Raw genomic sequence first — 224929 nt, 5'->3', positions numbered from 1 at the left:
CCGCAGAGCGCGAGCGTGTGATCTCCGCGCTGCGGAAGTGGGCGCCGACGTACGCCGAACCGTTCCAGAGTGCCTGGGAAGGGGGCCTGCCGAGCACCGTGGGCGGCCTTGAGACGCCGCGCCTGATTGACGCGATCCGCCGCGACGCGTGGCAGCCCAAGGAACAGGCGCTGACTGCGGCCGTTGCCCAAATCGAGGCAGCCGTCCAAGCTGCCGCGGCCGAATACGTGGCCCTGGCCCAGCAGATCGAGCACCTGACCGGCAGGCCCGCAGTGGAACCGAAACCCCCGGCGCTATGGCGTCGACGCGACCGTGTCGGGGCCGCCGGTGCGCCCTTCTGGGCCATGGTCAACCCCGCCGACCATGTGTCGGCCGCACAGGTGGCCCAGTTGGAGGCCGCCTTGGCTGCCAGCGGGCTGTTGGACGCATGGGTGGGCGCCGACGAGCAGTCTGGGTTGGACACCTTCGTCCGTGCCGGTGAGGAGCGCCCCACCCGTTCACTCGCGGAGGTCCTGGTCGTGGACGAGGGCGCGCGGGAACACACCTCACTGGTGGCGGATGTGCTCGCGTCGGTGCGGCTGTGCGCCGTCGAGGAGCGACTCCCCGAGGGTGGCGTCGCCGTCGCATTGGACGGCCGCTGGCGGGCCCAACATGTGACCGGTCGGGCGGCGCCGCTGCACGACCAGGCCGAGTGGTTAGGGGAGGCCGCCCGCGAGGCACAACGGCAGCGTCGCTTGGCGGAGTTGCGGGCGCGGTTGGCTGAGGTTGAGCAACGGCAGGCTGAACTCCAGGACGTGCGCTCAGAGAAGGAGAGGGCGCTGCGGGAACTCGAGGAGCTCTTCGCACAGGCGCCAACCGACGATGCTCTGCGCAATGCCTTGTCCCAGTGTCAGGCAAACGACAGTCACGCCGAGGCCGCTGCTGCAGCCGCGGGCCGTGCCGCTGAGCTGGCCCGACAGAACCACGCCCTGGCCGATAGCCGCCGGGCCGAGCTGCGTCGGACGGCCGCCGAACACCGCCTGCCCACTGATGATGAGTCCTTGGATGAAGTACGTCGAGCGCTCGTCGACACCCGCTCGGCGTTGGCTCTCTGGCGGAACCGCCGGTCCGACGCAGAACGATCCTCTCTTCGGTTGCAACGCGCCGCCGAGGAGGCGGACCAGCGTGGTCGTGACGCCGAAGAACAACGCGTCGCGCGCGACAAGGACGACCGTGACCTTCAGACCGCCCGTGCCCGCCTGGCGGCGCTGCGCGCGTCGATCAACGCCGATGACCAGCAGACCATTGACAAGTTGTCGGAACTGCAGGGTCTGGTGCGTACCACCGAAAGCGAGCTGGAGACACTGGTCAAGCAAGTTACTGCGGTCGTGGCCCGCCGTGGCAGCGCCGAGAGTAAGCTGGCCGAGGTCGAGCGCCGCCGCGAGGAAGCAACCGAAGAACGTGGCTTTGCCCACCAAGGGCTACGCGAACTCTTGGATCTCGGCGTGGCCGAGAGCCTCGAGCTCGAACTCCCGGACGCTGGGTCAGCGGCCGTCGACCATGTCCGGGCCCAGGCAGCCGAGTTGCGGCGCCGGCTTCATCCCAAAGGGTGGGTCGACAGCACTCAGCGTGACCAGGCTCGTGCGGGAGTTCAGCAGAACGCCCGCACGGTGAACCGCCTTCGCAGTGGGATCGACACGTCGGCGCGCGACGTCCGCGGCGTACTCGAACAAGGGGGCCGGAGCATCCAAGTGACGCCCACCGAGCCCGTTCCGACCGTCGAAGTGATGGTGAACTCCAACGGGTTGACCCTCCCGCTGCTGCAGGCAGGCGACCATCTGCTTGAGGTGTGCCGCGAGCTGGAAGGGCAGTACGGGGAGTCCGTCCGGGAGACGCTCGACCGGCTGTTGGGTTCGACGTTCCTGGAGCACCTGCGCGAGCAGATCGGGCAGGCGCAGAAGCTCGTCGACGACATCAACACTGTGCTCCAGGACCACCCCACAGGCACTGATGGCACGACCTTGCGTATCCGCCTGGAACCAGGTGTTCATGCGCCCATCCTGGAAGCGGTTTCCGGGCCGAGCCTGGTGGATCCCGAGGTGGCTGCGTCCGTGCGTACCTTCCTCAAGGAGAAGGTGGACGAGGCCAAGCGAGCAGCCGACGACGAAGGCCGCTCCGACTGGCGGGACTCGCTTGCCGCCCACCTCGATTACCGGACGTGGTATGAGGTGAACCTCGAGAGCCGTGTCGCGAAGGGGCGCTGGGGGCCGCTGACCACCCGCCGATACGCCGAACTCTCGGGTGGGGCACGCGCGGTGATGCTGATGCTGCCTCTGGTGGCGGCGCTTGCCGCCCAGTACCGACGCCTGCCCCATGCCCCGCGGCCTTTGTGGCTCGACGAGGCGTTCGACGGGCTTGACGCGGCCAACCGGTCAATGGTGATTAGCCTGTTGCAGCGGTTCGACCTCGATGTCCTCCTCGCCGGGCCTGGACGCCTGGTGAACGTCGAGGCGGTGCCGGCCGCCGCGATCTATCAGGTGGTGCGGGCCACGGCTCCGGAACCTGGAGCCGATTTGGTGGCCGAGCTGTGGGCGGGATCGACTTTGCAGACCATCGACCTTCCGCTGTCCTGGCTCGACGATGCGGCAACCGCACCACTCGGGCAGGACAGTCTGCTGTGATTCCCCCATTCCTGGAGCAGTGGGCACGGAAGCCAGGACCGACCCAGGTGCTCGCCGAGATCCGGCGCAGGATCGAACAGCGCCGATGCGGGTCGCGGACGCGCATCGACATACCTCTGACCCGGACTGAACGTCGTCAAGTCGGGGCGATGTTGGACGCGGCCTGGGCCGAAGGTGACGGCCCGGTGGTGGTGTCTCGGCTACGTGCGGGGTTAGCCCACCACGGGGCAGAGCTCGAAGAACTGCTCGAGACGCTCGACGGGCCGCTGCGCGATCTACCTTCGGAGCGGTCGGGGCAGCGAGCAGAGAAGGAGGCCGAGCTTGCAGAGGCACGAGGCATCCTCCGCCAGCTCGACCCCAACGTTCCTGACGTGGTGGCGGCGCGGTGCCTGACCGGCTCAGACGTGCTCGGCCGGGCGTACGCTGTGCGTGAAGTCGTGACAGCGATGACAGCGGAGAACGAACGCCTCCCGGTGCTGGCCGCTCGACTGTTTCGCGATGCTCATGCGCTTGACCGGTCACGCCCACTGGGGCGTGCGGTAGCTCGGTTCCTGTCGGGGACCGCCTGTGAGGTAGGCGATGACGGAGTGGCGGTATGGCAGGACCCGGTCGAGGATGCCGAGGCGTGGCGGGCTGCGTGGGCGACACGAGGTGTCGTGTGTGATGAGGTGTCGACCCAGGTGCTCGTGCTGAACCTCCCGCTGGTCGGAGCCGCCCCCGCCGCGACCCTTGTGGGTCTGCGGGGCGAACCGGTGTGGCTAACCTTGCGCTCATTGAGGGGCGGACTGCGGCTCGGGCCGGGGGTGGAGGACGTCTTCGTCTGTGAGAATCCTTCGATCGTCGAAGCGGCTGCCGATCGCCATGGGGATGGTTCGCGGCCACTGGTGTGCACGTTCGGTGTCCCCAGCCATGCAGCAATCGAGCTGCTGCGCGTGATCTGCGCGCAGGCCACACTTCACGTCCACGCGGACGAGGACACCGTGGGGCGACGTATCGTCGAGAGTCTGCTCCGTCTGCGGGGGGCGCGGCGGTGGCGGATGGACAGCACCACCCTCCGCTACGAAGAGGAGGTGTTGGCCGAGCTGTTGTCCGACCTGGGATGAGATCGACGCCGCCGCTGACGCCCTGACGACAGGCGGAAGACTCCTCAACAGGCGATCCAACACCTGTTGAGGCGTTTTCGGCCCGTGATCCGCGACCGGCGCGAAACCGTCGTGATCGGCCCGAGATAGGCCGATAAACGTCCCACATCGCGGCGTGTCGCACCCCAAACCCAAAGCGGGGCGCGGGTCTGTGGCTACTGTGGAGAGCACCAAACGCCTAGTGCAAAGGATCAACAATGACCAAGAAGGAACTGCTGGAGGCCATGGCCGCCGAGGCCGACATCTCTCAGGCCGACGCCGACAAGGCCCTCGGCGCTCTCATCGAGGCCATCACGAAGTCTGTCGCCAAGGGCGACTCCGTCCGCATCCCCGACCTGGGCACCTTCGAGAAGCGCGAGCGTTCGGCCCGCACCGGCCGCAACCCGCAGACCGGCGAGGAGATCAAGATCGCCGCGACCTCCGTCCCGGGCTTCAAGCCGGCGACCCAGTTCAAGAACGCCGTCGCCGGCGCCAAGAAGAAGTGACCTGCTGACCCAGCACACCTCCGACTCCACCGGACCCGCGTGACAGGCTGGTCCGGTGGATTCGTCTCATGCTAGTGACCCGGCCCCGGACCTCCCCGAGGTGAACCGGGTCGTGTCCCTGGTCCCCTCGCTGACCGAGGCCGTCGCCGCGACCGCACCCGGCGTGCTCGTCGGCGCCACCGACTGGTGCACCCACCCGGCCGACCTCGACGTCACCCGCGTACGCGGCACGAAGAACCCCGACCTCGACGCCATCATCGCCCTCGAACCCGATCTCGTCGTCGCCAATCGCGAGGAGAACCGCCGCCTCGACGTGGAGCGCCTGCGGGAGCGCGGCGTACGCGTCCACGTCACCGTCATCGACACCCTCGACGAGGCGTTCGACGAGCTGGCGGGCCTGAGCGCGCTGCTGCGTGCGCCGGAGCCGGGCTGGCTCGCCGAGGCCCGCGCTGTGTGGGCTCGCGCCCCGGAGCTCGACCTGACCGCGGTCGTCCCGATCTGGCGCGACCCGTGGATGGTGGTGGGGGAGCGCACCTTCACCGCCGACCTGCTCGCCCGCCTCGGCGTACGCGTCCTCGCGCCCGGCGAGCGCTACCCGCACACCACCCCCGAGGAGATCGCCGCGCTAGACCCGGACGTGGTCGTGCTGCCCGACGAGCCCTACCGTTTCACGCCCGAGGACGGCCCGGAGGCCTTTCCCACGAGGCGCGTACGCCACGTCGACGGGCGCCTGCTCACCTGGTACGGGCCGTCGCTGGTGGAGGCTCGGTCACGCCTCGGCCACGCTCTGGTCACGACTTGATCGCGAACCTGCCGAGGACCCCCTCTCCGGGCGACGGGAAGGTGATCAGAAGGTTACGCTTCAGTTCGGTTCACACACCGGTTCGAAAGAGTGCCCAGGAGGCAGCAGTGAGCGTTCGCAAGTCCCTTCTCATCGCCCCGGCGCTGCTCAGCGCCGCAGCCCTGACCATCTCCGGCTGTGCCAAGCCGCCCAGCGAGACGTCGTCTCCGCAGGCGAGCTCGTCGGGCGGCTCCTCGTCCAGCGGCGGCTTCAAGGCCTGCATGGTCTCCGACGCCGGCGGTTTCGACGACAAGTCGTTCAACCAGACCTCTTACAAGGGCCTCACGGACGCGAAGTCCCAGTTCGGCATCGAGACCGGCCAGGTCGAGTCGTCCTCGACCGCCGACTTCGCCAAGAACATCCAGTCGATGGTCGACGCCAAGTGCAACGTGATCGTCACCGTCGGCTTCCTGCTCTCGGACGCCACCATGGCCGCCGCCAAGGCCAACCCGAACATCCAGTTCGCCATCGTCGACGACAACCCCAAGGGCGCCGACGAGATCAAGAACCTCAAGCCGCTGACGTTCAACACGGCGGAGTCGTCGTTCCAGGCCGGTTATCTCGCCGCCTCGCAGTCGAAGACCGGCAAGGTCGGCACCTTCGGCGGCATGAAGATCCCTTCGGTGACGATCTTCATGGACGGCTTCGCGCAGGGCGTGAAGTACTACAACGAGAAGAAGGGCAAGCAGGTCCAGGTGCTCGGCTGGGATGCCGAGAAGCAGGACGGCCAGTTCGTCCCGGGCGACAAGCCCTTCGACAACGTCCAGGGCGGCAAGCAGACCGCGACGAACCTGATGTCCCAGGGCGCCGACGTGATCTTCCCGGTCGCCGGCCCGTCGGGTGAGGGTGGCCTCCAGGCCGCCCAGGCCTCCGGCGGCAAGGCAACGGCCATCTGGGTCGACACCGACGGCTGCGTCTCGGCGCAGAACTACTGCTCGTCGATCATGACCTCGGTCGAGAAGGCCATGGACATCGCCGTGCTGGAGGCCATCAAGGCCGCCAAGGACAAGACGTTCTCCAACGAGCCGTACGTCGGCACGCTCGCCAACAAGGGCACCTTCTTGGCGCCGTTCCACAACTTCGACGGCAAGATCGACGCCGCGACGAAGTCGGAGCTCGAGCAGGTCGGCAAGGACATCCAGTCCGGCACCATCAAGATCGAATCGGCCTCCGCGCCCAAGTGATCATCTGCCCGGGGAGGCCACCTGCATCTGCGGTGGCCTCCTCGGCGCGTTTCACCGTGGTCCGACCACGGCTCCTGAACCCCCACGACGATGTGCAAGGATCCCTGTCGTGTCACTGAACCTTGTGGGCATCACGAAGCGCTTCGGCGACTTCGTGGCCAACGACTCCATCGACCTGACGATCAGCCCGGGCGAGATCCACTGCCTGCTCGGTGAGAACGGCGCCGGCAAGTCGACGCTGATGAACGTGCTTTACGGGCTGCTGCAGCCCGAGGAGGGCGTCATCGAGGTCGACGGCGAGCCGCACACCTTCACCAACCCCAAGCAGGCCATGGCCGCCGGCATCGGGATGGTTCACCAGCACTTCATGCTGGTCGAGCCCTTCACCGTCGCCGAGAACATCGCCCTGGGCCGAGAGCAGGGCCCGATGGGCACGCTCGACATGGGTGCCGCCCGGCGCTTGGTCCGTGAGCTCGCCGAGTCCTATCGATTCGACATCGACCCCGACGCGGTCGTCGAGGACCTTCCCGTCGGCGTCCAGCAGCGCGTCGAGATCATCAAGGCGCTCGCCAACGACGCGAAATACCTCATCTTCGATGAGCCGACGGCCGTGCTCACCCCGCAGGAGATCGACGAGCTGATGGCCGTCATGCGCTCCCTGCGCGACGAGGGCCGCGCCATCGTGTTCATCACCCACAAGCTCCGCGAGGTGCGCGAGGTCGCCGACCGCATCACCGTGATCCGCCGCGGGAAGATCGTCGGCACCGCCGAGCCCACCGACCCCGAGCCGAAGCTCGCCGAGCTGATGGTCGGCCGCGCCGTGTCGCTGAAGGTCGACAAGCCCGAGCCGAAGACGGGCGACGTGCGCCTGGCCGTCGAGGAGCTCACCGTCCTCAACCCGGCCGGCTCCGTCGTCGTCGACGACGTGTCGTTCGAGGTCCGCGGGGGAGAGATCCTCGGCGTCGCGGGCGTGCAGGGCAACGGCCAGACCGAGCTCGCCGAGGCGCTGCTCGGCACCACCCCCGTCGCCTCCGGCTCGATCCGCCTCGACGGCGCCGACGTCGCCCGTCTCGGCCCGAAGGCCACCCTCGACGCCGGCATCGGCTTCGTCCCCGAGGACCGCAAGCGCGACGGCTTCGTCAGCACCTTCAGCGTCGCCGAGAACCTCGTCCTGAACACCTTCGACAAGGCCCCGTACGCCCGCGGCCTCGCGCTCGACCTGGACAAGATGCAGTCCAACGCCGAGCACCGCATCGAGGAGTTCGACATCCGTACGCAGTCCCCGAACACCCCGGTGGGCTCGCTGTCGGGCGGCAACCAGCAGAAGGTCGTCCTCGCCCGCGAGCTGTCGCGCCCCCTGGCGCTGCTCGTGGCGAGCCAGCCCACCCGCGGTGTCGACGTCGGCGCCATCGAGTTCCTCCACAAGCGCATCGTGCAGGAGCGCGACCGCGGCACCGCCGTCGTCATCGTGTCGACCGAGCTCGACGAGGTCGACGCCCTGGCCGACCGCATCGCCGTCATGTATCGCGGCAAGGTCGTCGGCATCGTCCCGCCCGGCACGTCCCGCGAGGCGCTCGGTCTCATGATGGCCGGCGTACCCGTCGACGAGGCCCTCGCCCAGACCGGGCAGGACTCCACGAACCCGGCCAACGGGGAGGATCTCCGATGAAGAAGTCGTTGCCCTGGGGCGAGATCGTGACCACCGCCGTCGCGTTCGTCCTCGCCTTCTTGGTGGGAGCGGTCCTGATGATCGTCTCGGACGCCGAGGTGATCTCGAAGTGGGCCTATCTGATGTACGCCCCCGGTGACGCGCTCGGCGCGTCGTGGGACAAGGTCTCGAAGGCCTACTCGGCGCTGTTCATGGGCGCGCTCGGCGGCGTCGGCCCGCTGACCGAGACCACCGCCCAGGCCGCGCCGCTGATCTGCGCCGGACTCGGCGTCGGGCTCGCGTTCCGTGCCGGCCTGTTCAACATCGGCGGCCAGGGTCAGGCCATCTGGGGTGCGGTGCTCGCCGCGTACGCCGGCTTCGCTTGGCACCTTCCGCCCGGCCTCCACCTGCTCGCCGCGGTCGCCTTCGGCATCTTCGGTGGTGCCGTGTGGGGCGGCGTCGTCGGCTGGCTCAAGGCCAAGGCTGGCGCCCACGAGGTCATCGTGACCATCATGCTGAACTACATCGCCTCGGGCATGCTCGCCTGGCTGCTCACCACCAAGGCGTTCCAGCGCCCCGGCCGCGCCGACCCGATCTCGCCCGTTGTCGACTGGAACGCGACCATGCCGCGCCTGGAGGGCACGCGCCTCCACCTCGGCTTCGTGCTCGCGCTGCTCGCCGCCGCGTTCGTGTGGTGGCTGCTCGACCGCTCGACCACCGGCTTCGCGATCAAGGCCGTCGGCGCCAACCCGCACGCCGCCGGCACCGCTGGCATGTCGGTCGCCCGCACCACGATCATCACCATGACCATCGCGGGCGCGCTCGCCGGCTTGGCCGGTGTCCAGTACGCGCTGGGCCCGTCGATCCTCGGCACGCCCGTCCCGCTGTCGGCGGGCCTCGTCGGCTCGGTGGGCTTCGACGCCATCACCGTCGCCCTGCTCGGCCGATCGCGCCCGTTCGGCACGGTGCTCGCCGGGCTGTTGTTCGGTGCCCTCCACGCCGGCGGTCTGGCGATGCAGTCCATCGCCGACACCCCGCTGACCCTCACCACCGTCCTCCAGGCCCTCATCGTGCTCTTCGTGGCGGCCCCCGGTCTGGTGCGTACCCTCGTCCCGTGGCTCAAGGGCCGCAAGCAGCGTCCGGTCGCCGGTGCGGCCAAGGCAGGAGCCCTGTCGTGAGCACGAACGTCGAGACCACCGAGACCGCGCCGACCACGGTGCCCACCCACATCGAGTCGCGTGAGGCGCGCCAGCAGCGCATCTCCACCTCCGTGCTGATCCTCGTCGTCGGGGCGCTGCTGGCGCTCCTGACGCTGTCGACCCGCGGCGACGCCCGCTTCGCGTTGTCCGACGCGTTCGACGAGGTCCAGTTGCCGACGCTGGCGCTGCCGGGCCTGCCGACGGTCCTGGTCTGCGCGCTGTTGTGCCTGGCCGCCGGGGCGGCGCTCCTGTCGGGGCGCCTGCGCGGGCGTACGCCGGCCCTCGCGGGCACTGTCGCCGGGGTGGCCGTCGTCCTGGGCTTCCTGGCCTGGGCCGCCGCCGGCCGCGACCTGCCGTTCCCCGTGTCGAACCAGTTCGCCGGCACGCTCTCGGTCGCCACCCCGCTGATCCTCGGCGCCCTGTGCGGCGTGCTGTGCGAGCGGTCCGGCGTCGTCAACGTCGCCATCGAGGGCCAGCTGCTGACCGCGGCGTTCGCCGCCGCCATCGTCGGCTCTGTCACCAAGTCGATCCCGATCGCGCTCGTCGCCGCCGTCCTCGCCGGCGTGCTGATGGCCGCCATGCTCGCGCTGTTCGCGATCAAGTACCTGGTCGACCAGGTCGTCCTCGGCGTCGTCATCAACCTGTTCGCCGCGGGCCTCACGGGCTTCCTGTTCGACCAGCTCGTGCAGCCGAACTCGACGCAGTTCAACTCCTCGCCGATCATGCAGGCCCTCGAGATCCCGGTGCTGGGCAAGATCCCGTTCTTCGGCGCCATCCTGTTTCGGCAAACGATCCTCGCGTACCTCGCCGTCGTGTCGGTCTTCGTCGTCTGGTTCCTGCTCTACCGCACCAAGTGGGGACTGCGCGTACGCGCCGTCGGCGAGCACCCCGAGGCCGCCGACACCGTCGGCATCTCCGTGCGCCGGGTCCGGTGGGGCGCCGTGCTGGCCGGTGGCGTCTTCGCCGGTCTCGGCGGCGCGTTCTTCACGATCGGCTCGACAGGCTCGTTCTCGAAGGAGCTCACCGTCGGCAACGGCTTCATCGCACTCGCCGCGCTCATCATGGGCCGCTGGCACCCGGTGTGGGCGACGGTCATGGCGCTGTTCTTCGGCTTCGTGACCCAGATGGCCTCCCAGCTCCAGACGCTGTCGACGCCCGTGCCGTCGCAGTTCCTGCTGCTCCTGCCCTACGTGGCGACGATCATCGCCGTCGCCGGTCTCGTCGGACGCGTACGCGCGCCCGCGGCAGACGGCGTGCCCTACTCCAAGCCCTGATCGGAGGACCCGTGGACGCATCCGAGGTCGACTGGGAGGCGCTGCGTCACGCCGCCCGCGACGTGTCGCAGCACGCGTACGTCCCGCAGTCGAGGTTCCCCGTGGGGGCCGCCGCGCTCGTCGACGACGGCCGCGTGGTCGTTGGCTGCAACGTCGAGAACGCCGCGTACGGGGCGACGCTGTGCGCCGAATGCGGTGTGGTGTCGGCGCTCCACTCCGGCGGCGGGGGACGCTTGGTCGCGTTCGCGTGCGTGGACGCCACCGGTGGCCCGCTGATGCCGTGCGGCCGTTGTCGCCAGCTGCTGTGGGAGAACGGTGGCCCGGAGCTGCTCGTCGACACCCCTCAGGGCGTTTGGACGATGGAGGAGGTGCTGCCGCAGGCGTTCGGCAGCCACGACCTCGAGCGCGTCCTCGGCTCGCCGACGGCCTGAGCCGCCTGCTCCGCCCCAGGCATCGACCGCAGCGTCGACTTCGACACCGCCGACCCGCCGTTCGGCGGCTACCGGCGTGGCCGGCCTTTCCCGGCAGTCGAGTCACCGGTCTCAGAGTGCATCTGGGACGTCCATCTCGTGGTCGGCGACGTCCACGCGTATGGCGACCGGGTGCGTGAGCTGGGCTGCTCGACCCACGACGTGGTCGAGATGTCGCTGGTGGGGGACTTCGTCACGGCCACGACGCCCACCGGAGCGAGGCTGCAGCTGTTCTGGCCGACTCCGCTGCCCGGCACGACCGGCGCAGACAGCGTGCTCGATCGTCCCTTCCTGGCGCCTCGTGCCCTCCGCAGCGGCATGACGCGATCAGGAAGGGACAATCGGGCACGGGCGCGCCACGAGGGGACGATCGCGCACGGGCGCGCCACGAGGGGACGATCGCGCACGGGTGTGCGAGGAGGGGATGATCGGGAATGACCCCACGAGGGGATCGGGCACGGTGGGACGATCGGGCACGGTGGGACGACCGGGCACGGTGGGGACGACCGGGCACGGTGGGGACGACCGGGCACGGTGCGTGAGAATGGGCGGATGACCACGCTCGACCACGCAACGATCCGCCTCCTGCCCAAGGTGGCCCTTCACGACCACCTCGACGGGGGCGTACGCGCCGCCACGGTCCTCGACATCGCCCACCGCATCGGTCACGAGGTCCCGGCTGACACCCCCGAGGCCCTGGCTGACTGGTTCTTCGACGCCGCCGACTCGGGCTCGCTGGAGCGCTACCTGTCGACGTTCAGTCACACCATCGCCGTGATGCAGACCGCCGACGACCTGCGCCGCATCGCCCGCGAGTTCGTGGAGGACATGGCCGCCGATGGTGTCGTGTACGCCGAGTCGCGATGGGCGCCCGAGCAGCACCTCCAGCAGGGACTCACCCTCGACCAGGCGGTCGAGGCGGTCCAGGCCGGCCTCGACGAGGGCATGGGGCTGTCGCGTGAGCAGGGCACGCCCGTCGTGGCCCGTCAGATTCTGTCGGGCATGCGTCAGGCCGGGCGTACGCGGGAGATCGCCGAGCTCGCCGTCGCCCACCGGGACCGCGGCGTTGCGGGTTTCGACATCGCGGGGCCCGAGGCAGGCTTTCCCGCCGACGACCACCGCGAGGCTTTCGCCCTGGTGCGCGGCGCGAACGGCTCCGTCACGATCCACGCCGGCGAGGCCGACGGGCCGGCCTCGATCCATGCCGCGCTCCAGACCTGTGGGGCCCACCGGCTGGGCCACGGCGTACGCATCGCCGAGGACATCACCCGTGACGGTGACGGCTGGAGGCTCGGCCGCATCGCCGCGTACATCCGCGACCACCGCGTCCCGCTCGAGGTGTGCCCGACGTCGAACCTTCAGACGGGCATCGCCGCGTCGTACGCCGAGCACCCCGTCGGCCTGCTTGAGGAGCTCGGCTTCACGATCACGCTGTCGTGCGACAACCGGCTGATGTCGCGGACCACGCTCAGCGAGGAGTTTCTCCACCTGCACGAGGCGTTCGGCTTCGACACGGACGTGCTCGGGGCCTGGACCATGAACGCGCTGGACGCCGCCTTCTGGGATCTCGACGGACGCCAGACGCTCATGGACGAGGTCATGGACGCGTACGCCTGATCGCTCCTGGAAATCCTCGCCGTCGCCGAGCCCGTGGGAGTCGGCCACACCTCGAACCTCGGTGGTGATCCATTCGACAACCTTCCGACCGTCAGCCACACGGCGGTGACCTCGCTTACATGCTATGGCAAGGTAGTATGTAAAACATACAACCCGGGATGCCTATCGAAGACGCGAGGATGACCATGGCCGACGAGTCCACCCAGCTCCGCAAAGGGGCGCTGGAGATCGCCGTGCTCGCCATCCTCCGGGGCGGCCCCCGCTACGGCGGCGAGCTCGTCGCCCGACTGTCCGGGCTGCCCGGCCTCGACGCGGGCACCGGCACGGTCTACCCGTTGCTGACCCGCCTCAGGACGGCGGGCTCGGTCGACACCCACTGGGAGGAGTCCCCGTCCGGGCCGCCGCGCAAGTACTACTCGCTGACCCCGGCCGGCCACGCCCGCCTTGATGCGCTCGGCGCGGCCTGGCGCGAGCTGTCGGCGTCCCTGACCTCACTCCTGGGGGAATGATGCACGACTACACCCGCCTCGTGGCCGCCCACCTCCGCGGCCTCACGCCGGCCCAGCGCCGCGCCGCGCTCGACGACCTCGACCAGCTGATGGCCGATGGCGTCGACCCGTCTGAGCTGGGTGATCCCGCCGCGTATGCCGCCGCGCTGCGCCCCGAGGGTCCCGAGCCCGATCCCGGGGTGTGGGCGCCGCAGAGCCCGATGTTCCTCGTCCGCCGCGCGTTCGGCTGGGGCTGGCGGGTCAACGCGGGTGCGGTGGCCGTGCGCCTCGGCTGGCTGCGTCCCGACGACCTCGACGACGACGTCGCCGCGGCGGTGCCCGGGCGCGTACGCCGGCTCACGCGAGTCGTACCGGCCGCCTGTGCCGTGGTGACGGCCACAGCTGCCGCGAACGCGATCCGGCGTGGTCGACCCGTGGCGATGAACGTCGACCTCGCCGGCCGGGTCACTCGCACCATGGACCCCCGCTGGTTGATGGTCCCGACCGCGGTGGCGGCCGGGGCGGCGGCCTGGGGTGCCCGGGGGGAGGGCACGCAGGCCGTCACGCGCCCGGCACTGGCGGCGTCCGCGGCCGGCACCTCCGCACTGCTGGCCGGCCTCGCTGCGAGGGCTCGCGCCGACCGCGCCCTCCCATGGGCGGGCCCGCTGGTCGTCGTCGCACCGGTCGCCATCGAGCTCGCCATGACGGTCCTGCCGATCCGCGCGGGCGTACGCCACGTCGCCGAGGCGCGGCGATGAGCGGCTGGCGCTCGATCGCCGCGTACGTCGTCGGTGCGTACGCCCTGGCCTGGCTCGTCGCGCTGCCGCTGTGGCTCGACCCGCGCCACCTCGCCTCGCCGTGGGTGATGCCGGCGCTCGTGCTGATGATGTTCACGCCGCTGCTCGCCACGCTGGGCGTGCGCCGGCTCGAAGGGACGCCGCTGAGGCAGGTCGCCGCCGAGGTGTTCGCGATCCGCGGCGACCGTGGCCTGACGGTGGGGTTGGCGTACGCCGTCGGCCTGATCCTGCTGGTCGTGCTCGGCGGGCTGGCGACGTCGGTCGCGTTCGGGACCTACACCGCGGACCTCCGTGACTTCTCCGGACTGCGGGCGATCCTCGAGGCGCAGGCCCACGGCCAGCCGATGCCGCCGATGCCGCTGGGGCTGCTCGCGGTCGTCTCGATCGTGCAGACCATCCCGCTGGGCCTGGTCAACACCATCCCCGCGATGGGGGAGGAGGTCGGCTGGCGCGGCTTCCTGTTCCCGAGGCTCGCCGACCGCCTGGGCGTGTGGATGGCGGCGGTGGTCTCGGGCGTCGTCTGGGGCTGCTGGCACGCGCCGGTGATCCTGCTGGGCTACAACTACCCCCAGGGGCCGCGCTGGCTGGCCCTGCTGGCCATGTCGGCGACGTGCACATTCATCGGGGTGGTCTTCACCTGGGTGCGCCACGTGTCGCGCAGCACGTGGGCCGCCGCCTACGGCCACGGGTTGTTCAACGCCCTCGTCGGCAGCAGCGCGATGGCGTTGTCGAGCGCGTCGGCGCCCACCGACATGCGCCAGGGGACCGTCATGGGCTGGGGTGGCTGGCCGGTCGCGGCCGTCGTGGCCGTGGTCGTCCTGCTGGTGCTCCAGCGCCGGGCCCGCGTGTCCGGGGGCGCGCTCGAGATGGAGGCCGTCGGGCCCCGGCGATAGGGTGAGCACCATGTGCTCAAACGTTCTGACCGCCGTCGCCTGGCCGTACGCCAACGGCCCGCGACACATCGGTCACGTCTCCGGTTTCGGTGTCCCCTCCGACGTGTTCTCCCGCTTCATGCGGATGTCGGGCCACGACGTGCTCATGGTCTCGGGAACCGACGAGCACGGCACACCGATCTCCGTCCAGGCCGAGAACGAGGGCATCACCCCGCGCCAGCTCGCGGACAAATACAACCGCGTCATCGTCGAGGACCTCCACGGGCTCGGCCTGAGCTACGACCTGTTCACGCGTACGACGACGCAGAACCACTACAAGGTCGTTCAGGACCTCTTCCTTGCGCTCTACAAGAACGGCTACGTCGTCGCCAAGCCCGCCAAGGGCGCGATCTCGCCGTCGACGGGGCGTACGCTTCCCGACCGCTACATCGAGGGCACCTGCCCGATCTGCGGCTACGACGGCGCGCGCGGCGACCAGTGCGACAACTGCGGCAACCAGCTCGACCCGATCGACCTCAAGAACCCGCGCTCGCGCATCAACGGCGAGGCCCCGAAGTTCGTCGAGACCGAACACTTCTTCCTCGACCTGCCGGCACTGGCCGAGGAGCTCGGACGCTGGGTCTCGGCGCGCACCGACTGGCGCCCCAACGTGCTGAAATATTCCACCAACCTGATCGACGACCTGCGCCCGCGCGCCATCACGCGCGACCTCGACTGGGGCGTCCCGATCCCGCTCGACGAGTGGCGCGACCAGCCGATGAAGCGCCTGTACGTGTGGTTCGACGCGGTCATCGGCTACCTGTCCGCGTCGATCGAGTGGTCGCGGCGAACCGGCGAGCCCGACGCCTGGAAGAAGTGGTGGCTCGACCCCGAGTCGAAGTCCTACTACTTCCTCGGCAAGGACAACATCGTCTTTCACTCCGTCATCTGGCCGGGCCTGCTCCTGGGCCAGAACGGCAGGGGCTCGCGTGGCGGCTCGAACGAGATGTTCGGCGAGCTCAACCTGCCCACCGAGGTCGTCAGCTCCGAATACCTGACGATGTCGGGCTCGAAGTTCTCCACCTCGCGCGGCAAGGTCATCTACGTCGGCGACTTCCTCAAGGAGTTCGGCCCCGACGCGCTGCGCTACTTCATCGCGATCGCCGGCCCCGAGAACAACGACACCGACTTCACGTGGGACGAGTTCGTGCGCCGCACCAACTCCGAGCTCGCCAACGAGTGGGGCAACCTCGTCAACCGCTCGATCTCGATGGCACACAAGAACAACGGCGAGATTCCCGCCCTCGGCGAGGTCCACGACATCGACGCCCGCCTGCTCGAGGCGTCGAAGAAGGGCTTCGACACCGTCGGCGAGCTGCTGGCCCACAACAAGTTCAAGAACGCCATCACCGAGGCGATGCGCGTCGCCTCGCTGGCCAACCGCTACCTGTCTGAGGTCGAACCCTGGAAGCTCAAGGACGACCCGGCCCGCCGTGACACCGTGCTCCACACCGCGCTCCAGGTGGTCTCCGACGTCAACACGATGATGACGCCGTTCCTGCCACACTCGGCCCAGAAGGTGTTCGAGGCGCTCGGCGGCGAGGGTGTCTGGGCCGCCCAGCCCGAGATCCACGAGGTCTCCGAGGAGGGCAACACCGACTACCCCGTCCTCATGGGCGAGTACGCCTCGGAGCAGGCCCGCTGGGAGCACCGCCCGATCAAGGTCGGCCAGCCGCTGGTCAAGCCGACCCCGCTGTTCGCCAAGCTCGACGACAAGCTGGGTCAGACCGGCCCCGAGTGGGCCCCGATCGAAGGAGCCTGACATGGGCATCTGGTTCGGCGACCCAACCCCGGAGAAGATCAACCACGCCAGCGCCGACTCGCTCGTCGGTCACCTCGGCATCGAGCTCGTCGAGTTCCGCGAGAGCTCCTTGGTCGGTCGCATGCCGGTCGACCCGCGCACCCACCAGCCGTTCGGCGTGCTCCACGGCGGCGCCTCGGTGGCGTTCGCCGAGACGCTCGCGTCGTGGGCCGCCGTCTGCACCCTCGACCCCGAGAAGACCCACGCCGTCGGCATGGAAATCAACGCCAACCACATCCGCCCCGTCAGTGACGGCTGGGTGACCGGCGAGGCCACCGCGGTGAACCTGGGGCGGCGTACGCAGGTCTGGGACATCCGCATCACCAATCCCGACGGCAAACTGGTCTGCATCTCCCGCTGCACGATGGCCGTGGTCGAGGCCGCCGCACCGCGTCAGGGCTGAGCGGTCAGCCCCAGGCGATCAGAGCCCCAGCGCAGCGGCGATCCCGGCCTGCAGTTGCGTGATCCTGGCGTCGGCCCGGTCTCGGGCCGCAGCGAGGTCGGCGCGGGTCTCCTCGACGCCCTCGCGGGCTTCGAGGTAGCACTTCAGCTTCGGCTCGGTGCCCGACGGACGGACGGTCACCGTCACCGAGTCGCCGCGCAGCTGGACGCCGTCGGTGGCCGGCAGCATGTCCGAGCCCTCGGCCAGGTCGGCGTACGCGACGGACTCGCCCGCGAGCTCGGCCGGCGGGTTCGCGCGCAGGCGGTCCATCGCCTGCGTGATGAGGGACAGGTCGTCGACGCGTACGGCCCACTGGGCGTTCTTGTGGACACCGGTGGCCAGCGCGATGTCGTCGAGCCGGTCGGCGATGGTGCGGCCCTCGGCCTTGAGCCGGGCGGTCAGCGCCAGCACGGTGACCAGCGCGGAGACGCCGTCCTTGTCGGCCACGGTCTCGGGGTCGCAGCAGTAGCCGATGGCTTCCTCGTAGCCGAACGCCAGGCCGGGGACGCGGCCGATCCACTTGAACCCGGTCAGCGTCGTCACGTGCTGTTGTCCCGCGGCCTCGGCGATGCGGGCGAGCTGGGAGCCGGAGACGACCGAGCTGGCGTACACGCCTTGGACGCCGCGACGGCAGAAGTCGTCGGCGAGCAGGGCGCCGAGCTCGTCGCCGTGGAGGATGCGCCAGCCGTCGAGACCGTTGTCGGCCACGCGCGGGTCCCGGATCGCCACGGCGCAACGGTCGGCGTCGGGGTCGTTGGCGAGGACGACGTCGACGTCCTCGCGGCGGGCCAGCTCGAGCGCGAGGTCGATCGCGCCGGGCTCCTCGGGGTTGGGGAATGAGACGGTCGGGAAGTCGGGGTCGGGCTCGGCCTGCTCGGCGACCTCGCACGCCGCGGGGAAGCCCGCCGCCTCGACGACCCGGCGGACCGTCGCGGAGCCGACGCCGTGCATGGCGGTGTGGACCCAGCGCACGTCCTTCGGGCCGTCGCCGGCCAGGCCCGAGACCCGGCGCACGTAGGAATCGACGAGGTCGTCGCCCATCGTGAGGTAATCGTCGGAGCGCGGCAGGTCGGCCACGTCGACGGAGTCGAACTCCGCGATCGCGGCGGCGATCAGCACGTCGTTCGGCGGGATGATCTGGGAGCCGTCGCCCAGGTAGACCTTGTAGCCGTTGTCCTCAGGCGGGTTGTGGGAGGCCGTGACGACGATTCCGGCGACGCAGTGGGCCTTGCGGATGCCGTACGCCACTAGGGGCGTCGGCACGGGGTGGGGCGCCAGGATCGGGCGGAAGCCGAGAGCGACGAAGATCTCGGCCGTGTCGCGGGCGAAGATCTCGGAGTTGTGGCGGGCGTCGTAACCGATGAGCACGCTGCCGGTCATGCCGTGGCGGTAGAGGTGGGTGGCGAACCCGGCGGCGGTGCGGCACACCACGACGCGGTTCATGCGGGCGGGGCCGGGGCCGAGCGGGCCGCGCAGGCCCGCGGTGCCGAACTCGAGCGGGCCGGCGAACGCCGACTCGATCTCGGCGGTCGCACCGGCGTCGCCGCCCTCGGCACGGGCCAGCAGGCCGGTGAGCTGCTCCTTGGTCTGCGGGTCGATGTCGGTGGCCGCCCAGGCGCGGGCGGCGTCGGCGGTGGCGGACGACAGCATCACAGCACCTCCGCCAGGCCGCGGAGCAGCGCACGCAGCTTCGGTGCCGCGTCCTTGCCCGCCTGAATGACCTCGGCGTGGTCGAGCGGGGTGGGGGAGATGCCGGCGGCCAGGTTGGTGGCCAGCGAGATGCCGAGCACCTCGAGGCCCGCCTCTCGCGCGGCGATGGTCTCCAGGGTCGTGGACATGCCGACGAGGTCGCCGCCCAGCACCTTGGCCATGCGGACCTCGGCCGGGGTCTCGTACTGGGGCCCGCGGAACTGGACGTAGACGCCCTCGGGCAGGTCGGGCGTGACCTGGCGGGCGAGATCGCGCAGCCGCGAGGAGTAGGCCTCCGACATGTCGATGAACGCCGCGCCGCGCAGGGGGGTGTCGGCGGTCAGGTTGATGTGGTCGCTGATCAAGACCGGCGTACCCGGCCCCCACTCGGTGCGCAGCGAACCGCAGCCGTTGGTCAGCACGAGCGTACGTGCGCCGGCCGCCGCGACCGTGCGTACGCCGTGGACGACCGCGTCGACGCCGCGCCCCTCGTAGAAGTGCGTACGCCCGGTCAGGACGAGGGCGACCTTGCCGGCGGGGGTGCGCACGGCGCGTACCTGACCGCCGTGGCCGGCGACGACAGGCTGGTGGAACCCCGGCAGATCGGCCAGGTTGACGGCGGCCATTGGCTCGCCGAGGTCGTCGGCGGCGGCCGACCAGCCGGAACCCAGGACGAGGGCGAGGTCGGCGTGGTCGATGCCCAGACGCGCACGCAGCGCGTCCGCCGCGTCGGCGGCGAGGGTACGGGGGTCGGGGGACGGGGTCTGGTTGCTCACCCGGCCAGCGTAATGGGACCGGACGTGCCAGAATGGCCCCGTGACTCGAGTCGTGATCATTGGTGGAGGACCCGGCGGATATGAGGCGGCCCTGGTGGCCAACCAGCTGGGCGGTGACGTGACCCTCATCGAGAGCGACGGCATGGGCGGTTCCGCGGTCCTCACCGACTGCGTCCCCTCGAAGACGCTCATCGCGACCGCCGAGGTCATGACGACGATCCAGAACGCCGAGAAGCTCGGCATCAACATCGACGACGACGACGCCACCGACAACGCCGAGGGCGTACGCGTCGACCTCGGCAAGGTCAACCGCCGCGTGCTCGAGCTGGCCCGCGCCCAGTCGCGGGACATCCGCGACAACCTGCGTGCCCAAGGCATCAACGTCGTCGTGGGCCGCGGTCGCATGATCGGCCCCCACACCGTCGTCGCCCGCACCGAGGACGACGAGCAGACGTTCGAGGCCGAGGCCGTCTTGATCGCGACCGGCACGACGCCGCGCGAGCTGACCGACGCCCGCCCCGACGGCGAGCGCATCCTCACCTGGACCCAGGTCTACAACCTCACCGAGCTGCCCGAGAAGCTCATCGTCGTCGGCTCCGGTGTCACGGGTGCCGAGTTCGCCAACGCGTACGACGCCCTCGGCGTCGACGTCGTGCTGGTCTCCTCGCGCGACACCGTGCTGCCGGGCGAGGACGCCGACGCCGCGAAGGTCCTTCAGGACGTCTTCGAGCGCCGCGGCATGGACATCCGCTCGCGGTCGCGCGCCGTCAAGGTCGAGCGCCGGGGCGACAAGGTCGTCTGCCACCTCGAGGGCGGTGAGACGGTCGAGGGCTCCCACTGCCTGATGGCGGTCGGCTCAATCCCCAACACGCGCGGCATCGGCCTCGAGGACGCGGGCGTGGAGGTCGACGAGCGCGGCTATATCAAGGTCGACAAGGTCTCGCGCACCTCCCAGTGGGGCGTTTACGCCGCCGGCGACTGCACGGGCGTGTTCGCTCTGGCCTCGGTCGCGGCCATGCAGGGCCGCATCGCCATGTGGCACGCGCTCGGTGACGCCGTCGCGCCGCTCGACACCTCCAGCGTGTCGTCCAACGTCTTCACGGCCCCCGAGATCGCCACCGTCGGCGTGACCCAGAAGCAGGTCGACTCCGGCGACGTGCAGGCGCTCTGCGTGAACCTCCCGCTCGCGACCAACGCGCGCGCCAAGATGATGGGCCTGTCCGACGGCTTCGTGAAGCTGTTCTGCCTGCCCACGACGGGCATCATCGTGGGCGGCGTGGTCGTCGCCCCGAAGGCGTCGGAGCTGATCCACCCGATCGCGCTGGCGGTGTCGGAGAAGATCACGGTCGACAACTTCGCCCAGGACTTCACGGTCTACCCGTCGCTGTCGGGGTCCATCGCCGAGGCGGCCCGCCGCCTCCACGGCCACTCGACCCAGAAGCTCGACCACCGCGCCCAGCCGACCCAGGCCCAGAAGCAGGGCTGATCCCCACGTGAGTGCGCGCCTGACCGGGCTGATCGGCGGGGTCTGCGTATTGTCCGGGGCCGGGATGTCCACCGACTCGGGCATCCCCGACTACCGCGGGCCGAACGCACCCCGCGCGAACCCGATGCTGTACGCCGAGTTCGTGCGCTCCGCCGAGAACCGGCGGCGCTACTGGGCGCGGTCGTACCACGGCTGGGCACGCATGGGCGAGGCCGAGCCGAACGAGGGACACCGGGCGCTGGCGCGTCTCGGCGCGACGGCCGGGGGTCCGGTGACGGGTGTCATCACCCAGAACGTCGACGGGCTCCACGAGGCGGCGGGGTCGTCACCCGTCGTCGCGCTCCACGGCCGGCTGTCCGACGTCATCTGTCTCGACTGCGGGGCCACGTCGTCGCGTGCGGCGCTGCAGGCCCGCCTGGCCGCCATGAACCCCGGCCGCGCGCCGGGTGCGGAGGACATTGCCGCGGGTCAGGCCGAGCTGCGGCCCGACGGCGATGCCGTGGTGGACGCGTGGGAGGACTTCGTCGTCCCCGAGTGCGTGCGCTGCGGGGGAGTGCTCAAGCCCGACGTCGTCTTCTTCGGCGAGTCGGTGCCGAAGCCGCGCGTGGAGCGCTGCTTCGCCATGGTCGAGGCCGCCGACTCGCTGCTGGTCCTCGGCTCGTCGCTCACGGTGATGTCGGGCCTGCGGTTCGTACGCGCCGCCGCGAAGCGTGGCACCCCGGTCACGATCGTGAACCGGGGTGCCACGCGCGGCGACGAGCTGGCCGCGCTCAGGCTCGAGGAGGGCTGCAGCGAGTTCCTGCTCGAATGGGAGCTGTCGCTCAGCCGTTGAGCTTCGCCCAGGTCTTCGGGCCGACGATGCCGTCAGCGGCCAGGCCGTGGGAGCGCTGGAAGGAACGGACCGCGGCGTCGGTCTTCGGGCCGAACTTGCCGTCGACCACGAGCTTGTGACCGCGCGCGTTCAGCCGGCACTGGACCTCCTTGACCGAGGCGGCGTCGTTGCGCGAGTTCTTCTGCCAGACCTTCTGGTCGGTCTTGGCGAAGTCACAGCTGGCCGGGGTGGTCGGCTTGGAGGTCGGCTTCGTCGTGGGCTTCGGGCCGTTCTTGCCGCGCAGCGCGTTGAGCTTGCCCTGGACGGCCGAGGGCGGGAGGACGTACTCGAAGTGCATGGCGTCGGGACGACCCGAGTAGCGGCCGCCCCAGTAGAAGCCTGCCTCCTCCCACATCTTCACGACCGCCGGCGGGATGTCGGACACGAACTTGCTGCCCATCGGGTTCTTGTCCCAGTTGATGTCGACGGCCTTGCCCTTCGAGTGGTTCGAGGGGATCGTCTTCGAGCCGCGGATCGGTCGGCAGTTGAAGCCGCCGGACATCCGGATGTTGTAGCCCATGGCCTCGGTGCGGGTCATCAGCTCGGACACCAGCGGGGCGAGCTCCCTGCGCACGACGGCCTTGTCGCCGGACTTCGACTGGGCGGTCGCCATCTGGGAGGCGGAGGGGCAATTGGGCCACGCGGCAGGGCCCCAGCCGTTCTGGGCGTTCGGGTTCTTGCCCGCGTGCGGGTTCGAGCCGTAGGCGGAACGTGAGTAGTTCTTGGCCGCGGCCGAGTCGATCAGGCCGGGCACGGTCGCGGTGGCGACTCCGCCACCGACGGCGAGGGCGAGGGCGGCGGCGCCGGCGACGAGCTGCTTCTTCATGTCTACTCCTGGGAGGTCTCTGCGCGGGGGGAGCGGGAACACCTCAGAAGTTAGGGGTCGGCGACGCCACGGGAAACGGCCGGAAGGGTGGAAGGTTCCTCGGAGAATTCCGTCCGGGGAACATCCTTGGGGAGGGCGCTCTCAGGCGCTCTGGTAACCCTCGGCGTACGCCTCGAACGCGGGGCCGGCGGCCCAGTAGGGGAGTCTCTCGACGCCCACGGGGACGGTGCGGATGTTCGGCAGCGCGCCCTCGCTGACCCGCGCGGCGTCGGCCGCGCAAGCGGGCACCATGCGGGGCGCGTCCTCGCCGGCGGGGGCCCAGAGGACCTCGGCGGTCGACGGGCCGTGGGCCGGGTTGAAGAAGCAGGGGGTGCAGCGCTCGGGTCGCGGGCCGCCGCGCAGTCGCGACCTCGCGTACGCCAAGGCGAAACGGCCCTCGGCGAGCGTGCGGGTGACGAGCGCGAGGTCTTCGGGCCGGGCGACCCGGTCGAGGGCGCTGCGTGCCTCGCCGCAGGCGCGTCGGGCGCGCCACAGCGCGCGGGCCGCGGACTCGTCGAGGCGCCGCTGCTCGACCTCGACCTGGGCGGTGTCGAGCTCCTCGGTGAACAGGGTGACGTCCTCGGACGCGGCGCGGGAGGCGGCGGCGAGCTGGTCGGCAAGCTCGGCCTCGGTGACGCGAACGCGCCGCGTCGCCAGGTGCCACCGCACCACGAGGACGCAGGCTGCGATCGCCACGAGGGCAGCAAGCATCACGAATCCCGTCACGCCCGCCATCTTCCTGCGCCCGACCGCAGAAAGACAGCGATGGGCCGCTTTCACAGGAGATTCTTGAATCTGGGAAAGCGGCCCGGGGTCAGATTCGCCGAGGGGTCAGCCCTCCGCGTCCACGATCTCGCAGATGACCGCGCCGCTGGAGACCGTCACACCGACCTCGGCGGCCAGCTTGGTGACCTTGCCGGAGCGGTGGGCGTTCAGCGGTTGCTCCATCTTCATGGCCTCGAGGACGACGATCTGGTCGCCCTCGTTGACCATGTCGCCGTCGCTGACGGCGACCTTGACGATGGTGCCCTGCATCGGGGACGTGAGCGACTCCGAGGAGGCGGCCGAGGCGGCCGAGCCGGAGCGTCGGCGCTTCGGCGGCTTCTTGCCGCTCGCCTTGCCGGCGGTCATCGAGCCGAGGCTCGCGGGGAGCTTGACCTCGACACGCTTGCCGTTGACCTCGACGACGACGGACGTCTTCTCCTCGGCCTCGGGAGCCCCGGTGCCGCCGCCGGCGTACGGCTCGATCTGGTTGTCGAACTCGGTCTCGATCCAGCGGGTGTGGACCTTGAAGTCGCCGTCGGCCGCGACGTAGGCCGGGTCCTCGAGCACCGCCTTGTGGAACGGGACGACCGTGGGCATGCCATCGATGATCGTCTCGGCCAGAGCGCGGCGGGAGCGCTGGATGGCCTGCTCGCGGGTCGCGCCGCTGACGATGACCTTCGCCACGAGCGAGTCGAACGAGCCGGGGACGGTCATGCCGGTGAGGTAGCCCTCGTCGACGCGGACGCCCGGTCCGGCCGGCGCGTGCCAATCGGTCAGGGTGCCCGGGGCGGGCATGAAGTTGCGGCCGGCGTCCTCGGCGTTGATGCGGAACTCGATCGAGTGGCCGCGGACCTCCGGGTCGTCGTAGCCGAGCTCCTCGCCGTCGGCGATGCGGAACATCTCGCGGACGAGGTCGAGCCCGGTCACCTCCTCGGAGACGGGGTGCTCGACCTGGAGGCGCGTGTTGACCTCGAGGAACGAGATCGTGCCATCCTGGCCGACGAGGAACTCGCACGTGCCGGCGCCGACGTAGCCAGCCTCCTTCAGGATGGCCTTCGACGACTCGTAGAGGGTCTTCATCTGGTCGTCGGACAGGAATGGCGCGGGGGCCTCCTCGACGAGCTTCTGGTGGCGGCGCTGCAGCGAGCAGTCACGGGTCGAGACGACCACGACGTTGCCGTGCTGGTCGGCGAGGCACTGGGTCTCGACGTGGCGGGGCTTGTCGAGGTAGCGCTCGACGAAGCACTCGCCGCGGCCGAACGCGGTGACGGCCTCGCGCGTGGCCGACTCGAAGAGCTCGGCGACCTCGTTCAACTCGCGGGCGACCTTCAGACCGCGGCCGCCGCCGCCGAAGGCGGCCTTGATGGCGATCGGCAGGCCGTGCTCCTCGGCGAACTTCACGACCTCGTCGGCGTCCTTGACCGGGTCGGGCGTGCCGGGGACCAGCGGGGCACCGGCCTTCTGGGCGATGTGGCGGGCCTTGACCTTGTCGCCGAGGCCGTCGATGGCCGACGGGGGCGGGCCGATCCAGACGAGGTCGGCGTCGAGGACGGCCTGGGCGAAGTCGGCGTTCTCGGCGAGGAAGCCGTAGCCGGGGTGGACCGCGTCGGCGCCGGACTGCTTGGCGACGTCGAGGATCTTCTGCACGTCGAGGTAGGTCTCGGCGGGCGTGGCGCCGTTCAGCGCGTACGCCTCGTCGGCGAGCTTCACGAACAGCGAGTCGGCGTCGGGGTCGGCGTAGACGGCCACGGAGCCGATACCGGCGTCGCGCGCCGCGCGGATGACGCGGACGGCGATCTCGCCGCGGTTGGCGATGAGCACCTTGGACAGGGCCATGGATCCTCCTTGATCGGGGTTGCTCTCGTCACTCTAGGGCGCGTACGCGGCGACACGCAGGAGAACGGGTTGACTTTTAGTGACCGAAGGAGTCAATTGGTCACAACGAAGGTGCTCAGGAGGTGTCCGATGGAACGACGGGTGGTCCCGCTCGACCGGGCGGCGGTCTCGTACCTCGTCGCCGAACCCGCCGGCACCCCGCGCGGGCGGCTGGTGCTCCTGCACGGCGGCGGCGCCGACTCCGCCGAGCTCTCCTGGGGCGGCCTGCTCGACCCGCTCGCCGAGCGGGGCTATGCCGCGTACGCACCCGACGCCCCCGGGTACGGCCACAGCGGGCCGCCGAAGGGCCGCCAGGGCCAGGCGGAGCTGGAGGCCCGCGCGGCCGAGTTCGTCGACGCCCTCGGGCTTGAGGACGCCGTCGTCGGCGGGCTGTCGATGGGCGGCGGGGTGTCCCTGGGACTTGCGCTGCGGCGCGCCGCGGCCGGGCGGCCGGTGCCCGGGCTGGTCCTGCTGGGCAGCTATGGCCTCATGCCCGGGATGGGGCGGTGGGCGCAGGGCGCGGCCGCGCTGTGGGTGTGGTCGCGGCTCGGGCCCTGGGCCACCCGGACGATCGCGCGCAGCCCCCGGCTGGTGCGGGCGTCCATGTCGTCGCTGGTGCGTGACCCGGCTGCCTTCCCCGCCGGTTTCGACGAGCTGCTGGTCGGGGCCCTGCGCGGCGACTCGGCGAAGTACTTCCAGCAGTGGCAGCTGGGCGAGGTGACCTTCCGCGGGCTGCGTACCGACTATCGGGACCGCCTGGGCGAGCTGGGCTGCCCCGTGCTGCTCGTGCACGGGGAGAAGGATCCCGGCGTCCCGCTGCGCTGGGCGCGCCAGGCGGCCGACCGGCTCGCCGATGCCGAGCTGGTGGTCGTCCCGGGCGGACGGCACTGGGTGCAGCGTGACGCCCCCCGCGAGACGCTCGAGGCTGTCTCGACCTTCCTGGGGCGCGTGTGCCGCGTCCGCTGATTCCCGAACGGCGCCGCCGCATCCTCGACGTGGCCGAGGCGATGGTGCTCGACGTCGGCTTCGACGCGATGACCGTCGCCGAGGTCGCGGCCCGGGTGGGCATCGGCAAGGGCGCGGTCTACCTGGAGTTCGAGTCGAAGGACGCCATCGTCGACGAGCTGCTGCGGCGCTCGATGCGGCGGCTGGCGGGCCGCGTACGCCGGGCCGGGCCTCCGCCCGGATTGGGGGAGGCCTACCGGCGGATGGTCGTCGCCATGGTCACCGACCGGCTGATGTCGGCGGCGCTGCTCGACGACCGCGCGGTCCTGGGCTCCTACGTGGCGCAGGTCGAGGACAACCGCTACCGGGCGCGGCACGTGGCGCTGGTGGCCTACGTGGTGGCGCTGCAGGAGGGCGGCGCACTGCGGCCCGACGTCGACCCGGGGGCGGTCGCGCTCGCGCTGTCGGCGGCCATGACGGGATTCCTCACGATCGGCCGCATCGTCGGCGTCGACGACCCCGAGCACCTCGAGGGCGCCGCCGACGCCCTTGCGCTCATGGTCTCCTCCCTCGAGACCGGCCAGGGCGAGGTCGACCCGGGCGCCTGGATGGAGCTGGTGGCCCTGCTGGGCCGGTGAGTGCCGTGCCCGATTGTCCGCTCGTGGCCGCGGCACGCCCCAAGACCCGGGATGGGTCTGTATCGGGGGCGATTGGACACGTCCGGGAGTGACTGTGCGCCGCGGGGTTGGGCGGCTGGTGGCAGCGCTCGAGGCCCGGGGCGTGCTCGATCGTCCCCGATCCGGAGATCCCAGCAGGTCTGCGGGCTCGTCGCGGCCGAGAACGGACGATCGAGCACGGCGCGCCGGGCAACGGCGGGCGAAGCGTGGGGGGCGGAGGCGGGAGGCGCGGAAGCGGCGTGAAGACGGCGCGAACCCACGGGACCAGCGGGCCGCCGGTGCGCCGTCCCAGCCGCGGAGCGTCACCCGCGCAGCCCCCGCGCGCCGGTTTGGCCCCGCGTGCCGGTTTGGCCCCGCTCGCCGGTTTGGCCAGCGCCGGCGGCGCGGCGGGTCAGGCCTTCAGCAGGCCGGCGACGCGGGCAGCGTTGGCCGCCGTCACGTGGACGGTCTGGACGCGCCCACGCTTCGCGGCGGCGACGGCGGCCGCGGGGTCGGGCGTCGCCTCCACCTCGCGCTGGACGGGCAGGTCGCGCGCGGTGGCGGCGCGGGTGTACGCGTCCGAGGCGGTGAGCAGCACCAGCTTCGGGTCGTAGCCGGCTACCGCGGCGACGACCGCCTCGACCTGGGCCTTGTCGGTGGTGGTGCCCAGCGCCCCGGCCAGCCGCACGGCGCTGAGGTTGCCGCCGGCGACGAGCGCGAGCCCGTCGAGGGCGCCCAGCTGGTAGACGACCTCGGCGGCGAGCTCGTCGGGGGCCACGTCGAGGAACCGGTTGCCGAAGCCGGCCAGATCGCGGTAGCCGACCAGGCCGCACAGCCGCAGGTCGTGCTCCACGATCCGGTCGACGCACCGCCGCATGGTCGGTGCGTCGCCGGCGTGGAAGCCGCACGCGACGGCGGCGGTCGTCACGTGCTTCCACAGCGCGTCGTCGTCACCCCGGGACCAGATGCCGAACGACTCGCCGACGTTCGCGTTCACGTCGATGCCCATCCCGTCACTGTAGGCGCTGGTCGGCCCACCGTCACCGGTCGGGATCGATCAGACCCTCCTGGTAGGCGCGCACCAGCCGCCGGGGCACGCGGATCTCCTTGCCCTGCACGCGGATCGGGACCAGGTCGGGGGCCTTGGCCTTCCACTGGGCCCGGCGGTGGCGGGTGTTGGAGCGGGACATCTTGCGCTTGGGGACGGCCATGGGATCACCAGCTCGACTTCGTGATGCCCGGCAGCTCGCCCCGGTGGGCCATCTCGCGGAACCGCACGCGGGAGATGCCCGCCTTGCGGATGTACGCGCGGGGGCGCCCGTCGACGGAGTCGCGGTTGCGCAGGCGCGTGGGGGAGGAGTTGCGCGGCAGTTTCGACAGCTTGTGTACCGCCTCCATGCGCTCGTCCCACGGGGTGTCGGGCGCGTCGATGACGGCCTTGAGCCGGGCGCGGCGGGCGGCGTACCGCTCCACGAGCGCGGCTCGTTGCTGGTTGCGCGCGATCTTGGACTTCTTGGCCATCAGCGCTGCTCCTTGAACTCGACGTGCCGTCGGACGATCGGGCCGTACTTCATGAGCACGAGGCGGTCGGGGTCGTTGCGGCGGTTCTTCTTGGTGACGTAGGTGTAACCGGTCCCGGCGGTGGACCGGAGCTTGATGATGGGGCGGACGTCGGAGCGCTTGGCCATCAGATTTTCTCCCCTCGGGCGATGAGCTCACGGGCGACGGCGTCGATGCCGCGCTGGTCGATGGTCTTGATGCCGCGGGCCGACACGGTGAGCGTGACGTTGCGGCCCAGGCTGGGTACGAAGTAGCGCTTGCGCTGGATGTTCGGGTCGAAGCGACGCTTGGTCCTCTTCTTCGACCACGGCACGTTGTGGCCGAACCCCGGCACGGCGCCGGTGACCTGGCAACGGGCGGACATGGTCCTCCTCGGTGGTTCGTAGGGATACAGGTTGCACGGACAGAAAGGCTAATGATAATCAGATTCACAAAGATTCCCAAACCCCAGAGGCGTCGTCGACCCGTTCACCGTCTTCGACGACGTCTTCGGCGACGACCTGCCGACGCGTCCCCAGCAGGTCTGTGTGTGGGGCGGCTCGGGCGGCCAGCTGTCGCTCGGCTCGGCGGGCATGTGGGGGAGCGGCACGCCGCACACGCGGCTGGTCATCACCGGCATCGACCCCGATGAGCGCGGCCGCATCGAGCGGGCCCTCGCCGATGTCGTGATGACCGACTTCGAGGCCACGCGCGTGGCCGAGTGGATCGGCCGCGAGGACGGCTTCGCGCCGTGGCTGGGTGACGGGTCGGAGCGGGACGCGGGCTGAGCCGGTGCTTGTCGTGACGCGCACGACCGAGCCGTACGACGCCGCCCAGTCGGCGCTCGGGCGTGAGGTCGGCCCGCGGATGTGCACCGCGAGCGATGAGTGAACGGGTGCAGACTGGTCGGGTGAGTGCACGCGTACGCATCGTCGCATGGCGCGACGGCCACCAGGTCGACTGCCCCCAGGAGATCGAGGCCGTCCATGGCCTGGTGACCGATCCCGAGACCCTTGTCTGGGTCGACCTGGACGACTCCGACCCGGCACAGCTGGCGGTGCTGGCCGACCAGCTGGGGCTCGACCGCCATGCGCTGGAGGACGCGGTGGCCCCGGGGGAGCGGCCCAAGGCCACTCGCCACCGCTCCCACACGTTCTTCACTGCGTACGGGACGCGGCTGGGTGATCCCGGCGGCGGGGGCGAGGCGCACGACTCGCGCCTCCACGTCGCGCGTGTCTCGGGGTTCGTCCTGCCGACCGCCCTGCTGACGATCCGTCCCGAGACCGACGGGGCCCACTTCGACACGGCGCCGGTGGAGGCCCGCTGGGCCGAGGACCCGGCCCTGCTGGGGCTCGGCCCGGGAGCGCTGGTCCACGGATTGCTCGACGTCGTCGTCGACGGACACTTCGACACCATCCAACAGATGGACGACGCCGCGGAGGACCTCGAGGACGAGCTCTTCGCGCCCGGGGCGCGCTCGCGCAGGCAGATCCAGCAGCGCGTCTACCGGCTGCGCAAGGAGCTCGTCGAGCTCCGGCGGGTCGTCCTGCCGATGCGTGAGGTCGTCAACGCCGTGATGCGGTTCGGCGGCGAGCACGCCCACGGGCACGAGCTCGACGGCTACTACCAGGACCTCTACGACCACGTGATGCGCGCCTCGGAGTGGACCGAGTCGCTGCGCGACGTGGTCGGGTCGATCTTCGAGACCAACCTGTCGCTCCAGGACGCCCAGCTCAACCTGGTCATGAAGAAGCTCGCCGGATGGGCCGCCGTCATCGCCGTGCCCACCGCCATCACCGGGTGGTTCGGCCAGAACGTGCCGTTCCCGGGCGACGGCCAGCCGATCGGCGTCTACTTCTCGCTCGGCGCGATCCTGGTGTCCACCGTCCTCATGTATGCGGCGCTGAAGAAGGCCGACTGGATCTGACCGGCTCAGACCCGGACTTGCGAACCCATCACGATCGTGCGGTCCGGAGGCAGGCTGAACACCTGCGTGCGCCGGGCCGAGTTCGCCGAGAGCGTCAGGAAGATGCGCTCCTGCCACAGCGGCATCGGGCTGTCGGGGTCGGGCCGCAGGTCGGCGACCGACAGGAGGAAGTGCACCTGCAACGGGTCGAAGTCGAGCTCGGGGAACTGCCGCGTGGCCCACTCGACCGCCGCGGGGATGTGGGGGCTGTCGTTGAACCCCACGTGGTAGGAAACCTGCCACACACCGTCGCGCGGGTCGCCCAGGTCGCTGACCTCGACGCGGTCGACGTGGCGGATGTGGGGGACTGGCTCCTGGACGATCGAGACGAGCACGACGGTCTCCGGCAGGGTGCCGAAGACCTCGACCGAGGTCTTGAGCGCCAGCGGAGTGGTCGTGCTGTTCGGGTGGGGCACGACCGCCACGCCCGGGATGCGGTCGACGCCACCGCGACGGACCTTCTCGAGGAAGCCCGGCAGCGGTCCCTCGACGGCCTCGCGGCGCTGGGTGGCGATGGCGGCTCCTCGGCGCCACGTGAGCATGATGGTGATCGCGACGCCGGCGATGACCAGCGGGACCCAGCCGCCGGAGAACAGCTTCATGAGGTTGGCGGCGAAGAACACGGCCTCCATGCCGCCGATGAACACGCCGACCAGGGCGATCTTCCACCAGGCCCACTCCCACACGTGGTGGGCGAGGAAAAGGAACAGCAGCATCTCGAGGATGAGCGTGCCGGTCACCGACAGGCCATACGCCGACGCGAGGTGGGCCGAGGTGCCGAAGACGAGGATGAGCGTGAGGACGCCGGCGAACAGGATCCAGTTCACCGCCGGCACGTAGATCTGGCCGCCCTCCTCCCTCGACGTGTGCTTGATGGTCAGGCGCGGCAGCAGCGACAGGCGCTGGGCCTGCTGGGCGACCGAGAAGGCGCCTGAGATGACCGCCTGAGACGCGATGACCGTGGCGACGGTCGCCAGCACGACGATCGGCACCTGCGCCCAGGCGGGGGCGAGATGGAAGAACGGGCTGTCGATCTTGCGGGGATCATCCAGCAGCATGGCGCCCTGGCCCAGGTAGTTCACCAGCAGTGCCGGGAGTACCATCGCGAACCACGCGCGGCGGATGGGCGTACGCCCGAAGTGGCCCATGTCGGCGTACAGGGCCTCGGCGCCGGTGATCGTGAGGACGACCGCGCCCATGGCGATGAAGGCCACCCACGGGCGGGAGATCATGAAGACCCACGCGTGGTGGGGCGACAGTGCGCCGAGGATCTGCGGGTGGGCGATCACCTGCGGCAGGCCGAGGGCGAACAGGGTGAGGAACCACAGAGCCATGACGGGGCCGAAGGCTCGACCGACCCGACCCGTGCCCCAGCGCTGGGCGACGAAGAGGACGACCAGGATCGCGATCGAGACGGGCATGACGATGCCCTCGAGGCCCGGGTGGCCGACCGTGATGCCCTCCACGGCCGACATGACCGAGATGGCGGGGGTGATCATGCTGTCGCCCAGGAACAGCGAGGCGCCGACGATGCCCATCATCAGGGCGATGCCCGCGAGCTTCTTGGTGTCGCCCAGCTTGTCGCGAAGCAGCCACACGAGGGCGAGAATGCCGCCCTCGCCCTCGTTGTCGGCGCGCATGACCAGCGCGAGGTATTTCACGGTGACGATGAGCACGATCGCCCACACCGCCATCGAGATGACGCCGTACACGTCACCGGGGGAGGGGTCGACGGTGTTGTGCTCGATGCTGAACACCGTCTGCAGCGAATAGAGGGGGCTGGTGCCGATGTCGCCGAAGACGACGCCGAGCGCGGCGAGCGCGAGACCGAAGCCCTTACCCTGCGGATTGTGGCGGGAGGACGCCGCGGGGGTGTTGGAGGGCGACGGCGCGGGTGCCTCGGTCTGCGTACTCACCTGCTCAGTATGCGCCCGCCGCTGACCATCTGGAAGAAAGGTCGGCCTTTTCCTGCACCCGATTTCGGGGGTTGTCAGAAATACTAGGACACCCTACGTTTTCTCCGAGGTGAGCCACATCACGCGCTGAACCGGCGTCACCTGTCGACCCAAGGAGCACCAGCATGTCCGAGCCCTCGTTCCAGCTCTCGCAGGAGCACAACGACTTCCGCGAGTCCGTCGCCGACTTCGCGCGTACGCAGGTCGCCCCCCACTGCGCCAAGTGGGACGCCGAGGGCCGTTTCCCCCTCGAGGTCGTCAAGCAGATGGGCGAGATGGGCCTGTTCGGCCTCCACGCCCCCGAGGAGTTCGGCGGCGGCGGCGACTTCACGTCGCTCTGCGTCGCGATCGAGGAGCTCGGCAAGGTCGACCAAGCGCTCGGCATCACGCTCGAGGCCGCCGTCGGCCTCGGCATCAACCCGATCGCGACCTTCGGCTCGCAGGAGCAGAAGGAGCGCTGGCTGCCCGATCTGATCGCCGGCAAGACGCTCGCAGGCTTCGGCCTCACCGAGCCCGAGGCGGGCTCCGACGCCGGCGCGACGAAGACGCGCGCCGACGTCGTCGACGGCCAGTGGGTCATCAACGGCTCGAAGCAGTTCATCACCAACTCCGGCACCGACATCACCTCGGTCGTCACCGTCACCGCTCGCACCGGCACGCGCGAGGACGGCAAGCCCGAGATCTCGGCCATCACGGTCCCCAACGGCACCGAGGGCTTCACGGTGGAGCCGGCGTACCACAAGCTCGGCTGGCACAGCTCCGACACCCACCCGCTCACGTTCGAGAACTGCCGCGTCCCCGAGGAGAACCTGCTCGGCGCCCGCGGCAAGGGCTACGGACAGTTCCTGTCGACGCTCGACGACGGCCGCGTCGCCATCTCGGCGCTCGCCCTGGGCTGCATCCGCGCCTGCCGCGACATGGCGCTGGAATACGCGCTGGACCGCAAGAGCTTCGGCGCGCCCATCGGCCGCAAGCAGGGCGTGGCCTTCCAGCTGGCCGACCTCGACGTCATGGTCCACACGGCCCACCTGCTGACCTACTCTGCCGCCGCCCAGAAGGATGCCATCGATCACGGCTCCAAGACCCAGGCCCAGATCGCCTCCTTCAAGCGTGCCGCCGCCATCGCAAAGCTCTACACGTCCGAGGCGGCCGTCTCCGCGACGCGCATCGCGACGCAGATCTTCGGCGGCTACGGCTTCATGGAGGAATACCCGGTCGCGCGCTTCTACCGCGACGCCAAGATCCTCGAGATCGGCGAGGGCACCTCCGAGGTCCAGCGCATGCTCATCGCCCGCGGCATGGGCCTGCCGGTCGAATGATTGGATCAGTCCTGTGATCGAGACCCGGCCCGCCGGCATCAGTGATGCCGCCTCCATCCGCGCTGCCCGAGAGCTGACACTCGCCCCGCCGGCGAAGGCCGCCGAGAAGCTGGCGTCGCAGAACAAGCTGTTCGTCCGCGACCGCATCAACATCCTGTTCGACGAGGGCACCTTCGTCGAGGACGGCCAGCTCGCCAACGCCCAGGCCAAGGGACTGCCCGCGGACGGCGTGCTGACCGGTCGCGGCCTCGTCGACGGCCGCCCGGCCCTCGTGGTGGCCAACGACCCGTCGGTCAAGGCCGGCTCGTGGGGTGCGCGCACGGTCGAGAAGATCATCCGCATCACCGAGGTCGCGCTGCGCGACGAGCTGCCGATCTTCTGGTTCATCGACTCCGCCGGCGCCCGCATCACCGATCAGGTCGAGCTGTTCCCGGGCCGCCGTGGTGCCGGCAAGATCTTCAAGAACCAGGTCCGCCTGTCGGGCAAGGTGCCGCAGATCTGCTGCCTGTTCGGCCCGTCGGCCGCGGGCGGCGCGTACATCCCGGCCTTCACCGATGTCGTGATCATGGTCGAGGCGAACGCGTCGATGTACCTGGGCTCGCCCCGCATGGCCGAGATGGTCGTCGGCGAGAAGGTGACGCTCGAGGAGATGGGCGGCGCGCGCATGCACGCGTCGGTGTCGGGTTGTGGCGACCTGCTCGCCTCCGACGACGAGGACGCCATCGAGCAGGCCAAGCACTACTTCACCTACATGCCCCAGAACTGGCGCGAACGCCCGCCGTCCTACGACGCGGGGCAGGCCGCCCGCCCGTTCGCCGACGACCTGGTGCCGATGTCGGAGTCGGTGGGCTACGACATCAACACGGTCATCGAGGCGATCATCGACGAGGACTCGTTCTTCGAGATGAAGCCGTTGTTCGCGCCCGAGCTCGTCACCGGCTTCGGCCTCCTGGAGGGCCAGCCCGTCGGCATCGTCGCCAACCAGCCGGCGGTCAAAGGTGGCGTCCTGTTCGTCGACTCCGCCGACAAGGCCGCGCGCTTCATCTGGCTGTGCGACGCGTTCAACATTCCGCTGCTCTACCTGGCCGACGTGCCGGGCTTCATGATCGGCTCCGAGGTCGAGAAGCAGGGCATCATCCGCCACGGCGCGAAGATGATCACCGCGATGGCCCAGGCCACCGTGCCCAGCATCTCGCTGGTGGTGCGCAAGGCCTACGGCGCCGGCCTGTACGCCATGTGCGGTCCGGGGTTCGAGCCCGACGCCTGCCTCGCGCTGCCGACGGCCAAGATCGCCGTCATGGGCCCCGAGGCCGCCGTCAACGCCGTCTACGCCAACAAGATCCAGGCGATCGACGACCCGGCCGAGCGGGACGCGTACGTCGAGCAGCTGCGCCGCGATTATGAGGTCGACATCGACGTGCTGCGTCTGGCCGCCGACCTCGTCATCGACGGGATCATCGAGCCGGGTGAGGTGCGCGGCGAGCTCGTCGCCCGCTTCGCGGCCGCCGCGACCAAGGACCGTCACTTCTCGACCCGTCACCACGGGGTGCCCCCGGTGTGATGTGCCAGACTTGATCAGGTGCTGAACCGAACCAGACCGCGCGCCCTTGCCTGGGGTTGCGCGGTCTTGTTCGTCGTGGCCGGGTGCTCGGTGACCAGCACCGGCACGGTCACCGTCGACGGCTCCAGTCGGCGCGCCACGTCGGTGCGCTGCACCGTGGTCGGCTACGACAACACCATCGACCTGCGCACCCCCGGGGGCACCGCCCGAGTCGTCGTCCGGGACCAGATGCTCGCGGAGGCGGTCGAGGTACGCGTCGCCGAGGACGGCCGGGCCGCCTGGGTGGCGAGCACCGAGCGCGGTCTCGGGACGACCGCCACGACCCGCGAGGGCCTGCGGTTCATGGTCAACGCAGAGGTCGTCGAGGTCGACGGGCGGGGTGCGCCCACAGGGCAGGGCGGCGTCAGGCCGGTGTCGATCGACGTCACCTGCGCCCAGCTGCACTGAGCATCGTCGTTGATGATCGCCAGGTGTCCTGATCGGATGGCTGGCCGAGGCCCCGGGAACTCAGGCGAACAGCCGGTGACCCACATACTCGCCCTCGCGTACGCCCGGCGGGATCGCCCACAGGCTCGAGCCGGTGTGCTGGAGGTATTCCTGCAGCAGGTCCGACTTCGCCATGCGGTTCTGCATGGGCACGTAGTGGGTCTGTGGATCGGTGACGTAGGCGATGAAGAACAGGCCGGCGTTCATGCGGCCCAGCTCGTTGGAGCCGTCGACGAAGTTGTAGCCGCGGCGCAGCATGCGTACGCCGTCGTTGTTTGCCGGATGGGCCAGTGCGACGTGAGACGCCGGGTCGATGAGGGGCTTGTTGCCGCGCCCGGCGCGCTGGAAGTCGGGCATGTCGAACTCCGTGCCCCCCGACATGGGGGCGCCCTCGAGCTTGGTGCGGCCGATGATCCGTTCCTGGCCGCGCAGCGACTCGCGGTCCCACGTCTCCATGTGCATGTTGATGCGGCGGGCGACCATGTAGGTGCCGCCGGCGAGCCAGTCCTCGCGCGGGTCGCGCCCGGCCGGCACCCACAGGTGCTTCGCCAGCCCGTCGGTCTCCTCGGCCTTGAGGTTGGCCGTGCCGTCCTTGAAGCCGAACAGATTGCGTGGGGTCTGCTGGGTCTGGGACGTCGACGAGGTGCGCCCGAAGCCGAGCTGCGACCACCGAAGGCCGGCGGTGCCCATCGCGATTCGGGCGAGGTTGTGGATGGCGTGGACGGCGACCTGCGGGTCGTGGGCGCACGCCTGGACGCACAGGTCTCCGTCGCTCTGGCGCGGGTCGAGGTTGTCCCCGGGGAACTTCGGCAACCGCTGGAGCCGTTCGGGCTGCCTCGCCGCCAGCCCGAAGCGGTCGCGGCCGTCGGCGGTGGTGAACAGGCTCGGGCCGAACCCGAATGTCAGCGTCAGGCCGGAGGCGGGCAGGCCGATCGTCTCGCCGGTGTCGTCCGGCGGCAGGTCGTACCCGCCGGACGTGGGGCCCTTGGGGCCGGCGTACCCGCCCTGGGTGAGGCGGGCGGCGGCCTCGGTCCAGCGCTGCAGCAGGCGGACGACGCGGTCACGGGAGTCGGTCGTCAGGTCGAAAGACGCGAAGTGGAGGCGGTCCTGGGCCTCGGTGACGATGCCGGCCTGATGCTCGCCGTGGAAGGGGTACGCCGGAGCGGGGCCGGGAGGGGTGGCCGGTGCGGCGTCCGTGGCGCGCGAGGTGGCGAACCCGCCGCCGAACGCTGCACCGGCCACGGCGAGCCCACCGGCCGCCGCACCGATCACCCCGCGTCGCGAGACGCGGGACGGGTTGGTGGGGGACCCGGTGGGCTCGTCGCTCATGGTCAGATCACCGCCGCGGTGAGCTTCGACAGCGGCTCGGACAGGGCGTTGACGGCGTCGGAGAGCTCCTTGACCTCGTCCTCGCTCAGCTTGTCGTAGGTCTTGAAGCCGGTTCCCTGCTTGTGCTTGTCGAGCAGCTTCTGAAGGTTGTCGAAGTCGGAGGCGATCTGTCCGTCGAGCTCGGCGTCCTTCTTCTTCAGCAGCGGCTGCAGCCCCTGCCAGGCGACGCGGGCGCCGTCGACGTTGGCCTGGAAGTCCCACAGGTCGGTACGCGACCAGTACTCCTCCTCGCCGGTGACCTTGCCGGTGGCGACCTCGTCCAGGAGGCCCTTCGCGCCGTTGGCGATCGAGTCGGCGGTGAACGTCAGCGTCCGCGTGCGCTCGTAGAGGTCCCTGGTGTTCTTGACCAGATCATCGGCGAACTTCGCGCGCTCCTCGGGCGTGAGAGCCTTGTAGCCCTCGGCGCGCTGGGGCCACAGGTCCTTCTCCATGCGGTGCCAGCCGGTCCACTCCTGGCCCTCCTCGAGATCGGCCTCGCGGGCGTCCACCATCGGGTCGAGGTCGCCGAAGCTCTCGGCGACGGTCTCGATGCGCTCCCAGTGGGTGCGGGCGTCGGGGTACATCGTGCGTGCCTCGTCGTCCTTGCCCGACTTGTACGCCGCCGCGAACGCCTCGGTCTTGCCCAGCAGCTGCTCGGTCTGGTCCTTGACGTAGAGCTGGTACTGCTGGTTGGCCTGGTCGACCAGCCCCTGGTCGTCGGAGCTGGTGACCTGCTCGCCCGACTCGGTGACCTCGAAGGGGGCACGGATCCCGTCGCCGACCATGCCGGGCTTGCAGGCGGTGAAGTACTTCCCGGCCGGGGCGGCCAGCACGAGCTCACGGGTCAGCCCGGGGCCGATGTTCTCGACCTCGCCGATGATGCGCAGCCCGTCGGCGCCGAGCAGATAGAACTCGTTGACCTTCGTGCCGCTGTTCTTGACAGTGAACGTCAGCTTGCCCGACGGGGCGGTGGCTGCGCTCACCGTGCACTCGGTGTCGGAGGCGGCGACGGTGAATGCGCGCGGGTCGCCCGCCGCGGGCTTCGAGGCGGCCGTGTTGTCGGTGCAGCCGGTGAGGATCAGGCCGGCGCAGGCCATGGCCGCGACGGTCGTGGTGGTGCGGATCATGCGTGGTCTCCAGCGGGGACGGGCGCCGGCTTGGGCGCGGGACGGGACCTGAGCCAGAACGCGATCGTGCAGGGGACGGCGTACGCCACCCATGCGATCGCCTCGAGCCAGGTGGTGGCGGGCGAGAAGTTGAACACGCCCTTGAGGAGGGTGCCCAGCACGGAGCCGGGCTGGATGATGTGCGAGACGTCGAAGGCCAGGTGGTTGAGGCCGGGCAGGAAGCGGGCCTCCTGCAGGTCGTGGACGCCGTACGCGAGCACGCCGGCGGCGACGAGGATCAGGAACGCGCCGGTCCAGGTGAAGAACTTCGACAGGTTGATGCGGATGGCGCCGCGGTAGATGAGCCAGCCCAGCAGGACGGCCACCGCCAGCCCGAGGGCCGCGCCGACGAGGGGTTCGACGGTCGACTCGCTGTCGGCGGCGGCGGCCTTGGTCGCCGCCCACAGGAACAGGGCCGTCTCGAGGCCCTCGCGTCCCACGGCGAGGACGGCGACGAGCACCAGAGCCATGCGGCCGCCCTCGGCCGCGGCGTCGATCCTGCCGCGCAGCTCCGACGTCAGGGCCTTGGCGGCGGTGGCCATCCAGAAGATCATCCACGTCACGAAGCCGACGGCAATGATCGACAGCCCACCGCCGATCAACTCCTGGGCCTCGAACGTGAGGCCCTTCGGGCCGAAGGTGAGGGCGGCGCCGAACGCCAGGGAGATGGCGACGGCGAGGCTGACTCCGGCCCAGATGCGGGGGAGGAGCTGGCGGCGATCGGACTTCACCAGGTAGGCCACGAGGATGCTGACGACCAAGGACGCCTCCAGCCCCTCGCGCAGTCCGATGAGGAAGTTCCCGAGCACCATTGCCTCCTAAGGTCAGGCTCGCCTAAATAAGGCTTGCCTAAGGTAGAGCGCGGGAGGCTGCTGTGCAAGCGCGGTTCCCGTCTCGCGTACGACATCTCGGCCGATCCCCACCTTCTGGGGGCCCGCGTGGTCGATCAGCGCGCCAAGGGCCGGATCGACAGCTCCTCGACCGCGCCGTTGTCGGGGGTGTCCACGGCGAGGCGGACGGCCGCGGCCACGGCAGCGGGCGAGAGGTAGCGCGCCCCGTCGTAGGCGGCGTTGCCGAGTTCGGCCTGGATCTCGCGCTGCATGTCGGTGTCGACGCGGCCGGGGTGGATGGAGGTGACGCGTACGCCGTGGGGGCGCTCCTCCTCGCGCAACGCGGCGGTCAGGGCGCGCAGGGCGAACTTGGACGCGGCGTACGCGCCCCCGCCCGGCCCCGCGGTGAACCCGGCTCCGGAGTTCAGCGCGACGACGAGCCCGGAGGCGGTGCGCAGCGCCGGCAGCAGCGCGCGGGTGAGGTCGGCGACGGCCACGACGTTGACGGCGAGCGTGCGGACCCACTGGTCGTGGGTCAGGTCGGCCACGGTGCCGAGCTGGGAGATCCCGGCGCTGTGGACGAGGACGTCGAGGCGTGCGACGGTGGCCGCGGCACCGGCGACGGCCAGAGGATCGGTCAGGTCGCAGGCCCACGGCTCCGCATCGGGCAGCCCGGCGGCGACCCGCGCGCAGTCCCGGGGCGAGCGGCCGCCGACCAGCACGTGGTGATCGCGGCCGAGGTCGTCGGCGACGGCGCGGCCGATGCCGCGGGTGGCTCCGGTGATGAGGGCGACAGGTCGGTCCATGGGGGAACCCTACGCGGCCCTTCTTCACCGAGGACGACGGCGCGCGCGTACTTCCTCCTCACCCCGACGCCATCGCTGCGGGGCGCTTCGACGAGGTGGTCGCCGGCTACGACTCCCCGTGAGACGCAGCGATCCCGCCCGGAGGGCCGGGCGGGATCGTGGTGGTGGTGCTGGGTTCGACGGTCAGCGAGCGAAGACGGCGACGGCCACGATGGCCAGCCAGATGACGCCGATGATCTGCAGCGCGCGGTGGTTGAGCACCACGTCCTCGGGCTCGCCGGCGTCGCCCTTGTCGACCTCCATCGCGTACTGGAGCAGGCCGATCGTCAGCGGGGCGATCGAGAGGACCGTCCACGGCACACCCCACAGGCCGGGGTGGAGTCGCGACTGCTCGAAGGCCCACAGACAGTAAGACACGAGCGTGACCGCCGCCGACAGGTGCCAGGCGAAGCGCAGGTAGGACACCGTGTAGGCCTGCAGCGAGCGGCGCGTGCCGGCGTCGGCACCCAGCGCGACCATCTCGGAGTAGCGCTTGCCGGCCACCATGAACAGCGAGCCGAACGAGGCGACCAGGAGGAACCACGACGACAGCTCGATGCCGGCGGCGACGCCGCCCGCGATGGCGCGCAGGAGGAAGCCGGACGCGACCATGGCGAGGTCGATGATCGGCTGGTGCTTGAGGAACTGCGTGTACATGATCTGTAGCACCAGATAGACGATGATCGTCACGCCGAGCATCTTCGCGGTCCAGAAGCCGAGACCCAGCGAGATCGCCGCGGTCACGACCGACAGCGCCCACGCCGTGGGGACCTTGAGCTCGCCGGCCGCGATGGGACGGAACCGTTTGCGCGGGTGCAGGCGGTCCTCGGCGACGTCCATGATGTCGTTGATCAAATAGATCGTCGCGCTCGCCATCGAGAACGCGAAGAAGGCCAGAATGCACTTGAGCACAACGTTGACGTCGAGCAGTGCGCCGGCGGACAGGGGAGCGGCGAAGACGAGGACGTTCTTGATCCACTGCCGCGGACGCATGGCGCGGATCGCGGCGGGGAGATACGTCTTGGGGCGCTCGGCTTCACCTGGGGGCGCGGGAACGCTGGGCTGAGTAGTCATGACGATCCGAGGCTACCGCCACTACGGTGGGATCCGTGCATTTGCAGCGAACGCCGGGTCATCGTGTCAAGGGTCTCACCGCCGTCGCCGTCGCCGGGGCTGTCTCGCTCGCCCTGGCTGGCTGTGGGCGGGCCGCCGGGCCGGTGCTGCCGACGACGCGTCAGTCGCCCGTCGCGGTCCCCCGGGTGGAGGGTTCCCACACCCTCGCCGAGCTGGGTTTCGTGAACGGCCCGTCGGAGTTCGCGCTGCCGGCGTCGACCCGCCTCGTGCAGCGCGTCGACCAGCCGAACGTGGTCACGCTCGTCTTCGCCGCACCTGCGGCCGACGTCTTGGGGCCCTGGGTCGCGGAGCGGGCCCTGGAGGGCCGGTGGCAGGTCGTCGTCGAGGGCGACGGTTCGCTCGTGGTGCGACGCGCGGCCGGGGGAGCGACCTGGGAGGGGGCGTACGCGTCGGGTCCGACCCCTGCTCTGACGTTCCGACGGGTCGGCTAGCGCCACAGGGTGTGCCAGGCGACGCCGAGGTCGGCGGCCATGGTGCGCACGAGCGGCAGGCTCAGCCCGATCACGTTGTGGTGGTCGCCCTCGATGTGGGTGACGTACGCGCCGCCCAGCCCGTCGATCGTGAACGCGCCAGCGACCTGGAGGGGTTCGCCGGTGGCGACGTACGCCTCGATCTCCGCGTCGTCGACGTCCGCGAAGTGGATGTTCGTGGAGGCGGTTCGGGTGACCGCGTCGCGGCAGCCCTGGTGGAGGCGTACGAGGTGGTGGCCGGTGTGGAGGACACCGGAGCGTCCGCGCATGGCCCGCCACCGTTCCACGGCCACCGCGGGCTCGTAGGGCTTGCCGTGGGCCTGGCCGTCGAGCTCGAGCACCGAGTCGCACCCGATGACGAGCACGTCGTCGGTGGTTGCGAGCCGATCGGCGACCGCGGACCCCTTGCGCTCGGCCAGGATCCCGGCCAGCTCGACGGGGGAGTGGTGGCCCACCCCGTCCTCGTCGACGCCGGAGACGACGACGTCTGGCTCCACGCCCGCGCGCTGCAGGATGGACAGGCGCGCGGGCGAGGCCGAGGCGAGGACGAGGCGGGTCATCGTGGGGTCAGCGTCGGCCGCCGCCGAGCATGCCCTTGAGGATCTCGGCGAGGATGTCGCCGCCGAGGGACCCGGCCTGCGACTGCTGGGCCTGCGGCTGCTCGACGTCAATCGTCTGCGGCGCGTCGCCGGTCGGCTGGGCCGGGGCCTGCTGGAGGCCGCCGCCCTGCGGCTGCGGGGCCTGCTGGGTCTGCGGGGCCTGATGGGTCTGGGGGGCCCGCCGGCCGCCCAGAACCTGTCCGAGGATGTCGGGGAGGGAAAAGCCGCCGGACTGCGGGGCCTGATGCTGGGTCTGGGCCTGCCCGCCCAGGGCACCGCCGAGGATCTGGCCGAGGACGTCGCCGTAGGGGCTGTTGCTCTGCGACAGGCGCTTGCCGAGGTAGGCGAGCACGATAGGGGCGAGGATCGGCAGGAGCTTGCCGATGAGGTCGGAGCTGCCCTTGGGGGACGCCTGGCCGAGCGTCTGCACGACGTTGCCGGTCTGGGCACCGAAGATGTGGCGCACGATCGCCTCGCCGTCGGCGGGGTCGACGGCGGCGAGGTCGACGCCGCGGCCGATGACCGGGCTCTGTGCGTGCTCGGCGAGGGCCTGGGCCAGCGAGGCCTCGCCGTTGGGGTCCTCGGCGTTGGCGGACATGCCGTGGAGCAGGGTCTGCACGACCTCACCGGCCACGGCCTCGGTGGTCGCGGGATCTTCGCCCACCTGATCGGCGAGCTGGTCCATCGGGATCTGGCGGAGGATGTCGTCAACGGCACTCATGGTCGTCCTAACGGTTGCGGCCACCGGAGCCACTCCCGGCAGCCTGCGTCATCCCAAGGTACCGGGCGCCCGCAACGCGCCTCGGATGCCCCCAACTCGGGACGCCGAGGGCCGTACGCCACCCCGGCCGGCGGATTGCGACAGATCTGCCCCGGGACGGACCGGTGGCCGCCAGATCGACCGGCCGCGTCTGCCGTGCGGCGGAACAGTCGCAACCTGTCGTACGCCGGCGCCGGTTGCGACCGTTCCCCGTCTTGCTGGCGTTCGCTCGCGGGACGAGTCCCGCTCCCGGGACGTGAGCGCGCAGGAGGCGGACTCCCAGGCGGGCGTCGCGCGCGCCGGGACTACCCGCGCCGGATCGCGTGCCTCCAGGCGGCGGGGCCGGGGCGGTGCTCACGGCGCACGACGCGCCAGTAGGACTTCCAGCCGCCGGCGCGGGGGAGGTCGGTGGTGCGGCTGCGACCGTCGGCGGACGACGCGGCGGACAGCACGGTGATGATCGCGGCCAGCTCCTCCTCGGTGGGCGAGCCGGAGACGACTTCCACGACGGGCTTGGTGGGCTCGGTGGGTTCGCTCATGCGGTTTCCTTCTGCCTGATTCGTACGCCGGTCACAGCGGGATGTTGCCGTGCTTCTTGGGCGGCAGGGTCTGGCGCTTGGTGCGCAGGAGGCGCAGCATGCGGATGATCTCGGAGCGGGTCTCGTGGGGGTGGATGACCTGGTCGACGTAGCCGCGCTCGGCGGCGACGTACGGGTTGGCGAGCTCGTCCTCGTACTCCTGGACCAGCCGGGCGCGCAGCGCGTCGGGGTCGTCGGCGCCAGCGAGTTCCTTGCGGTACAGGATGTTGACCGCGCCCTGGGCGCCCATGACGGCGATCTGGGCGGTGGGCCAGGCGAGGTTGATGTCGGCGCCGAGGTGCTTGGACCCCATGACGTCGTACGCACCGCCGTAGGCCTTGCGGGTGATCACGGTGACGAGGGGGACGGTGGCCTCGGCGTAGGCGTAGATGAGCTTGGCGCCGCGGCGGATGATGCCTTGGTGCTCCTGCTCGACGCCGGGCAGGAACCCGGGGACGTCGACGAAGGTGAGGACGGGGATGTTGAAGGCGTCGCAGGTGCGGACGAAGCGGGCGGCCTTCTCGGACGCGTCGATGTCGAGGCAGCCGGCGAAGTGCATGGGCTGGTTGGCGACGACGCCAATGGTGCGGCCCTCGACGCGGCCGTAACCGGTGATGATGTTCGGCGCGAACAGCGGGGAGGTCTCGAGGAACTCATCGTCGTCCATGACGGTCTCGATGACCGTGAGCATGTCGTACGGCTGGTTGGGAGAGTCGGGGATGAGAGTGTCGAGCGTGCGGTCGTGGTCGGTGATCGACAGGTCGAACTCGTCGTCGCCGTAGATCGGCGGGTCCTCGAGGTTGTTCTGGGGGAGGTGGGACAACAGGTCGCGCACGTAGTCGATCGCGTCGGCCTCGTCGGCGGCGAGGTAGTGGGAGTTGCCCGACTTGGTGTTGTGGGTGCGGCCGCCGCCGAGGTCTTCCATCGAGACGTCCTCGCCGGTGACGGTCTTGATGACGTCGGGGCCGGTGATGAACATCTGGGAGGTCTGGTCGACCATCACGACGAAGTCGGTGAGCGCCGGGGAGTAGACGTGGCCGCCGGCCGCGGCGCCCATGATCAGGGAGATCTGCGGGATGACGCCGGAGGCGAGCGTGTTGCGGCGGAAGATCTCGCCGTAGAGGCCGAGTGAGACGACGCCTTCCTGGATGCGCGCGCCGCCGCCCTCGTTGATGCCGACGAGCGGGCAGCCGGTCTTGAGGGCGAAGTCGATGATCTTGACGATCTTCTCGCCGTAGACCTGGCCCAGCGAACCGCCGAACACGGTGGCGTCCTGGGAGAACACGCAGACGGGGCGGCCGTGGATGGCGCCGACACCGGTGACGACGCCGTCACCGTAGGGACGCTTCTTCTCCATGCCGAAGGCGACCGAGCGGTGTCGCGAGAACTCGTCGAGCTCTGCGAACGTGCCTTCGTCGAGCAGGGCATCGATGCGCTCGCGGGCCGTGAGGCGGCCCTTCGCGTGCTGCTTCTCGATGGCGGCCTCCGACAATGCGTGGACGGCCTCTTCGGTGCGCCGATCCAGATCGGCCAGCTTCCCCGCCGTGGTGTGGATGTCGATGTCCATGACCCGACAGTAGCGCCGCATCACGCCTCCCGACAGGGAAACCGATGGGTAAGGTCTGCGACGTGCCTCTCACTCCTCCGCCCAGCGCCCCAGCCCTCGCCGAGCGTCTCGTGCGCCCGGGTTCTATGTGGTCGAGGGTCGACGTGCTGGCGTCGACCGGCTCGACGAACGCCGACCTCGCGGCGCTCGCCCAGGCGGGTGCGCCGCACGGCACGGTGCTCGTCACCGACAACCAGACGGCGGGCCGCGGGAGGTTCGCGCGGGCGTGGACGACACCGCCGGGGGTCTCGGCGGCCGTGTCGGTCCTGCTGCGGCCCGAGGTGCCGCTCAAGCGCTGGAGTTGGATCCCGCTGATGACGGGGGTCGCCGTGCTGGAGGGCGTACGCCGGGCCTCCGGGCTGGACGTGGGCCTGAAGTGGCCCAACGACGTCCTGGTCGGGGACCGGAAGCTGTGCGGCCTGCTGGCCGAGCGCGTGGAGACGCCCACGGGTCCGACGGTGGTGGCCGGGTGGGGCATCAACGTGTCGATGGGCCGCGACGAGCTCCCGGTGCCGACGGCGACGTCGCTGCTGTTGGAGGGGGTTGACGTCGACAAGACCGCGCTGGTCGGTGACGTCCTCGAGGCGTACGCGGCGGCGTACGCCCTGTGGGTCGACGATCCCCAGGCTCTGGTGGAGCGGTACGAGGCCGTTTGCGTGACGCTGGGGCGTGAGGTGCGGGTCATCCGCAGCGAGACCGACGTGGTGGAGGGCGTCGCGACCGGTATCGACACCGATGGCGCGCTCGTGGTGCGCACCGCCGCCGGTGAGCAACCGTTCGCCGCCGGTGACGTGATGCACCTGCGTCCGGCCTGATCGGCTGCTAACTTCCGGACCATGGTCAAGGCTTCCGGGATCGCACCCGACGAGCGCGTCGTGCACCACCTGCGCACCCATCCGAAGGCGTTCTACGTCCCGTTGCTGTCGGTGCTGGCCCTGTGCGTCATCGGGATCGCGGTCGGCGTTCTGCTGCCGGCGGAGTACGCGACGGTCGGCTGGATCGTCATCGGTGTGGTCTGCGCCGCGGCGCTGCTGTGGTTCCTGGTGGGGCCGTTCATGCGCTGGCGCTCGAGGACCTACACGATCACCGATCGTCGCATCATCACCCGCGCGGGCGTGCTGAATCGTACGGGTCACGACATCCAGCTGCGGAAGGTGAACGCAGTCTCCTACGAGAAGAGCGTCACCGATCGGCTGTTCGGTTGTGGCACGCTGAAGCTGGACACGGCGTCGGAGGCCGGCGTCGTGGTGCTGCCCGACATCCCAGGGGTCGAGCAGGTCCACCTGGACATCAACGAGCTGTTGCACGACTCGGAGTCCGATCCGCGCGAGGGAAGGATCTCCGAATGATCGAGTCGGTACGCCACGGCGAGCACGTCGTCGAGCTCGTCATGAACCGCCCCGAGGCGATGAATGCCCTGTCGACGCGGCAGGCGCGTGCCATCGCCGCAGCGTGCGAGGAGCTGGCCGCCGATCGCACGGTGCGTGCCGTGGTCCTGTCGAGCGCGTTGGAGAAGGCCTACTGCGTGGGCGCCGACCTCAAGGAGCGCAATTGTTTCACCGACGACCAGCTGCGCGAACAGCGCGAGGTGTTCCGTGCGTGCTTCGGGGGCGTGGGTGCGCTGCCGATGCCGACGGTGGCCGCGGTCGAGGGATTCGCGATGGGTGGCGGCTTCGAGCTGGCGCTGATGTGCGACCTGGTGGTCGCCTCCGAGACGGCGGTCTTCGCGCTGCCGGAGCTGGGGGTGGGGGTGATCCCCGGTGGCGGGGGTACGCAGACCCTGTCGCGTCGGGTCGGGCGCAACAGGGCGGCCGACGTGATCTTCACCGGCCGGCGCCTGGACGTGGCCGAGGGGGAGACGATGGGCTTCGTCGACCGGCGCGTGGCCGCCGGCTCGGCGCGGACGGCCGCCGTCGAGCTCGCCCGGGTGATCGCGACGAAGTCGCCGATCGGCGCCCGCAACGCGAAGCGCGCGCTGGTCGAGGGGTTCGACCTGCCGATCTCGGAGGGCCTCGACCTCGAGCACGAAGGATGGGTCGCGACCGCGTTCTCGCCCGACCGCGTCGAGGGCATCGCCGCGTTCAACGAGAAGCGCGCGCCGCGCTGGAGCTGAACGCCACCTCGTGGTGGCCAGCGCCGGAGGTCCCACGGGCGTCTGTCCGTTCTTCCTGCTGAGGGGCGGAATCTTCCGCTTCAGAGGGCGGAAGAATCCACCTCCACGGAGGGTGCGGAAGGAGCCTCGGTGGGACAGGGTTGGTCTCGAACAGGCCCCGTCCCCCCAGACCAATGGAGAACTGCCATGGCCATCAAGAACAAGCTCGTCGCCCTCGCCGGTGCCACCGTCCTCTCCTTCGGAGTCACGGCCGGCCTCGCGCTCAACAGCGCGGAGGCCGCGCCCGTCGCGACGATGTCGACCTCCCAGACCTCGGTCCTCCCCGTCCTGAAGCAGGGCTCGAAGGGCGAGGGCGTCAAGGTCCTGCAGCGCTTCTTGAAGATCAAGGTCGACGGGTCGTTCGGCCCCGACACGCTGAAGGCCGTCAAGGCCTTCCAGAAGTCCAAGGGCCTTGCCCAGGACGGCTCGGTCGGCCCGGCGACGTGGTCGAAGCTGGTGCCCGTTCTGCAGTACGGCGCCAAGGGTGACCAGGTCAAGGTGCTCCAGCAGACGCTGAACGCCCGCGGCCACAAGGTCTCTGTCGACGGCTCCTTCGGTCCCGCCACCCAGAGCGCCGTCAGGGCCTTCCAGAAGTCCAAGGGGCTCGTGGCCGACGGCGTCGTCGGCCCGAACACCTGGCGTGCGCTCATGGGCGCCTCCAGCGGCGGCCCTGTGACCCCGCCCGCGCCCGGTCAGGGCGGTCCCGACAAGCGCTACGCGCACCCCAAGAAGAGCGGCAAGTACAAGAACGGTCAACTCCCGAACAACGTCCTGTGCACCGTGCCCTTCTCGCCGAAGGACCGCGCGGCCTGCTACATGCTGCCCGACCTGATCGCCTTCAACAACGCGTACCGTGCGAAGTTCGGCTCGAACATCCCGATCACGGGCAACAACAACGCGTACCGCACCCTGGCCGTCCAGGAGCACTACTGGAGGACGCTGCCCCGCGGCCAGGCCGCCCGCCCCGGCACCTCGAACCACGGCTGGGGCCTCGCGATCGACATCGCCAACGTCGGCGGGCACGGCACGGCCAAGTACCGCTGGCTGAACTCCAACGCCGGCCGCTTCGGCTTCGACGACAATGTCTCCCACGAGGCGTGGCACTGGGAGTACGAGCGCTGATCCACCGCTGTGAGGCCGCCCCGACGTCTGTCGGGGCGGCCTCCTGCGTTCTCCTGACGCCACGGGGCCCCGCGCCGTTTCGCTAGAATCCCCGCGTGACGACACCGCCCCACGGCCATCCCGACCAGCTCCCGCATAACATCGAGCTGCCGCTCGAGGACCGTGAGCCCAGCGGCGACCTCAAGCAGCAGCTCGTGCGGTTCATTGCCACCGGCGTGCTCTCGGCGATCGTCGACTTCGGCCTGCTGCTGATCCTGACCCATTTCTTCGGCGCGTCGCAGGCGCTCGGCAAGGCCATCTCGTTCATCGCGGGCACGACCACCGCGTACATGATCAACCGTCGCTGGACCTTCAAGGCCGAGCCGTCGACCAAGCGGCTGATCGCCGTGTGGGCGACCTACGGGCTCACGTTCGTCCTGCAGGTCGGCCTGTACGCGCTGTTGTTCCGCCTGCTCGACGGCCAGGTGCCGGGCCTGCTCGGCCTGAGCGGCCTCGTGATCGTCCAGACCATCTGCTTCGTGATCGCCCAGGGCGTCGCGACCGTCTGCAATTTCGTCGTCCAGCGCGTCATCTTCGCCAAGCTGGACCAGTGAGGAGCGCCATGCCGTCCGATCCCACGCAGCCCGCGCGCCCGTTCGTCGTCGGCGTCATCGGCGGCGGCCAGCTCGCCCGCATGATGTACGCCGCGTCCGTGCGGCTCGGCATCACCCTCCGCGTCCTCGCCGAGGGCCCGGACGTGAGCGCCGCGCAGGTCGCCCACGACGTCGTCGTGGGTGACCACACCGACCCCGCCACGGTCCAGGAGTTCGCCGCCGGCTGCGACGTCATCACCTTCGACCACGAGCACGTGCCCACCGACATCCTCCACGACCTCGAGGACGCGGGCATCGCCGTACGCCCGGGCCCGGACGCGCTCGTCCACGCCCAGGACAAGGCCGTCATGCGCGAGCGTCTGGCGCGGTACGCGCCCGCGTACCGGATCTGCACCGGCGCCGACGAGCTCGTCGGCTTCGGCGACGAGCAGGGCTGGCCGATCATCGCGAAGACCGCGCGCGGCGGTTACGACGGCAAAGGCGTGTGGAAGCTCGGCTCGGCCGACGAGGCGCGCGCCCTGTACGCCGAGGTCGGCAACGGCACCCGCCTGGTGGGGGAGGAGCTCGTCGACTTCGCCCGCGAGCTGTCGGCGCTCGTCGTGCGCTCGCCGTCGGGCCAAGCGGTGGCCTACCCGGTCTCGGAGTCGATCCAGGTCGATGGGATCTGCTCGGAGACCATCACCCCGGCCCCCGGGCACACCGACGAACAGGCGACCGCGGCTCAGGTGCTCGCGCTCGGCGTCGCCCACGAGCTCGGCACCGTCGGCGTGCTCGCCGTGGAGCTGATGGAGCGCCGCGACGGCTCGGTGGTCATCAACGAGCTGGCGATGCGGCCCCACAACACCGGTCACTGGACCATCGACGGCTCCCATACGAGCCAGTTCGAGAACCATCTGCGCGCCGTGCTCGATCTGCCGCTCGGTGACCCGGGCACGCGTGCCCCCTGGGTCGTCATGCAGAACGTGCTCGGCGGTAGCGTCGACGACCTGCCCAGCGCGCTGCTGCACTGCTTCGCCCGCGACCGACGGCTCGGGGTCGAGCTCTACGGCAAGGAGGTCCGGCCGCGCCGCAAGGTCGGTCACGTCAACGCGTACGGCGACGACCTCGGCGAGGTGCGCCGCCGGGCCGAGCACGCCGCCAACTACCTGATGGGGGTCGAGGGACATGACTGAGCAGAAGCCACGCGTGGGCATCGTGATGGGGTCCGACTCGGACTGGCCGACGATGGAGGCCGCGGCGCTGGCGTGCCGCGAGTTCGACGTCGCGTACGAGGCCGACGTCGTCTCGGCCCACCGCATGCCCGACGCGATGGTCGACTACGGGCGCACCGCCCACAAGCGCGGGCTGGAGGTCATCATCGCTGGCGCCGGCGGAGCGGCTCACCTGCCGGGCATGCTCGCCGCGCTGACGCCGCTGCCGGTGATCGGCGTGCCGGTGCCGCTGAAATACCTCGACGGCATGGACTCGCTCTTGTCGATCGTGCAGATGCCCGCCGGCGTACCCGTCGCGACGGTCGCGATCGGCAACGCGCGCAACGCCGGCCTGCTCGCCGTGCGCATCCTCGCCGCCGGCGACCCGGACCTCACCGCGAAGATGGTCGAGTTCCAGGCCGGGCTGAAGGCCGCGGCCGAGGCCAGGGGCGCGAAGATCCGGGGGAGCTGATCGTGGAAGGGCTGTCCGACCTCGGCCGCGGCATCGCCATGGTCGCGCGCCGTCCGCGTGCGGTGGGGCTCGGGCTCATCCCGCCCCTGGTCTGTTCGGTGCTGCTCATCGGCCTGCTGGTCGCGCTGGGCGTCTACGTCGATGACCTCGCGAACGCCTTGACCCCCTTCGCCCGCGGCTGGTCGGAGTCGGTGCGCGGGTTCGTCCGCGCCCTGCTCATGGTGATCCTGTACGCAGTGGCCGTCCTCGTGGCCGTCCTCACGTTCTCATCGATCACGCTGGCCATCGGCGCGCCCGTGTACGAGCGCATCGCGGCCGGCATCGACGACGCCGTCTCGGTCGTCCCGCCGGCACGGGTGGCAGAACGCGCCCACCAGATGGTGGGGCGCGTCATCGGTCAGGTGCTCGTGACGGTCGCGCTGTCGCTGGCCGGTGCGGTCGCCTGCTTCGCGCTCGGGCTGGTTCCGCTCGTCGGTGCGGTGCTGGGGGCGGTGGCGTCCGCGGTGTTCGGGGGCTGGATGATGGCCCGCGAGCTCGTGGGGCCGGCCATGGAGCGCCGCGGGCTGCTGAAGCTCGCCGAGCGCGGACGGGTGCTGCGTGCGCGTCCGCTGACCGTGCTCAGCTTCGGCATCCCGGCTTTCTGGCTGCTCGCCATCCCGTTCGTGTCGGTGGCGTTCTTCCCCGGTGCCGTGGCGGGCGGGACGCTCCTGACGCGTCGCCTGCTGGGGGAGCCGACCCGACCGGTGGGTCAGGAACGACCAGCTGTTACTGACGGGTAGTCGACCGTTGACAACGCCGCTACTGTGAGGCTGTGACCGACTTCACCGACATGTACCGCCCGACGGAAGACCACGACGCCTTCCGTGAAGCCATCCGCGACGTGTGCGACGCCAAGGTCGCCCCCAACGCGTCCGAAGCCGACGAGAAGGCCGAGTTCCCGCAGGCCTCCTTCGACGCCCTGTTCGCCACCGACTTCCACGCCCCGCACATTCCCGAGGCGTACGGCGGCGTCGGTGCCGACGCGCTGGCGACCGTGATCATCATCGAGGAGGTCGCCCGTGCGTGCGCCTCGTCGTCGCTGATCCCCGCCGTGAACAAGCTGGCGACGGTCCCGCTGCTCATCTCCGCGTCCGAGGAGATCAAGCAGAAGTACCTGTCGCGCATGGCCAATGACGGCCAGCTCGCGTCGTACTGCCTGTCCGAGCCCGAGGCCGGCTCCGACGTGGCGTCGATGAAGACCCGCGCAGTGCGCGAGGGCGACGAGTTCGTCATCAACGGCGTGAAGCGCTGGATCTCCAACGCCGGCACGGCCGATTTCTACACCGTCTTCGCAGTCACCGACCCCGAGAAGCGCACCAAGGGCATCTCGTGCTTCGTCGTGGAGAAGTCCGACGAGGGCGTCTCCTTCGGCGCGCCGGAGAAGAAGCTCGGCATCAAGGGCTCGCCCACGCGCGAGGTCTACTTCGACAACGTCCGCATCCCCGCCGACCGCATGGTGGGCGAGGAGGGCACCGGCTTCATCACCGCCATGAAGACCCTCGACCACACCCGCGTCACGATCGCCGCGCAGGCCATCGGCATCGCCCAGGGCGCGCTCGACTACTGCCTCGGCTACGTCAAGGAGCGCGAGCAGTTCGGCAAGCCGATCGCCGAGTTCCAGGGCCTGCAGTGGATGCTGGCCGACATGGGCATGAAGATCGAGGCCGCGCGCCAGCTGACGTACGCCGCCGCGTGCCGCTCCGAGCGCGTCGACGCCGACCTCACCTACTTCGGTGCCGCCGCCAAGTGCTTCGCCTCCGACGTCGCCATGGAGGTCACCACCAACGCGGTGCAGATCCTGGGCGGCTACGGCTATACCCACGACTACCCGGTCGAGCGCATGATGCGCGACGCCAAAATCACCCAGATCTACGAGGGCACCAACCAGGTGCAGCGCATCGTCATGGCCCGCCAGCTGCTGGCCGGCCTGCCCGACAACCGCTGACCCGACGACGTCCGCCGACGCGACGACGTCCCCGGCGCCGGCCACCTTACGGGTGGCCGGCGCCGTCGTGTCCACGGACCGACGCTCCCGACCGGCGGTAGCATCCGGGGCATGCAGTGCAGATGGCAGGCGGCGGCGCTGGGAGTGGCGGCGACGATCCTGGGTGGGTGCTCGATCATCGCCGGCGGGTCGGGCCAGTTCGTCATCGAGGGGCGCACCTACAAGGTGACCGGGGTGACCTGCACCGTCGAGAACCAGCAGCTCGACGTGCGGGTCAGGGCTGGCAACGCCCTGCTCGAGCTGACCCTCGAAGAGCCGGCCCACGAGACCGGACGGGTGCTGCTCGGCGGTTTCGGAACGGCGACCTACGCCTCCGAGTCGGGCGAGTTCGAGGTCGTCCAGGAGGGCAACCGGTTCCGCGTGACGGGCAAGGCACGCGGGCTGGGCGGCGAGGCCGAGGGCCGCACGGACGAGCCCTTCACCGCCGACATCACCTGTCGCACCATCAAGCGCTGACGCGCCCGACTGGTCAGCCGCGGGCGTACACCTGCTCGCCGGCGATCCACGTGCCTGTCACGCGCGTGTCGGCCAGGCGGGCCGGGTCGATGGTGAACACGTCCTGACTGAGCGTCACGAACGACGCTTCCTTGCCCGGCTGGATCGAGCCGAGGTCGCCCAGGCCGAGCAGCCGCCGGGCGCGGTCGGTGTACAGCAACACCGCCTGCGGGACCGTCACCGCCTGGTCCGGTGCGATGGGCTCGCCGTTGTATGCCGCCCGGCTCACTGCGGCGTGGATCGACATGAACACGTCGTCGGGATCGGCCCACGTCGTCGCGGGGCAGTCCGAGCTCAGCGCCGCCGCGTCGAGGCCCGCGTAAAGGTCCTTGACCGGATAGGTGCGCGCATACTGCTCGGCGGACAGGTTGGTCGAGTAGGAGTCGTGCTCGGCGTAGAAGAAGTTCACGTTCGACGCGACGCCGAACCACATGCGTGCCTCGTGCGCGCGGCGGACCAGGTCAGCGTCCATGAGGGTCGCGTGCTCCAGCCGTACGCTCGGCCGGTCGGTCAGCCACGGCTCCTCGTCGCCGTAGCGGTCGAGGACCCACTCGATGGCCGCGTCGCCCATGGCGTGGAAGGCGATCTGTAACCGGTTCTCCCGCGCGTACGCCAGGGCCTCGGTCATCACCTCCTCGCTGGTCAGGCGCATGCCAAAGCGGTCGGACGTGCCGGGGTAGGGGTCGCGCATCCAAGCGGTGCGGTTCGATATCGACCCGTCGGCGAACAGCTTGATGCCGGCCACGGCAACGCGGCCGGTACGGTCGGCATCGGTGAACCGGATGTCGGTCTCGCGCAGTGCGGCGTAGTCGTAGTAGATCCGTACCGCCTGCCGCAGCCCTCTGGCGGCTGCCTCCCGGAACAGCTCGCGGTGGTCGTACGCGTCGGTGGGCACCACGAACATGTCGGTGACCGCGACCAGTCCGCGCTCGGCGAAGTGGTGGGTCGTCGCGGCGAGCGCCTCGGCCTCGGCCTCGAGTCCGGCGGATCCCATGGCCCGCATGACGGCCTGGTTGGCGCCGTGCTCGACCAGGACGCCGTTGGGCGTACCGTCGTCGTCACGTCCGAACTCCGCACCCTCCGGGTCGAGGGTGGCGGGGGTGATCCCGGCGATCTCGAGCGCGCGGGAGTTGCAGATCCCGGAGTGGCAGTCGGAGCGCAGCACGTGGATCGGCTGGGTGGTCGAGACCTGGTCGAGGTCGTGGCGGGTCGGCGTACGCCCCTCGGCGAGCTTCGACTCGTCGTAGCCCCAGCCGCGGATCCACGCGTCGGGCCCGTGGCCGTACGCGCGGTGGCCTCGCAACGCCTCGAGCATGCCGGGGATGTCGTGGACCATCGGGACGGTGCAGGCCACGGCGTCGTTGATCAGCGCCACGTAGGTCGCATGGGTGTGAACGTCCAGCAGGCCGGGCAGCACTGTGCCCCCAAGACGCACCGGGTCGGCGTCGGCCGGAACGTCAGCGGCGTCGCCCACCCACGTGAACCGCCCATCGGAGACGGCGAATGCGGTGGTGAAGGACGTCTCGTCTGTGCCGAGGAAGACCTTGTCGGCGGTGAAGTAGGTCGGGCTCACACCCGTCAAGGTTTCATGAACCGCTCGAGGCGGGAAGTGTCCCCCCTCGCGATCTCACCGAACATCTCCTTGGCCTTCGCCTCGTCCCACACCATCGACGACCCGACCCTCGTGGTGGCGTTCGGGTTGGAGACCGGGACCATCAGAGCGAGGCCCTGGCCGCTGGAGACCTGCTTCATCGGTCCGGCCAGACCCATCAGTGTGAGGACGCCCGAGCCCTCGTCGGTGCGCAGGGCCTGAGCCGCGCCGTGGTTGACGTTCCACCAGCGGAACGGGTCGAGGACCGTCATGGGGGTCGCGGCCTTGTTGACCATGGCACCGATCATCTCGCGCTGGCGACCCATGCGGCCGAGGTCGCCGGTGGGGTCGGCGTAGCGCATGCGCGAGTAGCCGAGCGCCGTCGCGCCGTTCATGTTCTGGCAGCCCGCCTGGATGTCGAGGTGGGCGAACTTGTCCTTGATCGCCTTCTTCGGGCAGATCTCGACGCCGCCGAGCGCGTCGATCACGCCCGCGAAGCCGCCGAAGCCGATCTCGGCGTAGTGGTCGACCCGCAGGCCGGTGTTGGCCTCGATGGTCTGGACCAGCAACTTCTCGCCACCGAAGGCGTACGAGGCGTTGATCTTGTTCTTGCCCTTGCCGGGGATGTTGACGTAGGAGTCGCGCGGCACGGAGATCAGCGCGGGCTTCCCGCTCGGCGGGATGTAGAGCAGCATGATCGAGTCGGTGCGCTTGCCCTCGATCGAGCCGGTGCCGAGCTCCTTTTTCTCCTCCTCGGTCATTCCCTCGCGGGAATCGGAGCCCACCAACAGCCACAGTTCACCCGGCTGGTCCGCGGGGCGCTGTCCGCCGGGAAAGGCGTCGATCTTCGTCGACGAGCCCCAGGCGTGCACGGGCGTGGCCACGAGGAACACCAGCCACCCGACCAGCAGCAGGCCGAGGACCCCCACCAGCTTGCGCAGGGGGCGGCGGCGCCTCGGCCAGCGGCCGCCGGTGGACGGCTGGGGAGGTCGCGCGGGAGGGGACGCCGGGGGCTGCGCGGTGGCGGGTCGTCGCGACGCCGGCTGGGGAGCGGTCTGGGGCTGTGGGTGGCCCTGGGCGGGCTGTGCCTGCGTACGCGGGGCCCGGCGCGGCGGTGCGACGTCGTCCTCGGAGAACGTCGCGCGTCGGCGCGCCGGCTGTTCGGCCGGGGCATCGGTCGGCGTCATGCGTACGTGGGTGGGTTCGCCCGCCGGATCAGCCGGAGCCGGTCCGTCGTTGCGATAGAGCCAGTCCATGTCCTCGTCGCGAGCGGGCATGTGGTCAAAGTTACCGGCTGCGGGGCAATCGGCGTGGCGTGCGGCGGCCCGGCGGCGTACGGATCAATACTGGGACCGTCTTTCCGAAGGCCGACTTCCCCCGATTCCGATCGAAAGGCCCCTCCGGTGACCCCAGAAGGATCTCCTACGCGCTTCACCTCGACCGAGGACGACCTCCACGGTGGCTCGTCCATCCCCGACAGGCCTGAGGCGCGTCGACGGCTCGAGATGCTGCGCCTGCGCCGTGGTCTCGGCAATCTGGGCCTCACTCTGGTGGTCCCGGGCTCCGCCCAGCTGCTCCACGGCGACCGCCGCGTCGGCCGCGGCGCGGTGCGCGTGTGGGGCGTCCTGGTGGGTTGCCTGGTGGCGTTCGTCCTGCTGGCGCTGATCAACCGCGGTGTGGCGATGACGATCCTGGCGTTCACGCCGCTGGCGTGGCTCCTCGCCGTCGTGATCGGTGCCGCTGGTCTCGCGTGGGCGGCCCTGATGATCGACGCGTGGCGCCTGTCGAACCCGCCGTCGCTGGCCCGCCAGCACCGGCTGGCGTTCGGCGGTCTGTCCGGTGCGCTGGCGCTGGCGCTCGGCTTCGGCGGCATCGCCTCGGCCGGGGTGGTCCAGGCCCAGGGGGATTTCTTCGGCACCGTGTTCTCCGGCGGCGGTGACACCCAGGTCAAGAACGGGCGCTACAACGTGCTGCTGCTCGGCGGCGACGCGGGCACCGGCCGCGAGGGCCTGCGGCCCGACTCCATGACCGTCGCGTCCGTCGACGCCGCCACAGGCAAGACCGTGCTGTTCTCGCTGCCGCGCAACCTCGAGGACATCGAGTTCCCGGCCGACTCGCCGATGAAGAAGCTCTACCCCGAAAAGTTCTCCTGCCCCAACCACGAGTGCCTGCTCAACGCGGTCTACACCAAGGCCATGGAGCACAAGGAGCTGTACCCGGGCGTCAACGACCCGGGGGCGATCGCCACCAAGGAGGCCATCGAGTGGGTGACCGGCCTCGACATCAACTACTACGCGCTCATCGACCTCAATGGCTTCAAGTCGCTCATCGACGCCGTCGGCGGCGTGAAGATCGACGTCATGAAGCGGGTTCCCGTCGGCGGCGGCTCGACCCAGGTCCACCGCTACATCGAGCCGGGCAAGGCCGTCCACATGGACGGCAACAACGCCCTCTGGTACGCCCGCTCCCGCCACGACGCCACTGACTACGAGCGCATGGCCCGGCAGAAGTGCGTGATGAACGCCATGCTCAACCAGCTCGAGCCGGTCACGGTCGTCACCAAGTTCCAGGCCATCGCCGGCGCCGGCAAGGAGATCGTCGAGACCGACGTGCCGACCAGCGAGATGGACCGCCTGATGACGCTGGCGATGAAGACCCGCCAGACCAAGGTCGCGTCCGTGTCGTTCGTGCCGCCGCTCATCCAGCCGGGCCAGCCCGACTTCGCGGTGATCCGCGAGACGGTGCGGACGAAGATCGCCGCCTCGTCCGGGACCCCGCTGCCGCCGGCGCCCGCGCCGACCCAAGGGGCCGCGCCCCCGGCGTCCGCCCCCGAGACGCAGCAGCCGACCGCCGCGGCCTCGCCGACCGCGAAGGGCAAGAAGTCCACCCCGACGCCGTCGAGGGCGACGAAGACTCCGACGCGTACGGTCGCTCCCGCCCCGGCACCCAGCGATGTCCAGAAGGCCGGCACCGACGACCTCGGCGAGGTCTGCCACGCGGCCTGAGCCGCGCCCGAGAACGGGGCCACGCAGCAGGTCCCGCCCGACCTGGTGCGTGGCTCTCGGCCTTCCCTGGCCGTTCGGGCCCCTCAGGCGCGGCTGGTGTCGACCGTGTCGCCGCCGCCGCGCACCATGCCGGTCCACCAGCCTGCACCCCACGACAGGTGCATGACGGCCAGCGCCCGCACCAGGTCGGCACGCTCGGCGGCCTGTGCGCCGGAGCGGGTGGCGTACGCGGCCAGCAGCGCCAGATAGCTCAACGGACCCGCATAGGCCGTCCGCAGCAGCCGCGCCGGGCCGCGAAGCCCGCCGCACGCGTCGACCGCGGCCACACCAGCAGCGATGGCCGTGCCGGCGACCAGGGCCCCCGGGGCGTAGAACCGGGGCGGCGTCTTGTGCCACGTCGAACGCATGAGCTGGCCGCGCCACACGCCCGTCGACCAGAACTGGCGCGCGACCTTCTCGGCGGTGTCGCGCGGCCAGTAGGTGACCTTCAGGTCGGGTGTGAACCACACGAGGTGGCCCGCCTCGCGGATGCGCAGGTTGAGCTCCCAGTCCTCGCCGCGGCGTACGGACTCGTCGTAGCCGCCGACCTCCTCGAGGGCTTCGCGCCGGAACGCGCCCAGGTAGGCGGACTCGCACGGGCCGGCCACCGTGCCGTGGTGGTAGGTGCCGCCCCCCAGTCCGATGGGGGAGTTGTACGCCGTGGCGACCGCCCGTTGGAACCGCGTGCGTCCGCGGGCGACCATCAGCCCCCCGACGTTCGCCGCGCCCCTCTCGCGCAGGGTGGCCACCGCCACGCGCGTGTAGTCGGGCGGGAGCTCGGAGTGCGCGTCGACGCGGATCACGACGGGGTGCCGCGAGGCGGCGATCGCGAGGTTCAGCCCCGCCGGGATGTGGGCGGTGGGGTTGCGGACGACCCGTACGCGGTCGTCGGCCGCGGCGACGGACTCGGCCAGCTGGGTCGTGCGGTCGCGCGAGGGTCCCAGCGCCAGCACGAGCTCAAAGCCGCCCGGATAGTCCTGGTCGATGACCGTGGCGATCGCGTCGGCGAGGTAGGACTCCTCGTTGAGCACCGGCATGACGTAGGAGACCGGCGGCCACTCCTCGTGGGGCCAGGGCATCGCCCCGGCGGCGACCTGCGTGCTCACAGCTCCTCCTGGGCGATGCGCTCGCGGTCGGCGTCCGCGATGTCTGCGGTGACGACGACCGTGGAACCGCCGCCGACCAGCGGCGCGGCGAGCGCCTGCTGGACGGTGGTGTACGCGTCGGTGGCGACGACCAACGCGCGTGTGGCGCGCCCGGCGACCCGGGCCAGGTCGCCATGGGTCAGGGTGTGGCCGGCGACGTCCCAGGCCACGTCGGCGTCCGCGGCGCCCGTGCCGAGCCAGGCGTCGGGTTGCGCGAGCGCCTCGGACGAGAAGTCGGTGACCCCGGCGGGCAGGTCGCGCAGGCCCAGGCCGAGCGGGTGCAGCGAGCACGCGTACGACCCCTGCCCACCGTCGGCGGCGGGCCCGGTGACGACCAGGTCGGCGTCACCGTCGGTCACGACCACCCCGGCGCGCCAGGCGGCCATGACCCACACCAGCGTCATCCAGTGGCCGGGACGGGTGGCGAGCAACTCGAGGCGTACGCGGTCGCCGGGGGACAGGTCGGCGTCGTCGACGAGGAGGTTGCCGGTCTTGGCGACCCAGTTCGCGAACGTGCGCGCGGACAGCTCAGTGCGTTCGGTGGCGGACGCATAGCACGTCAGGAATGGCGCCGAAGGGTCGATGCGTACGCGGGTGTCGAGGAGATCGGGCAGCTGGGTCACGTCGTTCATCCTAGGAGCGCCCGGGATGGATAGGGTCGGCCCCATGCGTTACGTGGTGATCATGGCCGGTGGGTCGGGCAAGCGTCTGTGGCCGCTGTCGCGGCAGGGGATGCCCAAGCAGATGCTGCACCTGGTGGGCGACAAGAGCCTCCTGCGGATGGCGTTCGAGCGGGTGGTCGACGTGGTCGGCGCCGAGAACGTGTGGGTCTGCACCGGAGGCCAGTATGCGGCGACCGTCCGCGAGGAGCTGCCCGAGATGCCCGGTGACCAGGTCCTCGGCGAGCCCGTGGGCCGCGACTCGCTGAACGCGGTCGCCTGGCCCGCCGCGGTGTTGGCCAAGGCCGACCCGGACGCGGTGGTCGCGATGGTGACCGCCGACCAGATCATGCAGCCGGTCGAGGTGTTCAAGAAGGCGCTGCGGCGCGGGTTCGAGGTTGCCGAGGCCGACGAGAGCGCGCTGGTGACGTTCGGGGTCGTGCCGAACACGCCCCACACCGGCTACGGCTACCTCCACCAGGGCGGTGCGGTCGACGGCGACGACAACGTGCGCGAGGTGCTGGAGTTCAAGGAGAAGCCCGACCGCGTCACGGCGGAGCGCTACGTGGCCTCGGGCGAGTACTGGTGGAACGCCGGCATGTTCGTCTGGCGAGCCGAGACGCTGCTCGCCCAGCTCGAGAAGCTCGTCCCGGACTGCCACTCCACGGTGCGTGAGCTCGCGGACGAGCCGGGCAAGCTCGTCGAGCTGTTCCCGACCCTGCCGAAGATTTCGGTCGACTACGCGATCATGGAGCCGGTCTCGCTCGGGCGCGGCACCCAGGGATCCCACGTCGTCGCCGTGCGCCTGCCCATCACGTGGCACGACGTGGGCGGTTTCCCGGCGCTGGCCGAGCACCTGCCCCACGACGACGAGGGCAACGCCCGCGAGGGCCAGACGATCATGATGGACGCGGTGAACAACCTCGTCATCAACAAGTCCGACGACGGCCGCCTCGTGGCGGTGCTCGGCATGTCCGACACCATCGTCGTCCAGACCGACGACATCACCCTCGTGTGCCCCTCCGGTCGCGCCGAGCAGGTCAAGGCCCTCGTGGCGAAGGTCTCCGAGGACCTGGGCGAGGCGTACGCCTGAGTCCGGCGTGGTGTGCGTCGACGCACAGCGCGGGTGGCGTCCGCGTCAGCGGGGGACGTCCTCGACGGGGGACTCGACCAGCGCGCGCAGTGCGGCGACGTGGCCGTCGAAGGCGGTCCGGCCCTGCTTGGTGAGGCGGGCCCAGGTCCGCACCCGGCCCCGGCCGGTGGGCTTGTCGAGGACGACGTAGCCCGCCTCGACGAGCACCTTGAGGTGCTTGCTGAGCACCGAGTCGGCGATCCCCAGGTCGTCGCGCAGGGCGCCGAACTCGGCCGACTCGACGCGGCGCAGGGCCGCGCACACCTTGAGCCGCACCGGCGCGTGGACGGTCTCGTCGAAGCCGCTCATCGCTGCGTGGCGTGGGCCGTGCCGGAGCGGATCTCGTCGCGGAGTGCGGCGTCGACGGCCCGGCCGAGGACGATGGTGCCGACCAGCGCCACCGCTGCGGCGGCCCAGGGGAGCCAGGCCAGGGTGGGGTGTCCCCCCGACCCGAACGCGGCGACGAGCACCACGATCGTGAGCCCCGAGTGGGCGAGCCACAGGGCGCGCGAGCGCGGGCCGGTCTGGGCGGGGCCCACCCACAGGCCGGTGCGGCGGCGGTAGACGCCGACGAGCAGTGCGCTGACCAGCGCGACGCCGGCCCCGGCCATGACGGCGAGCAGCGGCGACTCCACCACCCGGCCGCTGACCAGGCAGAGCGCGCCCAGCGCCAGGCCGAGGACGGGGTGGTACCACCACGGCGTGACGAGGCGCTCGGCGATCGCGGCGTTGCTGCCGTCGACGTCGGCGAGGGCGGAGACGGGATCGTACGAGTTTGTTTCCATAACGGAAACTCTAGTAATGCCTTTCCGTTTCCGCAAGGGAAAGTCGATCGTCGGCGTCAGTCGGCCAGCAGGCGGGTGATCCAGGCGGCGTCGGCGGTGGGGGCGCCGGCAGCCACCGCCGCGACCAGCTCGGCGCCGTCGAGCTCGACGAGCTCGTCCCAGCGGTCGAGTTGGCCCGTGGCCCGCAGCACGGCCTCCAGCACGGCCTCGCGGCGACCCAGCCTGAAGAAGTCCTTCGCCTCCTCGCGCAGCAGGGGAGCGCTCGACCCGTCGTCGTCGGTCACGAGGTGGGACAGGCCGCGCACCACCGCGACCGGGCGCCCGCCCAGCTTGGTCTTGGCCAGGTCGGCCGCCGCCGCGATCTCGTCGGCGACGGCGATTTCGGTGACCCGCAGGTCGTTGCCGTATGCGTCGGTGCGGCCCACGTGCGAGTCGACGGGGACCACGCCCGCGGTGCCGATCGCCAGGTCGGTCTGGCCCGTCCGCCACGCGCGCCCGGAGGTGTCGGACACGACCACGCCGATGCGTACGCCGGTCCGCTCGCGGGCGGCCGCCCGGATGGCTCGCGCCGACGCGTCGGGGTCGAGCGGCAGGAGCAGGGCGGTGCCCGGCTCGACGTTCGAGGAGTCGATCCCGGCCGCCGCGTGGACCAGCCCGAGCCGGTGCTCGACGATCACCGTGCCGCCGCGCTTCGCCACCACCCGGCGCGATTCCGACCGCCGGGCCGCCTGCTTGTCGGCCTCGCCGATGTAGCGCCCCTCGGCCTTCGACACGATCTTCGATGTGACGACCCAGATGTCGCCCTCACGCGGCTCGGTGACGGCCAGGACCAGCGCGGCGAGGTCGTCGCCCGGGCGTACCTCGCCGATGCCCTCGGGTGCCTCGACGGTGATCATCGGGCGACGCCGGCGCGGATGAACTCCGCCGTGGCCTCCGGCGAGGTCATCAGGAGCTCGGTCGCCAGCGAGGGCAGCCCCTGCGCCTCGACCGACTCGACCGAAGCCGCGTCGCTGGTGTGCATGACCCAGGCGTCCAGCAGGCCGCCCGGCTTCGAGCGTGGCCCGTAGTGGAGCCCCACCGCCGCCGCGTCGACCTCCACGCCGATCGCCGGGAGGAGCTTGTCGGCCATGCCGAGCACCGGCGCGCCGCCGACGATGCCGGAGAAGCCCACGACCTTCGCGGCGGTCGCGCGCAGGGCCGGGCGTACGCCACCGGTGGCGAGGATCGGCCCGATCGACACGACCGGGTTCGACGGGCCGACGAGCACCAGGTCGGCGCCGCCGATCGCCTCCAGGACCTCGGGGGTCGCCTTCGCCTGATCGATGCCGACCTGCAGCACCTGCTCGACGGGCGCCTTGGCGTGCAACCGCACCCAGAACTCCTGGAAGTGCACCGCACGGCGGCCCGACGGCGCGTCGGGGTCGGTGATCACGACATGGGTCTCGACGCGGTCGTCGGTCATCGGCAGCACCCTCAGCAGCGGGTCGTGCGCCAGCCAGCGCGCCGCGAGCGCCTGCGTGATCTGGGTGGGCGTCGCGCCCGCCGTGACGAGCTGGTTGCGGATGAGGTGGGTGGCGATGTCGCGGTCACCGAGGGCGAACCAGGTCGGTTCGACGCCGTAGGTCTTGAGCTCCTCCATGATCGACCACGTCTCGTCGCGGCGGCCCCAGCCCTTCTCAGGGTCGATGCCGTCGCCGAGGGCGTACAGCATGGTGTCGATGTCGGGGCAGATGCGCAGGCCCTGCAGCGTTACGTCGTCGGCGGTGTTGGCCACGACGTCGATGCGCGCGTCGGGCCAGGCGGCGCGTACGCCACGGACGAAGCGGGAACCGCCGACCCCGCCGGCGAGGACGACAACATGGTCAGGTGTCTGGATGCTCACCCGCGCCATTGTCGCAGCCCTGGCAGACCCGGGCGTGATCCGACCGTTTGCCATCGTGGATGGACCATCTCGCCGACGAAGGAGCGCCAAGTCCCACCGGCCGCGGCACCGGCGCGGGCCACGACCTCACCCAGCGGCGAGGCGCTCGGGCGTACATATTCGTGACGACCTCGCGTCCCGCAGCGACGGCGGGCACGCCGGGATTGAACGCCATCATGTCCCAGAAGACGACGCCCCAACGGCGTAGCGGTTCAACGGCGGCTCCGTGGTTCCTGCTGCGCCTCAGCGACTTCACCGCACTCACGTGGCTCCTTCGTCAGGCGGCGGCCCGACAAGGTCTCGACCGAGCACGCCGCCACCTGGGACCACGGCGATGGCACGGTGCGCGTGGAGGGTGCAACGAGCGCGCCGGTGGACACCCCGGCGACCTACCCGGGCGTACGCGGAGCTCCTCGAGATCATCGGCCACCCGGTCACCGGCTCGTCGCTGGACGTGGAGGGGCTCTACGGGCCCGACGAACTCGGCGAGGGCTGAGCACGGCCTCCTGCGAATTGTCGGTGGGTGATCGTACGCTTTCTCCCATGGTCGAACCTCTGAAGAAGGCCCGCACCCCCATCGCCTGGCTGGTCCTGGTGGGCGTCGGTATCGCCCTCCTGTCCAAGGTCGTCACGCTGGCGATGTCGCTGTCGGCGCCGACGGAGTACGGCGCAACACCCACGGAGTTCTCGATGGGCTTCGCGGCGCTGGTCCTCGTGGTTGTGGCGGCGAACGTCTTGGGGGAGCGTTCGCCGCATGCGAACGTGCTCGCTTGGGTGGGCGCGGGCGAACTCGGCCTGTCCCTGCTGCTCGACCTCGTCTTCTCGGTCATGCTCATGGTGCGTGTGATGCCTCACATCGGCGGGGCCGCGGCCGTGCTCCAGATCCTCAGCTTCCTCGTGGGTCCGCTCGTGTTGGGTGGCTGCGTCTGGGCGCTCGTGGCCATGGCGCGTGCGGGCGCGCCGGCCCCGGCCGCCCAGCCCGCGCTGGAGGCCCCCCACCCCCAGGATCCGAACGCCACGACGTGGCAGCCCGACCATGCCGCCGGGGCAGCCTGGTCGACGGCCTCTGGCGCGGCGTCGGGTGCCCAGGCCAGCGGTTGGGGCGTCCCCGGCAAGCCCGGCGGTGGGTGGCAGCCCAACCAGGGCCAGCCCCAGCAGGCGCTGGGCCAGGGGACACACGACCAGGGGCACCAGCCGGCCTACGGGCAGCCGGCGTACGGCCAGCCTTCGGGCCAGTCCCAGCCCTCCGCCGAGCCCGCCGCCGAGTCCCAACCGTCGGCCCAGTCCCAGTACCCCCAACAGGGTGGGCCCGGGCCCCAGATCATCTACCCGGGCGAGGCGACGGACACCACACAGTTCCGTGGGAAGTGGGACCCGACGCCCCGAGAATGAGTGATCGCTCATGCCAAGCTACATGCCCGGGCTTGACTTAGGCGTGACAACAAGCATGTAATTCCATCAACGTAGTTCGCGCCCGGGCGGGGTCGCGGACGGGTCGAGGAGGCAGCATGCAGGATTGGCTGGAGGTCGTGGCCGGCGACGACGAGGGTGTTCTCGCGTGGCAGGAGCAGGCGCTCTGCGCCCAGACCGACCCTGAGGCGTTCTTCCCCGAGAAGGGTGGATCGACTCGCGAGGCAAAGAAGGTGTGCCTCTCGTGCGACGTCCGCCGCGAGTGCCTGGAGTACGCCCTGGGGAACGACGAACGTTTCGGCATCTGGGGCGGGCTCAGCGAGCGCGAGCGACGCAAGCTGAAGAAGCGCGCGGTCTGAGCCGGTTACGATGAGGGGCGCTGCGGCGTCCCTCGTGTCGTTGTGGCGCCCTACCGACGACTGACGAACAGGTGACTCCCGCGCCATGACGACGACCAACGAGCTGTGGAGCTGGGCTCACCACGAGCCCGACGAAAAGCGCGTCGACGTCTCCGGCCTCCGCGTCACGGCCGTGCTGGTGGCCCACAACGCTGCCGCCTGGCTCCCGTCCACCCTCGCCTCGCTGCGGGCGCTCACAGTGCGGCCCACGCGGTGGATCGCCGTCGACGGCGGTTCCGACGACCAGACCCAGCAGCTGCTGCTGGAATCGGGCCTGTTCGACGTCCTCGTCGAGGGCGACCCGGCCGAGGGCTTCGGCCAGTCGGTCGCCGGCGCCCTGGAGGCGGTCGACGACCACGAGCCGCTGCTGTGGATGCTCCACGACGACGTCGTGGTCGAGCCCGACTCCCTCGAGCGGCTGCTGGCGGCCACGGTCACCGACGCCGAGGGCGACGTCTTCGGCCCCAAGCTCCTCCAGCCCGGCCGTGGCGAGCGGCGCATCGCCGAGCTCGGCCTCTCGATGGCCGACTCCGGGCGGCTCGTCACCTCGCTCGAGCCCGGCGAGATCGACCAGGGCCAACACACCCCCGCACAGGTACTTGGCGTCAGCGCCTGTGGCATGCTCGTCCGCCGGCCCGTCTGGGACGCCCTCGGCGGTCTGGCGCCCGAGCTGCCGCTGTTCCACGACGGCCTCGACTTCGGCTGGCGCGCCACCGCCGCCGGTCACCGCGTGGTCACCGTCCCCGACGCCGTGATCACCCATCGCAGCGCCGGACGCTCCGGCCTGCGCCGCTCCACCCTCATCGGGGCTGACCCCGAGTCCTACGACCGCGCCCTCGCCCTGCGCACGGTCGCCGCCCGGCGCGGTGGCGCGGGGCTCGTCGCCGGTTCGTACGCACGCGCCCTGGGCTTCCTGCTCGCCAAGGCGCCATCCCGCGCGGCGGGCGAGCTGCGCGCGGTCAAGACGTGGCGCAACGGGCCGGACAGCCTGCGTACGCGGGTGCCGAAGCCTTCGCCGGAGGTCGAGCAGCGCCTCGCCGCGCTGCGCCCGGGCCGGGGGGCCGGGTTGGTCTCCGTGGCCGACACGGTGTACGACTGGGCGGCCCAGCGCTGGGACGAGGCCTTCGGCACCGATCCCGAGACGACGATCGACGACCTCATCGGTGACGACTTCTCCGGGTCCGAGGCGCCCCGGCGCCGGTTCTGGTCGCGCCCCGTCCCCCTGGTGGGCCTCCTCCTGACGGTCCTCGCTCTCGTCGCGGGCCGCGGGCTGTTCGGCCTGGGCCAGCTAACCTCTGAGGCGCTGCTGCCGGCGCGCGACTCGCTCGCCGAGACATGGCGCGCCTACCTCGCGCCCATCCCGGGCGCCCCCGGCCTGTCATCACCGCCGTGGGAGGGCTGGGTGGCGCTCCTGTCGACACTGACGTTCGGCCGGCCCGAGTGGCTCGTGACGGGTCTCGCGCTGCTGTGCGTGCCCTTGGCGTACGCGTCGGCGCAGGTCCTGCTGCGCCGGGTCGTGGAGGGCACGGGGACGCGCGTGCTCGCCGGCACAGCGTACGCCCTGCTCCCGTTCTGGCTCGGCGCGCTGGGCCGCGGTGCGCTGGGGCTGTGGCTCGTCGCGATCGCACTGCCACTGCTCGCGGTCGGCCTGCGCGGCATCGCGCGCCGCCACCCCGACGCCCCCGAGCGCCTGCGTGCCGCCTGGTGGACGGGTCTGGCCGCCACCCTCGTCATCAGCTTCCACCCGGTGCTGCTCGGCGCCGGCCTCGTGGGGGCGCTCGCGGCGGCCGTCGCCTGGCGGTCCGACCGCACACGCCTCCTGCGTGTCGCGATCGCGGTCGGCGTCCCTCTGGTGCTGCTGGCGCCGTGGTGGCCGGCCGTGGCGCGCGGTGGCTCCCGCCTGCTGCTCGGTCCCGACGCCGGCACCGCCGGCCCCGCGTGGGCCGGGCTGCCCCCGACCTGGCTGCTCCTCGTCGTCGCTGTCGTGGCGGCCGTCCTGGCGCTGGCCGGGTTGGCTCGCCGGACCGCGTCGACCGGGGTGTGGGTGGCGTGGGCGACCGGTCTGCTGGCGTTGACCGGGGTCTACCTGCTCCATTCCCGCCTGGCCACGACGCTCCCGTTCGGCACGCGCGTACGCCCCGACGAGGCCTCGCTGCTACTCCTAGCCGGCGCGGCGTTCGTGCTGGCCGCCGCGATCGGGCTCGACCGGCTCACCCCGCGTCCGCTCGCCGTCGCGGCCGCCGTGCTCGCTGCCGCCGTGCTCCTCGGCTCGGCCGGGTGGTGGGTCTGGCAGGGCTCGGCCGGACCTCTCCATCGAGCGAAGATGGACGACATGCCGCCCTTCGTCCGCGTGGCCATGAAGTCGCCCGCGGCAACGCGCACGCTGGCGCTCCGCTTCGACCGTGGCCAGCTGTCGTGGTCGCTCGTCGCCGACGACCAGCTCCGCCTCGGCGACGCCGACCGGGGCCTGGCCTTCGGCGGCTCGAAGGTCATGCAGGACCGCACCCGCAGCGTCGTCGCCCGCCTCGTCGGCGGTGCGGGTGACGAACAGGTGGCCACCGATCTGCGTGCTCTCGGCATCGCCCACGTGTGGGTGGTCGGTGCCGACGAGGAGCAGCGCACGCGCATCACCAACGTGCCGGGCCTCGGTGCGGGCTCCGGCGACGAGCGCGGCCTCGTGTGGACCGTGCCCGGCACCACGGCGCGGCTGCTGGTGACGGGTCAGACCCCTGTCCCGCTCGATGGGCGGCCTGGCGCGTCACCCGCGGTCGACCTGCCGGCCGGATCGGGACGCACCCTGACGATGGCCGACCCCGCGGATTCCCGGCGGGTGGTCACCTACGCCGGGCAGCGGCTCGAGCCGCAATCGACGGGCGTCCAGAGCGTGTACGCGATCCCCGACGGCCCCGGGCGCCTCGAGGTGGACTGGCACACGCCCGTCCGCCCGTGGCTCGTCGGGCTGCAGGGCCTCGGCCTGCTGGCCGTGGCCATCCTCGCCGCGCCGTCGCTGGCGGGGGAGCGACGACGTCGCGCTGCCAGCCCGGCCACGCCCGCGCGTCGCACGACTGGAGGTGCCGCATGACAGAGCACGACCCGGCCACCGGACACCCGGGACACGGACCCGAGGGCCGCACGAACCCCTTGCCCCCGGAGCAGCCCGCCCAGCCCGGTGATCCCGCGGGGCACGCCCCGGCTGGACAGTCGTCCCCGGCGACCACTTCGCTGCCCGCGGTGGGGTCGCCCGGCCCGGCGAGCAGCGGCGAAGACGCGATCGGGGCGAGCCCCACGCCCGTGCGCCGCACACCGAGAGGTCCGGGTGCCGGCCGGCGCATCGGCGCGGTGGGTGCCGCCACCCTGGCGCTCGCGGCGCTCGTGGGTGGGGGAGCGGTCAGCCGACCGCCGACGATCCCGCCGCCCGACCCGGTCGACACGACGGGCCGCACGGTCACGGTCTGCCCACCGGCCCAGGTGGTCAACCTCATCACGGGCACCCGGGGCGGCGAGCTCGCGACGCGGGCGCTCGGCTCGGAGCGTGCCGACGTGGTCCCGTCGGGGCGTGGTGTGACGCTGGCGGCCGACCAGCCCACCCTGGTGGTCGCCGAGGGGCGTCAGTCGACCGCTTCGGCAGCGTCGTCGTTCTCCGCCGCCGCCCAGGGCGCCGAGCGTGGGCTCGCCACCGCCCGCTGCGTGGCTCCCAGCACCACCCAGTGGTTCACGGGCCTCTACTCCGGCGGTCAGGGGCCGGGCGGCCAGGCCACGACCCGCAGCGAGATCGTGCTCGTCAACACCGACTCGACCCGCGCCGACGTCGATCTGCGCCTGCTCGGGCCCGACGGACAGGTGTCGGCCCCCGGTGCCCGTGGTCTCACCGTTCCGGCACGGTCGTCGCGCGTCGTGGGGTTGGAGACGTTGACGACCCAGCTCGGACCGTTCGGTGTCCAGGTACGCGCCTCCCGTGGCCGTATCCATGCCACGGTCGTCCAGAAGGCGGCCTTCGGGGCGCTGCCAGGTGGCACGGACTGGCAGGTCCCCTCGGCCCCGCCGTCGCTCGTCCAGGTGGTGCCCGGGGTCCCTGACGGCAAGGGTGAGCGCACTCTGGTTGTTACCAATCCCGGCGAGCGCCGGACCACGGCGAAGATCGAGATCATGACGCCCGACGGCACGTTCGCCCCCGCCGAGGCCAGCCAGCTGGACATCAACGGGGCCTCCACAGCCCAGGTGTCGCTGACTCGTGGCCTCGCCGAGCAGCCTGCCGCCGTTCGGGTCAGCACCGACCAGCCGGTCACGGCCGCAGTCGTCTCCCACTCGGGCACCGACGCCGCCACCTCCGACGTGGCCTTTCAGCCCTCGGCGGAGGCCCTCGGTACGACCGGTGTCGGTGCCCTGGCTGTCGCGCCCGGCATCACCGGTGCCGCGCTGGTGACGAACGTCGGCCTCCAGGACACGATCGTCAGCCTTCGGCTGCTCGCGGCCGATGGGCGCGAGCTCAAGGCCGCCGAGCTGCCCGTGCGGGGCGGCACCACCCAGCTGTGGGAGATCGCGAAGGTCGACGAGCCGGCGGGTCTGGTCGTCCGGTCCCCGCGGGGGGCCACGGTGCATGCGGGCATCGTGCTCACCGGTGACGGCCGTCCCGGCCTGGCCACGACGCCCGTGTCGGCGCCGGAACCCGCGACCAGCGGCGCCGAGCCCGAGCACCGGCCCGGCCTGGGATCGGGGAACTGACGTGTCGAGCCGTCGTGACCGCCACGGCCGCGGGCTGCGTGGTCCGCTCGCCCTGCCCAACGCGTACGCGCGTCGTGCCCCCTTGGCCCGCCGGGAGCCCGCGGACGCCTACTTCTCCCGGGTGGTCGGTGAGGCCGTCGCCCGGATCGGCAGGGCCTGCCCGCGCGCCCTCGAGGGGGTCGTGATCGGCGTCGAGGAGGTGCCACACCTGCGTGTCGACTGGGCCGGTGACCAGGTGCCTCTGGCGGCCGCCGTCGAGCGCACCGAGACCCGCCCGGCGCGCATCATCGTCTATCGGCGCCCACTGGAGCACCGCGCCGCAACCCGGCGGGGGCTGGCCATCCTCGCCCATCGCATCGTCGTCGAGCAATTGGCCGCGCTGACGGGCATCGACGCCGACGAGATCGATCCCGAGGGCTACGGCGCCGACGACTGGTGAGCACGAAGGGCCGACCCGGGTGGGCAGGCGTGCGGAATCATCGAGAACTTCGCCCCGGCGGGCCGATGAGGACGGTCAGGGGCCAACTCCCTGATGATTCGGCACGGTCACCGGGCCTCACGGGTCCGCCGTCGGCGCGCCGCCGGCCCGGGCAGCCGCGCGCGAGGTAGCGTCGCCCCGTGACTCAACGGTTCTGCACGCGGACGGGGTGCTCGGCCCGGGCGATCGCCACGCTCACCTACGTGTACGCCGAGTCGACCGCCGTGCTCGGCCCGCTGGCCGGTCAGGCCGACCCGAACGCGTACGACCTGTGCCAGATCCACGCCCAGAACCTCACCCCGCCGCGCGGATGGGACGTCATCCGCCTGCCGATCGGTGACAGGCCGGTGCCGCAGCCCGCGGCCGACGACCTGCTGGCCCTGGCCGACGCGGTCCGCGAGGTGGGCTTCTCCCTCGACCCCGAGCCGGTCGCTCCCAAGCCGCTGCGCGGCGTGGTCGAGCTGGGACGCCGACGGCACCTCACCGTGCTCGCCGATCCTGACGTGTGAGCGGTCCACAGGGCGCTAGTGTGGTCCGCGATGCTGACTCAAGAGATCTTCAAGGCCAATGACATCCGCGGCCTCGCCGGCGGTGCGGATGCCCAGTGGGACGCCGACGGGGCGTACGCGCTGGGGGTGGCGTTCGTCGAGGCCCTCGGCCTGCAGCCGGGCAGCGCGTTCGTGCTCGGCCGCGACATGCGCGCCACCGGCGGCGAGCTGAGCACGGCCTTCGCCGAAGGCGCCATGAACCGTGGTGTCGACGTGATCGACATCGGCCTGTCGTCGACCGATCAGCTGTGGTTCGCGTCGGGACGTCTCGAGCTGCCGGGCGTCCAGTTCACGGCCTCCCACAACCCGGCGACCTACAACGGCATCAAGTTCTGTCTCGCCGAGGCGCGACCGGTCTCGCCGCAGCACCTCATCGAGATCGCCCGCCACGCGTTCGCGCTGGAGGCGTCCGGCGAGCGCCCCGTCGCCGACCAGCCGGGGACCCTGCGCCGTCAGGACCTGCTTCCGGCCTACGCGGAGCACCTCAACTCGTTGGTCGACCTGAGCGGCATCCGCCGGCTGAAGGTCGTCGTCGACGCCGGCAACGGCATGGCGGGACACACGGTGCCGACCGTCCTGCAGGGTGCCGACGTCGAGCTCGTCGGGCTGTTCATGGACCTCGACGGCTCGTTCCCGAACCACCAGCCCAACCCGCTGGAGCCCCAGAACCTCGTCGACGCCCAGCGCGCGGTCCGCGACAACGGCGCCGACCTGGCGCTGGTCTTCGACGGCGACGCCGACCGCTGCTTCATCATCGACGAGCGGGGTGACGTCGTGAGCCCGTCGGCCGTGACGGCCCTCATCGCCGCCCAAGAGCTCCATCGCGAGCCCGGTGGCACGGTCGTCGGCAACACCATCACCTCTCGCACGGTCCGTGAGGTCGTGGAGGAGTGCGGTGGCACCTACGTGATCTCGCGTGTCGGCCACACCTACGTGAAGGCCGCCATGGCCGAGCACGACGCCGTCTTCGGCGGGGAGCACTCGGCCCACTACTACTTCCGCGACTTCTGGTCGGCCGACACCGGCATGCTGGCCGGTCTGCACGTCCTGGCGATGCTCGGTCGGGTCGACCAGCCGCTTTCGGAACTCGTGCAGCGCTTCGACCGGTACGCGGCCTCCGGCGAGATCAACTCGACCGTCGCCGACGCGAAGGCGACGATGACGTGCGTGTCCGAGGCGCTCGACGGCCGCGGCGGCGAGACGTCGTTCGACGACGGCCTGCTGGTGGAGGGCCCCGACTGGTGGGTCAACCTGCGCCCGTCCAACACCGAGCCGCTGCTGCGGCTCAACGTCGAGGCCCGCGACCCCCGGCTGATGGCCTCGCTGCGCGACGAGGTCCTGGCCCTGGTCCGGGAGGAGCAGCGATGACGACGCCCCACCTGGAGCTGCCCCGCGAGGTCGTCGAGATCCTGGCCTGCCCGAGTTGTCACTCGGGGCTGGCCGTCGACCACGACAGCGGTGAGCTCGTCTGCACCAGCGGGCAGTGCGGCCTGGCCTACCCGGTGGTCGACGGCATCCCCGTGCTGCTCATCGACGAGGCCCGTCGCGCCTGAAAGATCCCTGATCCACGGCCCACAGAAAGGCACCCGATGGTCGACTTCGACGACTCCCGCCTGGAGGACCGTGAGGCCCTCGCGAGCGCTGATGGTGCGCTGCGTCATCTGGCGGGGGCGGGTGCCCGCGTACGCATCGAGGCCGGCCGTGCCGCCGACCCGCTGGGCGGCTTCGCGCCCGACCGTCCCCGCGCGGTGATCGCCGCGGGCACCGAGGCCCGTCTGGTGCGGGCGATGCTCGAGCCGACGTGTCCCGTGCCCTTCGTCGCGTGGCCCGCTGCCGGGCTGCCCGGGTGGGTGGGCCCGCTCGACCTGGTCGTCGTCATGGCCCCCGACGGAGGCAATCCCGATCTCGCCGCGTCCGTCGCCGAGGCCGTACGCCGTGGCGCGTCGCTGCTGGTCGCCTGCCCCGAGGCCTCGCCGGTGGGGGAGCAGGTCAGCCGCCGCACCGCCACGCTGATCCCGACCGCGACCGGAGACGCGCTGGCCGCCGCAGCGCTGGTGCTCCAGGCCCTCGCGTCCGCCGGGCTGGGCCCGGAGATCGATCCAGAGGAGATCGCCATCGCCATGGACGAGGTCGCCGAGGACTGCTCTCCGTTCGTCGACCTCGCCGCCAACCCGGCCAAGGACGTCGCCCTCGCGCTCGCCGACGCGCAGCCGCTGGTCTGGGGCGGGTCGGTGCTGGCGGCCCGCGCGTCACGCCGCATCGCGGAGGCCGTCCGCGCGTCCAGCGGTCGTGCCGCGCTCGCGGCCGACGCCCCGGCGCTGACCACGATCCTGCAGGGCACGCACGCCCGCGACCCGTTCGCCGACCCGTTCGACAACCCCGTCAGTGACCGGCGGCCGACACTGGTGCTGCTCGACGACGGCTCCGAGTCGGCACCGATCGTGGCCGCCCGGAGGTCCCTGGGGTCGCTCGCGGAGCGCCACGACGTCCGCGTCGCGCCGATCACGCGGACGCACGGCAGTGAGCTCGCCCGCTATGCCGCGCTGCTCCAGACGGGCTGCTTCGCCGCGGCCTACCTGGGCGTCGGTCTCGGACGGGAGGTGCAGTCGTGACGCGTGTACTGGTGCTCAACGGGCCGAACCTGGGGCGTCTGGGCCGACGCCAGCCGGAGGTCTACGGCGCCACGACGCATGCCGAGCTGGCCGATCGCCTGATGGAGGTCGGCCGCGAGCTCGGGCTCGAGGTCGAGGTGCGCCAGACCGATGCCGAGCATGAGATGATCGCATGGATCCACGAGGCCGCCGACGCCTCGCTGCCGGTCGTGCTGAACCCGGCCGCGTGGACCCACACGTCGGTGGCGATCGCCGACGCAGTCGCCCAGCGGACCGCCGACCTGATCGAGGTGCACATCTCGAACGTGCACGCGCGCGAGGACTTCCGCCGCCACTCCTATGTCACCCCGTACGCGACCGGCGTGATCGCCGGTCTGGGGTTGCGCGGCTACGAGCTTGCCCTGCGGTCGCTGGCGGCCTGATCAGCCGCGCGGGACCTCGTACGCCGCGAGGCGCCCTGAGCCGTCGGCCACCGCCGACCAGTCGCCGTCGAACTCGATGACGGCCATGGCCGACGTCGGGAAGCGTTCGGCGATCGACGCGAGCTGGGTGGCGGACACCTCGGGACGGGCCAGATGGGTCACGACATCACTGATTGCGGGGCAGTGGCCGACCACCATCAGGGTCTCGACGTCGCCGTCGGTACGCCGGATCAGGTCGGTGATCTCGCCGGGAGTGGCCTCGTAGAGGTCGTCGGTGTAGACGACGTCACCGAAGGAGGCGCCGCCGCTGACGGTGCGGTCGAACGTCTGCCGTGCGCGCTCGGCGGTGGAGCAGAGCACGAGGTCGGGGGCGAGACCACGCGAGGCGAGCAGCCGGCCGGCGGCCCTCCCATCGCGCCGGCCGCGGCTCGACAGCGGTCGCTCGTGGTCGTCGACGTCCTGCGTCCACGACGACTTGGCGTGCCTCATGAGCACCAGAACCCGCTGTCTTCCCCCGGTCACCGTTCCAGACTACGCGCGCCGGGGGAGGCATCCGCCCTTGTCGGGGCGTTACCCGGGGACGTCCGGGTGAGGCGGGACGCTCAGCCCTCGTCGCCGTCGTCGCCGCCCGGCTGCATCTGGCCCCAGATCTCCTTGCAGGAGGGGCAGACCGGGAAGCGGTCGGGGTTGCGAGAGGGCACCCACACCTTGCCGCACAGGGCGATGACGGGCGTACCCATCACCATGGCCTCGGTGAGCTTGTCCTTGGGGACGTAGTGGGAGAACCTCTCGTGGTCGCCCTCCTCGTAGCGGAGGTCACCTTCGACGCGCTCGTCGATGATCGTCTGCGATCCCGGGCTCAGCTGCTGGCTCATGGGGGCGAGTGTAGTCGCCGGGATCCAAGCCTGCGTACGCTCGGGCGATGTGCTAGGGATGGGGCGGTGAGCACCCCCGAGCCGAACCCGTCCCCGCCGCTGGCCCCGCTGGCGGTCGGCCTGATCGCCGGCATCTTCGCCACGGCGTTCGAGTCGATCGGCGTGGGCACCGCAATGCCGCGGGCGGCCGCCGAGCTCGACGGGATCTCCTGGTACGCGTGGGCGTTCTCGCTGTTCGTCATCGGCATGCTCGCCGGCAACGTCGCGGGCGGCCGCGACGCCGACCGTCACGGCCCGCTGCGGACGCTGGTCGCCGGCATGCTCGTCTTCGCTGTGGGCCTCGTCGTCTCCGGTGCGGCGCCGACCATGGCCCAGCTGCTCACCGGCCGCCTCGTCCAGGGGCTCGGCGCGGGCGCCCTGAACGTCGGCCTGTACGTCGTCGTGGCCCACGCGTTCCCCGAGGACAAACGACCGCTGATGATGACCGGGTTCTCGGCGGCCTGGGTGCTGCCCGCCTTCGTGGGCCCGCCCGCCGCGGCGTGGATCACCGAGCACCTGTCGTGGCACTGGGTCTTCTACGCGGTGCTGCCGCTGCTGGCGCTGGGGGCTGTCCTTGCCCTGCCGCCGCTGCTCGCGCTCCAGCGCGCGCGCACACCCCACGAGGAGGACTCCTCGCCCGTTCCGATGTGGGTGGGCCTGCTGCTGGCGCTCGCGGCGGTCGGGTTGCAGTACGCCGGCCAGCGTGCCGCCACGACGCCCGACGTGTGGGCGGCTCTGTGCGGTGCGGCCGGTCTGGCTCTGCTCGTGGTTGCGCTGCCTCGGATCATGCCGCGCGGCCTGCTGACCTTGGCGCCGGGGCTGCCGGCGGTGATGATGACCCGTGCGCTGATCGCGGGCACGTTCTTCGCCGCCGAGGCGTTCCTGCCGCTGATGCTCGTCGAGGCCCGCGGCCTGAGCATCGGTCGTGCGGGGTTGCTGCTCACCATCGGCTCGGTGGGTTGGTTCGTCGGCTCGTGGCTGCAGTCTCGGCCCTGGCTGCGGCTGGGCCGTCACCACGTCATCGTCGCGGGGACCGCCGCGACGACGCTCGGCATCCTGGGCTGTGCCCTGGTCGCCGGCTTCCCGCGCCTGCCGGTGCTGGTCGCCTGGATCGTGTGGACTTTCGCCGGGCTCGGCATGGGGCTGGTGATCGCGTCGACGGGCTTGGCGACCATGACCCTGTCGCGGGTGTCCGAGCAGGGCCGCAACGCCTCGGCGCTGCAGGCGGGGGAGTCGCTCGGCAACTCGCTGGTCGCCGCGCTGGCCGGCACCCTGTTCGCTCGTCTGCACGGCGGCGGCGACCTGGTGCTGACCTTCGGCGTGGTGCTGGGCTCGATGGTGGTGCTGGGGGTGTGGTCGACGCTCACCGCCCTGCGGATCGGCCCGGTCGTGGCCCCGTCGCGGGATTTCGGTTCCGTCGGTGGGGCGTCCTAACATTGCGCCAGTGACCGAGCCTGACCTGTTCTCCAGCGGAGACGTGCCCGATCTCCGCGCCAAGGGCCTGTCACCCGCGTTCCCCCAGAAGGCCGCGTGGGGCACCGTCAAGACGCTGCGCGCCTGGCAGGCGGCCGCCCTCCAGAAGTTCCGGGACGAGGACCCGCGCGACTTCATGGCGGTGGCCACGCCCGGCGCCGGCAAGACCTCGTTCGCGCTCACTCTGGCCGCCGACCTGCTCAACCGCCGCCGCATCGACCGCATCTGCGTCGTCGCGCCGACCGAACACCTGAAGACCCAGTGGGCCGAGGCCGCCCACCGCGTCGGCATCGCGATCGACCCCAACTTCGGCGCGAAGCAGGGCAAGACGTCGCGCGAGTTCGACGGCTACGCGCTGACGTACGCTGGCGTGGCGACCAACCCGTTGGCCCTGCGCATCCGCGTCGAGCAACACAAGACGCTGGTGATTCTCGACGAGGTCCATCACGCCGGAGACGCGCTCTCATGGGGCGAGTCGGTGCGCGAGGCGTTCGACCCGGCCGCGAAGCGTCTGATGCTGACGGGTACGCCGTTCCGCTCCGACTCCAACCCCATCCCGTTCGTGCGCTACGAGGACGACGGGAAGGGGGGGCTGCGTTCGGCGTCCGACTACGCGTACGGCTATGGCGAGGCCCTGGCCGACGGCATCGTCCGCCCGGTGCTGTTCTTGGCCTACTCCGGTGACATGCACTGGAAGACCCGAGCCGGCGACGAGATCGCGGCCCGGCTCGGCACCCCGTTGACCAAGGACATGGAGTCCCAGGCCCTGCGTACGGCCCTCGACCCGGAGGGGGCGTGGATCCCCGCGGTTCTCCAAGCGGCCGACAAGCGCCTCAGCGAGGTGCGCAACCACGTGCCCGACGCCGGTGGCCTGGTGATCGCGTCTGACCAGGAGAAGGCACGCGCGTACGCGGCCCACCTCAAGCGGATCACGGGCAGGACGCCGACCGTCGTGCTGTCCGACGAGCCGGGCTCGAGCAAGAAGATCACGAAGTTCTCCGAGTCCGACGACCGCTGGATGGTCGCGGTGCGCATGGTGTCCGAGGGCGTGGACGTGCCGCGCCTGTCGGTGGGGGTGTACGCGACCACGACCATGACGCCGCTGTTCTTCGCCCAGGCTGTGGGTCGCTTCGTGCGTGCCCGCGCCAAGGGCGAGACGGCGTCGGTGTTCGTGCCGTCGGTCTCGGGGCTGCTGCGCTTCGCCAACGAGATGGAGGTCCAGCGAGACCACGTGCTGAAGATCCGCGGCGGCGCCGACAACGAGGAGGACCTGCTGCTCGCCCAGGCCAACCGCGAGGAGCAGGCGTCCTCGGAGCTGCTGGAGGAGGAGCAGGGCTCGTTCACGGCGCTCGCGTCGGAGGCCGACTTCGACAAGGTCCTGTTCGACGGCACCGAGTTCGGCCTGCAGGCGATGGCGGGCTCCGAGGAAGAGGCCGACTACCTGGGCCTGCCGGGCCTGCTCGAACCCGACCAGGTCAAGGACCTGCTCCAGCGCCGCCAGCACGAGCACATGAGCCGCGAGTCGGCGAAGGGTGGCGAGGCCGAGGTACGCGCCGTCTCCCGGTCGACCCACCAGCGTCTGCGCGAGCTGCGCAAGGAGCTCAACTCGCTCGTCGGCGCCTGGCACCACCGCACGGGCCAGCCCCACGGCGTGATCCACAACGAGCTGCGCGGCGCGACCGGCGGGCCGCCGAGCGCCGCGGCCGACGAGGTCCAGCTGCAGGCGCGCATCGACCTGATCCGCGAGTGGGCGATCACCCGCAAGAGCTGAGGGTGGCTCAGCCGAGCACCTTCAGCACCACGAACAGGGTCACGCAGAACAGCACGACCGCACACGTCGAGATCAGCAGCCACTCGGCGGAGTTGTAGCCCCAGTAGCGCTTCTGTGCCGGCTGCTGGGGTGCCATCTGGGTCATCGGCGACATCGGATGGGGGCCCGTCGGCGGACCGTAGAGCTGCTGGGGCGGGATCGACTGCGGCGAGCCGTGGCCCGGGTAGTGGGTCGTGTAGCCGGGATGGGTGTGGGGCGACGGCGGCGGCACCTGGCCCGGGCCGGGGAAGCTCGTCGTCGGGGGCAGGAGCACGCCCGCCTCACGCGGCCGGGCGCGGGTGGCGATCATGGCCTCGTCCTGTGGCATCTGGTCGACGATCTCGTCGAGGACACGCGCGAACTCCGCGGCGGACGCGGGGCGCAGCCGCGGGTCGAGCGACAGCGCGGAGACGAGCAGGTCGTCAAGGAGCTTGGGTGCGCCCACACGGCGGGCGATCGGCTGCGGCAGCACGTCGGCGCCCCTTGAGATGAGCTCGCCGAGCGTCTTGACCTGGAACGGGGGTTTTCCGGTGAGGACCGCGTACACGACGCAGGCCATGGCGTACACGTCGGCGCGGGCGTCCATGGGGGCGCCCGAGGCCTGCTCGGGGGCCATGAAGGCCGGCGTGCCCGCCGTCATCGTCTGGCCCTGGTCCTCGAGCATCGACTTGGCCACGCCCAGGTCGGCCAGCTGGACCATCAGTGCGCCGTCGTCGCGACGGTCGAGCAGCAGGTTGCCGGGAGTGACGTCGCGGTGGATGACGTTGGCGCGGTGGATGGCCTCGAGCGCGAGGCAGGCGTCGGAGCACAGGCGCAGCGTCGCCGCGGGGGCGATCGGGTTGGCGCGCAGGTCGCTCATGGAGCCCGAGTCGCAGTAGTCCATGACGAAGTAGGGCCGGCCGTCGTCGAGCTCACCGATGTCGTAGACCCGGACCAGGCGCGGGTCGCGGATGCGACGCATGTGGCGAGCCTCGGCGATGAACCGGCTGCGGACGTCCTCGTTGTCGGCCCAGTTCTCGGCGAGGACCTTGACGGCGACGGTGACGTCGAGCTCGTCGTCCTCACCCAGCCACACGGTCGCGAACGTGCCCGCACCGAGGCGTCGCACGATGCGGTAGCGGCCGATCTGATCCATGGGGGACATTGTGTCCTATTCCGGGGCCTCCCACGGCTCGGCGTGCTGGACGAGCGCGTCCGTCCGGTAGGGGATCTGCTCGGAGAGCGCGATGACGGTCGCCGTACGCCGGATCGCGGACTGGGCCGACATGGCGTCGATGACGCGCTGGAGGTCGGCGTTGGAGCGGGCGACGGCGCGGCACCAGATGTCGCCCGAACCGGTGACCGACCAGCACTCCAGAATCTCGGGCACGTCACGCAGATGGGTGATCACGTCGCCCACGGGCACGGCCTGGTCGATCTCGCAGGTGATGAACGCGGTCACCCGGTAGCCGAGCGCCGCCGGGGCGATGGTCGGTGCCCACGTCGCGACGACCCCCTGCGCCTGGAGCCGGTCGAGGCGGGCCTGGACCGTGCCGCGGGCAACCTTGAGTCGGCGGCTCGCCTCGAGGACGCCGATGCGCGGCTCCGCCTCGAACAGGGCCAGCAGGCGGCGGTCGAGCTCGTCGAGAGTGACGGTGATCACATTGCCTCCCATGGCGGGGTGAACCGGCGTACATCTGGACAAGATGTCCAGTGGTCCAGGGGAGTGTTGCACACCTTGTCGCCCGAACTCCATGATCTGCGCCATGACTGACGTGCTGACCAATGAAGAGAAGCTCGCTGAGCTCAACCTCGACCAGCTCAAGCAACTGGTGGGCCTCGTCGAGTACGACGCAAACAACGACCCGTTCCCCGTCACCGGCTGGGACGCCATGGTCTGGGTGTGCGGCAACGCCACCCAGTCCGCCCACTACTTCCAGTCCGCGTACGGCATGGAGCTGATCGGCTACGTCGGCCCCGAGCAGGGCGTACGCGACCACAAGGCGTACGTGCTGAAGTCCGGCGCGATCCGCTTCGTGCTCAAGGGCGGCGTCTCGCCCGATTCGCCGCTGCACGACCGCCACCGCAAGCACGGTGACGGCGTCATGGACATCTCCCTCACCGTGCCGGACGTCGACAAGTGCATCGAGCACGCCCGCAAGATGGGCGCCGAGGTCGTCGTCGAGCCCCATGACCTCTCCGACGAGCACGGCACCGTGCGCCTCGGCACGATCAAGGCCTACGGCGACACCGTCCACACGCTGGTCGACCGTTCGAGGTACGACGGCGTCTACCTGCCCGGCTACGTCGAGATGTCATCGACGTACGAGAAGCGCGAGGGCCAGCCGAAGCGCTTCTTCCAGGCGCTCGACCACATCGTCGGCAACGTCGAGCTCGGCAAGATGGACGAGTGGGTCGAGTTCTACAACAAGGTCATGGGCTTCACGAACATGGCCGAGTTCATCGGCGACGACATCGCCACCGACTACTCGGCGCTCATGTCGAAGGTCGTCGCCAGCGGCAACCACCGCGTGAAATTCCCGCTCAACGAGCCAGCGCTGGGCAAGAAGAAGTCGCAGATCGACGAATACCTCGAGTTCTACGACGGGCCCGGCCCGCAGCACCTGGCGCTCGCGACCAACGACATCATCGCGTCGGTCGACCACATGCGCGCCATGGGCGTGGAGTTCCTGTCGACGCCGGACTCCTACTACGAGGACCCCGAGCTGCGCGCGCGCATCGGCGAGGTTCGCGTGCCGATCGAGGAGCTGCAGGCCCGCGGCATCCTCGTCGACCGCGACGAGGACGGCTACCTGTTGCAGATCTTCACCAAGCCGACCGGTGACCGCCCGACGGTCTTCTTCGAGCTCATCGAGCGCCACGGATCGCTCGGCTTCGGCAAGGGCAACTTCAAGGCCCTGTTCGAAGCCATCGAGCGCGAGCAGGAGCGCCGCGGCAACTTCTGATCGTCCGACACACCCACCCCTGAGACGTGCGAGCCGGTCCCGTGTCCGCCACCACGGGCCGGCTCGTCGTGCTTGTCGCGGCGGGACCGCCGTGGGGAGTAGCGTCACGGCCGTGGAGACCGTCGACCTCGCCCCACTCGTCCACGGCGCCGTGGAGCTCGCCCCGGCCCCCGGGGGTGGGCTGAAGCCCTGGCGCCTGCCGGAGTGGGCCCGCCGCCGCTGCCCCGACCCCCAGCTGCAGCGCGTCGTCGCGGAGACCTCCGGTGTACGCGTCGAGATGGTCACCACCGCCCGCCGTGTCGAGCTGGTCGTGGACCGTTCGCGGCTGCAGTACGCCGGCCTCGCCCCGCGCGCGGCGGGGGCCGTCGACATCGTCGTCGACGGCGAGGCGTACGGGAGCCGCGAGCTGTTCGCCGGCACCACGACGGTCGTCGACGTGACCACGGGCCACCCGGAGGTCGACGCGCGCGGGCCCGAACCGGTCGTCGTCGACCTCGACGGGGCCGAGCACCGCGTCGAGCTGTGGCTGCCGTGGAACGAGGCCACCGAGCTCCGCTCGCTGACCGCGGACGGGCCGATCGCGCCGGTGCCCGACGACCGGCCTCGCTGGGTCCACCACGGCAGCTCGATCAGCCACGGCTCGAACGCCACGACCCCCACGACGACGTGGGTGGCGCTGGCGGCCCGCGCGGCCGGTGTCGACGTGACGAACCTCGGGTTCGGCGGCTCGGCGCTGCTCGACCCGTTCGTCCCCCGCACCATCGGCGCCCTGCCGGCCGACGTGATCAGCGCCAAGCTCGGCATCAACGTCGTCAACTCCGACCTCATGCGACGCCGTGCGTTCGGCCCGGCCGTCCACGGCTTCCTGGACGCGGTCCGGGACGGTCATCCCGACGTCCCGTTGCTGCTCGTCACGCCCATCTGGTGTCCGCTGCACGAGACCACGCCCGGCCCCGGTGCCTTCGACCCCGAGGCGTTCGCCCGCGGCGAGATGGCGTTCACCACGACCGGTGACCCGGCCGCGGTGGCCGGGGGAGCGCTGACCCTCGAGGTCGTCCGCGAGGTGCTGGCCGAGGTCGTCGCCCAGCGCGACGACCCCCACCTCCACCTGATCAGCGGGTTGGACCTCTACGGCCCCGACGACGCTGCCACCCACCCCCTGCCCGACCGGCTCCACCCCGGGCCCGCGACCCACGCCGAGATCGGGGCCCGGTTCGCGCGGATCCTCCAGGAACTCCTGCGATGAAGGGCGCCCACTTCTACGCCGACGCCTCGATCGTCGACCTGTACGCCTGGTTCGCCGACGAGACCGCCGCCTCGTCGCCGACCTGGGAGCGGCTGTGCCGCTGGATCGCCGCCGACGCCGCGGCCGAGCCGCTGCGCGAGCGCCTGCACGGGCTGCCGGGCATGAAGCGCCAGCCCAACCTCTTCCTCGGCGCGGCCAAGATGCTCGGTGCCCCGCTCGAGCCGGGCACCGACCACCTCGCGTGGGTCGAGCGGCACTGGCCCGACGTCGAGGGGGTCGTGCTCACCCACGCCACCCAGACCAACGAGCCCGGCCGCTGCGCCACCCTCCTGCCGTACCTCGCGGGGGTGGGGGAGCGGCTCGCGCTGGTCGAGGTCGGCATGTCGGCGGGCCTGTGCCTCGTGCCCGACCGGTACGCGTACGCGTGGCGCCGCCCCGACGGGGTCGTCGACCGCCTCGGCGACGCGGGGGCGCCGCTGCTGGCGTGCGACGTCGACGACGAGGATCTGCCGCTGCCGGCGACGATGCCCGAGGTGGTCTGGCGCGCCGGCATCGACCTCAACCCCCTCGACCCGGCCGACGCCGACGACGCGGCCTGGCTGCGGGCCCTCGTGTGGCCGGGCGAGACCGAGCGCGAGCAGCGGCTGGCCGACTGCCTGGGCGCCGCGGCCGGCGTACCGGTGGAGCGGGTGGCGGGCGACGCGCTCGACCACCTGGCCGAGGTCGTCGGACGGGCCCCTCGGGACGCGACCGTGGTGGTGTTCCACTCGGCGGTGCTCGCGTACTTCTCCCGCGACGACCGGCGCCGCTTCGCCGACCTTGTCGGCGGCCTCGACGTGCGCTGGGTCGCGAACGAGGGCGAGCGGGTCGTGCCGGGCGTACGCGACCGCGTCCCGCCGTGGGGCGGCCCGCCGAGCTTCGTGCTCTCGGTCGACGGTCAACCCGTGGCCCGCACGGCCCCGCACGGGCAGTGGCTGGCGCCGCTGCGTGGCATGCTGGCGGTGTGAGCGACGAGATCCCCGTAGGCAGTCCGCCGGCCCCGCCCGGCCGACACGCGGCCCCCGCCGGGTGGTACGCCGACCCCGCGAAGGCCGGCCAGGAGCGCTACTGGGACGGCTGGAACTGGATGCGCCAGACGCGGCCCCTCGAGGGCGCCGTCGCGCCCCAGCCCGGCACGGGGACGTACGCCGGGCCCGGCCGGCCCGGGGGTCAGCCGTTCCAGCAGGCCCCGCAGCAACCCCAGTGGCAGAACCCGCAGCAGGGCTCGTGGCAGGGCCAGCAGCAACCCCCGTGGCAGGGCCAGGGCCAGTGGCCGGCCCAGGCGTACGGGCGAGCGGTGCCCGCCACGGCCGACGGCATGCCCCTGGCCGGCTGGTGGTTCCGCGTCCTGGCCATGGTCATCGACTCGTTCGTCGTCTCGGTCGTCGGCGAGGTGGTCGGCGCCGTGACCGGCTTCAGCGCCAAGGTCAGCGCCGCCACGACCGCGATGATGGCCGAGCTCCAGACCGGGCTCAGCGGCGGGGGACCCATCGACTACCAACAGCTCATATCGACGCTGATGGTGCCCGAGTACTACTGGATGCTGGCCATCAACGCCCTGCTGTTCGTGGTCTACCACGCCCTCATGCTCCGGTTCCGTGGCGCGACGCTCGGCAAGATGGCGTGCGGGCTCAGGGTCGTCCCCGCCGGCCTCGGTCGCCACACCGGCGGCCTGCCGTGGACCGTGTCGATCGTCCGGCCGCTGGTCTACCAGGTCTTCAACCAGCTGGGCGTCGTCCAGCTCGTCGACGTGCTGTTCCCGCTGTGGGACCGCGACAAGCAGTCGCTGCACGACAAGATCGTGAAGACCCAGGTGGTCCGCAGCCGCTGAGGGAGCGCCGGCTCACCGGCCAGCGGCACGGCCCGCCCAGCTGACCCGGGCCGTCCGTACCCTCTGTGGCGTGAGTCACCGCGTCGCCCCGACCCGCACCCCAGCCCGTCCGCGCTGGGTCGACACCTCCCTCGTGGCGGGTGCCGTTGCCGTCTCGCTGGTCGCCACGCTGGGCGCGCGACCGCCCGCGGGGGCCGACCTCGGCCCGCTCGACGCTTGGGTCGGACCCGACGGCCACCACGAGGTGACCGCGTCGGGCGAGGAACCCACGATCCTCGAGGTGACCCGCGCGACCGGTGGAGCGATCGGCAGCGACGCCGTGCCCTTCGCCGAGCTGTACGCGCCGCTGGTCGCCGCCCCCCACCAGGCCTGGGTGTTGCAGGCCGAGCGCACCGGTGTGCAGGAGCGGCTCGAGCTCGCTCGCCGGACCAACGAGGGGCTGGTGGTCGAGGCAGTCGTCGAGGAGGGGGTCGGCACGCGGTACGTGCCGGGTGCGGTGTCCTGGCCGGCTCGCGCCCTGGCGGGCGTCTCGTGGACCTCGACGGGCACCACCCGGCGCGACGGTGCCGAGGCGCCCTTCCGGCGCGTCGGCCGCCTGGAGCCCTCACCGCTGGGGCGGGGCTGCCTGCAGGCCGTGATCGAGGAGACCCGGGGCGCCGACACCGCGACCTCGCGCGAGACGCGCTGCCGGGGTCGGGGGCTGGTCGCCCGCGGCGCCGCGACCCCGCGTCCCGAGGCGCCGTCGACCAGCGGGGTCCCCGTCACGATCCAGCCCGTCACGATCCAGCCCGTCACGACCCAGCCCGTCACGACCCAGCCCGCCGAACCGCCGCGCTGGCCGGGCGCGCTGGCGCCGACGCCCCGCCAGGTCCACAACGGACTGATGCCCGTCACCCTCCAGGTACCGTTCGCCCCCGCCCCGGCCGGCCCCGGAGTCGCCATCGTGAACTCGCTCAGCCGCAACGTGCAGCTCCTGCTGAAGTACGAGGGCGAGTGGCGCATCCTGTGGCGGCGCCACCCCGGGGGCACGCCCACCGCGCTCGCCGTGGTCGACGGGGTCGTGCTGGTCGCGACCAGCCAGCGACGCCTCGTCGCCTACGACGTGTCCGGACGCTGGCTCTGGTCGGCGCGCACCGACGACATCGCAAACGCCAGCCCGGTCGGCGGCTGGCCCGGTGTGGTCGTCTCGTCGACCCTCGACGGCCGGGCCGTGGCCCACGACCTGGCGACGGGTCGGGAGCTGTGGCGCGGCAAGGCGCCGGCGGGCGGTGCGCTGGCCCCGGTCGTGGCGGCGGGGCGCGTGGTCGTCGCGGGGGAGTCCGACGTCGTGGCGCTCGACCGGTCCGGCCGGACCGCCTGGCAGGCACGGACGCCCGGCCGGGCCCGCGCGCTGGCGGCGGTCGCCGGGGATCGTGTCGTGCTGTCGACCGGCGAGGGCCGGCTGGTCGCCCTCGACGCGGACGGCCGCGTCGCCTGGGGCGCGGCTCGAGGCGCTCCCTGCCGGCAGGTGCATGCGCTGGACGACGTCGCGGTGTGCGTCGACGACGAGCGCGCCACCGCCTACGACCCCGCCACCGGCACGCGCCGCTGGGAGGTGGCGGTCCCGTCGCGCGGCTCGGGCACCGACGGGCACGACCTGCTGCTCCTCGGCGCGGACGAGGCCGTCCGCGTGGGCGCCGACGGGCGCGTGGTCGGCCGGTGGCCGGATCGTCCGCGCGTCGTCCACGACGTCTGGGTGGTGCCCACCCCGGGCGGGGTGCTGGTCGCGGACGCCGCCTCCGACCTGACCGACTGGGGGGCGCAGTGACCAACCGCACCCTTCCCCCCAACCCCACCCGACCCCTGGTCGGCAGGATCCTCGCCGAAGCCCTCACCCTCGCCCTGGTCGATCCCATCCGCCGGGGGGCGCCGCGCCCGCGGGAGTGGCCCGCCGGTGTGCGCACGATCGGCGTCGTCGCGCTGGCGGCGTACGCCCTCGTCGGACTCGCCATCTTCGCCGCGCCCCTGATCCGGCGGGTGGACCCAAGCGTGCAGGTCAGCGCCGGCGCGTTCCTCGGGGCCTGGTCGATCACCGGGCTGCTGTGGGCGACCACCCTCGCCCTCGCGCTGGCGACGACCGCGCTCCTGCACGTCCACCACGCCGCGCGCTGGCCGGGGCTGGTCCTGCTCACGTCGACCCTGATCACGTTCGTCGCCGGGCGGACCACCGGGGTCGGCCTGGCCCTGGGGGCCGTCGGGCTGGTCGGGGTCTGGGGGCTCGCCGTCGCCCGGGTCGGGCGGCGCTTCGCCCCCGCGGAGTTCGCCGTGGCCCTCGCACTCGAGTCGCTGGTGGTGCTCGCGCCCGGCGCGCCGGGGTCGGCCCTCGGCCTCGACCTGCGCGGCGCCACGCTCGGCCTCCTGCTGTCGAGCCTGTTCGTGCTCGCGATGCCGGCCCTGCTCATGGTGGGCCACGCGTTCACCGAGGTGCCGATCGCGGTGGCCGGACGGCTCGCCGAACGCTTCGCCGAGCACGGCCGGATGGTGCTGGTCCGCCTGCTCGCCCTCGTCGCCGGGGCCCTGGTGGCGTGGCGCGCGGTCAGCGGCGTGCTCGGCGGCGACTGGGGCTGGCGTACGCAGGCCTGGGTGCACACGGCCGCGGTCCTGGCCGTGGTGGCCGCCCTCACCGCGCTGCTGCTGCGGCTTCGACCAGGCGGCGGGCCCGCACCACGCCCCGCCGACCCGACCGCGCGCTGGGGAGGACTGGCGTGGGGCTTCGCGGTCCTGCTGGTCGCCAACGCCGTGCCCCTCCACGTCGCCGCCGCGGGCGAGACCGCGGCGAGGATGGCCGGGGGCGGGGGGTGGCCCGTGGTGGGGTGGCTCGGGTCGACGACCGCCGTCGTCGTGATCCGGCTCGCGGCCGTGACGGCGGGGCTCCTGCTTGCCTGGCGGGCCGCCCGGCGCGGGGACGCGCTGACGGCGTCCGTGCTGGCGGCCTTCGCCGTCGTCACGGGCGTCGCGACGTCGGGGATGCTCACGGGCGGCCGTTGGCTGGTCGACCTCGACGCGGGGGTCGCCGGCGTGTGGCTGGCCGCCGCCGCGCTCGCCGTCGCCGTGGCCCGGTGGCAGGTGCCCGCCGCGTGGACGGCCGCCCTCGGCGTACTCCTCGTCGTGCTCCTGCACCCCCTGCGCCAGCTCTTGTCCGAGCCGGCGGGCCTGGTGGCGGCGATCTCGGCGCCGATCGCGCTGTTCCTCGGCCTGCTCTGGACCGTCCTGACCGAGGGCGGCCAGTTCGCGCGGAAGGGGACGCGGGCCTTCCCCCACGCCTCCCGCGTGCTGCTCTACCTCGCGAACGCCCTCTTCGGCGCGATCGTGCTCGCCTACGTCGCGCTGGTGCGCACTCAGGACGGCACGGTCGACGTCAAGGGGTTCACGGCCCTGGGCGACCGCCTGCTCGGCGTACCCCTGTTCGTGGGCGTGGCGTGCGTCGGCATCGCCGTGGCCGCCACCGCGTCGCGGCCGCCCGTCCCCGCGGAGCCCGCAGACACGACCGATCCCACTGCCGCCGTCGGGTTACCGTCGGGGGCGGACGCCGGATAGGGTGCTGACGCCAGCCCGCACCCGCGCCGAACGGACCGTCTCGTGACCGCACCGTCCCCCGAGCTCGTCGAGCTCGCCCACGCCTTCGACATCGCCACCGAGTTCGTCGACTGGAAGGGCCGCACGACCCACGTGTCGACCGAGTCCCTCGTCGCCGTGCTGGCGGCGCTCGACGTCGACGCCTCCAGCCCCGAGGCCGCCCGCGCCGCCCTCGACGACCGCCGGACGGCACCGTGGCGCCGCGTCCTGCCGCCCTGCGTCGTGTGCGACGACACCGAGGAGCCCGAGTTCGTCGTGCACGTCCCGGCCGGCGAGGGCGTACGCGTCCACGTCGTCACCGAGGACGGCGTACGCCACGACGCGGTCCAGGTCGACAACTGGGAGCCCGACCGCGAGGTCGACGGGGTGATGGTCGGTGAGGCGAGCTTCCAGCTGCCGGCCGGCCTGCCGCTGGGCTACCACCACCTCGTGGCCGAGGTCGCCGGGGTGGAGCACACGTCGACGCTGATCGTGACCCCCCACTTCCTGGGCTTCCCCGACGGCATGGGCGATCGCCGCATCTGGGGTCTGGCCGCCCAGCTCTACTCGGTGCGCTCCCACGACTCGTGGGGTGTGGGTGACCTGACCGACCTGCGCGACCTGGCCGTCTGGTCGGCCGCCGAGCACGGCGCCGACTACGTGCTGGTCAACCCCATGCACGCCGCCGAGCCCGACGCGCCCATGGAGCCGTCGCCCTACCTGCCGACGACACGTCGCTTCTTCAACCCGCTGTACCTCCGCGTCGAGCGCATCGAGGAGTACGCGTCGGCCCCCGCCCCCGTCCGCCACCTGATCGACCAGCTCGCCGACCAGGCCCACGGCCAGCTCGACGCCGTCGACTTCATCGACCGCAACGCGTCCTGGACGCTGAAGCAACGCGCGCTGCGCGCCCTGTACGCGGTGCCGCGCAGCCCGGGCCGCGAAATCGCCTTCGGCGCCTACTGCGAGGGGGCGGGCGAGGGCCTGCTCAACCACGCCACGTGGGCGGCGCTCACCGCCGCGCTCGGCGCCGACTGGACGCAGTGGCCCGACGACTACCAGACCCCGGCCGCGCCCGCGGTGGCGCGCTTCCGCGACGAGAACGCCGACGAGGTCGACTTCCACCGCTGGCTGCAGTGGTGCCTCGACGACCAGCTCCGCGGCGCCCAGACCGCCGCCCAGGCCTCCGGCATGGCACTCGGTATCGTCCACGACCTCGCCGTCGGCGTGAACCCGCGCGGCTCCGACGGCTGGTCGCTCGGCAGCGCGTTCGCCCGCGGCGTCCACGTGGGCGCCCCGCCGGACCAGTTCACCCAGCTCGGCCAGGACTGGGGCCAGCCGCCGCTGCGTCCCGACCGGCTGCCCGAGCTGGCGTACGCGCCGTTCCGCGACATGGTGCGCACGATCCTGCGGCACTCGGGCGGCGTGCGCGTCGACCACATCATCGGCCTGTTCCGCCTGTGGTGGGTGCCGGAGGGCATGAAGCCGACCGAGGGCACCTACGTGCGCTACGACCACCGCGCGATGATCGGCGTGCTGGCGCTGGAGGCCCAGAGGGCGGGCGCGCTGGTCGTCGGCGAAGACCTCGGCACGGTCGAGCCGTGGGTGCGTGACTACCTGACGATGCGCGGCATCCTCGGCACGTCGATCCTGTGGTTCGAGCAGGACTGGGACGTCCCGGGCGGTCAGCCGCTGCGTCCCGACCAGTGGCGCGAGATGTGCCTGGCCTCGGTGACGACCCACGACCTGCCGCCGACCGCGGGCTACCTCGACGGCGTGCACGTCGAGCTGCGCCACCGTCTAGGGCTGCTGGCAGACGACCTCGCCGACGAGCTCGCCCGCGACGAGGCCGACCGGCGCCAGTGGCTGCAGTTCTTGGTCGAGCTCGGGCTGCTCGAGTCGGTCGACGCGCCCAACACGCGCGTGGTCGAGGCGCTGCACGCCTTCCTGCTGCGTACGCCGTCGCGCATGCTGAACCTCGCGCTCGTCGACGCGGTCGGCGACCGGCGTACGCAGAACCAGCCGGGCACGTCGAACGAATACCCGAACTGGCGGGTGCCGCTGGCCGGGCCCGACGGCACGCTGATGTGGCTGGAGGACGTGTTCGCCAGCGAGCGCGCCCGTTCGCTCAGCGCGCTGATGGGCCGCGTCGCGCGGTCCTGAGCGCATATCCGACGACGGCGACCGCGAGCAGCGGCCCCCACGCGAGGATCGGCACGTAGCAGGCCAGCTCGGTGGCCTTCGCGAACGCGCCCAGCGGGATGCGGTCGTGCACGCCGGCCACGATCTGGTGGGTCAGGTTCCAGGTGAACAGGTAGGTCACGGCCGCCGCGCCCAGGCCCCCTGCGAGCACGGGGAACCATCGTGGGATGCGTACGCCGGCCAGTCGCTCGCCCCACGGCCTGACCAGGCCCACGGCGAGGAAGCCGGTGACGACCTGCACGACGCTCAGGGCCACGACGTACGCGACGGCGGTCGCGCCCGACGTGGCCGAGCCGTCGGTGGGGTGGAGCGTCTCCTGCCGCAGGGCCTCTGCGCCGGGGATCAGTCCGGCGACCATGAGCAGGCGCCAGACCGCCGATGGGAGGGTGGCGGCGAACGCGGCGTACGCGGCGGCCCTGGCCCACCGCTGGGGTGCGGGGTTCATCGGTGCTCGGCCCGCCGCGCGAGCGCGGCGAGGATGTCGATGCGGATGAGCCCGGAGAACGGTCGGATGATCGTCCAGTAGGCCCGGAACCGGGTGCGGGCCCCGCGATCGGTCGCCTCGCACAGCGTTGCGGTCTCCACCAGGGTCCGGCCGTCGCCGAGGTCGGTGAAGGTCCAGTCCATGCCGTACTTCAGCCAGCCGGGCTCGGCGTACGCGGCGACCTCATCGAGGTCGTGGACGTCGACGTGGACGCCGGTGGGCGTCCAGGGCTTCCCGACCGTGGCGCTGGTCGAGTAGTGGGGCGGGTCCTGGTGGATCGGTGCGCCGGGGCTCGGCGGCTCGACGAGGCGGCGGTCGAGGTCGAGCGGAGTCCCCTTGGTGCGGCCGAACGCCCGTACGCCGAACAGTGGGCGGGTGAAGGTGAGGTCGCTCCAGCGGACGCTGTGGAGCGCGTCCCAGCAGGCGTCGACGGGGGCGTCGACGATCCGGTGGTGGTGCTCGGAGAACTGTGCCCCGGGGAGCGCAGAAGCGAGACGGCGACGTTTTAGGGATGACGTTCTAGTTGTCATGCTCTAAAACTAGCGGATAGGTTGGAGCCATGGCGAGGCCCCCCAAGTTCAGCGTCGAGACGATCCTCGACGGCGCGGGCGCGGCGGTCCTGGAGCACTGGCGCGAGGCGACGATCGCCCACGTCTCCGAGTTCACCGGCGCCCCCGTCGGGTCGATCTATCACCGCTTCGGATCGCGCGACGAGCTCTTCGCCGCGCTGTGGGTGCGCGCGATCAACCGCTTCCACGAGGCCCTGCTGGCCGCGTGCGACCACCCCGACCCGCAGGTCGCCCTCGAGCGCGCCGCCGTCTGCATCCCACGGTTCTGCCGCGACCACCCGGCCGACGCCAAGGTCATGACGCTGTATCGCCTGCAGGACCTCCTCGCGCTCGAGCTGTCGATGCACGACGAGCTCGCCACCATCAACGACAAGGTGTACGCGCGGCTGCGCGAGCTCGTCGCCCAGCGCTGGGGCGAGGTCACCGAGCGCCGCCTCACCCTCGTCGGGCTGGCCTGCCAGCTCGGCCCCTACGGGCTCATCCGCCCCTGGATCGGTGGCGACATCCCGCCCGAGGTCGACGAGGCCGTGCTGGCCTCCGCTCGCGGCGTCCTCGCGCTGGGCGACTGAGCGCCGCGTACGCTGCCCCCATGAACGGCGCGATCCGCCCGGTCCACCCGGCGCTGCGGGGCCTGCTGGCGGGACCCATGGTGGCCTACGACCTGCTGCTCGACCCGCGGGCGGTCCACCTCGGCGTGCCGTCGCCGACAGCGACCATGATCGTCGCCTTTGACGAGCCGCTCGACGTCGGCTGGCTCGCCGAGGGGGTCACGACGCGCCGCTGGGCGAGCCTGTCCGGGCTGCACCTGCGTCCGGCGCTGGTCCGCACGCACGGCGTCCAGCGCGGCATCCAGCTCGCCGTCACCCCGCGCGGCTGCCGTGAGCTGTTCGGCCTGCCCGCCGGCGCGGTCGCCCACGACACCGTCGACCTCGGCGACGCGCCGACCGGCATCAGCGACGCCGAGCACGCCGCGCTGGCCGCCATCGACGGCTGGGCCGCTCGGCTGGCCCGTCTCGAGGACATGCTCCTGCGCCGCCTGGACGCCACGCGACCAGGCGTTCCGGCCGACGTCGCGCACGCCTGGCGCCTGCTGTTGGGCGGCGACGGCGTCGAGGACGTCGCCCGTGCCGTCGGCTGGTCGCGGCGCCACCTGGGTTCACGCGTACGCGCCGAGCTCGGCGTGAACCCCAAGCAGGTCGTACGCCTGGGCCGGTATGCCCGGGCGCAGCGCTTCGTGGCGGCCGGCGTGCCGCTCGCCGACGTGGCGGTCCGGGCCGGATATTCCGACCAGTCCCACCTCAGCCGCGAGTTCGGCGAGCTCGGCGGGCGCCCGCCGAGCCGGGCCCACGATGTCTTCCCAATTCTTCAAGACGACGGGAGTCTCGGTCGGTGAGGCTGGTGCCATGACGAAACCGCAGCTGTTCCACTCGCTCACCTACGCCGACGCCGACCAGGGCATGGGCTTCCTCGAGGCGCTCGGGTTCACCCGCGTCCTCGTCGTCCCCGACGGCTCCGACCCGCTGAAGGTCGCCCACGCCGAATACCGGTGGCGCGACACCGGCGGCGTCATGTTCGGCTCGGTCCGCGACGACAACCCGCACGCGAGCGCCGACATGGTCGGCCGGGCGAAGTGCTACCTCGTCGTGGAGACCGACGCGGAGGTCGACGACGCGTACGACCGCGTGACCCAGGCCGGCGCGCGATCGGTCGAGGCACCCGAGGACCAGCCGTACGGCGGCCGTTCATGCACCGTCGCCGACCACGAGGGCAACCAGTGGAGCGTCGGCTCGTACGCGGGCGCCTGACCCCGTTCAGCGGTGGGCCGTACGCGCGGACGCGCCCAGGCCCGAGAACCCATCGCTATGGACGATCGCGGTGTTCCAGGTCTGGATGGCGTCGCCGTCGGCACGCAAGCGCAGCGTCAGCCGGAACGGGGTCTCGATGAACGCGAGGTCGACCACCAGCTGGTCGGCGGCCTCGACGGCGCGCGCGGCCACGCGTACCTCACCGGCGTCGCCGAACGCGACCACCGACTCCTGCCAGGTCGCGGCGCCGCACCCGATCTCGACGGGCCCGTCGTCGGAGGCGAACGTCAGCGTGCCGTCGGCCAGGCGTGGGTCGCGGACCGTCGGGTACTGCCACGGGATGCCCGCCACCGAGCGGTCGACCACGCGGGGGACCCCCGCGTACGCCACCTCGCGGGTGGGTGCGCCGCCCGCGACTATCGGCACCTCCAGCCCCTCGAGCGTCGTCGGCCCACCGGCGCTCTCGCGGCCCAGCGCGGGCACCAGCAGATTGTGGACGAGGTCGAGGATGATCTGCGTGGGGGCGTGGCCCGCGGTGATCGCGACGACGGCGTCGCGCTCGGGCATCACGAGCACGTACTGGCCGCCGGCGCCGTCGAGGCGGAACCCCTCGAGCCCTCGCCACACCTGGAAGCCGTAGCCGTTGGCGCTGTGCGGGTTCTCGCGGTAGTCGGTCGGGATGTGCGCGCGGGTCATCTGGGCGACCCAGCCGGGCGGGAGCACGCGCCGCCCCTCCCACTCGCCGTCGCGGACTTCGACACCGAGTGGACGATCTGGCGCACGTCAGGGCGCCACGGCGACCACGCGGCCTCGGCGACGACGTGGCCGTGTCGTACCACGACGAGCTCGTGGAGCTCGACACCGAAGTCGCCGGCCGCGCGGACGAGGTCGTCGACGCCGCGGGCGTCGACCTGCTGGGCGGCACAGGTGCTGCGGGGGAGGGTCATGGCCCGCACGATAGCCCGGAGACGGACGGCCCGCCCGGGGAACCCGGGCGGGCCGACGTGAGGGGTGCGGTCGGTCAGCGCAAGCGCGTGTACGCCGCGCGGCCCGGCGACCGCGGCAGGCGGTGCTGTGACCATGGGTCAGATGACTGGGCGGTCACCGCACGCCGCGGGGGCGGAACTGGATCGAGATGCGCGGGCCGACCGGGCGCGTGGTCTTGAGGATCGCGTGCTCCCACGTTCGCTGGCACGAGCCGCCCATGACGACCAGGTCGCCATGGCCGAGGGCGAAACGATGGGTGATGCGGCCGCCACGCGGGCGCAGCGAGAGGGTGCGCGCCGCCCCGACCGACAGGATCGCCACCATGGTGTCCTCGGTCTTCGACCGCCCGATGGTGTCGCCGTGCCACGCCACCGAGTCGTCGCCGTCGCGGTAGAGGCACAGTCCCGCGCTGGTGAAGGGCTCGCCCAGCTCGTGTGCGTAGTAGCGCGACAACATCTCGCGGGCGGTGTCGAGCATGGGGTGGGGCAGCGGCTCACCAGTGCCGTAGAACTTCGTGAGCCGCGGCACCGCCACCTCACGGTCGTACATCTGCCGCCGCTCAGCGTGCCAGGGCACGCGGTCGACCAGCGAGTGGAACAGCTCGTCGGAGCCCGAGAGCCACAGTGGCTGGTGGTCGACCCATGCGCCCGTGCCCAGCTCGGTGCGCTCGGGCGCGAGCTCGGCGTACGCCGGCCCGGTCACGTCGAACAACGAGGTCTGCAATTCGATCACGCGTTCGATGGTAGCGCATGGGAGTGACGCCTGCGCTGAGGACTCCGCGTCCTGCGCGAGCCGGCCTGTTATCCGTGGGCGACGCCGCCCTGGGCGAGCTCGGCGACGAGGGAGTCGTGGTCCTCGGGGCGGATAGCGGCGGACAGGGGCATGAGGACCGTGGTGACGAAGCCCTCGCGGGCGGCGTCGAGCGCGGTGGCCTTCACGCAGTAGTCGGTGGCGATGCCGCACACGTCGACCTCCTCGACGCCGTGGTCGCGCAGCCAGTCGGCCAGGCGCACGCCGTCGGCCGCGCCCTCGAAGCCGGAGTAGGCGGCTGCGTACTCACCCTTGTCGAAGACCGCCTCGAACCCGTCGGAGACGAGGTTCGGGTGGAGCTCGACACCGGGTGTGCCGACCACGCAGTGCGGGGGCCACGAGTCGACGAAGTCGGGCGTGTCGGAGAAGTGTGCGCCGGGGTCGATGTGGTGGTCGCGGGTGGCGACGACGTGGTCGTAGCCGTGGTCGCCGGCGAGGAGCTCGGAGATCTTCGTCGCGACCTCGGCGCCGCCGGTCACGGCCAGCGAGCCGCCCTCGCAGAAGTCGTTCTGGACGTCGACCACGACGAGGGCGCGTACGCCGGGCTCGCGCAGGGTGTCGAGATCGTCGCCGCCCTGGTCGGCGGGGATGTTCAGCGTCTGGTTCATCAGTTCCCCCTGGGGGCGCCGCCGGAGATGCTGGGGGCGGGGCCGGAGGTCTGGGCGTACGGGTTGTGCTTCTCATCGCCGTCGACCTCGAGGTAGATGGTGTCGATGGCGGCCTCGCCCTTCGACATCTTCAGCGCGGCCAGCGGAAGCTCGGCGCGCGCCTTCGTGTGGCGCTCGCGCGCGGCCGCAAGGTCTTCGCGGCCGACGATCTCGCCGTCGGCGACGAGTTGTTCGAGCAGCGGGCGGTCGTTCCAGTCGCCCTCCGGCTGCTTGCCGACGCCGATGACCTCGGCCTCGGCGATGCCGCGGTCGTTGAGGCGTCGCAGCGCGAACTTGCGTCCGCCGATAGAGACCTTGTTGGTGGCCTTCTTGGCGACCGGGACCATGGGGGCGTCCTTGTCGCTGTTCTCGGCGCGCGCGACGAGCTTGTAGACGAAGCCGCACGTCGGGTGGCCGGAGCCGGTGACGAGGGAGGTGCCGACGCCGTAGCCGTCGACCGGTGCCGCGGCGAGCATGGCGATCTGCCACTCGTCGAGGTCGGAGGTCACGATGATGCGGGTGTCCTTGGCGCCGAGCGAGTCGAGCAGCTTGCGGACGTCCTTGGCCACGACCGCGAGCTCGCCGGAGTCGAGGCGGATGGCCCCGAGCCTGCCGTCGGTGAGGCGTACGCCGGTGCGTACGGCGTTCTCGACGTCGTAGGTGTCGACCAGCAGCGTCGTCCTCTCGCCGAGGGTCTTCAGCTGGGCGGCGAACGCCTCCTCCTCCGACTCGTGGAGGAGGGTGAAGGAGTGGGCGGCGGTGCCGGCGGTGGGCACACCGTAGCGGAAGCCGGCCTCCAGGTTCGAGGTCGAGCCGAACCCGGCGATGTACGCGGCGCGCGCGGCGGCGACGGCCGAGGCCTCCTGCGTACGCCGCGACCCCATCTCGATGCACGGGCGACCCTGGGCCATCGCGGTCATGCGCGAAGCGGCCGAGGCGATCGCCGAGTCGTGGTTGTAGATGGACAGTAGGACCGTCTCGAGGAGGCACGCCTCGGCGAACGAGCCCTCGACGACCAGCAGGGGCGATCCTGGGAAGTAGATCTCGCCCTCGCGGTAGCCCCAGATGTTGCCCGAGAAGCGGTAGGTGGACAGCCACTGGGCCAGCTCGTCGTCGACGATGTCGTGCTCGCGCAGGAACGTGACGGTCTCGTCGTCGAAGCGGAAGTCCTCGATCGCGTCCAGGGCGCGCCCGACGCCGGCGACCACACCGTAGCGGCGTCCCTCGGGCAGGCGGCGGGGGAAGAGCTCGAACACGCTGTGCCGGAACGCCGTTCCGGACTGCATGGCGGCGCGCACCATGGTCAGCTCGTAGTGGTCGGTCAGCAGGGCCGTCGTGGGCCTGTGTGCGGTGGTGGTCACACGACGAGCGTAGAGGATGCCAAGATGGGGGCCATGTCCGCCGTGTTCTGTCGCCCCGTCGCCAGCGCCGCGCCGTTCGGGCCAGCGGGTGCCTCGGGGGGAGCCGCCGTCGCCGAGCGCCCCGCCGAGCAGGCGCAGGCCCAGACCCCGTGGGTCACCATCGTCTGGGACGACCCGGTCAACACCCAGGTCTACGTGACGCACGTTTTCACCAGCTATTTCAACTACCCGAGGGCGAAGGCCGAGCGGCTCATGCTGCAGGTCCACCACGAGGGGAAGGCCGTGGTGTCGACGGGCAGCCGCGAGGAGATGGAGCGCGACTGCAACGCGATGCACGAGTTCGGGCTCTGGGCGACCCTCGATCGGGCGGAGTGATAGTGGCACGCTTCGAGTTCGACGGCCAGGTCGCCTCTTTGTACCTGACGCAGGACAACATCAGGATCCTCCTGTCGCTGACCGAACAGCTCATCGAGCTGGTGGGGGACGGGGTGCCGGGGCCCGACCCCCACCCGGAGTCCGACGACCCGTTCGCGATGTGGGAGGCCGACCTGTCGGAATCGCCGGACGAGCCGGAGGTGCCCGAGGACCCGGCGCTGCAGCGCCTCTTCCCGAACCCTTACCCCCACGACCCGCAGTCGGCGTCCGACCACCGTCGCTTCACCGCGGGGGAGGGTCGTCGCCGCAAGCTCTCCGACGCCGAGGTCGTGCGGTCCGCGCTGGCCTCGGGCCACCCGCCCGTCCTCATCCCCGTCGCCGAGGTGACGGCGTGGCTCAAGACGACCAACGCCATGCGCCTGGTCATCGCGTCCCGTCTCGGCATCGACGACGAGGAGTCGATGGAGGCGCTCGACATGGTTCCCGAGACCGATCCGCGGGCGATGGGTGCCTACCTGATGGCCTTCCTCGCCGATCTCCAGATGGTCATCATCGAGCTGACGAGCCTCGACGACGACGATGCGGTCGAGGACTGACCGCACATCCGGGTCCCGGCCGAGTGTCTGGACTCACATCTTTGATGGTCCCACAAGGGTAGGCTAACCTAAGCCCCCGGCGTACAGTGGTCGTTCATGAGAACGATCGAGGCGGAGCGCACGGTGGCGCTCACCACTCTGGCCACCGCCACCTGCGCGACCATCGCGCGGGTCGATGGCGAGACACGCCTCGTCCGCCGTCTGGCCGCGCTCGGCGTACGCCCGGGCGTGCTCGTCACCGTCGGCCACCGCACGGCCGGGGGAGGGCGCGTCGTCACTGTCGCCGGCTCCCGCATCGCGCTCGACCGCGAGGTCCTCGCCGGGATCGAGGTCGTCGATGTCTGAGGTCCTCGGCGCCGTCCCCAGCTGCCACTCGGCAGGTGGAAGCGTCGGCGCGGGGACGGGTGCTCCGGTCGTCGCCCTGGTCGGTGCACCGAACGTCGGCAAGTCCACCCTGTTCAACGCGCTCACCGGCGCGAAGGTCACGATGGGCAACTGGCCCGGAACGACCGTCGAGGTCTCCCGCGGCGTCTGGAAGGTCCCCGGCGCCCACGGGACCACCCCGGCCACGCTCATCGACCTGCCCGGTGCGTACTCGCTCGACCCCATGTCGCCCGACGAGGCACTGACGCGCGCGCTGCTGGTGGACGTGCCCGAGGGGGAGGTTCCCGACGTCGTGGTCGTCGCCGCCGACACCGCCAACCTGGAGCGCTCGCTCTACATCGTCAGCCAGATCCGCGAGCACGCCGTCCGCGTCGTCGTCGCCCTCACCATGGTCGACGTCGCCCGCCGCCGCGGACTCGCGGTCGACACGTACGCGCTGGCCGAGCAGCTCGGCTGCCCGGTCGTCGTCGTGGACCCGCGTCGCCGCCAGGGCCTCGACGTGCTGGCCGAGACCGTGCTGGCCCAGCTCGACGAACCCGTTCCCGCGGCCCGTGAGACGGGCCTGGCCGCCGACGCCGACGAGCTCGACGTCGAGGACGAGCGGTTCGCGTTCCTCGGGGCTGCCGCCGGTCGCGGGCTCGCCGCCGACGGCGCCGCCCGTCAGAACTGGTCGGAGCGCATCGACCGCTGGGTGACCGCGCCGGTGGTCGGTCCGCTGCTGTTCCTCCTCGTGATGTGGGCCGTCTTCCAGGTCACCACCACCGTCGCCGCCCCGCTGCAGGACTGGCTGGACGGGCTGTTCAGCGGACCCATCAGCCAAGGTGCGACCGCCGCGCTGACCGCGGTCGGGCTGGGGGACAGCTGGGTCAAGGGGCTGCTCGTCGACGGACTGATCGCCGGTGTCGGCATGCTGCTGACGTTCGTGCCGCTGATGACGCTGATGTTCACCCTGCTGGCGATCCTCGAGGATTCCGGCTACATGGCCCGCGCGGCCGTCGTGACCGACCGACTGATGCGGTCCATCGGCCTTCCCGGGCGCGCCTTCCTGCCGCTCATCGTCGGCTTCGGCTGCAACGTGCCCGCCATCGCCGCGACCCGCATCCTGCCCTCGGCGCGCCAACGCCTCATGACGGTGCTGCTCGTGCCGTTCACCTCGTGCTCGGCCCGGTTGACGGTCTATGTCATGCTCGGCACGACCTTCTTCGGCTCGCGCGCCGGCACGGTCGTGTTCGCCATGTATCTCGTGTCGATCCTGTTCGTCGTCGGCATCGGCCTGCTCCTGCGCGGCACGCTGTGGCGCACCATGGGTCGCGAGCCGCTGGTCATCGACCTGCCGCCGTACCAGGTGCCCACGCTGCGGCTGACCGCTGCCGTGACCTGGCAGCGTCTGCGCGGGTTCCTGCAGACCGCCTCGGGCATCATCGTCGCCACCGTCTGCGTCGTGTGGCTCCTGCAGTCGATCCCGACCACCGCCGGCGCCGGCTTCGGCGAGGCGCCCGTGGAGGACTCCGCGTACGGGGTCGCCGCCCATGCCATCGCCCCGGTCTTCGCCCCCGCCGGCTTTGGCCAGTGGCAGACCGCGTCCGCGCTGGTCGTCGGGTTCGTCGCCAAGGAGGCGGTGATCTCGTCGTGGGCCCAGACGTACGCGGTCGCCGAGCCCGCCGAGGGCGAGGTCGGCCAGCTGGGCGAGCGGATCATCGATGCGTTCGTTCAGTCCTCGGGTGGGCACCCGCTGCCGGCCGTGCTGGCATTCATGGTCTTCCTGCTCGCCTACACCCCCTGTGTCGCGACGCTCGCCGCCCAGCGGCGTGAGATCGGCTGGCGCTGGACCCTGTTCGGTGTCGGCCTGCAGCTCGCCGTCGCATGGCTGGCCGCCGTGGCCGTGTTCCAGATCGGCAGGTTGTTCTGGTGAGCGGCCCGCTCAGCCAGGTCCTCGCCGCCATCGAGGACGGCGCCACGTCGGTCGACGACATCGCCCGCCGCTGCACGATGGAGCCGTCGGCCGTCCGCGCGGGCATCGACCACCTCGTGCGCATGGGCCGCCTCGAGACGTCCGAGCTGTCGAGTGGGTGCCCGTCCGGCGGCTGTGGCACCTGCGCGTCCGCCGTCGAGGGCGCGCCCGGATGCGGCTCGCCCCGGCCCTCGGCCGCGCGTCGCGGCCCGGTGCTGGTCCAGCTCCGCGTACGCCGTTAGCTCGGCGACGACGGATCCGCCGCACGGCGCGTCAGGGACCACGAAGACCCGCATCGTCTCCCGTGCTGTCCCTCCCGCCGTGTCCCCACCGTGGGCATCTCGAGGTCTGCCCGGATCTGAGACGCCCACCACGGCGGGGCGCGGATGGTCATACTCACCCGCATGAGCCGCAACCCCCATGCCTGGACCATCGACGAATCACCCGAACGGGTCGACCCCGGGGTGATCGACGGACTCGCTGCGATCGAGACCGGTCAACTCGCCGACGGCGACCCCCGCGTACGTGTCATGGACCCGGGCATCCGCATCCAGGCCGGTGACGGCGAGCTGTGCGGTCCGGCGGTCACGTGCTGGACCAACCCCGGCGACCTGCTGTTCCCGCTGAAGTCCGCCGACTGCGTCAGTGAGGGCGACGTCGTCGTCATCGACGGGTCGGGCCACACGGCCTCGGCGCTGGTCGGCGAGGTGTGGGCGGGCACGATCGCCGCCCACGGTGTCGCCGGTGCGGTGGTCGACGGTGCCGTACGTGACGTCCTGGGCGTGGAGCAGGCCGGCGTCACGTTCTATGCGCGCGCCACGAACCCCGGCAAGCAGACCATCGCCGGCCCGGGCGCGATCAACGTGCCGATCACATGCGGCGGTGTCGTCGTCGAGCCCGGAGACATCGTCCGCGCCGACCGCACGGGCGTCGTCGTCATCCCGCGCGACTGCGCGGCCGAGGTGCTGGCAGCCGCGCACGCCGTTGACGAGATCGAAAAGGGCTGGATCGAGGCGCTGCGCCACGACGGCTTCGGCACGGCGCTCGGCCTCGACGCGCTCATCGAGCAGGGCCGCGGCTCGGAGCAGCGCGGCGGCTGAGCGTACGCCTTCGTCGGACCGGTGAGTGATAATGGCTCACCGTGACCGATCTCCAGACCTCCGCCCCCATCGGCGTCTTCGACTCCGGCTTCGGCGGGCTCACCGTGGCCCGTGCCATCGTCGACCAGCTGCCGAACGAGGACCTGGTCTACCTGGGCGACACGGCGCGCTCTCCGTACGGCGACAAACAGCTCGCCGAGGTGCGCGAATATGCGCTGGAGTGCCTCGACATGCTCGTCGACCGTGGCGTGAAGGCGCTCGTCATCGCCTGCAACTCGGCGTCGTCGGCGGTCCTGCGCGATGCGCGCGAGCGCTACGACGTGCCAGTGGTCGACGTGATCCTGCCGGCCGCTCGACGGGCGGTCTCGGCCACGCGCACGGGGAAGGTCGGCGTGATCTGCACCGCCGCGACGGCGACGTCGCGCTCCTACGATGACGCGTTCTTCGCCGCGCCCCAGATCCAGCTCCACACCCAGGCGTGCCCGCGGTTCGTCCCGTTCGTCGAAGCGGGCATCACGGGCGGCCCCGAGCTGCTGGAGGCCGCCCGCGGCTACCTCGCGCCGCTGCAGGAGTCGGAGGTCGACACGCTCATCCTCGGATGCACCCACTACCCGCTGCTCACCGGCGTCCTGTCCTACGTGCTGGGCGACACGGTCACGCTGGTGAGCTCGGCCGACGAGTGCGCCAAGGCTGCGTACGCCCGCCTCACCTCGCTCGACCTGCTCCACGCCGAGCCGCGCGACGCGAAGCACACGTTCCTCACCACGGGCAACCCCGAGAAGTTCGAGGGCATCGGGCGCCGCCTCATCGGCAACCTCGTCGCCGACGTCGAGCAGGTGGTCGCATGAGGCTCACCGTCCTGGGCTGCTCCGGCTCCACCTCGGGCCCCGGCAACCCCGCCAGTTCCTACCTCGTCACCGAGGGCGACCACGCCGTCGTGCTCGACATGGGCCCGGGCTCGTTCGGCGCCCTGTGGGGTGCGATGGACGCCCGCGGTCTCGACGCGATCCTGTTGTCCCACCTCCATCCCGACCACTGCCTCGACCTGTGCGCCTACAACGTGGCCGCGCGGCACAGCCCGACCGCGCCGTGGGACCGCATCCCGGTGTACGCGCCCGCGCACACCCCGCAGCGCATGGATGCCGCCTATCGCCCCGACGACGTCGAGGTACCGACGTGGGCCGTCGACTTCGTCGCTTGGCGGCCGACCCAGCAGGTCGGCCCGTTCACCGTCCGCACCGCCGCGGTCGACCACCCGACCGAGGCGTACGCGATCCGCCTCGACGGGCCGTCCGGCAGCCTCGTCTACTCCGGCGACACCGGCCCGTGCGACGCACTCGTCGACCTCGCCCGAGGGGCGGACACGCTGCTCTGCGAGGCCGCGTACCTGCACCGCGACGACCTGCCCGCCGGCATCCACCTGTCCGGCCGCCAGGCCGCTGAGCACGCGAGCCGGGCCGGCGTACGCCGCCTCGTGCTCACCCACGTCCCGCCGTGGCACGACCCCGCCGACGTGTACGCCGAGGCACGCCCTCACTTCGCCGGCGAGCTGATCGTCGCCGAACCGGGGATGATGGTTGAACAGGAGCAGTGACGGAAACGTTCGGGGCTCCGCGCGATGGTGACCCAACTTCGCGATGATCAAATACGCTTCGCCCCTTTCTCCGGTAGGTGCTCCACGGCCTGCCCTGGGATTCCGATGCTCCTTTGAAAGGACTACTTCGACCGTCGACCGAGCTCCACGATGGGGTGTGCTACCCGTCCGTCGCGACGGGAGGATTGAACCGTCCTGCCGCCCGGCGCAGGCGCGTCAAAAACTCTCTTTGATCGGTGCGGCGGCATGTGCTTATCAAGGAGAGGGAATCCCGGCGTACGTGATCCAGCCGTGCTGGGGGCTGCGCCGCAACGTGGTCGGTTCACCTAGACTCGCGGCCATGACTTCTGGACCCCGTGCCGACGGCCGCAACCACGACCAGCTCCGCGAGGTGCGCATCACGCGCCAGTGGCTCGACCACGCCGAGGGCTCGGTCCTGATCGAGTTCGGCAAGACGCGCGTGCTCGTTGCCGCGTCGGTCACCGAGGGCGTCCCGCGCTGGCGCAAGGGCTCGGGCCTGGGCTGGGTCACGGCCGAGTACGCGATGCTGCCGCGCGCCACCCACGACCGCTCCGACCGTGAGTCGATCAAGGGCAAGGTCGGCGGTCGCACGCACGAGATCTCGCGGCTGATCGGCCGCTCGCTGCGCGCGGTCATCGACTACAAGGCGCTCGGCGAGAACACCATCGTGCTCGACTGCGACGTGCTCCAGGCCGACGGCGGCACGCGTACGGCCTCGATCACCGGTGCCTACGTGGCGCTGGCCGATGCCGTGTCCTACCTGCGCGAGCGTGGCGCGCTCGCCGGGGAGCCGCTGAAGGACTCGGTCGCCGCGATCTCCGCGGGCGTGGTGTCGGGCACGCCGATGCTCGACCTCGCCTACACCGAGGACTCGACCGCCGACACCGACATGAACATCGTGATGACGGGCTCCGGCAGGCTCATCGAGATCCAGGGCACCGCCGAGGCCGACCCGTTCGACCGCGCGACGCTGAACCAGCTGCTCGACCTCGGCGAGAAGGGCTGCCGCGAGCTGACGGCGATGCAGCAGGAGGCCCTCCAGGCATGAGCCAGGTCGTTCTCGCCACCAACAACGCGAAGAAGCTCACCGAGCTGCGCCGCGTCCTCGACGGGTCGGGCATCGAGGTGCTCGGGCTGTCCGACGTGGCCTCCTACCCCGAGCCCGCCGAGACGGAGGACACTTTCGAGGGCAACGCGCTGATCAAGGCGCGCGCCGCGGTCGAGGCGACGGGCCTGCCCGCGCTCGCCGACGACTCCGGCATCGCCGTCGACGCGCTCAACGGCATGCCCGGCGTACGCTCCGCGCGCTGGTCGGGGCCCGAAGCGACCGACGCGTCCAACGTCGACCTGCTGCTCGCCCAGCTCCACGACCTGCCCGCCGAGAAGCGCGGCGCGAGGTTCGTGTGCGCCATCGCGTTCTGCCTGCCCGACGGCTCGTCCCACCTCCAGGTCGGCGAGGTGAAGGGCACCGTCGCCACCGAGCGTTGCGGCGACAACGGCTTCGGCTACGACCCGCTGTTCGTCCCGGTGGGGGAGACCCGCACCACCGCCGAGATGACGTCGGAGGAGAAGGACGCCATCAGCCACCGCGGTCAGGCCGTCCGCGCGATGGTCCCCGTCGTGATCGAGACGCTCGCGCGGACCACCCCGCTCTCCGAGCGAGCGGAGAGAGACGAGGAGCGGCAGTGAGGCAATACCTCGACCTCCTCCAGCGGGTCCTCGACGAGGGCGTCGACAAGTCCGACCGCACCGGCACCGGCACGCGCTCGGTCTTCGGCCACCAGCTCCGCGTCGACCTCACCGAGGGCTTCCCGCTGCTGACGACCAAGAAGGTCCACACACGCTCGATCATCGGCGAGCTGCTGTGGTTCCTGCGCGGTGACTCCAACATCGGCTTCCTCCACGACAACAAGGTGACGATCTGGGACGAGTGGGCCGACGCCAACGGCGACCTCGGCCCGGTCTACGGCGTCCAGTGGCGCTCGTGGCCGACACCCGACGGCGGTCACGTCGACCAGATCAAGCAGGTCGTCGAGTCGCTGAAGAACAACCCCGACTCGCGGCGTCACGTCGTCTCGGCGTGGAACGTCGCCGACGTGCCGAAGATGGCGCTGCCGCCGTGCCACATGTTCTTCCAGTTCTACGTGGCCCCGGCCGACGACGGCGGCCACGGCCGGCTGTCGTGCCAGCTCTACCAGCGCTCGGCCGACCTGTTCCTCGGCGTCCCGTTCAACATCGCCTCGTACGCGCTGCTCACCCACATGGTCGCCCAGGTCTGCGGGCTGCGGGTCGGCGACTTCGTCCACACGTTCGGCGACGCCCACATCTACGCCAACCACATGGACCAGGTGCGCGAACAGCTCTCCCGCGAGCCGCGTCCCCTGCCGCGGCTGGTGATGAACGCCGACGTCACCGACATCGACGGGTTTTCGATGGACGACTTCGCGTTCGAGGGCTATGACCCCCATCCCGCGATCAAGGCCCCGGTGGCCGTATGACCACGTCCCGCCACGACGACGTCGCCGCCATCGTCGCCGTCGCCCGCAACGGCGTCATCGGCAAGGACAACGACATGCTGTGGCACCTCCCCGGAGACTGGCCACGCGTCAAGGCGCTCACCACGGGCGGTGTCTTGGTCATGGGCCGCCGCACCTTCGAGAGCATCGGCCGCCCGCTGCCCGGCCGCGACTCCTACGTGGTCACCCGCAACCCCGACTGGTCCCACGAGGGCGCGCGTACCTTCACCGACGTCGACGCGGCCATCGACGCCGCGCTGGCCTCGGGCAAGCCGGTGTGGATCTTCGGCGGTGGTCAGATCTATGCCGAGGCGTTGCCGCGCACCACGCGCATCGAGCTCACCGAGGTGCCACTCGAGCCGGAGGGGGACGCGTTCTTTCCCGATCTCGACCCCGCCGACTGGCGCGAGGTCGCACGCGAGTCGTTGCCCACCCACGACAACGTGACCCTGGTCCGCCGCTGATGCGTCTCTACCTTGCCTCGTTCCGGCCCGTCCCCGACCCCGAGCGGTTCCGCGCGCTGATCGGCAGGAAGAACCGCACCGGCCTGGTCTGTGTGAACGCGATCGACCACGAGCCCGCCGACGTGCGCGCCGAGAAGCTCGCCGCAGAGATCGCCGCGCTGAAGGAGATCGGGCTGAAGGCCACCGAGCTCGACCTGCGCGCCGAGACGCCGATGTCGGTCGCAGGCAAGCTCCTCGACGCCGGGTTCCTGTGGGTCCGCGGCGGCAACGTGTTCGTGCTGCGTCGAGCCATGGGGGCGTGCGGTCTCGACCAACTCCTGCCCCAGATGCTCGCCCGCGACGCGTTCGTGTATGCGGGCTACTCCGCCGGCGGTGCGGTCCTGGCGCCCGACCTGGCCGGGTTCGAGACCTGCGACGACCCGGCGGAGGCCGACGCGCTGTACGGCCCGGCGTCCAGCACGAAGGGCATCGGTGTGCTCGACCGCCCGTTCGTGCCCCACCTGGGCACCCCCGGCCACCCGGAGTCCGAGGTGCTGGAGCAGGTCGCCCGGGCGTACGCCCACGCCGATCAGGAGATCTGGGCGCTGCGGGACGGCCAGGCGCTGGTGGTCGACGGCCGGAGGACCGAGGCCCCCGCGGGCTGAGCGGCGGGTGCCGAGCACGACGCGGGCCGGGAGCCGCGATGTGCGGTCCCGGCCTGCGGTGTCGGCTCAGACATTGGTCAGAGGCTGCGGCGGTACTTGCGCTCGATGCGGCCCGTGACGGGGTGGGGTCGCGTCTCGTCGGTGGCCTGCCAGGCAAGGGCCTCGTAGACGAAGATCGCGCGCGTGTTGTCGGCGTAGACCCACAGGACGGCCTCGTCGAAGTCGTCCTCGCGCAGCGCGTCGGGGAGCGCCACGAGCAGACGGCGAGCCCAGCCCTCGCCCCAGTGGCCCGGGGCGACGCCCAGATAGCGCAGCTCGGCCTTCTTCGGGTCGTCGGAGTCGCGCTGGGGCTCGGCGGCGGCGAACGCCATCATCTCGCTGTCGTCGGTGAGGGTGAGCAGGAACGCGCGGTCGGAAGCCTCGAGCACCTCGTGGATGAGGGGCGCGGCCTGGTCGATGGAGACATCGCTGGCCTCGCTGCCCGCCATCTCCTCGTCTCGCTTCGCGATCGCGTGGGCCCAGATGCGGGCGGACTGCTCGGCGGCGGCACTGTCTCGGGTCTTGACGATCTCCACGGTGCTCGTGCTCCTTCTCTCGTGGGACTGATGCTGTGGGGCCACAGCGACGCACCCATCGAACTCGTGTGCTCCCGGCGCGCCCCACGTACCGAAGAAGGGACTCGAACCCTCACGCGCAAGCGCACAGGAACCTAAATCCTGCGTGTCTACCAGTTCCACCACTTCGGTTCGCCGACGGGCGCCGTCGGCGTTGTCAGTCTAGTGGTCGTCGGGGCGCGTCGCGCCACACGACCGAACCGTGGGTCACAGGCCCAGGTCCCGGCGCAGCCGCGCCACGTGCCCGGTGGCCTTGACGTTGTACTGCGCTTCGGCGAGCGTCCCGGTGCCGTCGTCGGCCACGTCGATGACGAAAGTCGAGCGGATGACGCCCTCGATCTCCTTGCCGTACATCATCTTCTTGCCGAAGGCGGCGTACGCGCCCATCACCGAGCGGTCGGCGTCCGACAGCAGTGGGAAGGCGATCGACTCCTTCTCGACGAAGCGGGCAAGCTTCTCGGGGGTGTCGGGGGACACGCCCAGGACCTGCACGCCTGCGGCCTCCAGCTCGGCCGCGGCGGCGGTGAAGTCGATGGCCTGTGTGGTGCAGCCCGGCGTCATGGCGGCGGGGTAGAAGTACAGGATCACGCGGCGTCCGGCGAAGTCGGACAGCGAGACGGTGGTGCCGTCGGCGGCGGGGAGGGTGAAGGCGGGGGCGGGGTCACCGGCGGTGAGGCGGGCGGGGGAGTTGCTCATGAGCGCAGCCTAGCGAGGCCGGTCCGTGGCGCACGCGATGGCGAGGTTTCGCTGGTATAGGCTGGGTGAGCGACTCAGCGAACCAATTGACCGAGGAGACCCCGTGGCAGACCAGGGCCAGTCCCGCAGCCGCCAGCAGATCGAGTCCGACCTGACGGCCGCCCGCACGCGCCTCGCGGCGAATCTGGAAAGCCTGATCGATCAGGTGCACCCGACCAACGTGAAGCAGCGTCAGGTCGACGGCATGAAGACGCTGGTCAACAACGAGCTCGGTCACGCGAAGGACCAGTTCAAGACTGCCGACGGCCAGTGGCGCACCGATCGCCTCGCGCTGGTCGCCGGCTCGGTCGCTGGCGCGGTCGCCCTGCTCGTCACGATCCGCCTGATCACCAAGAAGCGCTCCTGAACCGGTGAGCGACCACGACACGGAGGCCGGCGGCGAGCTTCCGATACGCATGCTGCACGACCGGGTGCTCGTCTCAACCGAGGGTGAGGCGGGGGAGCGGCGCAGCGGTGGCGGCATCCTGATCCCCGCGACCGTGGCCATGGGCCGGCGCCTGCGCTGGGCGAAGGTCGTCGCGGCCGGCAGCAGCGTACGTCAGGTCACGGTGGCTGACCGCGTGCTGTTCGACCCCGAAGACCGCGCCGAGGTCGAGGTGCGCGGCAAGGACTACGTGCTGCTGCGCGAGCGCGACATCCACGCCGTGGCGGCCGAGCGGCTCTCCGACGGTCACACCGGCCTCTACCTCTGACCGCCCCGCGGCTGCCGCGCGGGACATCCAACCGCGTCCGTCCCCCGCCAGGTGCGGGTCGACGCCGGATTCTCGTTCTTCGAGAGCGATCCTGATACCCACCTGACCAAAATGTCAGGAGTTGGTAACGAAGGCGTTTCCTTAAACGGTTCAGATTGCTGACTCGTGGGTAGGCTGAGCCAGCACTTCCCGGGCAGTCCGGGGGATCGCACAACGAAGTGAGGCTTCTATGACCGTCGTCCGCAAGGCTGGCCGCGTGATCATCGCGGCGGCATCTGTCGGAACCATGCTCCTCGTCTCCGCCTGCGGTGGCGGCTCGACCTCGGGTGGCTCGGCGACCACCGGTGCTGCGAGCAACGCCAACTGGGACGAGAAGGGCCCGATCCAGTTCGTGTCCGGCAAGGACACCTCGAACGCCGTCCCGAAGATCATCGAGAAGTGGAACCAGCTCCATCCCGACCAGAAGGTCACGTTCATCGAGCTGTCCGACTCCGCCGACGAGCAGCGCAACGCGATGATCCAGAACTACCAGACCAAGGGCGTCGACAAGACGATCTACGACATGGACATCGTCTGGACCGCCGAGTTCGCCGCCAACAAGTACGTCGTGCCGCTGCCCGACGGGAAGTTCGACACCTCGAAGATGCTGAAACCGGCCGTCGACGGCGCCACCTACTTCAACAAGCTGTACGCAGTGCCCGTCACGTCCGACGGCGGCCTGCTCTTCTACCGCAAGGACTGGCTCGACGCCGCCGGCGTCTCCGCCGCCCCGAAGACCCTCGAAGAGGTCAAGACGGTCTGCGAGCAGGTCAAGGCGAAGGTCCCCGAGGCCAAGGACGCCGGCTGCTACGCGGGCCAGCACCAGAAGTACGAGGGCCTGACGGTCAACATGTCCGAGGCCATCAACTCGGCCGGCGGCTCGATCGTCGACAAGGACGGCAAGGTCAACGTCAACACCCCGGAGGCCCAGAAGGGCATGCAGTGGATGGCTGACGCCTTCAAGGACGGCACCATCCCGCAGGGTGCCATCACCTGGAAGGAGGAGGAGTCGCGCCAGGCGTTCCAGGACGGCAAGCTGATGTTCCTGCGCAACTGGCCTTACGTCTACTCCAAGTTCTCGGCCGAGGACGGCTCGTCGAAGGTCAACGGCAAGTTCGGCGTCGCCGCGCTGCCGGGTGTCGGTGGTCCGGGCGTCTCCTCGCTCGGCGGTCACTCGTACGCCGTCGCCGCCAACGCCAAGAACAAGGGCACCGCGCTCGAGTTCATCAAGTTCGCCTCGGACGTCGAGCAGCAGAAGCAGCGCACGGTCACCTCCGCGCTCGCCCCGTCGCTGGAGTCGCTGTACGACGATCCCGAGCTCGTCGCGAAGTACCCGTACCTCACCGAGCTGAAGAAGTCGATCGCCAGCGCCCAGCCGCGCCCGAAGGCCGTCAAGTACGGCGACGTCTCCAAGGCCATCCAGGACGCGTCGTACGCCGTCCTCCAGGGTCAGAAGGACGCCAAGACCGCGACCGCCGACCTGCAGAAGCAGCTCGAGGGCCTGGTCAAGTAACGGATCCCCGCCGCGTGCCCGGTGTCACCGACAGAGCACCCGCTCTGCGGGGCACCGGGCACGCGCCATCCGGGTCCTGACCGGACCCACCTGACGAGGAGGCGCAGTGGCCACCGAGACCAAGCGTTCGAAGAAGAACGCACTTTCCGACGGGCAGAGCGGGTTCGCCGCACTGCTCCTGTCGCCGACGCTGGCGGTCATCGTCGCCGTCGTCGGCATCCCGATCCTGCTGTCGATCCGGGAGGCGTTCTTCCTCAAGAACGACGGCATCAACCCCGAGACGGGCGAGATCATGACCGGCGAGCAGTTCGTCGGCCTGCAGAACTTCACCAACGTCTTCACCAACTCCCATCCCGTCCCCGGCCTGTGGGGCAGCATGGACCGCTTCTTCAACGCGTTCCTCAACACCACCGCCATCACCGTGGTCTGCATCCTGCTGGAGACGATCCTCGGCGTGGCGATGGCGCTGATCATGAACAAGGCGTTCAAGGGTCGCGGTATCGTCCGCGCCGGAATCCTCGTGCCGTGGGCCATCCCGACGATCGTGTCGGCCCTCATGTGGAAGCTGATCTTCGACGAGGCGGGCATCGCGAACAAGCTGACGGGCCAGCACACGCTGTGGCTGGCGGACAACGCCTCGTCGTTCTGGGCGATCGTCATCGCCGACGTGTGGAAGACCGCGCCGTTCATCGGGCTGCTGACCCTCGCCGGTCTCCAGACGATCCCGGCCGAGGTCTACGAGGCCGCGAAGGTCGACGGCGCATCGGTCATGCAGACCTTCACCCGCATCACGCTGCCGATGATCAAGCCGGCGCTCGTCGTGGCCGTGCTGTTCCGCACGCTCGACACCATGCGCATGTTCGATCTTCCCTACGGCATGATCGGCCCGGGCAAATACTTCGTCGAGACGCTGTCGGTGTTCGCCTACGACGAGGCCAACCAGGTCCGCTACGGACCCGCGGCGGCGTACTCGATCGTGCTGTTCCTCTACATCATGCTCGTGGCGTTCCTGTTCGTGAAGTTCCTCGGCGCCGACGTGGTCGGTGACGACGAGCTGAGGGCCATCAAGGAAGCCAAGAAGCGCAACAAGAAACTGAAGCCGACCACTACCTCAGGGGAGGCCGCAGCATGAGCACCAACCATTCGCTTCCTCCGGAGCAGGGGGAGATCTCGCTCGAGACAGAGCGCGAGGAGAACACCACCTCGAACGCGCTCGACCGTCGCGCCGGCGGCGATCCCGACATCGACGTCGCGGCTCTGGCAAAGCCGAAGGTGAGTGGCAAGCAGCGCCTTGGCCGCATCGCGAGCTATATCGGCATGGCGCTGATCGTCATCTACTGCATCGCGCCGTTCTACTGGATGATCGTCTCTTCGCTGCGCCTGCCCACCATGGGCCGCAGCACCGACCTGATCCCCAACCCGATGTCGCTCGAGAACTTCCAGGCGGTGTTCGCTCCCCAGAACAACTTCGGCCGATCGCTGGTCAACTCGCTGATCGTCTCGCTGACGACCACGGTGCTCACGCTCGTCCTGGGCATCATGGGTGCGTACGCGCTGGCGCGCCTGCGCTTCAAGGCCAAGGGGCTCGTGCTGGCCATCATCATCGGCTGCTCGATGTTCCCGGGCATCACCCTGCTGATCCCGCTGCTGAAGATGTTCACGGGCACCTATGAGTGGCTGCCGATCAACTGGATGAACACCTTCCAGGCGCTCATCCTGCCGTCGCTGTCGTTCGCGCTCCCGCTGTGCGTGTGGAACCTCACCGCGTTCTTCCGCCAGCTCCCCGTAGAGCTCGAGCACGCGGCGATGGTCGACGGCTGCACGCCGATGCAGGCGTTTCGACGCGTCATCCTGCCGCTCGCGGCACCCGGAGTGTTCACCACGGCGATCATCACCTTCATCGCCGTGTGGAACGAGTTCATGATCGCCCTGACCTTCGGGCAGGACAAGAACATGAACACCGCGACCGTGGCCATCTCGAAGTTCACCGGCGCGACCGGCTTCGACACCCCGTACGGCACCATCATGGCCGCCGGTGTGATCGTGACGGTCCCGCTGCTGATCGCGGTGCTGATCTTCCAGCGCCGCATCGTCGAGGGCCTGACGGCCGGCGGCGTGAAGTAGTCCACGCAATCACCAGACGGATCGGCGGTGGCCACGGTGACGCGGCCACCGCCGATCACGTTCCCGCGGTGACGCAGATCACCCGGCGTGAGGGAACGAAGTGGACCAGTGGTTCGTGGCTCACATCGGGCACACAGCCCCCAGAAAGGAAACGTCTTGTTCACTCTCGCCGATACACCCGTCAAGTTCGTCGCGCTCCTGGTGATGTTCGCCTTCCCCGTGGTCTGGTGCGGCTGGGAGGTCATCCGGTCGCGGGGTGTACGCCACGTCATTTCCAACGTCCTCCATCTCCTGATGGCGGTGGTCATGCTGGTGATGGTGCCGAAGACGTGGTGGCAGCCGTTCCACAAGGTCGTGCCGCTGCCGTTCCTGATCGGTCTGTTCGTCGTGGCGGCACTCTGGTTCGTCGGCCTGCTCATCGACTCGCGTCGTCGCGGTGAGGAGGGGCTGTCCCTCCACTTCGTCGGCCACGCGATGATGATGGGTGCGATGGCCTGGCACCTGTCGGGCATGGTCGCGAAGATGGCGCAGATGAAGGCCGGCATGGAGCCCGGGGGCATGAACCACGGCGGGATGAACCACGGCGGGATGAACCACGGCGCCGCCTCGGGGCCCGACCCCATGTTCTGGATCGCGGTCATCGGCGTGGTCTTCATGAGCTGGCTGCTGTTCGCCGCGGTGAAGGACCTCATCGAGGCCGTACGCCCGGCCCCGCGCCTCGAGTCTGCGCCCGGTGCTCCGGTCCTCGAGGTCGCCGGCTGCCACGACCCGCGTCCGGTGGGCTCGCTCGGCCAGCGCCTGTCGGCCCTCGACGGGTTCTGCATGAACTTCGGCATGTTCTGGATGTCGACCGGCCTGATGGTCGTGCTGCTGCCGTTCTTCTCGGTCTTCTCGTTCTGATCCGCCGACCCGACCCGCGGGCGCGCGGCTGCTGGAGCACAGCGTGGGCAGGTACGCGGCCCGCGCGGGCTACGAGCGGGTGCTCGGCGTCGAACCGGACAACGCCGATGCCATGCGACGGCTGGCCCCGGCATGTTGTCGCCCGACATCGCATACGTGTGCGAGGCCTTGGCCAGCTCGCCGAGGTTGATCCCCTCGACAACCTGGTCGTGTACGCCGAGGACGACGGGCCGCACGCCGAGCTCAGGGCCTACCTGAAGGAGCGTCGTCTGGTCTGAGCCCCGCCGATTTGCGCAATGGGGAGTCGCCGAGTAATGTTTCTCCTCGCGCGCACCGGTAGCTCAACTGGCAGAGCAGCTGACTCTTAATCAGCGGGTTCAGGGTTCAAGTCCCTGCCGGTGTACTCCTCCGAAGGGCCTTGGTCATCCAGACCGGGGCCCTTCGTCGCATCCCGTTCGTTCGAGGTCAGCGAACCCCGGGAAGTGATCTGGCGTACGGTAACTTGGGCGCACCGTTGTCCCGAACCCGAGGAGAACCCGTGCCGCGGCTGAACGATCTGTTGGACGCCAAGCTCGCCCGCGACCTCTTCCAGCGCAACTTCCCCAAAGACCGGAATAAGGCCGGCAAGCTCGAGAAGCTGGCGACCGACGACAACGTGGCGGCGATCGTCGAGGCGCTTCCCCGGGTGACCGTCGACAGCTACGAGTTCGATGACGCGGCGTGGAGCGCGGTCGGCGTGCTCGTGCATGCGGCCGCTGGGTCGGACGCCGACCCGGCACCGGCGCTCGTGCTCGAGGAGCTGGCGCGCAGGCTCGCTGCCACCGATCACGGCAACCGCGTTCTGTTGTGGGAACTGTTGGGATTCTTCCCTGAGGTTCCGGCGGCGGTGGCGGCGCGCGAGGTGCTCGATGCCGAGTTCCAGAAGATCTCGCCGGGGCGCACCGCCCGTTGGGCGCGCGAGCTCGACCTCGACGTCCCCTGGGAGCGCCGGTGGTCGCTGGGCATCGTCGTGAAGCAGGTGGAGGACCCCCAGGTCGAAGTCTTCGTCGACGTGCAGTGGACGCCCACCGAGCGGGAGAACAGCCGCGCCGAGCTGTGCATGGACTGGTGGAGCGCCGGCGACAGCATCTGTCTGTGGTATCCGAGTCAGCCGGAGAAGGCCGTTGCGGACTATGCGCTGACGATCGCCCGCGACGGTGTCACTCAGTCGTATGCCGGGATGATCGACCCGCCCATGGCGGGCGTCGACGACCTGCCCCGGGTGCTCGCCCAGATCGAGGAGCACAACGGCATCACGTTCGATCGTGCCGCGACGAAGGTCAGCGGCTCCAAGGGCGTGCAGCGTGCCGCCAAACCCATCCGGGACTGGCTCAAGGCTGCTGCTGCGCCCCACACGGGCAAGGCCGCCGCCCAGCCGAAGAAGCCCTCGGTGAAGAGCGCCGCGGCCTCGGTGAACAAGGCGCCCGCGACTGAGTCTTCGCGGACCGTCGACCGCATCACCGACAAGAAGCTGGCGGCGCGCCTGCGGGCCAAGCAGGACGTGCCCCGCGCCCGCAAGGACCTCGAGAAGATGGTCCAGCTCGTCGCCGATCCGGCCAGTCTGGCCGCGCTCGTCCCGGCCCTGAGGGGTGACCGCTCCGACGACTTCCGCGACGACGCCATCGACTGGGTCGTGGGCCTGCTCTGCCAGGCCGTCGTGGACCGGGTCGAGGGCTTCGATGATGCCGGGCTCGCACTGTCGGAGGTTGTCACCGAGCGTGTCGCCCTGGGCGCCGACCGCCACCAGTGGCGGGCCTGGCAGCCGTTCTCGCTCTACCAGGACGACCCTGACATCCAGAGCCTCTCCGCGCCGCTGGCCGAGCTCGTCGCCAGCACGCCCTCGCAGGTGCGGGACTGGGCGCAGCAGATCGGGCTGAGCGTCCCCGCGGGGCAGTGGGAGGTCACCGTCTCCTGGGTCGGCCAGGGCCTGCTCTTCCTGGCTGCGGCCGAGCACAACCCGGGCGGTGAGGACGGCCACGCCTTCTGGGTCAGCCGCGAGGGAGGCGATGCCCACCACAATCTCGGCGCGTTCGGCGCCACCGAGGTCGAGATCAAGGCGGAGACGGGCACCACCCACACCGGCACGCTGCCGCCGGCGCCGACGCAGTGGGTGGACGTGCCCGCGTACCTCAAGACCGTCCGCGAGACGCTCGGCGTGCAGCTCGACGAGGAGGTCCGGGTCGGGGCGGCCAAGGGCGTACGCACGGCCGCCAAGGTCCAGAAGTGGGCGAAGTCCGTCCTCTGATCAGCCTCGGTCAGACGGCCCGCGCAGCGCCTGCGGCACGTGCACGCACGTCGGGTCGGAGGCCAGCGGGTCACCGGTCATGGCGTACGCCCGGGCGCGGGATCCGCCGCAGATCCAGTTGAACTCGCACACACCGCACTTGCCGGAGTAGCCGGCGGGGTCGCGCAGCGCCTGCATCATCGGTGCGGTGCGGTAGATCTCGCTGAACGGCTTGTCGGCGATGGAGCCGCAGTCGAAGGGCAGGAAGCCCGACGGGTAGACGTGGCCGATGTGGTCGATGAACGCGAATCCGCGGCCGGAGTTCACGCCGATCGGCGGGCGGGGCGTACGCCGGGACTCCGCCTCGCCCAGGCGCTCGAGTGTCTCCGCCGTGAGCCGGGCGTGCAGGGGGCCGCGTACCGGCCTGGGCTCGCCGGCCTCGCGCAGGGCCTGCCGCTGCAGGGCGACGCGACGGTAGTTCGGGGCCTCGGTGACCTTCACCGCGATCCGGTCGGACACGTCGTGCAGCCAGTGCAGCATGTCCTCCATCTCCTCGGGGTCCAGCGCCTCCATGCCGGTCGCGCGGCCCATGGGGACGAGGAACAGCAGGTACCACATGTGGGCACCCATGCCCATGACCGTCTCCAGGATCGCCGGCATCTGGGCCGCGTTCCCCTTCGTGATCGTGGTGTTCACCTGGAAGCGGAAACCGTGCTTGCGGACGAGCCTCGCGGCCTCGATCGTCTTGTCGAACGTGCCGGAGAAGCCGCGGAAGGAGTCGTGCGTCTCGGCGGTCGCGCCGTCCAGCGACAGCGAGAACGCCTTCACGCCCGCCTCGCGCACGCTGGCCAGCCGCTCGTCGGTCAGCAGGGGAGTGACCGACGGGGACAGGCTCATCGCCAGCCCGATCGACGTGCCGTACGAGATCAGCTCTTCGAGGTCGTCGCGCTCGAATGCGTCGCCGCCCGACAAGACGACCATGGGGCGCGGCGTGCCCGAGCCGGCGAGGTCCTCCAGCAGCGTCTTGCCCTGCTCGGTGGTGAGCTGGCGGGGGTCGGCCTTCGTGAAGGCGTCGGCGCGGCAGTGCTTGCAGGCGAGCTGGCACGCGCGGGTCACCTCCCACACGACGAGGTGGGGGCGGTCGTTGACGTCGTGGTGCAGGGTGCGGACGACGGGGTGCGGGTGCGCGGTCGTGGTCATGTCTTACCTCCACGAGAAAAACTACGGGGCGTAGTAGAAAAATGCACGTGGTCGGCGTCGTCCGGGTGCGAGATGATCGCCACATGGCTGGTGATCCCGAGCTGACCGTCGAGCGCGTGCTCACGTGCGTCGAGCTCGTCCCACGCGGCCGGGTTGTCGCGTACGGCGACGTCGGCGGGATAGTCGGCACCAGCGCCCGCCGTGTCGGCCGCATCATGGCCGAGTGGGGCGGCGGCGTGCCGTGGTGGCGCGTGACCAATGCCGCCGGTGAGTTCCCGCCCGCGCTGCTGGAGCGCGCGTACGCCCACTGGGCCGAGGAGGGGATCCTGCTGAAGGCCAACCGGCGCGGCTGCCAGATGAGCCGGTACCGCGCCGATCTGGTGGCGCTGGCTGACGCGTACGACGCCACGAAGGTCGCCGGGCCGGAATCCGCCGCCCCGACGGAGCCCGAACTCGTCCCCGAGCTGGCCGTCAACGACCTCGCCGCCTCGCTGGAGTTCTGGTGCCGGCTGATCGGCTTCGCCGTCAGGTATGAGCGACCCGAAGAGCATTTTGCCTACGTGACCCTGGGGTGGGCGCACGTGATGCTTGACCAGATCGCGGCCGGGTGCATGTGGCAGACGGGTGAGCTGGAGCCACCGCTGGGCCGGGGCATCAACCTCGAGATCCAGGTCGATGACCTCGACGCGATCCTGGGCCGCCTCGAACGGGCGCAGTGGCCGCTGTTTCGCGCTCCGGAGGAACAGTGGTACCGCGCCGGCGAGGTCGAGGTCGGCGTACGCCAGTTTCTGGTCATGGATCCCGACGGCTACCTGTTGCGGCTGCAGACCGAGATCGGCGAACGCCCCACACCATGACAGGCCGAAAACTCCACAGCAGGCGATGCAACGCCTGCTGTGGAGCTTTCGGCCTGGTGTGAGAAGTCAGCGGCCGTGCTCGCGTACCCAAGCGATGCGGCGACGGCGCAGCTCGTCGTGGTTCGCGTTGGGCAGCGGGTCGATCTCGTGGCCCAGCGCCAGCTCGAGCAGATGGTCGGCGAGCGCGGGGTTGCGCGGGAGGATCGGGCCGTGCGGATAGGTGCCGATGACGGTGCCCTGCACCGCCCCCTCGGTGCCGGAGTCGTCGTTGCCGACACCGATCTCGCGGGTGGCGAGCGGGGTGGCGTCCGCGCCCAGGTGGGTGTAGCCGCCGTGGTTCTCGAACCCGGTGAGGTACGCCTCGTCACCCGACGGCGCCCCCGGGCCGGTCCAGCGGTGGAGCACCTCGCCGACGGCGCGCAGCGGCCCGCGCGTGGTAGTCACGTCGAGCAGGCCGAGACCGGCACGCAGCTCGTCGGCGTCGCCGACACCGAACGTGTGGCCGAGGATCTGGTAGCCGGCGCACACGGCGAAGACCACCGCGCCGCGGTCGGCGGCACGGTGGAGGCCGCCGTCTTTGGTGAGCTCGCGGACGGCCGACGTCTGGGCGCCGTCCTCGCCTCCGCCGAGCAGGAAGATGTCTCCCGAGTCGGGCAGCGGCTGGCCGGGCTCGACGGTCGTCAGGGTGGCGTCGATGCCGCGCCACAGGGCCCGCTTGAGCAGAACCTTCGCGTTGCCCTGATCGCCGTAGATGCCGAGCAGCGACTGGTAGACGAGGACGATCTCGAGGCTCATGCGAGGCCTCCCATCTTGCGCAGCTTCTGGAACGGGGTGTAGGTCGAGATCACGTCCACACGGTCGGGGTGTCCGCGCAGGGCCGCGGCCAGATCGGGCTCGACCCGGTGCTCGACGTCGGCGTACAGCAGGCGGATCGCGAGGTCGTGAGCACGCGGGCCCGACGCGATGACGGTCTTGCCGGCGAGCTGTTCGAAGTCGACGTCCCACAGCCACGACACGTCCTTGCCGTCGGCGGCGACGGAGTCGATCGGGAGGACGACCGTGTCGGTCTCCATGAGGGGGAGCGCCTCGGCCCAGCCGGCGGGGTTCTTCGCCAGGAGCAGGCGGCACGTCGTGCCCTCGATCTCGGTGGTCGCGAAACGGCCGGCGGGAGAGGTCACGGTGCCCATGCCGGCGATCGCCGTGTCGGGGGAGACGCCCATCTCGGCGGCGGCCGCCATGGCCATGGCCGCGTTGGAGATGTTGAACGAGCCCGGGACCTTCAGCTGGGGATCACGCGCGATGCCGTCGGGTGCTGTGATCATCGGGCCCTCCACGGCCCAGGTGGCAGCGGGCTTCGACAGGTCGCACCCGGTGCAGCGCCACGTGCCGCGTGTGCCGGCCTCCGGATCGGGCTGCGTACGCAGGATCGCCGCGCCGCACTCGGGGCACAGCGACGAGTCCTGCTGCCAGACGCTGAACGTGTCGACCCAGACGACCTTCTTCGCGGAGCTGTGGGCGGCCCACACGATCAGGGGTTCCTCGGCGTTGGCGACCACCGTGGGGCCGTCGGCGCCGGCGGACTCGAGCGCCTGCTTCCACGCGCGGCCGAGCGCCTTGATCTCGTGGTGGCGATCGAGCTGGTCGCGGGAGAAGTTCAGCAGCACCAGCACCTCGGGGTGGCCGAGGCGTACGACATCGGCGACGACGCGCTCGTCGGTCTCGAGGACCGCGATGTCGGCGCGCGTGCTCTGCGAGAGCGCGGACGCGATGCCGTAGTGGAGGTTCGCGCCGTCGGCGTTGGTCACGAGTCGGCCGGCATCGGCGCCGAGACCGGCGCGGACCGCGGCTGCCAGCAGGTGGGTGGTGGTCGTCTTGCCGTTGGTGCCAGAGACCGAGGCGATGCGCCGGCCCTTCAGCAGTTTCTCCAGCGAGCGCGGGTCGATGCGCTGCATCACCTGTCCGCGGATCGACGCGCCGGATCCGCGTCTGGCCAGACGGGACGCCGTCGCCGCAGCCGCACCTGCGGTCACGGCGGCACCGAGGCGAACGCGGTCGAGCAGCGGGTGGCGCACGGGGGTCGCGCGCCGGGAAAGGTCTGCTGATGGCATGCGGACCATTGTTCCGCATGTTCGTGGATTGTCGGGAACCCGGCGGTTCCGCCCGCGCCGCGATCCGGGCTGGCCGACGATTCGGGGACAGCCGGCGATTCGGGCCGCCACGCCGCCACGCCGCCACAGAGACGACGAAGGCCCCGACACGGAGCCGGGGCCTTCAGTGGGGTGAGTAACGGGACTCGAACCCGCGGCCACCTGGACCACAACCAGGTGCTCTACCAGCTGAGCTATACCCACCATGTGTCGCACGAAGCGACTGAGCGAGTATAGCCCCAAAACCGGCGGCGCGGGAAATCAGTTCTCGTCGTCCTTCGGGCGGGCGCCCGTCAGCGTGCCCTGGTGGCGGCGGGCGATCGCCGTGCACTCCTCGCTCGTCGGCCCTGGCTGGGCTACGAACAGCGCCTCGCGGTAGTAGCGCAGCTCCTCGATCGACTCCTGGATGTCGGCCAGCGCACGGTGGTTGCCCGACTTGGCCGGGGTGCTGAAGTAGACGCGCGGGAACCAGCGGCGTGCCAGCTCCTTGAACGACGACACGTCGACGTTGCGGTAGTGGACGTGCTGCTCGAGATCCGGCATGTACGCGGCCAGGAACGTGCGGTCGGTACCGATGGTGTTGCCGGCGAGCGGGGCCTTGCGGGCCTCGGGCACGTGCTTGCGCACGTACGCCAGCACGGCCTCCTCGGCCTCGCGCAGGCCCATGCCACCGTCGAGCTCGGCCAGCAGGCCCGACTTCGTGTGCATGTCGCGCACGAAGTCGCTCATGTTCTCCAGCGCGGCGGGCTCGGGCTTGATGAGGACATCGACGCCCTCGCCGAGGACGTTCAACTCCGCGTCGGTCACCAGTGCCGCCACCTCGATCAGGGCGTCACCGCCGGCCAGGTCGAGGCCGGTCATCTCGCAGTCGATCCACACCAGGTTGTCACTCACGGAGGATGAGCCTAGCCCGTGGCCCCGCCGAGCGTCCCGCGGACGCAACGGGCACGGACGACGTCGCACCGTGCTGGCGCCCCCACCAGGACTCGAACCTGGGACCGACAGATTAGAAGGCTGCTGCTCTATCCGCTGAGCTATGGAGGCCTGCGGCGGCATTCTATGCGTTCCGGGTCGGGGCCGCCCACGCGCGCGGCCCGCACGACGGGCAGGAGCCGGGCCAGGCCCCGGGTAACCTTGCCCGCATGCAGCACGCCGCCTCGAACGCTCCGGACTTCCTGGACGCCGGACTGCGCCGCGCCCTCCGCCGCTCCGGCCTGCCCCCGATGGGCCGCGGTCTGGCCGAGCAGGTGCTGAAGTCGCCGGTGACCTGGGTCGGCCTCGCGCTTCTGGTCGCCGAGGCGGTCTGTGCGGTGCTCATGTATCTCCAGGTCGTGCCCGACCAGCACGTCCCCGGCGGCACCATGGTGGGGCTCGGCACCGACGCGATCGAGATGTCTGCCCGCTACGCCGCGATCACCGTCATCCCGCTGGTTCTGCTGTTCATGCTTTCCGACCGGTTCCGGCCGCTCCACCTGTGGATCTGGCTGATCACGTTCGGGTGGGGGTGCTTCGGCGCGACGTTCCTGTCGATGCAGGCGAATTCCTGGGCGGCCGCCCACATGGCGGTCCAGGGCGACGGCGACCCCGCGGCGGCGGCGCGTACGGCCGTGTTCGTCGCCCCCTTCGTGGAGGAGTCGACGAAGGCCACGATCCTGTTCTGGATCGCGATGCTGATCCGCTACCGCTTCGTGAGCCGTCTCAGCGGCATCGCGCTCGCCGGCCTGTCGGCGTCCGGCTTCGCCTTCATCGAGAACATCCTCTACTACGGCCGCGCCTTCCGCGCCGCCTCGCGCACCATCGGCGCCGAGCCGGAAGACTTCGTCCAGCAGCTGTTCATCCGTCGCGGCGTCATGACGTTCTTCGCCCACCCGCTGTTCACCTGCATGACCGGCATCGGCCTGGCCATCGCGCTGCGCACGCGCTCGAAGACCGTGCGTGTGGTCGCGCCGCTCATCGGCTTCCTCGCGGCCGCGCTGCTCCACATGCTGTTCAACGGCATGGCCTCGTCGGGGATGCCGGAGCAGATGCTGCTCATCCCGCTGGCGTTCATCGCCTGGCCCATGGTCATCGGCGTCGTCGTCCACGCCGTACGCCACGGCCTCGCGCAGCAGCGCCTCATCCGTGCCCGCCTGACCGACTACCAGCGCATGGGGTGGCTGCGCGAGAGCGACCCCCGCGTCATCTCGTCGGCGTTCACCCGGCTGCGCATGCTGTGGCAGGCGATGTGGTCCGGCTGCCTCGTCCCGACGTGGCGTACGCAGCGCCAGCTGATCGAGCTGGCCTACCTGCGCGACTCGATGGTCCTCGGGCTCGTCGACCATGCCGGCTGGATTCGTGAGAAGCAGCTGCTGCTGTCGGTCCACGAGATGCGGGAGAGGGCCCTGCAGGAGCCGCTGGCGAAGACCTCCTATCCGTGGCAGAAGAAGTCGGGCGACGTTCCGCAGTGGTCGGCGCCCTACCCGGCGCCCCCGTACGCGACACCGGCGGGTCCCGCGTTCGCGGCGGCGGGACCGGTAGGCTCGTTCCCCCCGGGCTCTCAGGTCCGGACCACATCCGTCAATCCTGCCTGGGGTCCGCCGGGCAGCTAGGAGGGCCCGATGAGCGGTAGCTCCCTGCATGACAGCCTGACCCGACTGCGCGATGCGTTGGCGCCCGTCCAGCTGCCGCTCACGCTGCCGGGGGCGGCCGATCAGGCCAAGGCGGTGCGGGAGATCACCGCACAGCTCGACGACTACATCCTTCCGCGGCTCGCGACGATCGACGCCCCGCTCCTCGCGGTGGTAGGCGGTTCGACCGGTGCCGGCAAGTCGACGCTGGTCAACTCGCTGGTCGGCCGCCGCGTCACCACGCCGGGCGTGATCCGCCCCACCACCAAGGCGCCGGTGCTCATCCACCACCCGGCCGACGTCGCCTGGTTCGAGGGCGACCGCATCCTTCCCGGGCTGACGCGCACGACCAGCCCGTCGAACGACCAGGGATCCATCCAGCTCGTGGCCGAGGAGACTCTGCCGCGCGGCTTGGCCGTGCTCGACGCACCCGACGTCGACTCGGTCGTCGAGGAGAACCGGCGGCTCGCCGCCCAGCTCCTGGCCGCCGCCGACCTGTGGCTGTTCGTGACCTCTGCCGCCCGGTACGCGGACGCCGTGCCGTGGGAGTTCCTGCTCCACGCCGCCGAGCGATCGGCCGCCGTCGCCGTCGTCCTCGATCGCATCCCGCCGGCCGCCATGCGCGAGATCCCGCCCCACCTCGGCCAGATGATGACCCAGCGCGGGCTCGGGAACTCGCCGTTGTTCGCCGTGCCGGAGACGGCCACCGATGCCGAGGGGCTGCTGCCCGACGCGGCCGTCTCGCCGATCCGGTCGTGGCTGGCGACCCTGGCCCACGACGCGAGCTCGCGCCAGGAGGTCGTCTACCAGACCCTCGACGGCGCCATCGGTGCGCTGACCGCGCGAACGCCGAAGCTCGTCGACGCGATCGACGACCAGACCGCCACGCTCGAACAGCTGCGCAGCGACGCCGACAGGGCATACGGCGAGGGTGCCCGCGCCATCCAGGTCCAGACCGCCGACGGCACCCTGCTCAAGGGCGAGGTGCTGCAGCGCTGGCACGACTTCGTCGGCACCGGTGAGTTCTTCCGTGCGCTGGACGAGAAGGTCGGCTGGCTGCGCGACAAGATCGTGGGCGCATTCTCCGGCCAGCCCAAGGGGGCCGAAAAGGTCACGGTCGCCGTGGAGTCTGGGCTGGAGGCGCTGCTGCGCGAGGAGGGCGAGGCCGCCGCCGAGCGCGCCGAGGCCGTCTGGCGCGCCAACCCCGCCGGCCGCGAGCTGTTGGCCCGCAGCCGCGAGGACCTGTCCCGCGCCTCGCGCGACTATGCGCCCGAGGCGGCGAAGCTCGTCCGCGACTGGCAGGGCGCGGTCATGGATCTCGTCTCCGACCAGGGTATGGAGAAGCGTTCCCAGGCGCGGTTCATCGCCCTGGGCGTCAACACCATCGGCCTGGCCCTGATGATCGTCGTCTTCGCCCACACCGGTGGCCTCACCGGCGCCGAGGTCGGCGTCGCGGGCGGCACGTCGGTGCTGGCGCAGCGTGCCCTCGAGGCGGTCTTCGGCGATGACGCCGTACGCCGACTCGCCAAGCAGGCCAAGGACGACCTGGACGCGCGCATCGAGGGCCTGATGGCCTCCGAGCTGCGCCGCTACCACCAGCTGCTCGAAGACCTCCACGTCGAGCCCGAGCGTGCCGCGGCGATCCGCGCCGCCGCCGCCGACGTCGACGCCGCCCGACGTGAGGGCCTGCCGAGCGCCGCCACCCAGACCATGCTCACCGGGGGCGACCAGAACGTCCTCGGGGTCGTCCAGACGCCGGCCCAGGCCGCGCCGGGTTACACCGACGTCGCGGCGATCGAGCCGGCCCCGGAGGCCGAGAACGAGCTGTACGCCCCACCGCCGACGCTGGAGGCGCGTCCAGGCGCCCCGGCGTACGGCTCGGAGCCGGTGCGCACCAACCCGTTCGAGCGGGCCTACTCGTCGCCCGACGGTGACGGCGTGATCGACGCCGAGATCGTGGAGGAGGGCACCGATGGCACGCGATGACAAGGACCTCGGCGCGCGTCTGAGGGCGCTGCGCACGGCCGCGGAGAACGCCAACGGTCGCGTCGATCCGGAGGTCGTCGCGCCTGCGCTGCAGGTCGTCGAGCGCGCCGGCCGCCGCCTCGAGGTCTCGGGCGACGCGACCGTGGTCGCCATCGGAGGGGCGACGGGTTCGGGCAAGTCATCGACGTTCAACGCCGTCTCGGGCACCGAGCTCGCCGATCCCGGGATCAGGCGCCCCACGACGTCGAAGGCCATGGCCGTGACGTTCGGGGCTGACTCGGCCGACGACCTGATCGAGTTCCTCCAGATCCCCAACCGGCACTCGCTGGAGCCGGGCGACACGTACGCCGAGGGGCTTGAGGGGCTGGTGCTGATCGACCTCCCCGACCACGACTCGACCGAGGTGGCCCACCGGCAGGAGGTCGACCGGCTGGTGCCGCTGGTCGACATGCTGGTGTGGATCGTCGATCCCCAGAAGTACGCCGACGCCGCGCTCCACGACCGCTACCTGAAGCCGCTGGCGGCGTACGCGGACGTGATGATGGTCGTCCTCAATCAGGCCGACCGCCTCGAGGGGGTCTCGCGCGACCAGGCGCTGCGTGACCTGCGCCGCCTGCTCGACTCGGAGGGGCTCGCCAAGGCCGAGATCGCCGCGGTGAGCGCCAAGACGGGGGAGGGTATCCCCGAGCTGCGCCAGCGCCTGATCAAGCGCGCGGCCGACAAGAAGATGACCGCCCGCCGGCTCGAGGTCGACGTCAAGGAGGCCGCCACGGCCCTGGCCCGCGAGTCGGGCACCAAGCAGGCCGACCGTGCCTCGAAGGAGGCCGTGCGTCGCCTCAACGGCACGCTGGCGACTGCGGCCGGCGTACCGGTGGTGTCGGAGGCCGTCGGCAAGGCGTGGCGTCACCGCGGCGCACTGGCGACCGGCTGGCCCGTGCTGTCGTGGCTGGGTCGGTTCCGTCCCGACCCGCTGCGCAGCCTGCACCTCGACCGGCTCGGCGTGGGCGGCGGGCGCAAGGAGATCGACCCCGCTCGCGTGTCGCGCACGTCGCTGCCCGCGGCGACCTCGGTCCAGAAGGCGCGCGTCGACTCGGCCGTTCGTGACCTGGCCGACGAGGTCTCGACGGGCATGCCTAAGGGCTGGGCCGAGGCCGTACGCGGGGCCTCGAAGGCCAACGACGCCTACATCACCGACCAGCTCGACCGGGCCATCGCGACCACCGACCTGGGGCTCGACCGGGGGCGTGGCTGGTGGAGGGCGGTGACGGTGCTCCAGTGGCTGTTCTTCCTCACCGCCGTGGCCGGTCTGGTGTGGCTGGGTGTGGCGTTCGCCATGCTCTACCTCCAGATGCCGCCGCTGCCCGACATCACGTGGTGGGGCGTTCCCGCGCCGCTGGTGCTGCTGGTCGGTGGAGCGCTGGCGGGGGTGCTGCTGGCAATCCTCGCCCGGGTGGGCGTCGAGGTGGGCGCCCGCACGAAGCAGCGTGAGGCCCGTCAGGCGCTCATCGACTCGATCGCGGGCGTGACGGAGGAACGCATCCTGCGGCCGGTCAACGCCGAGGTCGACCGCTACGAGCTCGTCCGCGAGAACCTCGCGAGGGCGTTGCGCTGATCAGCTGACGACGGTGTCCACAGGGCCACGACTGCGCGCGGGGGAACCTGGTCCACAGGACCGGTCCCCCCGCGCCGTTTCGTCGTGGCCACGGTCCAACGTCAGGTTCCACACCTGATGGAAGGACTGCCATGGAACCCCTGATCACCATGACCGGCCACGTCGGCCTCAACCCCGAGCTGCGCGAGACGCACGCCAAGGTTCCGTTCACGCGCCTGCGCATCGCCCACACGCCGCGCATCCTGCGCGACGGCGAGTGGGTCGACGGCGAGACCACGTGGGTCTCGGTCCTGTGCTGGCGCCACCTCGCCGAGAACGTCTGCCGCAGCATCCGCCGCGGTGACCCGGTCTTCGTCGCCGGGCGGGCCCGGGTCGAGACCTGGGTCGAGGAGAAGACCGGGGTGGTCAGGGAGTCGCTCACGATCGACGCCCGCGCCGTGGGCCACGACCTGACCCTCGGGTCGACCCACTTCACCCGGATCCGCCCGGACGAGCCCGAGGGGGTCGTGGAGGAGTCGGCGGAGGGCGCCGACACCGACACGGACGCCGACGGCCCCGTCCTGGAGGAGGGGGCCGTCTCGGAAGGCGGGGCGGGAGACGCGGACTCGACCCCGGCCGACGAGCGAGTCCTCGTCCCCTTCTGAACCCTTGCCAGCGCTCACCTAAGTTCGTAATATCGAAGTTATGGAGTTGGAGGAACGAGTGGCCGCCCTCGAGCGGGCCGTCGCGGAGCTGCTGGAGAATCCGGCTGCGCGCGGTCCGCGCGAGGGCGATTTCTGGGCGCTGGAAGGGCTCAAGAAGACTCAGCCCGAGGGCGGGATCGTGTACGCGGGCCACCTCGACCTGCCCGGTGCCGGCCCGGTCCAGTGGCAGTACGGGCTCACCTCGGATCGTCTTTCCGATGAGGACTGGGACTCCCTGGCCCCGACTCTCGACGCCCTGGGCCACCCGGTGCGCCTGCGGCTGCTGCAGCTCGTCTTCGATGGCGTACGCACCACCGCGGAGCTGACGACCCACGAGTCGCTGCGCAGCGCCGGACAGGTCCACCACCACCTGCGGATCCTCGTGGCCGCAGGCTGGCTGACACAGCGGGCACGGGGGGCCTACGAGATTCCCGGCCCGCGCGTCGTGCCGCTCCTCGTCACGCTGCTTGCCGCCCGCCCCGCCTGACCCGGTGGGGCCCACCCTTCTTGGAGGACACATGAAACCGACCGCGCAGGTGTCGGCGACCGATCCGATCACCGACCAGACCACGGGAACCGTCATGCCCGCGCGTGCCGGGGCCACCGCCGACCCGTCCGCCCGGCCGCGCCGGCTCTGGCCGCTCGTGGCCGTGCTCGCGGTCATGGGGGGACTGCTCTCGATGCTGCTGGGCCCGGGGCCGGGTGACCCCGGGCCGTGGCGCGGCGACCCCGCGCTCGTGAGCGAAGTCGAGCGCGCGTTCGCCGGGACCCCGGGCATGCGTTCGGCCGAGGTCGTCCGCCTCGACGGCCCGGCCGACCGGCGGGTCCGGCTCGGCGAGCCCGGTCGGCATCACGAGCTCGGCTCGATCACCAAGACCTTCAACGGGATGGTGCTCGCCGACGCCGTGGGTCGGGGCGAGGTGAGGCTCGACGACCCGGTCGCGAAGCACCTGCCCGAGCTCGCCGGGAGCCCCGTGGGTGGCGTCACGCTGCACGAGCTCGCCCAGCACCGCGGCGGCGTCCCTGAGCTGCTGCCCGCCGAGGCGGTCGGCGGCATCGCGGGTGCCGTCAGCCTGCGCAACCCGTACCACCTCACCACGGCCCAGGTGCTGCAGCAGTCGCGCGACATCAAGCTCACCCGGCGCGGTGAGCGTCGCTACTCGAACCTGGGTGCGGCCCTGCTCGGGCATGCGCTGACCCGCGCCACGCACCACCCCGACTGGCCGACCATGCTGCGCGTACGCCTCCTCCAGCCGCTGGGGATGAACGACACCGTGATCGCCACCCGGCCCGATCTCGTGCCGACCGACGCGTCGCGCGTGACCGCCGCCAACGGGGTGACGGCGGAGCACTGGGTCGCCGACGGCATGGCCCCGGCTGGCACGAGCACCTTCACGACCGCCGACGACCTCACGCGCTACGCCCGCGCTGTCCTCGACGGCACCGCGCCGGGCATGGCGGCCGTCGAGCCGACGTTCCAGGCGAGCGAACGCATGGCGGTGGGCCTGCACTGGGTGACCAGCCGCACCGATCATGGCACCGTCACCTGGCACAACGGCAGCACCACCGGGTCGCGTACATTCCTGGGGCTCGATCGGGCCAACGGGCGCGCTGTGGTGGTCTTCAACGACTCGGGCATCGACGTGGACGACGCGGCCAAGAGCCTGTTGCTGGGCGCCCCGGCCAAGCCGTCGTCGCTGCCAGTCGTCGGGATCGGGCTCCTCCTGTTCACCGCGCTGGCCATCGGTTACCAGGTGTGGCGCCTGCGTGACAAGTCGCCTTCGAGGGTGGCGCTCGCCGCCGCCGTCCTGGAGGGAGGGGCGCTGCTCGCGCTGCTCCACCAGGTGGGCCCCTGGGAACGCGTGCCGGGGCTCGTGTGGGGCGGCCTGGTCGGCGTCGTCGTGGCCCTCGCGGCAATCGCCGTCACCACGTGGGGGAACCGTCCCACCACGGGGAGGAAGCGGGTGACCGAGGTCGCCAACCTCGCCGTCTCGGTGCTGTTCGCCGCGATCGCGGCGTACGTGCTCCTCGCAGGCTGAGTCGGGCAGCGGCGGGCTGGCATACTGGGCCCCGCTTCGAATCAGCCCCTTGTCTATCGCGAAGGTTGAGGCTCCATGCCAGAGTTCGTCTACACCATGTCCAACGTCCGCAAGGCGGTCGGTGACAAGGTGATCCTCGACAACGTCACCATGTCGTTCTTCGAGGGCGCCAAGATCGGCGTCGTCGGCCCCAACGGTGCCGGCAAGTCCACGATGCTGAAGGTCATGGCCGGGCTCGAGAAGGCCAACAACGGCGAGAGCCAGCTGGCCAAGGGAAAGACGGTCGGCATCCTGCTGCAGGAGCCCCCGCTGACCGAGGGCAAGACGGTGCTCGAGAACATCCAGGAGGCCGTCGCCGAGATCAAGGCCAAGATGAAGCGGTTCGAGGAGATCGGCGACCTCATGGCCGACCCCGACGCCGACTTCGACGCACTCATGGCCGAGATGGGTGACCTCCAGACCGACCTCGACGCCGCCAACGCGTGGGACATCGACTCCCAGCTCGCCCAGGCGATGGATGCGCTGCGCTGCCCGCCGGCCGACGCCGTCGTCGACGTCCTCTCCGGCGGCGAGCGGCGCCGCGTGGCGCTGTGCAAGCTGCTGCTCCAGCAGCCCGACCTGCTGCTGCTCGACGAGCCCACCAACCACCTCGACGCCGAGTCGGTGAACTGGCTGGAGGGCCATCTCAAGGACTACCCGGGCGCCGTCCTCGCCGTGACCCACGATCGCTACTTCCTCGACAACGTCGCCCAGTGGATCTGCGAGATCGACCGCGGCCGCCTCCACCCTTACGAAGGAAACTACTCGACCTACCTCGAGACCAAGCGCAAGCGCCTCCAGATCGAGGGCCAGAAGGACGCCAAGCGCGCCAAGATCCTCGAGAAGGAGCTCGAGTGGGTCCGCTCGAGCCCCAAGGCCCGCCAGGCCAAGAACAAGGCCCGCCTCGCCCGCTACGAGGAGATGGCGGCCGAAGCCGAGCGCAACCGCAAGATCGACGTCTCCGAGATCAACATCCCGCCGGGCCCGCGTCTGGGCACCGACGTGCTGAAGGTGACGCACCTCCACAAGGGCTTCGGCGACCGCAAGCTCATCGACGGCCTGACGTTCGACCTGCCCCGCTCGGGCATCGTCGGCATCATCGGCCCCAACGGCGTCGGCAAGTCGACGCTGTTCAAGATGATCGTCGGCGAAGAACAGCCCGACTCGGGCAGCCTCGAGCTCGGCAAGACCGTCTCGATCTCCTACGTCGACCAGGGCCGCGGCGGCCTCGACCCCAAGAAGAACGTCTGGGAGGTCGTCTCCGACGGGCTCGACCACATCAAGGTCGCCAACTTCGAGATGCCGTCGCGCGCCTACGTCGCGTCGTTCGGCTTCAAGGGCCCCGACCAGCAGAAGCCCTCGGGCGTGCTGTCCGGCGGTGAGCGCAACCGTCTCAACCTGGCGCTGACGCTCAAGATGGGCGGCAACCTGCTGCTCCTCGACGAACCGACCAACGACCTCGACGTCGAGACCCTGCAGTCCCTCGAGGACGCGCTGCTCGAGTTCCCCGGCTGCGCAGTGGTGATCTCCCACGACCGCTGGTTCCTCGACCGCGTCGCCACCCACATCCTCGCCTGGGAGGGCGACGAGGAGAACCAGGCCAAGTGGTTCTGGTTCGAGGGCAACTTCGCCGACTACGAGAAGAACAAGATCGAGCGCCTCGGTGCGGAGGCCGCGCGTCCGCACGCCACCACCCACCGTCGGCTCACGCGCGACTGATCCGCGCCGCGGACGACAGCGATGACCACCCGGCTGCGGGACGCGGCGTACCGGCGTCTGATCGCCTCCTTCGAGGCTGTCGACGCCGGTGCGCCGACCCTGTGCGAGGGCTGGACCGCCCACCATCTCGCCGCCCACGTGTGGGGCATCAAGCACTCCTGGCGGGTGGCTGCGGTCATGGCCACGCCGGTCCTCGACGAGCGCTCCGAGCTCGAACGGGTCATGGCCCGCCACCCGTACGACGAGGTGGTCGCCGCGCTCGCGGTCGAGGACGGCCGGGTCGCGCTCATGCCGACCGACGCCCTGGAGGGCCACCGCCACGCGCTGGGGGAGTTCTACGTCCACGGCGAGGACGTGCGACGCGCCAACGGCATCGACCCGGCCCCGGTCGACACGGAGCTCGCCGACGCCCTCGCGCTGCGCGTGGCCATCGCCGGCCGCCAGCTCAACGCCTTCTCCCGTGAGCGGCTCGTGCTGCAGCGGCCCGACGGCCGCGAGGCCGTCATCTCCCGCGGCTGCCGCGGCGCCACCACCACGGTCGTCGTCGGCGAGCCCGGCGAGCTGCTGTTGTGGGTCCACGGCCGGCGCGCCGCCGCCGACGTCACCGTCACCCACCACTGACCCCGGAGCCACACATGGAGACCGTCGTCCACCACCGAAACGGTGAGCTACTCGCCCGCGTGCGCCGCAAGCTGGTGCTGAGCGGGGTGATCCAGGTCTTCGTCGGGCTGGTCTGGCTGTTCGTCGGCCTCACGATCCTGTCGCTGGGCAGCGGCGTGCGTTGGGCCGCGATCCTGATGTTCGTGTTCTTCGGCATCCACCTGCTGGTCGGCCTGCTCTACGTCACCGGCGTCTTCACCCCCGCGTACGCGAAGGTCGAGGCCCCCGGCGGCGTGGCCTGGGTGCTGCGCCCCGACGGGGTGCAGGTCAACCTGCCCGCCGGGCCGGTCGTGGTGCCGTGGGCGCGCGTACGGTTCACCGAGACGAAGATCGGGGGCCTGCACGCCATCCGGGTCGGAGACGACGCCTTCAGCACGACCTACGCGACCGAATACCTCTCCCACGACATCGCGCGCCTCAGTGCGGACGCGGAACGACTGACTAGGCTGCGATGACCACGGAGACCGTCGTACGCCACCGCAACCGCAAGCTCCTGCTGCGGTTGCGCCGGAACAAGATCCTCAGCGGCGTTCTCGACCTCGTCCTGGCGGCGCTGGCCGTCGTGATCGCCGTCGTGCTGTGGTTCTTCGTGGACGGTTTCGCGTGGGTCAGCGCGATCGCGGCGCTGACCGCAGCGTTCTTGGCGTACTCCGGCGCACGCATCCTCCGCCGCACCGTGCCGCAGCCGGAGCCGTCGAGCGACATGCCCGACGGGGTCGCGTGGGTGCTGCGCCCCGACGGCGTCGAGGTCGTGCGTCCCGGCAACGCCGTGGTGGTGCCGTGGGGTCGGGTAGTGATCGCCCCCGCCCGCAAGGGGTTCCACCGGGCCGTGCGTATCGGCGACGACGAGGTGGCGACGACCCACCAGGTGCGCTTCCTGTCCCACACGCTCGACGAGATCATCGCCGTGGCGGCCCGCTACACCGAGCTCGAGGCCGCCGACTGACGGGACCCGTCAGCGCCCTAGCAGGACCTCGGCGAGCGTCATGGCCTTCCGGCCCTCGAGCTGTTCGAGCTGGATGCGGCAGGAGAACCCGTCGGCCAGCACGATCGCGTCCGGCCCCGCGGCCCGGACCGCGGGCAGCAGGTCGTGCTCGGCGACGGCCACCGACACCTCGTAGTGGCCCTCCTCGACACCGAAGTTGCCGGCCAGGCCGCAGCAGCCGCCGACGGTGACGACCTTCGCGCCGGTCTTCTTCAGCAGCGCCTCGTCGGTCTTCCAACCGAGCACCGACGCGTGGTGGCAGTGGGGCTGGGCGACGACGGTGCGGCCGGTCAGATCGGGCAGGGGTACCTCGTCGGCGTGGGTGAGGACCTCGGCGAGCGTGAAGACGCCCTGGGCCACCTCGCGCACGCGCTCGTCGTCGGGCAGCAGCTCGAGCGCGTCGGTGCGCCACACCGCGAGGCACGACGGTTCGACCCCGACGACGGGGATGCCCTCGGCGACCAGGGGGTGGAGCACGCCGACGGCTTGGCGCAGCTGGCGGCGGGCCCCCTCGCGCTGGCCGGTGGAGATCCAGGTCAGTCCGCAGCAGGCCTGACGGTCGAGGAAGCGCGGGGCGAAGCCCGCGGCGACGAGGACGTCGATGATCGCGTGGAGGCCCTCGTGCTCGAAGCAGTCGGAGAACGAGTCGACCCACACCACGACCGGCTTGCCGGACGTGGCGGGCACGTCGACCTTCGCGGAGTTGCGGCCGGCGGCGAAGCGCGGCAGCGAGCGACGCTGGTCGACGCCCGCGGTCCACTTCATGACGTTGCGTACACCGGGCACGACGCCGGCCAGGTTCACCAGCGGGCCCACCTTCAGCTTCGAGATGAGGCGCCCCCAGCGCGGCAGCATGCCGAGTGCGTAGTGGGAGCGAGGGCGCACCTTGCCGGCGTACGCGTGGTCGAGGGCCTCGGACTTGTAGGCGGCCATGTCGATGCCCGTGGGGCAGTCGCGGTAGCAGCCCTTGCAGGACAGGCACAGGTCGAGCGCCTCAAGCACCTCGGGGGAGTCCCAGCCCTTCACGATGTCGCCGTTGACCATCTCCTGCAGGACGCGCGAGCGGCCGCGGGTGGAGTCCTTCTCGTTGCCGGTGGCCTGATAGCTGGGGCACATCACGCCGCCGCCGGCGGTCGTGTCGGCGAGGCACTTGCCGACGCCGGAGCACTGGTGGACGGCCTCCACGAACAGCGGGTCCTTCTTGAACAAGGGCTTGGTGCGGATCTGCGGCACGCGCAGGTCCGCCTCGACCGGTCGCGGGTCGACGAGGACGCCGGGGTTGAGCAGGTTCGCGGGGTCGAAGATCGCCTTGACCTTCGCCATGAGGCCGAGCGCCTCGGCGGAGTACATCTTCGGCAGCAGCGCTGAGCGGGCGCGGCCGTCGCCGTGCTCGCCGGACATCGAGCCGCCGTAGCCGGCGACCAGCTCGGCGGCCTCCTCGACGAACGCCCTGTAGGCCTGGGCGCCGCCCTCGCGGTCGAGGGGGAAGTCGATGCGGCAGTGGACGCAGCCGTCGCCGAAGTGCCCGTACGGCAGCCCGTGCAGGTCGTGCTTCTTCAGCAGCGCGTCGAAGTCGCGCAGGTAGGCGCCGAGCTTCTCCGGCGGCACGGCGGCGTCCTCCCAGCCCCCGTACGCTGGCCGCTCCAGCGAGACGCCGGCGAGCCCGGCGCCGTCCTCGCGGATCTTCCACAGCGCCGTCGCCTCGGTCGCGTCCTCGACGACCCGGCCCTCCAGCGGGTTGGCGTCGGCCAAGAGGGCTTCGGCGCGCTCGCGCAGGCGTACGGGGTCGTCGTCGACGAGCTCGACGAGCATCCAGCCGTCGCCCTTCGGCAGGGTCGGAACGGCGGCGGGGCCCTTGGCGTGTGCGACGACGTCGACAATACGGCGGTCGAGGCCCTCGGCGGCGGTGGGGCTGTGGCGGCCGAGCACGACGGCGTCGTCCCCGGCCTCGGGCATCGACGCGTAGCCGAGCGCGACCATGACCTTGTGGGGTGCGTCTGCGACGAGGCGTACGGTCAGCTCGGTCATCGTGACGAGGGTGCCCTCGGTGCCGGACAGGAAGCGGGCGACGTCGAAGCCGTTCTCGGGCAGCAGGTGTTCCAGCGAGTAGCCCGAGACCTGGCGGCCAAAGCGGCCGAACTCGGTGCGGATCAGGGCGAGGTTGTCGGCGACCAGCGAGCGCAGCGCGTCGAGGGTGGGGGAGGCGGGAGCCTCCTCGCCGGAGACGAGGCGGAGGCGCTCGCCGTTGCCGCAGACCACCTCGACGGCCATGACGTTGTCGGCGCTGCGGCCATATCCCATGGCCCGCGGCCCGCAGGCGTTGTTGCCGACCATGCCGCCGACGGTGCACCGGGTGTGGGTCGACGGGTCCGGGCCGAAGCGCAGGCCGTGGGGGGCGGCGGCCTTCTGGAGGGCGGCGTGGACCGTGCCGGGCTGCACGGTCGCCGTGCGCGCCACGGTGTCGATGGCCAGCACCTGGTTGAGGTGGCGCCGGGTGTCGACGACGAGGCCGGGGCCGACGGCGTTGCCGGCGCAGGACGTGCCGGCGCCGCGGGCGGTCAACGGCGTACGCGTCTCGCGGGCCAGGTCGACGAGGGCCTCGAGCTCGGCGCGGGTGCGCGGGAACCCGACCATCTGGGGTGGTACGCGGTAGAGCGAAGCGTCGGACGAGTAGAGCGCGCGGGTGAGGCCGGAGGTGTCCACCACGCCCGGCAGGTCACGCTCGGCGCGGGCGACGAGGGCGGGGCTCGCGAGAGGGGTGGTCGGTTCGGTGTGTGACGTCGTGGCGGACATGGGCCAAGTCTGCCAAAGTGTCGCCGATCAGTCCTCCACGTCCAGCACGGCCTGGAAGCCGCGTCCGATCGCCTGGAAGTCGTCGGGGCTGACGGCCTCGACGAAGATGCGGCGCACGCTCTCGACGTGGGTGGGGGCGGCGTTGCGCAGCAGTTCGAACCCGGCCGGCGTGAGGTGTGCCCACACTCCGCGGCGGTCGTCGCCGCACGACATGCGCTCGACGAGGTCCTGCTTCTCCATGCGGGCCACGGTGTGGGTCAGGCGCGAACGGGACTGGTGGACGCGGGCGGCCAGGTCGGACATGCGCAGGCGGCGCTCCGGGGCCTCCTCGAGGCAGACGAGGATCTCGTACTCGCCGAGGTCGATGCCGAACTGGCGCAGGTCGTCGTCAAGCACCTCGTTGATCCGAGCGGCCGCAAGGAGATAGGTCCTCCAGATGCGCTGCTGCTCGGCGTTAAGCCATCGTGCCTTGACCCGTTCCACCACAGAGCCATACTAAGCGTTGTTGCTTCAACCACGTCCTTGCTGCGGGCCGGCGGGGGCAGAATTTTCTGGTCCACCGACCAAGAACTGCACCTTCCTCGCTTCCCCCGAAGGCAACTGGTGAGTAACTTAGCCCCTCGAGACAGGTGGCGGGTGTCTCGAAGTTCGTCCCCCGCCCCGGGTCATCTTGTAGCATCGCCCCACGCACGGCGGAGCAGCCGCGCCCTGATCGGAGGACTCATGAAGACCGATACACCGCTCGTCGACCGAGAAGCCCTGGCCGCGGAGCTGGCCGACCGGGCGCGCAGCGTGGGGGCCATGCTCGACCGCCGCGTACGCGAGACCCCCGACAATGTGGCGTTCCGCTATCCGGACGCCCAAGAGAACTGGCAGGACCTCACCTGGCGTCAGAGCGCGGAGATCGCCCACGACATCGCAGCCGGACTGCTCGCCGTGGGCCTGCAGCCCGAGGAGCGCGTGGCCATCGCCGCGACCACCCGCGTCGAGTGGATCCTCGCCGACCTCGGCGTCATGTGCGCCGGCGGCGCGACGACCACGGTCTACCCGACCACCCAGCACGACGACGTGTCGTTCATCCTCACCGACTCCGCCTCGCGCGTGGCGATCATCGAGGACGGCGTACAGCTCCAAAAGCTGCTGCGACACCCCGAGATCGTCGACACCCTGCTGGCGATCGTCATGATGGACGGCGACTCCGAGCTCGACAACGTCCACTCGTGGGCGGCCTTCCAGGAGATGGGCCGTGCCTACAGCGCCGAGCACCCCGACGCGGTGCGCGAGGCCATCGAGGTCACCGGTCCCGACAGCCTGTCGACACTCATCTACACCTCCGGCACGACCGGCCGGCCCAAGGGCGTGCGCCTGCCCCACGACGCCTGGGCGTACGAGGGTCGCTCGGTCGAGCTCTTCCGTCTCCTGCAGCCCGAGGACGTCCAGCTGCTGTGGCTCCCGCTGTCGCACGTGTTCGGCAAATGCCTGCTGGCCATCCAGCTGCAGATCGGCTTCACCACCGCCGTCGACGGGCGCATCGACCGCATCGTCGACAACCTCGCCACCATCCGCCCCACGTGGATGGCCGGGGCACCGCGCATCTTCGAGAAGGTGCGCGCCAAGGTGATGATGACCTCCGCGTCCGGTGTGAAGAACCGCATCGCGCGCTGGGCCTTCAAGGTCGGCCACGAGTCGATCCCGTACCGCCTCGACGGCCGCCCGATGCCGAAGGCGCTCGCCGCGCAGTACGCGCTCGCCGACAAACTGGTCTTTTCCAAGCTGAAGCAGAAGCTCGGCGGAAACCTGCGCTTCATGGTCTCGGGCTCCGCCAAGCTGAGCAAGCAGGTGCAGGACTGGTTCTATGCCGCCGGCATCCTCGTGTTCGAGGGTTACGGCATGACCGAGACGTCGGCGGTGACATTCCTCAACGACCCCCGCGAGCCGATCTTCGGCAGCGTCGGCTCGGCGATGCCCGGAACGAAGGCGAAGGTCGCCGACGACGGCGAGATCCTGGTGAAGGGCCCGGGCGTCATGCGCGGCTACCACAACCTGCCCGAGATGGACGCCGAGGTGTTCACCGACGGCTGGTTCCACACCGGTGACATCGGCCAGATCGACGATCAGGGCAACCTGCGCATCACCGACCGCAAGAAGGACCTCATCAAAACCTCCGGCGGCAAGTACGTCGCCCCGCAGAAGGTCGAGGGCGCGCTCGTCGCCAACTGTCCCTACATCTCCCAGGTCGTGGCGTACGGCGAGGGCCGCAAGTACATGTCGGCGCTCGTCGCCCTCGACCCGGAGGCCCTGCGGAGCTGGGCCGGGCACCACGACAACGGCTCGCTGAAGTCGCTCAGCGACGAGCAGCTGCTGGCCCACGACGAGGTCAAGGCGATGGTCCAGCGCTACGTCGACGCCGCCAACCAGCGCCTCGAGCGCTGGGAGACCGTCAAGCGCTTCGCGATCCTTCCCGGTGAGCTCAACGTCGACGACGGCACCACCACGCCCTCGCTGAAGATCCGCCGCGCGCAGGTCACCCAGAAGTACGCCGACCTCGTCGAGTCGCTGTACGACAAGGAGGACTGACGGGGTGCAGGTCTTCGACATCCCGACGCGTTGGGCCGACCAGGACGTCCAGTCCCACGTCAACAGCGCCACGTTCGTCGAATACCTGCAGGAGGCCCGCACCGAGCTCCTGCTGTCCGGCCCCAACGCCCACATGCTGGGCGGGGGAGTGGTGGTCACCGGCCACCAGGTCGAGTACCTCCGTCAGGTCCTCCACGGCCAGGACGTCCAGGCCCGCGTGTGCGTCGACCAGCTCGGAGCGGCGCGGTTCAGCCTGGCGTACGACATCGTCGCCGACGGCGAGGTCGCGCTGCGGGCGCGTACGGTCCTGTGCCCGTTCGACTTCGAGGCCCAGGCCGTACGCCGGCTCACGCCCGCCGAGCGCGACCATTTCGCGGCGCTGCAGGACGACGTGGAGCCGCTGCGTGACCTGCCGCGCATCGCGGGGGTCGGCGACCAGGGGGCGTACGTCCATCCGTTGCGGGTGCGGTGGGGCGACCTCGACGCGTACGGCCACGTCAACAACGTGCGCGCCTACGAGTACATCCAGGAGGCGCGCATCGCCATGATGGCGGGCAGCGGCAAGGGCCACATGTGGCTCGTCGTGCGCCAGGACGTCGACTACGTCTCGCAGATGGAGTTCCGGCGCGAGCCATACTCGGCGCGCTGCGCCGTCACCAAGATGGGCAACACCTCGATGACGATCGGCTGCGACGTCGTCGACGACCCGTCGGGCACGGTGTTCCACCGCAGCCGCACTGTGCTGGTCTGCGGTGACCGTGAAGGCCGGCCCGCGCCGATCCCGGAGACCGTCCGGGACCGGCTCGCGCCCTGGGTGGTCTGAGCCTCAGACCTTCAGCCAGACCGCCTCGTCGGAGCCGACCACACCGCTGGTCGCGTCGCCGGAGTGCACCAGCACCGTCGCCCCGGCGGGGATCTCCCACGGGGTCGAACCGAAGTTCACGACGCAGCGGAACCCCGGCTCGCGCGTGAACGACAGCACGTCGGCGGGGGTGTCCTCGTCCCACGTGAGGTCGCCGTCGCCCAGCGCCGGGTTCGCGCGTCGCTCGGCGAGCGCCCGCCGGTAGAGGTTCAGGTGGGACCCGGGGTCGCCGGCCTGATCGGCGGCCGTCCGACCCGCCCAGCGCTCCGGCTGCGGCAGCCACGGCTCGCCGGCGTCGCCGCCGAAGCCGAACGGCGCCTGCTCGCCCTCCCACGGCATGGGGACGCGGCACCCGTCGCGGCCACGGATCAGGCGGCCCGAACGCTCCCACGTCGGGTCCTGCAGCGCGTCCTCGGGCAGGTCCTCGACCTCGTCGAGGCCCAGCTCGTCGCCCTGGTAGACGTAGCAGCCGCCCGGCAGCGCCAGCTCCAGCAGCGCCGCGGCGCGGGCGCGGCGGCGGCCCAGCTCCAGGTCGACGGGCATGCCGGCGTAGTGGTGCCACTCGCGGCCCAGGTGCTCCGGCAGCATGCCGTCGGCGGTGAACGTACGCCCCGTCTCGGGCTTGCCGAAGCGGGTCGCCACGCGGGGCGTGTCGTGGTTGGACAGCACCCACGTCGTCGGGGCTCCCACCGCGGCGTGCGTGCGGCGCGACGCGTCGATCACGTTGCGCTGCGACTCGGGCGTCCACTCGCACAGCAGGTGGTCGAAGTTGAACGTCGTGTGGAGCCGGCCCGGCTCGACGTAGGAGACCAGGCGCTCGATCGGGTCGAGGTAGGCCTCGGAGACGAACACGCGGCCGCCGAGCTCGGAGTCCGCGTACTCGTCGGCGACGGTCCGCCAGCGGCGGTGGATCTGCTCGATCTGCGGGTGGACGTCCCACAGCGGGGCGCCCGGTTCCTTGTTCTTCGACGTGCCGAAGCCGGTCGTCGGGTCGACCGGCAGGTCGGGCAGCGAGGGATCCTTGGCCATCGAGTCGGCCACGTCGACGCGGAACCCGTCGACGCCGCGGTCGAACCAGAAGCGCAGCACCGAGTCGAACTCGTCGGCGACCGCGGGGTTGTCCCAGTTCCAGTCGGGCTGGCGGACGTCGAACATGTGCAGGTACCACTGCTCGGGTCGGCCCTCGGGGTCGGTGACTCGCTCCCACATCGGGCCGCCGAAGAGGGCCTCCCAGTTGTTGGGCGGCTCGGCGCTGTCGTCGCCGCGGCCGTCGCGGAACCAGAACAGCTCCCGCTCGGCCGAGCCCGGACCAGCGGCCAGCGCCTTCTGGAACCACGGGTGCTCGTCGGAGCAGTGGTTGGGCACGAGGTCGATCATCACGCGCAGACCGCGGGCGTGGGCCTTCGCGATGAGTTCGTCGGCGTCGGCGAGCGTGCCGAAGTCGGGATGGATGTCGCGGTAGTCGGAGACGTCGTAGCCGCCGTCGGCCAGTGGCGACGGGTACCACGGCGAGACCCAGATGGCGTCCACGCCCAGGTCGGCGAGGTAGTCGAGGCGGTCGATGATGCCGCGCACGTCACCGATCCCGTCACCGTTCGCATCGGCGAACGAGCGGGGATAGACCTGGTAGACGACGGCGGATCGCCACCAGTCGTGGTCGCTCAGGCGGGTGCGGGCGGACTCGGGCGTCATGGGACGGCTCCTCGGAGGGCTGTGTTCGGTCCGCCCACCCTACCGAAAGGTCAGGAGCACGGGGGAGGGGCTCCTCCCTGAAGAAGAGTGTGGGTTCGGCTGCAGGCGGTGGCTCCGTCAGCGGTGGTTCACCATGGCGTCGGCGGCGCGCTTGAAATAGTCGCGCATGACCGTGGCGTACGCCTCGTCGAGGCCGAGCTCGTCGAGCGAGGTGAGCATGTAGCGAAGCCACGTGTCGCGCTCGGCGGTGGTGATGGTGAACGGGATGTGGCGCATCCGCAGGCGAGGGTGGCCGCGACGCTCCTGGTAGGTCGTGGGGCCACCCCAGTACTGCTCCAGGAACATCCTCAGCCGGTCCTCCGCGGGGCCGAGGTCCTCCTCGGGATACAGCGCGCGGAAGTCGATGTCGGCGGCGACCTGCTCGTAGAAGCGGTGGACGAGCCGGACGAACGTCTCGTGGCCACCCACGGCCTCGTAGAAGGTCTGGGACGGCTCGGGCGTACGCGGTGTCGGCATCACGACGACGAGTCTAGGAGGGAATACCCGGCGCCGAGCGGTGTTCGTGCGGGTGTGAGAATCGACATCTGGTCAGATATCGCGTGCCCCTGGTGCTACATCGGGCTGACGCGCTTCCGCCGCGCGCTCGACGCGTTCCCCCAGCGCGACGAGGTTGAGGTCGTGCTGCACAGCTTCCTGCTCGACCCGGACCTGCCCGAGTCGTACGCCGGCTCGGAGGTCGACTACCTGTCGCAGCGCAAGGGCATCTCCACCGCGCAGGTCGAGCAGATGATCGGCCACGTGGCCGCCCAAGCCGTGGGCGAGGGCCTCACCATGGACTTCGACGCCCTGCAGGTCGCCAGCAGCCGCCGGGCCCACCGGCTGCTGCACGAGGCACGCCACGCCGACGCCACCGGTCGACTCGTGTGGGACCTCGAGCTCGCGCTCCTGGAGGCCCACTTCGCCGACGGCGAGTCGATCTCCGACCCCGACACCCTCGTCCGCCTCGCGGAGGAAGTCGGTTTGGACGCCGACGCGGCTCGCGCGTCGCTCGACTCCCCGGCGCGGGAGGAGGAGGTCCAGGCCGACCTGGCCCGTGCCGGCGCCATCGGCGTGAGCGGTGTGCCGTTCTTCGTGCTGGCCGAGAAGTACGGCTTGTCCGGCGCCCAGCCCGCCGAGGCGTTCGCGCAGGCGCTGGCTCGGGTCTGGGCCGAGCTGCACCCCGGCGTGCAGAAGCTCGACCTGCAGGGCATGGAGCCGGGCGAGGCCTGCGGGCCCGACGGCTGCTGAGTCAGCGCTCCTCGCCGGCGGCCTCGCGGCCGACGGTGCGGAAATACCACGCGTAGAAGGCTATCCAGAACGCCGCGTGCGTGGGCGTGACCAGGCGCTCGGCCCGCTCGCGGCCCACCATGCGGTCGGCCAGCGCCCGCAGTCCCGCGGCGAGTCCCACGACCAGCACGAATCGCGGCGTACGCGCGGGCACCGACCAGGCGGCGAACGCGGCGGGGGAGAGCCCCCTGTGGCCCGCCGACCGCGCGTACACCTTGTAGGGGATGCCACGCAGGGGGCCCAGCACCATCGCACGCAGCCCGCCGTCGGTGACCTCGACGTCGACCCGGTCGACCATCGCGCCCGAGATCGACGGGATCCGGCGCAGCGCCGCCCGGGTCCGCGCGGGGTCGTTCGCGCGGGCCCAGTCGTACGTCACGAGGCCACCGGCCACCGCGCCCGCGACCGCGGAGCCCACCGTCACGAACGCCCGCCGCGGCCGCCGCGCGGCGACCCTGGTCAGCCCGACATCCGGCACGAGGAAGAAGAACGTCGCCTCGGCGAACCCCCAGGCGAAGGCCCCGGCATGGTCACGGACGCAGGTGCGGTCGGTCATGCGACCATGATCGCCGCGACAGGGGTCGGCCCCCAGCGCCCCTACCGTGGACACATGGCAACACCTCGATCCGCTGCCCCGTTGCACGGGCGGGACCGCCGAGAGATCCCACAGCGCGACACGCGTTGGGCGGCCCGCCTGGCCGATGTGCTCGCCGCCATGAGGCTCACGCCGAACGCCATCTCCGTGTGGTCGGTCGTGCTCTGCGCCATCGCCGCGGCGTGTCTCGTGGCCTCCGCGTACGCCGGCCCCCGCTGGGCGCTCCTGCTCGTCGCGGCAGTCCTGGTGCCGCTGCGGCTGCTGTGCAACATGCTCGACGGCATGCTGGCTGTCGAGCACGACCTGCGTACGCCGACCGGTGACCTGTTCAACGAGGTGCCCGACCGGCTCGCTGACCTGTTCGTCATCGCCGCCGCGGGCTATGCGACGGCGGGCGTGTGGACCGTCGGCGGGATCGACCTCGGCGTCGCGCTGGGCTGGGCCTCAGCCGCCGCGGCGGTGCTGACCGCTTATGTCCGCACCCTCGGCGCGGCCAACGGCGTCGGCAACTTCTTCGACGGGCCCGCCTCGAAGCCGAACCGCATGTGGATGCTCGTCGTCGCCTGCCTGGTGTCGATGCTGGAGCCGGTGCTGGGCTGGCCGCGCGGCATCGTGCTCGCCGTCGTGCTCGTCGCCATCGGGCTCGGCTCGGTCACCACGGTCATCGTCCGGCTGCGCCGCATCGCCGCCGCCCTGGAGGCGAAGGGATGAGTGCTACCCATGCGACCGTCGCGTTCCTTGTCCGCCTCGTCACGGGCGCGAAGCCCGTCACCCAGGAGGGCGGGACGGCCGTCGAGCTGCCGCACCCGTGCGTCCTGTACGCCAACCACTCCTCCCACCTCGACTTCCTCACGCTGTGGGCGCTGCTGCCCGGTGACGAGCGGCGCCGCGTACGCCCCGTCGCCGCCGCCGACTACTGGGGCTCCGGCTGGAAGGCCGCCGCCGCGCAGCGGCTGTTCAATCCGCTGCTCGTCGAGCGAGGCAAGGGCGGGCCGGCGCAGCCGAGGCGCCCCGGCGGCCAGGTCGACAGGCTCTGCGAGGCGTTGGACGCCGGCGACTCACTGGCGATCTTCCCCGAGGGCACCCGCGGCGACGGCGAGCGGATCGCCGACTTCCAGGCGGGCATCGCCCGCATCGCCGCCGCCCGGCCCGACGTGCCGATCATCCCGGTCGCGCTCGCCAACGTCGGGCGCATCCTGCCGAAGGGTTCAGTCGTGCCGGTGCCCGTGCTGGTGAGCGCGACGTTCCTGCCGCCGGTGGTGCGCGGGGCCGACGAGGCCGAGGCCGGCTACCTCGCCCGCGCCCGGCAGGCGCTCGTCGACGCACTGCAGGAGAAGTGATGCCCCGCATCGGCCTCATCGACACCACTGGCTGGACGCTCCTGGCCGGCGTCCTGGTCCTGCTCGTGGCCGCCTCGACCACCACCGAGGTGCTGGCCCGCACGAAGCTGTCTGCCGACCACCACGCGGGGCTGGTGCAGAATCTGCGCCTGCGCATCGGCGCCTGGTGGATGATGATCGGCGTCATCGCCGGCGCGTTGGCGCTCGGCGAGACTGCGACGGTCGTCATGTTCGCGCTGCTGTCGCTGCTGGCACTGCGTGAGTTCATCACGATCTCGCCGACCACCCAGAAGGACCACCACGCGCTGGTGTGGATGTTCTGGGTGGCGCTGCCGATCCACTACCTGGCGGTGTGGCAGCACTGGTACGGCTTCTTCGCGATCTTCATCCCGGTGTACGCGTTCCTGTTCCTGCCCGTCCGCCAGGCGCTCATGGGGGAGACCAAGGACTTCCTGCGCAGGGCGTCGGTCGTGCAGTGGGCGCTCATGGTCTGCGTGTATGCCCTCAGCCACGCCCCGGCGCTGCTGCAGCTGCCCGTCGCCATGGAGCACGGGCGGCAGGTCGCCGAGGGCTCGCCGCCCGGCTCGGGTGGCCCCGCGGGCGCGAACCTGCTGCTGTTCCTCGTGATCGTGGTGCAGGGCTCCGACGTCTTCCAGTACCTGTGGGGCAAGACCACGGGTCGCCACCGCATCGCGCCGACGGTGAGTCCCAACAAGACGTGGGAGGGCTTCGTCGGCGGCGTGCTGTCCGCGACCGTGCTGGGCGCGTTCCTGTGGTGGGTCACGCCGTTCAGCCCCTGGGTCGCCGCCGCGCTCGCGTTCGTCGCGTGCCTGCTGGGCTTCGCAGGCGGGCTGGTCATGAGCGCCACCAAGCGTGACCGCGGCGTGAAGGACTTCGGCGCGCTGATCCCCGGCCACGGCGGCATCATGGACCGCGTCGACTCGCTGGTCTTCGCCGCGCCGGTGTTCTTCCACCTCGTCCGGTTCTTCTTCGCCTAGCGGCCCTGCCCCCGGCGATCAGGCGTCGAGCAGCGCCGGGTCGACCTCGGCGGTCTCCGGCAGGCGGCGGGCGAGCGCGTGGGTGGTGAAGTACGCCGGGCGTACGCGGCGCCACCACCACATCAGCGGCAACCCGGCCAGCAGGCCCACGACCCCGAAGACGAACACCCCGCCGACCTGCAGGCCGCCCACGGCGATGCGCGTCTCGTCGGCGCCCGGGGTCCAGGCGTCGACGGCCGTCCAGGCGGCGGCGAGCAGGAGGAGCACGCCGCCGACGGCGGGCAGCACGACACGGCTCAGGCGCGCCTCGCGGTGGTTCCGGTACAGCGCGCTGGAGGCCAGCGCGGTCAGTCCGTAGTAGAAGCCGATCGCGACACCGCACGCCGACACCGCGTCGGCGATCCCCCGACCCTCGGCGAGGAAGTTGAGCGGCACGTACAGCGCCACCGACACCGCGCCCATCGCCCACGTCGAGACCGTCGGGGTGGCGTGGCGCGGGTGGACGCGGGCGAAGACCTCCGGCAGCGCGCCGTGGTGGGCCATCGAGAGGGTCGTGCGCGCGGTCGGCAGCAGCGTGGTCTGGGTGGACGCCGCGGCCGACGTGAGCACCATCAGCACCAGCAGCGCCGCGCCCGCACGGCCCAGCAGGCTGTCGCCGAAGACCGTGTGGGCCAGCGCCGCGACCACGTCGTCGACGTGCTCGGGGTTGGCCAGCCCGGCACCATCGGTGCCGACCCCGGCGACGGCCTGCGCGCCGACGGCGAACAGCACGTAGACCGCGAGCAGCACGACCGTCGACCAGACCGCGGCCAGCCCGGGGAGGCGACGCGGCTGGCGGGACTCCTCGTTGACGCTGAGCACCGAGTCCCAGCCCCAGTAGAGGAACACCATGAGCAGGATGCCGCCGGTCAGCTGGCCCGGCGGCACGCGCGTGGGGTCGAACCAGGTCCAGTCCGGCCGGGTCGAGCCGGGCAGCGGGCCGCCGGGTGTGGCGTACACCCGCCAGAGCGCGACCACGGAGAAGACGACCAGCATCACGGTCTCGACCAGCACCAGCACCTGCTGCAGGCGCGCGGTCAGGCCGATGCCGCGTACGCACAGCCAGGTCAGGAGCACGATGAAGGCGACCCCCAGGGCGAGCACGGCCGGATGGGTGGCGTCGGTGCCGATGGAGCGTACGCCGAGCAGCAGGAACGTGTACTGCCCGGCGACCTGCGCCAGCGAGGCCATCACCAGCACGTCGCACACCACGATCGCCCACCCGGCCATCCACCCCCACGACGGGCCGAACGCGCGGGCGACCCACACGAACGACGTGCCGCAGTCGGGCTCGGCCCGGTTCAGCGCGTGGTAGCCGAGGGCCGCGCAGAAGACGGGGACGAACGCCAGCAGCACCACCGCGGGTGCCTGGAACCCGACCGCGGCGGCGACCAGCCCGATCGTGGCGGTCATGGAGTACGCGGGTCCCGTCGAGGCCACCCCGATGGCCAACGAGTCGGCCAGGCCGAGGACCCCGGCGCGGAGCCCCTTGCGGCCCGAGGCCGCGGCGTCTTGCTTCACGCCGGAAGCGTAGGGGGACGGGCCCGCGTCGCGCCACGCCGCCGTGCGTCCGTCGAGGGTGTCCACCGATGGTGGACATCGATGGTGGTCGGCGTCGATCGCTGCCACGCTGGTGCGGTGACCGACGACCACCGCGGGCTGCCGCCCTCCCACGTCCTGCTGGCCTGCGCCGTGGCGGTCCTGTGGGGCCTGAACTTCCTCGCCATCCACGCCTCGCTGACGCACTTCCCGCCGCTGTTCCTCGTGGCGCTGAGGTTCTTCCTGCTGGCGGTGCCGACGGTGCTGCTGGTGCCCCGGCCGAAGGTGCCGCTGAAGTGGCTCATCGGCTACGGCATGGGGTTCGGCGTGCTGCAGTTCGCGTTCCTCTACACCGGCATGGCGGCGGGGCTGCCGTCGGGAGTCGCGTCGCTGGTGCTGCAGGCCTCGGGGCCGTTCACGCTCATCCTCGGAGCGCTGCTGCTCAAGGAGCGCGTCCACGCCCGCCAGAAGGTCGGGGTCGCCATCGCCGTCGCCGGCATGGCGCTCGTCGGGCTGTCGCGCGCCGGGGCCTCCCAGCTGCTGCCCTACGTGCTGGTGCTGCTGGGCGCGCTCGGCTGGGCGCTGGGCAACCTGTCCAGCCGCCTCGCGAAGCCGCCGAACCCGCTGCACCTGTCGCTGTGGATGTCGGTCGTGCCGCCGCTGCCGATGCTGCTGGTCTCCCTGGCGCTGGAGGGGCCCACGGCGATCCGGCACAGCCTCGCCACCTCGCTGACCGCGGCCGCGGTGCCGGCGTGGGTGGGACTGGCGTACACGATCGTGCTGGCGACCATCGTCGGCTCGGGCATCTGGACCTGGTTGCTGAAGCGGCATCCCGCCGGGGTCGTCGGCCCGTTCTCGATGCTCGTCCCCGTCGTCGGCATGGCGACCGCCGCCGTCGTGCTGGGGGAGCGCCCCACGTGGCTCGAGCTGCTGGGAGGTGCCGTCGTCATCGGCGGTGTCCTGCTGCAGGCCTCCCGGCCCCGCCGCCGGACCGAACCGGTGGTCGAGCCGACCGCCGCCTGAGGCGGGGCGTCAGCGCCGCGAGCCGATCTCTCGGTGCCAGTACGCGGCGTTCTCGCTGGTCGTGCGCAGGATCGCGTCGGGTTCGGGATCGGCGGGCCACAGGTCGATGACGTAGCGGTCGAGGACCTCCTCGGCGAACTCGTCGGCCGCGCCCTCGTCGCGACCCGTCGCTCCGACGCGTACGCGGTAGGACCCGTCGGGGAGCTCCAGCTCGCCGCCACCCATGCCGCCCCAGGTCTCCCAGTGCGGCTCACCGGCCACCACGACGGACACCTCCACCACGTCCTCGGCCTCTGCATCGACCGCCGGGGCGACGTCGTGCAGCACGATCCGCACGCCGGACCCACCGCTGCGACGGGCGAGGTTCACATACATCCCGTGCGGGTTCGCGGCCCCGACCAGGCCGTTGACCTGACCGGCGAAGCTGCGGTCCCAGTCGCCGTCGAAGACGCCGTCCCAGGTCCAGCGCAGATCGAGCTGGCCGTAGTCGGTCTCGACGACCTCGTCCAGAAGCACGGTCTCCATGGGCTGATCCTACCAGCCGCACGGGTTCACGCCCGCGGCTCGTCGACCGCCTTCTGCGCAGCCGCGCCGCCCGCGGCCGCCTCGGTCGTCGGACCGGCGGGCTGCGGCGGCTGCACCGCGGCGGTCTCGACCTTGCCGCTGGCCGGGGCGTACGACAGGGTCCAGGCCGCGGCGGGCGGCACGACGGGTCGGTCGGAACCGCCCTGGGAGTAGTTGCCGACGCGCAGGACCTCGCCGTTGCGGACGTACCAGACGTTGCCGTTGTCGTCGCGGAGCTTGGTGACGCGCAGGCCGACCGCCTCGACGGTGCCCGACGCCTTCTCCATGTCGACGTAGTCGCCGACGCCGATCTGGTCCTCGACCAGCATGAACACGCCCGACAGGAGGTCCTTGATGATCGATTGCAGGCCGAACGCGACCGCCACGCCCATCACCGAGGTGCCCGCGATGATCGTGGTCACGTTGAAGCCGAGCTCGTCGAGGATCGTGATGCCGAAGACGACGGAGATCACCGTCGTCACCACCGCGCGCGTCATCGAGGCCAACGCGTTGATCCGCTGGTCGCGGCGCTCGCTGGCCACGCGCGGCCGGTCGGCCTCACGGCCGGCGACGAGCCGCCGCACCGCCGCGTTGATGAGGTGGTGCAGCACCGACCTCAGCACGATCGCGATGAGCAGCAGCACCGCCACCCGGACCGGGGCCCAGGCCATCACCTCGTCGAGCGTGTGGGGGATCGACCAGCGGGGACCCATGCGTACCCCTCAGTCGCGGCGGAAGGTCGTGCGTCCCGCCCAGACCGTCATGACGACCGGGTCGGGCAGCTCGCGCCCGTGGTACGGGTTGTTGCGCGACAGCGATGCCGAGGAGTCGCGGTCGACGGTCGTACGCCGACTCGGGTCGACGAGCACCAGGTTGGCGGGCTTCCCGACCTCCAGCGGCGTGCCGTGGGTCGTGATGCCGGCGATGCGCGCCGGGGCGTACGCCATGCGGTCGGCCACGTCGGCCCACGACAGGGCGCCCGGCTCCACCATGACCTCCTGGACGACCGCGAGGGCCTGCTCGAGGCCGAGCATGCCGAACGCGGCGTCGGCGAACGCGTGGTCCTTGTCGTGGCGGGCGTGCGGGGCGTGGTCGGTGCCGACGCAGTCGATCGTGCCGTCGGCCAGCGCCGCGCGGATCGCGGTGACGTGCTCGTCGGGGCGCAGCGGCGGGTTGACCTTGTAGATCGGGTCGTAGGTCTCGACCTCGCTGGTCGTGAGCAGCAGGTGGTGGGGCGTGGCCTCGGCCGTGATCGCGATGCCACGCTTCTTCGCCCAGCGGATCACGTCGACCGACTCCGCGGTCGAGACGTGGCAGACGTGGACGCGGCTACCGGTCAGCTCGGCGAGCTGGGCGTCGCGGGCGACGACGACCGACTCGGCGACGGCGGGCCAGCCGCCCAGGCCGAGCCGACCCGAGATCTCACCCTCGTGGCAGCACGCACCCGCGCCGGCCAGGCGCGGGTCCTGCGAGTGTTGCGCGATGACGCCGCCGAACGCCCGGATGTATTCCAGGCCGCGGCGCATCAGCTGGGGGTCGTGGACGCACCTGCCGTCGTCGGAGAACATGCGTACGCCCGCCCGGGCCATCAGCCCGAGCTCGGCGAGCTCCTCGCCCTTCAGACCCTTGGTGACCGCCCCGACGGGGAAGACCTCGGCCGAGGCCGTACGCGAGGCGATGTCGCGGATGTGGGCGACGGCCTCGGCGGTGTCGGTGACCGGCGTGGTGTTCGCCATGGCGCACACGGCGGTGTAGCCGCCGCGGGCCGCGGCCTGCGTGCCGGTCTCGATGGTCTCGGCGTCCTCGCGGCCGGGCTCGCGCAGGTGGGTGTGGGGGTCGACGAGACCCGGGAGGACGAGCAGGCCGTCGGCGTCGACGCGCTCGGGGTCGTGCGCCTCGGACGAGTCGACGAGCACGCCGTCGCGGACGAGGAGATCGGTCGACGTCCCGTCGGCCAGCTTCGCCCCGGTGATCAGAAGGTCGCGCTCGCTCACTTGCCCTGCTCCTCGTTCTTGGTGTCGACGTTCTTCGCGTCGGCGTTCTTCGCGTTCTTGTCGGCACCCTCGGTGCCCGACGGGCTCTCGTTCTCGCCGCCCAGCACGTGGTACAGCACGCTCATGCGCGTCGCCACGCCCGCGGCGACCTGGTCGAGGATCCGCGACGCGGCCGCGTCGGCGGCGTCGGCGGTGATCTCCAGGCCGCGGTTCATCGGGCCGGGGTGGAAGATCGCGGTGTCGGGGCGCAGCTTCGCCAGGCGAGGCCGCGTCAGGCCGTAGCCGACCGTGTATTCGCGCGGGGTGGGGAAGTAGCCGCCCGACATGCGCTCCTTCTGCACGCGCAGCATCATCAGCCCGTCGACCTCGCCGAGCACGTCGTCGAGATCGGTCGACACCTCCGCCGGCCACGTGTCGACGCCCGACGGCAGCAGCGTCGGCGGGGCGACGAGGACGACCTTCGCGCCCAGGGTCTTCAGCAGCAGCACGTTCGAGCGCACCACGCGGGAGTGGGTCAGGTCGCCCACGATCGCGATCGTCTTGGTCGACCAGTCGTCGTCGAACCCGCCCGGCAGCGAGCGGAAGTGGCGGCGCATGGTGAACGAGTCGAGCAGCGCTTGGGAGGGGTGCTCGTGGGTGCCGTCACCGGCGTTGATGACCGAGGCCTTCACCCACCCCGCGGCCTGCGCCGGGGCGCCGGAGGCCGAGTGGCGGATGACGAGCGCGTCGACGCCCATCGCATCGAGCACCTGCACGGTGTCGCGCAGCGACTCGCCCTTCGACACCGACGAGCCCTTGCCGGTCACGTTGATCGTGTCGGCGGACAGCCACTTGCCGGCGATCTCGAACGACGACCGCGTACGCGTGGAGTCCTCGAAGAACAGGTTGATGATGGTGCGCCCGCGCAGCACGGGGAGCTTCTTGATGGGCCGCGACTGGACCTCGCTCATCTCCTCGGCGAGGTCGTGGATCGAGTCGATCTCGGCGCGCGACAGGTCAGCGGCCGACAGCAGGTGCTTCATGCGTCCCCTCCGGGGGTCTCGTCGGTGCGGGAGATGGTGACCGCGGTCTGGCCGTCGCTCTCCTCGAGGAGGACACGGACGCGCTCCGCCGAGGACGTCGGCAGGTTCTTGCCCACGTGGTCGGCGCGGATCGGCAGCTGGCGGTGGCCACGGTCGACCAGCACGGCCAGGCGTACGGCCTGCGGGCGGCCGACGTCCTTCAGGGCGTCGAGCGCCGCGCTGACGGTGCGGCCGGAATAGAGCACGTCGTCGACGAGGACCACCGTCGCGCCGTCGACCTTGCCCGGCAGCGACGTACGCCCCACCGAGCGCGTCGGCTGGCTGCGCAGGTCGTCGCGATACATCGTGATGTCGAGCCGGCCCACGGGGATGCGTACGCCACCCGCCTGCTCCAGCGCGTCGGCCAGCCGCTCGGCCAGCGGGACGCCGCGGGTGGGGATGCCGAGCAGCATCAGGTTCTCGGAGCCGTGGTTGGACTCGAGGATCTCGTGGGCCATGCGGATCAGCGCGCGGGAGATCTCGTCGGAGTCGAGGACGACGCGACCTGCGTCGCGCGGGGGCGACGACTCCGCGGAGGGTTCGGGGCGAGTGGTCATGGTCTAATCCTCCTACGGCGTGCCGCGGCGTGCGATCTCGACTACGGTATGGCATGTGAGTGAACTGTTCAGCATCCTCGTGCCTCTGCAGACCTTTCCCGGCTGGCCCCAAGCCCCCCAGCGCTCGATCGTGGACTTCCTGATCATCCTGGTCGCGATCCCCGTGGCCGCGGGCGTCCTCATCGGGATCGCCGCGCTCGGCGGCTCCTTGGCCCGCAAGGGCGAGGGCGGCAAGGTCCGACGCAAGGACCCCGTCTGGCTGGGCACCACGGCCCCCACAAAGGCCATCGAGGCCGACTCCGCCGCGACCGAGACCGGGGGCGCAAGTGTTCGCTGGTGACCTCAACCTCCACCAGGTCGACGACCTGAAGCGCGCCTGCGCGACCGCCGAGAAGGAGTCCGGCGGGCTGAAGTTCTCCACCTACGTCGGCGAGACCGAGGGCGACGCCCACGCCGAGGCCCTGTCGCTGCTGGGCAAGCTCGACGACCCGGCCGGGTCGGTCCTCGTCCTGTGCGACCCCGACAGCCAGGTGCTCGAGATCGTCACCGGCTCCGAGGCGCGCCGCTGGCTCAACGACCACGAGTGCAGCCTCGCCGCCGCGACGATGGCGTCGTCGTTCGCCGCGGGTGACATCGCCGGTGGCCTCGCCGCCGGCATCCTCCAGCTCGGCCGCGCGGCCCACCACCCGCCGGTCCTGCACGCCAGCAAGTTCTGAGACTCACACCACCGACCGCGGGCCCGTCCGGGTCCGCGGTCGTCGTGTTCCCGCACCCCCCGCGCTTACCACTCAACCGCTCTCCGAGCGAGCGCCAGCGAGACGAGGAGCGGGCGAGCGCCAGCGAGACGAGGAGAGAGCCAGATCGGTCCCGTTCGGCGGTGACACGCTCAACGTCGGGCGTGTCACGGCCCGTCGAGGCCGATCGGGCTCAGTCGAAGCGGACGGTCCACGCGTCGGTGCGCAGCGTGGACAGGTGACGCTCCACGCCGCCGAGCTCGTCGGCCAGGATCTGGTCGAGCACCGGCAGCCACGTCCACTCCGCGGCCCAGTGGGCCACGTCGATCAGCACGGGGGAGTCGGCGTGCTCCAGCGCCTCGGTCGCCGGGTGGTGACGCAGGTCGGAGGTGATGTAGGCGTCCACGCCCGACCGACGCACCTGGTCGAGGTGGGAGTCCCCGGCCCCCGCCAGCACGGCGACGCGCTCGACCCGACGATCCGGGTCACCACCCAGACGTACGCCGGTGACCGTGTCGGGGACGACGTCGGCCACTCGCTGCGCCAGATCGTCGGCGCTCATGGGCTCCGGCACGCGGCCGATCCGGCCGATCGACGCGTCGGCACCGGTCCGCGCGAGCTCGACGACGTGGAACGCGGGCTCCTCGTACGGGTGGGCGGCCCGCAGCGCCGCCACGACCGCATCTCGACGTGACCGCGGCAGCACCATCTCGAGGCGGTTCTCGGTGACCCGCTCGACGTCCCCGACCGAGCCGATCGTCGGGTTCGCGCCCTCGAGGGGGCGGAACGAGCCCGTGCCCTCGACGGTGAAGTGGCAGCGCTCGTAGTCACCGAATGCACCCGCGCCGGCCGCCGCCAGCGCGTCCACCACCGCTCCGGTGTCGGCCACCGGCACGAACGTCACCAGCTGGTCCAGCGCGTCCTCGCGGTGTCGCTCGTCGAGCGGGCCGACGTCGACCAGCCCGATGGCCCGGCACAGCGCCGCGCACACGCCGTCGTCGGGGATGTCGGCGTTCGTGTGGGCGGCGTACAGGGCGATTCCCGCGCGCGCCGCCCGCCAGACCAGCCGACCCTTGGGGTCGCGCGTGTCGACCGCGTGGACGCCGCGCAGCAGAGGGGGGTGGTGGGCGACGACCATGTCGGCGCCCACGGCGACGGCCTCGTCCAGCACCGCCGAGGTGATGTCGACCGTCAGCAGGACCTTCGAGACCGGCTGGTCCGGATCGCCCGCGACCAAGCCGACCTTGTCCCACGGCTCGGCGGTGCGGGTGGGGTAGTGGCGTTCGAGGACTGCGATGACATCGGCGACCGTGCTCACGCCGAAACCTTATCGGCCCTATCGGCCGCACGCCGGGCCGGCATCGACAGCACCACCACCGCGGCGCACACCGCGGCCGTCCCCGCCCACTGCGGGGGCCCGAACACCTCCCCGAGCCACGCCGCACCGAGCAGGACCGACGCGATCGGCTCGAGGCACGACACCACCGACGCGGTCGACGGCCCGGCCGCCTGGATGCCTATCATCAGCATCCCGATCGCCACCACCGAGCACAGCAGCGCCATCGCCAGCACCCACGGCAGCGCCGACGGCCCGGGCACCACGAATGTGCCCGTCACCACACTGGCGATCGTCATCGACGTCGCCGCACCCGTGCACACCAGCGCGGCGGCGGTCAGCCGGTCCGTGCCGTGGGGGAGCGTGTCCATTCCCAGGTAGTAGACCGTGTACGCCACCGCCGACAGCAGGCCGCACATCAGCCCGAACGCCGACGACGGCACCCCCGGGCCCGCCATCGTCAGCGCCACACCGCCCACCGCCAGCGCCAGGGCCACGACGACCCGCACCGTCAACTGCTGGGTTCGCCGCACCACGGCGACGAGCACGACCCACAACGGCATCGTGTACAGCAGCAGCGCTGCCAGACCCGCCGACAGCTCGCGAACGGCGACGAAGTAGAGGGAGGTCTGGGTCGCATACACCAACGCCCCCATCGCCAGCGGCTGCCACACCTGACGGCCGCGGCCCAGCGGCCGCCGCAGGAGCGCGACGACGACCCACAGGGCCGCCGCCGCGAGCAGGAAGCGCCAGGCGATCATCGCGTTCTGGGTGACGCCGCGCGCCAGCACCTCGACCCCGAACACTCCGAGCGCGCCGAAGCACAGCGCCGACGCGGAGCACAGGACAATGCCCACCGTGGGCGACAACGCCCGACCCTCTTCCGTCACTGCGGCAATCTAGCCCGGACCGTGACCGGAGACGCACCATTCCCGTCACGCGGGCCACTTCGGGTCAGGCGTTGGCCGCCTGGCAGCGCAGCACGCGCAGCAGGTCGTCGCGGCCCTCGGCCACGATCCGGCGCGTCGAGTCGTTCAGCAGCGCCTCGTCGGCCCACGCGTCCAGCTTCTCGATCCATGCACGATCGGCCTGCACCGGGAACAGGTACGTCAGCGCCGTCTTCGCCAGGTCGACACCGCGGGTCGCCCACACGCCCTTCTGGCCGGCGATCATCTCGGCGGCGTCGAAGTAGCGGTCGGCGTACTCGCCCAGCACGTCGAGCTGGGAGTCCTGCCAGAACTGCGAGCAGAGGCTGCGATGGGTCTCGTTGGGGATGTCGCCCTCGGCGGTCGCGATGCGCCACGCGTCGGCCTTGGCCGCCTCCGTGGGCATCGCCGCACGCGCGCCGGCGGCCTTCTCGGCGCCGGAGATGGTGTTGTCGCACTCGAGCTCCGCGTCGATCGCAGCCCGGTCGAGGCGGCCGTTGCGGGCCAGCGACGTCACCAGGTGCCAGCGCAGGTCGGCGTCCACGTCGAGGCCCTGCGGGACCTCCTCTCCGTCCAGCCACGCGCGGACCAGGGCCACACCGGCGTCCGTGTCGACGGCCGACGCCAGGGCGCGCGCGAACGCCAGCTGATGGTCCGAGCCCGGCTCGGCATCGCGCAGCAGGCCCGCGAGCCCGGCCACGAGCCGCGTACGCAGAACCCCCACCTTCTCGCGCGGCACGAAACGGCCCGTGGCGAGCATGACCTGGCCCAGCACGCGGCTGACCGCGGTCTGGTCGGACTCGGATCCGAGACCGCGCAACGCGAGCTCCAGGTAGTCGGCCACGGGCAGCTCGCCGTCGCGGCACATGTCCCACGCCGCACCCCACACCAGCGCACGCGCCAGCTCGTCGTCGATCTGGTGGATGTGGTCGATGGCCGTGGCCCGCGAACGCTCGTCCAGACGGATCTTCGCGAACGTCAGGTCGTCGTCGTTGACCAGGATCAGGTCAGGCTGCTGCTTGCCGATCAGGTCACGCACCTGCGTCAGCTCACCCGTCACATCGACCTCCAGACGGTGGACCCGAGTCACGCGGTCGTCGACGATGTCGTACAGGCCGACGGCGACGCGGTGGTCGCGCAGGGTCGGATGATCCGCCGGCGCGCTCTGGCGGATCGTGAACGCCGTGATGTTGCCGTGGTCATCGGTCTCCACCTCGGCCCGCAGCGTGTTCACCCCCGTCGACTCCAGCCACTGCCCCGACCAGCCCGACAGGTCACGGCCCGACGCCTTCTCCAACGCGCCCAGCAGGTCACCCAGCTCGGTGTTGCCGTACGCGTGGTCGGCGAAGTAGGCCTTCGCGCCCGCCAGGAATGCATCCCGGCCCACGAACGCCACCAGCTGGCGCAACGTCGAGGCGCCCTTCGCGTACGTGATGCCGTCGAAGTTCAGCTCGACCGCCTCCAGGTCGACCATGTCGGCCGCGATCGGATGGGTCGAGGGCAGCTGGTCGGCGCGGTACGCCCAGGTCTTGCGGGCGTTGCAGAACGACGCCCACGCGTGCGACGGGTCCGGATAGATCTCCGACTGCGCGAAGTGGGACGCCCACTCGGCGAAGGACTCCTTCAGCCACAGGTCGTCCCACCAACGCATCGTCACCAGGTCGCCGAACCACATGTGGGCCAGCTCGTGGAGGATCGTGTTGTCGCGGTTCTCGTACTGCGCCGCCGTCGCCCGCGAGCGGAACACCAGGTCGTCACGGAACGTGATGCAGCCCGCGTTCTCCATCGCGCCCATGTTGTACTCCGGCACGAACGCCTGATCGTAGGTGCCGAACGGGTACGCCACCCCGAACGCCTCCTCGAACACGGCGAAACCCTTGTCGGTGATGTCGAGGATGCGTTCGGCGTCGAGATGGTCCACCAGCGACGCACGGCACAGCACCGACGCCGGGACCTTCCCGCCCACCGAGGTGATCTCACCGGGGACCCTGGCGTACTCGCCGGCGACGATCGCCGTGATGTAGGTCGAGATCCGCTGCGTCGGCGCGAACTCCCAGCGCCCGAAGCCGTCGCCCGCGGGCGACGGCTCGACCGACGCCGAGTTTGACACCACCGTCCACGACTCCGGCGCGACGACGGTCCACCGGAAGGTCGCCTTCAGGTCGGGCTGCTCGAAGTTCGCGTACACGCGGCGGGCGTCGGCCGCCTCGAACTGCGTGTAGGTGTAGACCCGGTCGTCGGCCGGGTCGACGAAACGGTGCAGGCCCTGGCCCGACCGCGAGAAGCGGTGCAGCGCCGTCACCACCAGCGTGTGATCACCGGCCGTGAGCGGCAGCCCGAAGCGCTCCCCGTTGAAGCTCGACGTGTCCACCGGGGCGCCGTCGATCTCCGCGGCGAGCACCTCGTCGGCGATGCAGTCGACGAACGTCACCCCGTCGGCCGACGAGAAGCGGATCGTCGAGCGGGTCACGAAATTCTCCGTCGGACGCGCCAGCGGCGCACCCTCGAGATCGCGGCCGCTGAGGTCGACGTGGAGGTCGTACGACTCGGTGCGCACCAGACCCGAACGGGTCCGGGCCTCCGAGCGCGTGATGTTCGCTGGGAACAAGGTTCTCCTGCTTTCCCGGTGACGGGGCGGTTGTGGGACTTTCCAACGCTAGCGAGAGCCTTCGGCGCGTCCCAAATCGCACCCCCCCGGGGGGCCAAGGATGAGCGGAAACTCACCCTCCTAGCCTTGGCCCATGACCAACTCCGATGTGACCATCGTCGACTTCTGGTTCGACCCCCTCTGCCCCTGGACCTGGATGACCTCCCGCTGGATGCTCGAGGTCGAGAAGGTACGCCCCGTCAAGACCGTCTTCCACGTCATGAGCCTGTCCGTCCTCAACGACGGCCGCGACCTCCCAGCCGACTACCGCGCCAAGATGGACCGCGGCTGGCGCGGCGTACGCGTCGCCCTCGCCGTCGAGGAGCGCTACGGCTCTGACAAGCTGCGCGACTACTACACCGCTATCGGCACCCGCATCCACCCCGGCGGCCAGGACGGCTACGAGCGCGACACCATCGTCGGCGCCCTCGCCGAGGTCGGCCTGCCCGAGGACCTCTTCGACGTCGCCGACTCCGGCGACAACGACGACGCCCTGCGCCGTTCCCACCACGAGGGCATGGACGCCGTGGGCGACGAGGTCGGCACGCCCGTGGTCCACATCAACGGCATGGCCCTGTTCGGCCCCGTCATCTCGCCCGCGCCCACCGGCGAGCAGGCCGGCCGCCTCTTCGACGGGTTCTCCCTCATGACCGAGTACGACGGCTTCTTCGAGGCCAAGCGGACGCGGACGGTGGGGCCGATCTTCGAGTGATCCGGCTCGCGCGCGACGCGCGGGTCCCCTGCCGTCGCCGCAGTCGCCATCGCCCCCGCGGTGGCCTCGCTCACACCAGCGAAGGCCGTCGCGGGGCGATTCCTTTGTGCTCCTTACGACAGGGGGCGCGTCGCCCGGCGCTCGCCGGGGAGTCCGCTTCCTGCCCGCTCCAGTTCTCCGAGCCAGCGCCGGCGAGACGAGGAGCCCGCGTGGGTCAGAGCTCCGCGGCCAGCAGGCGGATGATGTCGGCCGCCGGGGCCTCGACCGCGCGTCGGTACTCGGTGCCCGCCCACAGGTGGGTCGCCTCGATGTCGCCGGCGGCCGCGGCCGCCTGGCGGAGTGCCGAGGTCATCTGATGGACCTGCGGATAGACCGCCGGCGCGTCCGGGATCGCCTCGGTCCAGCCGTTGGCCAGGCCGCGGGCATATCGGCCAGTGAACGAGCGCGACGACACCGTGTCGCGCTTCTTCCGCAGCGCCGCGCGGTGGGCGACGCTCGTGCCGGCCTCGGGGGTCAGCAGGAAGATCGAGCCGAGCTGGGCGGCCACGGCACCGTGCGCCAGGGCCTCGGCGATCGTCTCGCTCGTCGCCAGCCCACCCGCCGCGGCCATCGGCAGGCCCAGCGGCCCGATCTCGTCGAGCAGGTCCAGCAGGTCGGTGTCTCCGGGCTCGGCGGTCATGTCGTGCGTACCGCGGTGGCCGCCCGCCTTCGGGCCCTGCACCGTCAGCGCGTCCGCGCCGACCTCCAGCGCCGCCCGGGCCTCGTCGGGCGACGTCACCGTCACCATCACGCACGTGCCCGTCGAGTGCAGCTTCTCCACGTCCTGGGCCGTCGGGAGGCCGAACGTGAACGACACCGCGGCCACCGGTTCCTCCTCGGCGACCAGATGGACCTTCGCCCGGTAGTCGTCGTCCCGGTCCCAGGCCGGTTCGCCGACCTCCACCCCCGCGAGCGAGGGCCGCGTGGCGGCGTACGCCTCCACCTGCGCGCGGAACCCATCGAGGTCGCGCGGCTCGGCGCGCTCGGTGACGAACAGGTTCACGCCGAAGGGACGCCACGTCAGCTCACCCGTCCGTGAGATCCGATCCTTCAGCTGGTCGACCGACAGGAACCCGCCGGCGAGGAAGCCGAAACCCCCGGCGTTGGCGACGGCCGCCACGAGTTCCGGGGTGGACGGGCCGCCCGCCATGGGGGCGGCGATGATCGGGACGTCGAGCTCGGGCAGCGGGAACCGTGACATGCGCCCAGCCTAGGAGGCGATCAGCCGCGCGCCGCCGTGGCCTCCATGAACCGCTGCCAGTTGTCGCCGGACGTCAGTTGGCCGCTCGCCCCGATCTGTTCCAGCACCGCCCGCGACGCTTTCTTCGTCGCCGCGTCCCACGTGCCGGTGATCGGGCAGTCCACACCCCACACATAGGTCGAGCACGCCTGCACCACCTGGTTCTGGACCCGTGACCGCGTTGTGAACCGGGGCCGCCCCGACCCGCTCACCCCGTTGTCGAGGTGGATGTGGTTGCGGTGCAGGTCGTCGAACAGATAGGTGAGCACGTATGCGAACCGCGCGTGCAGATGGGCCGCGAGACGCCAGTAGCCGCGACGGTGGGCGTCGCGCTGCGCCGCGGGCAGCGCCGACCACAGGTCTTCGCGGCAGGACACCAGCGTCGCCTTCCCCGCCCGGAGCCGCGCGATGTCGAACGCACGCCCCGCGTTGTGCCACGAGGCGCACTGGGTGCCGCCGTCGGTCCAGGCGCCGTAGGTGTCGATCGCGGTCACCGCGCCGAGGGCTCCCGCATCGGTACGCCAGTCCGCCAGCCACCCCTCGAGCTGGCGGTGGAAACCCTCGTCGAACGAGAACCTTCTGGCGATCTTGTCCTCCTCGTACACCAGCTGGGCGTCCCCGACAGTCGCGTGGTCGACCATCTGCGACCGGGGGACGCACGGGGCGTCCGGGGACGGGGACACAGGCGCGCCGTCGCAGCCGCGCATGGCGAGGGTGCCCCCGAGGGCGGCGACGCCGACACCGCCGGCCGTCACCAGCACGGAGCGACGGGTGGGCACGGGAGAAGTATGCCGCGCAGCCCCAACAGGTCGGTCAGCGACGCGTCGCCCGGGCCACCAGCGCCTCGGCCTCTGCCCGGGCCGCCGCCTCGTCGGCCGGCGTCGGGCGCGATACGTCGCGTGCCCGCATCGCCCGATCGGTGTCGACGAGCCCCGAGACGCCGTCACGACCGAACTCGCGGGGGATCACCTCGTGCCTGTCTTGCCCCATGCGCAAGACTCTAGGCGAGATCCGTCCGGCCCACCCCGGGCGTCAGGGCCTCGCACCGACCAGAACCACCACACGACCACGAAGGAGGGCCATGCCCGAGGGCCACACCCTCCACCGGCTCGCGCTCGACCTGGGCACGGCCTTCGCCGGCACGCGCCCCGACGTCTCCTCACCACAGGGCCGCATGACCGAGGCCGCCGCGCTCGTCGACGGCACCGAGCTCGTCGCCACCTCCGCCCACGGCAAGCACCTGTTCCTCGACTTCGCCGACGACCGCGTCATTCACGTCCACCTCGGGCTCATCGGCAAGTTCCAGATCGCCCCGTACGCGCCGCCGCGCGGCGCCGTGCGCCTGCGGATCGCCGACGACGAGCTCGCCGCCGACCTGCGCGGCCCCCAGCTGGCGGCCCTGCGTACGCCCGGCGAGGTCGCCGCCGTCGTCGCGAAGCTCGGCCCCGACCCGCTGCGCGACGACGCCGACCCCGACAAGGCGTGGGCGAAGATCCACCGCAGCGGCAAGCCGGTGGGCGCGCTGCTCATGGACCAGTCGGTGCTGTCCGGGGTCGGGAACGTCTATCGGGCCGAGGTCCTGTTCCGCAATCGGCTCTCGCCCTTCACCCCCGGCAACCAGCTGCGTCCGCAGAGCTGGCGCGCCATCTGGGACGACCTGCTCGAGCTCATGCCGATCGGCGTGCGCGACAACCGCATCGACACGGTGCGCCCCGAGCACACGCCCGAGGCCATGGGGCGCAGGCCACGCGTCGACGACCACGGGGGCGAGGTGTACGTCTACCGACGCGACGGGCAGGCCTGCTTCGTGTGCGGGCGGGAGATCCGTACGCAGGCCCTCGAGGGCCGCAACCTGTTCTGGTGCGCCACCTGCCAGAGGCGCCGATGAGTACGCTGCGCTGGGCCGCCGGCGTCCCCGGCGAACGGATCGGTTGCCGCCTCGAGGTCGGCGCGGACGGACGCCTGCACCGCCTCGCCGTCGAGCAGGGGTCCGAGGTCGTCCGTGGATTGGGGCCGACCGGTGCGCTGGTCGACGGCGCGTACGTCGCCCCGACGGGGCTCGTCGCCCAGGCCTTCGACGACGAGGTCGAGATCACCGGAGACCTGAGACCCCTGCGGCTGCGTGTACGCCACAACATCGACCGCACCTGGCAGGTTCGCGTCCAGCTCACCAACCCCACCGACCGCGAGGTCGTCGTCGACCGGATCGCCTGGGAGCTCACTCCCGGCGCGGACGCCCGGGCCGTCGTCCTGGCCGCCGGTGCGACCGCGATGCTCGCGTTCTGCCCCCTCCCCGTCGCCGGGGCCGCGCCCGTGCTGGGCCTGCGGCTGACCCGCGGCGACCTCGTCGTCGACGACGAGGGGCTGGCCTGCCCCCGGATCGTCCTGGCACCCGGCGCCTCCTGGTCGCTGACGCTGCAGGGGGAGTGGTACGCCTCGCGCGTCGCCCTCTGGGCCGACCTGCCCCGGTGGTTCCCCGAGACCGCCGTCGACGGGCGCGACCTGGAGGACTGGGCAGTCGACCACCCTGATGCGGCCGTGACCGGTCCGGGAGACCGCGGGGGAGTCCGCCGCGTCACCGTGGCCGAGGCCCGCGGCACGACCCTCGTCGACCTGGCCGTGGCCCCCGACGCCGCCGACGAGATCACCCGCACCGTCCACGCCGCCGTCGACCGCGGGCACCTCCCCGACGCGGCCACCGCGGTCGTCGCCGCCCTCGGCCAAGGCATCGGTCTCGACACCCGGGTGGGCGAGCTGCTCGATGACTACGCCGAGCGCACCCCCGACGGCCCCTCGGCGATGCAGGTGTGCCTGTGGGCGCGGATGGCGACGCTCGGCCACTGCGGCATGCTCGACCGCGCCCTGGGCACCGCGGCCCGGCTGCGCCCCGGCCCGGGGACCGGGCTGGCCGCCGTCGCCCTGTGGACCGCCGCCGCACTCGAGGGCCGCGACCACACCGAGATCGGCCACCGCGTGGCCCGCCTCGCCGACGGCGAGGCGTCCCCGCTCGACCCGGCGACGGTCGTCGAGCTCGGCGAGCTGTCCCGCCACACCGATCCGCGCGTGGTCGCCGCCCGCTGGGAGCTCGAGCTGATCTGCCACGCCGACCCCGGCGAGGTCTTCCCGCCGCGTCCCGACGCGGAGCTGGCCCGCGCGGTGGCCGTGCGTACGCTCGCCCAGGACCCGTGCACGACGCTCGTACGCCGCCTGCTGTCCCGCTGCGCCGACCGTGATCCCCTCGACAACGTCGAGGTCATCGCCTGGCTGGGATTCGGGGGTCTGTGACGACCCATGGTCATCCCCGCGGAGATGCCCCGTCGCGGGCCTCGGCTGCTGTGGCTCATCCAGCGGCTGCTGCACGACGCGGCCCCGCGCGCCGTCGGCGTACCGCTGTGGGTCGGGACGATCGTCGGCTCGCTGCAGGCGGTCTCGCTCCTCGCGGCGTTCTGGACGCTCATGCGCTCCCAGCAGACGAGCACCTGGTCGAGGACCGGACGGTCGCCCCGACGTTCTATTGCGACTTCCCCGCCGACGTGTCGCCTTTGACGCGACCCCACCGCGACGACCCGCGGCTGGCCGAGCGGTGGGACCTCGTGGCGTTCGGCGCGGAGATCGGCACCGCATACTCGGAGATGGTCGACCCCGTCGCCCAGCGCGAGAGGCTGACGGAGCAGTCCCTGCTGGCCGCCGGCGGCGACCCCGAGGCGATGGAGCTCGACGAGGACTTTCTGGTGGCCCTGGAGCACGGCATGCCGCCGTCCGGCGGGCTGGGGCTGGGCATCGACCGGCTGGTCATGATGATCACCGAGGCCTCCATCCGGGACGCGTTGGCGTTCCCCCTGGTCCGGCCGCGTCGCGGGGAGGCGTGATGGCCGAGCCGATTGGTACGGTGAGCGACTTCGGTGGGCGCGCGATCCACTGGGGGGAACGGCCGGGGGAGGGCCCGACGGTCGTCTTCGTCAACGGGTGCGGGCTGGCGCGGGAGCACTGGGGCGACGTCGTCGACCTGCTGCCCGACCTGCGGACGGTCACTTTCGATCGTCCCGGCATGGGTGGTACGCGGTGGCCCGGCACCATGCCGATGCTCGCCGAGGAGGTACTCAGCCTTCGGGAGCTCGTCGACCACACCGGGGCGCCGGCAGTGGTCGTCGCCCACTCGATGGCGGCGTTCCACGCCGAGGCGCTGGCCCGGCTCCACCCGGAGCTGGTGGCGGGGGTGGTCATGGTCGACGGCTCCGTGGAGTACCTGGCCCGGCGCGTGCGTCCGCGTGGCCCGGGCGTCGCCCGTTTCGTACGCCGGGCCAGCCGGTTCGCGCCGGTCGCCTGGGGCGGGGTCCTCACGCACCGTGTCGGTGCGTCCCTGCAGTCGCGCCTGAACGTCGGCCACGACTGGGACCGGCGCTTCGGGGACCTCTACCGCGACCCCGACGCCCTCGCGATGGGGCTTGCGGAGGCCCAGGCGTACTGGACGCAGGCGTGGGACCTGCTGGAGCTTCGGGCGCGTACGTCGTGGCCCGGGACACCCGTCGTGGTGCTGACGGCATCACAGGCCCCGGAGGCGCCCGACTGGGTGGAGCGCCAGCACCGGTACGCCACCCAGCTCGGCGGGCGCCAGGTCGTCGTCGACGACTCGCGCCACCTCATGATGATCGACCGTCCCGAGGTGATCGCGGAGGCCGTGCGCGCGGTGCGCTAGCCGCGTAGGCGCGACCGCACGGCGTGCACGCCCAGGCCGCCGAGGCCCAGGGCAGTCGCGCCGAGGAGGCCGTACACGGCCCGGAACGGGCTCGCCGGTGTGGCCGTGGTCGCGGTGGCGGGGGTCGCGCAGTCCGCAGGTGCCCGCTCGATGCCCGCACGCACGAAGTCGGGGGACTGGGCCACCCACAGGGTCTCGGGTCCGGCGCCGGGCACGTCGAGCGTGCCGCCACCGCGGACCTCCACGGTGCGGCCGAGGTGGCGCGGCGTCCCGAGCCGGATGGTGACGGGGGTGCGCAGGGTGTTGGCGAACGTCAGGCCCGCGCACGTGGCCGTGGCGGTCACGGTCGTGTCCTGGCCCTCGGCGCAGTCGATGCCGGTGGTGAGCTCGGCCAGCGGGGTCTCGCCGTTGAGGTGAATTCTGGTGAACTGCGGAAATTTTGGGGGGAAGGTGAGGGCCCGGCCATCCAGAGGGATGACCGGGACCGTGGAGCGGATGACGGGAATCGAACCCGCGTAATCAGTTTGGAAGACTGAGGCTCTACCATTGAGCTACATCCGCTTGCGGGGGCAATCATAGCGGATCCAGACGGTTCGGGGCGTCGTCAGGCGCATGTCACCGAACGATGAGTTGGTGGTGACCGGATCCCGGGTTACCCTCGCACCCGTCGCCAACCGTCAGACCTCGGAGAGCCCATGAGCCAGTTCGACCCCTCGCCCGCCCCGGAGCCGCAGACGAGCGGCAGGTCCCGGGCGATCAAGATCGGCGCCATCATCGTCGGCCTCCTGGTCCTGGTCTCCGGCATCGCGTACGCGGTGTCCCGCGGCCAGGGCGGTGAGACGGTCACGACCCCGGCCCCCGTCGCCACCAGTCAGGCGCCGACCACCGACAGCCCGTCGCCCACCCCGAGCGAGACCCCGGCACCCGCGCCCACGACGCCGGCGGCGCCCCCGCCGCCCGCCTCGCCCGCCGCGACCGGGTGCACCACCCACGCAGGTCTCATGCACGACCCCAAGCGCTTCAAGGTCGATGCCCGCGGCGTCGACTCGAAGATGATGACGGTCGGCAAGGACTCCGACGGCAACCCCGGCGCGCCGCCGCCCTCCGACTCGCAGGGGACCGCCTGGTACAACGGCAGCCCCGAGGTCGGCGCCGAGAAGGGCAACACGATCCTCACGATCCACACCTACTCGCCGAAGAACGGCTCCAACGCGCTGGGCAACAAGCTCTACTCCGACGCCAACGGGCTCAAGCCCGGCGACGTGATCCGCATCGTCGGCGCCGACGGCAAGCAGACCTGCTACCGCTACACGGGCAACAAGAAGGTCTGGGTCAGCTCGTACGACCCCGACTCCGGCGTCTTCCACAACCTGACCGGTCCGCCTCAGCTCGCGATCATGATCTGCTGGGACTACAACAACAAGACCAACGACTGGGACTCCCGCATCATCTTCTACGCCTCGCTCATCCCGCAGGGGCAGACCGGCTAGCCCGGCACCCGATCGATCACCGTTCGCCCGTGGCGGCCCGCGAAACACGCGCGGCCGCCGCGGGCGATCCTTCTTCGGGGGGTGCGTACAGGCCCTCGCACGGGGTCTGGTTGGGCAGGCAGCCCAGATCCCCCTAGACTCGTGACGGTTCTTCGCCGTACGCGGGGGAGAGCGGGGCGTAGCGTAGTGGCTAGCGCGCCTGCTTTGGGAGCAGGAGATCGCAGGTTCGAGTCCTGTCGCCCCGACCGGGACCGCCGCCGGCGGCCCTCTGTACGCGGGCCTGGCCGCGCGTATCCAGGACAACCAAACGAAGACCACATTCACAGGAGTGGACCTTGCCTAGCACCGTTGAGAAGCTGAGCCCGTCGCGGGTCAAGATCACCGTCGAGGTGCCCTTTGCCGAACTGAAGCCCGCGCTGGACAAGGCGTACGCCGACATCGCCAAGCAGGTGAACATCCCCGGCTTCCGTGCCGGCAAGGTGCCCCCGATGGTCATCGACCAGCGCTTCGGCCGCGGTGTCGTGCTCCAGGAGGCGATCAACGCCGCCCTGCCCGACCAGTACGGCAAGGCCATCGTGGACAACGGCCTGAACCCGCTCGGTGAGCCCGACATCGAGGTCACCAAGCTCGAGGACAACGACGTGTTCGAGTTCACCGCCGAGGTCGACGTGCGCCCCGAGTTCGAGGTGCCGGCGTTCGACTCGGTCAAGGTCGAGGTCGACCCGATCGACGTCTCCGACGAGAAGCTCGACGAGCAGGTCGAGGTGCTGCGCCAGCGTTTCGGCACGATGAAGGACGTCGACCGCGCGTCGGCCGAGGGTGACGTCGTCACCATCGACCTCATCGGCAAGAAGAACGGTGAGGAGCTCGAGGAGGCCACCGCCGAGGGCATCCAGTACAAGCTGGGCTCGGGTGGCATGCTCGACGGCCTCGACGAGGCCGTCACCGGCCTGAAGGCCGGCGAGTCGAAGGAGTTCACCTCCACGCTGGTCGGCGGCCCGCTGCGCGGCGAGGAGGTCGACATCACCGCGACCGTCTCGAAGGTCCAGGAGCAGGAGCTGCCCGAGGTCGACGACGAGTTCGCCCAGATGGTCTCCGAGTTCGACACCGCCGACGAGATGCGTGCCGACCTGAGGACCTCGCTGGAGCAGATGGCCCGCCTCGAGCAGGCCGCCGACGCCCGCGACAAGGTCCTCGAGGCCATCATCGCCGAGGTCGACCTCGAGATCCCGGAGAAGCTCCTCGAGGCCGAGGTCAACGCCCGTCACGAGCAGATCCAGCAGCAGCTCGCTCAGGCCGGCCTGACCCTCGACCAGTACCTCGAGGACGGCGACACCGAGCAGACCGCCGAGGAGTTCTGGGCCGAGGTCGACGAGCGCTCCGCCGACGCGCTCAAGGCCCAGCTCGTGCTCGACCAGGTCGCCGACGACAACGAGATCGGTGTCGACCAGGACGACATGACCCAGCACATCATCCGCAAGGCCCAGCAGTCCGGCACGTCGCCGGAGCAGGAGGCTCAGCACATGATGGAGCACAACCACATGGGCGAGTGGATGACCGAGATCCGCCGCGGCAAGGCGCTGGCGATGATGGTCGAGGCCGCCACCGTCACCGACACCGACGGCAACGACCTCAACCTCGCCAACCTGCGCGGTGACGGCACCTACGGCGACCCGGAGGCCGAGGCCGAGGCCGCCGACGCCGGGGCCCCCGCCGACGAGCTGGCGGATGAGAAGGCCGACGAGAAGAAGGCCGACGACGAGGCCTGATCCTCCACGACGGACGTTGCGGCGACCGCCCCTCGGGGTGGTCGCCGCTGTCGTTGTCTGACCCCGGCCCGCCCTAGGTTTGGGCCCATGACCGACGACCCGGCCGCCCGCGCTGCCCGCCTCGCCGACCAGCTCGACACCGCGAACGACTCGCGCCTACGCGCCCGCACCGTCTCCGACGCGCGCGGCCAGGTGACGCTTGAGACCGACGAGCGCAACGAGCTCCACCGCGTGAAGGTGACCCCCAACTGGACCAACCTGTCGGCCGACCAGCTCAGCGAGGCGTGCGTGGGGGCCTATCAGGAGCTGGGCCGCGCGATCATGCAGGACTGGGCCGACGCCCTCGCCGAGGCCAACCAGTCACCGGCCCCCGCCCCGCGCCGCGCCCGCGCCCAGGAACCGGCGGTCGAGCACTCGATGTCGGTGCCCCCGGCCGCGGACATCCTGCGCGCGGTGGAGCGTACGCGTGAGGGCTTCGCGATGCTTGAGCGCCTCGACGCCGCAGGCGCCGCCCAGAGTGACGACACCGACGACGAGCCCGTCGTCGGCGCCTCCAGGTGCGGCAAGGTGACCGCCACCTTCACCGGCGAGGGCATGCTCACCCGCGTCGACGTCGACAACGAGTTCACGTCCACCTCGGCCGTACGCCTCGGCGAGGCGATCGCCGAGGCCATGCGGGACGCTCAAAGCCAGGGCGAGGCGAGGCAGCGTACGCGCACGAGCCCGCGTGACGGCTATCGCGCAGCCGCCGACCACTTCACACGCACCCACGCTGACACCCGCGCCATGATGCGCCGCCACGGACTGGTGCGCTGAACGGAAATCGACGCGCTGACCTGGGCCCGACTTGCCCGTGAGGGGGCCAGACTTCTTCGGAACAGGAGGTCGTCATGTCCGAGCCCAAGGAAGTCTTCAGCTGGCCCGCAGCCGGATCGGTGATGCCGCGCGCCCACGTCGCAGCCATGCCTGCCCGGCCCAGCGAGCAGGCCGTGGAGCAGGAGACCGGCCACTGGGGCGAACCAGCCCGGGTTGGAGGGGGCGGTGCCGCCCAGGGTGGTGTCGCCACCGCGACCGGTGAGGTGTCCGGAGAGGTCTCCGGTGAGGTCTCCGGCGTGTCCGGCGAGGTCGTCTCCGAGACGCAGGGCCAGGGCGGGGCCGACGACGGCCTGATCGACGCGGCCCAGCCCGAGGGCGACGCCACGACCCCGGACGACGACTTCGAGGCCGGCATCGACGCCGACGAGGCGCAGCCGGCCGGCGAGGCCGGCAGCCAGGGGACGAACGCCGAGACCGGCGAGCAGGCCGGATCCGAGGCCGACACCGCCGAGGGCGAGCAGAAGGAGCCCGTGGTCGAGGTCCCGGACGACGCCCAGCGCGTCACCGAGGACATGAAGATCGACGAGGGCAAGGTCGGCGTCGCCCCCGACGGCTCCGTGGTCGACACGCGCGGCGACAAGACCCAGATCGACCTCGACACCGGTGAGCGGATCACCGTCGAGAAGGACGGCACGATCGTCATCGACGGCCCCGGTCGCGGTGAGGCCGACCGCAGCGAGATCCGCGGCAACCTCACCGTCGAGACCGAGGACGGGACGAAGATCGTCGCCACCAAGCAGGGTGTCGAGATCACGACCAAGGACGGCGAGAAATACAAGGTCAACCCCGACGGCAGCGTCGACGTCGACCTCCCCGAGAACGGCGAGAACGGCGAGAACGGTGAGAACGGTGGGGCCGGCGAGGAGGACGCCGAGGGCGAGGAGAACGCCGAGGGTGAGGAACCGGGCACGGGTGGCCCCGGCGGTGGCAACCCGGGAGGTGGTGATCCGGGCGGTGGCAACCCGGGAGGTGGCAACCCGGGCGGCGGCGATCCCGGCGCCGGTGACCCGGGCCACGACGTCGGCCCGCCCGACACCCAGGACCCGGGTGACACCGGCCAGCCCGGCGGCACGGAGCCGGGGGACCCCCGCCAGACCCACATCGACCCGGAGCTCATGCGTACGCACGCCCGCGCCTGGGGCGAGCACTCCGGCGACATGAAAAAGATCGGCACCGACATCGACGGGCTGAGCCTGGATGCGGTCGACTTCGGCCCGGCCAACGCACTCCACGGCGGCTACCAGGCGCTGCGCGAGCAGGCCAAGCAGCTCACCGTCGACGGCGCAGAGGCGTTCGACACGTACGAGGAACTGCTCAACGAGTCGGCGCGCAGCTACGAGCAGACCGAGCACCAGAACGTGGCCGTCGGCCAGGGAATGATCTGAGGAGAGAACGATGGGTTGGGGTTTCCTGGGAGACATGGTCGAGGCCGCCGGTGACGGCCTCCAGGCGATCGGCGACGGCATCACGGGCGCCGGCCAGGTGCTGACCGGCGATCTCGAGGGGGCGGGCGAGTCCTTCCGCAACGCCGGCGGTCACCTCGCCGACGCCGGCGGCAACCTGGTCGACGCTGCGATCGGTTCCGTGGTGTGCCCGCTCGGCCCGGTCATCGAGCTCGGCAAGCAGGTGGGCCAGGTGCTCGACGGCGTCTGGGACGGTCTCGTCGCCCTCAAGGACCGCGCCAGCTCGTGGTTCGACGGCCTCATCGGCTCGATCGTCGACGGTCTCAGCGGCATCTGGGACGGCATCAAGAGCATCTTCAGCGACATCTGGGACTCCTGCCGCTCGTTCGTCGAGAAGTGCCAAGAGATCATGCGCGCCCTCAACGCGCCCACGACGCTCCGCGAGACGGCGACCCGGTGGCGCGAGGGGCCCGCCAAGGGGTTCTCCGCGCTGATCCCCGAGGTGACCCAGCGCCAGGAGCTGACAAACAGCGGGTGGCGGGCGATGGAGGCCGAGGCGTACGCCCAGGGCGTGCCCAACCAGATCAAGGCCGTGGGCGCCGCCCACAACGCGTGCAACAAGATCGCCACCTCGCTCGACGAGACCGCGGACGCGATTTGCGCGTTCGCCGCCGACACCGGTGGCCTGGCGGGCCGCATCTACGCGGCGGTCCAGGGCTCCCCGGGCAGCCTGTTCAGTCTGCAGGGGCTGTCCGCGGTGTTCGGCGGCGGCCTTTCGAGCATCATCGACGTCGTCGTCGGCCTCGTGAAGTTCGCGGCCGAGCAGGAGCGCATCCAGAAGCAGATGGCCGAGACCATCAAGAACGATCCCGCGTTCATCAACGGCGAGTGGCCGATGGCCCAGACGGGGATCGCGATCGCCTGACCGCGGACGGGGCGTACGCCGCGTGGCGTACGCCTCAGCCGAGCTCGCGCAGCGCCGGCACCACGTCCTCGGAGAGCTGGCGCAGGAACCGCTCCTGGTCGTCTCCGGGGCCGTGGAAGACGAGGTGGTCGAAGCCCAGGTCGGTGTAGAAGCGCACCTTCTCGACGACCTCCTCGGCGTTTGACGCGACGATCCAGCGCTTCGCCACCTGCTCGATCGGCAGGGCGTCGGCGGCGGCCTCCATCTCGCGCGGGTCGCTGATCGAGTGCTTCTGCTCCTTCGACAGCGACAGCGGCGCCCAGAAGCGCGTGTTGTCGAGCGCCCGGTCGGGGTCGCGGTCGTAGGAGAGCTTGATCTCGATCATCTTGTCGAGATCCGACTCGTCGCGGCCGTTGAGGGCGAGGCCCTCGCGCACCGCCGGCATCAGCTGGTCGCGGTAGAGCTCCTCACCCTTGCCGGAGGTGCAGATGAACCCGTCGGCCTGGCGGCCCACATACTTGGCCATCGTCGGCCCGCCGGCGGCGACGTAGACCGGGACCTGCTGCTCGGGCAGGTCGTAGATCACCGCATCCTTCGTCGAGTAGTAGTCGCCCTCGAAGGTCGTGTGCTCACCGCTCCACAGCGCGCGCATCAGGCGCACGCTCTCGCGCAGGCGGGCGAACCGCTCCTTGAAGTCGGGCCAGCCCTGTTGGCCGACGGCGATCTCGTTGAGCGCCTCGCCGGAACCCACCCCGAGCATCACCCGCCCGGGATAGAGGCAGCCGAGGGTGGCGAACATCTGTGCGAGCACCGCCGGGTTGTAGCGGAACGTGGGCGTGAGCACCGACGTGCCGAGCATGATCCGCTCGGTGCGCGCCCCGACGTGGGACATCCACATCAGCGAGTTGGGGGCGTGGCCGCCCTCGTGGCGCCACGGCTGGAAGTGGTCGGAGATGGTCGCGGAGTCGAGACCGACCTCTTCGGCGAGAACCGCGTAGTCGGCGAGCTGGCGCGGCCCGAACTGCTCGGCGGAGGCCTTGTAGCCGATCTTGATCATGCGAACTCCTTCACTGCGGGGGTCGGGTCGGGGACGACGGCGGGGACCGTGGCCCGGTGCTCGTGCAGCGCGAGGGCCACGACGGAGCCGAGGACGACCGCGAAGCCGACCCACTGGGTCGGGCCGAGGCGCCCGTGGAGCACGAGCACGCCGACGGCGGCGGCGGTCAGCGGGAACGCCAGCTCGGCGAGCGTGGCGCGCGAGGCCGGGGTGGTCTGCAGGCCGCGGTAGTAGAGGACGAGCGCGAGCAGGCCCGGGATCAGCGCCAGCAGGCCGATGCGGGGCAGCGCGGCGGGGGAGATCGCGTACGAGGCGCCGGTCGCCGGCACGATGACCAGCAGTGCGAGCAGCCCGAAGAAGAACCGCAGTGCGGTGACCTGGGTGAACGTCAGGTCGCGACTGGCGCTCCGGCCGAGCACCGTCCCCAGCGCCCACAGCAGCGCGGAGCCGAGGCCCAGGAGCGCGGGGACCAACGTGCGTACGCCGACCTGCAGCGGGTGGGGGAAAGCCAGCAGCCAGGCCCCGACCAGCGCGGGCACGAGGAACAGCCAGAACCTTGGCCGCAGCCGCTCCCCGAGCAGCGCGGCGGCCAGCGCCACCGCCAGTACGGGCTGGAGCTTCTGCAGCACCTGCGGGGTGATCGGGTCGCCGAGCTTGAAGGCCAGGGTGAACAGCGTCGTCGCGAGGGCCGAGGCGCCCGCGCCGATGACGACGGTCTCGACCTTGGTGCGCGTCGAGCCGTGCCACCACGCGCGCAGTGCGCTGACGAGCACCGGCGAGACCAGCAGCACCAGCACGAGGTGTTCCCACAGCACGATCGTCGGCGCGGCGAACTGCTTCGACAGAGGCGCCCGGAACAGCCCCGAGAACCCCCACAGGGAGGCGGCGAGGGCGATGAGCCAGGTTCGGTCACGTGAGGAGGGCTGCATGGTGGACGAGGCTAGCGCGCCCGGCCCGGAGCGTGCGAGGGTCTCGGAGGCACGAACGTGGGCAGCCGCGGGGGCAGCGTGGCGCGCAGGGCGTCCAGCCAGGGCTGGATGTCCATGCCCTGGTCGGCGACCCAGCCGTCGTCGTAGTAGGTGTCCTCGTAGCGGTCGCCCGGGTCGCACAGCAGCGTGACGACCGAGCCCTCCTCGCCGGCTGCGCGCATCTCGCCCACGATCCGCGCCACACCGACGATGTTAGTGCCCGACGAGCCGCCGACGCGGCGCCCGAGGCGCTCGGTGAGGAAGCGTGCGCCGGCGACCGAGGCCTCGTCGGGGACCGCCATCATGCGGTCGACGACGCCGCCGACGAAGCTCGGCTCGACCCGGGGCCGGCCGATTCCCTCGATGCGCGAGCTGGCGTCGACGGTGTGGGAGGTGTCGTCGTGGCGCCAGCCGTCGTAGAACGCGGAGCCCTCGACGTCGACGACGCACAGCTTCGTCGCCAGCTTGTGGTAGCGCAGGTGCCGACCGAACGTTGCGCTGGTGCCACCGGTGCCCGCGCCGACGACGACCCACGAGGGGGAGGGGTGGGGCTCCATCGCGAGCTGGGCGAGCGTCGACTCGGCGATGTTGTTGTGGCCGCGCCAGTCGGTCGCGCGCTCGGCGAAGGTGAACTGGTCGAGGAAGTGGCCGCCGAGCTCGTCGGCGAGCCGACGCGACTCGCGGCACAGCTCGTCGGCCCGGTCGACGAAGTGGCACTGACCTCCCTCGGACTCGATAAGGCGGATCTTCTCGGGACTCGTCGACCGTGGCATGACGGCGATGAACCTCAGACCGAGCATGCGGGCGAAATAGGCCTCCGAGACGGCGGTCGATCCCGAGGAGGCCTCGATGACGGGTGTGGTGGGGGAGAGCCAGCCGTTGACCAGCGCGTACATGAACAGCGACCGGGCGAGCCGGTGCTTGAGGCTGCCGGTCGGGTGGGTCGACTCGTCCTTCAGGTAGACCTCCACACCCCACTCGGTCGGGAGCTCGAGCCGGTTGAGATGGGTGTCGGCCGATCGGTTGGCGTCGGCGTCGAGGAGGCGTACGCAGCGGGCGGTCCACGCGCGTGCCTCCGGGTCGCTGCGCTCGACGGAGTCCACCGACTGCAACATGTCCATGGACCGAACCCTAGCCATCCGCCTACAGGTGCGGCGGTGCGCGTCCGCCCGCGCCTTCGCGTGTCGCGCCGCCTGCGCCCACAGCGAACATCAGCGGCCCACGCTCAGGTTTGTCCGTCGGTCCGGGTAAGTTCGACCCCGTGAACAACATCCCGAACCCGATGCTGGCCGCCGGGGGCAGCGGCGCGAGCATGACGGACAACGTCTACCAGTCGCTGCTGCAGAACCGGATCATCTTCCTGGGCTCCGAGGTGCGTGACGACAACGCCAACGCCATCTGCGCCCAGATGCTCCTGCTCAACGCAGAAGATCCCGAGAAGGACATCTACCTCTACATCAACTCCCCGGGCGGCTCGGTCGACTCCGGCATGGCGATCTACGACACCATGCAATGGATCTCGAACGACGTCGCGACCGTGGCCATGGGCCTGGCTGCGTCGATGGGCCAGTTCCTGCTGTCGGCGGGTGCCAAGGGCAAGCGCTACGCGCTGCCCCACAGCCGCATCATGATGCACCAGCCCTCGGGCGGTCTCGGCGGCACGGCGTCCGACATCCGGATCCAGGCCGAGCAGTCCCTCCACCTGAAGAAGGTGCTCGCCGAGCTCATCGCTGAGCAGACGGGCCAGTCGGTCGACCAGATCAACGCCGACTCCGACCGCGATCGCTGGTTCACCGCCGACGAGGCGCTGGAGTACGGATTCATCGACCACGTATACACGAACGCGTCGCAGATCAGCGGCGGCGAAGCCCCGAACCAGTGAGGACGGCAACGATGAACAGAATGGACCTCGCAGGTTTCAACATGGAGCAGCGTGAGCTCATCACGCCGACCATGGACTACTACATCCCCCAGTGGGAAGAGCGCACCTCCTACGGCGTGCGCCGCGTCGACCCCTACACCAAGCTGTTCGAGGACCGCATCATCTTCCTCGGCACGCCGGTCTCCGACGACATCGCCAACGCGATCATGGCCCAGCTGCTGTGCCTGCAGTCGATGGACGCCGACCGCCCGATCTCGATCTACATCAACAGCCCGGGCGGCTCGTTCACGGCCATGACGGCGATCTACGACACGATGCGCTACATCAAGCCCGACGTCCAGACGATCTGCCTCGGCATGGCCGCGTCGGCCGCCGCCGTGCTGCTCGCCGCGGGCACGAAGGGTAAGCGCCTCGCGCTCCCGAACTCGACCGTGCTGATCCACCAGCCGGCGATGGGGCAGTCGTCGTTCGGCCAGTCGTCCGACCTCGAGATCCAGGCCAACGAGATCCTGCGCATCCGCAACCTGATGGAGCAGATGATCGCCGACGCCACTGGTCAGGAGAAGGACAAGATCAGCAAGGACGTCGAGCGCGACAAGTACCTCACGGCCGCCCAGGCCAAGGAGTACGGCATCATCGACGACGTGCTGACCTCGCTCAAGGACGCCTGAGCCCAGCTCCACCAGCACGACGCCCCGCGACCGGACCCGGTCGCGGGGCGTCGTCGTTGCTTGCGCAGGTCAGAGCTGCGGGCGTCCCGGGCCGTCGTCGTGCGGGCCGTGCTGCTGGCCGTACAGTGGTTGCTGGCCGTACGGGGCCCGCTGGCCGGGGGCGCCGTGCTGCGGGCCGACGTACGTGGGCTGCGTCAAGGCGCCGGCGATGAGCTCGCGGCCAGGTGCGGCGACCATCTTCGGACCGGAGCCGTCGCGGGCGGAACGCGCCCGCCAGCGGTCGAGCACCAGCACGGTGATCAGCCCGGCGGCGAGCGCCACGAGGATCGACGGATCGCCCACGCCGGCGGCCCGGTCGAAGCTTTTGTCCATCTGGCCCGACCACGTCGCGAGCTGGAACGACATGACGTTGTTCACCACGTGCAGCGCGATGGGGGCCTCGAGCCCGCCGGTGCGCCACGCGAGCGCGCACAGCACCAGACCGAGGCCGAAGTAGAAGACGTTCAGCCACGGGTCGCCCGCACCGTGGACCAGCATGAACAAGGCCGACGACACGACGGCGGCGACGATCATCCCGACGCGTTCGGCGGGGAACCAGGACGTGATGGAGCGGGTGATGAGACCGCGGAACATGTATTCCTCACCGGCGGCCTGGAACGGGATGATCAGGAACGTCACCAGCGAGTACGCCAGCACCTGCTTGGCGGGCTCCCACTCCTCGCGTCCCCAGATCAGGCTGGGCAGCAGCATCCACAGCCCCCACACGACCGCCATCACCAGCAGCGAGCGCAGGAGCCAGCCCCAGCGCAGGCGCCCCTCGACCGAGTGGAGCCAGCGGGCGTCCTGCCGAAAGCCGACCTTCTGGGCAAGCAGCGCGCCCGGGATCAGGAGGACGAGGCCCAGACCGGTGAAGGCCAGCACGAACGGCGACATGGGGATCTTGCCGGCCTGCAGGTCCTCGGCCGAGAGGCGGCCGGCGGCCATCTCCATCACGATCGGCACGATCTGGACGATCGAGGCGAGGATGAAGAAGCCGCCCATGATCGCCAGGGCGACGACGGGGCGCCACGGCGCGTACGCCGGGGTGCGCAGGAAGCCGAGGTAGGTCTTCTCTTCGACCGGCAGCGCCGGCGCGGGTGCCGCGGGCTGTGCGTAGGGGGCGTAGGGCTGGCCGGCAGGGGCATGGGGCTGGCCGGCGGGCGGCGCCGGATACCCCTGCTGCCCGAACCCCTGCTGCCCGAACCCCTGCTGCCCGAACCCCTGCTGCTCCGGCCGCGCGAACCGATCAGGCTGCCCGAATCCCTGCGGTGCCTGCCCGCCGTACGGACCGGGCTGCCCGGAGCCGTCCTGGGGAGGTACGCCGGCGCCGCTCACGCTCACGCCTCTGGCGTCGCAGAGAGCCCGGGGAACCAGATCCCGAGCTCTCGGGCGGCGGACTCGGTCGAGTCGGAGGCGTGCACCAGGTTCTCGCGGTTGGACAGGGCCAGGTCGCCGCGGATCGAGCCGGGCTCGGCGACGCGGCCGTCGGTGCGGCCGTTGAGCAGGCGGACGGCCTCGATGGCGTTTTCACCCTCGAGGACCAGCGCGACCATCGGGCCGGAGGTGATGAACTCGCGCAGCGGCGGGTAGAAGTCGCGCTCGACGTGCTCGGCGTAATGGGTGTCGGCCATCTCGCCGTCGACGGTGCGCAGCTCCATCGCGACCAGGGTGAGGCCCTTGCGCTCGTAACGGGTGAGGACCTCGCCGACGAGTCCACGGCGGACGGCGTCGGGCTTGATCAGGACAAGGGTGCGCTCAGTGCTCATGGCAGTCAGCCTAGCGCCGCCGGGCACCCCGACGCTCAGCCGCGCTCGGCTGCTGCGGCCTCCAGACGCCGGCCCAGCACGAAGCAGGTCAGCCACAGCACCAGGAACATGGCACCCATGATGAACATGCCGTACGTGAGGAAGCCCATGGCGACCGCGGCGACCTGCGTCAGCCAGCCCAGCGGATAGCCGACCTGCGGCCGGCGCAGCGTCATCGTGGCGGCCAGCGCGAGGAGCGCGCCGGCGGCGCCGGCAAGGGACGCGTTCAGCGGCGGGACCTGCGCCACCATGATCATGACGGGTACGGCAAGACCGAAGACGATGATCTCGAAGATCAGCGTCATCATCAGAGTCGAGCGCATGGGGTTGTCGGCGTGCAGCATCAGCGGTCTCCCTCCTCGTCGTCGACCCTGTCGTCGTGTGCCTCGTCGTCGGACGGGTCGTCGCCCGGCAGGTCGACCGGTTCGTCGGTTGCGTCGTGGTCGACGACCTCCTCGGCCTGGGGCTGCTCGTCGACCAGCATGGCCCGGGCCTCGCCGACGGCGATGACCGACCCGGTCACGAGCACGCCGGGCAGGCCGGCGTCGACGTCCGCCAGCGTCGTCGCCAACTCGAGGGCATCGTCGAGGCGGGGCGCGACGCGTACGCGGTCGGCGCCGAAGATGCCGCGGGCCAGGTCGGCGAGCTCCTCGGCGGGCAGGCCGCGGGAGGTGGAGGCCACCTGGGTGCACACGATCACCGTCATGTGCTCCTCCCAGACCTTCAGCACGCCCTCGACGTCCTTGTCTGCCATCATCGCCACCACTCCCACCATGGGGTCGAAGCCGTACGCCTCGGTGACGGCCTCGGCGGTCACCAGCGTGGCGGGCACGTTGTGGGCGCCGTCGAGGACCACGGGCGGGGACTGGCGCACCGACTCGAGCCGGCCGGGGGCGCGTACCTCGGCGAAGCCGTCGACGACGACCTCGCCCGACAGGCCCTTGCCGCCGAGGAACGCCTCGACCGCGGCCAGCGCGACACCGGCGTTGCGGGCCATGTGGGCGCCATGGAGGGGGAGGTGGATGTCGCCGATCGGACCTTCGGCGGCGTTGAGACGCAGGAGCTGGCCGCCGACGGCACGTTGGCGCTCGAGCAGACCGAAGTCGACGCCCTCGCGCATCGGTAGTGCACCGACCTCGGCGCAGCGGGCCAGCAGGACCTGAGCGGCCTCGGGCTCTTGCCCGGAGAGGACCGCGATGGCGCCGGGCTTGATGATGCCGGCCTTCTCGCCGGCGATCTTCGTGAGCGTCGAGCCGAGCAGGTGGGTGTGGTCGAGGCCGATCGGCATGACTACGGCGACCTCGCCGTCGGCGACGTTGGTGGCGTCCCAGGTGCCGCCGAGCCCGGTCTCGACGACGGCGACGTCGACGGGGGCGTCGGCGAAGGCTGCGTACGCCATGGCGGTGAGGACCTCGAAGAACGTCATGGGGCAGCCGGGCTCGCCGTCGCCGGCGGGCAGGTCCATGCCGTCGACCATGGTGACGTACGGCTCGATGTCGGCCCACACCTCGCCGAAGCGCTCCTGGGAGATCGGGCGGCCGTCGATCGCGATGCGCTCGGTGATGTCGACCAGGTGGGGGCTGGAGTAGCGCCCGGTACGCAGGCCGGTCGAGCGCAGTAGCGCCTCGATCATGATGGCGGTCGAGCCCTTGCCGTTGGTGCCGGCGACGTGGATCACCGGGTAGGAGCGCTGGGGCTCGCCCAGCAGGTCCATGATGGCCTGCATGCGGTCGAGGCTGGGCGCGACCCGGTTCTCGGGCCAGCGCGCGGTGAGTTCGGTCACGAGACGGTCATGATTCGTTGTCATTTCAACCCGCATCCTATGCTGTTGGCCATGAGCGCCCAGACCGTCGCGACCCCACGACCCCGGCGCGGCGTCCCCGACTGGATCGGCCTGCTCGCCCGCCTGGTGCTCGGCGTCGTGTGGCTGTGGGCCGGCGGTGCGAAGATCGGCCACCTCGAGGAGTCGGTGCTGGCCGTCCGCGGCTACCAGCTGCTGCCCTACGAGGTCGCCCAGGTCGTCGGCTACGCGCTCCCGATGTTCGAGGTCCTCCTCGGCGCGCTGCTCATCCTCGGCCTGCTGACCCGCTGGGCGGGCCTGGCGAGTGCGCTGCTGATGCTGGCGTTCGTCATCGGCATCGCCTCCGCGTGGGCCCGCGGCATCTCCATCGACTGCGGATGCTTCGGCGGTGGCGGCGAGATCGCGTGGGCCGAGGCCGTCCGGAAATACCCGTGGGAGATCGCCCGCGACATCGGGCTGATGGTGCTCGGCCTGTGGCTCACGGTGCGTCCTCGCACGCCGTTCAGCCTGGATGAGAAACTCTTCGGGGACCCCACCCCCTCCGACCTCGACGACTTCGACGACCTCGACGACGAGGACGACCCGACCGACCACCACGACCCCGTGAAGGAAAGCCGATGAGCAAGCACAAGCCCGCCAGGGACGGAAGCCGCCGCGCACAGCTGCGCGCCGCCCAGATCGCCGAGGCGAAGCGCAAGAAGAACCAGCGGATCGTCTTCGGCGTCGTGGGCGCGCTGCTCGCCCTCATCCTCATCGGCGGCGTCAGCTATGCCGTCTACAAGTTCAACGAGGGCCAGGCCAAGAACATCCCGCCGTCGGCCACGGCCAAGAAGGACGGCATGATCCCGTTCAAGGACAAGGCCAAGCAGGGCGCGCCCGTGGTGAGCCTGTACTTCGACTACCAGTGCCCGGCCTGCAAGCAGTTCGAGGACAAGTTCGGCCCGACGCTGGAGGAGATGGCCAACAACGGCGAGATCCAGCTCGAATACCACACGATGAAGTTCCTCGACATCAACCTGCGCAACGACGCCTCCGAGCGCGCGGCCAACGCGGCCGTCTGCGCCGACACGGTGGGCGCGTACGCGAAGTACCACGACGCCGTCTTCTCCCACCAGCCGCGCGAGGAGGGCGAGGGTTACACCGACGACCAGCTCACCGGCGAGTACGCGCAGCAGGCCGGCATCACCGGCGACAAGCTGACGAGCTTCCAGACCTGCTACAAGCAGCGCCAGTTCAAGGCCTACGTCAACAAGATGGACGAGCAGGCGGGCAAGGACGGCATCACCGGCACCCCGTCGCTGCGCGTGAACGGCAAGACGCTCGACAACAAGAAGCTGACCGCAGACGTCAACTCCCTCCGCACGGAGATCCAGGCGCTCGCCAAGTGACCCGACGCTGACGCACGACCCGGCCGACCGGCCCTCCACACCGCGGGGGCCGGTCACTGCATTCGGGCACCGATGTCGTCGACGATCGAGGTGCGCGTGCGGCGCAGGAGTCCTCCTCTCCCGGGTCGAGCTCGCCGCGCGCGCCCAGAAGCCGACAGCTGGCCGATCGATGAGTCAGGAGCCGGGGGAGCCGGCTGAGGACTCGCCCGTGAACGAACGTGCGGCGCCTTGTTCCAACTCCTAGGATTCGCACCATGACTGATCAGCCCACCACTGTCTCCCGCGTTCCCGACAAGCCGGCCCTCGAGGGGCTGGAGTCGAAGTGGGCCGGCGTATGGGCCGAGGACAAGACGTACGCGTTCGTCCGCCCCGAGTCGCGCGAGCAGGTCTTCTCCATCGACACCCCTCCGCCCACGGTGTCGGGCTCGCTCCATGTCGGCCACGTGTTCTCCTACACCCACACCGACGTGGTGGCGCGCTACCAGCGCATGACGGGCAAGCACGTGTTCTACCCGATGGGCTGGGACGACAACGGCCTCCCGACCGAGCGCCGCGTCCAGAACTACTACGGCGTGCGCTGCGACCCGAGCGTGCCCTACGACCCCGACTTCACGCCGCCGGCCAAGCCCGACCCGAAGAAGCAGGTGCCGATCAGCCGCCGCAACTTCGTCGAGCTGTGCCACGAGCTCACCGCGGTCGACGAGAAGGCGTTCGAGGACCTGTGGCGCCGCGTGGGCCTGTCGGTCGACTGGTCGACCCTGTACGAGACGATCTCCGACGACTCGCGGGCCGTCGCCCAGAAGGCGTTCCTGCGCAACCACGCGCGCGGCGAGGCGTACCTCTCGGAGGCACCGACGATGTGGGACGTGACGTTCCAGACCGCCGTCGCCCAGGCCGAGCTGGAGGCGCGCGACTACCCGGGTGCCTACCACCGCATCGGCTTCGCCCGCCCCGGCGGCGAGAAGGTGTGGATCGAGACGACGCGCCCCGAGCTGATCCCTGCGGTGTGCGCGCTGATCGCCCACCCCGACGACGAGCGCTACCAGCCGCTGTTCGGCACGACGGTCACCTCACCGCTGTTCGGCGTGGAGATCCCAGTGGTCGCCCACCCCGCCGCCGAGATGGACAAGGGTGCGGGCATCGCGATGTGCTGCACGTTCGGCGACCTCACCGACGTCCAGTGGTGGCGCGAGCTGCAGCTGCCCACCCGCACGGTCATCGGCCGCGACGGCCGCCTGCTGCGCGAGACTCCCGAGTGGCTCGTGCAGCCAGAGGCGTACGCCGAGCTCGCCGGTAAGACCGCCTTCTCGGCCCGCGAGGCTATCGTCGCCATGCTCCGCGAGAGCGGCGACATGGACGGCGAGCCCAAGAAGACCGAGCGCAAGGCCAACTTCTTCGAGAAGGGCGACAAGCCGCTGGAGATCGTGTCGACGCGCCAGTGGTACATCCGCAACGGCGGCCGTGACGACGACCTCAAGCAGGCGCTGCTGGCGCGCGGCGACGAGCTCCAGTGGGTGCCGGAGCACATGAAGCACCGCTACACCAACTGGGTCAACGGCCTCAACGGCGACTGGCTCATCTCGCGCCAGCGCTTCTTCGGCGTCCCGTTCCCGGTCTGGTACGCGCTCGACGCCGACGGCGAGCCCGACTATGCGTACCCGATCACCGCGCCGGAGGACACGCTGCCGGTCGACCCGAGCTCCGACTGCCCGCCCGGTTACACCGAGGACCAGCGCAACCAGCCCGGCGGCTTCATCGGCGACCCCGACGTCATGGACACCTGGGCGACGTCGTCGCTGTCGCCGCAGATCGCCTGCGGCTGGGAGCGCGACCCGGAGCTGTTCGCGCTGACGTTCCCGATGGACGTCGCACCGCAGGCTCACGACATCATCCGCACGTGGCTGTTCTCCCGCGTGGTGCGCGCCCACTTCGAGAACGGCACCGCTCCCTGGCGGCGGGCAACCATCTCGGGCTTCGTCGTGGACCCCGACCGCAAGAAGATGTCGAAGTCCAAGGGCAACGTCGTCGTGCCGACCGAGATCCTCGACAGGTTTGGCGCCGACGCGGTGCGCTGGCGTGCCGCGATGGCGCGTCCCGGCGCTGACTCGCCGTTCGACGAGTCACAGATGAAGGTCGGCCGCCGCCTCGCCATGAAGGTGCTCAACGCCTCGAAGTTCGTGCTCGGCTACGGCCAGACCGACGTCGCGCCGACCAACCCGGTTGACCTCGCGCTGCTCACGCGGCTGCGTACCGTCGTGGCCGAGGCCACCGCGGCCTTCGAACGCTTCGACTACACCACGGCGCTCGAGGTGACCGAGACGTTCTTCTGGTCGTTCTGCGACGACTACCTCGAACTGGTGAAGGAGCGCGCATACGGTGCCCAAGGCGACGAGGCCGCCGCCTCCGCGCGCGCGGCGCTCACCCGCACCCTCGACGTGGTGCTGCGCCTGTTCGCGCCGTTCCTGCCGTTCGTGACCGAGGAGGTGTGGTCGTGGTTCCGCGAGGGCTCGATTCACCTGGCCTCTTGGCCGACGGCCGACGCGCTGCCCGACGAGGGCTCCGACGCCCTGCTCGACGACGTGGCGGCGGCCCTGATCGCCATCCGCGGCGCCAAGTCGAGCGCGAAGGTGTCGATGAAGACCGAGGCGACCCGGGCCGAGCTCTCGGGCCCCGCCGACACGATTGAGCGCCTGCGGGCCATCGAGCCTGACCTGCGCGCCGTGGGCCGGCTCACGGGCGAGGTGGTGTGGGTCGACTCGCCCGAGCCGCTGACGGTGGCCGTCGAGCTCGCCGACCCCGAGACGAAGGCCTGACGTGGCGAACGAGTCCCCTGAGAAGTCCACCGCCGACGGGCGCCCCGACGAGGCGTCAGCCACGAAGCACACCCCGACGACCTCCGCTGACAACGGGTCCTCGGGGTCGGTCCGGGACGGCGCTGTGAAGGGCACGCCGACGGGGGACTCGTCCGACGCCACTGCGAAGCCCGACGCCACTGCGAAATCCGACGCCGCTACGAAATCCGACGCCGCTGCGAAGCCCGGCACCACGAGCCCCGCCGAGCAGCCCCAGGAGGCGGGTGCCAGCGTGGCGAAGGCCCCGCGCCGGTCGCTGGTCGAGCGCCTGCGCGGGTTCGAGGGCGGCTGGAAGTCGGCCGTGCTGCTCGCGATCCCGGTGGCCCTCGGCTTCATCCTCGGCTACATCCTGCGCTGGGTCTCCGACGACGGCTACATCAACATCCGCATCCTCAACCAGATCCTCGGCGGCAACGGTCCGGTCTACAACATCGGGGAGCGGGTCGAGGCTGGCACGAGCACGCTGTGGCTCGGCCTGATGCTCGTCGCCCAGAAGGTCCTCCCGTTCAACGACCTCGGCGTCGTCAGCGTCATCCTGGGCCTCGCCCTGACCACGACGGCGCTGGCGCTCGCGACGTTCGCGGGCATCCGTGTCGCACGGCGCAGCCACCCCGACCTCGTCGGCTTCGTGCCGCTCGGCACCGCCGTCATGGTCGCCCTCCCGCCGTTCTGGGACTTCGCGACCTCCGGCCTCGAGACCAGCCTGAACTTCTGCTGGATGGCGCTGTGCTACTGGCTGCTCATGCGTCGCCTGCCCGAGAAGGGTGAACGGCTCCGCGGGGCATGGAACCCGATCTGGCCTGCCTTCGTGATCGGCCTGGGCTGGCTGGTGCGCCCCGACGCGGCCCTGTACGCCGCCTTCTTCGCCCTCGCCCTGCTGGTCCAGAGCCGCCTGTCCATCACGAGCTGGCTGGGGGCCTTGGTGGTGGCGATCCTCGTGCCGGGCGCCTACCAGGTTTTCCGGATGGGCTACTACGCCGCGCTCGTGCCGAACACGGCGCTGGCGAAGGACGCGTCCGGGTCCAAGTGGGAGCAGGGGGTGTACTACCTGCTCGACTACGCGATCCCGTATTCGATCTGGTTCCCCCTGCTGCTGGCTGTCGCCGTCCTCGCCTGTCCCGTGGTCCGCTGGACGCGCGGTCGCGACCTGCGGACCCTCATCACGGTGCTGAGCCCGGTCCCGGCGGCGATCCTCCACGTGCTCTACATCGTCCGCGTCGGCGGCGACTTCATGCACGGCCGGTTCCTGCTGCCCGCGACGTTCGCGCTGATGCTGCCCGTCGCGGTGGTGGGGCTGCGCCGCGGCCAGCAGGCCGTGACCTTCATCGCCGCGGTGGCGGTCGGTTGGGCTATCGCGGTCGGCAGCGGCGCCCGCGTCCCCTACACGTGGGACATCGACCTGGTCAACGACGATTACTCGGGTCGCCCCGCACTGCAGGGTGTCGCCAACGAGCGCGCCTTCTGGCACCAGCGCACGCTGGCCCATCGCTCCATGCACCGCTCCGACTGGCGTGGCTCCGGTCCCGTCGAGGACGCGTACCAGGCCTGGAGCGACCTGCGCCAGGGCCGCAGCTACTACCGCGACGACGAGCTGTGGTCGTGGCTGCAGAAGTCGTCGACGCCCGACGAGCTGCGCCAGATCAACGCCGAGGTCGAGCGGCGCAAGAAGATTCCCGGCGCGCGCAACCCCGAGACCGGCCTGTTCGACACGGTCAACGGCCACGGGATCTACCTCGTCACCTGGAACATGGGCATCAAGGGCGTGTACGCCGGCAACAAGGTCCACCTCGTCGACCGGCTTGCGCTGACCGACGCCGTGACCGCGAAGACCAAGCCCATCTCGCCGCCCGCGAGCCGACTGGGCCACCGCGACACGAACCCGGCCTGGGCGCTGGCTCGTTACACGAACCTCGGCGACGTCGGCAACCGCCACGTGCGCGATGCGGCCGTCGCCCTGCAGTGCGGCGACCTGCCCGAGCTGCAGGCCGCGACCACCGCGCCCCTCACCTGGGACCGCTTTTGGCGCAACGTGAAGGTCTCGCCGCGGCTGACGTTCCTCACCATCTCCGAGGAGCCCACGCTGGCCCGCGAACAGCTCTGCGGGTGGGCGCCCCCGGTCGTGCAGCGCCCCTGAGCCCGCCGACAGGCCGCCGCGTAGGAAGACGCCCCCCGAGCCACGGCTCCGGGGGCGTCCTGCGTCCTGTGTCAGGCTCGGGTGCGGCGCGGGAAGTGCTCGGCGACGCGGCGGCGGCTCATCACCAGACCGACCGCCGACAGCAGGCCGCCGACGAGGATGTACGCCGAGATGCCCGTGGAGCCGAGCCCCTGCTTCACCAGCCACTGGGCGATGAACGGCGAGAGGCCGCCACCGAGGACGGCGCCCACGTTGTAGGACATGGCGACGCCCGAGTAGCGGTGCTCGGGGTCGAACAGACTCACGAAGTAGGCCGCCATCAGGCCGAACACGAAGCTGGAGCCGACGTACGCCACGATCACGGCGACGTACAGCAGGGCGACCGACTTCGTGTTGAACAGCCAGAAGTAGGGGAACGCCCAGGCGACCTGGAACAGGGCGCCACCCATCATGACGGTGAACAGGCCGAAGCGGTCGGCCAGCCACGAGGCGACGAACACCGCGAGCAGCATGGCGACCGAACCCCACAGGCCGGCCATCAGGATGTCCTGCCGGTTCATCTTCAGCTGCTGGGTGCCGTAGGAGGCGGAGAACGAGTTGATGATGAAGATGAACTGGTTGAAGCCGAGCTGGACGAGGATGCCGGCGACCATGAGGACCGACCCCTTGCGCAGCACGCTGGCGATCGGCAGGTGGCCGGTGGTCTCGTTCTCCTGCTGCATGGCCTTGAACACCGGCGACTCGTGCAGACCCAGACGGACCCACAGCCCGACGCCGATGAGCACGATCGAGGCGAGGAACGGGATGCGCCAGCCCCACGTGAGGAAGTCGGGGCCGGTCGCGGCGGCGGTGATCTGGAACGCGAGGATGCCGAGGATCGAACCGATGGGGGAGCCGGCGGTGGCCGACGCGCCGAAGAAGGCCTTGCTGCCCGCCGGGGCGTGCTCGGTGACCATGAGGAAGGCGCCGGACTGCTCGCCGCCCATGAAGAAGCCCTGGAGCGTACGCAGGATCACCAGCAGCACGGGGGCCAGGACGCCGATGGTCGCGTATGTGGGGAGCAGGCCCATCGCGACCGTGCAGGCGCCGGTGGTGACCAGGGAGATGACCAGCATGTGCCGGCGCGACACCCGGTCGCCGAAGTGGCCGAACACCACGCCGCCCAGCGGTCGCGACAGAAACCCGGCACCGAACGTCATGAACGACAGGAGTGTGCCGACCAGCGGGTCGGACTGGGGAAGAACAGCTTCGGGAACACCAGCCCGGAGGCCAGGCCGAAGATCAGGAAGTCGTAGAGCTCGATGCCCGTGCCGAAGGCGGAGGCCACGGCGACCCGGCGTACCTGGCTGGGATCGGATGCCAGCTCCTCGTCGAGGGTGTGGTCGGCGGCGGTGCCGGACATCGGCGTCCTTTCGTCGTGCGTGTGGTGGGAGACATCATGGTGCCTGCGTAGGCGGAGGAGCGGTGGTTCTCACGACGGAAGACGTGCAGGCGTACGCAGGGCCCGCTCGACGAGCGGAACCCTGCGGGACGGTCGGGTGGAGGTCAGGCGCTGCGGCTGCGGCGCTCACGCTTGGGCTGGGCCGAGCGGGGGACCAGGGTGGGCAGGGCGCTGGCGTTGACGACCTCGTCGGTGATGATGACCTGGGCGATGTCGTCCTCGCTGGGCACGTCGTACATGACGTTGAGGAGGACCTCCTCGAGAATCGCGCGCAGGCCGCGGGCGCCGGTGCCGCGGGCGAGGGCCAGGTCGGCGACGGCCTCGATGGCCCCGGGCGTGAACTCGAGGTCGACGCCGTCGAGCTCGAACAGCTTGCGGAACTGCTTGACCAGGGCGTTGCGCGGCTCGACGAGGATGCGGATGAGGGCCTCGCGGTCGAGGGGCGTGACGGTCGAGATCATCGGCAGGCGGCCGATGAACTCTGGGATCAGGCCGAACCTGGTGAGATCTTCGGGACGGACCTCGGCGAACGGGTCGTCCGACGCCGGCTTGCGCGTCTCCGCGTCGTTGTTGAAGCCGATGGGGCGCTTGCCGATGCGCTGGTCGATGATGTCCTCGAGACCGGCGAAGGCGCCGCCGACGATGAACAGCACGTTGGTCGTGTCGATCTGGATGAAGTCTTGGTGGGGGTGCTTGCGGCCGCCCTGGGGCGGAACCGAGGCCGTCGTCCCCTCGAGGATCTTCAGCAGGGCCTGCTGGACGCCCTCGCCGGACACGTCGCGCGTGATCGACGGGTTCTCGCTCTTGCGCGCCACCTTGTCGATCTCGTCGATGTAGATGATGCCCGTCTCGGCCTTCTTGACGTCGAAGTCGGCCGCCTGGATGAGCTTGAGGAGGATGTTCTCGACGTCCTCGCCCACGTAGCCAGCCTCGGTGAGTGCGGTGGCGTCGGCCATGGCGAAGGGGACGTTGAGCATCTTCGCCAGCGTCTGGGCCAGGTAGGTCTTGCCGCAGCCCGTCGGTCCGATGAGCAGGATGTTGGACTTGCCGAGCTCGACGCCGTCGTCGTCGGCGGCACGGCGCGGCGTGGACGCCGCCTGGGCCTGGACACGCTTGTAGTGGTTGTAGACCGCCACCGCGAGCGCCTTCTTGGCGGCGGACTGGCCGATCACGTAGGAGTCGAGGAACTCGCAGATCTGCTTCGGCTTGGGCAGGTCGTCGAGCAGGCCGATGTCGGAGCCCTCGGAGAACTCCTCCTCGATGATCTCGTTGCACAGGTCGATGCACTCGTCGCAGATGTAGACGCCGGGGCCGGCGATGAGCTTCTTGACCTGCTTCTGGCTCTTTCCGCAGAAATTGCACTTGAGCAGGTCGCCGCTCTCTCCGATGCGCGCCATGTCTCAACTCCTGGTTCGAACGATTGCATCCCCCACGCCCGAGGGACGCAGCAACTCTAACGAGCGCCGGTGACGAAACTGTCGGACACGAAGAGTCACCTGCGAACTTACCCGCTGGAGGCCGCGATGGACCCCCGCGTCCGCGGTGTTCGCTGAGGGAGGAACGTGCTCCTCGTCTCGCTGGCGCTCGCTCGAAGAGCAGTGGGTGGGTTGGTGCTGGCTCGGCCCTTCCTCTGTTCTCCGAGTGGGACCCCGCGGCCGGAGACGGGGAGGCCCCTCGTGCGGCTCGCTCCTTGCGCGCGGGCCGCGTACGCTTGGGCTCCTATGACCACGCACACGCTGTCCACGCAGGCTCCCTCGCCGGAGCCGGTCTTCGCGCGCCTCGAGCCCCTTCTGTCGGCGGTGTCAAAGCCGATCCAGTACGTGGGAGGCGAGCACAACTCCGTCGTCAAGGACTGGGACGCCACTCAGGTGCGTTGGGCGCTGATGTATCCCGACGCGTACGAGGTCGGGCAGCCCAACCAGGGCGTCGCGATCCTGTACGAGGTGCTCAACGAGACCGACTGGATCCTCGCCGAGCGCACCTACGCGGTGTGGCCGGACATGGAGCAGGTCATGCGGCACAACGACATCCCGCAGTTCACGCTCGACGCCCACCGCCCGGTGGGCGCGTTCGACGTGCTGGGCGTGTCGTTCTCCACCGAGCTGGGCTACACGAACATGCTCAATGCGCTCGATCTGGCGGGCATGCCCGTCCACGCGGTCGACCGACGCGAGTTCGACCCGCTCGTCGTCGCCGGTGGCCACGCGGCGTTCAATCCCGAGACGATCGCCGACTTCATCGACTGCGCCGTCCTGGGCGACGGCGAGGAGATCTCGCTGAAGATCTCCGACATCATCCGCGAGTGGAAGGACGAGGGCCGCCCCGGCGGCCGCGACGGACTGCTGCTGCGCCTGGCGGAGACCGGCGGGGTCTACGTCCCGAAGTTCTACGACGTCACCTACCTGCCCGACGGCCGCATCCAGCGCGTGGCGCCCAACCGCCCCGGCGTACCCTTCCGCGTCGCCAAGCACACGCTGATGGACCTGGACGCGTGGCCCTACCCAAAGAAGCCGCTGGTGCCGCTGGCCGAGACGGTCCACGAGCGCTACTCGGTGGAGATCTTCCGCGGCTGCACGCGGGGCTGCCGCTTCTGCCAGGCCGGCATGATCACCCGGCCGGTGCGCGAGCGCAACATCGAGACCATCGGCTCCATGGTCGAGGCGGGCCTGCAGGCCACCGGCCTGGAGGAGGTCGGCCTGTTGTCGCTGTCGAGCGCCGACCACACCGAGATCGGCGAGGTCACCAAGCAGCTCGCCGACCGCTACGAGGGCTCGAACGTGTCGCTGTCGCTGCCGTCCACGCGCGTAGACGCCTTCAACATCACGCTCGCCAACGAGCTGTCGCGCAACGGCCGCCGCTCGGGGCTGACCTTCGCCCCCGAGGGCGGCTCGGAGCGCATGCGCAAGGTCATCAACAAGATGGTCGACGAGGACGACCTGATCCGCACGGTCGCCACCGCGTACGCCAACGGCTGGCGCCAGGTGAAGCTCTACTTCATGTGCGGCCTGCCGACCGAGACCGACGAGGACGTGCTGGCGATCGCCGACATGGCCAAGCGCGTCATCGCCACCGGCCGTGAGGCCGCGGGCCACCGCGACATCCGCTGCACCATCTCGATCGGCGGCTTTGTGCCGAAGCCCCACACACCGTTCCAGTGGGCGGCCCAGCTCGACGTCGAGACGACCGACGAGCGGCTGAAGAAGCTGCGCGACGTCATCCGCGAGGACAGGCAGTACGGCAAAGCGATCGGCTTCCGCTACCACGACGGCAAGCCCGGCATCATCGAGGGCTTGCTCTCGCGCGGCGACCGCCGCGTCGGCCGGGTCATCGAGGCCGTGTGGCGCGACGGCGGTCGCTTCGACGGCTGGTCGGAACACTTCTCCTACGACCGCTGGACCGCGCTCGCCGAGCGCGAGCTCACCCAGCTGGGCGTGTCGCTCGACTGGTTCACCACGCGTGAGCGCGACTACGACGAGGTCCTGCCGTGGGACCACCTCGACTCGGGCCTCGACCGTGACTGGCTGTGGGAGGACTGGCAGGACGCCCTCGACGAGCAGGAGGTCGACGACTGCCGCTGGACGCCGTGCTACGACTGCGGCGTGTGCCCCCAGATGGACACCGAGATCCAGATCGGCCCCACCGACAGGGTGCTGCTGCCCCTGCCGAAGGTCCGTTCCGCGCTCGCCGCCGAGTGATACCTTCCCGCCGGTGAACGCTAGGGTGGCCGCATGACCGAGCCGCGCGCGTACGCCGAGCGCAGGGCCGACACGCTGGCCCTGCTGTCCTCCGCGGGCCTCGACGGGTGGGTCGCCACCGTGGGCCCGACCCCCCATGTGACGCCGGTGCCCATCGCATGGCATCAGGAGACCGTGCTCGTCGCCATCGGTGCCCACTGGCCGACCGCACGCCGCCTCGAGGCAGACCCGCGCGTACGCGTGGCCGTGGGCGGCAGCCGCGACTGCGTCGTCATCGACGCGGAGGTCTCCGACCGTCACAGCGTGGCCGACATGCGCCGCGAGCACCCCGACCTGCTGGCCGCGTACGAGGTCCAGAGCGGTCACAGCCCGGGTGACGACGAGACGATGTTCATCGTCCGCCCGCGCCGGATCCAGGCGTGGCGGGGGGAGTGCGAGTCGGCCGACCGTACCCTCATGCACGACGGCTGTTGGCTGGTCCAGCCCACCAGCGACTGATCGTCACTCATCAGCTGGTGCCGCCACCGCCGCCCCCAAGCGATGCACTCCGCCTCTGCCATGGCCACGAATGCGGGGAAGCCACCCACCATCGACGCCACGAGCTCAGAATGTCCCGATCGTCGGGACCGGAGGGGTCAGCCCTTGCGCTTGGGCGTCAGCTCGTTGGTGACGACCTTCACCCGGGGGTAGTTCGGCTTCCACATCTTGTCGTAGATGTCCTGGATGGGGTTCTCGAGCTCGACCGTCGCCACGCCCTCCTCGGCGGCGGCCTCGGCCACGCGTAGGGCGACGGTCGCCGACACGGCCCGCAGGTGGGCCATCGACGGCAGCAGCGCGGAGCCTCGCTTCGTGGCGTCGGTCATTTCCGCGACGGCGCGGGCGGCCGCGGCGATCATGCGGTCGGTGACGCGTGTGGCGCGCACCGCGATGACTCCCAGGCCGATGCCGGGGAAGACCAGCGCGTTGTTGGCCTGGGCGATCTCGAACTCCACGCCCTCATGGTGGATGGGCTCGAACGGCGAGCCGGTGGCCATCATCGCATCGCCGTCGGTCCACTCGAGCACGTCGGACGGCAGCGCCTCGGTGAGTTTGGTCGGGTTGGACAGCGGCATGATGACCGGACGCGCGCAGTGGGCGTGCATCTCGCGGACGACCTTCTCGGTGAAGGTGTCCGGCTGGCCGGACGTGCCGACGAGGATGGTCGGCTGGACGTTGCGGACGACGTCGAGCAGCTCATAGCGGCCCTTGGCGTCGAGCTCCCAGTCCGTCACCTCGGCGGTGGTGCGCGCGTACGGCTCCTGGAACGGACGCATCTTCGAGTCGCTTCGGATGAGGCCGCGCGAGCCGAGGCACCAGAACTTCTTGCGGGCCTCCTCGACCGGCATGCCCTCGTCGACGAGCACCTGGGTGAGCAGGTCGGCGATGCCCACACCTGCCGTGCCGGCGCCGTGAATCACCACGCGCTGCTCGGACATCGTCTCGCCCTTGGCCTTGACCGCGGCGAGTGCGGCGCCCACGACGACCGCGGCGGTGCCCTGGATGTCGTCGTTGAAGGTGCAGATCTCGTCGCGGTACTTTTCGAGAATGCGGTGAGCGTTGGCCGCGCCGAAGTCCTCCCAGTGGACGAGCGCCTTCGGGAACATTTTGGTGGCCGCCTTGACGAACGAGTCGACGAAGTCGTCGTAGCGTTTGCCGCGGACGCGAGCCTGGTGGACGCCCAGGTAGCCCTCGTCGTTGAGCAGCTCCATGTTGTCGGTGCCGACGTCGAGGACGATCGGCAGCACGCGCAGCGGATGGATGCCGGCCGCGGCGGTGTAGACGGTCAGCTTGCCGACGCAGATGCGGATGCCGCCCACGCCCTGGTCACCGATACCGAGGATGCCCTCGGAGTCGGTGACGACGATGAGGTCGACGTCGTCGGGACCCTGGCCGTAGGAGCGCAGGGCGTCCTCGATGTTGTCGGCGTCCTCGATCGACAGGAACATGCCGCGGGGCCGGTTGAACCACTGGGAGAACTTCTGGATCGCCTCGCCGATCGTCGGCGTGTAGATGATGGGCATCATCTCTTCGAGGTGGTCGCTGACGACGCGGTAGAACAGGATCTCGTTGCGGTCCTGCAGCGCGGTCAGGTAGACGTTCTTGCTCAGGTCGTCCGGCTGGTTGCGGTATTGCTCGTAGACGCGCTTGGCCTGGGCGTTGAGCGTCGAGACGGCCGGCGGCAAGAGGCCGCTCAGCCCGAGCTGGCGGCGCTCGTCCAACGAGTACGCGGTGCCGAAGTTGATCATCGGGCGGGCGAGGATCTGGCGACCGCGTACGGCGATCTCGACCTTCTCCCCGTCGTCGTCGGGACAGAACAGGTATTGGCGGGCCACGGGTGAACCATAAGCCCTGACCCTGTGGTCACCCCAGTCGGGGCGTCACCGCTGCGGCAGCTGGTCCTCCAGCCACTGCGGGCGCGAGGACAGCAGGGCGAAACCGGTGACCGGCACCAGCATTGCGGTCAGCATCATCAGCGGCCAGTGGTAGGAGCCGGTGGCGTCGCGCAGCACGCCCATGAGGATCGGCCACGGTGCGGCGACCAGATAGCCCACGCTCTGGGCGAACGCCGACAGCGCCGCCGTCCCCTCGCTGGTTCGGGCCCGCATGCCCATCAGGGCGAGGAAGATCGGGAAGGCGGCCGTGCCGATCGCCACCAGCAGCGCCCACGCCACGGGCGCGGCGAGCGGGGCGTACGCCAGACCCAGATAGCCGACGGCGCCGCCGACGCCGATGGCGACCAGCAGCGCGTACGGCGAGTTCTTGCGGGCCGTGTACGCGGGCAGCAGGAAGCCCAGCGGGATGCCGACGCCGGTCGCGATGCCGAGGTAGAGCCCGGCGGCGGCGTGTGAGGCACCCGCGTCGGTGTAGATGGAGGCCAGCCACCCGAACACCGAGTACGCCGAGCCCGACTGGAAGCCGAAGAACAGGGCCATGCACCAGCCCAGCGGGGTGCGTGCGACCCGGGACAGCGAGATGCGCGACGCACCGTGGCTCGGCACGTGGCCGCGGTCGTGGGCGAGCATGACCAGCCAGGGGCCGACGGCGGCCAGCGCGAGCAGCACCCAGGCCCACATGGCCTGCCGCCAGCCACCGGCGGCCAGAGCCAGGGGAGCGGTCAGCATCGAGGCCGCGGTCAGACCCACGATGATCGACGTCGAGTACAGGGCGGTGACCAAGCCGATGCGCTCGGGGAAATGCTGCTTGACCAGGGACGGGAGCAGCACGTTGGCCATCGCCATGCCGGCCAGCGCCACGACCGATGCGGCCAGGAACAGCGCCTGTCCCGGGACGTGGAGGCGGAGGATCTGGCCGACGACCATGGCCACGACCGACACCAGCACCACACGATGGCCGCCGTACCGGTTGGCCAGCATCGGCGCGAGCGCGCCGAACGCGGCGAAACAGAGTACCGGCAACGACGTCAGGAGACCGGCGACGGCGCCGCTCATCCCGAGGTCGGCACGGATCAGGTCGAGGACGGGGCCGGGTGCCGAGGCGGTCGGTCGGAGGTTCAGTGCCAGCACCAGCAGTGCCGTGAGCATGAGCCACGGTCGGGTGGACAGGGAGGTGCGCTCCACGGTGGGTCTCGCCGGTTCCTTCCGGGGTTCGGTGCGGTGTGGGTCGCCGGGTAGGCTAGCGCGTCGTGTCAGATCCCTCGTCGAAGAAGCGCCGACAGCCCGAGCAGCAGGCGCCGCCGGTGCAGAAGCTCCGCATCCGGTACGCCAAGCGCGGCCGGGCCCGCTTCACCTCCCACCGCGACTTCGGACGGGCGTTCGAACGCGCGCTGCGTCGCGCTGCGGTGCCGATGGCCTATTCGTCAGGGTTCAACCCCCACCCGCGCGTCTCGTTCGCCAACGCGTCGCCGACCGGTGCGGCCACCGAGGCCGAATACCTGGAGATCGGCCTGTCCGAGCGCTGCGACCCCGAGAAGGTGCGCGCGGCCCTCGACGCCGCGCTCCCGCCCGGTCTGGACGTCCTCGCGGTCGTCGAGGCCACTCCCGGTGCGCTGGCCGACCGGCTGGCCGCTTCCGCGTGGCAGGTCGACTTCGACGTGGCCGATCCGGAGCTGCTCGAGCGTGCTGTCGCGGCGTTCCTCGCCGAGGAGCACGTCGAGGTGCAGCGCATGACCAAGAACGGCATGCGCACCTTCGACGCACGCGAGGCCGTCGTCGAGCTGCGCGCGACCGGGACGGGCATCGCACTGGTGGCCCGCCACGGCACGCCGCTGGTGCGCCCCGACGACGTGATCAACGGACTGGTGGCCGTGACCCCAGAGCTCGAGGTGCCGAAGAACGCGCTGCTCACCCGGCTCGCGCAGGGGGAGCTGACCGAGTCGGGCCTGGAGTGCCCGTTCTGACGGTCTGATCACCCGTGGTGGCCCCGGACGGGGCCGCCGTCGCTCACGACGCGCCTTCGTCCAGTCACCCGCCGAGGTTTGAGCCGCCCGGGTTCGAGGGCCAGAACCACGTCTGGTTCCACGTCGTCTCCTGCGGAGATGACGAGCAGCGTGCGCTGGCCGTCACGCTCCAAGGGGCAGATATCGGCCTCTCGTCGGTGCGCTGACCACGCCGGTGACAGACGTGTACGCAGGTTGGGACGTGTGGGATAGTGGAGGCAGGTTCGGGTCGCCGCCGGCGGCCCGGTCGATCCCGAGCAGCCGCAGGCTTCACAAGGTGTCAGGTTGTGATTCGGATCTCCACCGCGACGTACGCGACCGCGGGAGATCGCTCGGCCCGGGAACGAACCACAGGTTTTGCGGCGCCCCACGGATGCGCCCAGCGAGGTCGGCCCGACGCGGGTCGGCGAAGGAGTCGCATGCTCGACGAGCCCACGAACGACACCACCACCTCGGGTGACGAGAACACCGCCCCCGCCCCGCGGCGCCGCCGCAGGGCGGCCAGCCGACCGGCGGGTCCGCCGGTCGACGTCCCCGCCGCCGAGACGCCCGCCGCCGAGACGAGTGCGGCCGCCGTCGCCGAGCCGGCGGTCGTGACGGCGCAGCCTGAGGCCGAGACGTCGGCGAAGAGGCCCGCGCGCAAGCGGGCCGTGCGGAAGGCCGCCCCGCCGATGCCGCTGCCGGAGGCCCCCACCGAGGCCGGCCAGCCGGCCCGGTCCGCCGAGGCCGCCGAGGAGGCCACCGGGGTCGCAGACACCGACGACGCCGCACGTACGACGCGCAAGCGGACCCCGCGCAAGCGCGCCACTCGTGCCCAGGCTCCCGCCGGCCCGGCCGTCGTCGACCAGGCTCCCGGCGAACAGCCGCCCGCAGAGGTGACCCCGAGCGCCGATGCGAATGCCATCGTCGACGTCGGCACCGAGACGGCGACAGACGCCCCGCGTACGCGCCGCCCCCGCAGCGAGGTGGCCAGCCCGTTCTCCGAGCCCACCCCCGCCGACACCGGGACGCCCGAGGACAACGAGTCGGCCGCGGACGCCGATGACGTGGTGGTGACGGCCGAGGGTGAGCCCGCTCCCACACTTGACGAGTCCGAGACCTCCGAGCAGGAGGAGACCGCCGAATCCGACGACGGCGAGAACGACTCCGACGACGACGGGGACAGCGGGGAGGACAACGACGGCTCCGACGACGGCCGGCCCCGCCGCCGGCGCCGCCGCCGCGGTGGACGTCGCCGTCGCCGTGGGGGCCAGGGATCGAACGACGACGACTCAGACGAGGGCGACGACCGCTCCGACGACGACGAGAACGACGAGAAGTCGACCGACGAGCCGGGCTCCGGCGACTCGGACGACGACAGCGACAACGACGACTCCGACGAGCAGGGAGACTATTCCGAGGGCCGTCGCCGCCGGCGTCGCCGCCGCCGCCGTGGTGACTCGGCCTCGTCGGGTGACGACGACGCCGACGTCGAGGTCGTCGATCGCGTTCGTGAGCCGCGCAAGAAGGCGTCCGACGAGGTCACCGGCATCGACGGCTCGACGCGCATGGAGGCCAAGCGCCAGCGTCGCCGCGAGGGCCGTGCCGCCGGGCGCCGGCGTACCCCGATCCTCAGCGAGTCCGAATTCCTGGCCCGACGCGAGTCGGTCGAGCGCACGATGGTCATCCGCCAGAACGAGGAGCTGTCGCAGATCGCCGTCCTCGAGGACGACGTGCTCGTGGAGCACTACGTAGACCGCGCTTCGGCGTCGTCGCTGATCGGCAACGTCTACCTCGGCCGCGTCCAGAACGTGCTCCCGTCGATGGAGGCGGCCTTCATCGACATCGGCCGCGGCCGCAACGCCGTGCTGTACGCCGGTGAGGTCGACTGGGACTCGTTCGGCTCAGACGGCCAGCAGAAGAAGGTCGAGAAGGTCCTCAAGTCGGGCATGCCGATCCTCGTTCAGGTGACGAAGGACCCGGTCGGTGCCAAGGGCGCCCGCCTGACCAACCACATATCGCTGCCCGGCCGCTACGTGGTGTACTCGCCGGGCGGTCACCTGTCGGGCATCTCCCGCAAGCTCGCCGACACCGAGCGCAAGCGCCTGAAGTCGATCCTCGGCGAGCTCGTCCAGGACGAGGCCTCGGTCATCGTGCGCACGGCCGCCGAGGGCGCGTCGGAGGACGAGCTCGTCCGCGACGTGAACCGTCTCAAGGCCCAGTGGGAGGCCATCGAGAAGAAGGTCAAGAGCGGCCAGGCGCCGCAGCAGTTGTACGCCGAGCCCGACCCGACCGTCCGCATCGTCCGTGACCTGTTCACCGAGGACTTCTCGAAGCTCGTCATCTCCGGCAACGGCACGTCTGACGACGCGTACGACACGGTCACCGCGTACGTAACCCACGTGGCCCCCCACCTGGCCGAGCGCATCGAGCGCTGGGACCCCGAGCGGGGCGACATCTTCGCCCGTCACCGCATCGACGAACAGATCGCCAAGGCGCTCGAGCGCAAGGTCTTCCTGCCGTCGGGTGGCTCGCTGGTCATCGACCGCACCGAGGCCATGACGGTCATCGACGTCAACACCGGCAAGTTCACCGGCACGGGCGGCAACCTCGAGGCGACGGTCACGTCGAACAACCTCGAGGCGGCCGAGGAGGTCGTACGCCAGCTCCGCCTGCGCGACATCGGCGGCATCATCGTGATCGACTTCATCGACATGGTCCTGCCGGCCAACCGTGAGCTGCTGCTGCGGCGCCTCGTGGAGTGCCTGGGTCGCGACCGTACGCGACATCAGGTCGCCGAGGTCACGTCGCTGGGCCTGGTGCAGATGACGCGCAAGAAGATCGGCACCGGTCTCGCCGAGGCCTTCACCGAGGACTGCGAGCACTGCAAGGGCCGCGGCTACGAGATCCACGACATGCCCGTCGAGACGCAGGCCCCCTCCGACGGCGGCGATCGCGGTCGTGGCCGGGGTCGTTCCCGTGGCGGCAAGGGTCGCGGCAACAACTTCGACAACGGCAACAGCGGGTCGGGAGACAACGGGAACAACGGGTCCGGGAACAACGGCGGCACGAAGGGCGGCAACGACCAGCAGCAGTCCGAGCCGGTCAGGCGCAAGTTCCCCCATCCGAAGCCGAAGTCGGACGAGGTGAAGCCCGACGAGACGAAGGACCAGTCCGTCGTCGCATCGGCCGAGTCCACCTCGGCCGCGCTCCCGGCCGACGAGACGGCTGAGGCGCGCCGTGTCGAGGCCGATCAGGCCGAGACCGCCCGGGCCACGACCGACGGGGCCCAGGCCGAGCTGCCCGCCGACGGCGGCCGGGACCAGGTCTCGCCCGCCGACGGCCTGGCCGCTGATGCCCCCGCCCCGGCGCTGTCGCACGACGATCCGCTGGTCCCGCCGCTGACCGCCGACCAGGCGGCCGAGGCGCCGGATAAGCCGGCGAAGCGTACGCGGGCCTCGCGAAAGAAGACCGAGTCCGCGTCGCCCGCCGACGGTCTGGCCGCGGACGCCCCGGCGCCGGAGCTGACGAAGGACCCGGAGACGGAGCTGTCGATCGATGTCCCGGTGAAGAAGACGGTCACGCGTCGGACGACCAAGAAGGCGACGGCGAAGAAGACCGCAGCGAAGCGCACGACGCGCAAGAAGGCCGAGTCCCTGTCGCCGGCCGACGGCATCGCGGGTGACGCGGCCGCCCCGCCCCCGGTTCAGGAGCAGCTGGGCGAGTGACGCCTGACCGAGTCGCGCCGGAGCCCGGATCCTCCTCGGATCCGGGCTCCGGCGCCTCGGCCCCGCCCGTGGCACGATGGGCCGGTGGGCAGGCGCAGGAGAAGGGGCTACGAGGAGGAGAGCCGCAGGGCCGAGCTCGGTTGTGTGTTCATCCTGCTGGGGGTCCTCGTCAGCCCTGTCGTGCTCGTGGTGGGTGCGTTCGTCGACCCCGGCCCGTGGCTGGTCTGGCCGGCTGTCGGCACCGTGGTCTGCGCGGCCCTGGTCTGGTGGGTCCGGGCCTCCTGGCCCAAGGACTCCGGACGCCCCCGCCGACGTGCCACGGCCGAGCGCCGTAGGAAGGACATCTTTGCCGACCCCTCGGTCATCCCCTCGACCTTCTCGTTCGACCCCACGGCCACGGGCATCACCGGGCTCTGGCGTGACACGGCCCCGCCCGACAGCTTCGGTCCCGGTGGATACGCCAACCGCATCGACGGGCTGGTGGCGGGCAGGCGTACGCGCTCCGGGGAACCGGTGACCTTCACGGCGTTCGAGCACGTGGACACCAGCGGCGGCAGGGCCCTGGTTCTGCTCGTCCCGCTTCGCGGCGATCTTCCGCCGCTGACCGTCGAGCGCGAGACGGGCAAGATTGACAGAGCCGGCGACGTCGACACCGGCGACATGGCCTTCGACCGGCTATACCACGTCACGGGCTGGGACGACTCCGAAGAGGCGAGGGCGTACGCGACGGCCTTCCTCGCGCCGAGGGTCGTCGAGACCATGAAGCAGCTGGCGTTCTCGTGGCGGGTCCGCGGCCACTATCTGGTGTGTCGGATCAACAGCGACGAGGGCGCCCGCGCCATCGCGCTGATGCGGCAGCGCGGCACACAGCTGGCCGTGATCGCCGATGCGCTGGACGACACACTCCTCCGGCGATACGCCGGCTGGTACGCCGACGGCGGGCCTCACCCGTGGCCGGACGGCCCGGAGGGTAAGGGTGGCCTGGCGAACCCCGACGACCTGAGATGAGTCACCCGCGCTGGAGCGCGTACATCACCAGACCGGCCAGCAGGGCCCAGAACGCCGCCCCGATGCCCAGCGCCGTGAACCCGGAGGCGGCGACGACCATGGTGAGCGCCGCCGGCAGCCGGTGCTCGGCGTCGCCGAGCGCGGTCGCGGCGGCGTTTGCGACGCCGACAACGAGTGCCGACAGGGGGACGAGGAGCAGGTAGGTCGCACCCGCCGAGACGCCCGCCCGCCAGCGCCGGGTGGGATCGGGCCCGGCGTCGGGGCCAGCCGCGAGGGCGGCCGAGATGGCGGCGAGGTTGATGCACGAGCCGCCGAGGAACGCGTTCACCACCGAGGCGCCGCCGGTGTAGGCGAGTGCCGGGGTCCACGCAACGGTGTAGCCGAGTCCTTTCATCACCGCCACGCCCGGGATGTTCTGCGAGGTCATCGTGACCAGGAACAGCGGCAGCGCGATGGCGACGACCGCAGCGCCGTCGAAGCCCGGCACCACCAGCCCCGGGGTGGGGAGCAGCGGCATCTCGGCGACCTTCGTCAACGACCCTCGGGCCGCCATCACGCCCAGCGCGGCGACGAGCGCCGCCGGGACGGCCCAGGTCGGGGCCAGCCGCAGCACGACGAGCCACACCAGTAGCACCGGCGCGATGGCCCCCGGGGTCTTCGCGAGCGCGGTGAACGGTGCGATGCACAGGGTCAGCAGCACGCCGGCGAGCATGGCGCTCGCCAACGAGGTGGGGATGCGCTGGACGAGGCGGCCGAAGGGCCGGACCAGGCCGGCGAGCGCCAGCAGCACGCCCGTGACGATGAAGGCGCCGACGGCTGTGGGAAAGCCCCCGTGCGGGGCGGCCGTGCCCGCCAACAGGGCGGCACCCGGTGTCGACCACGCCATCGTGATCGGGGTCCGCGTACGCCACGAGAAGACCAGGGTGCCCAGGCCCATGGTGAGCGTGACGGCCATGAGGCCGGAAACGGCCTGCTGGGGCGCGGCCCCGACGGCCTGCAGGCCTGCCAGGACGACCGCGAACGACGAGGTGAAGCCGACCAGCGCGCAGACGACACCGGCGACGACGGTGTGGAGGTCGGTGGCAGGGCTGCGCATGCGCGGCATCCTAGGAGCACCCGGCCGGAGGGTGGGCAGGTCTTGGGCGGCGGACGCCGTGCTGGCAGGATCGGACCATGCCGATCTTCGAGCGCCGCTACATGGGGCGCGGCTGGGCGGGCTTCCAGCCGTCCACGGGCTTCGCGTACGCCCTCACGGGTGACGCGTTCGACCAGATGCGGGCGGTGCGGGACGAGCTTCGGGACCGCCTAGGCGCCGTCGCGTACGAGCACGTGCTGTCCACGACGCGCGGCACGCGCCAGCTGCTCGGCGCACGGGCGCTCGACGACCGGCACCGGTGCGTGGCCTGGGTGCTCGCCGTGGAGCTCGACGGTCGGCTGCCGCGGCTTCACCTGTCCCCGCAGAAGTTCCGGCCCGAGGACGACCTGTCGCTGGGGGACGCCACCTTCGACCGCATGTATCGCTGCCTCGAGGACGAGACGGAGTTCCGGCCCCAGAGCCGCAGCGGATGGTTGCGCGCGTTCGTCAGCGAGCCGGTGCGCCGCCACCTGGTGACCCACCGCGCGCTCAACTTGACCGTCGCCGAGGACCACCTGCTGCTGGTGCTGCCCGGCACCACGTCGCCGACCGAGGCGCTGGCGACGTTCGACGACGAGGGGCAGATCCTCGCCGAGCTGGCCGACCTGTTGCCCGCCGAGCTCTATCAGGTATTCGGCACGTACGACCCGGCCGCGGAGCGTGGCGACGTGCCCGTGCTGACCATGGGTCGGACGACGGGGGAGGGCGGCTGGCCGGTGCTGCCGCAGCCGCCGGTGACCGCAGACGAGCCACGCTGGCCGGTGCTGCCGCGATCGCACGACGGCCCGGTTTGACCCGTCGCTCACTGACACGTAATCTTGTCCCTCGGTGCTCAGCGAGTTCCGGCCCTCGTCGGCCGATCGCAGCACCGGTTCAGGACCGGCCGTCATTCGACGTGGGGTCCCAGTCCAGACGACGCAGAAGAGAGTAGGTCAGGCGTGTACGCGATCGTGCGCAGTGGCGGCCGCCAGCACAAGGTTGCCGTGGGCGACGTTGTCGAGATCGACAAGGTCAACGACGAGGTCGGTGCCAGCGTGAAGCTGCAGCCGATCCTCCTGGTCGACGGCGATGCCGTCACCGCTGATGCCGGCAAGCTGGAAAAGGCCACGGTCACGGCCGAGGTGCTCGCCGAGACCAAGGGTCCGAAGATCCGCATCATGAAATACAAGAACAAGACCGGCTACCGCAAGCGCCAGGGCCATCGCCAGCGCTACACGCAGGTCAAGGTCACCGGAATCAAGGCCTGAGGGGGCTGACTGATGGCACACAAGAAGGGCGCGTCCTCGACGCGAAACGGTCGTGACTCGAACGCACAGCGCCTCGGCGTGAAGCGCTTCGGCGGTCAGCTGGTCAACGCGGGCGAGATCATCGTCCGCCAGCGCGGCACCCACTTCCACCCGGGCGAGGGCGTCGGTCGCGGTGGCGACGACACGCTGTTCGCGCTGCGTGAGGGCCACGTGGAGTTCGGCACGCGTCGCGGTCGTCGCGTCGTCAATGTGAATCCGGTCGACGCCAAGGTCGAGGCCGCCGCTGCGGCCCAGTGAGTTCGATCCCACGACACCTTCGAGGGGGACGGTCCTGACGGGCCGTCCCCCTCGGTCATTCCGCCCCGACCGCCGCCTCGGCGGTCGGACGAAGGGCGGTGCAGCGGGCCTAGACTGAGGCACCACTGTTCACCCGAGCAACAGAGAGCAGCACCATGGCCATTCCTTCCTTCGTCGACCGCGTCACCCTGGAGGTGTCCGGCGGCAACGGCGGCCACGGCTGCGCGTCCGTCCACCGCGAGAAGTTCAAGCCGCTGGGCGGCCCCGACGGCGGCAACGGCGGTGACGGCGGATCGGTCGTCCTGCGCGTCGACCCCGACCTGACGACGCTCGTCGAATACCACCGCCAGCACAAGCGCAAGGCGACCAACGGCCAGCCCGGCAAGGGCGACCATCAGAACGGCTCCAAGGGCGAGGACATCGTCCTGGCGGTCCCCGATGGCACTGTCGTGACCGACGCCGAGACCGGCGAGCTGCTCGCCGACCTCACCGGCGTCGGCTCTGAACTCGTCGTCGCCGCCGGCGGCAGAGGTGGGCTCGGCAACGCCGCGCTCGCCAGCGCCGCCCGCCGCGCGCCCGGTTTCGCGCTCCTCGGCGAGGAGGGCGAGGTACGCCAGGTACAGCTCGAGCTGAAGGTCGTCGCCGACGTCGGCCTGGTCGGCTTCCCCAGCGCGGGCAAGTCGAGCCTCGTGGCGGCGATCAGCCGTGCGCGGCCGAAGATCGCCGACTACCCGTTCACGACTCTGGTGCCGAATCTGGGTGTGGTGGTTGCGGGCGACACGACGTTCACCGTCGCCGACGTCCCCGGCCTCATCGAGGGCGCCTCGCTCGGCAAGGGGTTGGGCTTCGACTTCCTGCGCCACATCGAGCGCTGCGCCGCCCTGGTCCACGTCATCGACTGCGCCACGTACGAGCCCGGCCGCGACCCGGCGTCCGACCTCGACGTCATCGAGGGGGAGCTGACCGCCCACGGCGGTCTCGACGACCGTCCGCGGCTGGTCGCGCTCAACAAGGTCGATATCCCCGACGGGCATGATCTGGCCGAGATGGTCCGCGCCGACATCGAGGCGCGCGGCTACCGCGTCTTCGAGATCTCCACGAAGTCGGGGGAGGGCCTGCAGGGCCTCACCTTCGCCATGGCCCGGCTGGTGGAGGAGCGCCGCGCAGTGCTGCCCGAGCCCGCCGCGCAGCGCGTGGTGCTGCGCCCCGAGGGAGTGCGCGGCGCCGGCACGGGTGCCGGGAGCGAGTTCACCATCAAGCAGATCGGCGACGGCGAGGGCGGCACGATGTGGCGCGTACGCGGCACCAAGCCCGAGCGCTGGGTGCGCCAGACCGACTTCAACAACGCCGAGGCTGTCGGCTACCTCGCCGACCGGCTCAACCGCCTGGGCATTGAGGACGAGCTGGAGAAGCTCGGAGCACGTCCCGGCGACGCGGTGGCGATCGGTGGTGAGGGCGCGGTCGTGTTCGACTTCAAGCCGCAGGTCGAGACCGGCGCCGAGAACCTCGGCCGCCGCGGTGAGGACAACCGCTTCGACGAGGAGCGGCCGGCCGCCCAGCGCCGCCGCGAGCGCGATGCGGCCTACCACGCCGAGGACGACGAACGCGTGGAGACCCAGGGCATGCGTCGTGGTTACGCGAAGGGCGTCCGCCCCGCCGACCACCAGGGCGAGTACGCGACTGGCCCGTGGTCCTACGACATCGACGACACCCAGGAGGGCAGCGGCGACGATGAGTGAGGGCTCGACGGCGGGGGAACGGCCCGAGATCGCCGGCGCGTCCCGCGTGGTGGTCAAGGTGGGCTCGTCGTCGCTGACGACCAGGCAGGGGTCCATAGACCCCGAGCGCATCGACTCGCTCGTCACCACGCTGGCCGGTGTGCTCGACCGGGGCCGCGAGGTCGTGCTCGTCTCGTCGGGCGCCATCGCCGCCGGCCTGCAGCCGCTCGGGCTGGCCCGCCGCCCGCGTGACCTCGCCACCCAGCAGGCCGCCGCCTCGGTGGGGCAGGGGCTGCTGATGGCCCACTACACACGCCGCTTCCACGAGCGCGGACGTGGCGTCGGACAGGTACTGCTGACCGTCGACGACGTGACCCGCCAGGGCCACTACCGCAACGCCTACCGCACCTTCGCGCGCCTCCTCGAGCTAGGCGTCACCCCCATCGTCAACGAGAACGACACGGTGGCCACCGACGAGATCCGCTTCGGTGACAACGACCGCCTCGCCGCGCTGGTGGCCCACCTCGTCCACGCTGACGCCCTGGTGCTGCTGTCCGACGTCGACTCGCTCTACACGGACCACCCCGCGCGTCCCGGTGCGCGCCGCATCGCCGAGGTGCGTACGCCCGACGACCTGTCCGCCATCGACACGTCGAGGGCGGGCTCGGGCGTGGGGACCGGTGGCATGGCCACGAAGGTGGAGGCCGCCGGCATCGCCGCTCAGGCGGGGATCCCCGCGATCGTGACCTCGACGGCGCAAGCCGCTGGGGCGCTCGCCGGCGAGGACGTCGGCACCCTGTTCCACCCCACGGGCAAGCGCCGGCCGACCAGGCTGCTGTGGTTGGCGTATGCGACCCGCGCCGCGGGCGAGCTCCACCTCGACGCGGGCGCGGTGCGTGCGGTCGTGGAGCGGAAGGCCTCCCTGCTGCCGGTCGGCGTCACGGGCGTACGCGGTGACTTCCACGCCGGCGAGCCCGTCAACCTCGTGGGCCCGGACGGGGCCGTGGTCGCGCGCGGTCTGTCCGCGTACGACGCGGCCGACCTCGAGAAGATCCGCGGACGTCACTCGGCCGAGATCGCGGCCGGCATGGGCGACGATCACGAGCGCGAGGCCGTCCACCGGGACGTGCTGGTCGTCCTGCCGCGCCGCTGAGCGGGGCGGGAACAAAGCGGGTCGTCACGACTCCATCGGGTACACCCAACGAGGAGGACGACAAGACCACCATCCGCAACGCCGCCGGCGCCCTGACGATCGTCGGCGGCATCGCGCTGACCGGCTGCGCCGTGGCGGGCGTAGGTCGACGTCCACCGCTGAACCCGGCCCACATCCTGGAAATGGAACCTCCCGGGATTGCGTCTTCGACATCAAATAACGAAAATTGTGACCTGGGCGTGTGTTCACCTCATGACATCCCTGTATTAGAGTCGCGGCCACCCGAGCAGAGGCTTGGGCCTTCACAACACCGAGGTAGGAACACCGTGACGAGTTCCCTCTTCCGCCGTGGGATCGCCGCCGCCGCGGCTCTCGCGCTGGCCGGCACCATGGCCTCCTGCGCCGAGTCGAAGCGCGACTCCGGTTCGGGCAACTCCGGATCCAACGCCAACGACACGTTCATCTTCGCGGGTTCGTCCGACCCCGTCATGCTCGACCCCGCAATGGCGTCCGACGGCGAGTCGTTCCGTGTCTCCCGGCAGATCTTCGAGGGCCTCATCTCGACCAAGGCAGGCACCACCGAGCTCGAGCCTCTGCTGGCCACCAAGTGGCAGTCCTCGTCCGACGGCAAGGAGCACTCGTTCACCCTGAAACAGGGCGTGAATTTCCACGACGGCTCCGAGTTCAACGCCGAGGCCGTCTGCGCCAACTTCGAGCGCTGGGCCAACTGGAAGGGCCTGAACCAGAACGAGAACATCACCTACTACTACGGCAAGCTCTTCCAGGGGTTCCGCAACCCCGAGAACGGCGGACAGAAGGGCATTTACGAGGGCTGCGAGGCCAAGTCGGCCTCCGAGGTGACGGTCAAGCTCAACAAGCCCTTCGCCGCTTTCATGGACGCCATGACGCTTCCGGCGTTCTCGATGCAGTCGCCCAAGGCGATGAAGGAGTACAACGCCGACGACACCCAGGGCACCGAGGACGACCCGCGCTTCTCGAAGTACGCCACCGAGCACCCGACCGGCACCGGCCCCTTCAAGTTCGAGAAGTGGGACCGCGGCCAACAGGTCGTGCTGACGCGCAACGACGACTACCACGGCGAGAAGGCCAAGATCTCGAAGGCCATCATCAAGATCATCTCCGACGCGAAGGCGCGTACGCAGGAGCTGCAGGCGGGCAACATCGACGGCTACGACCTCGTCGCCCCCGCCGACGTGCAGGCGCTGAAGGACAAGGGCTTCCAGATCCAGAACCGTCCGGCCTTCAACATCCTCTACCTGGGTATCAACCAGGGCGGCACCAACGAGAAGTTGAAGGACATCCGCGTCCGCCAGGCGATCAACCTCGCCATCGACAAGCAGGCCGTCATCAAGCAGTCGATGCCCGAGGGCACGAAGGCCGCCACGCAGTTCATGCCCGACATGGTCAATGGTTACGCCTCGGGCATCGAGGCCGGCAAGTACGACCCCGAGAAGGCCAAGCAGCTGCTCAAGGAGGCCGGCGCGGAGAACCTCGAGCTGAAGTTCGCCTACCCGACCGGCGTTTCGCGCCCCTACATGCCGACCCCGGAGGACACCTTCGTGGCCATCAAGGGCCAGCTCGAGAAGGTGGGCATCAAGATCACGCCCGTGACCGCCAAGTGGAGCCCCGACTACCTCGACATGGCCCAGGGCAAGGACGGCGTCACCAAGCGTGACATCCACATGCTCGGCTGGACCGGCGACTACAACGACCCCGACAACTTCATCGGCGTCTTCTTCGGCAAGAAGGCCAACGAGTGGGGCTTCGACAACCCGCAGCTGTTCGACGCGCTCGGCAAGGCCCGCGAGCTGTCGACGAAGGACCAGCAGAAGACCGCGTACGAGGCGATCAACAAGCAGATCATGGAGTTCGCTCCGGGCGTGCCGATCGCTCACCCGGCACCGTCGCTGGCCTTCGGCAAGGGCGTCGAGGGCTACACGACGAGCCCCGTCCAGGACGAGGTCTGGAACAAGGTCACGGTCAAGCGCTGACCGGCACCGATGGGCAGGGCCCCGTGCCCTGCCCATCGGCGTGTCCGCCTCCAACCATCCCCCTGAGGACAACGAATGTTCCGCTTCATCATCCGGCGACTGCTGCTGCTGGTGCCCGTGCTCTTCGGGCTCTCGCTGCTGCTGTTCGTGTGGCTACGCGCTCTGCCGGGTGACCCGGCCCGTGCGCTGCTCGGCGACAAGGCCACCCCGGAGGCCATCGAGAGGATCAACGCCCAGTACGGCTTCGACCAGCCGGTCGTCGTCCAGTACGTGAAATACATGGGCCAGCTCCTGTCCGGGAACTTCGGGGCCTCGCCCCGCACGGGCCAGCCGGTGCTCGGCACGTTCGTCGAGCGCTTCCCGGCCACGATCGAGCTCGCCCTGGCGGCCCTGCTGTTCGCGGTGGTGCTCGGCATCCCGATCGGCTACTTCGCCGCGAAGCGTGCCGGTGGCTTCTGGGACATGTTCGCCGTCGGCGGCTCGCTGCTGGGCGTCGTGATCCCCGTGTTCGTCCTCGCGTACCTGCTGAAGATCGTCTTCGCGATCGGCCTGCCCGGCCTCGACTTCCTGGCGGTCTTCCCGTCCTCGGGCCGCCAGAACGTACGCCTCGACGCGACCCACATCACCAACCTGTACGTCCTCGACGGGCTGCTCACCCGCGAGCTCGACGCCGCCTGGGACGCGCTGATGCACCTGGTGCTCCCGGCCATCGCGCTCGGCTCGATCCCGCTCGCGGCGATCGTGCGCATGACGCGCGCGTCGGTGCTGGAGGTCCTCGGCGAGGACTACGTGCGCACCGCCACCGCGAAGGGCCTCGCCCAGTCGCTCATCACGCGCCGCCACGTGCTCAAGAACGCGATGCTCCCGGTCATCACGACCGTCGGCCTGCTCACCGGCCAGCTGCTGTCGGGTGCGGTCCTGACGGAATCGGTCTTCGCGTTCAACGGCATCGGCTCCTACCTGTTCGAGGCCATCGCCTCCCTCGACTACGCCGTGCTCCAGGGCTTCATCCTGTTCATCTCCGTCATCTACGCGCTGGTCAACCTCGTGGTCGACCTGCTCTATGGCGTCTTCGACCCGCGCATGCGGACCCAGTGAGGGAAGGGACCATGACCAGCGTTCCCGACACCGAGTCGACCATGAACCGCCCTCAGGCCCTCGTCGAGGCGATGGGCGACCGCTCCCTGGACACCACGACGGGCACCTCTCTGTGGGCCGGCGCGTTCAAGCGCCTGCGTACCAACCCCTCCGCGATCTTCGGCGCCGTCATCGTGCTGGCGTTCGTCGCCATCTCGCTGCTCGCGCCCGTGCTCGCGCCCTACAAACCGGCCACGACCGAGTGGGCGAACCAGATCTCCCCGTCGCACATGCCGGAGTTCTCGTCGGAGCACCCGCTCGGCCTCGACTCGTTCGGCTCCGACTTCCTGACCCAGATGATCTACGGCGCCCGGCAGTCGCTCATCATCGGCATCGTCTCGACGCTGCTGGGCCTCGCCGGCGGCGCCGTCCTCGGTGCGTTGGCCGGCGCCTTCGGCGGCTGGGTCGACACGCTGGTGATGCGCATCGTCGACATCCTGCTGTCGATCCCCGCGCTGCTGCTCGCGGTGTCGGTGGCCGCGGTGATGGGCCGCCGCCCCGAGGCGCTGATGGTCGCCATCGCCGCCGCCCAGATCCCGATCTTCGCGCGCCTGCTGCGCGGCTCGATGATGAAGCAGCGCCGCCAGGACTACGTGCTGGCCGCGACGTCGCTCGGCCTGCGCCGACGCTCGATTGTGATGAGCCACATCCTGCCCAACTCCGTCGGACCGGTGATCGTCCAGGCCACGTTGACGCTGGCGACCGCGATCATCGAGGTCGCGGCGCTGTCCTATCTGGGCATGGGCTCGCCCGATCCGACCGTGGCCGAGTGGGGCCGAATGCTCGTCAAGGCCCAGGAGCGCCTCGAGTCCTACCCCCACCTGACGATCCTGCCGGGCATCGCGATCGCCATCACCGCCCTCGGCTTCACCATGCTCGGTGAGGCCCTGCGCGAGGCGCTCGACCCGAAGACGAGGAAGTGACATGGCTGCTCCCACGAACACCCAGAAGGATGGGGCGTCGGCCGCCACGGCCGAGCCCGAGATCCTGCTCGACGTCAAGGACCTGCGCGTCACGTTCGGCCGCAAGAAGGGCTTCCCCGGGTTCCGGGCCGTCGAGGGCGTCTCCTTCGACGTACGCCCGGGCGAGGTCATCGGTCTCGTCGGCGAGTCGGGCTCCGGCAAGTCGGTGACGTCGATGGCCGTCATGGGGCTGCTGCCCAGGCGCGGTGTCGAGGTCGCCGGCGAGGTGATGTACGGCGGCCGCAACCTGCTCGAGGTCGGCCCCCGCGAGATGCAGCGCCTGCGCGGCAACGAGCTCGCCATGGTCTTCCAGGACCCGATGACGTCGCTCAACCCGGTCGTGACCGTCGGCACCCAGCTCACCGAGGTCCTGCACGCCCACGAGAAGATCTCGCGGGCCGACGCGAAGACCGAGGCGATCGACCTGCTCAAGCGGTGCGGCATCCCCGACCCGGCTCGCCGCTTCGGCGAATACCCGCACCAGCTCTCCGGCGGCATGCGCCAGCGTGCCCTGATCGCCACGGCGCTCGCCTGCAAGCCCAAGCTGCTGATCTGCGACGAGCCGACCACCGCGCTCGACGTGACGATCCAGGCTCAGGTGCTCGAGCTCCTGTCCGACCTCGTCCGCGACATGGGCACGGCCATGATCATGATCACCCACGACCTGGGTGTCATCGCCGGCCTGTGCGACCACGTCAACGTCATGTATGCCGGGCGCATCGTGGAGTACGCGCCGCGCAGGGACCTGTTCGCCCACCCGCGCCACCGCTACACCCAGGGCCTGATCAACTCGATCCCGCGCCTCGACAGCGACCGCGGCGAGAAGCTCCAGCCCATCCCAGGCACACCCCGCGACGTCATCGGCTGGGACAGGGCGTGCGCGTTCGCGCCGCGCTGCCGGTTCGCGCAGGACGACTGCGTCACCCCCGACATCCCGCTCGACGAGGTCGCCTTCGAGCACCGCGTACGCTGCGTCCACCCCGCCCAGAAGGAGGAGCGATGAGCACCTCGGCCAACGCGGAGAACCCGCGTACGAACGACGAGACCGTGGGTGACGAGACCTCCAACGGGCCCACCACCCGCCGCACCGAGCGCACCGCCCGCGACGAGTCGCGCCCCCAGTTTGTGCTCGAGGTCGACGACCTCAAGGTCTACTACCCGATCAGGAAGGGTCTGCTCTTCGACCGGACCGTCGGCCACGTCAAGGCCGTCGACGGCGTCGACCTGCGGGTTCGGCGCGGCGAGACCTACGGCCTGGTGGGGGAGTCGGGCTGCGGCAAGTCCACGCTCGGGCGCGCGCTGCTGCGCCTGGAGGACATCGCCGGGGGTCGCCTCGTCTTCGACGGGCAGGACATCACCGAGCTGAAGGGCGAGCCGTTGCGGAAGCTGCGCCGCCAGATGCAGATGGTCTTCCAGGACCCGATGGCCTCGCTCGACCCGCGCCAGTCGATCCAGTCGCTGCTGGTCGAGCCGCTGAAGGTCCACGGCCTGTCCGAGGCCGACCGCGAGCGGTTCGGCAAGGACTCCGACAAGGCCTACGTCGACAAGGCCGCGGCGATGCTCGAGGTCGTCGGCCTGCCGCGCGCCGCGCTGGCGAAATATCCGCACGAGTTCTCGGGCGGCCAGCGCCAGCGCATCGGCATCGCGCGCGCGATCATCCTCAACCCCGAGCTCGTGATCGCCGACGAGCCCGTCTCGGCGCTCGACGTGTCGGTGCAGGCGCAGGTCATCAACCTGCTCGAGGAGCTGCAGGACCTGCTGGGCCTGACGTACGTGATCATCGCCCACGATCTCGCCGTCGTGCGCCACATCTCCGACGTGATCGGCGTGATGTACCTCGGCAAGCTCGTCGAGGAGTCGCCGTCGGGCGACCTGTACGCCGAACCCCTGCACCCGTACACGATCTCCCTGATGTCGGCGATCCCCGTGCCCGACCCGGAGGTCGAGGACAGCCGCCAGCGCATCCTGCTCAAGGGTGATCTGCCGTCGCCGGCGAATCCGCCGTCGGGCTGCCGGTTCCACACACGCTGCCCGTGGCGCCAGGAGTCGCGCTGCGACTCCGAGGTCCCAGAGCTGCGCGAGGTCCGTCCCGGCCGGCTGGTGGCCTGCCACTATGCGGAGGGGATCCTCGAGGGGAAGGTCACCCCGCGCGAGGAGCAGGTCGCCGAGCCGACGGGGCACCGCAGCTGAACGTCCCGTCCGCGGCAGCCTCGGGGTCGCCATCGGGGAATGGGGGTGCTGCTGGCGCAGACTCCCGCGGTGGCCGTCGGCCTGACCATCGGCGCGATCGACCTCGTGTGGTCGACGCGCAGCACTGGTGTCTCGCTGTCGACGCTCGCCGTGCAGGCGGGTACGCAGGCGGCCGTCATCGGGCTGGCGTACGTGGCCAACTTCGCGCTCCACTTGGTCCGCGCCGTGCGCTGTTGGGCGTGATGCGGGGGGCGAACCCGCCGAACTCGAGCACTTCTCGGTGGCGGCTATCGTTCGCGTCATGAACTTCGCCGATCAGGGCGTACGCGCCCGCGAGGCCTCGAGGGTCCTCGCCACCGCCAGCCGAGCCGACAAGGACCGCGCCCTGCACGCCATGGCCGGGGCGCTGCTGGAGGCGCGTGAGCCGGTGTTGGCGGGGAACGCCGAGGACGTCGCCTCCGCCGAGGCGAGCGGCACATCGGCGGCCATGGTCGACCGGCTGCGCCTCACCGATGCGCGGCTGGAGGGCATGGCCTCGGGCCTGCGCCAGCTCGCCGGGCTGCCCGACCCGGTCGGGGACGTGGTCCGCGGCTGGACCAACCCCAACGGGGTCGAGGTACGCCAGGTCCGCGTGCCGTTCGGCGTGGTGGCGATCATCTACGAGGCCCGCCCCAACGTGACCGCCGATGCCGGCGGCATCGCGCTGAAGTCCGGCAACGCCGTCCTGCTCCGCGGCTCGTCGTCGGCGGCCCGCTCGAATGCGGCAATCGTCGCGGCGCTGCGCACGGGGCTCGAGGCCTCCGGCCTGCCCGCCGACGCCGTCCAGCTCGTCGAGGGCGGCCGCGAGGTCACCGCCGAGCTGATGGCCGCCCGGGGCGTCGTCGACGTGCTGATCCCGCGCGGCGGCGCGGGACTCATCAACGCCGTGGTGGAGGGCGCCAAGGTGCCCGTCATCGAGACCGGGACCGGCAACTGCCACCTCTTCGTCGACGCGTCCGCCGACCAGGACATGGCGCTGGAGATCATGCTCAACGCGAAGACCCAGCGCCCGTCGGTCTGCAATGCGCTGGAGACCCTGCTCGTCCACGCCGACATCGCCGAGGAGTTCGTGCCGCGGGCCATGGCGGCCCTGGCCGAGCACGGCGTCACCGTCCACGGCACCGAGGCCTTCGCGGCAGTCGGCGGCGAGGCCGTCGTGCCCGCCACCGGCGCCGACTTCGAGGCCGAGGCGCTCTCGCTGGACCTGTCCGCCGCCGTCGTCGCCACGCTCGACGAGGCGCTCGACCACGTGCGCCGTCACTCGACCGGCCACTCCGAGACGATCATCACCCGCGACGTCGACAGCATGCGCCGCTGGACCGCCGAGGTCGACGCCGCCGCGGTGCTGGTCAACGCGTCGTCGCGGTTCGTCGACGGCGAGGAGTTCGGCTTCGGTGCCGAGATCGGCATCTCGACCCAGAAGCTCCACGCGCGCGGGCCCATGGGCCTTCCGGAGATGACGTCGACCAAGTACGTGGTGACCGGTACCGGCCAGACGCGCGCCTGACCGCACCCGGACAGCTGCCCATCGATAGCTCAGCCGGCTCGCCGGATCCGGCGCAGCACCGGGGAGATCAGGTCGCCGAGCTCGTCGATCCGCAGCAGCCGCGCCAGCGCCAGGAACACCCCGGCGAACACCGCCGAACCTCCGGCGAGCTCCACCGCGTAAGCCACGTAGGTCGCCCCCAGGGAGCGCTCCACGAGCAGCACGGCCGCCCACGCCGCCAGGCCGGCGCCCACCGACGCCGCAATGAGGCGCAGGTGGAGCCCACCGATCGTGCCCAGCGGCAGGCCGCCCACGCGCGAGCGTGCGGCCGCCACGAACGCGAGGGCGGCGGCGAGGTTGCCGACGGTCTGGCCGACGGCGACGGTCGCGACGGCGTACGCAGGGGGACCGGCGAGCGCGATCCCGGCGAACGCGACCTGGACGACGGTGAGCACGCCCTGGAGCACCAGGTTGGTGCGTCCGTCCTCGACGGCGAAGAAGAAGCGCTGCTGCAGTGTCGTCCAGCCGAACGGGATGAGCCCGACGAGCATGAGCGAGAACACGAGCGCGGCGTCGTGGAGCGCCTGGCCGCGTACGGACGGCTGCATCAGCCCGATGCCGGGCACCGCCAGCACGAGGCCGAGCGCGGTGATCGGCACGAGCGCCACCGACGGGCTCGTGAGGCCGCGCGTGACGAGGTCGCGCAGGGACGCGTCGTCGGCACGGTTGGCCGCCCGTGACATCCGCGGGTAGAGCGCGGTGAGGATCGACGTCGTGATGATCGAGTGCGGCAGCATGAAGAACAGGAACGCCAGCTGGTAGATCGTCACGCCGGCCACGACGAGGTTCTGGCGGTCGGCGCGCTGCGAGACCGTGTTGAACACCGTGGTGCACGCGACGCCGCCGAGCTGGGCGACCACGAGCGCGGCGAATGCCCACCCCGCCATGCGCCCGGCCGACCCGAACCCGTAGCCGCGGAACCCCCAGCGCGGGCGCCATCGGAAACCGGTCGAGCGCAGCGGACCGATGAGCCCCAGCGCCTGGACGGCGATGCCCAGGGTGGTCGTCCCGGTGAGCAGCAGGATCATCGGGCTCGTCCAGTCCTGCGGCTCGGTGCGCTGCGGGAACAGGACGAGGAACGCCGCCAGACCCGCGATCTGCACGACGTTGGCGAGCACCGGCGTCCACATGAACGCCGCGTAGCTGCCGCGCGCGTTGAGCACCTGGCCGAGCAGGGCGTACGCACCATAGAAGAAGATCTGCGGTAGGCACAGGTAAGCGAACGCGGTGCCCAGCGCCAGCGCCTCGCCGCGCAGGCCGAGCGCCCAGCACAACGGCCGGGCGAGCGCGGTCGCCACCACCGAGACCACCATGATCGCGCCGAAGCACAGGGTCAGGAGCCGGTCGACGACGTCCTCGCCGTCCTCACGCTGGAGCGCCTTGGTGATCTGGGGGATGAGGACGGCGTTGAGCAGGCCGCCGGAGAGCAGCATGTAGATGGTGTTGGGCAGCGTGTTGGCGGTGTTGAACGCGTCGGAGGTGATCGCCGTGCCGATGCAGGCCAGGAGGAGGGCGTTGCGGACCAGGCCGAGCACGCGGCTGACCATCGTGCCCGAGGCCATGAGGACGCTGGCGCGCCCCACGCTCTGCTCGGTGACCACCCCGTCGGCGGGGGCCGCCGTGCCGGCCGGCTCGGGCTGGGCAGGTTCGTCGGCGGTCATGGGCTCCTCGTTGGCGGGACGTCGACCGACGATACCCGGTCGGCACAGGAGAAATCGCCGACGCTCCGCTAGGCTGCGCGCATGACGACGAACGTGCTCACGCTCCTCGAGGGCGGTCACCACCTGCCCATCCCGGCCTGGGGCTTCGGCATCATCGCCTTCGCGCTGCTCCTGATCGGCCTGGCCATCGTGATGCACCTCGGGAACAGCCGCCCGCACTCCTGAGCGCGCGGCATCCGATGACGGAGCAGACCGGACTGGCGCGACGCGCCGACTCGCCCAACCAGCGCTACCGCCTGGGTGTGATGGGCGGAACGTTCGACCCCATCCACCACGGCCACCTCGTGGCGGCCTCCGAGGTCGCCTCGCGGTTCCATCTCGACGAGGTGGTGTTCGTGCCCACCGGCGTGCCGTGGCAGAAGAAGGACCGCCACGTCTCGCCGGGTGAGGACCGCTACCTGATGACGGTCATCGCGACGGCCTCCAACCCCCGCTTCACCGTCAGCCGCGTCGACATCGAGCGCGAGGGCGACACCTACACCGTCGACACGCTGCGCGACCTGCGCACCGAGCGCGGCGACGACGTCGACCTGTTCTTCATCACCGGTGCCGACGCGCTCGCGAAGATCCTCACCTGGCGCGGTGCCGACCAACTGTTCGACCTCGCCCACTTCGTGGGCGTCTCGCGGCCCGGAATCGAGCTCGACTCGCCGGCCGTCGACCACCTGCCCGCCGACCGGGTCACCCTCATGGAGATCCCGGCCATGGCGATCTCCTCCACCGCCTGCCGGGAGCGCATCTCGGTCGGGGAGCCGATCTGGTACCTCGTGCCCGACGGCATCGTCCAGTACATCCAGAAGCGCGGCCTGTACGCCTCCGAGGCCGCGGAGAGGGAGCTATGACCGCAACCGAGCAGGCGCTCGAGGTGACGAGGGTGGCCGCGATGGCTGCCGCCGACAAGCTGGGCGAGGAGATCGTCGCGTTCGACGTCTCCGAACAGCTGGCCATCACCGACGTGTTCCTGCTGGTGGCGGCCAAGAACGACCGGCAGGTCGGCGCCATCGTCGACGCGGTCGAGGAGGCGCTGCGTACGCGGTGCGACGTCAAGCCCACGCGCCGCGAGGGCGACCGCGAGAACCGCTGGGTGCTGCTCGACTACCTCGACATCGTCATCCACGTCCAGCACGCCGAGGAGCGCTCGTTCTACGCGCTCGACCGCCTGTGGCACGACTGCCCGCGCATCGAGCTCGACCTTCCCCAGTCACCCGCAGAGGACGCCGAGGCGTGACCGCGGCGCGGCTGATCGTCTGGCGCCACGGCCAGACCGACTGGAACCTCGAGCGCCGCTGGCAGGGCGAGGCCGACATCCCGCTCAACGAGACCGGCCGGGCCCAGGCCCGCGAGGCCGCCCCGGCGGTCGCCGCGCTGGGCATCACCGAGATCTGGTCGTCGCCGCTGCAGCGTGCCCGCGCCACCGCCGAGGAGCTCGCGCAGCTGACCGGGCTCGAGGTGCGCACCGACGACCGGCTCAAGGAGATCAGCGTCGGCGAGTGGTCCGGCCGCCCGGTGGCCGAGCTGCGTGACGAGTTCGCCGAGGTGCTCGACGCCGAGGCGCGCGGCGAGGACGTCGTGCGCGGCGGTGGGGAGTCCGTACGCCAGGTCGAGCGCCGCGTCGCCGAGGCCCTGCACGAGATCGGTGAGCAGGCCCCCGACGGTGCGGTCGTCGCGGTCGCCATGCACGGCCTGGCCGGCAAGGTCGGCTCGCTCGAGCTCGTCGGCGTGCCCGCCGCGGTCAAGGAGGGCTTCGCCGGGCTCGAGAACTGTCGCTGGGTCGTCATCGACCGCAGCCACCAGGACTCCCACCCCTGGCGGATCACCGCCTACAACGTGGGCGCCCCCACGGCCTGATCGGTTCAAGACCGCACGGCCCGGACCTGTTCCAGCGCGCCCGGGGTGGAGCGCAGCCGCTCGACGACCTGGAGGCCCGGCCCGTCGGGGAGGGGCGCGGGCCGGCGCGTAACCTCTCGCCGTACCGGGTCGTCGCCCTCTCCAGCGCGTGCTGCCCCCAGCGCACCGGGAGCGCTGGCGGAGACGACGTGGTCGGCCAGCAGCGGGCGGCCGGACGGGCGGAGCACGCGTACGGCCTCTCGAAGCGCGAGGGCGACGCCGGGCATGCTGCACCGCACCTAGGTCGCCACCACCGTCAGGCGACCGGCGTCGCCCTCGGCGATCGAGGCGGCGATCCCCAGCTCCTTCGCCAGCCCGCGGGCCTCGGAGAACATGCGCGGGGCGTGGTCGATCACGGTGAGGCGTACGCCGGCGGTGTAGTGGGGCAGGTTCACGCCCGTGCCGACCCCGATCTCGCGGGTGCCGCCTACGGCCCGCGAGCACGCCCAGACGCGACCGCGGCTCAGGAAGCGCTCCTCCAAGTCAGGCGCTGCGCCGGAAGTGGATCGCGGCCTGCTCGTGCCGCAACTGCCCGGAGCGCTCGACGGCCATGCGGGCAGCGTACGCGGCACCGGTGAACGGCGAGCCGACCGATTTGAACTCCCCACGCCGGTGCGTTATATTCCTCTGGTCGAAGTTTGCAGGGGACTGCAGGCAAACACGGGGCTATGGCGCAGTTGGTAGCGCGCTTCCATGGCATGGAAGAGGCCAGGGGTTCGAATCCCCTTAGCTCCACGTAAGATGAGAAAATCGAAACTGCCCCGCCTGATGGCGGGGCAGTTTTGTTTCTGCGGTGACGCGAGCCGGGGCATCGATGTTGGTGTGGGCGAGGACGCTGGCCGTCGTCTTCTCGGGGGCGTAGGTGGCCGGGGACAGGTCACCGCACGAGCTGTGGCGCCCGGGGTGGACTCGTACAAGTCGACGGCCTGACGACGGAACTCCTCTGAGTAGTTCTTCCTGGCCATGATTCTCGGATCATCTCCCTTCCCCAGCACCAGATGCTGGATTCAGCGTGTCCAAGAACCGGGGTCAGGCCCCGTCGCGGCCGCGGTGTACGAATGGGCGGGGCGCAGCGGGTGGGCCAGCCACGCGGTCTCGATGAGCGGTCCTCTGGTGTGGTCGACCGCCGCCAGCTGCACATGGTCGGCAGTCAACTGTGTACGCCGTCAACGACGGTCGAAAGGGGACCGTTTCCGGCGGCAGGGTGATGCTCAGGTGCCCGTCGAGGAAGGCGTGGGCAGTCGCCACCGCAGCGGGTTGACCCTTGGGGCTGTCAGCCCACCTTCGTGTAGCGCAGCCACACTCGGCTCAGCATGTAGCCGTCTTCGAAATTCACGCTCTGCACCCGTACCAGTGAGCCGTCGAACCGTAGAAACAATACGTCGGTCGCGTCGGACTCACCGCGGGACCTGCGCTCGCGTCGCTCACCTTCTGGGACGAGGTAGGTCATGCGTCCCGATTCCTTCAGGACGTGGCCGCTGAAGGGGGTGGGGCGGTCATTGGACGTGATGTCCTCGTCCCACCAGCGCAACGCACACTCGCCGGTCACCTCTTCGGTGAAGGTGTTGTCGTCCTTGATGGTCAGCCGGGTTCCGGACGCCGGTTGCCAGCCCTGCCCGGGGATCTCTGCGGGACCGATGATCGACCAGAAGCGTAAGCGGTCCAGATAGTCCTTCTCGTCGTCTTGGAACTGGACCAGTTCGGGCTCCTCCACCCACTCGTGCAATTCCCAGACCCCGGCCAGGGTCGGCGCTTCCGGTAGTTCGGGTCGCGGGGCCGGGATCTCGAAGACCTCATCGGGGACCGTGGTCGACCGGTGGTATCGATAGCAGTACGACGACAGGGTGCGACCCTTCGGTTCGACAACGTAGACCGTCCGCACCAAGGAGCCGTCGAGTTCACGTACCCACAGGTCCTGCACCTGCGCATCCAGCCCGTAGGAGCCGCCGGGATGTGCGGTCTCGAGGGTCGGCCCGTCGGTCCGTAGTATTCGGCCCCGCTCGAGCCAGCCGTCGATCGGCAGGGGATAGTCGCGCCGGATGCCGTCGATGCCCCACCACGGCACCTGTGATGGCGTCGTACTGACCCGCTCACGTAATGTCCCGTCGTGGCTGATCCGCACCGCGGATCCGACAGCCGGCTGCCATGCATTCGGGTCGGCTTTAGGATCGTGATCATTGATCAGCCACCTCCTCGCCTTCCTGTCGAAGCCCGCGTCGCGACCCTCGAGGAGTTCCACACCTTCGCGGGTCGCGTCCAGCTCCCAGGTCCCGGCCATGGCGGTGAACGGCCCGATGTCCACGGGTGGGAAGGTTCGCCCTTCGCGGTGTTGTTCGTGGAGCCAGACGGGGCCGACAGCTGTGGCGGCCTTCGACCACGGCTTGCGCAGGGTCTCTACGGCCTCCCCTGTGTGGTGCGTGGCGGTGAGTTCCCGCTTCTCGATGTCGAACACCCAGTGTCCCGACAGCCTTAGCTGCTGCTCAGAGGGTTCGTCGGCGGCGAGTTGCTCCCGCACCATCTGCGCGAACTGTTGTGCCTGTCGTCTCAGCGCGGGGAACGCGAGGTGGTAGCCCTCTCTGTCCTTAATCTCGCGGATCTGAATCGCGCCGTCGGCGTTGGTGCTGATGGCGGCGGTCATGCTGTGGGTGTCGCGCTGTGATTTCCACACGGTGACGATCACCGGCTCCCGGGTGGCGTCTACTGCCACGAGCGCCTCGTGAGCGGTCACCAATCGATCCTCGACTTCGCGAGACAAGGGAAAGGGCACCCCTCCGTCCAACAGCTCGCGGGCGGCAGTGACGTCTGGAGTTTCGGTCATGGCCCGCCACTCTAGCTAGCCACGGTTCACAGGGCGTGCTCGCCTGCTCGATTTGTGAGTGGCGCGTGGTGATGGTCTGCATCCGATCGCTGGCGTTGATCTTGTCGATGAGGGAGTGAATTAGCAGGTCCCTGGTGGCTGGCTGCTCAGCCTGGCGTTGGCGAATCTCTGGTCGAAGGCAGCGATCGAGATCGCGTCCTCGAGCAAGATCGCCTTGCTTGTTCGGGGGCGGCGCCGAGCGCTTTTTCTTGAGTGGTGATTCCGTTCGAACAGAAGATGAGATCCGCGCAGTTAGATGAGGCCAGTTTCTTGGGCGAGGTGGATTGCACGGGAGCGGCTGTCGACGTCGAGCTTGGTGAAGATGTGCGCGATATGGCTCTTCACGGTCGCCTCTGTGACGAACAGGGTGCGGGCGATGTCTCTGTTTGCCGCACCCGTCGACATGAGCCGCAACACCTCGAGCTCCCGTTCGGTGAGACGCGGCAGCGGGTTCCGCATACCCTGAAGGACACGGCCGGCGAGCTCGGGGGCGAGGAACATGTCGCCCTTGGCAGCGCGTTGGATGCCTTCGATGATCACCTCGGGGGCGACGTCTTTGAGGAGATAGCCGGCAGCTCCGGCTTCGATCGCACCAAGGATCTCGGCGTCGCGGTCGAAGGTGGTGAGGATGAGCACGGCAGGGGCGGGGTCGAGGTCACGCAGAGCTGCGGTGGTCTGGATGCCGTCGATGCCGGCGCCGAGGCGGAGGTCGCACAGCACCACGTCGGGGTGAAGGTGGGCGGCGAGTGTGAGGGCCTCTTCGCCAGTGGCGGCTTCGCCGACAACGTGCACCGTGTCGGTGTCGAGGACGGCGCGGAGTCCGCTGCGGACGACGGGGTGGTCGTCGACGAGCAGCACGGTGGTAGTCATGGCTTCTCCTCTGCGGTCGGCTCGCTGCCGGAAGCCTGCGTCTGAGTGGTGGGGGGGATCGGGAGGTGCACCGAGATCGCGGTGCCCTCACCCGGGGTGCTCTCGATTTCGAGGCCGCCGCCGAGTTCCCGGAGCCGGGCCCGCATGAACTTGAGCCCGTAGCTCGATGACTCTGATCCGGGTTCCGCGGCCTGTTCCCAGACGGGGACGTCGAACCCGGTGCCGTCGTCGATGAGGTCGAGCCGCACCGCGGAGCCCGAATTGATCAGGCTCATCACGACCCGGCTTGCGTCGGCATGCAGGCGCACGTTCGCGAGCGCGGACTGTGCGGTACGCAGTAGTGCGACCTCGACCTTGGTGGAGAGCGCTGGGAGTGCTTCATCGACGTGCAACTCGGTGTGGAGGCCAATCTCGTCCTCTACGCGTTCGAGCATGCGGCGCAGCGCCGCCGCAAGAGCGTTGTCCTCGAGCTCGGCGGGAGCGAGTGCTGCGACGATGCGCCGCACATCGGAGAGGCTGTCGCCCGCCAGCGTCTCAACCTGTTCGAGGGTCCGCACAGCGTCGGCATCCTCGGTGCGGCCGGCTCCGGCGTGGGCGAGAAGCCGGATCGAAGAGAGCGCCTGCGCGATCGTGTCGTGGATATCACGGGAGATGCGGGTGCGCTCGGCGACCGCACCCGATTCGCGCTGAACGAGCGCGAGCTCGTCCTGCAGGCCAGCCATCTCCTGCTGAGCTCTCGTGAGCGAGGCAACCAGTCGCTCGCGGTCGGCCGCATCTCGGAGGAGCTGGAGATAGCCCCGCGAGATCCCGAACGCGAAGATGCCGCCGATGAGCGGCCCGAACACGTTCGCGTAGCTCGTCGTGCCGTGTTGCAAGATCGGGGCGATGATCACCACCGTGAGCACCAGCCCTGAGAACAGCAACCCCCACGGGGCGGGCAGCAGGTGCCCGGCGAGCAGCCAGAGCAGGAACGCGATCCACACGAACTCGGCGGAGACCGCGACCGCCGCGACCCAGGTCACTGCGAAGCCGACCAGCCACCACACGACAATCCGTCGGGAGCGGGTCCGGGACGACAGGATCGTGCCACCGTCCTCGAGGCCGAAGCGTTCACGCAACACCACACGCGGGTCCGCGTCCTCCCACAGCATCGAGATCACTGGCGTCAAGGTCACGGCCACAACCCACCACACAACCCCTCCTCGGACGTCCTGACATGCCGCATGCGGCGCAGGAAACTTGCGTCGTGGGGAGATGAGCGCGTCATCCTTGGCAAATCGCTTGCGTGAGGCGTGGTCCCTGGGTGTCATGTGGGCATGAGGTTCTCTGTGCGCGAGGCGACTGCCGACGACTGGCCGGTGATCTGGCCGATCATCCAGGAGGTCGCATTCGCCGAGGAGACCTTCGCCATGGAAGCCGAGCCCCGTGAGGACGTCATGCGCGCCGCGTGGATGACCGCCGCGCCGGGGCGCGTGGTCGTGGCCGTGGATCCTGAGGCAGGGATCGTCGGCACGGCGAACATGTACGCCAACCGCCCGAACCAGGGTTCGCACGTCGCGTCGGGCTCGTTCATGGTGGCGGCTGACGCACGGGGCCGTGGTGTGGGGCGACGACTGGTCCGCGACATGATCGAGTGGTCGACCGCGCAGGGGTTCCGGGGCATCCAGTTCAACGCTGTCGTCGCCTCGAACGAGAGCGCGGTCGCGCTGTACGAGTCTGAGGGGTTCCGTATCGCCGGGGCGGCTCCGGGCGGCTTCATGCATCCCACGCGCGGCCCAGTAGACCTGCTCATCCTGTGGCGGGACCTGCCGTAGGCCAAGCGCGCTCATGCCGCCAGGCGCGCGTCGTGGACGAGACGTCGCATCGGATTGGGAGACACGCCGTAGCCCACCTAGGCGACGCCTGTCATCTACCTGAGTCGCTCCGCACCGGTCTGCGAATCGACGCACGTACATGCCGCGTTGAGTGCGTCCATCATCTGAGACGACCTACTTTGCGCACCCGTACGTCAATGGATCCGCCTGCGTAAGGTAGCCCGCACAGCAGTGCGAACGGTACGACCGCGTCTCCACAGCATCTGGGGCGATTCAAGTTGGACGCGCAGGTTTGGGCGTGACCCCGCCTGTGCTGGGATTCAGTCGCTGTTGGGATAGCGGTGAACCCTCTCGGTCGACTCGGTGTTGAGCTGGGTGCGCCAAGCGTGGAGGGTGTCCGAATCGGCGACCATGTGAATCTCGCTGATGTGGTCTTGGTGGATCGTGAACGTGAAGAGGATTTGTGGTTGGCGACGATGCATCCAGACAGCTCCGGGGGCTCCCTGGATCTGGGTGAGCTGGACACCTCTGGCGCGCCCGGAGAAGGTGTGGGCGACATCGTTCGCGCCGGAAATCATGGGGTGTGCGCCGAGAGCGCAGGCGGCCGCATCGGCGTCGAGCCGGGCATCCGGGGCGAGGATGGCGAGAAGGCTGTCGAAGTCCCCTTGCCGGGAGGCCCTCAGAAAGGCCTCTACGAGCGTGAAGTCGGTGCTCGTGGGTGCACCGCGCGGGTTGCGAGCACGTTGACGGCCGCGGCTGGCGAGTTGGCGCGCAGCGGGAGCAGAGGTGTCGAGAATGCGGGCGATCTGCGCGAACGGCACATCGAATATGTCGTGCAGAACGAAGGCAATGCGCTCGGCGGGGCTGAGGTGGTCGAGCACTACCGACAGAGCCACGTTGATGGACTCGGAAATTTCGTACTCCCTCCGGCTCCCCCTGAGCAAAGTTCATAACCAGCGTGCGAATCGGGTACGCAACGCGCCGCGCTCGAGCGATCCGGGTGTGAGCGGGTGTTCACTGACGTCGCGAGCGGCGCCCGCCGAACGACCAAGACTCACTCACCCCCAGTCAGACTCCCCAAGCGACTGACCCGCTGACGGGCCGTCGAAGCCGACCACCCCCGGCAGAAAGCACCCCCCATGCGCACGCACCAGACCCTCCGTCAACGTCTCCACATCCTCCGTCAACGTCTGCACATCCTCCGACGACGTCTCCACACCCTGGCTGGGGACCCGAAGGACCCGACGGTCGGGGCGGTCCTCATCGGGCTGAGCCTGCTCTTTGCCGGAGTGCTCGTCCTCGCCCGCTTCGTGAGCGGCTCCCGTGCCTGTCTGGGCGACCGGAGCTGCGCCCAGGAGACCATGACCATGGCATTGATCCTGAGCGTCCCCATGGTCCTGGGGGGTGTGGCCCTCTTGGCTGCGGGCAGGTCGTCGGAGGAAGTCCGCAAGCTGCTCTCCCGGGAGGTTCTGGCCCCCGTGGTGACCTTCATCGCCTTGGCCGGGCGGGTGCTGCCCCGCCTGGAGGAGGAGAGCCGGACCCTCATGGCGGGGCCGGTGCTGGGACTGCTGATCGTCGTGGCGTGGCTGGGTGCGATCCGGTCCGTGCTGGCGGGTCTGTCCGGTCCGGCCTGGGCCCTGTTCGCGTGGTTCAGTCGGCCCAAGGGAACGCAGGCCCCGCGGTCGCAGCGGCGAGACAGGGTACGACGGAGCCGGGTACGACGGGGTCGGGCGCGGCCTGATCCCCGCCGCGTACAGCGTCGGCGGGCCCGCGCCACGCGCCGCGCCCGCACGCGCCCGGCTCCCACTGCCTGACCAGCGACCGTCCGAGCCCCCTGCCTACGACAGGGGCTCCGCCTGGCGGTGCTTCCGTGGAAGCACCGGCCGGTCGGCGGGATCAGCGAGGTCGCAGCCCCCGGCCCGGCGCCGGGTGGTTGGTGGCGGTACGCCAACGAGAACACCAACGGGCTCCTGCGCCAGTACTTCCCCAAAGGCACCGATCTGAGCCTCCACAGCCCCGAAGACCTCGAGCTCGTCGCGCAACGGTTGAATGGCCGACCACGCAAAACGCTCGACTGGGCGAACCCAGCCGAGCGTTTGCGTGATCTACTACCGGCCTAGACCATCAGGTGTTGCGAGGACCGCAAGAATCCACCTCACTGCGCGTGAGCGGTGCGTGTACGAGGTTCATGCGTCGATTCTCCCCGGCCTGGTTTTCCGGGCCACCAGATGCGGTCGCCGACGAGTGAGAAGATCGCCGGAACGATTACCGTACGCACCACCAGGGTGTCGACGATCACGCCCACTCCGACGATCAGGCCGAGCTGCCCGAGAGTGACAAGTGGCAGCACGCCGAGAGCTGCGAACACCGCCGCGAGAACGATGCCGGCGCTCGTGATCACGCTGCCGGTATGGGCGACCGCTTCAACCATCCCCTCACGCGTGCCGCGGACCGTGGCCTCGGATCGGGCGCGGTGCACGAGGAAGATCGTGTAGTCGATGCCGAGGGCGACGAGGAACAGGAACGCCAGTAGCGGCACCTGCAGATCGAGCGCCTGCTGACCGAGCAGCACCCGGCTCAGCCACGCACCGGCGCCGATCGCGGCGACCGAACTGGCAAGGTTCACCAGGAGCAGCAGCACCGGGGCGACCATCGAGCGCAGCAGGATCAGGAGCACGAGGAAGCTCACCGCGAGTACGAGCGGTGCGACCAGCCAGAGGTCCTTCTGATTCCCGTCGCGTGCATCGAGATCGGTGGCGACCGCGCCACCGACAACTGCATCGGCACCCGGCACCTCGTGCACCGCGTCGCGCAACTCCGCAATCTGGTTGAGACTGTCCCCGGAGCTCGGCGCGTACTGGCTGGTCACCATGATCTTCGTGAGCGACTCATCGTCAGTGGCGCCGACCGGGTGGGCGCGGACCACACCCTTCACGCCGTTCGCCGCCGTAACCACGGCGTCGGCCTTCGCGCTGTTGCTGACGACAAAGATCGGCTGCGCTTCACCAGGCGGGAAATGATCCGATAGAACCTCCAGCCCCGCCGCGGACTCGGACTGCACCCGGAACTTCTCGATCTGCTCGAGCCCGATCGAGGTCCCGAACAGGCCGGTCACCATCACCGCGATCAGAGCGACACCGGCAAGGAGGCTTCCCACCGGACGCTTCACGACACTCGTCGCGATCTTCCGCCACGCGCGGCCCTGCTCGCCCGTGTCGCCCGGCTTGGGCACGAAGGGCCAGAACACCTTGCGACCGCACACCGCCAGCAGTGGCGGCAACAAGAACAGGACCGCAGTGAGAGCGATCACCAGCCCGATCGCGGATGAAATCCCGAGCCCGTGCGTGCCGGGGATCACCGCGAGCACGAGGGTCAACAACGCGAGGACAACCGTCACGTTCGACGCCAGGATTGCAGGAACAGTCTTTCGCCATGCCGTGCTGAGCGCTTGCCGGTGGTTCTCTGCCACCTGGAGCTCCTCCCGGTAACGCGAGATCAGCAACAGCGCGTAGTTGGTGCCCGCGCCGAACACCAGCACGCTGATGATGCCCGCGTCAAACTGCAGGTTCCACGCCGCGCCTGCCGCGGCGGTCAGGCGGCCCGCCAGCCCGTCGGCGAGCCCGACCGTGACGAGCGGAATCAGCCACAGCACTGGCGACCGGTAGGTAACGATGAGGAGGATCGCGACGATCAGGATCGTCACCAACAGCAGCGTGAAGTCTGCGCCCTCGAACGCGGCCGCGACATCCGCGCCGGGTCAAGTCCCGGGTAGTGGTGTAGCGGTGGGTGTTCCTTCGTTGGGGTCAGGCTGTGAGAGCGGGCAGGTTGTCGTCTCCGGTCTCGGTGTCGGTGTCGGTGTCGGTGATGAGGTTGATGCGGCAGCGGGCGAGGACGTCGAGGCCGAGGTA

General features: G+C 70.8%; 221 protein-coding genes, 7 tRNA genes and 4 pseudogenes (1 of these 232 cut by a window edge). 144 read left to right on the top strand and 88 right to left on the bottom strand.

What is annotated here, in order from left to right:
* From ACYVGD_RS11305 to ACYVGD_RS11235, 15 genes are all read left to right on the top strand, one after another.
* Positions 1–2660 carry the 3' portion of a TIGR02680 family protein gene (locus ACYVGD_RS11305; RefSeq protein ID WP_460743734.1) on the top strand. The gene continues 1501 nt to the left of window position 1, outside the view, so 2660 of the gene's 4161 nt are visible here — the last part of the coding sequence; its start codon lies beyond the left edge, outside the window; it ends in the stop codon at positions 2658–2660.
* A 47-nt stretch (positions 2661–2707) separates the two neighbouring features.
* Complete coding sequence (locus ACYVGD_RS11300) at positions 2708–3763, top strand: TIGR02679 domain-containing protein (RefSeq protein WP_460743733.1); 1056 nt, start codon at positions 2708–2710, stop codon at positions 3761–3763.
* Positions 3764–3999: 236 nt separating this feature from the next.
* Entirely contained in the window at positions 4000–4287 is a 288-nt protein-coding gene (locus ACYVGD_RS11295) for an HU family DNA-binding protein (RefSeq protein WP_460743732.1), read from the top strand.
* A 55-nt stretch (positions 4288–4342) separates the two neighbouring features.
* The gene (locus tag ACYVGD_RS11290; RefSeq protein WP_460743731.1) at positions 4343–5089 is read left to right on the top strand and encodes a helical backbone metal receptor; all 747 of its coding nucleotides are present in this window, start codon (positions 4343–4345) and stop codon (positions 5087–5089) included.
* A gap of 107 nt (positions 5090–5196) precedes the next feature.
* Positions 5197–6312: a BMP family lipoprotein gene (locus ACYVGD_RS11285; protein ID WP_460743730.1), complete on the top strand. Its 1116-nt coding sequence runs from the start codon at positions 5197–5199 to the stop codon at positions 6310–6312.
* 109 nt (positions 6313–6421) lie between these two features.
* Positions 6422–7981, top strand: a complete 1560-nt coding sequence (locus tag ACYVGD_RS11280; protein WP_460743729.1) for an ABC transporter ATP-binding protein — start codon at positions 6422–6424, stop codon at positions 7979–7981.
* Complete coding sequence (locus tag ACYVGD_RS11275; RefSeq protein WP_460743727.1) at positions 7978–9138, top strand: ABC transporter permease; 1161 nt, start codon at positions 7978–7980, stop codon at positions 9136–9138. The genes ACYVGD_RS11280 and ACYVGD_RS11275 overlap by 4 nt, the downstream gene beginning before the upstream one ends.
* Positions 9135–10433: an ABC transporter permease gene (locus ACYVGD_RS11270; RefSeq protein WP_460743725.1), complete on the top strand. Its 1299-nt coding sequence runs from the start codon at positions 9135–9137 to the stop codon at positions 10431–10433. The genes ACYVGD_RS11275 and ACYVGD_RS11270 overlap by 4 nt, the downstream gene beginning before the upstream one ends.
* An 11-nt stretch (positions 10434–10444) precedes the next feature.
* Positions 10445–10864, top strand: a complete 420-nt coding sequence (locus ACYVGD_RS11265) for a cytidine deaminase (protein ID WP_460743724.1) — start codon at positions 10445–10447, stop codon at positions 10862–10864.
* Between the two features lie 591 nt (positions 10865–11455).
* Positions 11456–12520, top strand: a complete 1065-nt coding sequence (locus tag ACYVGD_RS11260; protein ID WP_460743723.1) for an adenosine deaminase — start codon at positions 11456–11458, stop codon at positions 12518–12520.
* A 185-nt stretch (positions 12521–12705) separates the two neighbouring features.
* Positions 12706–13029 (top strand): PadR family transcriptional regulator, encoded by a 324-nt coding sequence (locus ACYVGD_RS11255; RefSeq protein ID WP_460743722.1) that lies wholly within the window; start codon positions 12706–12708, stop codon positions 13027–13029.
* The gene (locus ACYVGD_RS11250; protein WP_460743721.1) at positions 13026–13766 is read left to right on the top strand and encodes a hypothetical protein; all 741 of its coding nucleotides are present in this window, start codon (positions 13026–13028) and stop codon (positions 13764–13766) included. Before ACYVGD_RS11255 ends, ACYVGD_RS11250 begins: the two co-directional genes overlap by 4 nt.
* The gene (locus ACYVGD_RS11245) at positions 13763–14698 is read left to right on the top strand and encodes a lysostaphin resistance A-like protein (protein WP_460743720.1); all 936 of its coding nucleotides are present in this window, start codon (positions 13763–13765) and stop codon (positions 14696–14698) included. Before ACYVGD_RS11250 ends, ACYVGD_RS11245 begins: the two co-directional genes overlap by 4 nt.
* A gap of 10 nt (positions 14699–14708) precedes the next feature.
* Complete coding sequence (gene metG, locus ACYVGD_RS11240; protein ID WP_460743719.1) at positions 14709–16499, top strand: methionine--tRNA ligase; 1791 nt, start codon at positions 14709–14711, stop codon at positions 16497–16499.
* Position 16500: 1 nt separating this feature from the next.
* The gene (locus ACYVGD_RS11235) at positions 16501–16941 is read left to right on the top strand and encodes a PaaI family thioesterase (RefSeq protein WP_460743718.1); all 441 of its coding nucleotides are present in this window, start codon (positions 16501–16503) and stop codon (positions 16939–16941) included.
* A gap of 18 nt (positions 16942–16959) precedes the next feature.
* Here ACYVGD_RS11235 and ACYVGD_RS11230 read toward each other — a convergent pair whose 3' ends face one another.
* Both ACYVGD_RS11230 and ACYVGD_RS11225 read right to left on the bottom strand, forming a co-directional pair.
* A complete protein-coding gene (locus ACYVGD_RS11230; RefSeq protein WP_460743717.1) occupies positions 16960–18630 on the bottom strand; it encodes a phospho-sugar mutase in 1671 nt (556 codons plus the stop codon).
* Entirely contained in the window at positions 18630–19445 is an 816-nt protein-coding gene (locus ACYVGD_RS11225) for a purine-nucleoside phosphorylase (RefSeq protein ID WP_460743716.1), read from the bottom strand. The genes ACYVGD_RS11230 and ACYVGD_RS11225 overlap by 1 nt, the downstream gene beginning before the upstream one ends.
* A gap of 40 nt (positions 19446–19485) precedes the next feature.
* On the opposite strand from ACYVGD_RS11225, the gene ACYVGD_RS11220 reads away from it, so the two are divergent.
* Positions 19486–20931 (top strand): NAD(P)H-quinone dehydrogenase, encoded by a 1446-nt coding sequence (locus tag ACYVGD_RS11220; protein ID WP_460743715.1) that lies wholly within the window; start codon positions 19486–19488, stop codon positions 20929–20931.
* A gap of 7 nt (positions 20932–20938) precedes the next feature.
* Positions 20939–21763, top strand: coding sequence for an NAD-dependent protein deacetylase (locus ACYVGD_RS11215; RefSeq protein ID WP_460743714.1), 825 nt, complete (start codon positions 20939–20941; stop codon positions 21761–21763).
* On the opposite strand, the gene ACYVGD_RS11210 is transcribed toward ACYVGD_RS11215, so the two are convergent.
* From ACYVGD_RS11210 to ACYVGD_RS11200, 3 genes are all read right to left on the bottom strand, one after another.
* On the bottom strand, positions 21753–22628 hold the full coding sequence (locus ACYVGD_RS11210) for a peptidoglycan-binding protein (RefSeq protein ID WP_460743712.1): 876 nt from the start codon (positions 22626–22628) through the stop codon (positions 21753–21755). The genes ACYVGD_RS11215 and ACYVGD_RS11210 overlap by 11 nt on opposite strands.
* 141 nt (positions 22629–22769) lie before the next feature.
* Positions 22770–23393 carry a hypothetical protein gene (locus ACYVGD_RS11205; RefSeq protein ID WP_460743710.1) on the bottom strand — a complete coding sequence of 208 codons (624 nt, stop codon included), beginning with the start codon at positions 23391–23393 and terminating at the stop codon, positions 22770–22772.
* 105 nt (positions 23394–23498) lie between these two features.
* Entirely contained in the window at positions 23499–25268 is a 1770-nt protein-coding gene (locus ACYVGD_RS11200) for an acetyl/propionyl/methylcrotonyl-CoA carboxylase subunit alpha (RefSeq protein ID WP_460743708.1), read from the bottom strand.
* A 129-nt stretch (positions 25269–25397) separates the two neighbouring features.
* Here ACYVGD_RS11200 and ACYVGD_RS11195 point away from each other — a divergent pair, with 129 nt between their 5' ends.
* Together ACYVGD_RS11195 and ACYVGD_RS11190 are read left to right on the top strand one after the other, a co-directional pair.
* The gene (locus ACYVGD_RS11195) at positions 25398–26273 is read left to right on the top strand and encodes an alpha/beta fold hydrolase (protein ID WP_460743707.1); all 876 of its coding nucleotides are present in this window, start codon (positions 25398–25400) and stop codon (positions 26271–26273) included.
* A complete protein-coding gene (locus ACYVGD_RS11190) occupies positions 26258–26890 on the top strand; it encodes a TetR/AcrR family transcriptional regulator (RefSeq protein WP_460743705.1) in 633 nt (210 codons plus the stop codon). Before ACYVGD_RS11195 ends, ACYVGD_RS11190 begins: the two co-directional genes overlap by 16 nt.
* A gap of 430 nt (positions 26891–27320) precedes the next feature.
* On the opposite strand, the gene ACYVGD_RS11185 is transcribed toward ACYVGD_RS11190, so the two are convergent.
* Genes ACYVGD_RS11185 through rpmB form a run of 5 tightly spaced genes read right to left on the bottom strand, consistent with a single transcriptional unit; the run spans position 27321 to position 28832 of the window.
* Positions 27321–27917 (bottom strand): LamB/YcsF family protein, encoded by a 597-nt coding sequence (locus ACYVGD_RS11185; protein WP_460743704.1) that lies wholly within the window; start codon positions 27915–27917, stop codon positions 27321–27323.
* Positions 27918–27948: 31 nt separating this feature from the next.
* Complete coding sequence (rpmF, locus tag ACYVGD_RS11180) at positions 27949–28119, bottom strand: 50S ribosomal protein L32 (RefSeq protein WP_460743702.1); 171 nt, start codon at positions 28117–28119, stop codon at positions 27949–27951.
* Positions 28120–28123: 4 nt separating this feature from the next.
* Complete coding sequence (rpsN, locus tag ACYVGD_RS11175) at positions 28124–28429, bottom strand: 30S ribosomal protein S14 (RefSeq protein WP_460743701.1); 306 nt, start codon at positions 28427–28429, stop codon at positions 28124–28126.
* The gene (rpmG, locus tag ACYVGD_RS11170; RefSeq protein ID WP_460743699.1) at positions 28429–28596 is read right to left on the bottom strand and encodes a 50S ribosomal protein L33; all 168 of its coding nucleotides are present in this window, start codon (positions 28594–28596) and stop codon (positions 28429–28431) included. Before rpmG ends, rpsN begins: the two co-directional genes overlap by 1 nt.
* Positions 28596–28832 (bottom strand): 50S ribosomal protein L28, encoded by a 237-nt coding sequence (gene rpmB, locus ACYVGD_RS11165; protein WP_460743698.1) that lies wholly within the window; start codon positions 28830–28832, stop codon positions 28596–28598. Before rpmB ends, rpmG begins: the two co-directional genes overlap by 1 nt.
* 163 nt (positions 28833–28995) lie before the next feature.
* Here rpmB and ACYVGD_RS11160 point away from each other — a divergent pair, with 163 nt between their 5' ends.
* Positions 28996–29235 carry a hypothetical protein gene (locus tag ACYVGD_RS11160; RefSeq protein ID WP_460743697.1) on the top strand — a complete coding sequence of 80 codons (240 nt, stop codon included), beginning with the start codon at positions 28996–28998 and terminating at the stop codon, positions 29233–29235.
* Between the two features lie 122 nt (positions 29236–29357).
* Positions 29358–30374: a magnesium transporter CorA family protein gene (locus tag ACYVGD_RS11155; protein ID WP_460743696.1), complete on the top strand. Its 1017-nt coding sequence runs from the start codon at positions 29358–29360 to the stop codon at positions 30372–30374.
* A 5-nt stretch (positions 30375–30379) separates the two neighbouring features.
* Here ACYVGD_RS11155 and ACYVGD_RS11150 read toward each other — a convergent pair whose 3' ends face one another.
* Positions 30380–32329, bottom strand: a complete 1950-nt coding sequence (locus ACYVGD_RS11150; protein WP_460743695.1) for a potassium transporter Kup — start codon at positions 32327–32329, stop codon at positions 30380–30382.
* A 164-nt stretch (positions 32330–32493) separates the two neighbouring features.
* Between ACYVGD_RS11150 and ACYVGD_RS11145 the strand changes: the two genes are divergently transcribed.
* From ACYVGD_RS11145 to ACYVGD_RS11135, 3 genes are read left to right on the top strand one after another with little or no spacing between them, the layout of a single operon-like run.
* A complete protein-coding gene (locus tag ACYVGD_RS11145; protein ID WP_460743694.1) occupies positions 32494–33687 on the top strand; it encodes an acyl-CoA dehydrogenase family protein in 1194 nt (397 codons plus the stop codon).
* Positions 33688–33700: 13 nt separating this feature from the next.
* Complete coding sequence (locus ACYVGD_RS11140; protein ID WP_460743693.1) at positions 33701–35248, top strand: acyl-CoA carboxylase subunit beta; 1548 nt, start codon at positions 33701–33703, stop codon at positions 35246–35248.
* An 18-nt stretch (positions 35249–35266) separates the two neighbouring features.
* On the top strand, positions 35267–35695 hold the full coding sequence (locus ACYVGD_RS11135; protein WP_460743692.1) for a lipoprotein LpqH: 429 nt from the start codon (positions 35267–35269) through the stop codon (positions 35693–35695).
* A 60-nt stretch (positions 35696–35755) separates the two neighbouring features.
* Here ACYVGD_RS11135 and efeB read toward each other — a convergent pair whose 3' ends face one another.
* From efeB to ACYVGD_RS11110, 5 genes are all read right to left on the bottom strand, one after another.
* Complete coding sequence (efeB, locus tag ACYVGD_RS11130; RefSeq protein WP_460743691.1) at positions 35756–37063, bottom strand: iron uptake transporter deferrochelatase/peroxidase subunit; 1308 nt, start codon at positions 37061–37063, stop codon at positions 35756–35758.
* 2 nt (positions 37064–37065) lie between these two features.
* Entirely contained in the window at positions 37066–38229 is a 1164-nt protein-coding gene (gene efeO, locus ACYVGD_RS11125) for an iron uptake system protein EfeO (protein WP_460743690.1), read from the bottom strand.
* Positions 38226–39077 (bottom strand): iron uptake transporter permease EfeU, encoded by an 852-nt coding sequence (gene efeU / locus ACYVGD_RS11120; protein ID WP_460743688.1) that lies wholly within the window; start codon positions 39075–39077, stop codon positions 38226–38228. Before efeU ends, efeO begins: the two co-directional genes overlap by 4 nt.
* Before the next feature lie 137 nt (positions 39078–39214).
* Entirely contained in the window at positions 39215–39904 is a 690-nt protein-coding gene (locus tag ACYVGD_RS11115) for an SDR family oxidoreductase (RefSeq protein ID WP_460743686.1), read from the bottom strand.
* 183 nt (positions 39905–40087) lie between these two features.
* The gene (locus ACYVGD_RS11110; RefSeq protein WP_460743684.1) at positions 40088–41017 is read right to left on the bottom strand and encodes a decaprenyl-phosphate phosphoribosyltransferase; all 930 of its coding nucleotides are present in this window, start codon (positions 41015–41017) and stop codon (positions 40088–40090) included.
* 35 nt (positions 41018–41052) lie between these two features.
* Here ACYVGD_RS11110 and ACYVGD_RS11105 point away from each other — a divergent pair, with 35 nt between their 5' ends.
* The gene (locus ACYVGD_RS11105) at positions 41053–41508 is read left to right on the top strand and encodes a hypothetical protein (RefSeq protein WP_460743682.1); all 456 of its coding nucleotides are present in this window, start codon (positions 41053–41055) and stop codon (positions 41506–41508) included.
* Here the strand turns inward: ACYVGD_RS11105 and ACYVGD_RS11100 are convergent.
* From ACYVGD_RS11100 to ACYVGD_RS11085, 4 genes are all read right to left on the bottom strand, one after another.
* On the bottom strand, positions 41505–42107 hold the full coding sequence (locus tag ACYVGD_RS11100) for a Maf family protein (RefSeq protein WP_460743680.1): 603 nt from the start codon (positions 42105–42107) through the stop codon (positions 41505–41507). The two genes, ACYVGD_RS11105 and ACYVGD_RS11100, sit on opposite strands and share 4 nt — an antisense overlap.
* Positions 42108–42114: 7 nt before the next feature.
* Positions 42115–42867 (bottom strand): DUF937 domain-containing protein, encoded by a 753-nt coding sequence (locus tag ACYVGD_RS11095; protein WP_460743678.1) that lies wholly within the window; start codon positions 42865–42867, stop codon positions 42115–42117.
* Between the two features lie 344 nt (positions 42868–43211).
* On the bottom strand, positions 43212–43445 hold the full coding sequence (locus ACYVGD_RS11090) for an acyl-CoA carboxylase subunit epsilon (protein ID WP_460743677.1): 234 nt from the start codon (positions 43443–43445) through the stop codon (positions 43212–43214).
* A gap of 31 nt (positions 43446–43476) precedes the next feature.
* Positions 43477–45051: an acyl-CoA carboxylase subunit beta gene (locus ACYVGD_RS11085; protein WP_460743676.1), complete on the bottom strand. Its 1575-nt coding sequence runs from the start codon at positions 45049–45051 to the stop codon at positions 43477–43479.
* Between the two features lie 62 nt (positions 45052–45113).
* Between ACYVGD_RS11085 and ACYVGD_RS11080 the strand changes: the two genes are divergently transcribed.
* The 10 genes from ACYVGD_RS11080 to ACYVGD_RS11035 all read left to right on the top strand — a co-directional run bounded on the left by ACYVGD_RS11080 (position 45114) and on the right by ACYVGD_RS11035 (position 53119).
* Positions 45114–45905: a biotin--[acetyl-CoA-carboxylase] ligase gene (locus tag ACYVGD_RS11080; RefSeq protein ID WP_460743674.1), complete on the top strand. Its 792-nt coding sequence runs from the start codon at positions 45114–45116 to the stop codon at positions 45903–45905.
* 21 nt (positions 45906–45926) lie between these two features.
* Complete coding sequence (locus ACYVGD_RS11075; RefSeq protein WP_460743673.1) at positions 45927–46439, top strand: PH domain-containing protein; 513 nt, start codon at positions 45927–45929, stop codon at positions 46437–46439.
* The gene (locus ACYVGD_RS11070; RefSeq protein ID WP_460743672.1) at positions 46436–47203 is read left to right on the top strand and encodes an enoyl-CoA hydratase/isomerase family protein; all 768 of its coding nucleotides are present in this window, start codon (positions 46436–46438) and stop codon (positions 47201–47203) included. The genes ACYVGD_RS11075 and ACYVGD_RS11070 overlap by 4 nt, the downstream gene beginning before the upstream one ends.
* A 186-nt stretch (positions 47204–47389) precedes the next feature.
* On the top strand, positions 47390–48364 hold the full coding sequence (locus tag ACYVGD_RS11065; RefSeq protein WP_460743671.1) for a peptidoglycan-binding protein: 975 nt from the start codon (positions 47390–47392) through the stop codon (positions 48362–48364).
* A gap of 95 nt (positions 48365–48459) precedes the next feature.
* Complete coding sequence (locus ACYVGD_RS11060) at positions 48460–48957, top strand: GtrA family protein (RefSeq protein ID WP_460743670.1); 498 nt, start codon at positions 48460–48462, stop codon at positions 48955–48957.
* Positions 48958–48965: 8 nt separating this feature from the next.
* Complete coding sequence (locus ACYVGD_RS11055) at positions 48966–50129, top strand: 5-(carboxyamino)imidazole ribonucleotide synthase (RefSeq protein WP_460743669.1); 1164 nt, start codon at positions 48966–48968, stop codon at positions 50127–50129.
* Positions 50122–50619 (top strand): 5-(carboxyamino)imidazole ribonucleotide mutase, encoded by a 498-nt coding sequence (purE, locus tag ACYVGD_RS11050; RefSeq protein ID WP_460743668.1) that lies wholly within the window; start codon positions 50122–50124, stop codon positions 50617–50619. The genes ACYVGD_RS11055 and purE overlap by 8 nt, the downstream gene beginning before the upstream one ends.
* A 2-nt stretch (positions 50620–50621) precedes the next feature.
* On the top strand, positions 50622–51398 hold the full coding sequence (locus tag ACYVGD_RS11045) for an EI24 domain-containing protein (protein ID WP_460743667.1): 777 nt from the start codon (positions 50622–50624) through the stop codon (positions 51396–51398).
* Between the two features lie 50 nt (positions 51399–51448).
* The gene (locus ACYVGD_RS11040; RefSeq protein ID WP_460743747.1) at positions 51449–52603 is read left to right on the top strand and encodes an acyl-CoA dehydrogenase family protein; all 1155 of its coding nucleotides are present in this window, start codon (positions 51449–51451) and stop codon (positions 52601–52603) included.
* A 111-nt stretch (positions 52604–52714) separates the two neighbouring features.
* Positions 52715–53119: a lipoprotein LpqH gene (locus ACYVGD_RS11035; RefSeq protein ID WP_460743666.1), complete on the top strand. Its 405-nt coding sequence runs from the start codon at positions 52715–52717 to the stop codon at positions 53117–53119.
* 13 nt (positions 53120–53132) lie between these two features.
* Here ACYVGD_RS11035 and ACYVGD_RS11030 read toward each other — a convergent pair whose 3' ends face one another.
* Positions 53133–54731: an amidohydrolase gene (locus tag ACYVGD_RS11030; protein ID WP_460743665.1), complete on the bottom strand. Its 1599-nt coding sequence runs from the start codon at positions 54729–54731 to the stop codon at positions 53133–53135.
* A gap of 5 nt (positions 54732–54736) precedes the next feature.
* The gene (locus tag ACYVGD_RS11025) at positions 54737–56026 is read right to left on the bottom strand and encodes an LCP family protein (RefSeq protein ID WP_460743664.1); all 1290 of its coding nucleotides are present in this window, start codon (positions 56024–56026) and stop codon (positions 54737–54739) included.
* A gap of 126 nt (positions 56027–56152) precedes the next feature.
* Here ACYVGD_RS11025 and ACYVGD_RS11020 point away from each other — a divergent pair, with 126 nt between their 5' ends.
* Positions 56153–57754, top strand: coding sequence for an LCP family protein (locus tag ACYVGD_RS11020; RefSeq protein WP_460743663.1), 1602 nt, complete (start codon positions 56153–56155; stop codon positions 57752–57754).
* Between the two features lie 83 nt (positions 57755–57837).
* On the opposite strand, the gene ACYVGD_RS11015 is transcribed toward ACYVGD_RS11020, so the two are convergent.
* Both ACYVGD_RS11015 and ACYVGD_RS11010 read right to left on the bottom strand, forming a co-directional pair.
* Positions 57838–58899 carry a glycosyltransferase family 2 protein gene (locus ACYVGD_RS11015; RefSeq protein WP_460743662.1) on the bottom strand — a complete coding sequence of 354 codons (1062 nt, stop codon included), beginning with the start codon at positions 58897–58899 and terminating at the stop codon, positions 57838–57840.
* Positions 58896–59561, bottom strand: a complete 666-nt coding sequence (locus tag ACYVGD_RS11010) for a TIGR03089 family protein (protein WP_460743661.1) — start codon at positions 59559–59561, stop codon at positions 58896–58898. Before ACYVGD_RS11010 ends, ACYVGD_RS11015 begins: the two co-directional genes overlap by 4 nt.
* 43 nt (positions 59562–59604) lie before the next feature.
* On the opposite strand from ACYVGD_RS11010, the gene ACYVGD_RS11005 reads away from it, so the two are divergent.
* Positions 59605–60690, top strand: coding sequence for a mannose-1-phosphate guanylyltransferase (locus ACYVGD_RS11005; protein ID WP_460743660.1), 1086 nt, complete (start codon positions 59605–59607; stop codon positions 60688–60690).
* 45 nt (positions 60691–60735) lie between these two features.
* Here ACYVGD_RS11005 and ACYVGD_RS11000 read toward each other — a convergent pair whose 3' ends face one another.
* From ACYVGD_RS11000 to cofD, 4 genes are read right to left on the bottom strand one after another with little or no spacing between them, the layout of a single operon-like run.
* Positions 60736–61038 carry a transcriptional regulator gene (locus tag ACYVGD_RS11000; protein WP_460743659.1) on the bottom strand — a complete coding sequence of 101 codons (303 nt, stop codon included), beginning with the start codon at positions 61036–61038 and terminating at the stop codon, positions 60736–60738.
* Positions 61035–61514 carry a hypothetical protein gene (locus ACYVGD_RS10995; RefSeq protein WP_460743658.1) on the bottom strand — a complete coding sequence of 160 codons (480 nt, stop codon included), beginning with the start codon at positions 61512–61514 and terminating at the stop codon, positions 61035–61037. Before ACYVGD_RS10995 ends, ACYVGD_RS11000 begins: the two co-directional genes overlap by 4 nt.
* A 56-nt stretch (positions 61515–61570) precedes the next feature.
* Positions 61571–62410 (bottom strand): coenzyme F420-0:L-glutamate ligase, encoded by an 840-nt coding sequence (gene cofE / locus ACYVGD_RS10990; RefSeq protein WP_460743657.1) that lies wholly within the window; start codon positions 62408–62410, stop codon positions 61571–61573.
* A complete protein-coding gene (gene cofD, locus ACYVGD_RS10985) occupies positions 62407–63396 on the bottom strand; it encodes a 2-phospho-L-lactate transferase (RefSeq protein WP_460743656.1) in 990 nt (329 codons plus the stop codon). The genes cofE and cofD overlap by 4 nt, the downstream gene beginning before the upstream one ends.
* Positions 63397–63790: 394 nt before the next feature.
* Here cofD and ACYVGD_RS10980 point away from each other — a divergent pair, with 394 nt between their 5' ends.
* The 11 genes from ACYVGD_RS10980 (at position 63791) to aroQ (ending at position 74025) form a co-directional block, all read left to right on the top strand.
* Positions 63791–63931 carry a hypothetical protein gene (locus ACYVGD_RS10980; protein WP_460743655.1) on the top strand — a complete coding sequence of 47 codons (141 nt, stop codon included), beginning with the start codon at positions 63791–63793 and terminating at the stop codon, positions 63929–63931.
* Positions 63932–63978: 47 nt separating this feature from the next.
* The gene (locus ACYVGD_RS10975; RefSeq protein ID WP_460743654.1) at positions 63979–64827 is read left to right on the top strand and encodes a hypothetical protein; all 849 of its coding nucleotides are present in this window, start codon (positions 63979–63981) and stop codon (positions 64825–64827) included.
* A gap of 116 nt (positions 64828–64943) precedes the next feature.
* Positions 64944–65204 (top strand): WhiB family transcriptional regulator, encoded by a 261-nt coding sequence (locus ACYVGD_RS10970; RefSeq protein WP_460743653.1) that lies wholly within the window; start codon positions 64944–64946, stop codon positions 65202–65204.
* A gap of 85 nt (positions 65205–65289) precedes the next feature.
* Positions 65290–68325, top strand: coding sequence for a glycosyltransferase family 2 protein (locus ACYVGD_RS10965; RefSeq protein WP_460743652.1), 3036 nt, complete (start codon positions 65290–65292; stop codon positions 68323–68325).
* Positions 68322–69965 carry a DUF5719 family protein gene (locus tag ACYVGD_RS10960; protein WP_460743651.1) on the top strand — a complete coding sequence of 548 codons (1644 nt, stop codon included), beginning with the start codon at positions 68322–68324 and terminating at the stop codon, positions 69963–69965. The genes ACYVGD_RS10965 and ACYVGD_RS10960 overlap by 4 nt, the downstream gene beginning before the upstream one ends.
* A 1-nt stretch (position 69966) precedes the next feature.
* Entirely contained in the window at positions 69967–70404 is a 438-nt protein-coding gene (locus ACYVGD_RS10955; RefSeq protein ID WP_460743649.1) for a metallopeptidase family protein, read from the top strand.
* A gap of 179 nt (positions 70405–70583) precedes the next feature.
* Positions 70584–70952, top strand: a complete 369-nt coding sequence (locus ACYVGD_RS10950; protein ID WP_460743648.1) for a DUF3499 family protein — start codon at positions 70584–70586, stop codon at positions 70950–70952.
* 30 nt (positions 70953–70982) lie between these two features.
* A complete protein-coding gene (locus ACYVGD_RS10945; RefSeq protein ID WP_460743647.1) occupies positions 70983–72359 on the top strand; it encodes a phosphohexomutase domain-containing protein in 1377 nt (458 codons plus the stop codon).
* Positions 72356–72544: a Trm112 family protein gene (locus ACYVGD_RS10940; RefSeq protein ID WP_460743646.1), complete on the top strand. Its 189-nt coding sequence runs from the start codon at positions 72356–72358 to the stop codon at positions 72542–72544. The genes ACYVGD_RS10945 and ACYVGD_RS10940 overlap by 4 nt, the downstream gene beginning before the upstream one ends.
* 36 nt (positions 72545–72580) lie before the next feature.
* Positions 72581–73603, top strand: coding sequence for an SIS domain-containing protein (locus ACYVGD_RS10935; RefSeq protein WP_460743645.1), 1023 nt, complete (start codon positions 72581–72583; stop codon positions 73601–73603).
* Positions 73600–74025 (top strand): type II 3-dehydroquinate dehydratase, encoded by a 426-nt coding sequence (aroQ, locus tag ACYVGD_RS10930; RefSeq protein WP_460743644.1) that lies wholly within the window; start codon positions 73600–73602, stop codon positions 74023–74025. Before ACYVGD_RS10935 ends, aroQ begins: the two co-directional genes overlap by 4 nt.
* On the opposite strand, the gene ACYVGD_RS10925 is transcribed toward aroQ, so the two are convergent.
* Both ACYVGD_RS10925 and ACYVGD_RS10920 read right to left on the bottom strand, forming a co-directional pair.
* Positions 74026–74514, bottom strand: a complete 489-nt coding sequence (locus ACYVGD_RS10925) for a SixA phosphatase family protein (RefSeq protein WP_460743643.1) — start codon at positions 74512–74514, stop codon at positions 74026–74028.
* 113 nt (positions 74515–74627) lie between these two features.
* Positions 74628–74900, bottom strand: coding sequence for a DUF3039 domain-containing protein (locus ACYVGD_RS10920; RefSeq protein ID WP_460743642.1), 273 nt, complete (start codon positions 74898–74900; stop codon positions 74628–74630).
* Positions 74901–74966: 66 nt separating this feature from the next.
* Here ACYVGD_RS10920 and ACYVGD_RS10915 point away from each other — a divergent pair, with 66 nt between their 5' ends.
* Positions 74967–76373 carry an MFS transporter gene (locus ACYVGD_RS10915; protein ID WP_460743641.1) on the top strand — a complete coding sequence of 469 codons (1407 nt, stop codon included), beginning with the start codon at positions 74967–74969 and terminating at the stop codon, positions 76371–76373.
* 10 nt (positions 76374–76383) lie between these two features.
* Positions 76384–78183 (top strand): DEAD/DEAH box helicase, encoded by a 1800-nt coding sequence (locus ACYVGD_RS10910; protein ID WP_460743640.1) that lies wholly within the window; start codon positions 76384–76386, stop codon positions 78181–78183.
* Between the two features lie 7 nt (positions 78184–78190).
* Here the strand turns inward: ACYVGD_RS10910 and ACYVGD_RS10905 are convergent, their stop codons facing one another.
* On the bottom strand, positions 78191–79357 hold the full coding sequence (locus ACYVGD_RS10905) for a serine/threonine-protein kinase (protein WP_460743639.1): 1167 nt from the start codon (positions 79355–79357) through the stop codon (positions 78191–78193).
* Between the two features lie 15 nt (positions 79358–79372).
* Positions 79373–79864, bottom strand: a complete 492-nt coding sequence (locus ACYVGD_RS10900) for an Lrp/AsnC family transcriptional regulator (RefSeq protein ID WP_460743638.1) — start codon at positions 79862–79864, stop codon at positions 79373–79375.
* A 103-nt stretch (positions 79865–79967) separates the two neighbouring features.
* Between ACYVGD_RS10900 and hppD the strand changes: the two genes are divergently transcribed.
* The 7 genes from hppD to malQ all read left to right on the top strand — a co-directional run bounded on the left by hppD (position 79968) and on the right by malQ (position 90040).
* The gene (gene hppD / locus ACYVGD_RS10895) at positions 79968–81167 is read left to right on the top strand and encodes a 4-hydroxyphenylpyruvate dioxygenase (RefSeq protein ID WP_460743637.1); all 1200 of its coding nucleotides are present in this window, start codon (positions 79968–79970) and stop codon (positions 81165–81167) included.
* A gap of 112 nt (positions 81168–81279) precedes the next feature.
* Positions 81280–82413, top strand: a complete 1134-nt coding sequence (locus ACYVGD_RS10890; protein WP_460743636.1) for a GDSL-type esterase/lipase family protein — start codon at positions 81280–81282, stop codon at positions 82411–82413.
* Positions 82410–83420 (top strand): DUF2332 family protein, encoded by a 1011-nt coding sequence (locus ACYVGD_RS10885; RefSeq protein ID WP_460743635.1) that lies wholly within the window; start codon positions 82410–82412, stop codon positions 83418–83420. The genes ACYVGD_RS10890 and ACYVGD_RS10885 overlap by 4 nt, the downstream gene beginning before the upstream one ends.
* The gene (locus ACYVGD_RS10880) at positions 83417–84283 is read left to right on the top strand and encodes an RDD family protein (RefSeq protein ID WP_460743634.1); all 867 of its coding nucleotides are present in this window, start codon (positions 83417–83419) and stop codon (positions 84281–84283) included. Before ACYVGD_RS10885 ends, ACYVGD_RS10880 begins: the two co-directional genes overlap by 4 nt.
* Before the next feature lie 70 nt (positions 84284–84353).
* Complete coding sequence (locus ACYVGD_RS10875; protein ID WP_460743633.1) at positions 84354–86090, top strand: outer membrane protein assembly factor BamB family protein; 1737 nt, start codon at positions 84354–84356, stop codon at positions 86088–86090.
* Entirely contained in the window at positions 86087–87859 is a 1773-nt protein-coding gene (locus tag ACYVGD_RS10870; RefSeq protein ID WP_460743632.1) for a hypothetical protein, read from the top strand. The genes ACYVGD_RS10875 and ACYVGD_RS10870 overlap by 4 nt, the downstream gene beginning before the upstream one ends.
* A gap of 42 nt (positions 87860–87901) precedes the next feature.
* Positions 87902–90040 carry a 4-alpha-glucanotransferase gene (gene malQ, locus ACYVGD_RS10865; protein ID WP_460743631.1) on the top strand — a complete coding sequence of 713 codons (2139 nt, stop codon included), beginning with the start codon at positions 87902–87904 and terminating at the stop codon, positions 90038–90040.
* On the opposite strand, the gene ACYVGD_RS10860 is transcribed toward malQ, so the two are convergent.
* Positions 90006–90524 carry a hypothetical protein gene (locus tag ACYVGD_RS10860; RefSeq protein WP_460743630.1) on the bottom strand — a complete coding sequence of 173 codons (519 nt, stop codon included), beginning with the start codon at positions 90522–90524 and terminating at the stop codon, positions 90006–90008. The two genes, malQ and ACYVGD_RS10860, sit on opposite strands and share 35 nt — an antisense overlap.
* Positions 90521–91093, bottom strand: a complete 573-nt coding sequence (locus ACYVGD_RS10855; RefSeq protein WP_460743629.1) for a hypothetical protein — start codon at positions 91091–91093, stop codon at positions 90521–90523. Before ACYVGD_RS10855 ends, ACYVGD_RS10860 begins: the two co-directional genes overlap by 4 nt.
* Positions 91094–91122: 29 nt before the next feature.
* Between ACYVGD_RS10855 and ACYVGD_RS10850 the strand changes: the two genes are divergently transcribed.
* From ACYVGD_RS10850 to ACYVGD_RS10840, 3 genes are read left to right on the top strand one after another with little or no spacing between them, the layout of a single operon-like run.
* Positions 91123–91701 (top strand): TetR/AcrR family transcriptional regulator, encoded by a 579-nt coding sequence (locus ACYVGD_RS10850; RefSeq protein ID WP_460743627.1) that lies wholly within the window; start codon positions 91123–91125, stop codon positions 91699–91701.
* A gap of 20 nt (positions 91702–91721) precedes the next feature.
* On the top strand, positions 91722–92525 hold the full coding sequence (locus ACYVGD_RS10845; protein WP_460743626.1) for a helix-turn-helix domain-containing protein: 804 nt from the start codon (positions 91722–91724) through the stop codon (positions 92523–92525).
* Positions 92526–92535: 10 nt separating this feature from the next.
* Positions 92536–92937: a VOC family protein gene (locus tag ACYVGD_RS10840; protein ID WP_460743625.1), complete on the top strand. Its 402-nt coding sequence runs from the start codon at positions 92536–92538 to the stop codon at positions 92935–92937.
* 6 nt (positions 92938–92943) lie between these two features.
* Here ACYVGD_RS10840 and ACYVGD_RS10835 read toward each other — a convergent pair whose 3' ends face one another.
* The 5 genes from ACYVGD_RS10835 to ACYVGD_RS10815 all read right to left on the bottom strand — a co-directional run bounded on the left by ACYVGD_RS10835 (position 92944) and on the right by ACYVGD_RS10815 (position 96742).
* The gene (locus tag ACYVGD_RS10835) at positions 92944–93660 is read right to left on the bottom strand and encodes a hypothetical protein (RefSeq protein ID WP_460743624.1); all 717 of its coding nucleotides are present in this window, start codon (positions 93658–93660) and stop codon (positions 92944–92946) included.
* Complete coding sequence (locus ACYVGD_RS10830) at positions 93630–93884, bottom strand: hypothetical protein (RefSeq protein ID WP_460743623.1); 255 nt, start codon at positions 93882–93884, stop codon at positions 93630–93632. The genes ACYVGD_RS10835 and ACYVGD_RS10830 overlap by 31 nt, the downstream gene beginning before the upstream one ends.
* A gap of 154 nt (positions 93885–94038) precedes the next feature.
* Entirely contained in the window at positions 94039–94656 is a 618-nt protein-coding gene (locus tag ACYVGD_RS10825; RefSeq protein ID WP_460743622.1) for an alpha-ketoglutarate-dependent dioxygenase AlkB, read from the bottom strand.
* A 68-nt stretch (positions 94657–94724) separates the two neighbouring features.
* Complete coding sequence (locus ACYVGD_RS10820; protein ID WP_460743621.1) at positions 94725–95342, bottom strand: isochorismatase family protein; 618 nt, start codon at positions 95340–95342, stop codon at positions 94725–94727.
* Positions 95342–96742, bottom strand: coding sequence for a nicotinate phosphoribosyltransferase (locus ACYVGD_RS10815; RefSeq protein WP_460743620.1), 1401 nt, complete (start codon positions 96740–96742; stop codon positions 95342–95344). Before ACYVGD_RS10815 ends, ACYVGD_RS10820 begins: the two co-directional genes overlap by 1 nt.
* 33 nt (positions 96743–96775) lie before the next feature.
* Between ACYVGD_RS10815 and clpS the strand changes: the two genes are divergently transcribed.
* From clpS to ACYVGD_RS10750, 13 genes are all read left to right on the top strand, one after another.
* A complete protein-coding gene (gene clpS, locus ACYVGD_RS10810; protein ID WP_460743746.1) occupies positions 96776–97117 on the top strand; it encodes an ATP-dependent Clp protease adapter ClpS in 342 nt (113 codons plus the stop codon).
* 2 nt (positions 97118–97119) lie between these two features.
* The gene (locus tag ACYVGD_RS10805; protein ID WP_460743619.1) at positions 97120–97713 is read left to right on the top strand and encodes a DUF2017 family protein; all 594 of its coding nucleotides are present in this window, start codon (positions 97120–97122) and stop codon (positions 97711–97713) included.
* Between the two features lie 96 nt (positions 97714–97809).
* The gene (locus ACYVGD_RS10800; protein ID WP_460743618.1) at positions 97810–98058 is read left to right on the top strand and encodes a FeoA family protein; all 249 of its coding nucleotides are present in this window, start codon (positions 97810–97812) and stop codon (positions 98056–98058) included.
* The gene (gene feoB / locus ACYVGD_RS10795; RefSeq protein WP_460743617.1) at positions 98051–100009 is read left to right on the top strand and encodes a ferrous iron transport protein B; all 1959 of its coding nucleotides are present in this window, start codon (positions 98051–98053) and stop codon (positions 100007–100009) included. The genes ACYVGD_RS10800 and feoB overlap by 8 nt, the downstream gene beginning before the upstream one ends.
* Positions 100006–100290, top strand: a complete 285-nt coding sequence (locus ACYVGD_RS10790) for a FeoC-like transcriptional regulator (RefSeq protein ID WP_460743616.1) — start codon at positions 100006–100008, stop codon at positions 100288–100290. Before feoB ends, ACYVGD_RS10790 begins: the two co-directional genes overlap by 4 nt.
* A gap of 162 nt (positions 100291–100452) precedes the next feature.
* Complete coding sequence (locus ACYVGD_RS10785) at positions 100453–101148, top strand: RraA family protein (protein WP_460743615.1); 696 nt, start codon at positions 100453–100455, stop codon at positions 101146–101148.
* A 41-nt stretch (positions 101149–101189) separates the two neighbouring features.
* Positions 101190–101996: a glutamate racemase gene (murI, locus tag ACYVGD_RS10780; RefSeq protein ID WP_460743614.1), complete on the top strand. Its 807-nt coding sequence runs from the start codon at positions 101190–101192 to the stop codon at positions 101994–101996.
* Positions 101993–102742 (top strand): MBL fold metallo-hydrolase, encoded by a 750-nt coding sequence (locus ACYVGD_RS10775; RefSeq protein ID WP_460743613.1) that lies wholly within the window; start codon positions 101993–101995, stop codon positions 102740–102742. The genes murI and ACYVGD_RS10775 overlap by 4 nt, the downstream gene beginning before the upstream one ends.
* A 340-nt stretch (positions 102743–103082) precedes the next feature.
* The gene (gene rph / locus ACYVGD_RS10770) at positions 103083–103811 is read left to right on the top strand and encodes a ribonuclease PH (RefSeq protein ID WP_460743612.1); all 729 of its coding nucleotides are present in this window, start codon (positions 103083–103085) and stop codon (positions 103809–103811) included.
* On the top strand, positions 103808–104452 hold the full coding sequence (gene rdgB, locus ACYVGD_RS10765; RefSeq protein ID WP_460743611.1) for an RdgB/HAM1 family non-canonical purine NTP pyrophosphatase: 645 nt from the start codon (positions 103808–103810) through the stop codon (positions 104450–104452). The genes rph and rdgB overlap by 4 nt, the downstream gene beginning before the upstream one ends.
* The gene (locus tag ACYVGD_RS10760; RefSeq protein ID WP_460743610.1) at positions 104449–105261 is read left to right on the top strand and encodes a thymidylate synthase; all 813 of its coding nucleotides are present in this window, start codon (positions 104449–104451) and stop codon (positions 105259–105261) included. Before rdgB ends, ACYVGD_RS10760 begins: the two co-directional genes overlap by 4 nt.
* Positions 105258–105743, top strand: a complete 486-nt coding sequence (locus ACYVGD_RS10755) for a dihydrofolate reductase (protein WP_460743609.1) — start codon at positions 105258–105260, stop codon at positions 105741–105743. The genes ACYVGD_RS10760 and ACYVGD_RS10755 overlap by 4 nt, the downstream gene beginning before the upstream one ends.
* Complete coding sequence (locus ACYVGD_RS10750) at positions 105743–106387, top strand: Type 1 glutamine amidotransferase-like domain-containing protein (protein WP_460743608.1); 645 nt, start codon at positions 105743–105745, stop codon at positions 106385–106387. The genes ACYVGD_RS10755 and ACYVGD_RS10750 overlap by 1 nt, the downstream gene beginning before the upstream one ends.
* A gap of 77 nt (positions 106388–106464) precedes the next feature.
* Here the strand turns inward: ACYVGD_RS10750 and ACYVGD_RS10745 are convergent, their stop codons facing one another.
* The 3 genes from ACYVGD_RS10745 to bcp all read right to left on the bottom strand — a co-directional run bounded on the left by ACYVGD_RS10745 (position 106465) and on the right by bcp (position 107697).
* Positions 106465–106962, bottom strand: coding sequence for a GNAT family N-acetyltransferase (locus ACYVGD_RS10745; RefSeq protein ID WP_460743607.1), 498 nt, complete (start codon positions 106960–106962; stop codon positions 106465–106467).
* A gap of 89 nt (positions 106963–107051) precedes the next feature.
* A tRNA-Leu gene (locus ACYVGD_RS10740) sits at positions 107052–107133 on the bottom strand.
* A 75-nt stretch (positions 107134–107208) separates the two neighbouring features.
* Positions 107209–107697 carry a thioredoxin-dependent thiol peroxidase gene (gene bcp, locus ACYVGD_RS10735; protein WP_460743606.1) on the bottom strand — a complete coding sequence of 163 codons (489 nt, stop codon included), beginning with the start codon at positions 107695–107697 and terminating at the stop codon, positions 107209–107211.
* A 103-nt stretch (positions 107698–107800) separates the two neighbouring features.
* Between bcp and ACYVGD_RS10730 the strand changes: the two genes are divergently transcribed.
* From ACYVGD_RS10730 to ACYVGD_RS10695, 8 genes are all read left to right on the top strand, one after another.
* A complete protein-coding gene (locus tag ACYVGD_RS10730; RefSeq protein WP_460743605.1) occupies positions 107801–108103 on the top strand; it encodes a DUF3618 domain-containing protein in 303 nt (100 codons plus the stop codon).
* A 49-nt stretch (positions 108104–108152) separates the two neighbouring features.
* Positions 108153–108449, top strand: coding sequence for a GroES family chaperonin (locus ACYVGD_RS10725; RefSeq protein WP_460743745.1), 297 nt, complete (start codon positions 108153–108155; stop codon positions 108447–108449).
* A gap of 229 nt (positions 108450–108678) precedes the next feature.
* Complete coding sequence (locus ACYVGD_RS10720; protein WP_460743604.1) at positions 108679–110001, top strand: ABC transporter substrate-binding protein; 1323 nt, start codon at positions 108679–108681, stop codon at positions 109999–110001.
* A 106-nt stretch (positions 110002–110107) separates the two neighbouring features.
* Positions 110108–111133 carry a carbohydrate ABC transporter permease gene (locus ACYVGD_RS10715; RefSeq protein ID WP_460743603.1) on the top strand — a complete coding sequence of 342 codons (1026 nt, stop codon included), beginning with the start codon at positions 110108–110110 and terminating at the stop codon, positions 111131–111133.
* A gap of 185 nt (positions 111134–111318) precedes the next feature.
* Positions 111319–112125, top strand: a complete 807-nt coding sequence (locus tag ACYVGD_RS10710; RefSeq protein ID WP_460743744.1) for a carbohydrate ABC transporter permease — start codon at positions 111319–111321, stop codon at positions 112123–112125.
* A gap of 156 nt (positions 112126–112281) precedes the next feature.
* Positions 112282–113025, top strand: coding sequence for a DUF5134 domain-containing protein (locus tag ACYVGD_RS10705; protein WP_460743602.1), 744 nt, complete (start codon positions 112282–112284; stop codon positions 113023–113025).
* A gap of 330 nt (positions 113026–113355) precedes the next feature.
* Positions 113356–113428, top strand: a tRNA-Lys gene (locus ACYVGD_RS10700).
* 135 nt (positions 113429–113563) lie between these two features.
* Positions 113564–115309, top strand: coding sequence for a hypothetical protein (locus ACYVGD_RS10695; protein ID WP_460743601.1), 1746 nt, complete (start codon positions 113564–113566; stop codon positions 115307–115309).
* On the opposite strand, the gene ACYVGD_RS10690 is transcribed toward ACYVGD_RS10695, so the two are convergent.
* A complete protein-coding gene (locus ACYVGD_RS10690; protein WP_460743600.1) occupies positions 115310–116488 on the bottom strand; it encodes a TIGR04053 family radical SAM/SPASM domain-containing protein in 1179 nt (392 codons plus the stop codon).
* 83 nt (positions 116489–116571) lie between these two features.
* On the opposite strand from ACYVGD_RS10690, the gene ACYVGD_RS10685 reads away from it, so the two are divergent.
* A complete protein-coding gene (locus ACYVGD_RS10685) occupies positions 116572–117345 on the top strand; it encodes an MGMT family protein (RefSeq protein ID WP_460743598.1) in 774 nt (257 codons plus the stop codon).
* Between the two features lie 66 nt (positions 117346–117411).
* Here ACYVGD_RS10685 and ACYVGD_RS10680 read toward each other — a convergent pair whose 3' ends face one another.
* The 5 genes from ACYVGD_RS10680 to ACYVGD_RS10660 form a co-directional block, all read right to left on the bottom strand.
* Positions 117412–118140, bottom strand: a complete 729-nt coding sequence (locus ACYVGD_RS10680) for a type 1 glutamine amidotransferase (RefSeq protein WP_460743596.1) — start codon at positions 118138–118140, stop codon at positions 117412–117414.
* A complete protein-coding gene (locus ACYVGD_RS10675; RefSeq protein ID WP_460743743.1) occupies positions 118137–119297 on the bottom strand; it encodes a MurT ligase domain-containing protein in 1161 nt (386 codons plus the stop codon). Before ACYVGD_RS10675 ends, ACYVGD_RS10680 begins: the two co-directional genes overlap by 4 nt.
* A 323-nt stretch (positions 119298–119620) precedes the next feature.
* Positions 119621–119696 (bottom strand) — tRNA-His (locus ACYVGD_RS10670).
* A gap of 57 nt (positions 119697–119753) precedes the next feature.
* The gene (gene orn / locus ACYVGD_RS10665; protein WP_460743594.1) at positions 119754–120386 is read right to left on the bottom strand and encodes an oligoribonuclease; all 633 of its coding nucleotides are present in this window, start codon (positions 120384–120386) and stop codon (positions 119754–119756) included.
* A gap of 74 nt (positions 120387–120460) precedes the next feature.
* Positions 120461–120536 (bottom strand) — tRNA-Arg (locus ACYVGD_RS10660).
* 98 nt (positions 120537–120634) lie between these two features.
* Here ACYVGD_RS10660 and ACYVGD_RS10655 point away from each other — a divergent pair.
* From ACYVGD_RS10655 to ACYVGD_RS10610, 10 genes are all read left to right on the top strand, one after another.
* Complete coding sequence (locus ACYVGD_RS10655) at positions 120635–122080, top strand: PrsW family intramembrane metalloprotease (RefSeq protein ID WP_460743592.1); 1446 nt, start codon at positions 120635–120637, stop codon at positions 122078–122080.
* A gap of 9 nt (positions 122081–122089) precedes the next feature.
* Positions 122090–124084, top strand: coding sequence for a GTPase family protein (locus ACYVGD_RS10650; RefSeq protein ID WP_460743590.1), 1995 nt, complete (start codon positions 122090–122092; stop codon positions 124082–124084).
* The gene (locus tag ACYVGD_RS10645; protein WP_460743588.1) at positions 124071–125696 is read left to right on the top strand and encodes a P-loop NTPase family protein; all 1626 of its coding nucleotides are present in this window, start codon (positions 124071–124073) and stop codon (positions 125694–125696) included. The genes ACYVGD_RS10650 and ACYVGD_RS10645 overlap by 14 nt, the downstream gene beginning before the upstream one ends.
* A gap of 131 nt (positions 125697–125827) precedes the next feature.
* The gene (locus ACYVGD_RS10640; RefSeq protein ID WP_460743586.1) at positions 125828–126340 is read left to right on the top strand and encodes a single-stranded DNA-binding protein; all 513 of its coding nucleotides are present in this window, start codon (positions 125828–125830) and stop codon (positions 126338–126340) included.
* A gap of 40 nt (positions 126341–126380) precedes the next feature.
* Positions 126381–126866, top strand: coding sequence for an ArsR/SmtB family transcription factor (locus ACYVGD_RS10635; RefSeq protein WP_460743584.1), 486 nt, complete (start codon positions 126381–126383; stop codon positions 126864–126866).
* Between the two features lie 31 nt (positions 126867–126897).
* Positions 126898–128418 carry a serine hydrolase domain-containing protein gene (locus ACYVGD_RS10630; protein WP_460743582.1) on the top strand — a complete coding sequence of 507 codons (1521 nt, stop codon included), beginning with the start codon at positions 126898–126900 and terminating at the stop codon, positions 128416–128418.
* A 75-nt stretch (positions 128419–128493) separates the two neighbouring features.
* The gene (gene ettA / locus ACYVGD_RS10625) at positions 128494–130176 is read left to right on the top strand and encodes an energy-dependent translational throttle protein EttA (protein WP_460743580.1); all 1683 of its coding nucleotides are present in this window, start codon (positions 128494–128496) and stop codon (positions 130174–130176) included.
* Between the two features lie 21 nt (positions 130177–130197).
* Positions 130198–130797 (top strand): maleylpyruvate isomerase family mycothiol-dependent enzyme, encoded by a 600-nt coding sequence (locus tag ACYVGD_RS10620; protein ID WP_460743578.1) that lies wholly within the window; start codon positions 130198–130200, stop codon positions 130795–130797.
* Positions 130798–130811: 14 nt separating this feature from the next.
* Positions 130812–131291 carry a hypothetical protein gene (locus ACYVGD_RS10615; RefSeq protein WP_460743576.1) on the top strand — a complete coding sequence of 160 codons (480 nt, stop codon included), beginning with the start codon at positions 130812–130814 and terminating at the stop codon, positions 131289–131291.
* Positions 131288–131782: a hypothetical protein gene (locus tag ACYVGD_RS10610; RefSeq protein ID WP_460743574.1), complete on the top strand. Its 495-nt coding sequence runs from the start codon at positions 131288–131290 to the stop codon at positions 131780–131782. Before ACYVGD_RS10615 ends, ACYVGD_RS10610 begins: the two co-directional genes overlap by 4 nt.
* A 9-nt stretch (positions 131783–131791) precedes the next feature.
* Here ACYVGD_RS10610 and ACYVGD_RS10605 read toward each other — a convergent pair whose 3' ends face one another.
* Together ACYVGD_RS10605 and ACYVGD_RS10600 are read right to left on the bottom strand one after the other, a co-directional pair.
* Positions 131792–134614: an FAD-binding and (Fe-S)-binding domain-containing protein gene (locus ACYVGD_RS10605; RefSeq protein ID WP_460743572.1), complete on the bottom strand. Its 2823-nt coding sequence runs from the start codon at positions 134612–134614 to the stop codon at positions 131792–131794.
* 27 nt (positions 134615–134641) lie between these two features.
* A complete protein-coding gene (locus tag ACYVGD_RS10600; RefSeq protein WP_460743570.1) occupies positions 134642–135100 on the bottom strand; it encodes a MarR family winged helix-turn-helix transcriptional regulator in 459 nt (152 codons plus the stop codon).
* A gap of 237 nt (positions 135101–135337) precedes the next feature.
* Between ACYVGD_RS10600 and ACYVGD_RS10595 the strand changes: the two genes are divergently transcribed.
* Both ACYVGD_RS10595 and ACYVGD_RS10590 read left to right on the top strand, forming a co-directional pair.
* On the top strand, positions 135338–137191 hold the full coding sequence (locus ACYVGD_RS10595; RefSeq protein ID WP_460743568.1) for an AMP-dependent synthetase/ligase: 1854 nt from the start codon (positions 135338–135340) through the stop codon (positions 137189–137191).
* A 4-nt stretch (positions 137192–137195) separates the two neighbouring features.
* A complete protein-coding gene (locus tag ACYVGD_RS10590; protein ID WP_460743566.1) occupies positions 137196–138014 on the top strand; it encodes an acyl-CoA thioesterase in 819 nt (272 codons plus the stop codon).
* 3 nt (positions 138015–138017) lie between these two features.
* Here ACYVGD_RS10590 and ACYVGD_RS10585 read toward each other — a convergent pair whose 3' ends face one another.
* Positions 138018–139745, bottom strand: a complete 1728-nt coding sequence (locus tag ACYVGD_RS10585) for a glycoside hydrolase family 13 protein (protein ID WP_460743564.1) — start codon at positions 139743–139745, stop codon at positions 138018–138020.
* A gap of 117 nt (positions 139746–139862) precedes the next feature.
* Positions 139863–140261, bottom strand: coding sequence for a globin (locus ACYVGD_RS10580; RefSeq protein WP_460743742.1), 399 nt, complete (start codon positions 140259–140261; stop codon positions 139863–139865).
* A gap of 54 nt (positions 140262–140315) precedes the next feature.
* Here ACYVGD_RS10580 and ACYVGD_RS10575 point away from each other — a divergent pair, with 54 nt between their 5' ends.
* Entirely contained in the window at positions 140316–141032 is a 717-nt protein-coding gene (locus ACYVGD_RS10575; protein ID WP_460743562.1) for a DsbA family oxidoreductase, read from the top strand.
* Position 141033: 1 nt separating this feature from the next.
* Here ACYVGD_RS10575 and ACYVGD_RS10570 read toward each other — a convergent pair whose 3' ends face one another.
* Positions 141034–141627, bottom strand: a complete 594-nt coding sequence (locus ACYVGD_RS10570; protein ID WP_460743560.1) for a hypothetical protein — start codon at positions 141625–141627, stop codon at positions 141034–141036.
* Positions 141628–141681: 54 nt separating this feature from the next.
* Between ACYVGD_RS10570 and ACYVGD_RS10565 the strand changes: the two genes are divergently transcribed.
* From ACYVGD_RS10565 to ACYVGD_RS10555, 3 genes are read left to right on the top strand one after another with little or no spacing between them, the layout of a single operon-like run.
* Positions 141682–142377: a hypothetical protein gene (locus ACYVGD_RS10565; RefSeq protein WP_460743558.1), complete on the top strand. Its 696-nt coding sequence runs from the start codon at positions 141682–141684 to the stop codon at positions 142375–142377.
* The gene (locus ACYVGD_RS10560; RefSeq protein WP_460743556.1) at positions 142374–143006 is read left to right on the top strand and encodes a lysophospholipid acyltransferase family protein; all 633 of its coding nucleotides are present in this window, start codon (positions 142374–142376) and stop codon (positions 143004–143006) included. The genes ACYVGD_RS10565 and ACYVGD_RS10560 overlap by 4 nt, the downstream gene beginning before the upstream one ends.
* Positions 143006–144004 carry a phosphatidate cytidylyltransferase gene (locus ACYVGD_RS10555; protein ID WP_460743554.1) on the top strand — a complete coding sequence of 333 codons (999 nt, stop codon included), beginning with the start codon at positions 143006–143008 and terminating at the stop codon, positions 144002–144004. Before ACYVGD_RS10560 ends, ACYVGD_RS10555 begins: the two co-directional genes overlap by 1 nt.
* A gap of 18 nt (positions 144005–144022) precedes the next feature.
* Here the strand turns inward: ACYVGD_RS10555 and ACYVGD_RS10550 are convergent, their stop codons facing one another.
* The gene (locus tag ACYVGD_RS10550) at positions 144023–145564 is read right to left on the bottom strand and encodes an APC family permease (RefSeq protein ID WP_460743552.1); all 1542 of its coding nucleotides are present in this window, start codon (positions 145562–145564) and stop codon (positions 144023–144025) included.
* Positions 145565–145681: 117 nt separating this feature from the next.
* Between ACYVGD_RS10550 and ACYVGD_RS10545 the strand changes: the two genes are divergently transcribed.
* Complete coding sequence (locus tag ACYVGD_RS10545; RefSeq protein ID WP_460743550.1) at positions 145682–146605, top strand: EamA family transporter; 924 nt, start codon at positions 145682–145684, stop codon at positions 146603–146605.
* A 9-nt stretch (positions 146606–146614) separates the two neighbouring features.
* Here the strand turns inward: ACYVGD_RS10545 and ACYVGD_RS10540 are convergent, their stop codons facing one another.
* From ACYVGD_RS10540 to pyrR, 5 genes are read right to left on the bottom strand one after another with little or no spacing between them, the layout of a single operon-like run.
* Complete coding sequence (locus ACYVGD_RS10540; RefSeq protein WP_460743548.1) at positions 146615–147130, bottom strand: hypothetical protein; 516 nt, start codon at positions 147128–147130, stop codon at positions 146615–146617.
* A gap of 26 nt (positions 147131–147156) precedes the next feature.
* Positions 147157–147882 carry a mechanosensitive ion channel family protein gene (locus ACYVGD_RS10535; protein WP_460743546.1) on the bottom strand — a complete coding sequence of 242 codons (726 nt, stop codon included), beginning with the start codon at positions 147880–147882 and terminating at the stop codon, positions 147157–147159.
* Between the two features lie 9 nt (positions 147883–147891).
* A complete protein-coding gene (locus ACYVGD_RS10530) occupies positions 147892–149163 on the bottom strand; it encodes a dihydroorotase (RefSeq protein WP_460743544.1) in 1272 nt (423 codons plus the stop codon).
* The gene (locus ACYVGD_RS10525) at positions 149160–150185 is read right to left on the bottom strand and encodes an aspartate carbamoyltransferase catalytic subunit (protein ID WP_460743542.1); all 1026 of its coding nucleotides are present in this window, start codon (positions 150183–150185) and stop codon (positions 149160–149162) included. The genes ACYVGD_RS10530 and ACYVGD_RS10525 overlap by 4 nt, the downstream gene beginning before the upstream one ends.
* The gene (gene pyrR, locus ACYVGD_RS10520; protein ID WP_460743540.1) at positions 150182–150781 is read right to left on the bottom strand and encodes a bifunctional pyr operon transcriptional regulator/uracil phosphoribosyltransferase PyrR; all 600 of its coding nucleotides are present in this window, start codon (positions 150779–150781) and stop codon (positions 150182–150184) included. The genes ACYVGD_RS10525 and pyrR overlap by 4 nt, the downstream gene beginning before the upstream one ends.
* Before the next feature lie 55 nt (positions 150782–150836).
* Between pyrR and ACYVGD_RS10515 the strand changes: the two genes are divergently transcribed.
* Together ACYVGD_RS10515 and ACYVGD_RS10510 are read left to right on the top strand one after the other, a co-directional pair.
* A complete protein-coding gene (locus tag ACYVGD_RS10515; RefSeq protein ID WP_460743538.1) occupies positions 150837–151121 on the top strand; it encodes a hypothetical protein in 285 nt (94 codons plus the stop codon).
* On the top strand, positions 151108–151497 hold the full coding sequence (locus ACYVGD_RS10510) for a DUF5130 family protein (RefSeq protein WP_460743536.1): 390 nt from the start codon (positions 151108–151110) through the stop codon (positions 151495–151497). Before ACYVGD_RS10515 ends, ACYVGD_RS10510 begins: the two co-directional genes overlap by 14 nt.
* A gap of 211 nt (positions 151498–151708) precedes the next feature.
* Here ACYVGD_RS10510 and ACYVGD_RS10505 read toward each other — a convergent pair whose 3' ends face one another.
* From ACYVGD_RS10505 to pepN, 3 genes are all read right to left on the bottom strand, one after another.
* On the bottom strand, positions 151709–152833 hold the full coding sequence (locus ACYVGD_RS10505; protein ID WP_460743534.1) for a Nif3-like dinuclear metal center hexameric protein: 1125 nt from the start codon (positions 152831–152833) through the stop codon (positions 151709–151711).
* Complete coding sequence (locus ACYVGD_RS10500; protein ID WP_460743532.1) at positions 152830–153741, bottom strand: DMT family transporter; 912 nt, start codon at positions 153739–153741, stop codon at positions 152830–152832. The genes ACYVGD_RS10505 and ACYVGD_RS10500 overlap by 4 nt, the downstream gene beginning before the upstream one ends.
* Positions 153742–153805: 64 nt before the next feature.
* On the bottom strand, positions 153806–156385 hold the full coding sequence (gene pepN / locus ACYVGD_RS10495) for an aminopeptidase N (RefSeq protein WP_460743530.1): 2580 nt from the start codon (positions 156383–156385) through the stop codon (positions 153806–153808).
* A 133-nt stretch (positions 156386–156518) separates the two neighbouring features.
* On the opposite strand from pepN, the gene ACYVGD_RS10490 reads away from it, so the two are divergent.
* Positions 156519–157136, top strand: a complete 618-nt coding sequence (locus ACYVGD_RS10490) for a mycothiol-dependent nitroreductase Rv2466c family protein (protein WP_460743528.1) — start codon at positions 156519–156521, stop codon at positions 157134–157136.
* A gap of 214 nt (positions 157137–157350) precedes the next feature.
* Here the strand turns inward: ACYVGD_RS10490 and ACYVGD_RS10485 are convergent, their stop codons facing one another.
* The 3 genes from ACYVGD_RS10485 to ACYVGD_RS10475 are packed head-to-tail and all read right to left on the bottom strand — an operon-like array spanning position 157351 to position 159405.
* Positions 157351–158376, bottom strand: a complete 1026-nt coding sequence (locus ACYVGD_RS10485; RefSeq protein WP_460743526.1) for an NAD(P)H-dependent flavin oxidoreductase — start codon at positions 158374–158376, stop codon at positions 157351–157353.
* Between the two features lie 20 nt (positions 158377–158396).
* Positions 158397–159194: a hypothetical protein gene (locus tag ACYVGD_RS10480; RefSeq protein ID WP_460743524.1), complete on the bottom strand. Its 798-nt coding sequence runs from the start codon at positions 159192–159194 to the stop codon at positions 158397–158399.
* A gap of 34 nt (positions 159195–159228) precedes the next feature.
* The gene (locus tag ACYVGD_RS10475; protein ID WP_460743522.1) at positions 159229–159405 is read right to left on the bottom strand and encodes a hypothetical protein; all 177 of its coding nucleotides are present in this window, start codon (positions 159403–159405) and stop codon (positions 159229–159231) included.
* Positions 159406–159496: 91 nt separating this feature from the next.
* On the opposite strand from ACYVGD_RS10475, the gene ACYVGD_RS10470 reads away from it, so the two are divergent.
* The 5 genes and pseudogenes from ACYVGD_RS10470 to ACYVGD_RS10450 all read left to right on the top strand — a co-directional run bounded on the left by ACYVGD_RS10470 (position 159497) and on the right by ACYVGD_RS10450 (position 163111).
* Positions 159497–160303 (top strand): Fpg/Nei family DNA glycosylase, encoded by an 807-nt coding sequence (locus ACYVGD_RS10470; protein WP_460743520.1) that lies wholly within the window; start codon positions 159497–159499, stop codon positions 160301–160303.
* A complete protein-coding gene (locus tag ACYVGD_RS10465; RefSeq protein ID WP_460743518.1) occupies positions 160300–161700 on the top strand; it encodes a hypothetical protein in 1401 nt (466 codons plus the stop codon). The genes ACYVGD_RS10470 and ACYVGD_RS10465 overlap by 4 nt, the downstream gene beginning before the upstream one ends.
* A 6-nt stretch (positions 161701–161706) precedes the next feature.
* On the top strand, positions 161707–161961 hold the full coding sequence (locus ACYVGD_RS10460; RefSeq protein WP_460743749.1) for a hypothetical protein: 255 nt from the start codon (positions 161707–161709) through the stop codon (positions 161959–161961).
* Positions 161877–162284: pseudogene (locus ACYVGD_RS10455) on the top strand (amino acid--tRNA ligase-related protein); the annotation flags it as partial. The gene ACYVGD_RS10460 and the pseudogene ACYVGD_RS10455, both read left to right, overlap by 85 nt.
* Entirely contained in the window at positions 162284–163111 is an 828-nt protein-coding gene (locus ACYVGD_RS10450) for an alpha/beta fold hydrolase (RefSeq protein WP_460743516.1), read from the top strand. The pseudogene ACYVGD_RS10455 and the gene ACYVGD_RS10450, both read left to right, overlap by 1 nt.
* Here ACYVGD_RS10450 and ACYVGD_RS10445 read toward each other — a convergent pair.
* Positions 163108–163455, bottom strand: coding sequence for a hypothetical protein (locus ACYVGD_RS10445; protein ID WP_460743514.1), 348 nt, complete (start codon positions 163453–163455; stop codon positions 163108–163110). The genes ACYVGD_RS10450 and ACYVGD_RS10445 overlap by 4 nt on opposite strands.
* 143 nt (positions 163456–163598) lie before the next feature.
* Positions 163599–163672, bottom strand: a tRNA-Gly gene (locus ACYVGD_RS10440).
* Between the two features lie 134 nt (positions 163673–163806).
* On the opposite strand from ACYVGD_RS10440, the gene ACYVGD_RS10435 reads away from it, so the two are divergent.
* The 6 genes from ACYVGD_RS10435 to ACYVGD_RS10410 all read left to right on the top strand — a co-directional run bounded on the left by ACYVGD_RS10435 (position 163807) and on the right by ACYVGD_RS10410 (position 169574).
* Positions 163807–164601, top strand: coding sequence for a class F sortase (locus ACYVGD_RS10435; protein WP_460743512.1), 795 nt, complete (start codon positions 163807–163809; stop codon positions 164599–164601).
* A gap of 172 nt (positions 164602–164773) precedes the next feature.
* A tRNA-Pro gene (locus ACYVGD_RS10430) sits at positions 164774–164846 on the top strand.
* A 90-nt stretch (positions 164847–164936) separates the two neighbouring features.
* Entirely contained in the window at positions 164937–166370 is a 1434-nt protein-coding gene (gene tig, locus ACYVGD_RS10425) for a trigger factor (RefSeq protein ID WP_460743510.1), read from the top strand.
* Positions 166371–166457: 87 nt separating this feature from the next.
* Entirely contained in the window at positions 166458–167186 is a 729-nt protein-coding gene (locus tag ACYVGD_RS10420; RefSeq protein WP_460743508.1) for a YbaB/EbfC family nucleoid-associated protein, read from the top strand.
* Positions 167187–167260: 74 nt separating this feature from the next.
* Positions 167261–168631, top strand: a complete 1371-nt coding sequence (locus tag ACYVGD_RS10415; RefSeq protein WP_460743506.1) for a hypothetical protein — start codon at positions 167261–167263, stop codon at positions 168629–168631.
* 10 nt (positions 168632–168641) lie between these two features.
* Complete coding sequence (locus tag ACYVGD_RS10410; protein WP_460743504.1) at positions 168642–169574, top strand: hypothetical protein; 933 nt, start codon at positions 168642–168644, stop codon at positions 169572–169574.
* A 34-nt stretch (positions 169575–169608) separates the two neighbouring features.
* On the opposite strand, the gene fgd is transcribed toward ACYVGD_RS10410, so the two are convergent.
* From fgd to ACYVGD_RS10395, 3 genes are read right to left on the bottom strand one after another with little or no spacing between them, the layout of a single operon-like run.
* Positions 169609–170610 (bottom strand): glucose-6-phosphate dehydrogenase (coenzyme-F420), encoded by a 1002-nt coding sequence (gene fgd / locus ACYVGD_RS10405; RefSeq protein WP_460743502.1) that lies wholly within the window; start codon positions 170608–170610, stop codon positions 169609–169611.
* Positions 170607–171539 carry a DMT family transporter gene (locus tag ACYVGD_RS10400; protein ID WP_460743500.1) on the bottom strand — a complete coding sequence of 311 codons (933 nt, stop codon included), beginning with the start codon at positions 171537–171539 and terminating at the stop codon, positions 170607–170609. The genes fgd and ACYVGD_RS10400 overlap by 4 nt, the downstream gene beginning before the upstream one ends.
* Before the next feature lie 11 nt (positions 171540–171550).
* Positions 171551–172699, bottom strand: a complete 1149-nt coding sequence (locus ACYVGD_RS10395; protein ID WP_460743498.1) for a PLP-dependent cysteine synthase family protein — start codon at positions 172697–172699, stop codon at positions 171551–171553.
* Positions 172700–172860: 161 nt separating this feature from the next.
* On the opposite strand from ACYVGD_RS10395, the gene ACYVGD_RS10390 reads away from it, so the two are divergent.
* Both ACYVGD_RS10390 and ACYVGD_RS10385 read left to right on the top strand, forming a co-directional pair.
* A complete protein-coding gene (locus ACYVGD_RS10390; RefSeq protein ID WP_460743741.1) occupies positions 172861–173460 on the top strand; it encodes an ATP-dependent Clp protease proteolytic subunit in 600 nt (199 codons plus the stop codon).
* An 11-nt stretch (positions 173461–173471) separates the two neighbouring features.
* The gene (locus ACYVGD_RS10385) at positions 173472–174131 is read left to right on the top strand and encodes an ATP-dependent Clp protease proteolytic subunit (RefSeq protein ID WP_460743496.1); all 660 of its coding nucleotides are present in this window, start codon (positions 173472–173474) and stop codon (positions 174129–174131) included.
* A gap of 69 nt (positions 174132–174200) precedes the next feature.
* Here ACYVGD_RS10385 and ACYVGD_RS10380 read toward each other — a convergent pair whose 3' ends face one another.
* From ACYVGD_RS10380 to ACYVGD_RS10365, 4 genes are read right to left on the bottom strand one after another with little or no spacing between them, the layout of a single operon-like run.
* Positions 174201–175511 carry a lysostaphin resistance A-like protein gene (locus tag ACYVGD_RS10380; RefSeq protein WP_460743494.1) on the bottom strand — a complete coding sequence of 437 codons (1311 nt, stop codon included), beginning with the start codon at positions 175509–175511 and terminating at the stop codon, positions 174201–174203.
* Positions 175508–175936, bottom strand: a complete 429-nt coding sequence (gene ndk / locus ACYVGD_RS10375; RefSeq protein WP_460743492.1) for a nucleoside-diphosphate kinase — start codon at positions 175934–175936, stop codon at positions 175508–175510. The genes ACYVGD_RS10380 and ndk overlap by 4 nt, the downstream gene beginning before the upstream one ends.
* Positions 175937–175971: 35 nt before the next feature.
* Positions 175972–176319 (bottom strand): DUF4233 domain-containing protein, encoded by a 348-nt coding sequence (locus tag ACYVGD_RS10370; protein ID WP_460743490.1) that lies wholly within the window; start codon positions 176317–176319, stop codon positions 175972–175974.
* Positions 176319–177782 carry a bifunctional folylpolyglutamate synthase/dihydrofolate synthase gene (locus ACYVGD_RS10365; RefSeq protein WP_460743488.1) on the bottom strand — a complete coding sequence of 488 codons (1464 nt, stop codon included), beginning with the start codon at positions 177780–177782 and terminating at the stop codon, positions 176319–176321. The genes ACYVGD_RS10370 and ACYVGD_RS10365 overlap by 1 nt, the downstream gene beginning before the upstream one ends.
* A 27-nt stretch (positions 177783–177809) precedes the next feature.
* Here ACYVGD_RS10365 and ACYVGD_RS10360 point away from each other — a divergent pair, with 27 nt between their 5' ends.
* The 4 genes from ACYVGD_RS10360 to ACYVGD_RS10345 all read left to right on the top strand — a co-directional run bounded on the left by ACYVGD_RS10360 (position 177810) and on the right by ACYVGD_RS10345 (position 184150).
* Positions 177810–178397, top strand: coding sequence for a MauE/DoxX family redox-associated membrane protein (locus ACYVGD_RS10360; protein ID WP_460743486.1), 588 nt, complete (start codon positions 177810–177812; stop codon positions 178395–178397).
* Entirely contained in the window at positions 178394–179164 is a 771-nt protein-coding gene (locus ACYVGD_RS10355; RefSeq protein WP_460743484.1) for a DsbA family protein, read from the top strand. The genes ACYVGD_RS10360 and ACYVGD_RS10355 overlap by 4 nt, the downstream gene beginning before the upstream one ends.
* A 254-nt stretch (positions 179165–179418) precedes the next feature.
* The gene (valS, locus tag ACYVGD_RS10350; protein WP_460743482.1) at positions 179419–181977 is read left to right on the top strand and encodes a valine--tRNA ligase; all 2559 of its coding nucleotides are present in this window, start codon (positions 179419–179421) and stop codon (positions 181975–181977) included.
* 1 nt (position 181978) lies between these two features.
* Entirely contained in the window at positions 181979–184150 is a 2172-nt protein-coding gene (locus ACYVGD_RS10345; RefSeq protein WP_460743480.1) for a hypothetical protein, read from the top strand.
* Between the two features lie 71 nt (positions 184151–184221).
* On the opposite strand, the gene ACYVGD_RS10340 is transcribed toward ACYVGD_RS10345, so the two are convergent.
* The 3 genes from ACYVGD_RS10340 to clpX all read right to left on the bottom strand — a co-directional run bounded on the left by ACYVGD_RS10340 (position 184222) and on the right by clpX (position 186988).
* Positions 184222–185349, bottom strand: coding sequence for an MFS transporter (locus tag ACYVGD_RS10340; RefSeq protein ID WP_460743478.1), 1128 nt, complete (start codon positions 185347–185349; stop codon positions 184222–184224).
* Complete coding sequence (locus ACYVGD_RS10335; protein ID WP_460743476.1) at positions 185346–185552, bottom strand: hypothetical protein; 207 nt, start codon at positions 185550–185552, stop codon at positions 185346–185348. The genes ACYVGD_RS10340 and ACYVGD_RS10335 overlap by 4 nt, the downstream gene beginning before the upstream one ends.
* Positions 185553–185695: 143 nt before the next feature.
* Positions 185696–186988 carry an ATP-dependent Clp protease ATP-binding subunit ClpX gene (gene clpX / locus ACYVGD_RS10330; protein WP_460743474.1) on the bottom strand — a complete coding sequence of 431 codons (1293 nt, stop codon included), beginning with the start codon at positions 186986–186988 and terminating at the stop codon, positions 185696–185698.
* A 324-nt stretch (positions 186989–187312) separates the two neighbouring features.
* Here clpX and ACYVGD_RS10325 point away from each other — a divergent pair, with 324 nt between their 5' ends.
* Together ACYVGD_RS10325 and ACYVGD_RS10320 are read left to right on the top strand one after the other, a co-directional pair.
* On the top strand, positions 187313–189286 hold the full coding sequence (locus ACYVGD_RS10325) for a TIGR03960 family B12-binding radical SAM protein (RefSeq protein WP_460743472.1): 1974 nt from the start codon (positions 187313–187315) through the stop codon (positions 189284–189286).
* 33 nt (positions 189287–189319) lie between these two features.
* Positions 189320–189784, top strand: coding sequence for a pyridoxamine 5'-phosphate oxidase family protein (locus ACYVGD_RS10320; RefSeq protein WP_460743470.1), 465 nt, complete (start codon positions 189320–189322; stop codon positions 189782–189784).
* A gap of 137 nt (positions 189785–189921) precedes the next feature.
* Here the strand turns inward: ACYVGD_RS10320 and ACYVGD_RS10315 are convergent, their stop codons facing one another.
* Positions 189922–191658: an NAD-dependent malic enzyme gene (locus ACYVGD_RS10315; protein WP_460743468.1), complete on the bottom strand. Its 1737-nt coding sequence runs from the start codon at positions 191656–191658 to the stop codon at positions 189922–189924.
* Between the two features lie 45 nt (positions 191659–191703).
* Positions 191704–192903: an MFS transporter gene (locus ACYVGD_RS10310; RefSeq protein WP_460743466.1), complete on the bottom strand. Its 1200-nt coding sequence runs from the start codon at positions 192901–192903 to the stop codon at positions 191704–191706.
* A 65-nt stretch (positions 192904–192968) separates the two neighbouring features.
* Here ACYVGD_RS10310 and ACYVGD_RS10305 point away from each other — a divergent pair, with 65 nt between their 5' ends.
* The 3 genes and pseudogenes from ACYVGD_RS10305 (at position 192969) to ACYVGD_RS10295 (ending at position 198436) form a co-directional block, all read left to right on the top strand.
* On the top strand, positions 192969–193682 hold the full coding sequence (locus ACYVGD_RS10305; protein WP_460743464.1) for a TIGR03936 family radical SAM-associated protein: 714 nt from the start codon (positions 192969–192971) through the stop codon (positions 193680–193682).
* 458 nt (positions 193683–194140) lie between these two features.
* Positions 194141–196708: pseudogene (locus ACYVGD_RS10300) on the top strand (Rne/Rng family ribonuclease); the annotation flags it as partial.
* Positions 196709–197512: 804 nt separating this feature from the next.
* Positions 197513–198436: a hypothetical protein gene (locus tag ACYVGD_RS10295; RefSeq protein ID WP_460743462.1), complete on the top strand. Its 924-nt coding sequence runs from the start codon at positions 197513–197515 to the stop codon at positions 198434–198436.
* Between the two features lies 1 nt (position 198437).
* Here the strand turns inward: ACYVGD_RS10295 and ACYVGD_RS10290 are convergent, their stop codons facing one another.
* Positions 198438–199532 carry a benzoate/H(+) symporter BenE family transporter gene (locus ACYVGD_RS10290; protein ID WP_460743460.1) on the bottom strand — a complete coding sequence of 365 codons (1095 nt, stop codon included), beginning with the start codon at positions 199530–199532 and terminating at the stop codon, positions 198438–198440.
* A gap of 77 nt (positions 199533–199609) precedes the next feature.
* Here ACYVGD_RS10290 and ACYVGD_RS10285 point away from each other — a divergent pair, with 77 nt between their 5' ends.
* The 12 genes from ACYVGD_RS10285 (at position 199610) to ACYVGD_RS10230 (ending at position 211833) form a co-directional block, all read left to right on the top strand.
* Entirely contained in the window at positions 199610–200365 is a 756-nt protein-coding gene (locus tag ACYVGD_RS10285) for a hypothetical protein (RefSeq protein WP_460743458.1), read from the top strand.
* A 144-nt stretch (positions 200366–200509) separates the two neighbouring features.
* The gene (gene rplU / locus ACYVGD_RS10280; protein ID WP_460743456.1) at positions 200510–200818 is read left to right on the top strand and encodes a 50S ribosomal protein L21; all 309 of its coding nucleotides are present in this window, start codon (positions 200510–200512) and stop codon (positions 200816–200818) included.
* A 12-nt stretch (positions 200819–200830) separates the two neighbouring features.
* Entirely contained in the window at positions 200831–201115 is a 285-nt protein-coding gene (rpmA, locus tag ACYVGD_RS10275) for a 50S ribosomal protein L27 (RefSeq protein ID WP_460743454.1), read from the top strand.
* A 155-nt stretch (positions 201116–201270) separates the two neighbouring features.
* Positions 201271–202854: a GTPase ObgE gene (gene obgE / locus ACYVGD_RS10270; RefSeq protein ID WP_460743452.1), complete on the top strand. Its 1584-nt coding sequence runs from the start codon at positions 201271–201273 to the stop codon at positions 202852–202854.
* On the top strand, positions 202847–203986 hold the full coding sequence (proB, locus tag ACYVGD_RS10265) for a glutamate 5-kinase (protein WP_460743450.1): 1140 nt from the start codon (positions 202847–202849) through the stop codon (positions 203984–203986). Before obgE ends, proB begins: the two co-directional genes overlap by 8 nt.
* A gap of 326 nt (positions 203987–204312) precedes the next feature.
* On the top strand, positions 204313–205998 hold the full coding sequence (locus ACYVGD_RS10260; RefSeq protein WP_460743448.1) for an ABC transporter substrate-binding protein: 1686 nt from the start codon (positions 204313–204315) through the stop codon (positions 205996–205998).
* A gap of 75 nt (positions 205999–206073) precedes the next feature.
* Positions 206074–207096, top strand: a complete 1023-nt coding sequence (locus tag ACYVGD_RS10255; protein ID WP_460743446.1) for an ABC transporter permease — start codon at positions 206074–206076, stop codon at positions 207094–207096.
* Between the two features lie 11 nt (positions 207097–207107).
* A complete protein-coding gene (locus ACYVGD_RS10250) occupies positions 207108–208058 on the top strand; it encodes an ABC transporter permease (RefSeq protein WP_460743444.1) in 951 nt (316 codons plus the stop codon).
* 1 nt (position 208059) lies between these two features.
* A complete protein-coding gene (locus tag ACYVGD_RS10245) occupies positions 208060–209100 on the top strand; it encodes an ABC transporter ATP-binding protein (protein WP_460743442.1) in 1041 nt (346 codons plus the stop codon).
* A complete protein-coding gene (locus ACYVGD_RS10240; RefSeq protein WP_460743440.1) occupies positions 209097–210287 on the top strand; it encodes an ABC transporter ATP-binding protein in 1191 nt (396 codons plus the stop codon). The genes ACYVGD_RS10245 and ACYVGD_RS10240 overlap by 4 nt, the downstream gene beginning before the upstream one ends.
* 69 nt (positions 210288–210356) lie before the next feature.
* The gene (locus ACYVGD_RS10235) at positions 210357–210530 is read left to right on the top strand and encodes a hypothetical protein (RefSeq protein ID WP_460743438.1); all 174 of its coding nucleotides are present in this window, start codon (positions 210357–210359) and stop codon (positions 210528–210530) included.
* Positions 210531–210588: 58 nt separating this feature from the next.
* Positions 210589–211833: a glutamate-5-semialdehyde dehydrogenase gene (locus ACYVGD_RS10230; protein ID WP_460743436.1), complete on the top strand. Its 1245-nt coding sequence runs from the start codon at positions 210589–210591 to the stop codon at positions 211831–211833.
* Positions 211834–211862: 29 nt separating this feature from the next.
* Here the strand turns inward: ACYVGD_RS10230 and murJ are convergent, their stop codons facing one another.
* Positions 211863–213533 carry a murein biosynthesis integral membrane protein MurJ gene (gene murJ, locus ACYVGD_RS10225; RefSeq protein ID WP_460743434.1) on the bottom strand — a complete coding sequence of 557 codons (1671 nt, stop codon included), beginning with the start codon at positions 213531–213533 and terminating at the stop codon, positions 211863–211865.
* Positions 213534–213614: 81 nt separating this feature from the next.
* Between murJ and ACYVGD_RS10220 the strand changes: the two genes are divergently transcribed.
* The 4 genes from ACYVGD_RS10220 to ACYVGD_RS10205 are packed head-to-tail and all read left to right on the top strand — an operon-like array spanning position 213615 to position 215441.
* Positions 213615–213758, top strand: a complete 144-nt coding sequence (locus ACYVGD_RS10220) for a hypothetical protein (RefSeq protein WP_460743432.1) — start codon at positions 213615–213617, stop codon at positions 213756–213758.
* A gap of 14 nt (positions 213759–213772) precedes the next feature.
* Positions 213773–214435, top strand: a complete 663-nt coding sequence (nadD, locus tag ACYVGD_RS10215) for a nicotinate-nucleotide adenylyltransferase (protein WP_460743430.1) — start codon at positions 213773–213775, stop codon at positions 214433–214435.
* Positions 214432–214821: a ribosome silencing factor gene (gene rsfS / locus ACYVGD_RS10210; protein ID WP_460743428.1), complete on the top strand. Its 390-nt coding sequence runs from the start codon at positions 214432–214434 to the stop codon at positions 214819–214821. The genes nadD and rsfS overlap by 4 nt, the downstream gene beginning before the upstream one ends.
* Positions 214818–215441 carry a histidine phosphatase family protein gene (locus ACYVGD_RS10205; RefSeq protein ID WP_460743426.1) on the top strand — a complete coding sequence of 208 codons (624 nt, stop codon included), beginning with the start codon at positions 214818–214820 and terminating at the stop codon, positions 215439–215441. The genes rsfS and ACYVGD_RS10205 overlap by 4 nt, the downstream gene beginning before the upstream one ends.
* 5 nt (positions 215442–215446) lie before the next feature.
* Here the strand turns inward: ACYVGD_RS10205 and ACYVGD_RS10200 are convergent, their stop codons facing one another.
* A complete protein-coding gene (locus tag ACYVGD_RS10200) occupies positions 215447–215707 on the bottom strand; it encodes a hypothetical protein (RefSeq protein ID WP_460743424.1) in 261 nt (86 codons plus the stop codon).
* Positions 215708–215719: 12 nt separating this feature from the next.
* Positions 215720–215962, bottom strand: a complete 243-nt coding sequence (locus ACYVGD_RS10195; RefSeq protein WP_460743422.1) for a class I SAM-dependent methyltransferase — start codon at positions 215960–215962, stop codon at positions 215720–215722.
* Between the two features lie 180 nt (positions 215963–216142).
* Here ACYVGD_RS10195 and ACYVGD_RS10190 point away from each other — a divergent pair.
* A tRNA-Ala gene (locus tag ACYVGD_RS10190) sits at positions 216143–216215 on the top strand.
* A gap of 538 nt (positions 216216–216753) precedes the next feature.
* On the opposite strand, the gene ACYVGD_RS10185 is transcribed toward ACYVGD_RS10190, so the two are convergent.
* From ACYVGD_RS10185 to ACYVGD_RS10175, 3 genes are all read right to left on the bottom strand, one after another.
* Entirely contained in the window at positions 216754–218298 is a 1545-nt protein-coding gene (locus ACYVGD_RS10185) for a hypothetical protein (RefSeq protein WP_460743420.1), read from the bottom strand.
* A 291-nt stretch (positions 218299–218589) separates the two neighbouring features.
* Positions 218590–219195: a response regulator gene (locus ACYVGD_RS10180; protein ID WP_460743418.1), complete on the bottom strand. Its 606-nt coding sequence runs from the start codon at positions 219193–219195 to the stop codon at positions 218590–218592.
* Between the two features lie 8 nt (positions 219196–219203).
* Positions 219204–220358, bottom strand: a complete 1155-nt coding sequence (locus ACYVGD_RS10175) for a sensor histidine kinase (RefSeq protein WP_460743739.1) — start codon at positions 220356–220358, stop codon at positions 219204–219206.
* A gap of 165 nt (positions 220359–220523) precedes the next feature.
* Here ACYVGD_RS10175 and ACYVGD_RS10170 point away from each other — a divergent pair, with 165 nt between their 5' ends.
* Positions 220524–221021 (top strand): GNAT family N-acetyltransferase, encoded by a 498-nt coding sequence (locus ACYVGD_RS10170; RefSeq protein ID WP_460743416.1) that lies wholly within the window; start codon positions 220524–220526, stop codon positions 221019–221021.
* A 320-nt stretch (positions 221022–221341) separates the two neighbouring features.
* Here the strand turns inward: ACYVGD_RS10170 and ACYVGD_RS10165 are convergent, their stop codons facing one another.
* Positions 221342–221917 (bottom strand): sigma factor-like helix-turn-helix DNA-binding protein, encoded by a 576-nt coding sequence (locus ACYVGD_RS10165; protein WP_460743414.1) that lies wholly within the window; start codon positions 221915–221917, stop codon positions 221342–221344.
* A 243-nt stretch (positions 221918–222160) separates the two neighbouring features.
* On the opposite strand from ACYVGD_RS10165, the gene ACYVGD_RS10160 reads away from it, so the two are divergent.
* On the top strand, positions 222161–222835 hold the full coding sequence (locus ACYVGD_RS10160) for a hypothetical protein (protein WP_460743412.1): 675 nt from the start codon (positions 222161–222163) through the stop codon (positions 222833–222835).
* Positions 222836–222955: 120 nt separating this feature from the next.
* A pseudogene (locus ACYVGD_RS10155) lies at positions 222956–223141 on the top strand (transposase); the annotation flags it as partial.
* 35 nt (positions 223142–223176) lie between these two features.
* Here ACYVGD_RS10155 and ACYVGD_RS10150 read toward each other — a convergent pair.
* A pseudogene (locus tag ACYVGD_RS10150) lies at positions 223177–224760 on the bottom strand (MMPL family transporter); the annotation flags it as partial.
* Between the last annotated feature and the right edge of the window lie 169 nt (positions 224761–224929).

The sequence above is a fragment of the Mariniluteicoccus endophyticus genome (assembly GCF_054780035.1).
This window is presented reverse-complemented; position numbering and strand designations above follow the sequence as displayed.

Bases quoted from the DNA above. Each gene is read 5' to 3' on its own strand.
- ACYVGD_RS10325 (WP_460743472.1), top strand. From the start codon at position 187,313: ATGACCACGCACACGCTGTCCACGCAGGCTCCCTCGCCGGAGCCGGTC.
- ACYVGD_RS11070 (WP_460743672.1), top strand. From the start codon at position 46,436: ATGATCGAGTCGGTACGCCACGGCGAGCACGTCGTCGAGCTCGTCATG.
- ACYVGD_RS10685 (WP_460743598.1), top strand. From the start codon at position 116,572: ATGGCTGGTGATCCCGAGCTGACCGTCGAGCGCGTGCTCACGTGCGTC.
- rpmF (WP_460743702.1), bottom strand. From the start codon at position 28,119: ATGGCCGTCCCCAAGCGCAAGATGTCCCGCTCCAACACCCGCCACCGC.
- ACYVGD_RS10220 (WP_460743432.1), top strand. From the start codon at position 213,615: ATGACGACGAACGTGCTCACGCTCCTCGAGGGCGGTCACCACCTGCCC.
- ACYVGD_RS11090 (WP_460743677.1), bottom strand. From the start codon at position 43,445: ATGAGCGAACCCACCGAGCCCACCAAGCCCGTCGTGGAAGTCGTCTCC.
- ACYVGD_RS10690 (WP_460743600.1), bottom strand. From the start codon at position 116,488: ATGACCACGACCGCGCACCCGCACCCCGTCGTCCGCACCCTGCACCAC.
- ACYVGD_RS10710 (WP_460743744.1), top strand. From the start codon at position 111,319: ATGGCGCTGATCGTCATCTACTGCATCGCGCCGTTCTACTGGATGATC.
- ACYVGD_RS11195 (WP_460743707.1), top strand. From the start codon at position 25,398: ATGGAACGACGGGTGGTCCCGCTCGACCGGGCGGCGGTCTCGTACCTC.
- ACYVGD_RS10185 (WP_460743420.1), bottom strand. From the start codon at position 218,298: ATGACCGAAACTCCAGACGTCACTGCCGCCCGCGAGCTGTTGGACGGA.
- rpmB (WP_460743698.1), bottom strand. From the start codon at position 28,832: ATGTCCGCCCGTTGCCAGGTCACCGGCGCCGTGCCGGGGTTCGGCCAC.
- ACYVGD_RS10570 (WP_460743560.1), bottom strand. From the start codon at position 141,627: ATGACCGACCGCACCTGCGTCCGTGACCATGCCGGGGCCTTCGCCTGG.
- bcp (WP_460743606.1), bottom strand. From the start codon at position 107,697: ATGAGCAACTCCCCCGCCCGCCTCACCGCCGGTGACCCCGCCCCCGCC.
- ACYVGD_RS10630 (WP_460743582.1), top strand. From the start codon at position 126,898: ATGAAACCGACCGCGCAGGTGTCGGCGACCGATCCGATCACCGACCAG.
- ACYVGD_RS10360 (WP_460743486.1), top strand. From the start codon at position 177,810: ATGAGCGCCCAGACCGTCGCGACCCCACGACCCCGGCGCGGCGTCCCC.
- ACYVGD_RS10290 (WP_460743460.1), bottom strand. From the start codon at position 199,532: ATGCGCAGCCCTGCCACCGACCTCCACACCGTCGTCGCCGGTGTCGTC.
- ACYVGD_RS10855 (WP_460743629.1), bottom strand. From the start codon at position 91,093: ATGACAACTAGAACGTCATCCCTAAAACGTCGCCGTCTCGCTTCTGCG.
- ACYVGD_RS10970 (WP_460743653.1), top strand. From the start codon at position 64,944: ATGCAGGATTGGCTGGAGGTCGTGGCCGGCGACGACGAGGGTGTTCTC.
- ACYVGD_RS10585 (WP_460743564.1), bottom strand. From the start codon at position 139,745: ATGACGCCCGAGTCCGCCCGCACCCGCCTGAGCGACCACGACTGGTGG.
- ACYVGD_RS10535 (WP_460743546.1), bottom strand. From the start codon at position 147,882: ATGGGTCCCCGCTGGTCGATCCCCCACACGCTCGACGAGGTGATGGCC.
- ACYVGD_RS10565 (WP_460743558.1), top strand. From the start codon at position 141,682: ATGGCAACACCTCGATCCGCTGCCCCGTTGCACGGGCGGGACCGCCGA.
- ACYVGD_RS10465 (WP_460743518.1), top strand. From the start codon at position 160,300: ATGAGTACGCTGCGCTGGGCCGCCGGCGTCCCCGGCGAACGGATCGGT.
- ACYVGD_RS11235 (WP_460743718.1), top strand. From the start codon at position 16,501: ATGGGCATCTGGTTCGGCGACCCAACCCCGGAGAAGATCAACCACGCC.
- efeO (WP_460743690.1), bottom strand. From the start codon at position 38,229: ATGATCCGCACCACCACGACCGTCGCGGCCATGGCCTGCGCCGGCCTG.
- ACYVGD_RS11260 (WP_460743723.1), top strand. From the start codon at position 11,456: ATGACCACGCTCGACCACGCAACGATCCGCCTCCTGCCCAAGGTGGCC.
- hppD (WP_460743637.1), top strand. From the start codon at position 79,968: ATGACTGACGTGCTGACCAATGAAGAGAAGCTCGCTGAGCTCAACCTC.
- feoB (WP_460743617.1), top strand. From the start codon at position 98,051: ATGTCTGAGGTCCTCGGCGCCGTCCCCAGCTGCCACTCGGCAGGTGGA.
- ACYVGD_RS10560 (WP_460743556.1), top strand. From the start codon at position 142,374: ATGAGTGCTACCCATGCGACCGTCGCGTTCCTTGTCCGCCTCGTCACG.
- ACYVGD_RS10245 (WP_460743442.1), top strand. From the start codon at position 208,060: ATGGCTGCTCCCACGAACACCCAGAAGGATGGGGCGTCGGCCGCCACG.
- ACYVGD_RS10610 (WP_460743574.1), top strand. From the start codon at position 131,288: ATGACCACGGAGACCGTCGTACGCCACCGCAACCGCAAGCTCCTGCTG.
- ACYVGD_RS10755 (WP_460743609.1), top strand. From the start codon at position 105,258: ATGACCACGTCCCGCCACGACGACGTCGCCGCCATCGTCGCCGTCGCC.
- proB (WP_460743450.1), top strand. From the start codon at position 202,847: ATGAGTGAGGGCTCGACGGCGGGGGAACGGCCCGAGATCGCCGGCGCG.
- ACYVGD_RS10800 (WP_460743618.1), top strand. From the start codon at position 97,810: ATGAGAACGATCGAGGCGGAGCGCACGGTGGCGCTCACCACTCTGGCC.
- ACYVGD_RS11255 (WP_460743722.1), top strand. From the start codon at position 12,706: ATGGCCGACGAGTCCACCCAGCTCCGCAAAGGGGCGCTGGAGATCGCC.
- ACYVGD_RS11200 (WP_460743708.1), bottom strand. From the start codon at position 25,268: ATGGCCCTGTCCAAGGTGCTCATCGCCAACCGCGGCGAGATCGCCGTC.
- rsfS (WP_460743428.1), top strand. From the start codon at position 214,432: ATGACCGCAACCGAGCAGGCGCTCGAGGTGACGAGGGTGGCCGCGATG.
- ACYVGD_RS10485 (WP_460743526.1), bottom strand. From the start codon at position 158,376: ATGTCACGGTTCCCGCTGCCCGAGCTCGACGTCCCGATCATCGCCGCC.
- ACYVGD_RS10655 (WP_460743592.1), top strand. From the start codon at position 120,635: ATGCAGCACGCCGCCTCGAACGCTCCGGACTTCCTGGACGCCGGACTG.
- ACYVGD_RS10415 (WP_460743506.1), top strand. From the start codon at position 167,261: ATGTCCGAGCCCAAGGAAGTCTTCAGCTGGCCCGCAGCCGGATCGGTG.
- efeB (WP_460743691.1), bottom strand. From the start codon at position 37,063: ATGAGCGACGAGCCCACCGGGTCCCCCACCAACCCGTCCCGCGTCTCG.
- ACYVGD_RS10475 (WP_460743522.1), bottom strand. From the start codon at position 159,405: ATGGGGCAAGACAGGCACGAGGTGATCCCCCGCGAGTTCGGTCGTGAC.
- ACYVGD_RS10255 (WP_460743446.1), top strand. From the start codon at position 206,074: ATGTTCCGCTTCATCATCCGGCGACTGCTGCTGCTGGTGCCCGTGCTC.
- cofE (WP_460743657.1), bottom strand. From the start codon at position 62,410: ATGATCACCGTCGAGGCACCCGAGGGCATCGGCGAGGTACGCCCGGGC.
- ACYVGD_RS11275 (WP_460743727.1), top strand. From the start codon at position 7,978: ATGAAGAAGTCGTTGCCCTGGGGCGAGATCGTGACCACCGCCGTCGCG.
- ACYVGD_RS10540 (WP_460743548.1), bottom strand. From the start codon at position 147,130: ATGGAGACCGTGCTTCTGGACGAGGTCGTCGAGACCGACTACGGCCAG.
- ACYVGD_RS11055 (WP_460743669.1), top strand. From the start codon at position 48,966: ATGCCGTCCGATCCCACGCAGCCCGCGCGCCCGTTCGTCGTCGGCGTC.
- ACYVGD_RS10410 (WP_460743504.1), top strand. From the start codon at position 168,642: ATGGGTTGGGGTTTCCTGGGAGACATGGTCGAGGCCGCCGGTGACGGC.
- ACYVGD_RS11230 (WP_460743717.1), bottom strand. From the start codon at position 18,630: ATGCTGTCGTCCGCCACCGCCGACGCCGCCCGCGCCTGGGCGGCCACC.
- ACYVGD_RS10830 (WP_460743623.1), bottom strand. From the start codon at position 93,884: ATGACCCTCCCCCGCAGCACCTGTGCCGCCCAGCAGGTCGACGCCCGC.
- ACYVGD_RS10460 (WP_460743749.1), top strand. From the start codon at position 161,707: ATGGTCATCCCCGCGGAGATGCCCCGTCGCGGGCCTCGGCTGCTGTGG.
- ACYVGD_RS10995 (WP_460743658.1), bottom strand. From the start codon at position 61,514: ATGGAAACAAACTCGTACGATCCCGTCTCCGCCCTCGCCGACGTCGAC.
- ACYVGD_RS11005 (WP_460743660.1), top strand. From the start codon at position 59,605: ATGCGTTACGTGGTGATCATGGCCGGTGGGTCGGGCAAGCGTCTGTGG.
- rpmG (WP_460743699.1), bottom strand. From the start codon at position 28,596: ATGGCCAAGCGCTCCGACGTCCGCCCCATCATCAAGCTCCGGTCCACC.
- ACYVGD_RS10395 (WP_460743498.1), bottom strand. From the start codon at position 172,699: ATGGACATGTTGCAGTCGGTGGACTCCGTCGAGCGCAGCGACCCGGAG.
- ACYVGD_RS10400 (WP_460743500.1), bottom strand. From the start codon at position 171,539: ATGCAGCCCTCCTCACGTGACCGAACCTGGCTCATCGCCCTCGCCGCC.
- ACYVGD_RS10860 (WP_460743630.1), bottom strand. From the start codon at position 90,524: ATGAACCCCGCACCCCAGCGGTGGGCCAGGGCCGCCGCGTACGCCGCG.
- ACYVGD_RS10785 (WP_460743615.1), top strand. From the start codon at position 100,453: ATGAGCCGCAACCCCCATGCCTGGACCATCGACGAATCACCCGAACGG.
- ACYVGD_RS10160 (WP_460743412.1), top strand. From the start codon at position 222,161: ATGCGCACGCACCAGACCCTCCGTCAACGTCTCCACATCCTCCGTCAA.
- ndk (WP_460743492.1), bottom strand. From the start codon at position 175,936: ATGAGCACTGAGCGCACCCTTGTCCTGATCAAGCCCGACGCCGTCCGC.
- ACYVGD_RS10905 (WP_460743639.1), bottom strand. From the start codon at position 79,357: ATGGATCAGATCGGCCGCTACCGCATCGTGCGACGCCTCGGTGCGGGC.
- ACYVGD_RS10750 (WP_460743608.1), top strand. From the start codon at position 105,743: ATGCGTCTCTACCTTGCCTCGTTCCGGCCCGTCCCCGACCCCGAGCGG.
- nadD (WP_460743430.1), top strand. From the start codon at position 213,773: ATGACGGAGCAGACCGGACTGGCGCGACGCGCCGACTCGCCCAACCAG.
- ACYVGD_RS10840 (WP_460743625.1), top strand. From the start codon at position 92,536: ATGACGAAACCGCAGCTGTTCCACTCGCTCACCTACGCCGACGCCGAC.
- ACYVGD_RS10385 (WP_460743496.1), top strand. From the start codon at position 173,472: ATGAACAGAATGGACCTCGCAGGTTTCAACATGGAGCAGCGTGAGCTC.
- ACYVGD_RS10640 (WP_460743586.1), top strand. From the start codon at position 125,828: ATGGAACCCCTGATCACCATGACCGGCCACGTCGGCCTCAACCCCGAG.
- ACYVGD_RS10925 (WP_460743643.1), bottom strand. From the start codon at position 74,514: ATGAGGCACGCCAAGTCGTCGTGGACGCAGGACGTCGACGACCACGAG.
- ACYVGD_RS10355 (WP_460743484.1), top strand. From the start codon at position 178,394: ATGAGCAAGCACAAGCCCGCCAGGGACGGAAGCCGCCGCGCACAGCTG.
- rpsN (WP_460743701.1), bottom strand. From the start codon at position 28,429: ATGGCCAAGAAGTCCAAGATCGCGCGCAACCAGCAACGAGCCGCGCTC.
- ACYVGD_RS10935 (WP_460743645.1), top strand. From the start codon at position 72,581: ATGGTCGACTTCGACGACTCCCGCCTGGAGGACCGTGAGGCCCTCGCG.
- ACYVGD_RS11025 (WP_460743664.1), bottom strand. From the start codon at position 56,026: ATGCCCGCTCGCGACGAGGACATGGACTGGCTCTATCGCAACGACGGA.
- ACYVGD_RS10525 (WP_460743542.1), bottom strand. From the start codon at position 150,185: ATGAAGCACCTGCTGTCGGCCGCTGACCTGTCGCGCGCCGAGATCGAC.
- ACYVGD_RS10885 (WP_460743635.1), top strand. From the start codon at position 82,410: ATGAAGGGCGCCCACTTCTACGCCGACGCCTCGATCGTCGACCTGTAC.
- ACYVGD_RS10200 (WP_460743424.1), bottom strand. From the start codon at position 215,707: ATGCCCGGCGTCGCCCTCGCGCTTCGAGAGGCCGTACGCGTGCTCCGC.
- metG (WP_460743719.1), top strand. From the start codon at position 14,709: ATGTGCTCAAACGTTCTGACCGCCGTCGCCTGGCCGTACGCCAACGGC.
- ACYVGD_RS11115 (WP_460743686.1), bottom strand. From the start codon at position 39,904: ATGGACCGACCTGTCGCCCTCATCACCGGAGCCACCCGCGGCATCGGC.
- ACYVGD_RS10615 (WP_460743576.1), top strand. From the start codon at position 130,812: ATGGAGACCGTCGTCCACCACCGAAACGGTGAGCTACTCGCCCGCGTG.
- clpX (WP_460743474.1), bottom strand. From the start codon at position 186,988: ATGGCGCGCATCGGAGAGAGCGGCGACCTGCTCAAGTGCAATTTCTGC.
- ACYVGD_RS11100 (WP_460743680.1), bottom strand. From the start codon at position 42,107: ATGACCCGCCTCGTCCTCGCCTCGGCCTCGCCCGCGCGCCTGTCCATC.
- purE (WP_460743668.1), top strand. From the start codon at position 50,122: ATGACTGAGCAGAAGCCACGCGTGGGCATCGTGATGGGGTCCGACTCG.
- ACYVGD_RS11245 (WP_460743720.1), top strand. From the start codon at position 13,763: ATGAGCGGCTGGCGCTCGATCGCCGCGTACGTCGTCGGTGCGTACGCC.
- ACYVGD_RS10635 (WP_460743584.1), top strand. From the start codon at position 126,381: ATGGAGTTGGAGGAACGAGTGGCCGCCCTCGAGCGGGCCGTCGCGGAG.
- rph (WP_460743612.1), top strand. From the start codon at position 103,083: ATGACTTCTGGACCCCGTGCCGACGGCCGCAACCACGACCAGCTCCGC.
- ACYVGD_RS10605 (WP_460743572.1), bottom strand. From the start codon at position 134,614: ATGTCCGCCACGACGTCACACACCGAACCGACCACCCCTCTCGCGAGC.
- ACYVGD_RS10775 (WP_460743613.1), top strand. From the start codon at position 101,993: ATGAGGCTCACCGTCCTGGGCTGCTCCGGCTCCACCTCGGGCCCCGGC.
- ACYVGD_RS10975 (WP_460743654.1), top strand. From the start codon at position 63,979: ATGGTCGAACCTCTGAAGAAGGCCCGCACCCCCATCGCCTGGCTGGTC.
- ACYVGD_RS10965 (WP_460743652.1), top strand. From the start codon at position 65,290: ATGACGACGACCAACGAGCTGTGGAGCTGGGCTCACCACGAGCCCGAC.
- ACYVGD_RS11145 (WP_460743694.1), top strand. From the start codon at position 32,494: ATGTCCGAGCCCTCGTTCCAGCTCTCGCAGGAGCACAACGACTTCCGC.
- ACYVGD_RS10580 (WP_460743742.1), bottom strand. From the start codon at position 140,261: ATGCCGACACCGCGTACGCCCGAGCCGTCCCAGACCTTCTACGAGGCC.
- ACYVGD_RS11295 (WP_460743732.1), top strand. From the start codon at position 4,000: ATGACCAAGAAGGAACTGCTGGAGGCCATGGCCGCCGAGGCCGACATC.
- ACYVGD_RS10945 (WP_460743647.1), top strand. From the start codon at position 70,983: ATGCTGACTCAAGAGATCTTCAAGGCCAATGACATCCGCGGCCTCGCC.
- ACYVGD_RS10940 (WP_460743646.1), top strand. From the start codon at position 72,356: ATGACGACGCCCCACCTGGAGCTGCCCCGCGAGGTCGTCGAGATCCTG.
- fgd (WP_460743502.1), bottom strand. From the start codon at position 170,610: ATGATCAAGATCGGCTACAAGGCCTCCGCCGAGCAGTTCGGGCCGCGC.
- ACYVGD_RS10420 (WP_460743508.1), top strand. From the start codon at position 166,458: ATGACCGACGACCCGGCCGCCCGCGCTGCCCGCCTCGCCGACCAGCTC.
- ACYVGD_RS11110 (WP_460743684.1), bottom strand. From the start codon at position 41,017: ATGACTACTCAGCCCAGCGTTCCCGCGCCCCCAGGTGAAGCCGAGCGC.
- ettA (WP_460743580.1), top strand. From the start codon at position 128,494: ATGCCAGAGTTCGTCTACACCATGTCCAACGTCCGCAAGGCGGTCGGT.
- ACYVGD_RS11185 (WP_460743704.1), bottom strand. From the start codon at position 27,917: ATGGGCATCGACGTGAACGCGAACGTCGGCGAGTCGTTCGGCATCTGG.
- ACYVGD_RS10285 (WP_460743458.1), top strand. From the start codon at position 199,610: ATGCCGATCTTCGAGCGCCGCTACATGGGGCGCGGCTGGGCGGGCTTC.
- ACYVGD_RS11000 (WP_460743659.1), bottom strand. From the start codon at position 61,038: ATGAGCGGCTTCGACGAGACCGTCCACGCGCCGGTGCGGCTCAAGGTG.
- ACYVGD_RS11035 (WP_460743666.1), top strand. From the start codon at position 52,715: ATGCAGTGCAGATGGCAGGCGGCGGCGCTGGGAGTGGCGGCGACGATC.
- valS (WP_460743482.1), top strand. From the start codon at position 179,419: ATGACTGATCAGCCCACCACTGTCTCCCGCGTTCCCGACAAGCCGGCC.
- ACYVGD_RS10490 (WP_460743528.1), top strand. From the start codon at position 156,519: ATGACCAACTCCGATGTGACCATCGTCGACTTCTGGTTCGACCCCCTC.
- ACYVGD_RS10320 (WP_460743470.1), top strand. From the start codon at position 189,320: ATGACCGAGCCGCGCGCGTACGCCGAGCGCAGGGCCGACACGCTGGCC.
- obgE (WP_460743452.1), top strand. From the start codon at position 201,271: ATGGCCATTCCTTCCTTCGTCGACCGCGTCACCCTGGAGGTGTCCGGC.
- rpmA (WP_460743454.1), top strand. From the start codon at position 200,831: ATGGCACACAAGAAGGGCGCGTCCTCGACGCGAAACGGTCGTGACTCG.
- ACYVGD_RS10335 (WP_460743476.1), bottom strand. From the start codon at position 185,552: ATGTCCGGCACCGCCGCCGACCACACCCTCGACGAGGAGCTGGCATCC.
- ACYVGD_RS11250 (WP_460743721.1), top strand. From the start codon at position 13,026: ATGATGCACGACTACACCCGCCTCGTGGCCGCCCACCTCCGCGGCCTC.
- ACYVGD_RS10555 (WP_460743554.1), top strand. From the start codon at position 143,006: ATGCCCCGCATCGGCCTCATCGACACCACTGGCTGGACGCTCCTGGCC.
- ACYVGD_RS10470 (WP_460743520.1), top strand. From the start codon at position 159,497: ATGCCCGAGGGCCACACCCTCCACCGGCTCGCGCTCGACCTGGGCACG.
- ACYVGD_RS11095 (WP_460743678.1), bottom strand. From the start codon at position 42,867: ATGAGTGCCGTTGACGACATCCTCCGCCAGATCCCGATGGACCAGCTC.
- ACYVGD_RS10725 (WP_460743745.1), top strand. From the start codon at position 108,153: ATGCTGCACGACCGGGTGCTCGTCTCAACCGAGGGTGAGGCGGGGGAG.
- ACYVGD_RS10370 (WP_460743490.1), bottom strand. From the start codon at position 176,319: ATGCTGCACGCCGACAACCCCATGCGCTCGACTCTGATGATGACGCTG.
- ACYVGD_RS10240 (WP_460743440.1), top strand. From the start codon at position 209,097: ATGAGCACCTCGGCCAACGCGGAGAACCCGCGTACGAACGACGAGACC.
- ACYVGD_RS10620 (WP_460743578.1), top strand. From the start codon at position 130,198: ATGACCACCCGGCTGCGGGACGCGGCGTACCGGCGTCTGATCGCCTCC.
- ACYVGD_RS10675 (WP_460743743.1), bottom strand. From the start codon at position 119,297: ATGCAGCGCATCGACCCGCGCTCGCTGGAGAAACTGCTGAAGGGCCGG.
- ACYVGD_RS11075 (WP_460743673.1), top strand. From the start codon at position 45,927: ATGGTCAAGGCTTCCGGGATCGCACCCGACGAGCGCGTCGTGCACCAC.
- ACYVGD_RS10365 (WP_460743488.1), bottom strand. From the start codon at position 177,782: ATGACAACGAATCATGACCGTCTCGTGACCGAACTCACCGCGCGCTGG.
- ACYVGD_RS10845 (WP_460743626.1), top strand. From the start codon at position 91,722: ATGAACGGCGCGATCCGCCCGGTCCACCCGGCGCTGCGGGGCCTGCTG.
- ACYVGD_RS10230 (WP_460743436.1), top strand. From the start codon at position 210,589: ATGAACTTCGCCGATCAGGGCGTACGCGCCCGCGAGGCCTCGAGGGTC.
- ACYVGD_RS10595 (WP_460743568.1), top strand. From the start codon at position 135,338: ATGAAGACCGATACACCGCTCGTCGACCGAGAAGCCCTGGCCGCGGAG.
- ACYVGD_RS10960 (WP_460743651.1), top strand. From the start codon at position 68,322: ATGACAGAGCACGACCCGGCCACCGGACACCCGGGACACGGACCCGAG.
- ACYVGD_RS10645 (WP_460743588.1), top strand. From the start codon at position 124,071: ATGGCACGCGATGACAAGGACCTCGGCGCGCGTCTGAGGGCGCTGCGC.
- ACYVGD_RS10175 (WP_460743739.1), bottom strand. From the start codon at position 220,358: ATGCTGTGGGAGGACGCGGACCCGCGTGTGGTGTTGCGTGAACGCTTC.
- ACYVGD_RS10390 (WP_460743741.1), top strand. From the start codon at position 172,861: ATGCTGGCCGCCGGGGGCAGCGGCGCGAGCATGACGGACAACGTCTAC.
- ACYVGD_RS11040 (WP_460743747.1), top strand. From the start codon at position 51,449: ATGTACCGCCCGACGGAAGACCACGACGCCTTCCGTGAAGCCATCCGC.
- ACYVGD_RS10720 (WP_460743604.1), top strand. From the start codon at position 108,679: ATGACCGTCGTCCGCAAGGCTGGCCGCGTGATCATCGCGGCGGCATCT.
- ACYVGD_RS10920 (WP_460743642.1), bottom strand. From the start codon at position 74,900: ATGAGCCAGCAGCTGAGCCCGGGATCGCAGACGATCATCGACGAGCGC.
- ACYVGD_RS10850 (WP_460743627.1), top strand. From the start codon at position 91,123: ATGGCGAGGCCCCCCAAGTTCAGCGTCGAGACGATCCTCGACGGCGCG.
- ACYVGD_RS10650 (WP_460743590.1), top strand. From the start codon at position 122,090: ATGAGCGGTAGCTCCCTGCATGACAGCCTGACCCGACTGCGCGATGCG.
- ACYVGD_RS11085 (WP_460743676.1), bottom strand. From the start codon at position 45,051: ATGGACATCGACATCCACACCACGGCGGGGAAGCTGGCCGATCTGGAT.
- ACYVGD_RS10680 (WP_460743596.1), bottom strand. From the start codon at position 118,140: ATGAGCCTCGAGATCGTCCTCGTCTACCAGTCGCTGCTCGGCATCTAC.
- ACYVGD_RS10250 (WP_460743444.1), top strand. From the start codon at position 207,108: ATGACCAGCGTTCCCGACACCGAGTCGACCATGAACCGCCCTCAGGCC.
- pyrR (WP_460743540.1), bottom strand. From the start codon at position 150,781: ATGACCACTCGCCCCGAACCCTCCGCGGAGTCGTCGCCCCCGCGCGAC.
- murJ (WP_460743434.1), bottom strand. From the start codon at position 213,533: ATGACCGCCGACGAACCTGCCCAGCCCGAGCCGGCCGGCACGGCGGCC.
- ACYVGD_RS11210 (WP_460743712.1), bottom strand. From the start codon at position 22,628: ATGAAGAAGCAGCTCGTCGCCGGCGCCGCCGCCCTCGCCCTCGCCGTC.
- clpS (WP_460743746.1), top strand. From the start codon at position 96,776: ATGTCCGCCGTGTTCTGTCGCCCCGTCGCCAGCGCCGCGCCGTTCGGG.
- ACYVGD_RS10170 (WP_460743416.1), top strand. From the start codon at position 220,524: ATGAGGTTCTCTGTGCGCGAGGCGACTGCCGACGACTGGCCGGTGATC.
- ACYVGD_RS11065 (WP_460743671.1), top strand. From the start codon at position 47,390: ATGGCCATCAAGAACAAGCTCGTCGCCCTCGCCGGTGCCACCGTCCTC.
- ACYVGD_RS10340 (WP_460743478.1), bottom strand. From the start codon at position 185,349: ATGACGTTCGGTGCCGGGTTTCTGTCGCGACCGCTGGGCGGCGTGGTG.
- ACYVGD_RS10450 (WP_460743516.1), top strand. From the start codon at position 162,284: ATGGCCGAGCCGATTGGTACGGTGAGCGACTTCGGTGGGCGCGCGATC.
- rdgB (WP_460743611.1), top strand. From the start codon at position 103,808: ATGAGCCAGGTCGTTCTCGCCACCAACAACGCGAAGAAGCTCACCGAG.
- ACYVGD_RS10435 (WP_460743512.1), top strand. From the start codon at position 163,807: ATGAGCCAGTTCGACCCCTCGCCCGCCCCGGAGCCGCAGACGAGCGGC.
- ACYVGD_RS10820 (WP_460743621.1), bottom strand. From the start codon at position 95,342: ATGAACCAGACGCTGAACATCCCCGCCGACCAGGGCGGCGACGATCTC.